This window comes from Amycolatopsis sp. NPDC043887 (assembly GCF_056435665.1).
This window is the reverse complement of record NZ_JBWKEB010000001.1, coordinates 115,998-340,507: the sequence shown is the minus strand read 5'-3', so window position 1 is coordinate 340,507 and position 224,510 is coordinate 115,998. Positions and strand designations below refer to the sequence as shown.

Annotated in this window: 226 protein-coding genes, 1 tRNA gene and 1 pseudogene (1 of these 228 only partly in view); 111 read left to right on the top strand and 117 right to left on the bottom strand. The window is 68.4% G+C overall.

Annotation, left to right across the window (positions count from 1 at the left end; all coding sequences use genetic code 11):
* A protein-coding gene (locus AC069H_RS01750; RefSeq protein ID WP_478231024.1) for an aminoglycoside phosphotransferase family protein crosses the window boundary here: on the top strand, positions 1–599 show its 3' portion. Its footprint begins 283 nt before the window's first position; the window shows 599 of its 882 coding nt (coding positions 284–882); its start codon lies beyond the left edge, outside the window; it ends in the stop codon at positions 597–599.
* Here AC069H_RS01750 and AC069H_RS01745 read toward each other — a convergent pair.
* Positions 591–1,271, bottom strand: a complete 681-nt coding sequence (locus AC069H_RS01745; RefSeq protein WP_478231023.1) for a TetR/AcrR family transcriptional regulator — start codon at positions 1,269–1,271, stop codon at positions 591–593. The two genes, AC069H_RS01750 and AC069H_RS01745, sit on opposite strands and share 9 nt — an antisense overlap.
* A gap of 68 nt (positions 1,272–1,339) precedes the next feature.
* Between AC069H_RS01745 and AC069H_RS01740 the strand changes: the two genes are divergently transcribed.
* From AC069H_RS01740 to AC069H_RS01730, 3 genes are read left to right on the top strand one after another with little or no spacing between them, the layout of a single operon-like run.
* Positions 1,340–2,461, top strand: coding sequence for an FAD-dependent oxidoreductase (locus tag AC069H_RS01740; protein ID WP_478231022.1), 1,122 nt, complete (start codon positions 1,340–1,342; stop codon positions 2,459–2,461).
* A 49-nt stretch (positions 2,462–2,510) separates the two neighbouring features.
* The gene (locus AC069H_RS01735; RefSeq protein ID WP_478231021.1) at positions 2,511–3,107 is read left to right on the top strand and encodes a TetR/AcrR family transcriptional regulator; all 597 of its coding nucleotides are present in this window, start codon (positions 2,511–2,513) and stop codon (positions 3,105–3,107) included.
* A gap of 2 nt (positions 3,108–3,109) precedes the next feature.
* A complete protein-coding gene (locus tag AC069H_RS01730) occupies positions 3,110–3,889 on the top strand; it encodes an alpha/beta fold hydrolase (RefSeq protein WP_478231020.1) in 780 nt (259 codons plus the stop codon).
* A 158-nt stretch (positions 3,890–4,047) separates the two neighbouring features.
* Here the strand turns inward: AC069H_RS01730 and dnaB are convergent, their stop codons facing one another.
* The 12 genes from dnaB to AC069H_RS01670 all read right to left on the bottom strand — a co-directional run bounded on the left by dnaB (position 4,048) and on the right by AC069H_RS01670 (position 15,023).
* On the bottom strand, positions 4,048–6,663 hold the full coding sequence (gene dnaB / locus AC069H_RS01725; RefSeq protein ID WP_478231401.1) for a replicative DNA helicase: 2,616 nt from the start codon (positions 6,661–6,663) through the stop codon (positions 4,048–4,050).
* Positions 6,664–7,138: 475 nt separating this feature from the next.
* Positions 7,139–7,936, bottom strand: coding sequence for an ESX secretion-associated protein EspG (locus tag AC069H_RS01720; protein WP_219146938.1), 798 nt, complete (start codon positions 7,934–7,936; stop codon positions 7,139–7,141).
* A 96-nt stretch (positions 7,937–8,032) separates the two neighbouring features.
* Positions 8,033–9,364, bottom strand: coding sequence for a PPE domain-containing protein (locus AC069H_RS01715; protein ID WP_478231019.1), 1,332 nt, complete (start codon positions 9,362–9,364; stop codon positions 8,033–8,035).
* Positions 9,365–9,367: 3 nt separating this feature from the next.
* Positions 9,368–9,967, bottom strand: a complete 600-nt coding sequence (locus tag AC069H_RS01710; RefSeq protein ID WP_478223973.1) for a DUF3558 domain-containing protein — start codon at positions 9,965–9,967, stop codon at positions 9,368–9,370.
* Positions 9,967–10,374 (bottom strand): hypothetical protein, encoded by a 408-nt coding sequence (locus AC069H_RS01705; protein WP_340685785.1) that lies wholly within the window; start codon positions 10,372–10,374, stop codon positions 9,967–9,969. Before AC069H_RS01705 ends, AC069H_RS01710 begins: the two co-directional genes overlap by 1 nt.
* Before the next feature lie 141 nt (positions 10,375–10,515).
* A complete protein-coding gene (rplI, locus tag AC069H_RS01700; protein WP_005168124.1) occupies positions 10,516–10,971 on the bottom strand; it encodes a 50S ribosomal protein L9 in 456 nt (151 codons plus the stop codon).
* Positions 10,972–10,983: 12 nt separating this feature from the next.
* The gene (gene rpsR / locus AC069H_RS01695) at positions 10,984–11,232 is read right to left on the bottom strand and encodes a 30S ribosomal protein S18 (RefSeq protein WP_005168122.1); all 249 of its coding nucleotides are present in this window, start codon (positions 11,230–11,232) and stop codon (positions 10,984–10,986) included.
* A gap of 77 nt (positions 11,233–11,309) precedes the next feature.
* A complete protein-coding gene (locus tag AC069H_RS01690) occupies positions 11,310–11,819 on the bottom strand; it encodes a single-stranded DNA-binding protein (RefSeq protein WP_020632569.1) in 510 nt (169 codons plus the stop codon).
* A 17-nt stretch (positions 11,820–11,836) separates the two neighbouring features.
* Positions 11,837–12,157 (bottom strand): 30S ribosomal protein S6, encoded by a 321-nt coding sequence (rpsF, locus tag AC069H_RS01685; protein WP_016338288.1) that lies wholly within the window; start codon positions 12,155–12,157, stop codon positions 11,837–11,839.
* Between the two features lie 78 nt (positions 12,158–12,235).
* Complete coding sequence (locus tag AC069H_RS01680) at positions 12,236–13,120, bottom strand: hypothetical protein (RefSeq protein WP_478231018.1); 885 nt, start codon at positions 13,118–13,120, stop codon at positions 12,236–12,238.
* Between the two features lie 101 nt (positions 13,121–13,221).
* Positions 13,222–14,109 carry a hypothetical protein gene (locus tag AC069H_RS01675; RefSeq protein WP_478231017.1) on the bottom strand — a complete coding sequence of 296 codons (888 nt, stop codon included), beginning with the start codon at positions 14,107–14,109 and terminating at the stop codon, positions 13,222–13,224.
* A 122-nt stretch (positions 14,110–14,231) separates the two neighbouring features.
* Positions 14,232–15,023 (bottom strand): hypothetical protein, encoded by a 792-nt coding sequence (locus AC069H_RS01670; RefSeq protein ID WP_478231016.1) that lies wholly within the window; start codon positions 15,021–15,023, stop codon positions 14,232–14,234.
* Positions 15,024–15,142: 119 nt separating this feature from the next.
* On the opposite strand from AC069H_RS01670, the gene AC069H_RS01665 reads away from it, so the two are divergent.
* The 3 genes from AC069H_RS01665 (at position 15,143) to AC069H_RS01655 (ending at position 16,931) form a co-directional block, all read left to right on the top strand.
* Positions 15,143–15,922: a deoxyribonuclease IV gene (locus AC069H_RS01665; RefSeq protein ID WP_478231015.1), complete on the top strand. Its 780-nt coding sequence runs from the start codon at positions 15,143–15,145 to the stop codon at positions 15,920–15,922.
* Between the two features lie 119 nt (positions 15,923–16,041).
* A complete protein-coding gene (locus AC069H_RS01660; protein ID WP_478231014.1) occupies positions 16,042–16,551 on the top strand; it encodes a hypothetical protein in 510 nt (169 codons plus the stop codon).
* 44 nt (positions 16,552–16,595) lie between these two features.
* Positions 16,596–16,931 (top strand): hypothetical protein, encoded by a 336-nt coding sequence (locus tag AC069H_RS01655; RefSeq protein ID WP_478223979.1) that lies wholly within the window; start codon positions 16,596–16,598, stop codon positions 16,929–16,931.
* On the opposite strand, the gene AC069H_RS01650 is transcribed toward AC069H_RS01655, so the two are convergent.
* Positions 16,888–18,435 (bottom strand): glycosyltransferase family 87 protein, encoded by a 1,548-nt coding sequence (locus AC069H_RS01650; RefSeq protein WP_478223980.1) that lies wholly within the window; start codon positions 18,433–18,435, stop codon positions 16,888–16,890. The genes AC069H_RS01655 and AC069H_RS01650 overlap by 44 nt on opposite strands.
* A gap of 17 nt (positions 18,436–18,452) precedes the next feature.
* Positions 18,453–19,541 carry an ROK family transcriptional regulator gene (locus tag AC069H_RS01645; protein ID WP_478231013.1) on the bottom strand — a complete coding sequence of 363 codons (1,089 nt, stop codon included), beginning with the start codon at positions 19,539–19,541 and terminating at the stop codon, positions 18,453–18,455.
* 55 nt (positions 19,542–19,596) lie between these two features.
* Between AC069H_RS01645 and AC069H_RS01640 the strand changes: the two genes are divergently transcribed.
* The gene (locus AC069H_RS01640; protein ID WP_478223982.1) at positions 19,597–20,646 is read left to right on the top strand and encodes a Gfo/Idh/MocA family oxidoreductase; all 1,050 of its coding nucleotides are present in this window, start codon (positions 19,597–19,599) and stop codon (positions 20,644–20,646) included.
* On the opposite strand, the gene AC069H_RS01635 is transcribed toward AC069H_RS01640, so the two are convergent.
* The 3 genes from AC069H_RS01635 to AC069H_RS01625 form a co-directional block, all read right to left on the bottom strand.
* Complete coding sequence (locus AC069H_RS01635; RefSeq protein WP_478231012.1) at positions 20,647–23,160, bottom strand: transglycosylase domain-containing protein; 2,514 nt, start codon at positions 23,158–23,160, stop codon at positions 20,647–20,649. It abuts the gene before it with no gap.
* Positions 23,161–23,320: 160 nt separating this feature from the next.
* Positions 23,321–25,696 (bottom strand): transglycosylase domain-containing protein, encoded by a 2,376-nt coding sequence (locus tag AC069H_RS01630; RefSeq protein WP_478231400.1) that lies wholly within the window; start codon positions 25,694–25,696, stop codon positions 23,321–23,323.
* A gap of 505 nt (positions 25,697–26,201) precedes the next feature.
* Positions 26,202–26,615, bottom strand: a complete 414-nt coding sequence (locus AC069H_RS01625) for a DUF5318 domain-containing protein (RefSeq protein ID WP_125679417.1) — start codon at positions 26,613–26,615, stop codon at positions 26,202–26,204.
* 248 nt (positions 26,616–26,863) lie between these two features.
* Here AC069H_RS01625 and AC069H_RS01620 point away from each other — a divergent pair, with 248 nt between their 5' ends.
* Positions 26,864–27,409, top strand: coding sequence for a PadR family transcriptional regulator (locus AC069H_RS01620; RefSeq protein ID WP_005168208.1), 546 nt, complete (start codon positions 26,864–26,866; stop codon positions 27,407–27,409).
* Between the two features lie 62 nt (positions 27,410–27,471).
* Positions 27,472–28,554, top strand: coding sequence for an inositol-3-phosphate synthase (locus tag AC069H_RS01615; RefSeq protein WP_191255714.1), 1,083 nt, complete (start codon positions 27,472–27,474; stop codon positions 28,552–28,554).
* Positions 28,555–28,819: 265 nt separating this feature from the next.
* On the opposite strand, the gene AC069H_RS01610 is transcribed toward AC069H_RS01615, so the two are convergent.
* The gene (locus tag AC069H_RS01610; protein WP_478223984.1) at positions 28,820–29,455 is read right to left on the bottom strand and encodes an HAD family hydrolase; all 636 of its coding nucleotides are present in this window, start codon (positions 29,453–29,455) and stop codon (positions 28,820–28,822) included.
* Positions 29,456–29,537: 82 nt separating this feature from the next.
* Between AC069H_RS01610 and AC069H_RS01605 the strand changes: the two are divergent.
* The 8 genes and pseudogenes from AC069H_RS01605 to AC069H_RS01570 all read left to right on the top strand — a co-directional run bounded on the left by AC069H_RS01605 (position 29,538) and on the right by AC069H_RS01570 (position 40,493).
* Positions 29,538–29,899 (top strand): annotated as a pseudogene (locus AC069H_RS01605) (MarR family winged helix-turn-helix transcriptional regulator).
* Positions 29,889–31,145: an MFS transporter gene (locus tag AC069H_RS01600; RefSeq protein WP_478231011.1), complete on the top strand. Its 1,257-nt coding sequence runs from the start codon at positions 29,889–29,891 to the stop codon at positions 31,143–31,145. Before AC069H_RS01605 ends, AC069H_RS01600 begins: the two are co-directional and overlap by 11 nt.
* A gap of 98 nt (positions 31,146–31,243) precedes the next feature.
* The gene (locus AC069H_RS01595; RefSeq protein ID WP_478231010.1) at positions 31,244–33,286 is read left to right on the top strand and encodes a PhoX family protein; all 2,043 of its coding nucleotides are present in this window, start codon (positions 31,244–31,246) and stop codon (positions 33,284–33,286) included.
* A gap of 179 nt (positions 33,287–33,465) precedes the next feature.
* A complete protein-coding gene (locus AC069H_RS01590; protein WP_478231009.1) occupies positions 33,466–35,577 on the top strand; it encodes a PhoX family protein in 2,112 nt (703 codons plus the stop codon).
* Between the two features lie 112 nt (positions 35,578–35,689).
* The gene (locus AC069H_RS01585) at positions 35,690–37,309 is read left to right on the top strand and encodes a DUF7850 domain-containing protein (protein ID WP_478231008.1); all 1,620 of its coding nucleotides are present in this window, start codon (positions 35,690–35,692) and stop codon (positions 37,307–37,309) included.
* A 32-nt stretch (positions 37,310–37,341) separates the two neighbouring features.
* Entirely contained in the window at positions 37,342–37,959 is a 618-nt protein-coding gene (locus AC069H_RS01580; protein ID WP_478231007.1) for a class I SAM-dependent DNA methyltransferase, read from the top strand.
* Between the two features lie 53 nt (positions 37,960–38,012).
* Positions 38,013–39,740 carry an arabinofuranosyltransferase AftB family protein gene (locus AC069H_RS01575; RefSeq protein ID WP_478231006.1) on the top strand — a complete coding sequence of 576 codons (1,728 nt, stop codon included), beginning with the start codon at positions 38,013–38,015 and terminating at the stop codon, positions 39,738–39,740.
* A gap of 66 nt (positions 39,741–39,806) precedes the next feature.
* Positions 39,807–40,493 (top strand): SDR family oxidoreductase, encoded by a 687-nt coding sequence (locus tag AC069H_RS01570; RefSeq protein ID WP_478223991.1) that lies wholly within the window; start codon positions 39,807–39,809, stop codon positions 40,491–40,493.
* Positions 40,494–40,676: 183 nt separating this feature from the next.
* On the opposite strand, the gene AC069H_RS01565 is transcribed toward AC069H_RS01570, so the two are convergent.
* The 3 genes from AC069H_RS01565 to AC069H_RS01555 form a co-directional block, all read right to left on the bottom strand.
* The gene (locus tag AC069H_RS01565) at positions 40,677–41,984 is read right to left on the bottom strand and encodes an amidohydrolase family protein (RefSeq protein WP_478231005.1); all 1,308 of its coding nucleotides are present in this window, start codon (positions 41,982–41,984) and stop codon (positions 40,677–40,679) included.
* 184 nt (positions 41,985–42,168) lie between these two features.
* Positions 42,169–42,819 carry a response regulator gene (locus AC069H_RS01560; protein ID WP_034314268.1) on the bottom strand — a complete coding sequence of 217 codons (651 nt, stop codon included), beginning with the start codon at positions 42,817–42,819 and terminating at the stop codon, positions 42,169–42,171.
* On the bottom strand, positions 42,816–44,591 hold the full coding sequence (locus AC069H_RS01555) for a sensor histidine kinase (protein ID WP_478231004.1): 1,776 nt from the start codon (positions 44,589–44,591) through the stop codon (positions 42,816–42,818). Before AC069H_RS01555 ends, AC069H_RS01560 begins: the two co-directional genes overlap by 4 nt.
* A 180-nt stretch (positions 44,592–44,771) precedes the next feature.
* Between AC069H_RS01555 and AC069H_RS01550 the strand changes: the two genes are divergently transcribed.
* Together AC069H_RS01550 and AC069H_RS01545 are read left to right on the top strand one after the other, a co-directional pair.
* The gene (locus tag AC069H_RS01550; RefSeq protein WP_395882136.1) at positions 44,772–45,467 is read left to right on the top strand and encodes an ABC transporter ATP-binding protein; all 696 of its coding nucleotides are present in this window, start codon (positions 44,772–44,774) and stop codon (positions 45,465–45,467) included.
* Positions 45,467–47,716 (top strand): FtsX-like permease family protein, encoded by a 2,250-nt coding sequence (locus AC069H_RS01545; protein WP_478231003.1) that lies wholly within the window; start codon positions 45,467–45,469, stop codon positions 47,714–47,716. Before AC069H_RS01550 ends, AC069H_RS01545 begins: the two co-directional genes overlap by 1 nt.
* A 219-nt stretch (positions 47,717–47,935) precedes the next feature.
* On the opposite strand, the gene trmB is transcribed toward AC069H_RS01545, so the two are convergent.
* The 6 genes from trmB to AC069H_RS01515 form a co-directional block, all read right to left on the bottom strand.
* Positions 47,936–48,619 (bottom strand): tRNA (guanosine(46)-N7)-methyltransferase TrmB, encoded by a 684-nt coding sequence (trmB, locus tag AC069H_RS01540; protein WP_478231399.1) that lies wholly within the window; start codon positions 48,617–48,619, stop codon positions 47,936–47,938.
* Between the two features lie 44 nt (positions 48,620–48,663).
* Positions 48,664–49,215, bottom strand: a complete 552-nt coding sequence (locus tag AC069H_RS01535) for a hypothetical protein (protein ID WP_478224449.1) — start codon at positions 49,213–49,215, stop codon at positions 48,664–48,666.
* 158 nt (positions 49,216–49,373) lie between these two features.
* The gene (locus AC069H_RS01530) at positions 49,374–50,126 is read right to left on the bottom strand and encodes a hypothetical protein (protein WP_478223995.1); all 753 of its coding nucleotides are present in this window, start codon (positions 50,124–50,126) and stop codon (positions 49,374–49,376) included.
* Entirely contained in the window at positions 50,123–51,040 is a 918-nt protein-coding gene (locus AC069H_RS01525) for an ABC transporter ATP-binding protein (RefSeq protein ID WP_340687229.1), read from the bottom strand. The genes AC069H_RS01530 and AC069H_RS01525 overlap by 4 nt, the downstream gene beginning before the upstream one ends.
* A gap of 149 nt (positions 51,041–51,189) precedes the next feature.
* Complete coding sequence (locus AC069H_RS01520) at positions 51,190–51,921, bottom strand: ABC transporter permease (RefSeq protein ID WP_340687228.1); 732 nt, start codon at positions 51,919–51,921, stop codon at positions 51,190–51,192.
* Between the two features lie 28 nt (positions 51,922–51,949).
* Positions 51,950–52,888 (bottom strand): ABC transporter ATP-binding protein, encoded by a 939-nt coding sequence (locus AC069H_RS01515; RefSeq protein ID WP_478231002.1) that lies wholly within the window; start codon positions 52,886–52,888, stop codon positions 51,950–51,952.
* A 190-nt stretch (positions 52,889–53,078) separates the two neighbouring features.
* Here AC069H_RS01515 and AC069H_RS01510 point away from each other — a divergent pair, with 190 nt between their 5' ends.
* Entirely contained in the window at positions 53,079–53,657 is a 579-nt protein-coding gene (locus AC069H_RS01510; RefSeq protein WP_478231001.1) for a TetR/AcrR family transcriptional regulator, read from the top strand.
* A complete protein-coding gene (locus tag AC069H_RS01505) occupies positions 53,658–54,569 on the top strand; it encodes an SDR family NAD(P)-dependent oxidoreductase (RefSeq protein ID WP_478223998.1) in 912 nt (303 codons plus the stop codon).
* 439 nt (positions 54,570–55,008) lie between these two features.
* Here the strand turns inward: AC069H_RS01505 and AC069H_RS01500 are convergent, their stop codons facing one another.
* The 3 genes from AC069H_RS01500 to AC069H_RS01490 form a co-directional block, all read right to left on the bottom strand.
* On the bottom strand, positions 55,009–55,422 hold the full coding sequence (locus tag AC069H_RS01500) for a VOC family protein (RefSeq protein ID WP_478223999.1): 414 nt from the start codon (positions 55,420–55,422) through the stop codon (positions 55,009–55,011).
* A gap of 81 nt (positions 55,423–55,503) precedes the next feature.
* Positions 55,504–56,160 (bottom strand): response regulator, encoded by a 657-nt coding sequence (locus tag AC069H_RS01495; protein WP_034314242.1) that lies wholly within the window; start codon positions 56,158–56,160, stop codon positions 55,504–55,506.
* Complete coding sequence (locus AC069H_RS01490; protein ID WP_478231398.1) at positions 56,157–57,350, bottom strand: sensor histidine kinase; 1,194 nt, start codon at positions 57,348–57,350, stop codon at positions 56,157–56,159. Before AC069H_RS01490 ends, AC069H_RS01495 begins: the two co-directional genes overlap by 4 nt.
* Positions 57,351–57,543: 193 nt before the next feature.
* On the opposite strand from AC069H_RS01490, the gene AC069H_RS01485 reads away from it, so the two are divergent.
* The 12 genes from AC069H_RS01485 to AC069H_RS01430 all read left to right on the top strand — a co-directional run bounded on the left by AC069H_RS01485 (position 57,544) and on the right by AC069H_RS01430 (position 69,386).
* Positions 57,544–59,067, top strand: a complete 1,524-nt coding sequence (locus tag AC069H_RS01485; protein ID WP_478231397.1) for a dynamin family protein — start codon at positions 57,544–57,546, stop codon at positions 59,065–59,067.
* 128 nt (positions 59,068–59,195) lie between these two features.
* Positions 59,196–59,675, top strand: coding sequence for a YqeB family protein (locus tag AC069H_RS01480; RefSeq protein WP_478224000.1), 480 nt, complete (start codon positions 59,196–59,198; stop codon positions 59,673–59,675).
* On the top strand, positions 59,672–60,328 hold the full coding sequence (locus tag AC069H_RS01475) for a TetR/AcrR family transcriptional regulator (protein WP_478231000.1): 657 nt from the start codon (positions 59,672–59,674) through the stop codon (positions 60,326–60,328). Before AC069H_RS01480 ends, AC069H_RS01475 begins: the two co-directional genes overlap by 4 nt.
* A gap of 39 nt (positions 60,329–60,367) precedes the next feature.
* Positions 60,368–60,853 carry a nucleotide exchange factor GrpE gene (gene grpE / locus AC069H_RS01470; protein WP_478224002.1) on the top strand — a complete coding sequence of 162 codons (486 nt, stop codon included), beginning with the start codon at positions 60,368–60,370 and terminating at the stop codon, positions 60,851–60,853.
* Positions 60,850–62,691, top strand: a complete 1,842-nt coding sequence (locus AC069H_RS01465) for a dynamin family protein (RefSeq protein WP_478230999.1) — start codon at positions 60,850–60,852, stop codon at positions 62,689–62,691. Before grpE (AC069H_RS01470) ends, AC069H_RS01465 begins: the two co-directional genes overlap by 4 nt.
* Positions 62,688–62,873, top strand: a complete 186-nt coding sequence (locus tag AC069H_RS01460; RefSeq protein WP_478230998.1) for a hypothetical protein — start codon at positions 62,688–62,690, stop codon at positions 62,871–62,873. Before AC069H_RS01465 ends, AC069H_RS01460 begins: the two co-directional genes overlap by 4 nt.
* Positions 62,874–62,982: 109 nt before the next feature.
* Positions 62,983–63,702 (top strand): DUF6802 family protein, encoded by a 720-nt coding sequence (locus AC069H_RS01455; RefSeq protein WP_478224005.1) that lies wholly within the window; start codon positions 62,983–62,985, stop codon positions 63,700–63,702.
* Between the two features lie 407 nt (positions 63,703–64,109).
* Complete coding sequence (locus AC069H_RS01450; RefSeq protein WP_478230997.1) at positions 64,110–65,933, top strand: phosphoenolpyruvate carboxykinase (GTP); 1,824 nt, start codon at positions 64,110–64,112, stop codon at positions 65,931–65,933.
* 85 nt (positions 65,934–66,018) lie between these two features.
* Positions 66,019–66,891: an LLM class F420-dependent oxidoreductase gene (locus AC069H_RS01445; protein WP_478230996.1), complete on the top strand. Its 873-nt coding sequence runs from the start codon at positions 66,019–66,021 to the stop codon at positions 66,889–66,891.
* Positions 66,888–67,493 carry an ABC transporter ATP-binding protein gene (locus AC069H_RS01440; RefSeq protein WP_478224008.1) on the top strand — a complete coding sequence of 202 codons (606 nt, stop codon included), beginning with the start codon at positions 66,888–66,890 and terminating at the stop codon, positions 67,491–67,493. The genes AC069H_RS01445 and AC069H_RS01440 overlap by 4 nt, the downstream gene beginning before the upstream one ends.
* On the top strand, positions 67,487–68,734 hold the full coding sequence (locus tag AC069H_RS01435; RefSeq protein WP_478230995.1) for a DUF6297 family protein: 1,248 nt from the start codon (positions 67,487–67,489) through the stop codon (positions 68,732–68,734). Before AC069H_RS01440 ends, AC069H_RS01435 begins: the two co-directional genes overlap by 7 nt.
* A gap of 76 nt (positions 68,735–68,810) precedes the next feature.
* On the top strand, positions 68,811–69,386 hold the full coding sequence (locus AC069H_RS01430; RefSeq protein WP_478224010.1) for an EndoU domain-containing protein: 576 nt from the start codon (positions 68,811–68,813) through the stop codon (positions 69,384–69,386).
* Here AC069H_RS01430 and AC069H_RS01425 read toward each other — a convergent pair.
* On the bottom strand, positions 69,383–69,658 hold the full coding sequence (locus AC069H_RS01425) for a helix-turn-helix domain-containing protein (protein ID WP_340687212.1): 276 nt from the start codon (positions 69,656–69,658) through the stop codon (positions 69,383–69,385). The two genes, AC069H_RS01430 and AC069H_RS01425, sit on opposite strands and share 4 nt — an antisense overlap.
* A 217-nt stretch (positions 69,659–69,875) precedes the next feature.
* On the bottom strand, positions 69,876–71,492 hold the full coding sequence (locus AC069H_RS01420; protein WP_478224011.1) for an alpha/beta hydrolase: 1,617 nt from the start codon (positions 71,490–71,492) through the stop codon (positions 69,876–69,878).
* A 204-nt stretch (positions 71,493–71,696) separates the two neighbouring features.
* Between AC069H_RS01420 and AC069H_RS01415 the strand changes: the two genes are divergently transcribed.
* On the top strand, positions 71,697–71,975 hold the full coding sequence (locus AC069H_RS01415) for a DUF3311 domain-containing protein (RefSeq protein ID WP_340687210.1): 279 nt from the start codon (positions 71,697–71,699) through the stop codon (positions 71,973–71,975).
* Positions 71,972–73,615 carry a monocarboxylate uptake permease MctP gene (mctP, locus tag AC069H_RS01410; RefSeq protein ID WP_478224012.1) on the top strand — a complete coding sequence of 548 codons (1,644 nt, stop codon included), beginning with the start codon at positions 71,972–71,974 and terminating at the stop codon, positions 73,613–73,615. Before AC069H_RS01415 ends, mctP begins: the two co-directional genes overlap by 4 nt.
* Position 73,616: 1 nt before the next feature.
* On the opposite strand, the gene AC069H_RS01405 is transcribed toward mctP, so the two are convergent.
* The 9 genes from AC069H_RS01405 to AC069H_RS01365 form a co-directional block, all read right to left on the bottom strand.
* Positions 73,617–74,237: a hypothetical protein gene (locus AC069H_RS01405; protein WP_478224013.1), complete on the bottom strand. Its 621-nt coding sequence runs from the start codon at positions 74,235–74,237 to the stop codon at positions 73,617–73,619.
* 252 nt (positions 74,238–74,489) lie between these two features.
* The gene (locus tag AC069H_RS01400; protein ID WP_478224014.1) at positions 74,490–75,707 is read right to left on the bottom strand and encodes an RNA polymerase sigma factor; all 1,218 of its coding nucleotides are present in this window, start codon (positions 75,705–75,707) and stop codon (positions 74,490–74,492) included.
* A complete protein-coding gene (locus AC069H_RS01395) occupies positions 75,704–76,084 on the bottom strand; it encodes a YciI family protein (protein ID WP_478224015.1) in 381 nt (126 codons plus the stop codon). Before AC069H_RS01395 ends, AC069H_RS01400 begins: the two co-directional genes overlap by 4 nt.
* Positions 76,084–76,440, bottom strand: coding sequence for a YciI family protein (locus tag AC069H_RS01390; RefSeq protein WP_478224016.1), 357 nt, complete (start codon positions 76,438–76,440; stop codon positions 76,084–76,086). The genes AC069H_RS01395 and AC069H_RS01390 overlap by 1 nt, the downstream gene beginning before the upstream one ends.
* A 57-nt stretch (positions 76,441–76,497) precedes the next feature.
* Positions 76,498–76,773, bottom strand: coding sequence for a hypothetical protein (locus AC069H_RS01385; protein ID WP_478224017.1), 276 nt, complete (start codon positions 76,771–76,773; stop codon positions 76,498–76,500).
* Position 76,774: 1 nt separating this feature from the next.
* The gene (locus AC069H_RS01380; RefSeq protein ID WP_478224018.1) at positions 76,775–77,698 is read right to left on the bottom strand and encodes a bifunctional helix-turn-helix transcriptional regulator/GNAT family N-acetyltransferase; all 924 of its coding nucleotides are present in this window, start codon (positions 77,696–77,698) and stop codon (positions 76,775–76,777) included.
* Positions 77,699–77,932: 234 nt separating this feature from the next.
* Complete coding sequence (locus AC069H_RS01375) at positions 77,933–78,094, bottom strand: hypothetical protein (protein ID WP_172843476.1); 162 nt, start codon at positions 78,092–78,094, stop codon at positions 77,933–77,935.
* Between the two features lie 275 nt (positions 78,095–78,369).
* The gene (locus AC069H_RS01370) at positions 78,370–79,560 is read right to left on the bottom strand and encodes an ATP-binding protein (RefSeq protein WP_007032375.1); all 1,191 of its coding nucleotides are present in this window, start codon (positions 79,558–79,560) and stop codon (positions 78,370–78,372) included.
* Between the two features lie 112 nt (positions 79,561–79,672).
* Positions 79,673–80,434, bottom strand: a complete 762-nt coding sequence (locus AC069H_RS01365) for a MerR family transcriptional regulator (RefSeq protein ID WP_478224019.1) — start codon at positions 80,432–80,434, stop codon at positions 79,673–79,675.
* Positions 80,435–80,505: 71 nt separating this feature from the next.
* On the opposite strand from AC069H_RS01365, the gene AC069H_RS01360 reads away from it, so the two are divergent.
* Positions 80,506–81,537, top strand: coding sequence for a glycerophosphodiester phosphodiesterase family protein (locus AC069H_RS01360; protein WP_478230994.1), 1,032 nt, complete (start codon positions 80,506–80,508; stop codon positions 81,535–81,537).
* A 129-nt stretch (positions 81,538–81,666) separates the two neighbouring features.
* Positions 81,667–82,173 carry a DoxX family membrane protein gene (locus AC069H_RS01355; RefSeq protein ID WP_478230993.1) on the top strand — a complete coding sequence of 169 codons (507 nt, stop codon included), beginning with the start codon at positions 81,667–81,669 and terminating at the stop codon, positions 82,171–82,173.
* 57 nt (positions 82,174–82,230) lie between these two features.
* Here AC069H_RS01355 and AC069H_RS01350 read toward each other — a convergent pair whose 3' ends face one another.
* From AC069H_RS01350 to AC069H_RS01335, 4 genes are all read right to left on the bottom strand, one after another.
* Entirely contained in the window at positions 82,231–82,602 is a 372-nt protein-coding gene (locus AC069H_RS01350; RefSeq protein WP_478224021.1) for a YciI family protein, read from the bottom strand.
* A gap of 99 nt (positions 82,603–82,701) precedes the next feature.
* On the bottom strand, positions 82,702–83,505 hold the full coding sequence (locus AC069H_RS01345) for an ABC transporter permease (protein ID WP_037307367.1): 804 nt from the start codon (positions 83,503–83,505) through the stop codon (positions 82,702–82,704).
* The gene (locus tag AC069H_RS01340; RefSeq protein WP_478230992.1) at positions 83,502–84,476 is read right to left on the bottom strand and encodes an ATP-binding cassette domain-containing protein; all 975 of its coding nucleotides are present in this window, start codon (positions 84,474–84,476) and stop codon (positions 83,502–83,504) included. The genes AC069H_RS01345 and AC069H_RS01340 overlap by 4 nt, the downstream gene beginning before the upstream one ends.
* 68 nt (positions 84,477–84,544) lie before the next feature.
* Positions 84,545–85,834 carry an acetyl-CoA C-acetyltransferase gene (locus AC069H_RS01335; RefSeq protein ID WP_378435141.1) on the bottom strand — a complete coding sequence of 430 codons (1,290 nt, stop codon included), beginning with the start codon at positions 85,832–85,834 and terminating at the stop codon, positions 84,545–84,547.
* Between the two features lie 92 nt (positions 85,835–85,926).
* Here AC069H_RS01335 and AC069H_RS01330 point away from each other — a divergent pair, with 92 nt between their 5' ends.
* Positions 85,927–87,261: a 3-oxoacyl-ACP reductase gene (locus tag AC069H_RS01330; RefSeq protein WP_478230991.1), complete on the top strand. Its 1,335-nt coding sequence runs from the start codon at positions 85,927–85,929 to the stop codon at positions 87,259–87,261.
* A 2-nt stretch (positions 87,262–87,263) separates the two neighbouring features.
* Positions 87,264–88,109 carry a MaoC family dehydratase gene (locus tag AC069H_RS01325; RefSeq protein WP_478230990.1) on the top strand — a complete coding sequence of 282 codons (846 nt, stop codon included), beginning with the start codon at positions 87,264–87,266 and terminating at the stop codon, positions 88,107–88,109.
* Here AC069H_RS01325 and AC069H_RS01320 read toward each other — a convergent pair.
* On the bottom strand, positions 88,092–88,757 hold the full coding sequence (locus tag AC069H_RS01320) for a TetR/AcrR family transcriptional regulator (RefSeq protein WP_378435136.1): 666 nt from the start codon (positions 88,755–88,757) through the stop codon (positions 88,092–88,094). The two genes, AC069H_RS01325 and AC069H_RS01320, sit on opposite strands and share 18 nt — an antisense overlap.
* Positions 88,758–88,884: 127 nt before the next feature.
* Here AC069H_RS01320 and AC069H_RS01315 point away from each other — a divergent pair, with 127 nt between their 5' ends.
* Positions 88,885–89,520 carry an SCP2 sterol-binding domain-containing protein gene (locus tag AC069H_RS01315; protein WP_478224026.1) on the top strand — a complete coding sequence of 212 codons (636 nt, stop codon included), beginning with the start codon at positions 88,885–88,887 and terminating at the stop codon, positions 89,518–89,520.
* Between the two features lie 86 nt (positions 89,521–89,606).
* Complete coding sequence (locus AC069H_RS01310; protein ID WP_395862534.1) at positions 89,607–90,197, top strand: SCP2 sterol-binding domain-containing protein; 591 nt, start codon at positions 89,607–89,609, stop codon at positions 90,195–90,197.
* Here the strand turns inward: AC069H_RS01310 and AC069H_RS01305 are convergent.
* The 9 genes from AC069H_RS01305 to pdhA form a co-directional block, all read right to left on the bottom strand.
* Complete coding sequence (locus AC069H_RS01305; protein ID WP_478230989.1) at positions 90,194–91,045, bottom strand: ATP-binding protein; 852 nt, start codon at positions 91,043–91,045, stop codon at positions 90,194–90,196. The genes AC069H_RS01310 and AC069H_RS01305 overlap by 4 nt on opposite strands.
* 209 nt (positions 91,046–91,254) lie before the next feature.
* Positions 91,255–91,944: an AlbA family DNA-binding domain-containing protein gene (locus AC069H_RS01300; protein WP_478230988.1), complete on the bottom strand. Its 690-nt coding sequence runs from the start codon at positions 91,942–91,944 to the stop codon at positions 91,255–91,257.
* Positions 91,945–92,019: 75 nt separating this feature from the next.
* Positions 92,020–92,502 (bottom strand): FxsA family protein, encoded by a 483-nt coding sequence (locus tag AC069H_RS01295; protein WP_340687195.1) that lies wholly within the window; start codon positions 92,500–92,502, stop codon positions 92,020–92,022.
* A 58-nt stretch (positions 92,503–92,560) separates the two neighbouring features.
* Positions 92,561–93,061 carry a P-loop NTPase family protein gene (locus AC069H_RS01290; RefSeq protein WP_478230987.1) on the bottom strand — a complete coding sequence of 167 codons (501 nt, stop codon included), beginning with the start codon at positions 93,059–93,061 and terminating at the stop codon, positions 92,561–92,563.
* Positions 93,062–93,063: 2 nt separating this feature from the next.
* The gene (locus tag AC069H_RS01285; protein WP_478231396.1) at positions 93,064–95,016 is read right to left on the bottom strand and encodes an ABC transporter ATP-binding protein; all 1,953 of its coding nucleotides are present in this window, start codon (positions 95,014–95,016) and stop codon (positions 93,064–93,066) included.
* Between the two features lie 26 nt (positions 95,017–95,042).
* Positions 95,043–95,612, bottom strand: a complete 570-nt coding sequence (locus AC069H_RS01280) for a TetR/AcrR family transcriptional regulator (protein ID WP_478231395.1) — start codon at positions 95,610–95,612, stop codon at positions 95,043–95,045.
* 149 nt (positions 95,613–95,761) lie between these two features.
* Positions 95,762–97,093: a dihydrolipoamide acetyltransferase family protein gene (locus AC069H_RS01275; RefSeq protein WP_478224039.1), complete on the bottom strand. Its 1,332-nt coding sequence runs from the start codon at positions 97,091–97,093 to the stop codon at positions 95,762–95,764.
* A gap of 16 nt (positions 97,094–97,109) precedes the next feature.
* Complete coding sequence (locus AC069H_RS01270; protein ID WP_340688517.1) at positions 97,110–98,102, bottom strand: alpha-ketoacid dehydrogenase subunit beta; 993 nt, start codon at positions 98,100–98,102, stop codon at positions 97,110–97,112.
* Position 98,103: 1 nt separating this feature from the next.
* On the bottom strand, positions 98,104–99,309 hold the full coding sequence (pdhA, locus tag AC069H_RS01265; RefSeq protein WP_478230986.1) for a pyruvate dehydrogenase (acetyl-transferring) E1 component subunit alpha: 1,206 nt from the start codon (positions 99,307–99,309) through the stop codon (positions 98,104–98,106).
* Positions 99,310–99,682: 373 nt separating this feature from the next.
* On the opposite strand from pdhA, the gene AC069H_RS01260 reads away from it, so the two are divergent.
* On the top strand, positions 99,683–101,095 hold the full coding sequence (locus AC069H_RS01260) for a M20/M25/M40 family metallo-hydrolase (protein WP_478224042.1): 1,413 nt from the start codon (positions 99,683–99,685) through the stop codon (positions 101,093–101,095).
* Positions 101,096–101,329: 234 nt separating this feature from the next.
* Here AC069H_RS01260 and AC069H_RS01255 read toward each other — a convergent pair whose 3' ends face one another.
* The 3 genes from AC069H_RS01255 to AC069H_RS01245 are packed head-to-tail and all read right to left on the bottom strand — an operon-like array spanning position 101,330 to position 104,789.
* A complete protein-coding gene (locus AC069H_RS01255) occupies positions 101,330–102,172 on the bottom strand; it encodes a transglutaminase family protein (protein WP_340686119.1) in 843 nt (280 codons plus the stop codon).
* Complete coding sequence (locus AC069H_RS01250; protein WP_378366479.1) at positions 102,169–103,116, bottom strand: alpha-E domain-containing protein; 948 nt, start codon at positions 103,114–103,116, stop codon at positions 102,169–102,171. The genes AC069H_RS01255 and AC069H_RS01250 overlap by 4 nt, the downstream gene beginning before the upstream one ends.
* 11 nt (positions 103,117–103,127) lie before the next feature.
* Positions 103,128–104,789: a circularly permuted type 2 ATP-grasp protein gene (locus AC069H_RS01245; RefSeq protein WP_478224044.1), complete on the bottom strand. Its 1,662-nt coding sequence runs from the start codon at positions 104,787–104,789 to the stop codon at positions 103,128–103,130.
* A gap of 148 nt (positions 104,790–104,937) precedes the next feature.
* Here AC069H_RS01245 and AC069H_RS01240 point away from each other — a divergent pair, with 148 nt between their 5' ends.
* The 3 genes from AC069H_RS01240 (at position 104,938) to AC069H_RS01230 (ending at position 107,379) form a co-directional block, all read left to right on the top strand.
* Positions 104,938–105,747, top strand: a complete 810-nt coding sequence (locus tag AC069H_RS01240) for a basic amino acid ABC transporter substrate-binding protein (protein WP_478224046.1) — start codon at positions 104,938–104,940, stop codon at positions 105,745–105,747.
* A 76-nt stretch (positions 105,748–105,823) separates the two neighbouring features.
* A complete protein-coding gene (locus AC069H_RS01235; protein WP_125679484.1) occupies positions 105,824–106,627 on the top strand; it encodes an amino acid ABC transporter permease in 804 nt (267 codons plus the stop codon).
* Positions 106,624–107,379, top strand: coding sequence for an amino acid ABC transporter ATP-binding protein (locus AC069H_RS01230; RefSeq protein WP_340686123.1), 756 nt, complete (start codon positions 106,624–106,626; stop codon positions 107,377–107,379). Before AC069H_RS01235 ends, AC069H_RS01230 begins: the two co-directional genes overlap by 4 nt.
* Here AC069H_RS01230 and AC069H_RS01225 read toward each other — a convergent pair.
* The 4 genes from AC069H_RS01225 to AC069H_RS01210 are packed head-to-tail and all read right to left on the bottom strand — an operon-like array spanning position 107,376 to position 110,445.
* On the bottom strand, positions 107,376–108,119 hold the full coding sequence (locus tag AC069H_RS01225) for an ESX secretion-associated protein EspG (protein ID WP_478224048.1): 744 nt from the start codon (positions 108,117–108,119) through the stop codon (positions 107,376–107,378). The two genes, AC069H_RS01230 and AC069H_RS01225, sit on opposite strands and share 4 nt — an antisense overlap.
* Positions 108,120–108,121: 2 nt before the next feature.
* Complete coding sequence (locus AC069H_RS01220; RefSeq protein ID WP_478230985.1) at positions 108,122–109,330, bottom strand: hypothetical protein; 1,209 nt, start codon at positions 109,328–109,330, stop codon at positions 108,122–108,124.
* A gap of 3 nt (positions 109,331–109,333) precedes the next feature.
* Positions 109,334–109,939, bottom strand: coding sequence for a DUF3558 domain-containing protein (locus tag AC069H_RS01215; RefSeq protein ID WP_478230984.1), 606 nt, complete (start codon positions 109,937–109,939; stop codon positions 109,334–109,336).
* Positions 109,939–110,445, bottom strand: a complete 507-nt coding sequence (locus tag AC069H_RS01210; RefSeq protein ID WP_478230983.1) for a PE domain-containing protein — start codon at positions 110,443–110,445, stop codon at positions 109,939–109,941. The genes AC069H_RS01215 and AC069H_RS01210 overlap by 1 nt, the downstream gene beginning before the upstream one ends.
* Positions 110,446–110,850: 405 nt before the next feature.
* Here AC069H_RS01210 and AC069H_RS01205 point away from each other — a divergent pair, with 405 nt between their 5' ends.
* Complete coding sequence (locus AC069H_RS01205; RefSeq protein WP_478224057.1) at positions 110,851–113,196, top strand: oxidoreductase; 2,346 nt, start codon at positions 110,851–110,853, stop codon at positions 113,194–113,196.
* Positions 113,197–113,231: 35 nt separating this feature from the next.
* Positions 113,232–113,729 (top strand): SRPBCC family protein, encoded by a 498-nt coding sequence (locus AC069H_RS01200; protein ID WP_478224059.1) that lies wholly within the window; start codon positions 113,232–113,234, stop codon positions 113,727–113,729.
* Here AC069H_RS01200 and AC069H_RS01195 read toward each other — a convergent pair.
* The gene (locus AC069H_RS01195; protein WP_478224060.1) at positions 113,696–114,265 is read right to left on the bottom strand and encodes a hypothetical protein; all 570 of its coding nucleotides are present in this window, start codon (positions 114,263–114,265) and stop codon (positions 113,696–113,698) included. The two genes, AC069H_RS01200 and AC069H_RS01195, sit on opposite strands and share 34 nt — an antisense overlap.
* A 152-nt stretch (positions 114,266–114,417) precedes the next feature.
* On the opposite strand from AC069H_RS01195, the gene AC069H_RS01190 reads away from it, so the two are divergent.
* Genes AC069H_RS01190 through AC069H_RS01180 form a run of 3 tightly spaced genes read left to right on the top strand, consistent with a single transcriptional unit; the run spans position 114,418 to position 118,446 of the window.
* Positions 114,418–116,253 (top strand): NHL domain-containing thioredoxin family protein, encoded by a 1,836-nt coding sequence (locus tag AC069H_RS01190; RefSeq protein ID WP_478224061.1) that lies wholly within the window; start codon positions 114,418–114,420, stop codon positions 116,251–116,253.
* Positions 116,254–116,293: 40 nt separating this feature from the next.
* Positions 116,294–116,587 carry a GroES family chaperonin gene (locus AC069H_RS01185; protein ID WP_007032412.1) on the top strand — a complete coding sequence of 98 codons (294 nt, stop codon included), beginning with the start codon at positions 116,294–116,296 and terminating at the stop codon, positions 116,585–116,587.
* Positions 116,588–116,607: 20 nt separating this feature from the next.
* Positions 116,608–118,446 carry a VanW family protein gene (locus tag AC069H_RS01180; RefSeq protein WP_478230982.1) on the top strand — a complete coding sequence of 613 codons (1,839 nt, stop codon included), beginning with the start codon at positions 116,608–116,610 and terminating at the stop codon, positions 118,444–118,446.
* A gap of 106 nt (positions 118,447–118,552) precedes the next feature.
* Here AC069H_RS01180 and AC069H_RS01175 read toward each other — a convergent pair whose 3' ends face one another.
* The 6 genes from AC069H_RS01175 to mug form a co-directional block, all read right to left on the bottom strand.
* Entirely contained in the window at positions 118,553–119,269 is a 717-nt protein-coding gene (locus tag AC069H_RS01175; RefSeq protein ID WP_478230981.1) for a leucine-rich repeat domain-containing protein, read from the bottom strand.
* A 21-nt stretch (positions 119,270–119,290) separates the two neighbouring features.
* On the bottom strand, positions 119,291–119,587 hold the full coding sequence (locus AC069H_RS01170; protein WP_037307283.1) for a GlsB/YeaQ/YmgE family stress response membrane protein: 297 nt from the start codon (positions 119,585–119,587) through the stop codon (positions 119,291–119,293).
* A 71-nt stretch (positions 119,588–119,658) separates the two neighbouring features.
* On the bottom strand, positions 119,659–119,934 hold the full coding sequence (locus AC069H_RS01165) for a GlsB/YeaQ/YmgE family stress response membrane protein (RefSeq protein WP_478230980.1): 276 nt from the start codon (positions 119,932–119,934) through the stop codon (positions 119,659–119,661).
* Positions 119,935–120,059: 125 nt separating this feature from the next.
* Positions 120,060–121,904: an acyl-CoA dehydrogenase gene (locus AC069H_RS01160; protein WP_478230979.1), complete on the bottom strand. Its 1,845-nt coding sequence runs from the start codon at positions 121,902–121,904 to the stop codon at positions 120,060–120,062.
* Positions 121,905–122,044: 140 nt separating this feature from the next.
* Positions 122,045–122,845 carry a response regulator transcription factor gene (locus AC069H_RS01155; protein ID WP_478224455.1) on the bottom strand — a complete coding sequence of 267 codons (801 nt, stop codon included), beginning with the start codon at positions 122,843–122,845 and terminating at the stop codon, positions 122,045–122,047.
* Between the two features lie 283 nt (positions 122,846–123,128).
* A complete protein-coding gene (gene mug / locus AC069H_RS01150; protein WP_478230978.1) occupies positions 123,129–123,680 on the bottom strand; it encodes a G/U mismatch-specific DNA glycosylase in 552 nt (183 codons plus the stop codon).
* A 28-nt stretch (positions 123,681–123,708) separates the two neighbouring features.
* Between mug and AC069H_RS01145 the strand changes: the two genes are divergently transcribed.
* Complete coding sequence (locus AC069H_RS01145) at positions 123,709–123,906, top strand: hypothetical protein (RefSeq protein ID WP_478230977.1); 198 nt, start codon at positions 123,709–123,711, stop codon at positions 123,904–123,906.
* Positions 123,907–124,059: 153 nt separating this feature from the next.
* Positions 124,060–124,236 (top strand): hypothetical protein, encoded by a 177-nt coding sequence (locus AC069H_RS01140; RefSeq protein WP_340686138.1) that lies wholly within the window; start codon positions 124,060–124,062, stop codon positions 124,234–124,236.
* Here the strand turns inward: AC069H_RS01140 and AC069H_RS01135 are convergent.
* Entirely contained in the window at positions 124,177–124,824 is a 648-nt protein-coding gene (locus AC069H_RS01135) for a VanZ family protein (RefSeq protein ID WP_478230976.1), read from the bottom strand. The genes AC069H_RS01140 and AC069H_RS01135 overlap by 60 nt on opposite strands.
* Before the next feature lie 150 nt (positions 124,825–124,974).
* Here AC069H_RS01135 and AC069H_RS01130 point away from each other — a divergent pair, with 150 nt between their 5' ends.
* The 3 genes from AC069H_RS01130 to AC069H_RS01120 all read left to right on the top strand — a co-directional run bounded on the left by AC069H_RS01130 (position 124,975) and on the right by AC069H_RS01120 (position 127,668).
* On the top strand, positions 124,975–125,451 hold the full coding sequence (locus AC069H_RS01130; RefSeq protein ID WP_478224070.1) for a GNAT family N-acetyltransferase: 477 nt from the start codon (positions 124,975–124,977) through the stop codon (positions 125,449–125,451).
* An 83-nt stretch (positions 125,452–125,534) separates the two neighbouring features.
* On the top strand, positions 125,535–127,220 hold the full coding sequence (locus tag AC069H_RS01125; RefSeq protein ID WP_478230975.1) for a bifunctional metallophosphatase/5'-nucleotidase: 1,686 nt from the start codon (positions 125,535–125,537) through the stop codon (positions 127,218–127,220).
* A gap of 109 nt (positions 127,221–127,329) precedes the next feature.
* Positions 127,330–127,668 (top strand): MmcQ/YjbR family DNA-binding protein, encoded by a 339-nt coding sequence (locus tag AC069H_RS01120; RefSeq protein WP_340686142.1) that lies wholly within the window; start codon positions 127,330–127,332, stop codon positions 127,666–127,668.
* Here the strand turns inward: AC069H_RS01120 and AC069H_RS01115 are convergent.
* Together AC069H_RS01115 and AC069H_RS01110 are read right to left on the bottom strand one after the other, a co-directional pair.
* Complete coding sequence (locus AC069H_RS01115; RefSeq protein WP_478224074.1) at positions 127,665–128,192, bottom strand: GNAT family N-acetyltransferase; 528 nt, start codon at positions 128,190–128,192, stop codon at positions 127,665–127,667. The two genes, AC069H_RS01120 and AC069H_RS01115, sit on opposite strands and share 4 nt — an antisense overlap.
* Positions 128,193–128,227: 35 nt before the next feature.
* The gene (locus AC069H_RS01110) at positions 128,228–128,620 is read right to left on the bottom strand and encodes a pyridoxamine 5'-phosphate oxidase family protein (RefSeq protein WP_478230974.1); all 393 of its coding nucleotides are present in this window, start codon (positions 128,618–128,620) and stop codon (positions 128,228–128,230) included.
* Positions 128,621–128,656: 36 nt separating this feature from the next.
* Here AC069H_RS01110 and AC069H_RS01105 point away from each other — a divergent pair, with 36 nt between their 5' ends.
* Positions 128,657–129,058: a DUF4279 domain-containing protein gene (locus tag AC069H_RS01105; RefSeq protein ID WP_478224078.1), complete on the top strand. Its 402-nt coding sequence runs from the start codon at positions 128,657–128,659 to the stop codon at positions 129,056–129,058.
* 85 nt (positions 129,059–129,143) lie between these two features.
* The gene (locus AC069H_RS01100) at positions 129,144–129,797 is read left to right on the top strand and encodes a hypothetical protein (protein WP_478224080.1); all 654 of its coding nucleotides are present in this window, start codon (positions 129,144–129,146) and stop codon (positions 129,795–129,797) included.
* A 3-nt stretch (positions 129,798–129,800) separates the two neighbouring features.
* Here AC069H_RS01100 and AC069H_RS01095 read toward each other — a convergent pair whose 3' ends face one another.
* The 5 genes from AC069H_RS01095 to AC069H_RS01075 form a co-directional block, all read right to left on the bottom strand.
* A complete protein-coding gene (locus AC069H_RS01095) occupies positions 129,801–130,289 on the bottom strand; it encodes an N-acetyltransferase family protein (protein ID WP_478230973.1) in 489 nt (162 codons plus the stop codon).
* A 27-nt stretch (positions 130,290–130,316) separates the two neighbouring features.
* Positions 130,317–130,607, bottom strand: a complete 291-nt coding sequence (locus AC069H_RS01090; protein ID WP_478230972.1) for a hypothetical protein — start codon at positions 130,605–130,607, stop codon at positions 130,317–130,319.
* Between the two features lie 17 nt (positions 130,608–130,624).
* Positions 130,625–130,837 (bottom strand): hypothetical protein, encoded by a 213-nt coding sequence (locus AC069H_RS01085; RefSeq protein WP_478230971.1) that lies wholly within the window; start codon positions 130,835–130,837, stop codon positions 130,625–130,627.
* Positions 130,838–130,956: 119 nt separating this feature from the next.
* Entirely contained in the window at positions 130,957–131,616 is a 660-nt protein-coding gene (locus AC069H_RS01080; protein ID WP_478230970.1) for a YdcF family protein, read from the bottom strand.
* 72 nt (positions 131,617–131,688) lie between these two features.
* Positions 131,689–131,759, bottom strand: a tRNA-Gly gene (locus AC069H_RS01075).
* Positions 131,760–131,870: 111 nt separating this feature from the next.
* Here AC069H_RS01075 and AC069H_RS01070 point away from each other — a divergent pair.
* Together AC069H_RS01070 and dcd are read left to right on the top strand one after the other, a co-directional pair.
* Positions 131,871–133,076, top strand: coding sequence for an oxygenase MpaB family protein (locus AC069H_RS01070; RefSeq protein ID WP_478230969.1), 1,206 nt, complete (start codon positions 131,871–131,873; stop codon positions 133,074–133,076).
* A gap of 13 nt (positions 133,077–133,089) precedes the next feature.
* Complete coding sequence (gene dcd / locus AC069H_RS01065) at positions 133,090–133,671, top strand: dCTP deaminase (protein WP_125679521.1); 582 nt, start codon at positions 133,090–133,092, stop codon at positions 133,669–133,671.
* Here the strand turns inward: dcd and AC069H_RS01060 are convergent.
* On the bottom strand, positions 133,668–134,852 hold the full coding sequence (locus AC069H_RS01060; protein ID WP_478230968.1) for an FAD-dependent oxidoreductase: 1,185 nt from the start codon (positions 134,850–134,852) through the stop codon (positions 133,668–133,670). The two genes, dcd and AC069H_RS01060, sit on opposite strands and share 4 nt — an antisense overlap.
* A 73-nt stretch (positions 134,853–134,925) precedes the next feature.
* Between AC069H_RS01060 and AC069H_RS01055 the strand changes: the two genes are divergently transcribed.
* Together AC069H_RS01055 and AC069H_RS01050 are read left to right on the top strand one after the other, a co-directional pair.
* Positions 134,926–135,384: a MarR family winged helix-turn-helix transcriptional regulator gene (locus tag AC069H_RS01055; protein ID WP_478224119.1), complete on the top strand. Its 459-nt coding sequence runs from the start codon at positions 134,926–134,928 to the stop codon at positions 135,382–135,384.
* Positions 135,385–135,505: 121 nt separating this feature from the next.
* A complete protein-coding gene (locus tag AC069H_RS01050; RefSeq protein WP_478231394.1) occupies positions 135,506–136,198 on the top strand; it encodes a CAP domain-containing protein in 693 nt (230 codons plus the stop codon).
* Here AC069H_RS01050 and AC069H_RS01045 read toward each other — a convergent pair.
* The 3 genes from AC069H_RS01045 to AC069H_RS01035 form a co-directional block, all read right to left on the bottom strand.
* Positions 136,192–137,175: a cation diffusion facilitator family transporter gene (locus AC069H_RS01045; protein WP_478230967.1), complete on the bottom strand. Its 984-nt coding sequence runs from the start codon at positions 137,173–137,175 to the stop codon at positions 136,192–136,194. The genes AC069H_RS01050 and AC069H_RS01045 overlap by 7 nt on opposite strands.
* 30 nt (positions 137,176–137,205) lie before the next feature.
* Positions 137,206–137,718, bottom strand: a complete 513-nt coding sequence (locus AC069H_RS01040; RefSeq protein WP_478224122.1) for a DUF742 domain-containing protein — start codon at positions 137,716–137,718, stop codon at positions 137,206–137,208.
* 159 nt (positions 137,719–137,877) lie between these two features.
* Positions 137,878–140,172, bottom strand: a complete 2,295-nt coding sequence (locus AC069H_RS01035; protein WP_478230966.1) for a (Fe-S)-binding protein — start codon at positions 140,170–140,172, stop codon at positions 137,878–137,880.
* Between the two features lie 152 nt (positions 140,173–140,324).
* Between AC069H_RS01035 and AC069H_RS01030 the strand changes: the two genes are divergently transcribed.
* Genes AC069H_RS01030 through AC069H_RS01020 form a run of 3 tightly spaced genes read left to right on the top strand, consistent with a single transcriptional unit; the run spans position 140,325 to position 141,669 of the window.
* Positions 140,325–140,651 (top strand): DMT family transporter, encoded by a 327-nt coding sequence (locus AC069H_RS01030; protein ID WP_125679527.1) that lies wholly within the window; start codon positions 140,325–140,327, stop codon positions 140,649–140,651.
* Entirely contained in the window at positions 140,652–141,212 is a 561-nt protein-coding gene (locus tag AC069H_RS01025) for a TetR/AcrR family transcriptional regulator (RefSeq protein ID WP_126736128.1), read from the top strand. It begins immediately after the preceding gene.
* Between the two features lie 22 nt (positions 141,213–141,234).
* The gene (locus AC069H_RS01020; RefSeq protein ID WP_478224125.1) at positions 141,235–141,669 is read left to right on the top strand and encodes a GNAT family N-acetyltransferase; all 435 of its coding nucleotides are present in this window, start codon (positions 141,235–141,237) and stop codon (positions 141,667–141,669) included.
* Positions 141,670–141,745: 76 nt separating this feature from the next.
* Here AC069H_RS01020 and AC069H_RS01015 read toward each other — a convergent pair whose 3' ends face one another.
* Positions 141,746–142,285, bottom strand: coding sequence for a YbhB/YbcL family Raf kinase inhibitor-like protein (locus AC069H_RS01015; RefSeq protein ID WP_478230965.1), 540 nt, complete (start codon positions 142,283–142,285; stop codon positions 141,746–141,748).
* A gap of 161 nt (positions 142,286–142,446) precedes the next feature.
* Here AC069H_RS01015 and AC069H_RS01010 point away from each other — a divergent pair, with 161 nt between their 5' ends.
* From AC069H_RS01010 to AC069H_RS00980, 7 genes are all read left to right on the top strand, one after another.
* Positions 142,447–143,214 (top strand): DUF4097 family beta strand repeat-containing protein, encoded by a 768-nt coding sequence (locus tag AC069H_RS01010; protein ID WP_478230964.1) that lies wholly within the window; start codon positions 142,447–142,449, stop codon positions 143,212–143,214.
* Positions 143,215–143,241: 27 nt separating this feature from the next.
* Positions 143,242–143,913: a DUF4097 family beta strand repeat-containing protein gene (locus AC069H_RS01005; RefSeq protein WP_478224130.1), complete on the top strand. Its 672-nt coding sequence runs from the start codon at positions 143,242–143,244 to the stop codon at positions 143,911–143,913.
* The gene (locus AC069H_RS01000; RefSeq protein WP_478230963.1) at positions 143,910–145,088 is read left to right on the top strand and encodes an alpha/beta fold hydrolase; all 1,179 of its coding nucleotides are present in this window, start codon (positions 143,910–143,912) and stop codon (positions 145,086–145,088) included. The genes AC069H_RS01005 and AC069H_RS01000 overlap by 4 nt, the downstream gene beginning before the upstream one ends.
* 355 nt (positions 145,089–145,443) lie before the next feature.
* Positions 145,444–147,315: a molecular chaperone DnaK gene (gene dnaK, locus AC069H_RS00995; RefSeq protein ID WP_478224133.1), complete on the top strand. Its 1,872-nt coding sequence runs from the start codon at positions 145,444–145,446 to the stop codon at positions 147,313–147,315.
* On the top strand, positions 147,312–148,082 hold the full coding sequence (gene grpE / locus AC069H_RS00990) for a nucleotide exchange factor GrpE (RefSeq protein ID WP_478230962.1): 771 nt from the start codon (positions 147,312–147,314) through the stop codon (positions 148,080–148,082). Before dnaK ends, grpE (AC069H_RS00990) begins: the two co-directional genes overlap by 4 nt.
* 33 nt (positions 148,083–148,115) lie before the next feature.
* Positions 148,116–149,291, top strand: a complete 1,176-nt coding sequence (dnaJ, locus tag AC069H_RS00985) for a molecular chaperone DnaJ (protein WP_478224135.1) — start codon at positions 148,116–148,118, stop codon at positions 149,289–149,291.
* 5 nt (positions 149,292–149,296) lie between these two features.
* Complete coding sequence (locus AC069H_RS00980; protein ID WP_340688519.1) at positions 149,297–149,725, top strand: heat shock protein transcriptional repressor HspR; 429 nt, start codon at positions 149,297–149,299, stop codon at positions 149,723–149,725.
* 137 nt (positions 149,726–149,862) lie between these two features.
* Here the strand turns inward: AC069H_RS00980 and AC069H_RS00975 are convergent, their stop codons facing one another.
* The 4 genes from AC069H_RS00975 to AC069H_RS00960 form a co-directional block, all read right to left on the bottom strand.
* Entirely contained in the window at positions 149,863–150,471 is a 609-nt protein-coding gene (locus AC069H_RS00975; RefSeq protein ID WP_478230961.1) for a DUF305 domain-containing protein, read from the bottom strand.
* Positions 150,456–151,208 (bottom strand): lytic polysaccharide monooxygenase, encoded by a 753-nt coding sequence (locus tag AC069H_RS00970; protein WP_478224138.1) that lies wholly within the window; start codon positions 151,206–151,208, stop codon positions 150,456–150,458. The genes AC069H_RS00975 and AC069H_RS00970 overlap by 16 nt, the downstream gene beginning before the upstream one ends.
* 160 nt (positions 151,209–151,368) lie before the next feature.
* Positions 151,369–152,469, bottom strand: coding sequence for a globin domain-containing protein (locus tag AC069H_RS00965; protein WP_478224457.1), 1,101 nt, complete (start codon positions 152,467–152,469; stop codon positions 151,369–151,371).
* A 457-nt stretch (positions 152,470–152,926) separates the two neighbouring features.
* Positions 152,927–154,132: a globin domain-containing protein gene (locus AC069H_RS00960; RefSeq protein ID WP_340686177.1), complete on the bottom strand. Its 1,206-nt coding sequence runs from the start codon at positions 154,130–154,132 to the stop codon at positions 152,927–152,929.
* 270 nt (positions 154,133–154,402) lie between these two features.
* Between AC069H_RS00960 and AC069H_RS00955 the strand changes: the two genes are divergently transcribed.
* The 4 genes from AC069H_RS00955 to AC069H_RS00940 all read left to right on the top strand — a co-directional run bounded on the left by AC069H_RS00955 (position 154,403) and on the right by AC069H_RS00940 (position 159,735).
* A complete protein-coding gene (locus tag AC069H_RS00955; RefSeq protein ID WP_478230960.1) occupies positions 154,403–154,867 on the top strand; it encodes a MarR family winged helix-turn-helix transcriptional regulator in 465 nt (154 codons plus the stop codon).
* A gap of 75 nt (positions 154,868–154,942) precedes the next feature.
* Positions 154,943–156,127, top strand: coding sequence for an MFS transporter (locus tag AC069H_RS00950; RefSeq protein WP_478230959.1), 1,185 nt, complete (start codon positions 154,943–154,945; stop codon positions 156,125–156,127).
* Positions 156,128–156,216: 89 nt separating this feature from the next.
* On the top strand, positions 156,217–158,814 hold the full coding sequence (gene clpB / locus AC069H_RS00945) for an ATP-dependent chaperone ClpB (RefSeq protein ID WP_478230958.1): 2,598 nt from the start codon (positions 156,217–156,219) through the stop codon (positions 158,812–158,814).
* A 210-nt stretch (positions 158,815–159,024) separates the two neighbouring features.
* Positions 159,025–159,735, top strand: coding sequence for a type III secretion system chaperone family protein (locus AC069H_RS00940; protein ID WP_125679540.1), 711 nt, complete (start codon positions 159,025–159,027; stop codon positions 159,733–159,735).
* On the opposite strand, the gene AC069H_RS00935 is transcribed toward AC069H_RS00940, so the two are convergent.
* Positions 159,736–160,869, bottom strand: coding sequence for a hypothetical protein (locus tag AC069H_RS00935; RefSeq protein ID WP_478230957.1), 1,134 nt, complete (start codon positions 160,867–160,869; stop codon positions 159,736–159,738). It lies immediately after the preceding gene.
* Between the two features lie 120 nt (positions 160,870–160,989).
* Between AC069H_RS00935 and AC069H_RS00930 the strand changes: the two genes are divergently transcribed.
* Positions 160,990–161,757 carry an SDR family NAD(P)-dependent oxidoreductase gene (locus tag AC069H_RS00930; protein WP_478230956.1) on the top strand — a complete coding sequence of 256 codons (768 nt, stop codon included), beginning with the start codon at positions 160,990–160,992 and terminating at the stop codon, positions 161,755–161,757.
* Here AC069H_RS00930 and AC069H_RS00925 read toward each other — a convergent pair.
* Positions 161,754–162,434 carry an MgtC/SapB family protein gene (locus tag AC069H_RS00925; RefSeq protein WP_425341985.1) on the bottom strand — a complete coding sequence of 227 codons (681 nt, stop codon included), beginning with the start codon at positions 162,432–162,434 and terminating at the stop codon, positions 161,754–161,756. The genes AC069H_RS00930 and AC069H_RS00925 overlap by 4 nt on opposite strands.
* Positions 162,435–162,494: 60 nt before the next feature.
* Here AC069H_RS00925 and AC069H_RS00920 point away from each other — a divergent pair, with 60 nt between their 5' ends.
* The 6 genes from AC069H_RS00920 (at position 162,495) to AC069H_RS00895 (ending at position 168,129) form a co-directional block, all read left to right on the top strand.
* Complete coding sequence (locus tag AC069H_RS00920; RefSeq protein WP_478230955.1) at positions 162,495–162,977, top strand: PepSY domain-containing protein; 483 nt, start codon at positions 162,495–162,497, stop codon at positions 162,975–162,977.
* A gap of 70 nt (positions 162,978–163,047) precedes the next feature.
* Complete coding sequence (locus tag AC069H_RS00915; RefSeq protein ID WP_478224154.1) at positions 163,048–163,806, top strand: ABC transporter ATP-binding protein; 759 nt, start codon at positions 163,048–163,050, stop codon at positions 163,804–163,806.
* Positions 163,806–166,340, top strand: coding sequence for an FtsX-like permease family protein (locus tag AC069H_RS00910; protein WP_478230954.1), 2,535 nt, complete (start codon positions 163,806–163,808; stop codon positions 166,338–166,340). Before AC069H_RS00915 ends, AC069H_RS00910 begins: the two co-directional genes overlap by 1 nt.
* Before the next feature lie 46 nt (positions 166,341–166,386).
* The gene (gene pyrE / locus AC069H_RS00905) at positions 166,387–166,950 is read left to right on the top strand and encodes an orotate phosphoribosyltransferase (protein ID WP_016338130.1); all 564 of its coding nucleotides are present in this window, start codon (positions 166,387–166,389) and stop codon (positions 166,948–166,950) included.
* A 118-nt stretch (positions 166,951–167,068) separates the two neighbouring features.
* Positions 167,069–167,461 carry a DUF2784 domain-containing protein gene (locus AC069H_RS00900; protein ID WP_478224157.1) on the top strand — a complete coding sequence of 131 codons (393 nt, stop codon included), beginning with the start codon at positions 167,069–167,071 and terminating at the stop codon, positions 167,459–167,461.
* Between the two features lie 14 nt (positions 167,462–167,475).
* Complete coding sequence (locus AC069H_RS00895) at positions 167,476–168,129, top strand: TrmH family RNA methyltransferase (protein ID WP_478224159.1); 654 nt, start codon at positions 167,476–167,478, stop codon at positions 168,127–168,129.
* 70 nt (positions 168,130–168,199) lie between these two features.
* On the opposite strand, the gene AC069H_RS00890 is transcribed toward AC069H_RS00895, so the two are convergent.
* Entirely contained in the window at positions 168,200–170,335 is a 2,136-nt protein-coding gene (locus AC069H_RS00890; RefSeq protein ID WP_478230953.1) for a molybdopterin-dependent oxidoreductase, read from the bottom strand.
* A gap of 73 nt (positions 170,336–170,408) precedes the next feature.
* Here AC069H_RS00890 and AC069H_RS00885 point away from each other — a divergent pair, with 73 nt between their 5' ends.
* Positions 170,409–171,425 carry a glycoside hydrolase family 76 protein gene (locus AC069H_RS00885; protein ID WP_478230952.1) on the top strand — a complete coding sequence of 339 codons (1,017 nt, stop codon included), beginning with the start codon at positions 170,409–170,411 and terminating at the stop codon, positions 171,423–171,425.
* A 17-nt stretch (positions 171,426–171,442) separates the two neighbouring features.
* Here the strand turns inward: AC069H_RS00885 and AC069H_RS00880 are convergent, their stop codons facing one another.
* The 3 genes from AC069H_RS00880 to AC069H_RS00870 form a co-directional block, all read right to left on the bottom strand.
* Positions 171,443–171,976: a GNAT family N-acetyltransferase gene (locus AC069H_RS00880; RefSeq protein ID WP_478230951.1), complete on the bottom strand. Its 534-nt coding sequence runs from the start codon at positions 171,974–171,976 to the stop codon at positions 171,443–171,445.
* Positions 171,977–172,023: 47 nt separating this feature from the next.
* Complete coding sequence (locus AC069H_RS00875; protein WP_034312391.1) at positions 172,024–172,893, bottom strand: LacI family DNA-binding transcriptional regulator; 870 nt, start codon at positions 172,891–172,893, stop codon at positions 172,024–172,026.
* A gap of 88 nt (positions 172,894–172,981) precedes the next feature.
* Entirely contained in the window at positions 172,982–174,016 is a 1,035-nt protein-coding gene (locus AC069H_RS00870) for a LacI family DNA-binding transcriptional regulator (RefSeq protein ID WP_126736104.1), read from the bottom strand.
* 113 nt (positions 174,017–174,129) lie between these two features.
* Between AC069H_RS00870 and AC069H_RS00865 the strand changes: the two genes are divergently transcribed.
* The 7 genes from AC069H_RS00865 (at position 174,130) to AC069H_RS00835 (ending at position 179,795) form a co-directional block, all read left to right on the top strand.
* Positions 174,130–175,146 (top strand): substrate-binding domain-containing protein, encoded by a 1,017-nt coding sequence (locus AC069H_RS00865; RefSeq protein ID WP_378444919.1) that lies wholly within the window; start codon positions 174,130–174,132, stop codon positions 175,144–175,146.
* Positions 175,143–176,132, top strand: coding sequence for an ABC transporter permease (locus AC069H_RS00860; protein ID WP_034312398.1), 990 nt, complete (start codon positions 175,143–175,145; stop codon positions 176,130–176,132). Before AC069H_RS00865 ends, AC069H_RS00860 begins: the two co-directional genes overlap by 4 nt.
* A complete protein-coding gene (locus tag AC069H_RS00855) occupies positions 176,129–176,935 on the top strand; it encodes an ATP-binding cassette domain-containing protein (protein ID WP_478224171.1) in 807 nt (268 codons plus the stop codon). Before AC069H_RS00860 ends, AC069H_RS00855 begins: the two co-directional genes overlap by 4 nt.
* A gap of 5 nt (positions 176,936–176,940) precedes the next feature.
* Positions 176,941–177,810 (top strand): PfkB family carbohydrate kinase, encoded by an 870-nt coding sequence (locus tag AC069H_RS00850; protein WP_478231393.1) that lies wholly within the window; start codon positions 176,941–176,943, stop codon positions 177,808–177,810.
* Complete coding sequence (locus AC069H_RS00845; RefSeq protein ID WP_125679555.1) at positions 177,807–178,454, top strand: nucleoside/nucleotide kinase family protein; 648 nt, start codon at positions 177,807–177,809, stop codon at positions 178,452–178,454. The genes AC069H_RS00850 and AC069H_RS00845 overlap by 4 nt, the downstream gene beginning before the upstream one ends.
* Positions 178,451–179,197 carry an SDR family oxidoreductase gene (locus tag AC069H_RS00840; RefSeq protein WP_478224173.1) on the top strand — a complete coding sequence of 249 codons (747 nt, stop codon included), beginning with the start codon at positions 178,451–178,453 and terminating at the stop codon, positions 179,195–179,197. Before AC069H_RS00845 ends, AC069H_RS00840 begins: the two co-directional genes overlap by 4 nt.
* A gap of 184 nt (positions 179,198–179,381) precedes the next feature.
* Positions 179,382–179,795: a VOC family protein gene (locus AC069H_RS00835; protein ID WP_478224175.1), complete on the top strand. Its 414-nt coding sequence runs from the start codon at positions 179,382–179,384 to the stop codon at positions 179,793–179,795.
* A 50-nt stretch (positions 179,796–179,845) separates the two neighbouring features.
* Here the strand turns inward: AC069H_RS00835 and AC069H_RS00830 are convergent, their stop codons facing one another.
* From AC069H_RS00830 to AC069H_RS00820, 3 genes are all read right to left on the bottom strand, one after another.
* Complete coding sequence (locus tag AC069H_RS00830; RefSeq protein WP_125679558.1) at positions 179,846–180,514, bottom strand: DedA family protein; 669 nt, start codon at positions 180,512–180,514, stop codon at positions 179,846–179,848.
* Between the two features lie 150 nt (positions 180,515–180,664).
* Positions 180,665–182,926 carry an MFS transporter gene (locus AC069H_RS00825; RefSeq protein ID WP_478230950.1) on the bottom strand — a complete coding sequence of 754 codons (2,262 nt, stop codon included), beginning with the start codon at positions 182,924–182,926 and terminating at the stop codon, positions 180,665–180,667.
* Positions 182,927–182,930: 4 nt separating this feature from the next.
* Entirely contained in the window at positions 182,931–183,449 is a 519-nt protein-coding gene (locus tag AC069H_RS00820) for a MarR family winged helix-turn-helix transcriptional regulator (RefSeq protein ID WP_478230949.1), read from the bottom strand.
* 192 nt (positions 183,450–183,641) lie between these two features.
* On the opposite strand from AC069H_RS00820, the gene AC069H_RS00815 reads away from it, so the two are divergent.
* Complete coding sequence (locus AC069H_RS00815; RefSeq protein WP_478224179.1) at positions 183,642–184,064, top strand: PPOX class F420-dependent oxidoreductase; 423 nt, start codon at positions 183,642–183,644, stop codon at positions 184,062–184,064.
* A gap of 71 nt (positions 184,065–184,135) precedes the next feature.
* On the opposite strand, the gene AC069H_RS00810 is transcribed toward AC069H_RS00815, so the two are convergent.
* Complete coding sequence (locus AC069H_RS00810; protein ID WP_478224180.1) at positions 184,136–184,663, bottom strand: TetR/AcrR family transcriptional regulator; 528 nt, start codon at positions 184,661–184,663, stop codon at positions 184,136–184,138.
* Positions 184,664–184,751: 88 nt separating this feature from the next.
* Here AC069H_RS00810 and AC069H_RS00805 point away from each other — a divergent pair, with 88 nt between their 5' ends.
* Together AC069H_RS00805 and AC069H_RS00800 are read left to right on the top strand one after the other, a co-directional pair.
* The gene (locus AC069H_RS00805) at positions 184,752–186,236 is read left to right on the top strand and encodes an MFS transporter (RefSeq protein WP_478230948.1); all 1,485 of its coding nucleotides are present in this window, start codon (positions 184,752–184,754) and stop codon (positions 186,234–186,236) included.
* Positions 186,237–186,255: 19 nt separating this feature from the next.
* A complete protein-coding gene (locus AC069H_RS00800) occupies positions 186,256–187,644 on the top strand; it encodes an FAD-binding oxidoreductase (protein WP_478230947.1) in 1,389 nt (462 codons plus the stop codon).
* Positions 187,645–187,857: 213 nt separating this feature from the next.
* On the opposite strand, the gene AC069H_RS00795 is transcribed toward AC069H_RS00800, so the two are convergent.
* The 4 genes from AC069H_RS00795 to AC069H_RS00780 form a co-directional block, all read right to left on the bottom strand.
* A complete protein-coding gene (locus AC069H_RS00795; protein WP_478224183.1) occupies positions 187,858–188,580 on the bottom strand; it encodes a DedA family protein in 723 nt (240 codons plus the stop codon).
* A 54-nt stretch (positions 188,581–188,634) separates the two neighbouring features.
* Entirely contained in the window at positions 188,635–189,015 is a 381-nt protein-coding gene (locus AC069H_RS00790; RefSeq protein ID WP_478230946.1) for a hypothetical protein, read from the bottom strand.
* Positions 189,016–189,033: 18 nt separating this feature from the next.
* Positions 189,034–190,236, bottom strand: a complete 1,203-nt coding sequence (gene nagA / locus AC069H_RS00785) for an N-acetylglucosamine-6-phosphate deacetylase (protein ID WP_478224459.1) — start codon at positions 190,234–190,236, stop codon at positions 189,034–189,036.
* Positions 190,237–190,327: 91 nt separating this feature from the next.
* Positions 190,328–190,903 carry a SigE family RNA polymerase sigma factor gene (locus tag AC069H_RS00780; protein ID WP_007032484.1) on the bottom strand — a complete coding sequence of 192 codons (576 nt, stop codon included), beginning with the start codon at positions 190,901–190,903 and terminating at the stop codon, positions 190,328–190,330.
* Between the two features lie 140 nt (positions 190,904–191,043).
* Between AC069H_RS00780 and AC069H_RS00775 the strand changes: the two genes are divergently transcribed.
* The gene (locus AC069H_RS00775) at positions 191,044–191,319 is read left to right on the top strand and encodes a YciI family protein (RefSeq protein WP_478230945.1); all 276 of its coding nucleotides are present in this window, start codon (positions 191,044–191,046) and stop codon (positions 191,317–191,319) included.
* A 4-nt stretch (positions 191,320–191,323) separates the two neighbouring features.
* On the opposite strand, the gene AC069H_RS00770 is transcribed toward AC069H_RS00775, so the two are convergent.
* The 6 genes from AC069H_RS00770 to AC069H_RS00745 all read right to left on the bottom strand — a co-directional run bounded on the left by AC069H_RS00770 (position 191,324) and on the right by AC069H_RS00745 (position 197,167).
* Entirely contained in the window at positions 191,324–192,328 is a 1,005-nt protein-coding gene (locus AC069H_RS00770) for a PDR/VanB family oxidoreductase (RefSeq protein ID WP_478230944.1), read from the bottom strand.
* Entirely contained in the window at positions 192,325–193,191 is an 867-nt protein-coding gene (locus AC069H_RS00765) for a metal-dependent hydrolase (protein ID WP_340686206.1), read from the bottom strand. The genes AC069H_RS00770 and AC069H_RS00765 overlap by 4 nt, the downstream gene beginning before the upstream one ends.
* Positions 193,188–194,657 carry a flavin-containing monooxygenase gene (locus AC069H_RS00760; protein WP_478230943.1) on the bottom strand — a complete coding sequence of 490 codons (1,470 nt, stop codon included), beginning with the start codon at positions 194,655–194,657 and terminating at the stop codon, positions 193,188–193,190. Before AC069H_RS00760 ends, AC069H_RS00765 begins: the two co-directional genes overlap by 4 nt.
* 81 nt (positions 194,658–194,738) lie before the next feature.
* Positions 194,739–195,212 carry a pyridoxamine 5'-phosphate oxidase family protein gene (locus AC069H_RS00755; protein ID WP_478230942.1) on the bottom strand — a complete coding sequence of 158 codons (474 nt, stop codon included), beginning with the start codon at positions 195,210–195,212 and terminating at the stop codon, positions 194,739–194,741.
* Between the two features lie 3 nt (positions 195,213–195,215).
* Positions 195,216–196,106 (bottom strand): SDR family oxidoreductase, encoded by an 891-nt coding sequence (locus AC069H_RS00750; protein WP_478224187.1) that lies wholly within the window; start codon positions 196,104–196,106, stop codon positions 195,216–195,218.
* Between the two features lie 149 nt (positions 196,107–196,255).
* A complete protein-coding gene (locus tag AC069H_RS00745) occupies positions 196,256–197,167 on the bottom strand; it encodes an aldo/keto reductase (protein ID WP_478230941.1) in 912 nt (303 codons plus the stop codon).
* Between the two features lie 50 nt (positions 197,168–197,217).
* Here AC069H_RS00745 and AC069H_RS00740 point away from each other — a divergent pair, with 50 nt between their 5' ends.
* Positions 197,218–198,039 (top strand): LLM class F420-dependent oxidoreductase, encoded by an 822-nt coding sequence (locus AC069H_RS00740; protein WP_478224189.1) that lies wholly within the window; start codon positions 197,218–197,220, stop codon positions 198,037–198,039.
* A gap of 83 nt (positions 198,040–198,122) precedes the next feature.
* Positions 198,123–199,151 carry a class II fructose-bisphosphate aldolase gene (fbaA, locus tag AC069H_RS00735; RefSeq protein ID WP_034312446.1) on the top strand — a complete coding sequence of 343 codons (1,029 nt, stop codon included), beginning with the start codon at positions 198,123–198,125 and terminating at the stop codon, positions 199,149–199,151.
* 94 nt (positions 199,152–199,245) lie between these two features.
* Here fbaA and AC069H_RS00730 read toward each other — a convergent pair whose 3' ends face one another.
* Positions 199,246–200,463, bottom strand: coding sequence for a hypothetical protein (locus tag AC069H_RS00730; RefSeq protein WP_478224190.1), 1,218 nt, complete (start codon positions 200,461–200,463; stop codon positions 199,246–199,248).
* A gap of 232 nt (positions 200,464–200,695) precedes the next feature.
* Here AC069H_RS00730 and AC069H_RS00725 point away from each other — a divergent pair, with 232 nt between their 5' ends.
* The gene (locus tag AC069H_RS00725) at positions 200,696–201,103 is read left to right on the top strand and encodes a DUF3151 domain-containing protein (RefSeq protein ID WP_007032496.1); all 408 of its coding nucleotides are present in this window, start codon (positions 200,696–200,698) and stop codon (positions 201,101–201,103) included.
* Between the two features lie 67 nt (positions 201,104–201,170).
* On the opposite strand, the gene AC069H_RS00720 is transcribed toward AC069H_RS00725, so the two are convergent.
* The gene (locus AC069H_RS00720) at positions 201,171–202,397 is read right to left on the bottom strand and encodes a lipase family protein (protein WP_478224191.1); all 1,227 of its coding nucleotides are present in this window, start codon (positions 202,395–202,397) and stop codon (positions 201,171–201,173) included.
* Between the two features lie 134 nt (positions 202,398–202,531).
* Here AC069H_RS00720 and AC069H_RS00715 point away from each other — a divergent pair, with 134 nt between their 5' ends.
* Positions 202,532–203,113: a TetR/AcrR family transcriptional regulator gene (locus tag AC069H_RS00715; RefSeq protein WP_478231392.1), complete on the top strand. Its 582-nt coding sequence runs from the start codon at positions 202,532–202,534 to the stop codon at positions 203,111–203,113.
* Here the strand turns inward: AC069H_RS00715 and AC069H_RS00710 are convergent.
* The 3 genes from AC069H_RS00710 to AC069H_RS00700 all read right to left on the bottom strand — a co-directional run bounded on the left by AC069H_RS00710 (position 203,110) and on the right by AC069H_RS00700 (position 206,929).
* The gene (locus AC069H_RS00710; RefSeq protein ID WP_478230940.1) at positions 203,110–204,429 is read right to left on the bottom strand and encodes a sensor domain-containing diguanylate cyclase; all 1,320 of its coding nucleotides are present in this window, start codon (positions 204,427–204,429) and stop codon (positions 203,110–203,112) included. The two genes, AC069H_RS00715 and AC069H_RS00710, sit on opposite strands and share 4 nt — an antisense overlap.
* A 202-nt stretch (positions 204,430–204,631) precedes the next feature.
* Positions 204,632–205,885 (bottom strand): MFS transporter, encoded by a 1,254-nt coding sequence (locus tag AC069H_RS00705; RefSeq protein WP_478230939.1) that lies wholly within the window; start codon positions 205,883–205,885, stop codon positions 204,632–204,634.
* A gap of 447 nt (positions 205,886–206,332) precedes the next feature.
* Positions 206,333–206,929 carry an LLM class flavin-dependent oxidoreductase gene (locus AC069H_RS00700; protein ID WP_478230938.1) on the bottom strand — a complete coding sequence of 199 codons (597 nt, stop codon included), beginning with the start codon at positions 206,927–206,929 and terminating at the stop codon, positions 206,333–206,335.
* Between the two features lie 362 nt (positions 206,930–207,291).
* On the opposite strand from AC069H_RS00700, the gene AC069H_RS00695 reads away from it, so the two are divergent.
* A complete protein-coding gene (locus tag AC069H_RS00695) occupies positions 207,292–207,447 on the top strand; it encodes a hypothetical protein (RefSeq protein ID WP_478230937.1) in 156 nt (51 codons plus the stop codon).
* Positions 207,448–207,704: 257 nt separating this feature from the next.
* Complete coding sequence (locus AC069H_RS00690; RefSeq protein ID WP_478230936.1) at positions 207,705–208,469, top strand: hypothetical protein; 765 nt, start codon at positions 207,705–207,707, stop codon at positions 208,467–208,469.
* Here the strand turns inward: AC069H_RS00690 and AC069H_RS00685 are convergent.
* Together AC069H_RS00685 and AC069H_RS00680 are read right to left on the bottom strand one after the other, a co-directional pair.
* The gene (locus AC069H_RS00685; protein ID WP_240596632.1) at positions 208,456–209,094 is read right to left on the bottom strand and encodes a GmrSD restriction endonuclease domain-containing protein; all 639 of its coding nucleotides are present in this window, start codon (positions 209,092–209,094) and stop codon (positions 208,456–208,458) included. The two genes, AC069H_RS00690 and AC069H_RS00685, sit on opposite strands and share 14 nt — an antisense overlap.
* A gap of 185 nt (positions 209,095–209,279) precedes the next feature.
* Complete coding sequence (locus AC069H_RS00680; RefSeq protein ID WP_478230935.1) at positions 209,280–209,960, bottom strand: hypothetical protein; 681 nt, start codon at positions 209,958–209,960, stop codon at positions 209,280–209,282.
* A 54-nt stretch (positions 209,961–210,014) separates the two neighbouring features.
* Here AC069H_RS00680 and AC069H_RS00675 point away from each other — a divergent pair, with 54 nt between their 5' ends.
* On the top strand, positions 210,015–211,301 hold the full coding sequence (locus tag AC069H_RS00675; protein WP_016338079.1) for an adenylosuccinate synthase: 1,287 nt from the start codon (positions 210,015–210,017) through the stop codon (positions 211,299–211,301).
* A 68-nt stretch (positions 211,302–211,369) separates the two neighbouring features.
* On the opposite strand, the gene AC069H_RS00670 is transcribed toward AC069H_RS00675, so the two are convergent.
* Positions 211,370–211,786: an OsmC family protein gene (locus AC069H_RS00670; protein WP_478230934.1), complete on the bottom strand. Its 417-nt coding sequence runs from the start codon at positions 211,784–211,786 to the stop codon at positions 211,370–211,372.
* Positions 211,787–211,908: 122 nt separating this feature from the next.
* Here AC069H_RS00670 and AC069H_RS00665 point away from each other — a divergent pair, with 122 nt between their 5' ends.
* Together AC069H_RS00665 and AC069H_RS00660 are read left to right on the top strand one after the other, a co-directional pair.
* Positions 211,909–212,844, top strand: a complete 936-nt coding sequence (locus tag AC069H_RS00665; RefSeq protein WP_478230933.1) for a TIGR03564 family F420-dependent LLM class oxidoreductase — start codon at positions 211,909–211,911, stop codon at positions 212,842–212,844.
* A 111-nt stretch (positions 212,845–212,955) separates the two neighbouring features.
* Positions 212,956–214,176: an MFS transporter gene (locus tag AC069H_RS00660; protein ID WP_478224197.1), complete on the top strand. Its 1,221-nt coding sequence runs from the start codon at positions 212,956–212,958 to the stop codon at positions 214,174–214,176.
* On the opposite strand, the gene AC069H_RS00655 is transcribed toward AC069H_RS00660, so the two are convergent.
* Both AC069H_RS00655 and AC069H_RS00650 read right to left on the bottom strand, forming a co-directional pair.
* On the bottom strand, positions 214,160–215,698 hold the full coding sequence (locus tag AC069H_RS00655) for an amino acid permease (protein WP_478224198.1): 1,539 nt from the start codon (positions 215,696–215,698) through the stop codon (positions 214,160–214,162). The two genes, AC069H_RS00660 and AC069H_RS00655, sit on opposite strands and share 17 nt — an antisense overlap.
* 609 nt (positions 215,699–216,307) lie before the next feature.
* On the bottom strand, positions 216,308–217,426 hold the full coding sequence (locus AC069H_RS00650; RefSeq protein WP_478230932.1) for a glycerophosphodiester phosphodiesterase: 1,119 nt from the start codon (positions 217,424–217,426) through the stop codon (positions 216,308–216,310).
* 318 nt (positions 217,427–217,744) lie between these two features.
* Between AC069H_RS00650 and purD the strand changes: the two genes are divergently transcribed.
* The 7 genes from purD to AC069H_RS00615 all read left to right on the top strand — a co-directional run bounded on the left by purD (position 217,745) and on the right by AC069H_RS00615 (position 224,206).
* A complete protein-coding gene (gene purD / locus AC069H_RS00645) occupies positions 217,745–219,007 on the top strand; it encodes a phosphoribosylamine--glycine ligase (RefSeq protein WP_478230931.1) in 1,263 nt (420 codons plus the stop codon).
* Between the two features lie 134 nt (positions 219,008–219,141).
* Positions 219,142–219,528, top strand: coding sequence for a PE domain-containing protein (locus AC069H_RS00640; protein WP_034312497.1), 387 nt, complete (start codon positions 219,142–219,144; stop codon positions 219,526–219,528).
* Positions 219,479–220,120, top strand: a complete 642-nt coding sequence (locus tag AC069H_RS00635; RefSeq protein WP_478230930.1) for a DUF3558 domain-containing protein — start codon at positions 219,479–219,481, stop codon at positions 220,118–220,120. Before AC069H_RS00640 ends, AC069H_RS00635 begins: the two co-directional genes overlap by 50 nt.
* 10 nt (positions 220,121–220,130) lie before the next feature.
* Positions 220,131–221,786 (top strand): hypothetical protein, encoded by a 1,656-nt coding sequence (locus tag AC069H_RS00630; RefSeq protein WP_478230929.1) that lies wholly within the window; start codon positions 220,131–220,133, stop codon positions 221,784–221,786.
* A 4-nt stretch (positions 221,787–221,790) separates the two neighbouring features.
* Positions 221,791–222,561: an ESX secretion-associated protein EspG gene (locus tag AC069H_RS00625; protein ID WP_340686230.1), complete on the top strand. Its 771-nt coding sequence runs from the start codon at positions 221,791–221,793 to the stop codon at positions 222,559–222,561.
* A gap of 168 nt (positions 222,562–222,729) precedes the next feature.
* The gene (locus tag AC069H_RS00620) at positions 222,730–223,041 is read left to right on the top strand and encodes a hypothetical protein (protein ID WP_340686231.1); all 312 of its coding nucleotides are present in this window, start codon (positions 222,730–222,732) and stop codon (positions 223,039–223,041) included.
* 43 nt (positions 223,042–223,084) lie between these two features.
* The gene (locus AC069H_RS00615; protein WP_478224203.1) at positions 223,085–224,206 is read left to right on the top strand and encodes a transglycosylase SLT domain-containing protein; all 1,122 of its coding nucleotides are present in this window, start codon (positions 223,085–223,087) and stop codon (positions 224,204–224,206) included.
* Positions 224,207–224,510: the final 304 nt, after the last annotated feature.

Sequence of the window (224,510 nt, the reverse complement as noted above, 5' to 3'; positions counted from 1 at the left end):
CGATCACCCGCTGGGTCGAGGGCCAGCCAGCGGATCGAACGCCGATCACCCGTCCGGACGCGGCCGAAATCCTCGCGGGTTTCCTCAGTGCGCTGCATCAGGAGGCGCCCGCGGAGGCGCCGGAAAGCGCGACGCGCGGCGTCCCGCTCGCCGCGTTGCGGGAGGGGTTCACCGAATCGCTGGAGGTCATCGCCGGTGAGGCGGGCGCCGGGAGCGCCAGGGAGATTTGGGAGAAGGCGGTCGCGGCGCCCGCGTGGCACGGGCCACCGATCTGGCTGCACGGCGATCTGCATCCCGCGAACGTGATCGTGCGGGAAGGAACGCTCTCCGGGGTGATCGATTTCGGCGACATGTGCGCCGGCGATCCCGCGACCGACCTGTCGGCGGCCTGGATCCTCTTGCCCGAGGGCACGGTGGGCCGGTTCTTCGACGCGTACGGGACCGTCGACGAGGCCACGGTCGTGCGGGCTCGCGGCTGGGCGGTTCTGCGCGCGCTGAACCTGATCGGCATCGGCCGCACCGGCAGGCTCGGCCTGCCCGGCGGCAAACCGACCTGGGAACCGGCCGGCCGGGCGGCGCTTGAACGCGCGTCAGCTTGAGGGCCGGGCCTCGATGCCGTCGAGAAGGAAGTCGAGGCCGATCCGGAAGGTCTCGTCGGCGTCCAGGTGGACGGCGTCGCGCACCACCGTGGCCAGCGCGGGGAGCTTGCCGGTGGCGAAGGCCCGGGTCAGGTAGGGGCCGAGCGTGGCCTGCCAGCGCTTCTCGTCCAGCCCGGTGGCCCGTTCCGCTCGACGCTCGGCGATCTCCCGGCGCACCGCGCCGATCGTGTACGCGTTGACCGCCGAGACCACCGGCATCGCGGAGTCGATGCCGACGTCGCCCAGCGCCGCCATCACCGCCTCCGAAGTGGCCAGCGCGTGCGGGCCGAGCTGGGGCCTGCCGCCGAGCAGGTCGGCGAGCCATTCGTGCCGGTGAACCGCCTGCCGCATGGCGTCGGCGAGTGATCGGAGTACCTCCCGCCAGCCTTCCCCGGTGGGCCGGATCTCGGCGTGGACGGCGTCGACCATCAGGTCGAGCAGCTCTTCCTTGCTCTCGATGTAGCCGTACAGCCGCATCGGGCCGACGTCCAGCGCGGTGGCGACCTTGCGCAGCGATACCGCGTCCAGGCCGTCCGCGTCGGCGAGCCGGATCGCGGCCCGCACGATCAGCTCCCGGCTCAGCGGGGCCAGAGCCGGACGACTCGGCGGCTCCGGCCGCTCCCACACCACCATGCGGAGACAATACACCGCATCGATCGATACAGTGTATTGGTCAATACGGTGTATCGGAGGAGTGGATCATGACCCTCGCCATCGTCGGAGCGGGCCTCGGCGGCCTGGCTCTCGCCCGTGTTCTGCACGTCAACGGCATCGACGCCGTCGTGTACGAGCGTGAATCGTCGCGCGACGCCCGCGGTCAAGGCGGCATGCTCGACATCCACGCCGACACCGGCCAGCGCGCGCTGCGCGAAGCCGGCCTGTTCGACCGGTTCTCCGCGATCGCCCGCAACGAGGGCCAGGACATGCGGCTTCTGGAGCCGGACGGCACGCTGCTGCTGCAGGAGGACACGCCCGGCGACGCGTCGTTCGAGCGCCCCGAGGTCGACCGCGCCGACCTGCGTGATCTGCTGCTGGACTCCCTCCCCGAACACACGGTGCGCTGGGGACACGCCTTCGAATCCGCCGAAGACGGCGTCGTGAACTTCGCCGATGGGCGCACCGCGACGTACGACCTGCTGGTCGGCGCCGACGGCGCGCATTCCCGGGTCCGCCCGCTGCTCACCGACGCCCGTCCGGCGCATCTCGGCCACAACTTCGTCGAGCTCCGCATTCCCGACATCGACCGCACCCATCCCGACCTCGCCGCGATGGTCGGCCGCGGCACCTACTGGGCGCTCGGCGACGGCAAGTCCCTGGCGGCCCAGCGCAACGGCGACGGCACCGTGCGCGTCGGCCTCAGCTTCCACGGCACCGGCGAGAACTGGTTCGCCACCTGCGGGATGCCGCTCGACGATCCGGCCGCCGCCCGGGCATGGCTGATCGGGGAACTCGACGGCTGGGACGCGCGGTTCACCGCGCTGATCGCGGCCTGTGACGACGCGGTGGTGCCACGGTCGATCGCGGCTCTCCCGGTCGGCCTGACCTGGCCGTCGGCACCGGACGTCACCCTGGTCGGCGACGCCGCGCACCTGATGCCGCCGGTGGGGGAAGGCGCCAACATGGCCCTGCTCGACGGCGCCCTGCTCGGCCTCGCGCTGGCCGCGCATCCGGGCGACTTCGCCGCCGCCGTCGAAGACTACGAACGCGAGATGTTCGACCGCGCCGAAACCGCCGCCCGGATGTCCGCCCGGGTCCACGAACTCCTGACCGCGCCGGACGCCGCCCGGAAAATGCTCGCGTTCTTCCAACCGGCCCGAGGCTAAGGTGCTATGAACGAAAAGCCACTTCGTTCATAGCCGAACAGGAGCAGGATTGCCGACCCCGTTCAGCGGCGAGGATCGCGCCCGGATCACCGAACGGCTCCTGGCCGCCGCACGCGACCTCTTCGCCGCACAGGGCCTGCGCAAGACCTCCTTGGACGACCTCGTCGGCCCCGCCGGGATCGCCAAAAGCAGCTTCTACGCCTTCTTCGACTCCAAGGAGGCGTTGTACCTGGAGCTGATGCTGCGGCAGGCCCCGATACTGCACGAACGGCTGGCCGCGGTGGTGAACGAGGCCGACAGCGCGCGTGCCGCCCTCGGCGGTTTCCTGCGCGCCACCGTGCGGATCCTCGAGGAGAACCCGCTCTACCACCGGCTGATCACCCATCCCGAGGAGATGCGGGCGGTGGCCAGGCGGATGGGCCCCGGCGAGAGGGCACGGACGGAGCAGGTGCTGCCGCTGTCCGGATTCCTGGAGGCGGCCAGAGCGAAAGGGCGGCTCGTCGACACCGACGACGACGAGTTGATCGGCGTGCTCCGGGCCGTGCTGGTCCTGCCCATGCACCGGCAGGACATCGGCGAGCAGCGCTATCCCGCCGCGCTCGACCGGCTGATCGACATCGTCGCGGCGGGACTGACCAAGGAGTGACCATGCGCGAAGGTGTGCTGGCAGGTGGCGCCCCGTACCTCGAGTTCGGGACGGGAAGCCCGCTCGTGGTCTTCCGGACGGTGCTGCCGGACTCGGCGAACCCCACCGGGTTCGCCCGCTGGGCGGAGGTGCGGTCTCTCAAACCGCTGGCCGAGCGGTTCACCGTGCTGACGGTCGGCCGTCGGCCGGGGCTCCGGCCCGGCGTCACCATGGCCGAGCTCGCCGCCCACCACGCCGAGGAGCTGCGGCAGCGGTTCGACCGTCCGGTGGACGTGCTCGGCCTGTCCACGGCCGGTTGCCTCGCGCTGCAGTTCGCCGCCGACCATCCCGGCCTGGTGCGACGGCTGGTGGTCGGCGCCGCGGGCACCCGGCTCGGCGCGGAAGGCCGTCGCGTCCAGCGCCGGTACGCGGATCTGCTGGCCGCCGGGCGGCACCGGGCCGCGGCCATGGCGCTGGCGCCCACCGGCGCGGACTCCCGGCCAGGACGGGCTCTGCTGGCCGGGCTGCTGGGCCTGGCCTCCGGCCGCCCGGCGGACCCGGACGGCATGGTGGCCATGCTGCGGGCCGAGGACGCGTTCGACATCGAAGACCGGCTCGGCGAGATCACCGCGCCCACCCTGGTGATCGCCGGTTCGCAGGATCCTCTCTACCCGCTCGAACTCGCCGAGCGAATAGCCGACAAGACCCGCCGCGGCGATCTCAAGGTCTATCCGGGACGACGGCACCACACCGTGATGAGCGATCGCCGCTTCACCAAGGACGTCTTCGAATTCCTGCTCTGACTCGCGGTGTTCCATCGCCTAGCCTTGAGGCGAACCTGCCCTAGGCGCGCCTACCCGGTAAGGGTGCGTCCGCAGTCGGAGGGGGAGGCTGCCCGTTCGAGCCGGGCCAGGTCCGAAGGGCCTCTGCGTTCGCGTGGGGGCCCTTGTCTTTCCCGCCGCTAGTCGTGTGACAGATCGACGAAGCGGCTGTAGTGCAGCTGGTGCGCGACGGTGATCGTCGCCGTCGGCCCGGCACGGTGCTTCGCGATGATCAGGTCCGCCTCGCCGGCGCGCGGGTCGTCCCGCTCCCAGGCGTCGGGGCGGTTGACCAGGATGACGAGGTCCGCGTCCTGCTCCAGCGAGCCGGACTCACGAAGGTCGGACAGCATCGGGCGTTTGTCCGTCCGCTGCTCGGGACCACGGTTCAGCTGGCTGATCGCGATCACCGGGACCTCGATCTCCTTGGCCAGCAGCTTCATCTGCCGCGAGAACTCCGAGACCTCCTGCTGCCGCGACTCGACGCGTTTACCCGAGGTCATCAGCTGGAGATAGTCGAGGACGACGAGCTTGAGGTCGTTGCGCTGTTTGAGCCGCCGGGCCTTCGCGCGGATCTCCATCATCGTCATGTTCGGCGAGTCGTCGACGAACAGCGGCGCCTCGGAGACTTCGCTCATCCGGCGCGCGAGCCGCGTCCAGTCGTCGTCGGACATCTTGCCACCGCGCATATCCGCCAGGCGGATCCTGGCCTCGGCCGAGAGCATGCGCATGACGATCTCGGTCCTGCTCATTTCCAGCGAGAAGATGACGCTGGTCAGACCGTGTTTGATGGACGCCGAACGCGCGAAATCCAGTCCCAGCGTCGAGTTGTGGGTGGGGACCATCGAACGCCCGGCCAGATACAGATGGTCCGGCGCGTCGACTTCCACGCACCGCACCGGGACGGACGGCATGGGACGGACGTCCACGATGTAGCGAAGGTGGGGTCGGACGCGGACGTTGGTGAGCCGTTCCTTCTGCAGCAGGTGCTTACGCTGCAGCCAGAACACCCGGTCCTGGGTGGTGAAGCCGAGGGTGTACGCCGTCGAGGACGACTCACTGCGACCCTTGACCTTCTTGGTCGTCAGCGAGCAGCGGTAGCCGAGACTGACGATCAGTTCCCGGGTCTGCTCGGCGAGCACCCTGTTGGTCACGGTGAACTGCACCGCGCCGGAATGGTTGACGGTGCCGTCGGTGTCCAGCAGCCCGGCCAGCAGCGCGCGGCGTTGTTCGACCGACGCTCGCAGGTAGTCCACTGGGATGTGCTTGTCGCCGAGTACGCCCATCGTGCGGAGAATCGCCTGCACACTGCCGTGTTCGTTGCGGCAGGCTTGGCAAAGCCGCATGCCCGACGACGGACGCCCGCAGTCGGGGCACGTCGGCGACGGCACCGGAGGACTCTGGAAACGCACTTTGCCGCCGCACGAACGGCCACACGTCCGTACTTGCGAGGTCTGGGGAAGGAACGGTTCGCCGCATACCTCGCAACGCCGGTATTCCACCGGATCCGGCGGAACCAGCCGCAGGGTGTACGACTGCTCCCCGTGGCGTTCCACCAGGAGCCCGGCTTCCCCCTCCAGGTAGCAGATGATCTCCGGGTCCGCCGTGGTGAAGCGTGCGCTGGCCGAGTGGCCGTCGCCCAGCCAGGCTCCGAGCGCGTAGGGATGCAGAGGGAGATCACGTTCGGGCAGCTGCAGCGGGGCCGTGGTCACGATCGAGTGGTTGACACGCCGATCCGCCGTCTCGCAGTGCAGCGTGGCCGCCAGCTCTTCCGTCGTCCGCACCGTGGGCGCTGACCGACACGAACGGCGGGACGACCTGGTGTCGGTCAGCCATTGGTGTTCGGCGTCCGCGAGGATCACCGTGCCGTCCGAGAACTCGACTTCGTAGCAGGGGCGGCCCGTCATGACCTCGGTCGCCGCGACCACGGTCGTGGGGCGCCCGTTCGCACCGAGCAGCCGGTCCCCGGGCTGGACCTCGCCCATGGTCGTCCAGCCGTCGGGTGTGGCCAGTGGAGTGTCCAGCGCGAGTGCCTTCCCGACACCGGGCCGCGCCGCGACGATGATCATCTGGCCGGGGTGCAGGCCGTTGGTCAGATCGTCGAAGTCCGCGAACCCGGTCGGGATGCCCTGCGACTGCCCGCCGCGCGACGCGATCGCGTCGATCTCGTCCATGGTCGGCTGGAGCAGTTCTTCCAGCGCGACGTAGTCCTCGCTGGTGCGCCGCTCGGTGACGTCGTAGATCGCGGCCTGCGCGCGGTCGACGACCTCGTCGATGTTCGCGCCGTCGGCCGCGGCCGCGCCGTAGCCGTACTGCACGATCCGCGTGCCCGCCTCGACCAGGCGCCGCAGCACCGCCTTCTCGGAGACGATCTCGGCGTAGTACCCGGCGTTCGCCGCCGTCGGCACCGTCGCGATCAGGGTGTGCAGATAGGGGGCGCCGCCGACGCGGCCCAGCTCGCCTCGACGCTCCAGTTCGGCGGAGACGGTGATCGGGTCGGCCGGTTCGCCGCGGCCGTAGAGGTCGAGGATGACGTCGTAGATCGCCTGGTGCGCGGGGCGGTAGAAGTCGTCGGGACCGAGGGCTTCGATGACGTCGGCGACGGCGTCCTTCGACAGCAGCATGCCGCCGAGCACGGACTGCTCGGCCGCGATGTCCTGCGGGGGCTGGCGGTCGTACTCGCCGCCACGCGGACCGGGGTCGCCGGGACCCGGGTCGGACTCCGCGTACATCGGATTGCGGTCGTCGGTCAGCGCCACCGCTGCTGCCACCTCCTCAAGACATCGAACACGCGTTCGATTATGTCAGAATTTCCCCGGTCGGTCCGCCCGCGCCCGCCTGCCCCTCCCGCGGCGTCCGGCGCTCCCTTGTGCTCCCCTTCTCGGCCGGACGACCACCACGGTGTGTACCGGCCCGGCGGGCACGGTAGGCCCCCCGAAAGGACGAGCGCAATTTCGCCTGGGGACCGCCCTGTGGATAACCTGGGGATGACTGGGGGCAACCCTTCACAGGTGACCCGAAGCCTGTGTACAACTTGTGGGCAACGGTGGGATGGTCTGACAAAAGTGCTGGTCAGGGCCTGTGGAGACACTGTGGAGAACTTTATTCAACTCGCCACGGCGTGTCGGGCAAAACTCGTCGTTCGGCGTGTCGCACGCGGGCGCACAGGGGTGCCCTGTGGATGAATGCCACGGAGAGCAGAGGGGCCATCCGCCCGGCTCACGGGCGCGGAATTCAGGACGCGAACAACCTGCCCTGTGCGCTCCGTAGTCGTTCTCCGAGAATCTGCTGGTCGGCGGGTGTGAAGGCGATCCTCGGTTCGCCACTCCCCGGTACCTCTTCGGTCAGCCACCGGCCCTCGGACGTATCGATGTAGTTCACCGGGCGTTCGATCCGCTGCCGCGCGCCGCTCCGGCCGCGGGCCGCGACGTAGAGGCTTCCGCTCCCCAAACGGCGTAACGCGAGGATGCGGCGAAGCTCGTCGGCCTCCTGGCTGCCGGCGCTCTGCCGTCCGCTGCGAAGCACCTCGAAGCCCTCGTCCTGCGCAGTCGAGGACGAGCGCGGCGCCTCGACCTGGCTCTTCGGGACGGCGATCGGCCGTCCGCGTCCCGGCGCGAGCTTCGGGATCTGGTCGAGGAACTCGGTGAGCAGTTCTTCCGGCCGCACCGACGCGAGCGCGATGCCATCGTGCTCGCTGTGCCGGGCGAGGACGAAGCCCTCTCCGCCGGCGCTCCCCGCGAGCAGGGTGAAGCTCAGCGCCTTGCCCTCGAATCCGCCGTCGATCCAGCCGTAGTACTCCAGCGACGGCCTGGCGATCGCTTCGAGCGTCGCCTTGAACCCGGGGTGCAACCCCCGCGCGCCGAAGAGGCCCTGGCTCGCCAGCTCCTCGTTGGTCCGCTCGTCCTCGGCCCGCTGCGCGTCCTCGTCGTACCAGGTCGGCGTTTCCGACAGGATCGTGTGCGGTTCGCCGCCGCGGCGGCGGATCAGCGTGATGAGGGTGCCGGTCGTGATCGTGACCTGCTTGTCCAGCACCGGAACTGCCCCCTAGTCGTTCTTGTTCGTCCAGCCCGGAACAAGACAAGCCGGGCGCGCCCCAATCTTGGCACGCGCCCGGCCCGCTCGTGACGACTACTCGCCGATCACCGGCGGTGCGGTGAGTTCGTCGGTTCCGAAGATCTCGTTGGGATCGTCACCGACGAGGAATTTGGAGCTGCGCTCCTCGTCTTCGCCGCCCTTGCCCCTGGCGCCACCGGCTCCCATACCGCCCATGCCGCCCATCATTCCGCCGGCACCACGGCCCGCTCCGGCACCGGAACCGGCCGCGCCGCCACCCATGCCGGCGCCGCCCATCGCACCCGCGTTGCCGGGCAGGGCCGCGCCGCTCCCGCCACCGGGACCGAACCCGGGGCCGAAGCCGCCGTCCGGGCCGAAGCCTCCCGCACCGGGGATGTCGGTGCCGCCGAAACCGCCGCCACCGCCTCCGCCGCCACCCGGGCCGAAGCCGCCGGCGCCGGGGATCTTCGGCGGGGTGTACCCGGACGCGTTCGTCCCGTCGTCCCAGGACGGCGGCTTGTAGTTGCTGCCGGGGATGTTCGGGTTGTACTGCCCGCCGGGCAGGTTCGAGCCCGGCAGGTTCGACCCGGGGAAATTCGAGCCCGGCAGGTTGCTGCCCGGCAGGTTCGACCCTGGCAGGTTCGAGCCAGGCGTGCCGATACCCGGCATGTTCGAACCGGGGACGCTCGGCATCCCGCCGGGCGGCATCGAACCGGGCGGCGTCGAGATGCCCGGCATGCCGTTGTGCCCGTTCCGGTCGCCCTGACCGTTGCCGTTGCCGTCCTTGTCCCCTTTGCCGCCGCCGTTGACGTCGACGTTCGTGTTCTGCCCCTCCATCTTGCTGTAGGTGGGCAGCTTCTTGCCGTTCTCGGAACTGGCCTTGAAGTACTCGTTGAACGCGTCGACGTTCGCTTGACCCTTGTCGTTGTAGTCCCGGATCGCGCGGTCGGTGTCGGTGGTCCACGGGGTGATGGAGTTGAGCAGGTTGTTCTTCGGCGGGTCCTTCGGGACCTGCTGCACCTTCGCCTTCACCGTGGTGAAAGCGGTGTTCTGCTCGCCGAGGTACTTGTCGGAGTCCACCAGCTTCTTGCCGGAGTCCTCCATCCACGCCCGCAGCGGATGCGCGCCGGACTGCTGCGCGGCTTCGGCGCTCTTACCGGTCCAGGCGGCGTCCATCTCCTTCGACAGGTTGTCGATGGTGGTCAGCCGTTCCTGGTAACCGGCCTTGAGCCGGGTCGCCGCGGCCTGGCCCTCCTGGATCGACCCGGTGCCCGGACCGGTGACGATCTTCTCCCAGATGTGGTAGCAGTCGATCTTGCGATCACCGCCCGACGCTTCGAAGTCGCCGGATCTCGTGGTCGCCAGGTTGTAGGCCGAGTACCCGGCGATGATCGGCAGCAGGAACACGCGTCAGCCCTCCTTCAACGTCTCGATCATCGCTTCCCCCACTTTGAGCGCGACGGGGCACGGCTCGCTCGCGCCCGGTCCGTTGTCGTACTGCACCAGGATGTTCACGGCCAGCTGATCGGTCACGCCGACGAAGAGGCCGCACTTGCCCTTGTTGCGGGCGTCGAGCGAAGCGGCGTACACCGCCGGGTAGCCGCCGACCTCGGTCGGCTCGAAGTACTCGTTGTTGGCCTTCGTGTCGTAGACGTCGCTCAGGCCGTTCTTGTTCGCGAGCACCGGGCTGATGTCGATCTGGTTCAGCCGGTCGTCGGCGGCGAAGAGCGTGCAACCTTGCCCCACGCTCGTGGTCCCACGCTCACCTTCGCCGAGCCCGAGCTCGGATCGCTTCGCGGCGGAAAGCGCGGAGCAGGCGTCGCTCTCGATCGCCGAGGTCTTCAGGGGATTCGACACCTTGGGTGCGGAGCCGGACGAGCCGCTCGACGCACTGGAGGAATCGGCCCCGGTCGTGAAGGACGGCTCGGACGAGGCCGTGCCGTTCTTGGTGCCCGAACAGCCGGCGACCAGCGCGCCCGCGGCCAGGAGGAGAACGAGGGAACGTCGCATCACACGGCCTTGTGCTTGTTGAGCGAAGCCTGCGTTTCGGCCTCGTTGGTGGCGATCTTCTGCTTCGCGGCGGTCAGCTGGTCGATGTAGTTCTTGACGTAGTCCTGCATCTTCTGGTTCTGCTCCAGGAACGCCTTGCCCGACGGGTTCGCCAGCTTCTCCCAGTCACCGCTCGCGAACTCCTTGCCGGGTGCCTTGACGTTCGCCATCAGGTTCGCGTCGCGGTAATCCTTCTTGAGCTCGGCCTGCAGATCCGTCCACTTCTTGATGATGCCGTCGATCTTGTCCTTGTCGAAGGTGAACCCGCCGCCACCCCCACCCGACGCCGACGGTTTGTCGGGATTGGCCGGCGCGGACACCGTGACCTTCTGCTGCCGGTTCTCCTCGGCGTTGCTGTCGTAAGCCATTGGTTCCAGATCCCCTTTTGCGTCCCCGTGCCTCGACGTCGAGTCAATCCTAAGACGTGACCCGGCCCAGTGGGGTTCCGCGTAAAGCAAAGGGCGGGACGTCTCCGCGCTGGAGACGTCCCGCCCTTTGCCGAAGCGGTGTTACTTGGCCTTGACCTCGAGCCGCACGTCGACGCGGACGTCGGGGTGCAGACGGGCGCCGACCGAGTGCTTGCCCACGGTCTTGATGTGGTCCTTCAGCTCGATGACGCGCTTGTCGAGCAGCGGGCCACCCGCGGCCTTGATCGCGTCCACGATCTCGGCGGTGGTGATCGAACCGAAGAGCTTCTTCGAGCCCTCGGCCGCCTTGCCGCTCAGCTGGATGGCGCCGAGGCCTTCCAGGGTCGCCTTGATCTCCTTGGCGTGGTCGAGGTCGCGGATGCGACGGCTCTCCTGCGCCCGCTTGATCGTGCGCACGTTCTTCTCCGCGCCCTTGGTGGCCACGATGGCGTAGCCGCGGGGGAGCAGGTAGTTGCGTGCGTAGCCGTCCTTGACCTCGACGATGTCGCCGGGCCCACCGAGGTTGGCGACGTCGGTGGTGAGAATGATCTTCGCCATTGACGTGCCTCCTTAGCGTGCGGTCGAGGTGTAGGGCAGCAGCGCCATCTCGCGGGAGTTCTTGACCGCGATGGCGATGTCACGCTGGTGCTGGCTGCAGTTGCCGGTCACGCGACGGGCACGGATCTTCCCGCGGTCGGAGATGTACTTCCGAAGCAGGTTGGTGTCCTTGTAGTCGATGTTCTCCGGGCGGCCCTTCTTCTCGGCCTTGCAGAACACGCAGACCTTCTTCTTGGGCTTGCGGATGGGTGGCTTGGCCACGGTATTTCTCCTGGATTTCTACGTAGTGGTTGTCTCGAGGCGTCTCGCGGAGCTTTCGCCCGCGGCGGAGCGCCTGATCAGAAGGGCGGCTCGTCGGAGAAGCCACCGCCACCGCCGCCACCGGCGGGCGGGGCGGAACCCCACGGGTCGTCGGCGGGCGGGCCGGACTGGCCGCCACCGCCGCCGCCACCGAAGCCGCCGCCTCCACCGCCACCGGTGCCACGGCTGACCTTGTTCACCTTGGCGGTGGCGTAACGCAGCGACGGGCCGATCTCATCGACCTCGAGCTCGACGACGGTGCGCTTCTCGCCTTCCTTGGTCTCGAAAGACCGCTGCTTGAGGCGCCCCTGCACGACGACACGCGCGCCACGCGTCAGCGACTCGGCGACGTTCTCGGCCGCCTGACGCCAGATGTTGCAGCGCAGGAACAGGGCCTCGCCGTCCTTCCACTCACCGGACTGACGGTCCAGCGTGCGCGGGGTGGACGCGACCGTGAAGTTCGCGACCGCCGCACCGGAAGGGGTGAAGCGAAGCTCCGGGTCGGACGTGAGGTTGCCGATCACCGTGATGACGGTGTCTCCAGCCATCGGGAAAGTCCTTCGGCTCAGGCCTTGGCGGCGGCGGTCGCGGCGCGCTTGATCTCGCGGCGCATGACCTTGGTGCGGAGCACGGTCTCCTGCAGCGAGAGCTGACGGTCCAGCTCCTTGACCGCTTCCGAAGTCGAGTTCAGGTCGAGGAGCGCGTAGATGCCCTCGGCGTGCTTCTTGATCTCGTAGGACAGCCGGCGACGGCCCCAGACGTCGACCTTCTCGACGCTTCCGCCCGAAGTGCGGATCACGTTGAGGAAGTTGTCCAGGGTCGGGGCCACCGTACGCTCGTCGAGCGTGGGGTCCAGGATGACCATTACCTCGTAATGGCGTGACACAACCACTCACCTCCTATGGGCTCGCGGCCACGGACTGTCCGTGGCAGGAGGGTTTGTCCAGGTAAGCGTACCTGGCGGTCAGGCGACGCGGCGCAGGACCCAGGTGCGGACCAGCGCGGCGGTCACGCCGGCGAGCACGAGCACCGCGAGCAGCATCGGCAGCTGGACGTCGCCGCCGGGCATGCCGTCCGTCGCGAGCGCTTCGGCGTTGCCCGCGTTGCGGACGTCGGGGCCACCTTGCCCGGCCTGGCCGTCGGTGCCGTACTGCGGGGCGCCCTCGCCGGGGAGCGGGCTGTTGGCCGGGTAGCGCACGCCCGGCGCCACCGCGACACCCGGCTGCGCGACCGGCAGGTTGCCGTAGTCGCGCGGCGGGGCGTAGCCGGTGCCGTTGCTGCCGCCGGGCAGCAGGCTCGGCGAGGACGGGAGGCCGTTGGTGCCGCCGCCGTTGCCGCCCTGCTGCGGGGCCGTGGTGCCCGGGGTCGGCAGGGTCGGCGCGACGTAGTTCGTCGCGACCGTCGTCAGGCCGCAGCTGCCGGCGACCTTGTGCTCGATGGAGTTCAGCGTCTTTTCGGGGTTGAGCCCGAGGCCCCAGGACTTGGTGTCCTTGACCGCCTGGCGCACGGCCGCGCCGATCGCCTTGCCGTCGACCGAACCGCCCGCGGCGTTCGGGACCGCGCCGACGTTGATGGTGTTGACCTTGGCGATGTCGTTCGCGGCGACGTCGTAGAGGGCCAGCGTGCCGGCTTCCCGCGCGCCCGCCCGCACCAGTTCCTTGACCGAGGTGCCGGTGATCGCGACGGTGTCGCCCATCCCGCCGTTGACGGTCCCGCTGCACGCGTTCGCCAGCGTGGTCGCCGCCGAGGCGGTGCCCGCGGTCAGGAGCGCGCCCCCGGTGACCATGGTCGCGAGTGCGGTGACGGTGAGCGCCTTGCGGGTGGTCTGCCAGATGGTGGTCTTCCGCACGGGGGCGATCCTCCGGGTCGGTGGGGGCGTGTGGCAGTGCACGAGGAATCACTGCAACGGGGATAACGAGGGAGTGACCCGAAAGATACTAGGCGGTAGGACTAACTTGAAGCGGCCATTCGGCGGAGGACCCAGGTGCGGACAAGGCCCGCGCTGACTCCGGAGAGTGCCAAAACGGCGATCAGCAGCGGCAGTTTCCCGTCTTGAGTGAATCCGTCGCTCACGTTCGGTAGCGCTTCGGCCTGTCCCGCGTTCTGGACGTCCGGGTTCCCGGCCTGGTTCTCGGTCGCGATGCCGAACTGGGGCGCGTAACCCGGGATCTGACCGCCGTACCGGAGGCCGGGCGACGGGCTGAAGAGACCGGCCGTCGCCATCGGGATGGAGCTGTAGTCGCGCATCGGGGCGTAGCCCGTGCTGATGCCCCACGGCAGGTTGCCGAAGTTCGGGGTGAAGGTGCCGGGCAGCAGCGGGCTGTTCGCCGCCGGGATGCCGCCCACCGGGCCGCCGCCCTGCGCGGGAGCACCCGGTCCGCCCGTCTGCGGGCCGCCGCTGCCGGGCGTGCCGGGAGCGGGTTTCCCTGGCTGGGGCTGGGTTCCGGGAGCGGGCTTGCCACCGCCGGTCAAGGCTTCGTGGGTGCCGGTGACGGCGCCGTTCAGCGCCTCCGCCGCGGGTTCGCCGACGACCGGGACCGGCGCGACGACGGTGTTCACCACGGTCACCGTCACCTTGCAGAGGGTGCCGAGCAGCGCGTCGATCGTGCCCGTGAGCACCCCCGAGACCGGACCGGCCTGGCCGAGGTTGAGCGGAATGCCGAGCAACGGGGTCTTGCCGAGGATCGTGTCGCCGGTCTTGGCGGTCACCGATCCCCCGCAGGTCGCGGTCTTGGTCTCGGCGGCGGCGGCCGTGCCGGGCATGGCGAGGGCGGCCGAGCCCGCGAGAATGAAGGCCGACGCACCCAGGGCGGTCGCCCTCCGTGTCCGTTCGCGCATGCCTTCGACTCCTCCGTCGTCGGGGTCACCTACCTGCACAACGACGCTAATGGAGACGAGTAACGCCCGCTCACTCGAAGAAGTCAGGCATTCGAGTGGAAGCGGGCGTCACGGAGGGTGAATCAGGCGGGCTTACCCCGCAGCCAAGCACGGACCAGAGCGGCGGCGACGACGGCCAGCGCCAGCACCGCGAGCAGCAGCGGCAGCTTGGCCGGGGCGACCGGCGCCTGGATGGCCTGCGCGTTGCCGGCGTCCTTCTCGTCGACGGTCGGCGGCGGCACCTCGCCGGGGATGATCTCGGTGATCACCGGCGCCTGGACGAAGCTGCCGGGGAGCAGCGCCGCGTTGCTGATCACGCCGGCGATCGAGTCGCCGCCGATACCGGTGGAGGAACCCGGACCGGTCCGCACCGGGAGTTCGCTGCCCGGACCGCCGGGCTGACCCGGCCCCGGTGCCGGAGGCTTGGGCTCCGGGTTCGGCGGCTCGGGTTCGGGGTCGGGGTCGGGGAGCGGCAGCTCGTCCGCGACGCCCTGCGTCAGGTTCCCGACCGCGTTCACCGTGCCCTGCGCGGGCTTGCAGACGCCCTGCGCGGCGAGGTCGCCCACCACGTTGTCGGTGAGGCCGGTGGTCTTGACCAGATCGCCGACCGGCAGCGAAAGCAGCGGCTTTCGTCCTTCGGCGGTCTTGGCCTTCGAGTCCAGGCCGACCGTCAGCGCCTCGGGCGAATTCAGCGGAGCGCCGGCGTCGAGAACGAGTCCGTCGGCGGACTTCCCGTTCTGCAGCGTGGCGGCGCAGTCGCCGGAAAGGGTCGGATTCGGTTCCTCGGCGGCCGTCGCGGTCATCGGGAACGCTAGTCCGGCCGTGACCGAAAGCGCGAATCCCCAAGCCGTGATCCGCCCGGCAGTCTTCCCCATCGAGTTCGTCCTCCGCCCCTCAGGACCCAACGCGGTTTAACGGAACGCGCTCACGCTACCCCACGAGCGTGACCATCCGAGTCGCGACGGCGAAAAACCCGCGAGGGTAAGTTGCCACCATGAAAATCGGTGCCCATGTCCGCGACGACGACCCGCTGATCGCGGTCGCCGAGCGCGAAGCCGAAGTCCTCCAATTCTTCCTTTCCGACCCGCAGGGCTGGAAAGCTCCCAAACCCCACCCGCACGGCGAGGCGATCAAGGAATCGCCGGTCGAGGTGTTCATCCACTCGCCGTACCTGATCAATGTGGCGTCGATGAACAACCGCATCCGTATCCCGTCACGGAAGAACGTCACGCAGCACGCGAACGGCGCCGCCGCGATCGGCGCGAAAGGGCTCGTCGTGCACGGTGGCCATGTCGGCGCCGGGGAGGACGTGGAGGAAGGCCTCGTCAACTGGCGCAAGCTTTTCGAGCGTGAACAGGAAAAGGGCGGTTTCGCCGTGCCGATCCTGATCGAGAACACCGCGGGCGGTGACAACGCGATGACGCGCGACCTCGAGACGATCGCCCGGCTCTGGGACAAGGTCGGCGACTTCGGCGCGGGTTTCTGTTTCGACACCTGCCACGCGTACGCGGCGGGCTGGGACCTGACCGAGGCGGTCAAGAAGGTCAAGGCCATCACCGGCCGGATCGACCTGGTGCACCTCAACAACTCGCGTGACGAGTTCGGTTCCACCCGGGACCGGCACGCCAACGTCGTCGGCGGTGACGGCACGATCGATCCCGAAGTGCTGGTCGCGGTCGCGGCCGAGGCGGGTGCCCCGGTGGTCGTCGAGACCCCGCCCGACGGGCAGGCCGCGGACATCGCCTACGTCCGGGAGCGCGTCGCCTCCGCCTGAGGTCCGGTCTCGCGCCGTACTCGCGCGGGAGACCGTTCCCTCTCCGGCGGGAGGGCCGGGCACGCCGATCGCGAAAGGCTCGACCTCGACCGGGAAACACCCGGTGCTGGAGGGAAGCCATGAACATCAGGTCGAAGATCGCCGCGGTCGCCGTGCTCGCCGTCGCGGCGGGAACGCTGGGGGCGACGCAGGCGACGGCGGCTCCGTCGTCCGGTTCGGTCGTCGTGGGATCGGCGGGCGGACCGCTGACGTTCCCCGGTTTCGAGGGCGACCCGGTCCGGTTCGACTTCGCCGCGTTCGGGGAACCCGGGAAGTCGTCGGGCCGGTTCCACGTGAATCATCTGACCAAGGACGGAAAGCCGTTCGCCGATTTCGAGGGCAAGGTCGACTGCGTCTCGAGTGAGGGCGACCTCGCGGTTTTGACCGGCGTGATCGAACGCGCCGACATCCCCGGCTTCCCGGTGAACCTGGTCGGCCGCCGCGTCGGCTTCTCGGTGCGGGACGTGCCGCGCGGCCACGACCGGATCGGCTGGAGCTGGGCGTACGCCGGTTTCGAACAGGACGTCCTGCCCTGCACCGCGCCGGTGCCGTTCTTCGCGACGAGCACGGGCGGCTACGTCGTGCGCTGAATCGGCTTGACCCTCACGCCACGGGAGGGTCAAGCCTGTGCCGCATGAAGAATCGGACCGTGTACCGGGCGGAGGACGGCGAGCATGTCGGCTACGTCGTCCCCGCGCCGGAAACCCGTTGGCAGGCACTGACCGTTTTCGGCTACCCGCTCGGCGGGCCCGCCGCCTTCGACGACTCCGTCGCGTTGCTGGAGGCCGAGGGGCTGGCCGTCCTCGCCGAGCGCTGGTCGGTCAAGCAGGGCGACGACTGGTTCAGCTGCCGTCTGATCGAAACGTCGCCCGAAGCCGTCGTCGTGCAGATCGACGACTTCGGGGCCGAGGACTTCGGCAAGCACGTCAGGCTGGAACGTCCTGGGCCTGAGGTGTTGAAGCGCGTTTGACGGTGCGCGAATCGGGTGCGCCGTCGAGGAAACCGCCGATCGGATCGTCGTCCCCGGCGGCGCGGACGGGGTCTTTGCGCGGCTGGTGGATCTCCCGGATCACCAGCGCGCAGAGGCCGACCACCGCGAGGTCGCGGACGACGACGGTGCCGAGGAACCAGTCTTCGGGCAGCCCTTTGTTGTCGACGCCGAGGTAGTACATCATCCGCGGCGCCCAGACCAGCGCGTCGAGGACCATCCAGCCGAGCAGCAGTCGCCAGCGCGGGATCGCGAGCACCGCCAGCGGGACCAGCCACAGCGAATACTGCGGGCTCCACACCTTGTTGGTCAGCAGGAACGCGGCCACCACGAGGAAGGCCAGCTGGCCCAGCCGTGGACGGCGCGGCGCCTTCATCGCGACGTACCCGATGCCGGCGCAGGCGGCGAGGAACAGCACCGCGACGACGGCGTTGAGCACGACCGGTGTCTGCCCCGTGGCGAGTTTCCCGTCGAAACCGGCCCAGCCGGAAAGGTGGGAGACCACGTTGTAGAGCGAGTCGGGATCCATCGGGCGCGCCGTGTTGAGCCGGAAGAACTCCCACCAGCCGGTCGGCGCGGCGAGCGCGAACGGGACGTTGACCACCACGAACGTCGCCGCGGCGAGCCCGGCGGTGAGCGCCCAGTGTTTGACCTTGCCCGCGCGCAGGCACAGGAAGAACAACGGGATGAGCAGCAGCAGCGGATACAGCTTCGCCGCCGCGCCGAGCCCGAGCAGGAAGCCCGCCACCTCGGGACGGCGCCGGGCCCACGCGAGCAGCGCGGTCGCGGTGAACGCGGTCGCGATGGCGTCGAAGTTGGTGAAGACGTGCACCAGCACCAGCGGCGAGATCGCGACCAGCACGGCGTCCCACGGACGTCGTTTCAGCGATCGGCCGGTCGCCCACACCGTGACGAGCCAGGCCAGTGCGAGCCAGAGCGCCGAGATGTCGAAGTACACGGCCACCGGGAGCGCGCCGGGCAGCCAGCCCGATTCCGCGACCGAAAGCCACGCTTCGGTGAGCTTCGCGTTGATCCACTGGAACAACCCGGTCGCGACCGGGTACTCCATGTACCGAGTGGTCTCCTTCGCCGTTCCCGCGTTTTCGGTCCACGAAGTCACGTACGGGAAGGTGTCCGGATCGTTCAGGCGCTCGGAACTGTAGAGCGGGATGATGTCCGAGTAGCACATCGCGACGAACGGGCGGCCCGCCCGCCAGTCGAGCTGGTGGGTCCCGGAATCGTCGGTGTACTGCTGGATGCACGACGCCTTGCCGAACCACGAGAGCACCAGCGCGAGGCAGGCCAGCAGCAGCCCGACCCGTTGCGGCGACCAGAACCAGTGCCGCCCCACGGCCGCGTGCTCGCCGAGCGGGCCGCCGATCGGTCTCGTGGCCGCGGCCACGAGCGGTTCGTTCCAGCTCGGGATGACCCGCTCGCCGGGGGTGAGGGAGAGCGGAGCCTCGGGCTGGGTCGTCTGGTCGGACACCTGGCGGATGTTAGCGCCTATCCGGGTGACCACCCGGTGATGTCGCCGCTGTCGTAGAACCCGGCCAGCACCTCCGCCGCCGCGCCGAACGCGACGACGTCGTCGCCCATCTCGTCGAGATCGACCTGGATCCGTTGCCAGTGCGGCAAAGGCAGCAGTTCCCGCAGCCGCGCCGCGACGGTGTCGCGGTAGACCTCGGGCTCCGCGCGGACCGAACGCCCGGTCAGCACGACACGTTCGAGGTCGAGGACCTGGACGAGGTCGGCGAGACCGATCCCCAGCAGGCCCGCCGCCTCTTCCGTGGTCGCCGCCGCGTTGTGCAGCACCTCGACGCAGCCGCGCCGGCCGCATGCGCATCGCGGTCCGTCGAAGGCGAGCGTGGTGTGCCCGAATTCGCCCGCGTTGGTCCGCGGCCCGCGATACAGCCTGCCGTCGATCAGCAGGCCGACGCCGATCCCGGTGCCGACGAGCACGACGGCGGTCGCGGCCTGGTCGCCCTCCGGCCAGTGCTGGGCGAAGGCGGCGGCGTTGGTGTTCTTGTCGAGCCGCACGGGCAGCCCGGTGCGTTTCGCGAGCAGGTCGCGCAGGGGGACGTGGTGCCAGCCCGGCATGTTCGTGGCGTCCCGGACGACTCCTTCGCGGTGGTCGAGAGGGCCGACGCTGCCGACGCCGAGGCCGAGGACACGTTCGCGCTCGACGCCGTCGAGTAGTGCTTCGGTCGCTTCGCCGAGGGCGGAAACGGCCTGGTCAGGGGTGAATCCGGGCGACAGGGGCCCGCCGCGCGACGCGATGATCTTCCCGGTCAGGTCGGTCCTGAGCACGCGGAACGAGTCCCGGTCGAGCTGGGCGCCGAGCGCGTAACGGGCGTCCGCGCGGACGCGCAGCAGGGTGCGCGGCTTGCCGACTCCGGACGCGGGCTGGCGTTCCTCGTCCAGCAGGCCGGCTTCGAGGAGTTCGGGGACGATCTTCGAGACGGCTTGCTGGGTGAGCCGGGTGCGTTCGGCGAGTTCGACGCGGCTGAGGCCGCCCGCGCGCAGGATGTGCGTGAGCAGCAGTGTCCGATTGTGCTGGCGCAGGCCGCGCAGATTGACCCCGGTCTCCGGCATAGCGCGCATCCTGCCATGACTGGCTGATTACGCAACACTGTTGTTTAATGGGGTCATGGCTGACTTGCGAGTGGGGATCTTCGGATACGGCACCGGCGGACGCGTCTTCCACGCGCCGCTGGTCGACGCGACACCGGGGCTGACCCCGGCCGCCGTCGTCACCTCGAATCCGGACCGGGCCGGACAGGCGAGCGCCGACTATCCGGCCGCCGACGTGCTGCCGGACGCGGACGCGTTGTTCGCGAAGGCCGGCGAGCTGGACTTGGTCGTCGTCAGCACGCCGAACCGAACGCACGTTCCGCTCGCGCTTCGGGCGATCGAGGCGGGCTTGCCCGTCGTCGTCGACAAGCCCTTCGCGCCGACAGCGGCCGAAGCGGCGAAGGTCGTCGAAGCGGCGAAGGCCAAGGGAGTCGGACTGACGGTGTTCCAGAACCGCCGTTTCGACTCGGATTTCCTCACCGTCCGGAAAGTCCTCGAGACCGGCAGGCTCGGCGACGTCTTCCGCTTCGAATCACGCTATGACCGCTGGGTGCCGAAGCCGCGGGACAACTGGCGCGAGTTCGGCGACCCCGCCGAGGCGGGCGGCCTCCTCTACGACCTCGGCGCGCACATCGTCGACCAGGCGCTGCAGCTGTTCGGCCCGGTCGCCGAGGTCTACGCGGAGGTCGACAGGCGCCGCGCCGGGGTGTCCGTCGACGACGACGCCTTCGTCGCCCTCCGGCACACCAACGGGGTGCGTTCGCACTTGTGGGCGTCCGCGCTCGCGGGCACCCGGAACCCGCGATTCCGCGTGCTCGGCGACAAGGCGACCTTCACGAAGTACGGCCTCGACGTCCAGGAGCCGCAGATCAAGGACGGATTGCGGCCCGGCGACCCCGGCTGGGCGGTCGAGCCGCCGTCGGACGCGGGCGTGCTCGGCGTGAACGACGACGTCGAAACGGTGCCCACCGAGGTCGGCCGGTACGAGGACTTCTACGCGCAGGTGCGCGACGCGCTGCTCGGCAAGGGCGACTTCCCGGTCGATCCCGCCTCCGCCGTCGAGGCGCTCCGGGTCATCGAAGCCGCTCACCTCGCGGGTGCCGAACGGCGCGTCGTCACCCTCTAGCTATTCGGTATCGCCTCTGCCGCCCCGGCCGGGACTCCCGTTGCCGCCCTCTTCGTTGTTCTGGCTGGAGGTCGGCGGGTTCTTCGAGCTGGACGTCTCTTCGTCATCCTCGTTCCGCGAAGACGAAGACCCGGTCGACGGGCCCGTCGACGGCGTGCCGGTCTCGGTCGAGCCTTCGTCCTCGCCCGGCGGGGTCTGCGTCGACGGGACGGTGTTGCTGTCGTCCCCGCCGATGATCTTGACCTTCTCGAAGCGCTCCCCCGGCTTCCCGTTCAGGTACAGGGAAAGGAACTTCTGCCAGATCGGGCCGGCGATCGTCGAACCGAAGATCGACTTGCCGTTCTTGCCCTTCAGCGCCTTGTCGCCGTCGCCGCCGACCCACACCGCGGCCGAGATCGACGGCGTGTAGCCGACCATCCAGGTCTGCGAGTTGGCGTCCTTCGCCGACGCGGGTTCGCCAGGACGGTAGGTGTGCTGCTGGGTTCCGGTCTTGCCCGCGCACTCGTGGTTGTTGGGACACTTGAGCTTCGAGAACGGGATGACACCCTTGAGCGACTCGGTGACGTTCCCGGCGATCTGCTTGCTCTTGGCGGCGTCGTCGGCGAACGCCGGTTTCGCCTCTTCGGGAGCGGAGTACGCGGCTTCGTCCTGCGAGTTGGTCACCTTGACGACGAAGTGCTTGTCCAGCCGCTGGCCTTCGGCCGCGAAGGTCGCGTACGCGGCGGCCATGTCCTCCGGGCTGATGACCGTCTTGCCACCGCCGAGCGCGATGTTGTTGTCGGCGAACAGCTCGGAGGCGCCCTCGGGGGCGGGTTTGACCCCGGCGTCCTTGGCTGCCTGTGCCACCGGCCCCGGCTTGGTCACGTTCACGACCATGTCGTAGAACACCGTGTTGGCCGACCGCTGCATCGCCTCGGCCACCGTGCACTGCTGCGAACAGGTGCTGCCGGGGCCGGCGTTCCGGATCGTCTGCTTCCCGAACTGCCGGTTGTTGGATCCGTCGAACGTCGAGTTGATGCCGCCCTTGCCGAGCTGCATGTACGCGGTGAGGTCGAACGGCTTCATGGACGACCCGGGGTTCTGTGGCGTGTTCGCCCAGTCACGGCCCTTGAGGTCCTGGCCGTTGGGTCCCTTCACGATGGACGGCCCGCCGTAGTACGCCTTCACGCCGCCGGTCTTCGGGTCGATGGCGACGAGCGCGTTGAGCAGGTTCTCGTCGGTCTGGCCCTTCATTCCCTCGGCGATCGCCTTCTCGGCGGCGGCTTGCGCCTTCGGGTCGATGGTCGTGTAGATCTTGTAGCCGCCCGTGTAGTAGACGTCGTCGGTGATGCCGTTCGCGGCGAGCTCTTCCTTGACCTTGTCACGGATGAAGCTGTTGACGACACCCGCCTGCTCCTTGTCCTCCTGCGGTACCGGAGTCGGGAACTGCATGTTCGCCCGCTCCGCGGCGGGGAGGAAACCGTTCTGCACCATCCGGTTCAGCGCGACGTTCCAGCGTTCGTTCGCGACCTTCGGGTTCTCCGAGCGGCCCGGCTGCTGGATGAGGCCCGCGAGCAGCGCCGCCTCGGACGCGTTCAGCTCGCCGGCGGGCTTGCCGAAGAACGCCTGCGCGGCAGACTCGATCCCGTACGCGCCGCGCCCGAAGTAGATGATGTTCAGGTACGCCGAGATGATGTCCTTCTTCTCGTACGTCTGGTTCATCTTGAAGGACTTGGCGAGCTCGGTCCACTTACGGGTGAGGGTCGACTCGTCGTCCCCGCTGGCGACCTTGATGTACTGCTGGGAGATGGTCGAACCACCGCCCTTGCCCGCGGTCACCTGGTTGTAGACCGCGCGCAGGATGCCGCCGATGTCGAAGCCGGAGTTGGTCTCGAAGGAGGCGTCCTCCGTGGCGATGACGGCCTTCTTGACGATGTCCGGGATCTGCTCCGGCGTCAGGATCTGCCGGTTGCCGCCCTTGGGGACGTCCTTGCCCATCTCGGTGTTGTCGGCGTAGTAGTACGTCACCGCCTGGCCCTGCGTGGCCGCGACGGACTGCGGCGACGGCACGTCGACGGCGAAATAGGTGATCACGAACGCGATCGCCGGGATGACGAAGAAGAGGCAGAACAGCGCGAGCAGCACTCGCCTGATGCGTCTCCACCGGCGCTTCTTGCGCTGGGCCGGGGTGAGGATCGGCTTCCCGTTCTCGTCGGTCTCCGGGCCGTACGGCTCATCGTCGTACGGCTCGTCGTAGCCGCGGTCGGTGGTGCCGTTGTGCTCGTGGTGCGTGATGAGGTCCGGCTCGTGCTGCGGCGCGACCGGTGGCCGCTGCGGGCGCCGCGGTGGCGGCTGCTGAGGCGTGCCCTGCCGTTGCCACGGCGCCTGGCCAGGGCCCTGCGATCCGGGACCCGGCCGCTGCCCGTACCCGGGGGGCGGGCCGGCGGGGCGGCGGGGCGGTCCGGCCGGGCGTTGCGGACGACGTGCGGGGTCAGGGTCCTGACCTGGCCATCCGCCGTGGGGATCGTCGTTCACTGGGACGTCCTCCGAACCTTCCGTGGTGAGCGCGGTCCTGCGGTCGCAGGTCTCCTTCCAGTTAAGACGTATCGGAGCGGTTCAGGTTCATCGCCGCCAAGAAAAAAGGTGTGCCGGGCACTCGCCCGGCACACCTTTCAGCACCTGTTCAGCCCGATCGTCACGGATCTTCGGCGTTCGGGAACAACGGATCCGAAGTCCCCGGGCCGGGCCTCGTCCAGCTCGGCTTCGTCGGCTTGGTGGGTTTCGTCGGCGTCGTCTCGGTCGGCTCGGTGGGCGTCGTCGGTGTCGGGGTGGTCGTCGGCGTCTCGGGTGTCGTCGTCGTCGGCGGCGGCTTCTGGGCCGTCGTCGTCGGCACGTAGCGCGCGTCCTTGCCGATCGGCTTGACGCTGTCGAACTTCTCCGACGGCTTGCCGGTCATGTACCGGGCCATGAAGTCTTCCCAGATCGGACCGGCGATGGTCCGGCCGTAGACCGCCTTGCCGTTCTTGTCGTGCAGCGGCTTGTTGCCGTCGCCGCCGACCCACACCGACGTCGAGATGCTCGGCGTGTAGCCCACCATCCAGGTCTGCGCGTTGCGGTCGCGGTAGCTCGCCGGGTCGCTGTCCTTGAAGTCGTACTGCTGCGTTCCGGTCTTGCCCGCGCACTCGTGACCCTTCGGGCACTTGAGCTTCGAGTACGGGATGACCTCTTCGAGCGCGTCCGTGACATTGCCCGCGATCTGCTTGCTCTTGGCGGCGTCGTCACTGAACGCGGGCGTGCCCTTGGGCGTCGTCTCGTCGAACTCGACCTCGTCCTGCGAGTTGGTCAGCTTGGCGACGAAGTGCTGCTTCTGCCGGACGCCTTCACCGGCGAACGTGGCGAAACCGGCCGCCATGTCCTCCGCGGTGGTGACCGTGCCACCACCGCCGAGCGCGATGTTGATGTCGGGGCTCAGCTTCGCCTTGCCGCCTTCGGCCTCCACCATCACGCCGGCTTCCTTCGCGGCCTTCGCCACCGGGTCGATCTTCGTCTCGTTGCGGACCATGTCGTAGAACACGGTGTTCGCGGAGACCTTCATCGCCTCGGCGACCGTGCACTGAGGACCGCAGCTGGAGCTCTCGCCCGCGTTTCGGACCGTGCGGCCGTCGAACTTCCGGTTGTTGGTGCCGTCGAAGGTTTCGCCGAGGCCTTTGCCCATCTTGAGAAACGCGGCGAGGTCGAAGGCCTTGAACGCCGAACCGGGGTTGTGCGGGACGTTCGCCCAGTCGATGGCCTGGACGTCCTGGCCCTTGTCGTTCTTCGTCCAGTCCGGGCCGCCCCAGTAGGCGACCACGCCGCCGGTCTTGGGGTCTATCGCGACCAGCGCGTTCAGGATGTTCTCGTCCGTCTGGCCCTTCATCCCCTCGGCGACGGACTCCTCGGCCATCTTCTGCGCCTTGGGGTCGATCGTCGTGGTGATCTTGAAGCCGCCCTGGTGCAGCCGGTCCTGGTCGTAGCCGCGGGCTTCGAGTTCGTCGATCACCCGGTTGCGGATGTGCAGGCTCATCGTCCCGGCGTTGTCGGCCTTCGCCTGCGCCTTCGGGATCGGCTTCGGGAACTGCGCGGCGGCACGCTCACCCGGGTCGAGCCACTTGTTCGACACCATCTGATCCATCACGAAGTTCCAGCGCCGCTGCGCGTACGCGTCGTTCTCGGACCGGCTCGGGCCCTGGATCAGCCCGGCGAGCAGTGCGGCCTCGGACGCGCCGAGCTCCTTGGCGGGCTTCTTGAAGTAGGCCTGCGCGGCCGCTTCGATGCCGTTCGCGCCGCGGCCGAAGTAGATGGTGTTGAGGTAGGCGGTGATGATCTCCTCTTTGGACATCTGGTTGTTCATCTTGAAGGATTTGGCCAGCTCGGTCCATTTACGGGTGAGCGTCGGCGCCTCGTTGGCCGTGGCCTTCTTGATGTACTGCTGGGAGATCGTCGAACCGCCGCCCTGGCCGCCGGTGACGTTGTTGTAGACCGCGCGCAGGATGCCGCCGACGTCGAAACCGGAGTTGGTCTCGAACGACGAGTCCTCGGCCGCGTACACGGCCTTCTTGACCACGTCCGGGACTTCCCCGGGCTTCAGCAGGTACCGGCTTCCGCCGCTGGCGGGCGCGATCTTGCCCATCGGGCTGCCGTCGGCGTACATCAGCGTGATCGGCTGGCTCTGCAGGCTCGCGACGCTTTCCTGCGACGGGACGTCCACCAGGAAGTAGGTGATGACGAACGCGATCGCGGGCACCACGACGAACAGGCCGAACATCGCGTAGAGGACCCGTCGGACGATGCGCCAGCGCCGCTTCTTGCGCTGCTTCGGCGTGAGGACCTTCTTCTTGTCGTCCTGCTCGTCTTCGGCGGACTCGTCGTACGCGTCTTCGCCCTCGGCGCCGAACGCGGCGCTCGGGTGACGATCGTCATAGCGGTCGTCGTACGGGTCGTAGCCGTATGGGTCTTCGGTGCCGTTGTGCGCGTGGTGGGTGATGAGTTCCGGCTCGCGCTCGTACGGTTCCGGCTCGACCGGCCGGACCATCGCGGTGGCCTGATCGGCCGGGGCGGGAGGACGGCGGTCGCCGGGCGGAGGCGGCGGCGGGCGGTGCCCGGCGGCGCCGTTGCGGGCACGCTGGTCACCGGCGGCACGGCCACCGGGCGGCGGGGGTCCCTGCCTGCGCGGGGGCATGCCGTTGGGACGGCGCGGGGCCGCGGGACGGCGCGGTTCGCGGGGTTCATCACCGGAGGGCCACTCGGGGCCGCCGGCGTCGCCGCCCGGCCACTGCGGGTTGGCGGCGCGGGGGTGGGGAGGACGCGGGTTCGCCGAGCGGGGGATGCCGTTCGGGGGAGTCCGGCGCTGGGGGCGGCGCGGCGGTTCTTCGCTCGGCCAGCCGGGATCGTCGGTTTCGCCCGGCCATTGGGCACGGCGAGGTGCATCAGGCTCCTGGCCAGGCCAGGAGCGATTGCGGTCGTCGTTCACGAATGGGCCTCCCAGACCGGCGCTTCGGGGGACGCCGCTCTGTGGTCAACTGCGTTTTCGATACCTGTCACTGACCCGCTGTCCTCTGCGACCGGGTCCGTGGCCGGGTGGTTCCCGGATCTCCTGTTCCGAGGACGTAGGACCGCACCAGGTGGTTCCAGTGACAGCTCCCGCAGACCTCGACCTCGTAGACGGTGAACTCCGCGAAGTGCCCGTCCATCCGTACCAGTTCGTCCGGCGTCTTGGCCGATCCGGCGGCGTGCTTGAGCTCGTCGCCGTACACCCACGACACCAGGGTCAGTTCCTCCCGATGGCAGACCGGGCAGTCCTGATCACCTGGTCGGCCGTGGAATTTCGCGGCACGGAGGAGGTACGGGCCCGCGTCGCAGACGTCGTATGTGCCGACCCGTCCGGAGTGGACGCCCTTGAGCAGCGCGCGCCGCTGTAAGGCGTAGTCCACGACCTGCCGCTGGTTTCGCACGCCAACAGAGTACGGGCTCTTGCTGTGTGGTCCACGCCCCGTTGTCGGCGGGACGGTCCGTATGCGGTCGGACACGCCGAAGATTCGATAACTGTCCGATGAATTTCGGTGGGTTTTCCGGGTACTCGTTCGGGGTTAGCTACACCACTTCGATGTATCGGCGCGATATAGTGGGCCGGTAGGTTGACCGAGCCGGTCACGGTGGCCAACGCGACCGGTCGCGGTTTGTTCCCGGAAGGGGGTGCGGTGTGCTCGAGCTCGCGATCTTGGGGCTGCTGCACGAGACCCCCATGCACGGTTACGTGCTGCGCAAACGTTTGCACGAGACGCTCGGGATGTTCCGGACGTTCTCGTACGGCTCGCTGTACCCGACCCTGCGTCGGCTGCTTCGCGCCGGTTACCTCGTCGAGGAGCTCGAAGAGGTGGAAGACCGGGCGTGGGCACGCCGGGGCAAGCGTGTGTACAAGCTCACCGCCGAGGGCAAGGAACGGTTCGCCGAACTGCTCGGCGACGCAGGGCCGCAGACGTGGGACGACGAAGGCTTCGGCGTCCACCTGGCGTTCTTTTCGAGGACACCGGCCGACGTCAGGATGCGAATCCTGGAAGGCCGCCGTCGTCGGGTCGAGGAACGCCGTGAAGGACTTCGGACGGCAATGGCGCGGGCCGAGGAGAAGATCGACCGCTACACCCGTGAGCTGCACCGGCTCGGGCTGGAGTCCAGTGAGCGGGAGGTGCGCTGGCTCAACGAGCTGATCGCGCACGAACAGGCCGAGCAGCGCGGCCCGGAGACCTGAGGCGCTCTCCGAGCGCGCTGCGCATTACCTACAACTGTTGGACTAATGAAGGAGAAACCGGCATGGGCGAGAACCGCCGCGTTCGGGTGGCCATCGTGGGCGTCGGCAACTGTGCGGCCTCGCTGGTCCAGGGCGTTCAGTACTACCGTGACGCAGATCCCAGCACTCGCGTGCCCGGTTTGATGCACGTCGTGTTCGGCGAGTACCACGTCCGCGACATCGAGTTCGTCGCCGCGTTCGACGTGGACGCCAAGAAGGTCAGCCGTGACCTGTCCGAGGCGATCTTCGCCTCGGAGAACAACACGATCAAGATCGCCGACGTGCCGCCGCTGGGTGTCACCGTGCAGCGCGGGCACACCTACGACGGACTCGGCCGCTTCTACCGCGAGACCATCGAGGAGTCCGACGAGACCCCGGTCGACGTCGTCGCCGCGCTGCGCGAGGCCGAGGTCGACGTGCTCGTCTCGTACCTGCCGGTGGGCTCCGAAGAAGCCGACAAATTCTACGCGCAGGCCTGCATCGACGCCGGTGTGGCGTTCGTCAACGCGCTGCCGGTGTTCATCGCCTCCGACCCCGAGTGGGCGGAGAAGTTCCGCGCGGCCGGTGTCCCGATCGTCGGTGACGACATCAAGTCCCAGGTCGGCGCCACCATCACGCACCGCGTGCTGGCGAAGCTGTTCGAAGACCGCGGCGTCCAGCTCGACCGGACGATGCAGCTCAACGTGGGCGGGAACATGGACTTCCTGAACATGAAGGAGCTGGAGCGGCTCGAGTCGAAGAAGATCTCGAAGACCCAGTCGGTCACCTCGCAGGTCGACCGCGAGCTCGGCAAGGGCAACGTCCACATCGGGCCGTCCGACTACGTGCAGTGGCTCGACGACCGCAAGTGGGCCTACGTCCGGCTCGAAGGCCGTGCCTTCGGCGACGTACCGCTGAACCTGGAGTACAAGCTCGAGGTGTGGGACTCGCCGAACTCGGCGGGCATCATCATCGACGCCGTGCGCGCCGCGAAGATCGCGAAGGACCGCGGCATCGGCGGCCCGATCCTCTCGGCTTCCTCGTACTTCATGAAGTCGCCGCCGGAGCAGTACGACGACGCCACCGCGCGCGACGAGGTCGAGAAGTTCATCGCCGGCGAGGCGTGACCCTCCCCTGACGTGGGCTGAAAGCTCCCTTCACCGCCTGTGGGACGTACGTGGCGATTGCCGAGTCCGTGAAGGCCTCCTTGCCAACCCTCAGGGTAGGCAAGGAGGCCTTCACGGACACCGCAGCCGGAAACCCACGTAGGTGCCTAAGACACGGTCGGCTCTAACCCCTCGTCAGCACTCACGATCCGCCCTCAATCCACGCGAATCACTTGAACCGGGCACGGTCCTCTCGGTGAGAGTCCTTGGACGATCACGCGGTTGTTCAGCCCTCCTGCAGCGCCGCCGGCAGGTCGGTGATCTTGCCGACCACCGTGGTCTGCTCCAGTACCGCCGGATCCGGCGGGAAGTGCGGATTCGGCACCGCGTACACCGTCATCCCCGCGGCCAGCGCCGCGCGCAGCCCGTTGGTCGTGTCCTCCACGGCCGCGCAGTTCTTCGGCTCCGCGCCCAGTAGCTCGGCCGCCTTCAGGTACACGTCGGGCGCCGGCTTTCCGGCGCCGACCTGCTCCGACGAAACCGCCGTCGGCACCGGCAGCCGCGTGATGTCGAGGAACGCCTTGATCAGCAGCGGCGGCGACGAGCTCGCGATCGCCACCGGCCAGTGCTTCGCGACCTCGCGCACGACCTCCGGCGCGCCAGGGATGATCGGCGGCTTCTCCGCGTACCGCCGCGCCATCCGGTCGATCACCACCTGCGCGACGTCGCCGGGCCGGAGCTGGACGCCGAGGTCGTGCGCCAGGTAAGCCGCCCATTCCGGGGTGCTCATCCCCTGCATGGCCCTGGTCGATTCCTCCCGCCAGGTGCCGTGGAACTCGTGGACGACCGCCCGGCGGACCTCGTCCCACATCTTTTCCGAATCCACCAGGACACCGTCGAGATCGAAGATCACCGCTTCCACGCCCTCAACCCTAGGCGCTGTCCGGCAAGTCTGTGCGGCAGATTACTTAGCAATGCTCAGTAATTTTAGTTAGCATGGCTAAGTGACCGCGAAAGTCGCCGATCTCGCCCATCGGCTCCGCCCGCTGGTCTTCCGGCTGTACTACCTCGTCCGCCGGGAGACCCCGCAGGTGCGGCTCGCCCTCACGTCGTCCGCCGCCTCGAACGGCTGGGGCTGGTCAGCCGCCATCCCGATCCCGCCGACGGCCGGGCGGTGCTCGTCGAGGTCACCGAGGTGGGACAGCGCTTCCATCGGCGATTGATCGTCGCGAGGGAGGAGTTCCTCCGCGAACGGCTCCTCGAACTCGACGAGACCGACCGCGCCGCGATCGAAGCCGCGCTCCCCGCCCTCACCAGGTTGCTGCACGAAGACAAGAAGGAGGAACTGATCCGCGATGAGCGCTGAGCACCACTCGAGCCTGTTGGACGCCGTCAACGGGGGGCGGGCCCGGAGGGCAGGGGGGTGGGAAAAACACGGGCAGCCCAAACAGGTATGGATCACCGCGTTCGCCGCGGTCATCGCGTTCATGGGCATCGGGCTCGTCGACCCGATCCTGCTGTCGATCGCGGAGGGCCTGAAGGCGACGCCGTCCGAAGTGACGCTGCTGTTCTCCAGCTACCTCGGCGTCCAGGCGGTCGCGATGCTGGTGACCGGCGCGATGAGTGCCCGGTTCGGGGCCAAGCGGACCGTGGTCGCCGGGCTGACGCTGGTCGTCGTCGCCACCGCGTTGTGCGCCGCGTCCGGCTCGATCGAGCAGCTCATCGGGCTGCGCGCGGTCTGGGGTCTCGGCAACGCCTTCTTCATCGCGACCGCGCTTTCGGTCATCGTCGGCGCCGCGACCGGCGGCCAGGCGGGCGCGATCCTGCTGTACGAAGCCGCGCTCGGCGTCGGTCTCGCGGTCGGCCCGCTGCTGGGCGCCCTGCTCGGCAGCATCTCGTGGCGCGGCCCGTTCCTCGGCACCTCGCTGCTGATGCTGTGCGGTCTCGTGCTGTGCTCGATCTTTCTGACCACCGACGCGAAGGAAAAGCGGCCCAAGATCCGCCTGCTCGACCCGTTCCGCGCGCTCAAGCACGGTGGCCTGCTGCGTACGTCCATCGGTTCCGCGCTCTACACCGCCGCGTTCTTCGTGGTGCTGGCCTGGTCGCCGTTCGTGCTGGAGTGGAGCGCCGTCGCCGTCGGCCTGATCTTCTGCGGCTGGGGTCTTTCGGTCGCCGTCGCGGGCGTGGTGCTGGCGCCGAAACTCGCCGCGAGGCTCGGTGAGCGGCACGCGACCGTGGTCGCCGTCTTCGGTTACGCCGTGTTGCTGCTGGTCATGGCGATCCCGAGCAAGCCGGTGCTGGTCGTCGGCATCATCCTGTCCGGTCTGGTGTCCGGCCTGCTCAACACGCTGTTCACCGGGACGGCGATGTCGATCAGCGGCGCCCCGCGTCCGGTCGCGAGCGCCGGGTACAACTTCTGCCGCTGGCTCGGCGGCGCGGTCGCCGCGACCGTCGTAGGTCACCTGGCCGAGTGGTTCGGCGCCAAGCAGGCGCCGTTCGTGATCGCCGCGATCCTGTGCGTGCTGGCCGGCGCCCTGCTGACGATCCGCGAGAAGTCCGCCGACCCGCACACGATTCCGGCCGGGGCGGTCCTCGTGGGCGAAGAGATGTGAATCGGAACAAAGGGTGAACACCGGACCAACGAGGGGTTTCCTCTCGTCGGTCCGGTGCCTTAGCGTCGACCTCCCGAACTGCCTGACCGGAGGTCCGCGTGAAGTTCCTTCCGTTGCTGGCCGGCCACTCACCAAGCCGGGCGTCAGTGACCTGTACCTACCGCTGTGGCGACGCGTGCTTCCACGACGCGCCGAACACGTCGGACAACCCGACCTTCGCCGACGTGCTCGGCGCGGTGAGCCGCCGCGGCGCGTTGAAGGCGACCGCAGTCGTCGCGCTGGCCGCCGGGGCGCCGCTCGCGCTCGCCGCCCCCGCCTCCGCGGCACCGGCGGGCCGTCCGAAACCACCGCCCGGCACCGACTACCAGCGGGTCCAGCCGAACACTCTCGACGCCGTCGTGGTGCCCGAGGGCTACGAACAGGGCATCGTGATCCGCTGGGGTGACGCGGTGCTGCCCGGCGCGCCGGAGTTCGACTTCGACCATCAGACCGCCGAGGCGCAGGCGAAGCAGTTCGGCTACAACTGCGACTTCGCCGCGCTGCTGCCGCTCGACCACTGGGGCCTCTCCTCGCTCCTGGTCACGAACCACGAGTACACCTCGGAAGAGTTCATGTTCCGCGGCTACGACCGGGACAACCCGACCGAGGAACAGGTCAAGATCGCCTGGGCGGCCCACGGGTTGACCGTCGTCCAGGTGACGCGCGGCCGCGACACCGGGCACCTGCGGCCGAAGATGTCCCGCTACAACCGGCGGATCACGCTGCACACGCCGTTCAAGGTCACGGGTCCCGCGGCGGGAAGCGACCTGCTCAAGACCGCCGCCGATCCCACCGGCACGGTGGTGCTGGGCACGATGAACAACTGCGCGGGCGGCGTCACGCCGTGGGGCACGATCCTGTCCGGCGAGGAGAACATCAACCAGTACTTCGGCAACGCGGACACGGTGGCCGATCCGGTGAAGCGCAAGCGCTACGCGCGGTACGGCATCAAGGGCACCGCGACCACCCGCAAGTGGGAACGGTTCGACGCGCGCTGGGACATCGCCAGGGAACCGAACGAGGCCCACCGCTTCGGCTGGGTGATCGAGCTGGACCCGAACGATCCGGACAGTACCCCGGTCAAGCACACGCATCTGGGCCGGTTCAAGCACGAGACGGCGAACATCCGCGTCGCCAAGGACGGCCGCGTGGTCGCCTACTCCGGTGACGACGAGCGCTTCGAGTACATCTACAAATTCATCTCGAAGGGCCGCATGAAGCCGGGCGACAGCGCGCATGCCCGGCGGCACAACATGACCCTCCTCGACGACGGCACGCTCTACGTCGGCCGGTTCACCGGCGACAGCCCGCCCGCCGAGATCGACGGCACCGGGAAACTGCCGAGCGACGGTGAATTCGACGGCGGCGGCGAGTGGATCCCGCTGGCGTCGGGAAACAAGTCCTTTGTGGACGGAATGACCGCCGAAGAGGTGTACGTCTTCACCCGCGAGGCGGCCGACAAGGTGGGCGCCACCAAGATGGATCGCCCGGAGGACATCCAGGCCCATCCGTACACCGGCCGGATCTACTGCGCGCTGAGCAACAACGTCGAACGCGGCAACCCCGGCAAGGAAGGCGCCACCGAGCCCAACCCGCGGCTGAACAACAAGCACGGGCAGGTGCTGGAGCTCGAAGAGCGTCGCGGCGACGCGCTCGCGCTGACCTTCAGCTGGCGGTTGTTCCTAGTGTGCGGTGATCCGGCCTCACCGGACACCTACTTCGCGGGCTTCCCCAAGGACCAGGTCTCGCCGATCTCCAGCCCTGACAACGTGGCCTTCGACCGGCACGGCAACCTCTGGATCTCCACCGACTCGGCGGGCGCCCTCGGCATCAACGACGGCCTCTACTCGGTGCCGCTGGAAGGCCGCAACCGCGGCGAGCTGAAGCTGTTCCTCACCGTGCCCCGCGGCGCGGAGACCTGCGGCCCGATCGTCGAGCGGAAGATCGTCACGGTCTGTGTCCAGCATCCGGGTGAAGTGGACGGCGCGAACGCCGACAAACCGGCCTCCCATTGGCCGGACGGCGGCGAAAGCCAGCCCCGTCCCTCGGTGGTGGCGGTGTGGAAACCGGGCAGGCATGGCCTGGCCGACATCGGTTCTTAGTCGAAAAGCAACGATCTAGCAGTACTTTTGGTCGATGGCGCGCCGCCGGGTCCGGCAGCGCGCCATCGCTCGTTCGCGCGCTGTTCATCTTCTGGCCAGAGCCGGATCGTTTTGGTCGCTTAACGTCACGGCGTTCCCCCGACTGGACTACGTGTACCCACCGCGACCATGGAGGCCCTGTGTCCTTCGAGCCTCAGCGGCTGCTGCCGTTGATCACCTCCCACCCCGGTGGCCGCTCCGCGGTCACCTGCGAGTACCGCTGCGGCAACGCGTGCGCCCACCCCGAGCCGAACACGTCGGACAACGAATACTTCGGCGACGTCGTCAAGAACATGCTGTCCCGTCGTGGCGCGCTGAAGGCCGGCGCCGTGATGGCCGCGGCCGCCGGTGGTTTCGCCGCGCTGTCCGGCACGGCCGCCGCCGAGACCCCGGCTGACGTATCCAGTGCTGCCGCCGCGGGCCACGGCAAGCCGGGCCGCCCCGGACGTCCGGTGCCGGGCACCGACTTCGAAGCGGTGCCGCCGAACACGCTCGACGCGGTCACCATCCCCGAGGGTTACGAGCAGCGCGTCGTCATCCGCTGGGGCGACGCCGTCGAGTGGGGCGCGCCGAAGTTCGACTTCCACAAGCAGACCGCGGCCGCGCAGGCGAAGCAGTTCGGCTACAACTGCGACTTCGTCGGCCTGATCCCGCAGGACCCGCTGGGTATCCGCAACCTCATGGTGGTGAACCACGAGTACACCACCGAGGTCCACATGTTCCCGGTCGACCAGTACGACCCGAAGAACCCGACCGAGGAGCAGGTCAAGATCGCGTGGGCGGCGCACGGCCTTTCGGTCGTCCAGGCCTTCCGCGACCCGATCGGTGGCGCCCTGCGTGTGACGCCGAGCCCGTTCAACCGCCGCATCACGCTGAACACCTCGTTCGAGGTGCGCGGCCCGGCCGCCGGTTCGAAGTACCTCAAGACGTCCGCGGACCCGACCGGCCGCAAGGTCTTCGGCACGCAGAACAACTGCGCCGGCGGCGTGACCCCGTGGGGCACCGTGCTTTCCGGCGAGGAGAACGTCAACCAGTACTTCGCCAACGCGGCCAAGGTCACCGACCCCGTCGCGGCCGCACGCCTGAAGCGGTACGGCTTCTCCGGCACCGAAAGCACCCGCAAGTGGGAGCGGTTCGACAAGCGCTGGGACCTCGCGCAGGAGCCCAACGAGGCCAACCGGTTCGGCTGGGTCGTCGAAATCGACCCGAACGACCCGAACTCGACGCCGATCAAGCACACCGCGCTCGGCCGGTTCAAGCACGAGGCCGCGAACGTCAAGATCACCAAGGACGGCCGGGTCGCCGTCTACTCCGGTGACGACGAGCGGTTCGAGTACATCTACAAGTTCGTCTCCAAGGGCAAGTACAAGCCGGGCAAGAGCGCGCACGCGCGTCGCCACAACTCGGCGCTGCTCGACGACGGCACCCTCTACGTCGCCCGCTTCACCGGCGACAGCCCGGCTTCCGAGATCGACGGTACCGGGAAACTTCCCTCGGACGGCGAATTCGACGGCGTCGGCGAATGGATCCCGCTGGCCTCCGGCAACAAGTCCTTTGTGGACGGTTTCACCGCCGAAGAGGTCTACGTCTTCACCCGCGAGGCGGCGGACAAGGTCCAGCCGACCAAGATGGACCGGCCCGAGGACATCGAGCCGAACCCGGTCAACGGCCGGATCTACGCCGCGCTGACCAACAACAGCCAGCGCGGCCCCGCGGGCAAGGCGAACGTCGACGAGGCGAACCCGCGGCCGAACAACCGCAACGGTCACGTCCTGGAGTGGGAAGAGAACGGCGGCGACGCGGCGTCGACGAAGTTCTCCTGGCGGCTCCTGCTGGTCTGCGGTGACCCGAAGACGGCGGACACCTACTTCGGCGGCTTCCCGAAGGAGCAGGTCAGCCCGATCTCCTGCCCGGACAACGTCGCGTTCGACCGGCACGGCAACCTGTGGATCTCCACCGACGGCAACGCGCTCGGCTCGAACGACGGCTTGTTCTCGGTGCCGGTCACCGGGCCTCAGCGCGGTCAGGTCAAGCAGTTCCTCACCGTGCCGAACGGCGGTGAGGCCTGTGGTCCGGTCGTGACCGATCATCTGGTGCTCGTCGCGGTCCAGCACCCCGGTGAGGACGCGCCGAACTCCGGCAGCCCGGTGTCGCACTGGCCGGACGGCGGCACGTCGCAGCCGCGGCCGTCGATCGTTTCGGTGTGGAAGAAGGGCCGCTGGGGCCAGGTCGGCCGTATCGGCGTCAAGTAGTGGCCTCCGGCGCCCCGATCACTCTCGGCGAGACTTGTTCTGCCTGATCGGGGCGCCGGACGACACCGTTCGGTGATTACGGAACCCTGCCGCGCTCATTAGCTTCAGCCCTGTGAAAAGGGCACTGGTGTTCATGACGGCAGGCGCACTCGTGGCGGGCATCCTTCCCTCGTCCGCACAGGCCGCGACCGTCCCGTCCGGTTGCGCCGGTGGCGCCGCGCCGAACCCGAGCCTCGAGCAGGGCAGCCCGCCCGCCGGCTACACGTTCAACCCCGCCGCCCCGGTACCTCCCGGCACGCCGAGGAGCAAGCAACCCCGGCTGTCGACGGCCAGCGGCTACCAGCCCGACGGCGGCAAATACGCCCTGATCTCGACGCCGGACAAGATGGTCAGCACCGCCTACGCGGCGATGAAGTTCGTGCCCGGCGCCGTCTACACGCTGACCGACTGGACCGGCACGAACGACGGCAACCTCCGGCGCGCGGACGCCGTCCAGGAGACCGGACTGCGGTTCTACGACGGGTCCGGCAAGGTGGTCCTGGAGAACAAGCTCAAGGTCGTGCACGCCGTCGAGGCCGACGGCAAACTGGCCCGGCAGGATTTCCCGCCGTCGATCGCCCCGCCGTCGGCCGGTTCGGTGAAGTTCTTCGCCGCCACCGACCGCAACTGGGTCATGTGGGACTGCGTCCACCTGCGGGTCGACTCGTTCTCGGCGAAGGCGGAGGTGCGGGACCCGGCGAGCGGCGCCTGGGGCGCCACGGCCACCCTCGAGGCGGGCACCACCGCGAACTACCGCTTCACGGTCACCAACGACGGCACCACGACGCTGACCGGCATCAAGGTCGAAGACCCGTACTGCGACGTGAACCCCACCCCGATCGCGACCCTCGAAGCCGGCAAGTCCGCGACCGTCGCCTGCGACCACAAGAACATCACCGAAGCGGACAACGGCCACGTCAGCACCGTGACCGTCTCCAGCGGAACCTTGCCGAAGAAGACCGCGACCACGACCATCAAGGTCACCCCGCCGCCCGCGATCGACGAGATCGGCGAATTCGCCTGGGACGACGTCGACCGGAACGGCCTGCAGGACCCCGGGGAGCCGGGCGTTCAGGGCGTGAAGGTGACTTTGAAGGACGCGTCGGGCACGGCGCTGGGGACGCTCACCACCGGCGCCGACGGCAAGTACCGCTTCACCAAGCTGAAAGACGGCATCTACCAGGTCTGCTTCGACATCGCCGGGCTTCCCTTCACGTACACGGCGAAGGACGCGGGCGACGACGCGAAGGATTCGGACGCCGACCCGGCGACCGGTTGCACCGCGACCACCACCGTCGGCCCTCGCAAACGGATCGACCTGACGCTCGCCGCGGGTCTCGTCGCGCCGCTGAGCAGGCTGGGCGACTTCGTGTGGCTGGACAAGGACAAGGACGGCCTCCAGCGCCGCGACGAGCTCGGCGTTCCGGATGTGAAGGTGACGTTGAAGGACGCTTCCGGCAAGGAGACGGCCTCGACCGTGACCGGGCCGGACGGGCGGTACGCCTTCGAACGGGTGCTTCCGGGCTCGTACCAGGTGTGCTTCGACGTCGGCTCGCGCCGGCTGACCCGGTCCGGAGTCGCGCACCACGACGGCACCGACTCGGCGGCGGACCCCGCGACCGGCTGCACGCCGGTGGCCTCGCCGAACGCGCCGGAGGACCTGACCAGGGACGCCGGGCTGATCGAGCCGTGAATTGTCGGTGGGTGCCGCTAACGTCGTCCACCGTGACTTCCCATCTCGACGCCACCCGCGAGTCCTACGACACCGTCGCCGAGGACTACGCGGCGCGGATCGGACCGCTCTTCGACCGGGAGCCGATCAGCCGCGCGATGCTCGTCGCGTTCGCCGAGCAGGTGCGCGGCCCGGTCGCCGACGTCGGCTGCGGTCCTGGCCACGTCACCGCTCACCTGGCGGCGCTCGGCCTCGACGTCACCGGTGTCGACTTGTCGCCGAAAATGGTCGAGATAGCCCGTCGTCATTACCCTGAACAGCGGTTTTCGGTCGGCTCGATGACCGCCCTGGACTTCCCGGACGGCGAACTGGGCGGTCTCGTCGCCTGGTGGTCGATCTTCCACCTGCCGCCGGAGGAGCTCCCGGCGGTGTTCGCGGAGTTCCGTCGCACCCTCGTGCCTGGTGGGCGAGTACTGCTCGGGTTCCATGTCGGAGACGAGCGGCTGAGCCCGGAGACGGCGTACGGCCACCCGGTCACCTACGACGCCTACCTGCTGGATCCCGGCCGGATCGCGGATCTGCTGGCGCAGGCGGGCTTCGAGGTCACCGCGCGGCTGGCCATGGAAGGGAGGAAGTGGCCACAGTCCTGCCTGTCCGGCCGTGCGGTTTGACTCGCGGGCCGCGGACCTGATCTCCTGCGCACGCAACCGAGGCGGGCGGGGCCATGACGCAGACGAACACGACGACGGGTGAGAACACGCCCGGCTGGCCTTCGCGCGCCTGGTACCTGAGGCCGTCGACCTGGACTTGGTTCGGGTTCGGCCTGGTCCTGATGGTCTACGCCGACCTGGCCTGGCGCCGTCGCTGGATGAGCGACGACGGGCTGATCGTGCTGCGGACGGTCCGGCAGATCCTCGCGGGCAACGGTCCGGTGTTCAACGTCGGCGAGCGGGTCGAGACCAACACGAGTCCTTTGTGGACGGCGGTTCTGAGCGTCCTCGGGCTGCTCCCTGGGGTGCCGCTGGAGTGGGTCTCCGTGGTCACCGGGCTGGTCTTCTCGGTCGCCGGGTTGTTCTTCGGCCTGGACGGCGCCCGGCGGCTCTATCAGCCGCTGGCGTTCCACGGACTCGCCCCCGCCGGGGCGCTGGTGGTCTGCGCGCTGCCGCCGTTCCGCGACTTCGCGACGTCCGGGCTCGAGACCGGGCTGATCACCTTGTGGCTGGGCGGTACCTGGTGGCTGCTTGTCCGCCGTACGTCCACAATGGACGATCTGCGTACCTGGCCGGTCGCGCTGGTCGCCGGGCTGGGGCCGTTGGTGCGGCCCGATCTCGCCCTCTTCAGCGCTGTCGCCTTGGCGGCGTTGCTCGTCCTCGCGCGGCCGGGACGTCGCCACGCGATGGGCCTGATGGCCGTGGCGGCCGCGCTCCCGTTGGCGTATCAGGTGTTCCGGATGGGCTACTACGGTCTGCTGACGCCGAACACCGCGCTGGTCAAGGAGGCGTCGGAAGCGAACTGGGCCCGTGGATGGGCCTACCTTGCCGATCTCGTCCAGCCGTACTGGCTGTGGCTCCCGCTGCTGCTGCTCGCGGCCGCGGTCGTCACGGTTTCGTCCACTATGGACAGAACCTTCGTGGTGCTCACCGCGGTTCCGGTGGCCGGAGCGGTGTTGCTCGCGGTGTACGTGATCCGGGTCGGCGGGGATTTCATGCACGGGCGCATGCTGCTCCCGGCGCTGTTCTGCCTGCTCCTGCCGGTGCTGGCCGTGCCGGTGACGAGGGTGACCGTGGCGCTTCTGGTCGCCGTCGGGATCTGGGCGTTCGTGGCCGCCGCATCGCTTCGCCCGGCGTATTCGGCTTCTCCGCGCGCTGTGGGCGTCACGGACGAGCGAGCGTTCTGGTCACGGTCGACCGGGCACGAGCATCCGATCCTGGCGGAGGACTACGCCGGCCACCCGCTGATGCCGTCGGCGCTGGCGGCCGTCCGGGGTGTGGAAGGTCCGGCGGTGCTGATCCAGGACTACACGACCAGACGCTGGTACGCGTACCCGACGGACCGGCCGTACGTGACCGTCGCGGCGGACAGCATGGGCGCGCTCGGCCTGCTGATCCCGCTCGACATGCGGCTGCGCGACGGTTACGGCCTCGCCAACCCGTTCGCCGCCCATTCGACATCGCTCCCCGGCGGCCGTCCTGGCCACCAGAAATGGCTGCCCCCGGTGTGGGAGCTGGCGAATTCGGCGCGGCTCCCGATCGCCGAAGGCGGTCCGGTCCGCGCCGCGGACGTCGCCGCCGCCCGAGCGGCGCTCGACTGCCAGGCTCTCGTGGCGATCGACGCGTCGGTCCGGGATCCGCTGACGGCCGGCCGCTTCGCGGACAACCTCGCCGGTTCGTTCACCCGCGGCTCCATCCGGTTCCCGAGGGTGGCGACGCCGCCTGTCGTCTGCGCCCCCTGATCACGCGAGTTCGCCGTCTGGACACGCGTTTACCGGTCCAGATCCGAACCCACTAGCGTGGCCGGCATGGCTGATCTCCCCTTGGCTCTCGTCACCGGCGCCACCCGCGGTATCGGTGCCGCGGCCGCCCGCGCGCTCGCCCCGACCCACCGGTTGCTGCTCGGCGGCCGCGACGCCGGCGCGCTCGGCGAACTGGCGGGCACACTGCCCGAGGCGAAGCCGTGGCCGATCGACCTGACCGACACGGAGACACTGGAGACGGCGACCGCCGAAATCGGCGCGCTGGACGTGCTGGTGCACTCGGCGGGCGTGGCGCGGCTCGGCACGGTCGAGACCGCGACCGACGCCGACTGGCGAGCGAACTTCGAGGTCAACGTCCTCGGCGTCGTCACGCTGACCAGGCTGTTGCTGCCCGCGCTGCGTGCTTCGAAGGGGCACGTCGTCGTGATCAACTCGGGCGCCGGGCAGAACGCGCGGCCGGGCTGGGGTCCGTACGCCGCGAGCAAGTTCGCCGTCCGAGCCTTCGCCGACTCCCTGCGCGAGGAGGAGTCCGCGCTTCGGGTGACGTCGATCTACCCCGGTCGCACCGACACCGAAATGCAGCAGGCGATCGTCGCCGACGAGGGCCGCGCGTACGAGCCGGAACGCTTTCTGCGCCCCGAATCCGTCGCGGCCGCCGTCCTCGCCGCGGTCTCCGCCACCGGTGACGCGCACCCGACCGAGGTGACCCTCCGGCCGCGCGGCCTGGTCTAGCCTCGCTTAGCAGCGCGCGGGTTCCCAATGTCGCATTGGGCGCGCGGGCCAGTTGTCCACAGCCCCTCACCGTTGTGGACAACTCCGCCCTGACCAGCACTTTCCCGGGTCCCGCCCCGCCCACCCCCGATAGACTGGCCTCGGGGCCGCCCCCCTGGGACGGGTGGGGGCTGCGTAGGTGAGTTAAGAGCGCAGGCGTGCGGCGGTGTGGGCGACTTCGGCCTGCACCTTGCCGCGGTCCACCCGCAGTGGTTCGCCGTCGCCGACGACCTGCTCGCCCGCCACCCACACGTCGCGAACGCGGCGCGAGCCCGCGGCCCACACCAGGTTCGCGAACAGTTGCGCGTCGGGCACGTCGATACCGGTCGCGAAGGCCGGGTCGTCGAGGTCGACGTGCACCATGTCCGCCCACCGGCCGGCTTCCAGCGCGCCGATGTCGGTCCGGCCCAGCGCGTCCGCGCCGCCGCGGGTGCCGAGCAGGAACGCGTCGGCCGCGGTCAGCACGGTCGAGTCACCGGTCGCGAGCCGCGCGAACATCGCCGAGAGCTGCACTTCCTCCCACAGGTCGATGTCGTCGTTCGACGCCGGGCCGTCGGTGCCGAGCCCGATGGCGACGCCCGCCTTCCGCAGCTCCGTCACCCGGGCGATGCCCGAGGCGAGCTTCGCGTTCGATCCGGGACAGTGCGCCATCCCGACGCCGCGCGCGGCGAACAGCGCGATGTCCTCGTCGGACAGGTGGATCGCGTGCGCGGCCAGCGTCCGGCCCCGCAGCATCCCGACCTTCTCCAGCAGCGCGGGCACCGAACCGTGCGCTTCACGCTGCTTGACGTCTTCGAGCGCCGCCTCGGCCACGTGGATCTGCACCAGCGCGCCACGCTCGGCCGCCGATTCCGCGGTCGCCCGCAGCGCTTCCTCGTTCAGCATGTACGCCGAGTGCGGCCCGTAGCCGACCTCGATCCGGTCACCGGGCCCGAACCGGAGACCGTCGGTGTCGATCCAGCGTTCGATGCTCTTCAGCATCGCGCGCCAGTCCATCCCCGGCAGTTCCATGATCGGCGGGGCCAGCACCACCCGGCCACCGGTGGCGAGCACCGCGTCGGCGAGCTGCTCGCCTTCGAAGTACATCTCCGCGCTGGTCGTGACGCCGTGCCGCAGCATCTCGATCGAGCCCAGCATCATGCCGGTGCGGATGTCGGCGGGCTCCAGCTTCGCTTCGGTGGGCCAGATGATCTCGGTCAGCCACGGCAGCAGCGGCAGGTCGCCGCCCATGCCGCGCAGCAGCGTCATCGGGCTGTGCGCGTGCGCGTTGACCAGCCCGGGCAGGAGGATGCCGCTCAACCGGGTCACGGGAGCGGACGTTTCGGGGGCCCCGGACAGGGGACCGACATGGGTGACGCGGCCCGTCTCGTCCACGTCGACCACGGCGTCACGCAGCAACGAGCAAGCGGGGTCGGCGGGGAGAACGACAGGAGCGTGGAAACGGCGTTGCATATATGGAGCTTACGGACCGTACTCTTTATCGCGCCGACCGCTATCTCGTCGCCAGGGCGTGGCTGGTCATCAATGTCACGGACTTCTTGTCGGCGCCCTGCCGCCGAGATAGCGGGGGCCTTCAGCCAAAAGGGCGCGACTCCAAGAGATCAAAAGACCTCGGTCGCCTGCACCCACACTCAGCTCAGTCCACGACGCCGCTCCGCCACGCCCAGGCCGCGATCTCCACCCGGTTCCGTGCGCCGACCTTGCCCTGCACGGACGCCAGATGCGTCTTCACGGTGGACAGCGACAGGAACAGCTCGGCCCCGATCTCCGTGTTCGTCAGCCCCTTCGCGGCCGCCTTGACCACGTCCAGCTCCCGCGCGGTCAGCGGCTCCGAAGGCGGGGTGACGTCGCGTTTCACCGCCCCGCCGTCGAAATGCTTCAGCAGCCGGACGGTGATCTGCGGCGACACCAGCGCGTCCCCGCGCGCCGCCGCTCGCACGGCTTCGATCAGCAGCGCGGGCCCGGCGTCCTTCAGCAGGAACCCGCTCGCACCGTTCCGCAGCGCGGTGTGCACGTACTCGTCGAGGTCGAACGTCGTGACCACCACGACCTTCAGCGGATCGGCGACGTCCGGGCCCGCCAGCTGCTTGGTGACCTCGAGACCGTCGATCCCCGGCATGCGGATGTCCAGCAGACAGACGTCCGGCCGCAGTTCGCGCGCCTTCGCGACCGCCGAGACGCCGTCCGGCACGTCGGCGACCACCTCGATGTCGTCCTGCGCGTCCAGGATCATCCGGAAGCCGATCCGCACCATGTCCTGGTCGTCGGCGATCAGTACCCGGATCACTCTTCTCCTTCAAGTGGTAGCCACGCTTCGACGCGCCATCCGCCGCCCGGCGCCCGTCCGGCGGTGAGCCGGCCGTGCAACAGGGCGACCCGTTCGCGCATGCCGATCAGACCGTAGCCGCCCGACCCGCCCGCCGGACGGCCCTGTGGCTCGCGTCCGTCGTCGGTCACCTGGAGGTGCAGTTCGTTCTCGCACACCTCGGCGATGACCAGCGCCTCCTTCGCGCCGGACGCGTGCTTGCCGATATTCGTCAGCGACTCCTGCACCAGCCGCAACGCCGACCGCCCGACCTCGTGCGGCACGTTCGGCGGCAGTTCGAGCTTCATCGACGTCTGCACGCCGTGGTTCGACCGTTCGACCAGCGTCCGCAGATCGGCGGCGAGATCGGTGGTGGCCTGTTCGCTGAACTCGCTGCTCCCGGCCGGGGCGTCACCGCGCATACTCCGCACAAGCCGGCGCATCGCCGCGAGCGCCTCCACCCCGGCGTCCTCGATCCGGCCCATCGCCTCGACCGCGACCTGCGGATTCTTCTCGCCCATCATCTTCGCCGCCTGCGCCTGCACGACGATCCCGGTGACGTGGTGGGCGACCACGTCGTGCAGTTCCCGCGCCAGCGCCATCCGCTCCGACGTCTGCGCGTCGCTGATCGCCGACTGGATGACCTGCGTGCGTTCCGAATCCCGTGACCGCAACGCCAGGCCGATCGCCACCGAGATGCCGAGCAGCAGCAGCGCGGCGACGACGAGGCCGGCGATGTCGTCCGGGTCGGTCATCAGCCGGGGCGTGGGCCGTTTGGTGTTGAGGATGGAGGCCACGGCGACCACCATCGACAGCCCGGCGATCCGCGACGCGGCCTTGCTCAGCCCGACCGCGCGGACCAGCGTGACGACCAGGCCCATCCCCGCCACGACCTGCGTGCCCGGCACGCCGCCGGGGGTCGGGTAGTCGTAGCGGAGCCGGAGGAACGGCGTCACCAGCGCCGAAAGCAGCATGACCGCGGTGAGCACGACCATCGCGTCGGCGGGCCGCCGCGGCGCGGCGATCGCGATGATCGCCGCGACGATCGAGCAGACGAGGATGGGGAAGCCGTGCGCCCCGCTCTCGTAGGTGAAGCCGAACTCCAGGATCAGCGCGACGCCCAGCAGGCCGATGAGCGGCCATTGGCCCATCACCAGCTTGTTGAGCTTCTGCAGCTTCTCGTAGTTTTTCGGATGCGCCGTCCGGTCGCGTCCGGGGATCGCGAAGAGCAGTGTGCCGCCCAGCAGGAGACCGCCGAACAGCATCGCCTGCGCCATGGTGCCGTTCGACTCGCTGCCGTAGTAGTACCGGCCGGACACCGCGGTCAGCGTGGCCAGCACCAGACCGGAGATCACGGCGAAGGCGACACCCGGCCGCGTCCGGCGCGCGGCGTAGAACAGGACCTCGACCCCCGCGACCACCTCTGTGATGGACAGATGGGCGAGCACGCTCGAGTAGGTCGGGATGTTGAAATACCGGACGACCAGCGTGTACGCCACCAGCACGACCGAGGCCGCGACGGCGGCGACGGCGGCCCGCTTCTGTGCCCAGAGCGCGCAGAACACCATCGCGAAGATGCCGGGCAAGAGCAGGAGATCGATCCCGCGCGGGCCCGTGTCGTCGAAGGCGGCGTCGGTCACGAAGACCAGGTCGAACGCGAGCGCGGCCAGCAGGACGACGGCGGGCATGCCGATACGTCGCGCGAGCGCACTCACCCGCGCGGGGAACTTGTTCTGGGCCGGACCTGCTGTCACACCGTGACGGTAGAGGATCGGCCGCCGTCCGCACCTTGGCCGACCGGCCCGAGCCGGGTCGGCCGATCGGCCGATACGCGGGTGATCAGCACTGGCCGTCTGCCCGAAGTGGACACCGGCGGTTCACCGCGAAGCTCTTTCCCGAAGCAGAACACAAGTGACTGACTAGGGAGAATCACGGTGGCGGATCCACAGTGGACAGGGCAGCCGGTGCTTTCGGGCCGCGGGCTGGTGAAGCGGTACGGCACGCAGCACGCGCTGGCCGGGATCGACATCGACATCCAGGCGGGTGACGCGGTCGCCATCGTCGGGCCCTCCGGCTCGGGCAAGACCTCCCTGCTGCACGTGCTCGCCGGGATCCTCCGCGCCGACTCCGGGCAGATCTTCCTCGCCGGGCAGCGGGTCGACCAGCTCAACGAGCGCAAGCGCAGCGAGCTGCGGCGCACCGAGTTCGGCTTCGTGTTCCAGTCCGGCATGCTCGTCGCGGAACTGAGCGCCGAGGAGAACGTCGCGCTGCCGTCGCTGCTGGGTGGCAAGGGCCGCAAGGAATCCATCGAGGCCGGCCGCGAATGGCTGGCGAAGCTCGGCCTCGCGGGCAAGGAGAAGCGCCGCCCCGGTGAGCTTTCCGGTGGCGAGGCGCAGCGCGTCGCGATCGCACGCGCGCTGACGCACCGGCCGAAGGTGATCTTCGCCGACGAGCCGACCGGCGCGCTCGACACCCGCACCGGCCGCGCCACCATGGACGCGCTGCTCGCCGCGGCCGCCGACAGCGGTGCCGCCGTGATCGTGGTGACCCACGACCGCGAGCTCGCCGAGGCCATGCCGCGCACCGTCTCCATCCGGGACGGCCTGATCGCGACGAGGTTGGCCGCGTAATGAACAGCTTCCAGCTGGCCATGCGGGTGCTCCGGGTCGACCGCCGGACCCGCACGTCGGCCATCCTCACCGCGGTCGGGGTCGCCGTCGCGACCAGTCTGGTGCTTCTGCTGGCCTCCCTTCCCGGTGCCACGCAGGCCCGCTCCCAGCGGGCGATCTGGCAGGACATCGGCAGCTACTACTCCCAGTCCGGCGAGAGCCAGGGGCCGGCGCCGCTGCTGATGGCGGCGAACAAGGACTACTCGGGCGACCGCGAGATCACCCGCGTCGACATCGCCCAGACCGGCACTTCGCCGATGCTCAGCCTGCCGCCGGGCATCCCGCGGCTGCCCGCACCTGGCGAGTCGATCGTGTCCCCCGCCCTCGGGAAACTGATCCAGTCGACGCCGCAGGCGCAGCTCGGGGACCGGTTCGGCAAACTCGTCGACGCGCTCGGACCCGAATCGCTGATGTATCCGGAGCAGCTGGTCGCCGTCGTCGGCCACACCCCGGAGTCGATGCCGAAGACGGCGATGGCCGCGGACGGCTTCCCCAACAAGCCGGCGAAGCCCGACCCGATGCTCGAACTGCTCGCCTGGGTCGGTGTGATCGTCCTGCTCGTGCCGAGCCTGGTGCTCGTCGCGTCTTCGGCCAGGCTCACCGCCGCCCGGCGTGAGCTGCGGATGGCGGCGCTCCGGCTGGCCGGGGCGACTCCCGGCCAGGTGACGAAGATCGTCGCCGCCGAGACGGCGTTGTCCGCCGTGGTCGGCGCGCTGCTCGGCATCCTCGTGGCGCCGGCGCTCCAAGGACTCTCGACGTTCGTCCCGTGGGGCGGCGGAACCTGGCTCGCGTCGGACTTCAGCCTGTCGGTCGGCTCGACCATCGCGGTCGCCATCGCGATCCCGCTGCTGGTCGTCTTCGCCGGGGTCCTCGGCATCCGCCGAGTGCTGAAGACGCCGCTGTTCGCGGCTTCGGCACACGCCCGCAAGCCGCTGCACTGGTGGCGGCTGCTCGCGGTCCCCGTAGCCGGTGCCTTCTTCCTCTTCGCGATCAGCCAGGACAACGCCAGCTTGCCGATGGTGATGCTCGGCCTGTTCCTGCTGGTCGGGTCGGCGGCGATCATCGGACCGTGGGTCACCGCGGCGGTCGGCGGCACGTTCGTCCGGATCTGGCGCAAACCGGCCTCGCTGCTGGCGGGACGCAGGCTCCGCGACGACCCGAAGAGCGCCTACCGCGCCACCGCGGGTGTCGTGCTCGCCGTCTTCACCGGCTCGATGGCGCTGACCCTGCTGCCCTCGTTCGAGTCGATGGCGGGCGGCGGCCGGACCTTCAAGGACAACGTCCTCTACGCCCAATCCGACGCGACCCAGGCGCAGCAGATCGCCGACCAGACCAACGCGTCCCTCGCCCGCTACGGGATCACCGAGAAGGCCGTCTCGGTCGGGCAGGTCTACCTGTCCACCGGTGAGCCGGGCACCCGCTCCCAGAATTTGAACCGGGCCTTCGTGATGACCTGCGAGGACGCCACGAAACTCCTGCGGGTGAACATCGGCGGCTCCTGCCGGCCGGGTCCCGCGATCTACAGCAGGTACGGGATCAACCCGGCGGAGTACCGCGTGCTGTCGGAGTACGACAAGGCCGGTCCGCAGCTGGATCCGAAGGCTCCCGTGCACCTCTTCCCTCAGGGTGACGAGGACACGTCCAGCACGATCGTCATCGACCCGGCCCTGGTTCCCGCGGGTGTCACGCCGGAGCGCTTCGACGTGATCGTGCCGACCACCACGGAGAACGCCGAGGTCGTGCGGACGGCGCTGGTCGGGGCGGCCCCCGGCCAGGAGGTCGGCAGCCGCGGCCTGCACCTGATCGGTCAGCAGCAGGAGCTCGGCGACCTGCGCCGGGTCACGGTGATCGGCCTGATCGCGGCCGGCGTGCTCGCCGGGTGCAGCGCGGCCGTGGCGACCGCGGGCTCGGTGATGGACCGCCGCCGCACCTTCGGGGCGCTCATCGCGGCCGGGACACCGGTCCGGGTGCTGTCGAGGGCGCTGCGGATGGAAGCGGCCCTGCCCGCGATGGTGGCCACCATCGGCGCGGGTGTGGTCGGGATCGGAGTCGGCATGGGGCTCTACAGCCTGGTCGAGAAGGAAGCGGTCGTGCTGAGCCCATGGCTGCTGGCGCCCGTGGTGCTGGGAATCGGGGTGGCGTTGCTCGGGGCATCCGTCTCGACCCCGGCGCTCAAGCGGGTGCAGTCGGAGCCTCTGGCCGACGAATGAAAAGTTCGCCCGAATGGCGTCATGGCGCCAGGGCGGCCAGGTCTCGTGGGTGGAGTCGGTGGTGATCCACCCACGGGCCGGGTGCCCGGTCGTCTCTCTGTCGGGGGAGGGACGAACGGGCACCGGGGACGCGCAGGGGGCGTTCCAAGGCGCGGGGGTGTGAAGAAAGGGCCGGTCAGGGACGTGGGGACGTCCTGACCGGCCCTTTCTGTGTCGTCGTCAGACCCGCTCGAAGATCAGATCGTGCGAGATCCGGCCTTCGACGTCGGCGCGGTTCTCGAACTTCGTGATCGGCCGCCACTCCGGCCGCGGCGCCCAGCCACCGGGCTCGCCAGCATGGCGGTTGCGCAGGAGCGGCTCGGCCGAACAGACCTCCATCATCTGCTCGGCGTAGTTCTCCCAGTCGGTCGCCATGTGGAAGGTGCCGCCCGGCGCGAGCCGCGAGGCCACCAGCGAGACGAACTCCGGCTGCACGATCCGCCGCTTGTGGTGCCGCTTCTTCGGCCACGGGTCCGGGAAGAACAGCCGGACCCCGGCCAGCGAGCCCGGCTCCACATGCGAGGTCAGCAGCACGACGGCGTCACCGTGCATCAGCCGCAGGTTCTTCACCCCGAGCTTCTCGGCGCGCAACATCAGCTGGCCGAGCCCCGGGTCGTAGACCTCGACCGCGACGTAGTTGAGTTCCGGCGCGGCGGCGGCGAGCTGGGACGTGGTCTCGCCCATGCCCGAACCGATCTCCACCATCACCGGCGCCTGCCTGCCGAACCAGTCGTCGAAATCCACCTGTCCTTCGGGCAGTTCGCCGACGGTGCGGCCGAGCGACGGCCAGAGTTCGTTCCAGGCTCGCTGCTGCCCGACGGTCATCCGGCCGCCGCGTTTGACATAGCTGACCACGCTGCGCATCCGTGGCTGGTCCTCGTTTTCCACCAGCCCATTAAACGCGGCGGTTACCTGACTGCTTCGAACTCCCCCAGCCGCGAGCGCAGCCCGGCGAATCCGGCGACCGCGATCGGCGACGGCGTCGTGCTGGAATGGGCGGGGAGAACGTCGATCCAGCCGTCGTGGCGGCTCGTGTTCAGCACCGTGGTCGGGATCGAATGCCCGGACGCTCCGCGTTCAGAGGGCATGAACTCCCAGTAACCGGATTCCCCGTCCGCGGCCCACGGGACGAATTCCCAGCCGGGACGCCTGCCGAGCAGACCGGCGATCCGATCTTCGATGCGGAAACCGAGTTCCCGCGATTCGAGTCTGCCTTCCACGACGGCGCGAAGCCACCACGGCGCGGGGATTTCGCCGTGCATTCCGCTGGACGCGCGGTACAGCGCGACAACGAGATCTTCGGGCGCGCGGTGTACCCAGGCGCGGCGGATATCGGATGGCCGGGTCGCGGAAGCGACCGTGCGGGGCAGTTCGATCGCCTGTGACCATTCGAGGTCGAGCATGGGCTCGAGCCGGGGCTGCGTACTTTCCGTGCGGGCTTGCGGGATCGTGCGTTCCACTCCCTGACCGGAATCCACCGTCAAGGATCACCTCCGGGGCCGAGAGCCGAAATAGGCTCATCCCGAGCATCGCCCGGTCACGAACAGTATGTCCGCTCCGTGTGAGAGAAGCCACAGCCTCTTAACGTGGACTTAACTCCTTTGGCCGCGGTAAAAGCTCACGCATCCCTTCGATGGGTGATCATCAGTCCGGCCGCATAAACAATCACGCAGATGCCGCCGAAATAAGCCAAATAACCCCACGGCCCCAGCGGCGGTTCGAGTTTCAACATCGACACCGTGAGATCCGGCCCGGAAAACTGATTCGCCGCGAAGAACGGCATCCACTGGTAGATGTCGTCGCCCACTTTCGGAATCAGCACGACGAGCCCTTCGAGCACCTGCGTCCAGGCCAGCGCGAACCCGAGCGCGAACGCGGGGCTGCGGAACAGCAGTCCGAGGCCGACGCCGAGCAGACCGGTCAGGAAGAAGGTCAGGCCCTGACCCGCCACCGCACGCCAGTCGGCGCCCGAAGCCAGGCCCAGGTCGGCGGCCGGTTTGATCAGGTACGCGACCGCCCACGAGCCGAAGCCCACCAGCAGCCCGATCAGCCCGGAGAACACCCCGACGACGGCGCCCTTCGCCAGCAGGGCGGGCACGCGCGACGGCACCGCCTGGAAGGTGAGCTTCATCGTGCCCCAGTTGAACTCCGTCGCCGCCGCGAGGATGGCGAGGACCAGCACCACGGTGCGGCCGAGCGCGCTGGCGACCTGCGTCGAGGTGACGCCTGTCTGGCCTTCGAGCGGGACGAAGCCGAAGAAGAGCGCGGTGTAGGCCAGCGCGACCACCACCGCGATGGCCGCGCACCACCAGGGAGCGCGCGTGCTCAGCAGCTTGATCCGCTCCGCGCGGAGCATGTTCGCCGCGGTCATCGGGCCACCTCCGGTACGCCGGCGCCGTACTCGACGGCTTCGGCGGTGAGTTGCATGTACGCCTGTTCGAGCGAGCCGGCGAGCGGCTTCAGCTCGTGGAGGGTCGCGCCGGCGGCGAACGCGAGTTCGCCGATGGTGTCACTGTCCATTTCGGACACGACGAGCGCGCCGTCCTCCTCGCGGAACTCGGCTCCCTTGTCGGTCAGCGCCGTCCGCAGCTCCGGCAGATGCGGGCTGCGAACCCGCACGCCGAGGCCCTTCGCCCGGCCGACGAACTCCTCCATCGTGCCCTGGTAGATCAGCTTCCCCCGGCCGATCACGACGAGGTCCTGCGCGGTCTGCGCCATCTCCGGCAGCAGGTGGCTGGACACGAACACGGTGCGCCCCTCGGCGGCGAGCGCGTGCATCAGCTTCCTGATCCACACGATGCCCTCGGGGTCGAGCCCGTTGACCGGCTCGTCGAACAGCAGCACCCGGGGGTCGCCCAGCAGCGCCGTGGCGATCCCGAGCCGCTGCGACATCCCGAGCGAGAACTGCCCGGCCCGTTTGCGGGCGACCGAGTCGAGCCCGACCAGCCGGAGTACCTCGTCGACGCGCTTGTCGGGCAGGCCGTTCGTCGCGGCGATCCACCGGAGGTGCTCGCGGGCGGTGCGGCCGGGATGCCGCCAGGTGGCGTCGATCATGCCGCCGACCGTCCGAAGTGGATCACGCAGCTCGCGGTAGGCCATGCCGTCGATCGTCACCGAGCCCGACGTCGGGTTGTCGAGCCCGAGCATCATCCGCATGGTGGTGGACTTCCCCGCCCCGTTGGGGCCGAGGAATCCCGTCACCCGGCCCGCTTCGGCGGTGAAGGAAAGTCCGTCGACGGCGAGCTTGTCGCCGTAGCGTTTCGTGAGTCCGGTGGCCTCGATCATCAGCCCTCCCTCCAGTGGGTTCCGACATTACGCGGGAAAGGACCGGGCTGCCCCCCGATAGGCGGCCCGGTCCTTGTTCCCCTTTTCTCCCCGTCCGGATGCCTCACTCCCCCGAGCGAGACATCCGGCTTTCTCCCCTGTGGAAGTCCTTACGCGTCGCGCTTGTCCGCGACGACCAGCGAGATGACCAGCAGCACCAGCGCGAAACCGGCGAAGTAGGCGAGCGACCCGGCTTGGCTCAACGGCGCTTCCGCCGCCGCGGGGCCCGAGCCGGTGAGGAACCGGTCCGCGACGTGGAACGGCATCCAGTCGTAGATGTCCTTGCCGATCTTCGGGATGAGCTGGATCAGGTTCTCGACCGCGAGGGTGTAGATCAGCAGGAGCGAGATGGCGCCGGCGCTCTGCCGGATCAGGATGCCGACGGCGACCGCGATCACCGAGGCGAGGGCGAACACCAGGCCGACCCCGGCGACGCTGATCCACTCCGCGCCGGTGTTCAGCGCGAGATCCTCCGGCCGCATGATCGAGGCGAGGGCCCAGGCGCCGAACGCGGCGATCTCGCCGATCACCAGCGAGAGCATCGCGACGACGCCGGTCTTCGCCAGCAGCGCGGCGCGGCGGTTCGGCACGGCCTGGAAGGTGGTGCGGATGGTGCCGAAGCGGTATTCGGTGGTCACCGAAAGCGCGGCCAGCACCATGACCACGGTCATCCCGAAGACGTAGCCGAACTGGGACATGCCGACGTCGGTGAATTCCCCCGATGGCGCGGCGCCGGCGAAGATGGCGGCGAAGCCGATCACGACCGCGAGGGTGATCAACGCGCACCACCAGGGTGAGCGTGTGGTGAACAGCTTGATGCGTTCCACGGCGAGCAGAGTCATGGCTTCAATTCCTCAGAAGAGTGAGCGGCTACTGGGCGGCGGTGACCACTTCGGCGGCTTCGGCTTCGAGACCGGTGTGGTATTCGACCGAGTCGCCGGTGATCTGCATGAAGGCCTGCTCCAGGGAGCCGGTCTGCGGGCTGAGCTCGTGCAGCACGATCTGGTTGGCCGCGGCGATCTCGCCGATCTTCTCACTGTCCAAACCGGACACCACGAGCGCTCGGTCGGCGTCGGTGACCTGAGCGCTCGCCTGCGTCAGCGCGGCGCGCAACGCGGGCAGCTGCGGCGACCGCACCTTGACCGTGTTCTCGGCGGCCCGCGCCACGAAGTCCTCGGTTGAGGACTGGGAGATCAGGCGCCCCTTGCCGATCACGACCAGGTGGCTCGCGGTCAGCGCCATCTCCGAAAGGAGGTGCGAGGAAACGAAGACCGTGCGGCCTTCGTCGGCCAGCCGGTGCATGAACTTCCGGATCCAGAGGATGCCCTCGGGGTCGAGGCCGTTGACGGGCTCGTCGAAGAGGAGGACCTCCGGGTCGCCCAGCAGGGCCGCCGCGATCCCCAGTCGCTGCGACATGCCGAGGGAGAAACCGCCGGCGCGCTTCCCGGCGACGCTGGTGAGCCCGACGATCTCGAGCACCTCGTCGACCCGGCCCGCCGGGATCTTGTTGGACCGCGCCATCCACTGTAGATGCGCCCGCGCCGACCGGTTGGGGTGCACCCATTTGGCGTCCAGCAGTGCGCCGACCGTCCGCAGCGGGTCCTTCAGTTCGCGGTAGAGCTTGCCCCCGATACGCACCTGGCCCGACGTCGGATTGTCCAGGCCGAGGATCATCCGCATGGTCGTCGACTTGCCCGCCCCGTTGGGGCCGAGGAAGCCGGTGACCTCCCCCGCCGCGACGGAGAAGGACAGGTCGTTCACCGCCAGTGTCCTGCCGTACCGCTTGGTGAGGCCTTCTGCCTCGATCATGTCTGCTCCCCTCGGCGACTGCGAGAACAATCGTCGTCCATGTGGGTGGCCGAGCGCGTCATCCTGAGGTGCCAACCTGGTACCCGACCTGAGAGGTAGCTTGCCGTCTTCCGGCGGCGTACGCGATCGGTGATACCCCTGAGAGTGACCCTGATTCGCCAGGATTAATGAACCGTGATTCAATAATGACGTGGCGAGACCCCGCAGCATCACCGACGAACGACTGCTGGAAGCGGCGGGGACCGTGATCGGCATGGTCGGCCCGGGTTTCACGCTGGCCCAGGTGGCGGCGGAGGCCGGTGTCGCGGTCGGCACCGTCGCCCAGCGGTTCGGTTCGAAGAACGGTCTTCTGCTGGCGTTGAGCCGGGCGAACACGCGGTCCGTCGTGGGACGGATGCGGGAATGCGGCGAGCTGGCCGATCCGGTGGAGGCGCTGCGCGCGGCGGTCGTCGTGGTCTACGAGGGTTTGGGCGACGCGGAGACGGCGGCGAACCATCTCGGGCAGCTGGGCGTGGACATCGGCGACCCGGAGCTGCGTGCCCTGCTGGGTGAACATTTCACCGCCGTGGAAGCGGAATTACGGCGGCTGACGCGCGTCGCGGCGCGTGACCTGCCGGGCGCGCCGGGTGTCGTCCGCGCGGCGCGGGTGCTGCTGGGGGTGGCGAACGGGGCCGCGCTGGACTGGTCGATCCGGCCGAAGGGCCGGATCACCGATCGGATGGGGCAAGACGTGGACGCGGTGCTGACCGCGTGGAAAGGAGAGTCCTGAATGGACCGGAAAGTGGCCGTGGTCACGGGGGCGACCAGGGGATGTGGCCGCGCGATCGCGGTGGAGCTCGGCAGGCTCGGCTGGACGGTGTTCGTCACCGGCCGCACGACGCGGGAGCACCAGTCGCCGATGAAGCGTTCGGAGACGATCGAAGACACCGCGGAGCTCGTCGACGCGGCGGGTGGGCGGGGCATCCCCGTCCGGACCGACTTCACCGTGGTGTCCGATGTGGACGCGCTGAGGGCGCGGATCGAGTCCGAAGTGGACGGCCGGATCGACGTCCTGGTCGACGACGTCTGGGGCGGCGACCAGTTCGCGGATTTCGAGGGGGCGTATTGGGACTCCAGTCTCGACGACGCGCTCACGCTGGTGCACAACGCGATCGACACGCATCTGATCGCGTTGCACCGGCTGCTTCCGCTGGTCGTGCGGCGCGAGGGCGGGCTCGTCATCGAGGTCACCGACGGCGACCACGACGAGTACGTCGGCGCGGGGATCCCGTACTTTCTCGCGAAATGCGGGATCCGCGCGATCGGCAGGGCGCTCGGCGCCGAACTGAAGAAGTACGACTGCGTCGGCATGACCGTCACGCCGGGCTTCCTGCGTTCGGAAGCCATGCTCGACCACTTCGGGGTCACCGAGGAGACGTGGCGGGACGCGGTCGGCAAGTCCGCTCCGGTCGACTTCGCCATCTCGGAGACTCCGGCGCTGCTCGGGCGGGGTGTCGCGAAGCTGGCGACCGACCCGGAGGTCGCGCGGTTCGCGGGCAGGACGCTCGCGTCGTGGACGTTGATGAACGAGTACGGCCTGACCGACGTCGACGGTTCACGCCCCGACTTCGGCAAGTGGATGGCCGAAGTCCGGGACGCGGGCAAGGATCCGGAGACGGCGGAGCACGCCCTGTACCGCTGAGACCCGACCCCCATGAAAACCACGCCGTGAGGGCCTCCTTCCCTGCTTTCAGGGTCAGGGGGTCGTGAGTGGCGATTCGGGTTATTGAGGGGTAAGGGCAAACGTGGCGTGCCGGAGTTGGCGGCAGGAGCGGGACTCGCCGAAGAGACACCTTCCCGACTGTCCATAAGGGACAGTTTCTGCGGGGTCAGTGTCCTCGTCAAAACGGGCATATGGCCTTGAAGCAGGCATTTCGTCGCCGGAAAGCGTCCCTTGCGGACGCTGAAGAGCGCGGCTGACTCCTGTCGGCCAGTCCAGGGTCACGCCACATTTGACTGACCCCTCAATAGAACCCGAATCGCCACTCACGACCACCGCAGCTATCCGACTTCGCGGGGAGCCTGGCTTTCCGGGTAGGGGAGGAGGCCCTCACGGACACCCCACGTTTGCCTTACCCTCACTACTTCTTCCCGGCCAGCACGTCCAGGTAGTGCTGGTTGAACATGACGCCGAGGACATTGCCGAACGGGTCGACGACGGACGCGGTCACGAAGCCAGGCCCGCGCTCTATGACCGGCTCGTACTCCTTCGCGCCCTTCTCGAGCAGCTTCGCGAAGGCGTCCTCGACGTTGTCGACGGCCCAGTTCGCGATGGCGCCACCGGGGCCGGGCTGGGCCATCGACGGCCGGAAGTCGCCGCGGACCAGGCCGAACTCGTGCTGGTAGTCGCCGATCCGGAACTCGACGTACGCCGGCGTCCCGTCGGGGCCGTTGCGGACGAAGTACGGCTCGATCCCGAAGAGATCGGAGTACCACTCGATCGCGGCGGTCATGTCGTCGGCGTAGAACGTGGTGGTGGTGAGACCTCGCAGCATTTCCTTCTCCTCAGGTAGTGGCTCTGAAGACAAGGATCCGCCCCAAAGTGCTCACCGAATGACCACTTTTCCGAGGACTTCTCAGGTGACCCCGGGACGCGCCAGCCCGGTCTCGTAGGCGAGCACCACGGCCTGCACCCGGTCACGCAGATCCAGCTTCGACAGGATCCGCCCGACGTGCGTCTTCACCGTCGCTTCGGACAGGAACAGCGTCTCGGCGATCTCCAGGTTCGAAAGGCCCTTCGCGATCAGCACGAGCACCTCCCGCTCCCGTTCGGTGAGGACGTCCAGCTCGGCCGCGTCCCGCAGGGGCTTCCCGCCGCCGCCGACGAACCGGTCGAGCAGCCGCCGGGTCACCGACGGCGAGACCACGGCGTCGCCCGAAGCGACCGCCCGCAGCGCCGACACCAGGTGATCCGGCTGCGTGTCCTTCAGCAGGAACCCGCTCGCCCCGCCCTGCAACGCCGAATAGACGTACTCGTCCAGGTCGAACGTCGTCATCACGAGCACCCGCGCCGTCCCGGCCTCGACGATCCGCTTCGTCGCCTCGACCCCGTCCAGCACCGGCATCCGGACGTCCATCAGCACGACGTCGGGCCGCAGTTCCTCCGCCAGGCGGATGGCCTGCGCGCCGTCACCCGCCTCGCCGACGACATCGATGTCGGCCTGCGCGCCCAGGACCATCCGGAACCCGACGCGCATCAATTCCTGGTCGTCGACGACCACCACCCGTATCACGTCGCCAACCTAACCGGGAGCCTCGCGTGCACCTGCCACCCTCCACCGGGGGCGGGCCCGACCTCCAGCGTGCCGCCGAAGACGTTCGCCCGTTCCCTCATTCCGATCAATCCGTTCCCACCGGGGACGGCGAGTTTTCGCGGCGGCGCGGCGTGCTTCGCCGCCGCGGGCACCAGCTGTTTCGCGCGGCCGGCGCCGTCGTCGGTGACCTTGACGTCGATCACGTCCGCCTCCCGCCGCACCACCACCTCGGCCTGCGCGCCCTGGCCGGCGTGTTTCAGCGTGTTCGTCAGCGACTCCTGCACGATCCGGTACACGCCGAGGGACACCCCGGCGGGCAGCCCGGCGAGCGCGTCCGAACCGATCGCCAGCGTCACCGGCACCCCCGCCTGGCGTATCCGGTCCGCGAGGTCGGTCAGCGCGCTGGCGTCCGGCTGCGGCACGCGCGGCTCGTCGTCGCCGTCGCTGCGGAGCACGTCCAGCAGCCGCCGCAGCTCGGCGAGCGCGCCGCGGCCGGTCTCCGAAATCGTCTGCAAGGCCCGTTTCGCCATCTCGGGATTCCCGTCGACCGCGTAGGACGCGCCGTCGGCCTGCACGACCATCACGCTCACCGCGTGCGCGACGACGTCGTGCAGCTCACGGGCGATCCGTCCGCGTTCTTCGCCGACGGCGATCCTGGTCGCCTGGTCCCGTTCCGTCTCAAGTAGATGCAACCTGGCTTCCACCTCCTCGTGATAGGCGCGCCTCGCGCCGGCGAACTCGCCGAGCGTCCAGCACAGTGCGCTGGAGAAGACGCCGATGATCGCCAGCACCCAGATGTCCTCCGGCGGGTCGGCCCACAGCTGGAGCGCCGAGGTGACCAGCGTGATCACCAGGTACAGCAGGCCCTGTTTGCGTCCGACGTAGACCAGCACCGAGTAGATGCTGATCATCATCGCCAGCCCGCTCGCCGCGCCGAGTTCCAGCGCGCTGTGCGGGATGCCGATCAGCAGCACCAGGTACGCCGACCACAGCGTCGCCTTCCGCCGGAAGACCAGCGGGGCGACCATCGCGATGTCCAGCGGAACCGTCACGTACCAGGGCGGCATCGGGACCTCCGGCGTCTCGACCGCGGCCACGTAGAGCAGCAGGTCGGTCAGCAGGAGGACGACGGCGATGAGACTGTCCCCCGCCATGGGGTGGGCACGCATCCAGAGGCTCAACCGTCGCACCTGGTAACACTATGTCGGCCGGTGCCGCTCGCGCGTCGGTCGCCGGTACCACCTTCGGTGCGACCCGAGGATGAGCGGCATGGCACGATTCCCTCGGTGTGCTCGACGACTGGGAGGGGTGGGCACCGTGACCTCAGCGACGGAGCAGGGCCGTCTCGCCGGCCCGCTGTCGATGTCGGTGGCGAACCTCTGCCACCGCCTCCAGCCCCAGGTGTCCGCGCGGACCGCGGCCGGTTTCGCCGAGGTGCTGCGGCGCTTGGGCGGCCCGCTGCAGGTCGCCGTCGCGGGCCGGATCAAATCGGGGAAGTCCACCCTGGTCAACGCCCTGATCGGGCGCCGGGTCGCGCCGACCGACGTCGGCGAGTGCACCCGGCTGGTGACCAGGTTCCAGTACGGCACGGTCGACCGGGTCGAGATCGTCTTCACCGACGGCCGCAAACAGGTGCTGCCCTTCTCCGCCGACGGGATGATCCCGGCCGAGCTGGGCATCGACATCGACAAGGTCTCGCATATCGAGGCGTACCTCACCAACGCGGTCCTGCAGGGCATGACCGTCATCGACACCCCGGGCCTCGGCTCACTCGACGCCGCTTCGGTGTCGCGGACCGAGGAGCTGCTGGGCGCGGCGAAGCACCGTAAGCCCGACGAGGGTGACGAGGAGGAAGAAGGCTCCGACGAGCTGGACGACACCTCGCGCAACGCCGTCGCGGGCGCCGAGGCCGTGCTCTACGTGGTCACCCAGGGCGTGCGAGCCGACGACCAGCAGGCGCTCGCCGCGTTCACCGCCGCGACCGCGAGCCGCGAGGCGGGCCCGGTCAACGCGATCGCGGTGCTCAACAAGGCGGACACCATCGCGCCCGAGTCGGTCGAAGGCTCGGGCGGCGACGTGTGGAAGGCCGCGACGCTGCTCTCGGAGAAGCAGGCCGCGACGCTGAAGCCCCGCGTCGCGGACGTGCTGCCGGTGATCGGGCTGATCGCGGAGTCTGCCGAGTCCGGCGGGTTCACCTCGCCCGACGCCGAAGCGCTGCGCCAGCTGGCCGAGATGGACGACGACATCCTCGAGACCATGCTGATCTCGGCGGATATCTTCACCAGCTGGGAATGCGACGTCGCGGCGGGCACCCGGCTGCGGCTGCTGGAGAAGCTGGACCTGTTCGGCGTCCGGTACGCCGTCGAGGCGATCCGCAAGGAACCCGAGATCACCGCGGGCTCGCTGCGGCGGAAGCTGCTCGACGCCTCCGGGCTCGAAGCCGTCCGCCAGCGGCTGAGCATCGTCTTCGCCGCGCGGGCCGACGGCATCAAGGCCGCCGCCGCGCTGGCTTCGGTCACCGCGCTGGCCCACGCGTCCGGCGACCCGGCCGAACGGCAGCGCGTCCACGACGCGATCGAGGTCCTGCTCGCCAAGCCCGAGGCACACCAGCTGCGGCTGCTCGAAGCGCTCACGCTGGTCGCGTCCGGCGCCGTCGACATGCCCGAGGATCTGTCCGAGGAGGTCCTGCGGGTCGGCAGCAACGCCGACATCGGCGCCCAGCTCGGCAAGCCGGGTGCTCCGCGCGTCGAGCTGGCGGCCCACGCTCTGGAGCGTGCCGGCTGGTGGCGCTCCTTCGCGTCCTTCGGCGCGACGCCCGCCCAGAGCCGCGTCGCGCACGTCGTGCACCGGGCGTACTTCCTCATCTGGCAGCAGATCCGCGACTGACCTCCCGCGATCCGCGCATTTAGTCGACTACTTGCCCCGACCGCGGTCAGGCGCCGGAAGGCCTCCAGGCAAGTAGTCGACTAAATGCGCGGATTGATAAACCGAGCGCTCGGTCTAATAATGGGCGCATGGAAACGATCGTCGACGAGCCCCAGTGGCTGCGCACGGCCTCTTGGGTCGGCTGTCCGCTGGCGGGCGCCGCGCTGGGCTGGTTCCTCCAGTCGATTTCGGGCTGGGTGGCGTCCCTGAGCTGGGTCCCGTTCAAGGGCCCCTTCCAGCTCGTCTCGGACATGCCGCGGCCATGGGGCATGGTCACCGGGATCGGCGTCGGCCTGGCCCTCGGCCTGTTCTTCGCCGCGGTCTGGGCGCACGAGCGGCTGATCGTCAAGGTGACGCCGACCCGCATCACGCTGACCACCAAGGGCCGCAGCCGCGCGTACGAAGCACAGCTGGAAGCCGTCTTCCTCGACGGCAAGGAGCTGGTCCTGCTCGCCGCCGACGGCCGGGAACTGGTGCGGCAGAAGGGCGACGTCGACCGCAAGGCCGTCGCCAAGGCCTTCCTCGACCACGGCTACCCGTGGCTTGACGAGCCGCCGGCGGTGAAATGAGGACGGTCGACCCGGCCAAGCACGAGGCGAAACGCCGAGCCATCCTCGACGCCGCCGCGGGCTGCTTCGCGATGAAGGGCTTCGAGAAGACGACGACGGCGGAGATCTGCCGCGCCGCGGGGATCAGCACCGGCAGCCTCTTCCACTACTTCCCGAACAAGCGCGCGGTGTTCGTCGGCATCTTCGAGCAGGACGCCGACGAGACCGCGGCCCTGCTCGCGGCCGCCGAACAGATCGAGGATCCGGGGGAAGCCATCCTCCAGGTCATCACCCACGTATCGGAACAGCTTCTGCACCCTGTCATCGCCAAGCTCGTCCTCGAGGTCGCGGCGCAGTGTTCCCGCGACGCCGATCTGGCCAGGCTCATCCAGGGCAACGACCGCGCACTGCGCGACGGTCTCGTCGGCCTGGTGACGCGGGCGGTGGACGCGGGCCGGATCGATCCCGGTTTCGATCCGAAGACGGTGGCCAGCTGGCTCGTCGCCTTGGTCGACGCGCCGCTTTCCCGCGTGATTCTGGAGCCGGACCTCGATCCGGCGGCGGAACTCGCGGTGATGAAGGAGCTGATCACCAGATTCCTCCGTCCCGTTCTGCCGATTCCGCCCCCGGCTGGCGGGCACTTGCCCGACACTGGTGAAATCTCCCCGGGCTGATCGGTAGGCCCGGGACACCAGTTACGGGGGTCGATTCGGGTGGGTGCCTGGCTGCGCAAGAAGGCGGTCGAAGACGTGAATCCGGACGACGTGCCGACCGGTCAGATCTCGGCGGCGATCATCGCCGAAGCGGTCGGCGAGACTTCGCCGACCGAGGGAACCGAGGCCGTCGAAGCCGCGTCGAAGACCGATGTGGAGTCCACGACCACGGGTCCGGCCGACCTCGAACAGGCTCTCGCCGACAGGCAGGCGCTGATCCAGCTGTGCCTGTACGCCCTCGATCGCGCCCGCAGCGGCGGCGTCGTCGAGCGGCTCGAACACGGTCTCGCCGGGATCGGCGTCCGTGCCCTGCGCCCGGACGGTGAGCGGTTCGATCCCGCCGTGCACGAGGCGGGCGGCGCGGTCGCGACCGAGGATCCGGCGCTCGAAGGGCTCGTCGCGGAGACCGAGGTGGTCGGTTTCGCCGATCACGAGCGGGTCCTGCGCGCGCCGATCGTCATCGTCTACGCGAAGAAGGCCCTGTGACCGCTCCGAGCGCTGCGGCGAATCTTCCGGCGGTCGTGAAGAGCACGCGCGAACAACTGCTCACCGTCGTCCGCGAAGCCGATCCTCAGGCCGCGAAGTGGGTCGAGGACATCCGGAAGGCGCGGCCGAAGAAGCCGTCGGTCGTGGTGGTCGGCGAGACCAACCGCGGCAAGAGCTCGCTCGTGAACGCCCTCCTGTCCATGCCGGGACTGTCTCCTGTGGACGCCGACGTCGCCACCGCGACGTATCTCGTCTTCGAGCACGCCGAGCAGTGGTCCGCGCAGGCCTGCTATCCGGGCCAGCTGGCGCCGGTGCCGATCAACCTCAACGATCTGATCCACTGGGTTTCGGCCGCGCACGAACTGCCGGAAGGGCAGATCCCGCCGCGTTACGTCGAGGTCTCCGGCCCGGTCCCGCTGCTCGAACGAGTGTCCATTGTGGATACTCCCGGGGTCGGCGGGCTCGACTCGATGCACGGTGAACTCGCGAAGGAGGCCGCCGCCGGCGCCACCGCGCTGCTGTTCGTCGTGGACGCCTCCTCGCCGTTCACCTCTCAGGAGCTGCAATTCCTGCACGACATGGGCGAACGCGTCGAGACCGTGCTGTTCGCGCTGACCAAGACCGACCAGTTCCGCGGCTGGCGCGAGGTCCTCGAAGCCGACCGGCGGCTGCTCGCCGAGCACGCCCCCCGGTTCGCCGACGCGGTGTTCCACCCGGTTTCCGCGCGCATGTTCGAGACGGCGGCCAAGGCCCCGAACGAGCAGATGGCCACGATGCTGCGCGAGAAGGCCGGGATCGCCGCGTTGCAGGGCGCGTTGCAGGAGATGCTGGTCGGCCGCTCGGCGATGCTGGGCGAGGCCAACACCCTGCGCGCGCTGTCGAGCGCGCTCGGCGAGCTCAAGGCGAAGCTTCAGGCGGAAAGCCGCGCGCTGTCCGCCGGTGAGGCCGAAGCCGAACAGCTGCGCCAGCGTCGTGACGACCTGACCACCGAACGCCGGTCTTCGACGCGGGGCTGGCAACTGAAACTGCGCGCGGAGATCCAGCGGACCCGCGTCGAGGTCGGGCACGAGACCAGCAGGCAGATGCGCGACGCGTCGACGCATTTCCGGCAGCTGATCGACGGCGCGAAACGGGACGCCCTCGCCGCGCTGCCCCAGCAGGTCGACATCGCGTTGCAGACGACGTCGCAGCGGATCTCGATGCTGCTCTCGCAGCGGCTCAACCAGGTCACCAACGTCGCGCTTTCGGAGCTGTTCTCGCCCGAAGAGCTCGAAATCATCCGCGGCCAGTTCGCCAGGGCGGGCGGCCCGCCGGTCGTGCTGCGCCCGCCGGACAAGAAACCGCCGACCGCCGAGGACAAACTGCTCATCTTCATGGGGGTTTCCGGTGGCCTCGGCGCGGGCAAGGTCGCCGCGCTGCCGCTGGCGGGGGTCGCGATCCTGAACCCGGTGATCCTGCCCGCCACGATCATCATCGGCCTCGGCGCCGGCTGGTGGATGGCGCGGACCCGCAAACACGCGTCGGACAAGCAGCATATGAAGCAATGGCTGGTCGAGGCGATCGCCGACGCGCGGTCCACGCTGGACCAGCTCGTCGCGGAGCAGCTGATCGAGGCCGAACAGCAGCTGTCGATGGCGCTCGACGAAGCCCTCGGCCGCCGCATCGACGCGATCGAGGCGGAGCTGAAGGAAGTCGACAAGACGATCAAGATGGGCGCGCAGGAGCGGGCGAAGAAGATCTCAGTGGTGGCGAAGCGCCTGAAGGACGTCTCGGACGGCCGAGACCGCGCTGAGGCCCTGCTCGGTCGCATTCGGTCACTGCGCGACAATCAAGCGTGACGTTTCCCCCGCAACTCGCGAAGCTGCGGCGGCTGAGCGAAATGGCCCGTGACCCTCAGGGCCGCAAGAAGCTGATCCTGCGGGTGCTCCTCGCCATCGTGGCGGTGGTGATCCTCATCGTCGGGGTGGTCCTCCTCGTCGGCGTGGTGATCGCTCCGGCGATCGACCATCTGTCGAAGTGACCCGCTCCGGACGGTTCAGGCGGGTGGTCCTGTTGTGGACCGGAACCGAACCGGCCTACGGTGAGTCATAAGCTTCGACACACCAGCAGGTCAACGAGGGGGTTATCCCATGTGGGTCGACGAGAGCGGCGGCACGGACACCGAGACTGGCTCCACGGAGGCGGTCACTGTCCACGTTGACGGCGAGGAGTACCAGGCCGAGCTCAACTACGACCTCGACAAGGACGGCGTCAACGACGCCGCGGTCATCCAGCACGAGGACGGCACCGGCCAAGCGTTCGTCGACACCGACGGCGACGGCGAAGCCGACCAGTACGCGGTGCTCGACGAGAACGGCAAGGTCGTCCAGGAGGCCGTCTACGACGAGGCCTCCGGCTCCTGGGTCGAAGCGGGTGGCGGCGGCAACGACGACGGTTCCGACGCGGGCACCAGCGGCACCATGCACGCCGACATGCCCAGCGGCGACGTCGAGGTCGGCCCGCCGACCATCGACACCGACGGTGACGGAACCCCCGACACCGCCGTCGTCCAGACGGAGGACGGCCGCACGATCGCCTTCACCGACAAGGACGGCGACGGCAGCGCCGACATCGCGGTCGAGACCGACGCCTCCGGCAACTCCAAGACCTACGAGCACACCGGGCCCGGCCAGTGGACCGAGGTCGGCAGCGGCGTGGTCAACAACGACATCGGCGCGGCTTTCGCGACCGTCCCGGCGACCGAAGGCGACCCGGCGGGCGACGCGGCCTGGGGTGGCGCGGGCACCGAAACACTCGAAGGTGTGGCGAAGATCGATTCCGCCACCGGCCAGTGGATCAGCCCCAACTGATTCCGGAAATGGCCTGGACCAATACAAGAATGGTTCAGGCCAATTCGAAGCGCCAATTCCTGTAATCCTGGTCACAGAACAGCCCGGTACGGCACCTCGTACCGGGCTTTCTCATGTCCGATTCGTCCTTCGCGCGCCTCGCGCTTGTGCCGTCGATCACCGGAAGAATTTCTGCGTATGGCCCATTCCGGTGATACTGAATCGATTCCCTTATCGTTCTTGTGAGAGAACCGACAGGTCAGCTCTCGGTTACCTGCCGGTCATCCGGCTACTCTCGGGGAATCCCAAAACCTGCACACCGGCTTTCCCGCCGGTGTGCGAAGCCATTCGGTCGCCGGCATCGAAGCCCGCATCGGAACAGCGTCGTTCCCGATGTGGGCTTCTGCCGTCGGAAGTCAGGAGTAGAGATGACCGCAGTCGCCATCCCTGGACTGGAAAATGCGCCGACGACGCACAGTGGCGTGCTGTCCTGGGTCCGGGAGGTCGCCGAACTGACCACTCCGGACCGCGTGGTGTGGGTCGACGGGTCCGACGAAGAGGCCGCGCGGATCAACGCCGAGCTGGTCTCGGCCGGCACGTTCGTGCAGCTCGACGCGAAGCCCAACTCGTACTGGGCCGCTTCCGACCCGAATGACGTCGCCCGCGTCGAAGAGCGCACCTTCATCTGTTCGCAGAACGAAGAGGACGCCGGTCCCACCAACAACTGGATGGACCCGGCCGAGATGAAGGCCACGATGACCGAGCTGTACCGCGGATGCATGCGCGGTCGCACGATGTACGTGATCCCCTTCTGCATGGGCCCCCTCGGAGCCGAGGACCCCAAGCTCGGCATCGAGATCACCGACTTCGCCTATGTCGTCGCCTCCATGCGCGTGATGACCCGCGCCGGCAAGGCCGCGCTGGACAAGTTCGTCACCGAGGACGGCACCGAGCGCGAGTTCGTCCCCGCCCTGCACTCCGTCGGCGCGCCGCTGGAGCCGGGCCAGGAGGACGTCTCGTGGCCGTGCAACACCACCAAGTACATCTCGCACTTCCCCGAGACCCGTGAGATCTGGAGCTACGGCTCCGGCTACGGCGGCAACTCGCTGCTGGGCAAGAAGTGCTACTCGCTGCGCATCGGCTCGGTCATCGCCCGCGACGAGGGCTGGCTGGCCGAGCACATGCTGATCCTCAAGCTGATCTCGCCCGAGGACAAGGTCCACTACGTCGCGGCGGCGTTCCCGAGCGCCTGCGGCAAGACCAACCTCGCCATGCTGCAGCCGACCATCCCCGGCTGGCGCGCCGAGACCCTCGGTGACGACATCGCGTGGATGCGGTTCGGCGAGGACGGCCGCCTGTACGCGGTGAACCCCGAGTTCGGCTTCTTCGGCGTCGCGCCGGGCACCGACTGGCACACCAACCCCAACGCGATGCGCACCATCGAAAAGGGCAACACGGTCTACACGAACGTCGCGCTCACCGACGACGGCGACGTCTGGTGGGAGGGCATGGGCGAGAAGCCCGCGCACGCCACCTCCTGGAAGAAGCAGGACTGGACGCCGGAGTCGGAAGAGAAGGCCGCGCACCCGAACTCGCGCTACTGCACGCCGATGTCGCAGTGCCCGATCCTCGCGCCCGAGTGGGACGACCCGCAGGGTGTGCCGATCTCGGCGATCCTGTTCGGCGGCCGCCGCAAGACCACGGTCCCGCTGGTGAACGAGGCCCGCGACTGGCAGCACGGCGTGTTCATGGGCGCCACCATGTCGTCGGAGACCACCGCGGCCGCCGCCGGAGCGGTCGGAAACGTGCGCCGCGACCCGATGGCCATGCTGCCGTTCCTCGGCTACCACGCCGGTGACTACTTCAAGCACTGGCTGGACCTCGGCAAGAACGCAGACGCGGACAAGCTGCCGAAGATCTTCTACGTCAACTGGTTCCGCCGTGGCGACGACGGCCGCTTCCTGTGGCCGGGCTTCGGCGAGAACTCGCGGATCCTGAAGTGGGTCATCGACCGCGTCGAGGGCAAGGGCAACGCGAAGGAGACCCCGGTCGGTTTCGTTCCGAACGCCGAGGACCTCGACACCGACGGCCTCAAGGAGCCGCTGGCCGACATCCAGGCCGCGCTCGACGTCTCCGCCGAAGAGTGGCGCCAGGAACTGCCGCTCATCGAGGAGTGGTTCGAGAAGATCGGCGACAAGGTCCCGTCGTCGCTGCGTGACGAACTGGAGGCGCTCAAGCAGCGTCTCGGCTGATCGTCCGAACGTCGGAGTGGGCCTCATCCCCGGAGTCATTCCCGGGGATGAGGCCTTCTTCTTTCGCTCTCGGTACCGTGGCCGCATGGTCAAATTCGGCGTCAACATGGTCGTCCCGGAGAGCCGTGCGGCGTGGGTCGAGAAGTGCCGCAAGGCCGAGGACCTCGGATTCGACGTGATCGGCGCGGCCGACCATCTCGGCATGGCACCGCCGTTCCCGGCCCTCGTGCTCGCCGCCGAGGTGACGAGCCGCCCTCGGCTCAACACCTTCGTCATCAACACCGCCTTCTACAACCCGGTGCTGCTGGCCCGCGACGTCACCGGCACGGACCAGTTCACCGAGGGCAGGCTGGAGCTCGGCCTGGGGGCCGGTTACGTGAAAGCCGAATTCGAAGCGGCGGGTATGGAGTTCCCCCGCGCCGGAAAACGCGTCGACCACCTCGAAAACACCATCAAAGAGCTCAAGCGTCTCTATGCCGACGTAAACCACAAACCGCCGACGGTGCAGAAGCCGGGTCCGCCGCTGATGATCGCCGGACGCGGCGACAGGCTGCTCACCCTCGCCGCCGAACACGCCGACATCATCGGATTCACCGGCACGGCGGCCGTTCCCGACGGCGGCGCGCTCGCCGTCGACGACGCCGCCGGAATCGAAGAGCGAGTGAACTTCGTCCGCGGAAAACTGAACGGCCGCGCTGCCGAATTCAATATCCTCTCGCATTTCGTCGCCGTGGTCGAAGACCGGCGAAAGGGTTTGGAGAGCCTGCGAGAGCTGCTCGAAGGCAACCTCACCGTCGACCAGCTCGCCGAACTTCCGACGGCTCTCGTCGGCACCCACGAGCAGATCGCCGAACAGATCCTTGCCCACCGCGAGCGATTCGGTTTCACCTATTTCACCGTGCTGGAGCACAACATGGACGCGCTCGCACCGGTGATCGAGTCGTTGCGCGGCCAATGATCGACGTACGCGGGCTCGGCGTCCAGGCTGGGGAGCACTGGCTGTTCGACGGACTCGATTTCGAGGTCGAGGCGGGCGAATGTGCCGTCATCGTCGGCCCCAACGGGGTCGGGAAGTCGACCCTGCTGCGGTGCCTGTACGGAACGCAGACCCCGCAGCGGGGCCGCGTCGTCGTCGCGGGCGGTAAGCCCGACGAACGCGATGTTTCCTTCCGCCGCAAGGTTTCCGTGCTGTTCGACGATTCCGACTTCTTCGCCGAGCTGACTCCGCTCCAGCATCTCGAACTGCTGGAGGGCTCGTTCGGCGCCGAGCTCGGCGATTTCGACGCGCTCCTGGCGGACGCGGGCCTATCGGAACGCGCGAAGGTCACGGCGGGCAAGTTCTCGGCCGGGCAACGCCGTCGTCTGCTGCTCCTCGGTGCGACGGCGCGGCCGCACGACGTCCTGCTGCTCGACGAGCCCGAGCGGGCGCTCGATGCCGCCGGGAAGGAGTGGCTGACGTCGTTGATCAAGCGGTCGACCGAGGCCAGGGCGGCCGTCGTCGTGGCCACGCACCATCCCCCGCTGCTCGAAGCGGCCGACTCCACGCTTGAGTTGTGGTGACCACGAAAGCGCCCACGCACGTCCCCGGACGACAGCGATTCGGCGGCCTGTTCAACGGCGACTACCAGACCTTCTTGGCACTGTTCGGTTTCGGCGCGCTGTTCACCGCCTTCCAGAACCTGCCGAAGCTCCGGGATTTCCTTTTTGGACAGTCCGTTGTGGACTTCCCGGCGGTGTTCGGGCTGCTGATCGTGCTGTGCGCGATGTTCTGGCGCGGCCTGCTGCGCCGCGGCTTCGTCTGGGCCGAGCCGGCGGCGCTGACATGGATGGACTTCGCCCGCGTCGACCGGCGCCGTGTCGTCGTCAAGCGGATGTGGACGCTCTGGTTCGCGCTGGTCCTGGTGGTCGGCTACACCGGGGCACTGGTCACCGCGATCGGCGGCGGCTCGAAGGACGTGTGGATCGCGATGTCGGCGCTGACGGCCTCCGGGGCGATCCTGGCGGCGGTCACCGCGCGGCGGACGGCGATCCGCGGGGAGACGCTCGCGCCGGTCGTGCTCGCCATGGCCGGCCTGGCGGTCGCCGTCGCGGGGTGGGGCCCGATCGCCGTCGAGGTGCTGGCGGGCGCGTTGTTCGTGGTGGCGGTCGCGGTGGCCTTCGGTGGCGAGCCGATGTCCGGGGCCGGGCGTCAGGAACTCGTCGACGGCTGGAACGCGCGACTCCTGCGGGCGATGGCCGCGGTCTTCATGGATCCCATGCTGCTGATCCCGGAATCGAAGCCGGTGCCGTGGTTGTCGCTGCGGGGGCCGACGACGCTGCGGCTCGCGTGGGCCGGGGTGCTCGGCCGGATGCGCTACGCGGCGGCCAGTGTGGTGATCGCGTGCCTGGTCGGCGTCGCGCACCTGGCCTTTCCGGCCATCCCGGTCGCGCCGCTGTTCGCGCTCGGCGCGTACGCGGCGCTCGTGCCGTTCGTCGGCGGGCTCGGCGAACTGTGGCGCAACCCCGGCCGCAGGCGCTGGCTCGGCGCGTCCGACTGGGAGTTGCGGCTGGTCAACGGCCTGGTGGTCGCGCTGCTCGGCCTCGCCTGGGGGCTCCTGGCCGGCCTGGTGACGCTGACGCTCGGAGCGGTCCCAGACTGGCCGGTGTGGCTGGCGATCCCGCTCGCCGTCGTCGCCGCGTCGCGGACGGCGACCCGGCCGCCGATGAACTACGACGTCAGCGGCGGAGCGGCCGGATTCCAGGCCCTGCGGGGAGTCGATGTGCTCGTCGTCGGTGCCGTCTTGCTCAGCGTGATCGCCTGAGGTCACCCGTTCCCGCGTTCGGATCATTCGAATACTCCGAACGCGGGTTACCCTCGATGCGACGAAAGGAGCACGAGTGGGCGGCGGGCACGCACCGGGAAAGGGGCGGCGGGCGACCAGCGAGTTCCCCGCGGGCTGGACCGACGAGCAGATCATCGCGGTGATCAAGGACGTCGCGAACGATCCGAGCGAACCCCGCGTCAGACTCCACAACGGCCGCTGGCGGTGCGCCGGCGAACGGTACGGCGTGCACCTGATCGTGCTGGTCGAGGACAACGGCCACGTCAAGACGGGCTATCCGGTGGCGGGCCCCGGCGTGGTCCGCAACCCAGACACCGCCGCCGACCCGGCGAACCCGACCGTCGCCGACCTGGCCGCCGGCCGGATCAGCTTCTTCGGCGACAGCCTGCTCGACCAGATCTCCGGCCGGATCGCGCCGGACGTCCTGGCGTTCTACCGCACCTTGCACTGGTCGGGTGAGTGGGAAGAACTGGCCGACGTCCTCGTCGCGCACGCGATGAACGAGAACCTGCGGCTGGGCGTGGACGAATACGCCACGCTGGAAAGCCTGCTGAACAGCTTCGACCTGCCGATCGACGGCTTCCTCTACCTGAACGACCGGGCACACGCCCTGGCCGCCCTGCGCCCCTAACTCGCTTCCGCGACCTGTGAGGTGCCGTGCTCGGCTGCCGCTCGCAGCACGTCCAGCGGCAGCCCGACGGCGTCCGCGATCGCCATCACCGTGAAGAAGGCGGGCGTCGGGATCCGCCCGGTCTCGATCTTCCGGAGCGTCTCGACCGAGATCCCGGCCTCGGCCGCGACCTCGACCATGCTCCGCGACGACGCCGCGCGCGCGTCCCGGAGCGCCAGCCCCAGCCGCTCGCCGCGTTCGCGTTCCTCGTCCGTCAACGGCACTCGCACCATGGCGCCAATACTAATACCGGTACGGCCAGGCGCACGCGAGATCCGCCTTCAGTCACGCGAGTTACGGCTCCGATCACGCGAGTTCCGTCCAGGCGACCGAGTTGTCCCCACCGAGTTACCCCCAGCCTGTGGACAACTCTGTGCACAGGTCGTGGACAACCCCTAGAAAAGGGCCCCGCCGAGCCGAAACTCGACGGGGCCACAATCCCTAGTGGCTTCAGGCGCCCGCGGGCACCGGAAGTGGGAGTCCGGGGAGGCTCTGGTCGTTCGGCACCTTGCCGTCGACGAGGTAGTCCTCCACGACCTTGTCCACACCCGCGTTGCCGCCGGCGTAGATACCGTGGTCACCCTCACCGGTCACGGTGATCATCCGCGAGCCGGCGAACGCGCGGTGCGCACGGGTCGCGCCCTCGAGCGGGGTCGCCGGGTCGTTCACCGACTGGACGATCAGCACCGGCGGGACACCGCGGCCGTCGAGCTTCGGCAGGTCGACCGGCTTGTTCTTCCAGAAGATGCACGGCTGGATCAGCCAGCCGGCGCCGAGCAGCGGCAGATCGCGGTCGATCAGCTTCTGCGACTGACGGATGACGCTCTGCCGGTTGCCGGTCCACTTGCCCTCGTTGCAGGGGATGGTCCAGAAGCTGGCGTTGTAGGAGTCGCCGTCGGTCGGGACGAACAGCGGCTGCGGGCCGATGACGCCGTCACCGTCCACCGTCTCCGCCTTGACCTTCTGCGCGGCCGTGGCCTTCTGCTGCTGCGTCGAGGTGCCCTCGGTCAGCGTCTTCAGATTGACCAAGTAGTCGGCGAGTGCCGTGAAGTTGCGCTTGTTGTAAAGGTACGACGCGATGGTCGAGTCGAGGGCGTTGGCAGACACCGGGACGCCGTCCACCTCGACCGGGTTCTGCGTCAGCGCGAAGCGCACCTTCTCGTAGGTCTGGCGTGCGGCTTCACCGGTCTTGCCGAAGCCGTAGACCTTGTCGTACTTGCCGATCCACGGCAGGAAGTCCTGGCGCCAGCGGCGCTCGAAGCCGAGCGGCTGCCAGTCGAACGAGTTCTGCCAGGTGGTGGTGAACTCGGTCGCGGAGTCGAGCAGGAAGCGCCCGGTCCGGGTGGGGAACTGCTGCGCGTAGTGCGCGCCCATCCAGGTGCCCGCCGAGTAGCCGACCCAGTTGATCTTGTCGCGGCCCAGCAGGACCCGCAGCAGGTCGATGTCGCGGATGGTCTGCGCGGTGTTGATGAGCGGGCCGAGCTCGCCGGACTTCACCTGGCAGGAGTCCGCCGCGTACTTGGTGGCGTCCAGGATCAGGTTGAGGTTCGCCCGGCTGCGGTCGCGCGGGTCGAGGTCCGAGCCGGTGCCGATCGCGTTGCCGCAGGTGATGTTCGTGCTCTTGCCGGTGCCGCGCGGGTCGAGACCGATGATCTCCTGGTTCACGCGCAGCTTCGTCTGGTTACGCAGACGGGCCGGGAAGTTACGGCCCGGAGCGCCGGGGCCACCCGGGTTCGTGATGACGCTGGCCGTCGCCTTGCCGCTGGTGGCGGCGAGGCGGCTGACGGCGATCGTCAGGTCGATGTTCTCGTTCGTCTTGTACCAGTTACGCGGCGCGCGGTAGGTCGCACACTCGATGTTCTCGGCCCCCGGAGGCGGCGCGGACGGCAGCTCACTGGCGGTGCACTTGTGCCAGTCCAGCTTCTGGTCCGCGTACTTCGCCGGAATGTTGGTGGAGTTCAGCGGCTGCTGCCCGGCAGCCTCCGGCCCTGCGAACGCAGGCGTGAACCCGGCCAGCATGGTGCCGGCGACAGCCGGGATCACCACCGCATAGCGGAGTTTCTTCATCCGATGCCCCTTTGATCTTGCGTGCGAAGTTCCTGTTCGCGACTTGCGGCTATTGATATCCGGCGGGGACTCCGACGGCAACCGCCCTTCGTCGTATGGGGCGTCGCTGATCAAATCGATATCGGGCACGCGTGACCCGGGCGGGGGAGAGGTTCTAGGGTCATCGGGACCATCCGGGGGTACGGGAACGTTAGGTGAGGTCCGATGGCGTCAGGTAAGGCAGACGGGAAGGTGAGGGGCTTTCAGTTCAGCCCCTGGAACCTCCTGTTGATCATCCCGTTGCTGGTGCTGATCACGTCCTTGTTCAATTCGGACGGTCCCCGGCTGTTCGGGATGCCGTTCTTCTACTGGTTCCAATTCGTGTTCGTGGTGGTCGGTGTCGTGTGCACCTGGATCGTCTACGTGATGACCAAGGACAAGCCGACCAGTGAGCGTCCCGATCGGCTGTCCGTGGACGAGCTCGACGAGGGGGACGTCAAGTGACCAACATCCAATGGCCAGAGCTGATCATCTTCACGATCCTCTTCGCGGTGGTCACCGTGCTCGGCTTCGTCGCGTCGCGCTGGAAGGCCGGCAACACCCTCGACCACCTGGACGAATGGGGTCTCGGCGGCCGCAAATTCGGCTCGTGGATCACCTGGTTCCTGCTCGGCGGTGACCTCTACACGGCGTACACGTTCGTCGCCGTCCCCGCGCTGATGTTCAGCGCCGGCGCGATGGGCCTGTTCGCGCTGCCGTACACGATCATCGTCTACCCGATCGTGTTGATGCCGGCGCTGCGCATGTGGTCGGTCTCGCGCGTCCGCGGCTACGTCACGCCAGCCGACTTCGTCCGCGGCCGGTTCGGTTCGCCGACGCTGGCGCTGCTGATCGCGATCACCGGCATCATCGCGACGATGCCGTACATCGCGCTGCAGCTCGTCGGGCTCGAAGCGGTGCTGCGGACCATGGGCATCAACGGCTCCGGCATCGTCGGTCACCTGCCGCTGCTGGTCGCCTTCATCATCCTGGCGGTCTACACCTACCAGTCGGGTCTTCGCGCGCCCGCGCTGATCGCGTTCGTCAAGGACATCCTGATCTACCTCGTGATCATCGTGGCGATCATCTACCTGCCCTCGAAGCTCGGCGGCTGGTCGGCGATCTTCGACGCGGCCGACGCGAAGTTCGACAAGACGCCGTCGCAGGCGGACGGCATCCTGCTCAACGCCAACAACCAGTTGCAGTACGCCACGCTGGCGCTCGGTTCGGCGCTCGCGCTGTTCCTGTACCCGCACTCGCTCACCAGCGTGCTCGCCTCGCGCGGCCGCAGCGTGATCAAGCGGAACATGGTCGCGCTCCCGGCGTACTCGCTGGTCCTGGGCCTGCTGGCGCTGCTCGGCTACGTCGCGATCAGCGCGTCGGTCTCGCCGATCACCAACAACGCGACCGGCAAGCCCGACACGAACACCGTCGTCCCGGTGCTGTTCGACACGCAGTTCTCGTCGTGGTTCGCCGGGATCGCGTTCGCCGCGATCGGCATCGGCGCGCTGGTGCCCGCGGCGATCATGTCGATCGCGGCGGCCAACCTGTGGACCCGCAACATCTACAAGGAGTACATCAAGAAGAACGCGACGCCGGGCGAGGAAGCGAAGCAGGCCAAGCTCGCTTCGCTGATCGTGAAGTTCGGCGCGGTGGCGTTCATCCTGTTCATCGACCCGCAGTTCTCGATCGACCTGCAGCTCATCGGCGGTGTGCTGATCCTGCAGACGCTGCCCGCGGTCGCGATCTCGCTCTACACGCGGTGGTTCCACCGCTGGGGCCTGATCGCCGGCTGGGTGGTCGGCATCGGCTGGGGCCTGATCATGCTCTACAACATCCCCAACCCGGCGACCGGTAAGGCGCACTTCGGTGGCTCGGCGCTGAAGCTCGGCGATCTGTCGATCTTCGGCTGGCACCCGTTCAGCGGTTCGCCGATGCAGATCTACGTCGGTTTCGTGGCGTTGATCGCGAACCTGCTGATCGCGGTGATCTTCACGGTGATCGCGCGGCGGCTGAAGGTCTTCAACGGCACGGACGACACCGAGGCCGAGGACTACCACGCCGATGAGCACGACAAGGATCTCCGCGAAATCGGCGTCCACTGAGTCAGCTGTGAGAAGGGGCCGCGTCCTGCCGGGACGCGGCCTTTCTCGTGGCCGCGGTCGCCGCCAGGTAGAGGACGAGGCTGTTCAGCAGGTGCCAGAGGAAGTGCGTCCCGGCGGGGAAGTTCCCGCAGACCGTGTGGTCGGCCGTGCGGAACGAAAGGGACACCCCGAAGACACCGGCGGCTACGGCGAATCTGCGCCGGTCTTCACCCCGGAGGATGACCGCGAAGACCACGAGCCCGATCAACGCCGAGAGGTACAGCCCGCCGCCCAGCGACGCGACGACGGCGGTGAAGGCGAGGAACACGGGGATGCCGAGCCAGGACAGCCCGCGGCGGACGCCGAAGAACACGTGCGGGAACACGGCGGCGTAGTACAGGACGAACACCAGGATGAAGCCGGTGTCCGCGGCAGCGGACCAGCGGGTGGCGAGCAGGTGGAAGGCCGTGCTGCCGAGGAACACCAGTCCGATGAGGACTCCGAACACGCGGCCTTTCGGTTGCCGCCAGACGGCGATCGCCGCGATCAGGAAGGCGAGATTGCTGAGGCTGTTGAGCGGCTCGCCCCAGAGGCCGGGGGCGAGGCGTTCGCAGTAGCCGTCGACGTACGCCGTCCAGTTCACTCCTCCAGAAAACCCTGCCCGCGTGAACTGCGGATGTCTTCGACGTCGCTGCTTCCGCTTTCGCAACACGTCCACCGCTGCCCCGCGCCCCCTGCACCGAGTTGTCCACACCCACCCGCCGTTGTGGACAACTCGCCCCCGAATCCCTCCGGACCCCGCCCCGCGACAGCCCCTCCCGATACGCTGGTGCGGGGCGCGCCCCCCTGGGAGTGGTGGGGGTTGGGGTACGCGCGGAGCAAGAAAAAGCGCTGGTCAGAGAGCTGTCGCGCAGGCCGTCAGGCGTCGGGTGAGGAAGCGGCGTTGCGGTTCCGAGCAGGGCAGCGCGAGCGCTCGCCGGTAGTGCTCCGCGGCTCGCGCCGGGTCGCCGGCCCGCAGCCACAGGGCGCCGAGGACGGCGGGCAGCAGGGTGTAGTCCGGCAGGTCGGCCTCGATGGCTTCGAGTTCGGCGATCCCGGCGACGGCGCCATCCACCATCGAAAGCGCGATCGCGCGGTTCAGCCGGGCCACCGGTGACGGCCGCAGCGCCAGCAGATCGTCGTACAGGCCGACGATCCGGCGCCAGTCCGGCGGCGAAGCCGTGCTGTGGCACAGCGCGATCGCCGCCTCGACGTGGTACGCCGACATCTCCGGCCCGGTGCACGCCCGCTCGAAGAGCCGCGTCCCCTCGGTGATCATCGCGTGGTCCCAGCGGTCCCGGTCCTGCTCGTCGAGCAGCAGCAGGTCACCCTCCCGGTCGACGCGCGCGGGCAGCCTGCTTCCCTGCAACAGCATCAGCGCGACCAGCGCCCGCACCCTCGGCAGATCCGTCTTCGGCTCGGCCAGCAGCAGCCGCCCCAGCCGGATCGCCTCCCCGCACAGCTCGCCGCGCACCGCGACCTCGCCGGTCGTCGCGTCGTAACCTTCGTTGAAGAGCAGGTAGAGCACGGCCAGCACACTGTCCACTCTGGACTCAAGCGCGTCCGGCCCCGGCAGGGAGAGCGGCTTCCCCGACTCCCGCAACCACTTCTTCGCCCGCACGAGCCGCTGCGCCACCGTCGCCGGTTTCGTCAGCAGGGCCGCCGCGATCTCGTTCACGCCGAGCCCGCCGACGGTCTTCAACGTCAGCGCCACCTGCGAGACAGTCGGCAGCGCGGGATGGCAGCACAGCAGCATCAACACGAGTTCGTCATCCGCCCGACGGCCGGTTGCGTGACCGTCGAGCTCCACGAGCCGGGGCAGCAGGGCGCGCAACGTCTGCTCGCGCCGGACGACGTCCATCGCCCGGTTCCGTGCGGCGCGGAACAACCAGCCCTGCGGGTTGTCCGGCACCCCGCACTGCGGCCAGGTGCGCAGCGCCTGTTCCAGCGCATCGGCGACGGCCTCCTCGGCCAGGTCCAGCCGTTCGGGGCCGAGCGCCCTGGCCAGCGTGGCGACGATCCGCCCGGCACTGTGCCGGAACAGATGCTCCACCACGCCGGCCGGGCGGCTCATGAAAGCCCGAAGCGGCTCAGGTGTTCTTCACGTGGAGTGTCGAGCTCGAGCGCGATCTCGCTGACCACGAACATCCCGACACCGTCCACCGCGATCGGATGCGTCTCGAACAGCTTCGCCGCTTCGTCGAGATCAGCGGCTTCGACCACGAGATAGCCGGCGACGATCTCACTCGCTTCGGTGAACGGTCCGTCGGTGATCGTCCCGCCGCGCACCACCCGCGATTCCGGGGCCGGCCCGGCGGCCGCGACCAGCTTGCCGGACGATCGCAACTCCTCCTGCCAGGCGAAGTACCGCTCGATACCGTTCTCGGCCGGGCCTTCACCGGCGGGCTCGGAATTCTGCGGGAAGGTCATCAGACCCACGAACTTCGGCATCAGTCCTCGCAACCGCGTTCGCCGACCTTGCGCACCTCGATCGGCCCGAACGCCAGATGCGGATGCGTCGCGAAGATCTTCTCCGCCTGATCGAGGTCCGCGGCCTCGATCACCTGATAGCCGCCGACGATCTCGGTGGCTTCGGTGTGCGGCCCGTCGGTCGCGCCGACCTCGCCGCCCGAAGCGCGCAGCACCCGGCCGCTCCTCGACAGCCCGCCGCCACCGACGAAGCGGCCCTCCTTGGTGCGTTCGTCCGCCCAGGCCAGATAGCTCTCGAGCACGCGTTGCGCCTCATCGGGGCCGAGGTGGTCGTGCGAGTCCGTCGTGGAACGGATGAATCCGATGTAGTGGGGCATGGTGTCCTCCCTGGGAATCGATGGTCCCTAGACGAACGAGCCCGCGGCAAATCGACATCAGTACCGGAACAGCCGGTCGTGCAGTTCCCGCTGCCGCGCGAACCAGGCGCCCAGCCTGGTCCGGCGCCGCCTGCGTTCCACCACCTGCCGGACTTCGCGTACACAGGGTTCGTGGGCCGCGAAGGCCTTCCCGGTCAGGAGGACGGCGTAGTGGCCATCCGGGCAGCGACCGGAAACGGAGATCATGCCCGGTGCCAGGTCGTCGACAAAATCGATCGAACTGACCCCGACCACGGACCGGCGATCGCAGGTGGGGAAGCAGACGACGAACACCTCACAGCTCCAGCCGCCATGTCTGCCCGGTCAACTCGTATCCGAAGCCCGTGATCGTCTCTTCGCTCACCAGCTGGAAGCCGGCCTTCCGATAGATCGCCCGTGCCGCGTCCAGCAGCGAGACCGTCCAGAGCTCCATCGCCGTGTAGCCGGATGCCCTCGCGAACTCGACGCATTCGGCGACCAGGCGTTTCCCTACGCCCCGTCCCCGCGCGGCCGGTTCCAGGAGCAGCATCCGCAGTTTCGCGGTGGTGCCGTCTTCGGCGGGCATGCAGAAGATGCTGCCGACGCGCTCGCCGTCGAGTTCGGCGATCCAGCTCGCTTGGCGCGGGTCTCCGCGCCGGTCGACGTACTCGGCGACGACACGGGCGACGAGTGCTTCGAAGCGTTCGTCCCAGCCGTACTCGCGGGAGTAGAGGGCACCGTGGCGATGAACGACCCAGCCGAAGTCGCCCGGACGGGGCGGGCGCAGGACCAGCGCGGGACTCGAGGCGCGCTCGCCGACCAGCGAGGTGATCGTGTCCATGGCGCCGAGCAGCCGCTCCTGCTCGTCTTCACCGAACTTGCCGAGCAGCGAGCCGATCCTGCCCACCGACCGTTGGTCGAGGACGGCGAAGGCCTTGCGACCGTCCTCGGTCAGCCGGACGATCTGACGGCGGGCGTCCTCGTCACTGCGTTCGCGGGTGAGGAGACCGCGCCCTTCGAGTCTCGCGAGCAGCCTGCTCGCGTATCCGGCGTCGAGGTCGAGACGTTTGCGCAGGTCGGTGACCTGGGTCGAATCCTGCTGCGCGAGTTCGAAGATGACCCTGGCTTCGCTCAGGGAGTACTCGGCGTCGGCCGGTCCTTCGTCGAGGACGCCGATCACGCCGGTGTACAGGCGGTTGAAGGCCCGGACGGTCGCCACCCGGTCCGCGGATCGATTCATTTGACCACCTCAACAGATTCGTTGACTGGGTCAAGTGTTACTCCGCGAAGCGGTGAAGGCAAGAAATCTTTCGGGGGTGGACATATGGAAACCCCGTGATGCTGCCAGGTCGGGGGTCCGCCAGCATCACGGGGTCGTAGTGGGTATCGACGCCGCGTTCCGCGGCGTTACATCTCACGCACTATGTGTCGTAGGTCACTCGAATGGGCGACACCTACAACGGTTGTTGTCGGGTCAGCGCATGTGCGTGTGACGCGCCTGGGAGATAGCGATGAGCTCCTGACGAACGGTCGCGGTGGCCGCGGTGTCGATCGCCCGGTTCAGGGCCCGGCGAGTACGAGCCTCGGCGCGACGGGCACGGAGCTTGGCGGCGATGTTGTTCATCGGTTTTGTCATCCCCTTGGGAGTAGATCTTGCGTCTTCGTGGCTGTGCTTCTAGTATGCACCCTTTTTCACAAGGATGCCAACGATTATCCGGTGACTTGGCACACCTGCCGATGAATCATCGGCAACAGGAGCGTAAAACCGGAGAGATTTGGTGGCGCCGGTCACTTCTTGGTAACGCCGCAGTTATCTAGGTTTTTTCCTATACGGCCGAAGAGGGTGCGATGAAGTGGCGGTAGGTGTTTCTACCGCTTCCTAGCGCTGAGACAATAAAGCTGGAGAGAGACTTAGTCCCGGCCGAGCAGGTAGTGGCCGAAGTGCGGCACGGTGAAGGCGATGTGCCCGCGTTCGGCGGAGTACACCAGGCCCTTCTTCATCAGGCTGTCCCGCGCCGGAGACAGTGACGAAGGCTTCCGTCCCAGGTAGACGGCCACATCGGCGGTACCGGCGGACTCGTCCCGGCCCTGGGTCAGCTCGGCCATCGCGAGCAGGTACTCGCGCTCGGCCGGCGTCGCGCGCTCGTAGCGGGAGCCGAAGAAGCCGACCGCGAGCTCCGATTCGGCCTCCGGCGCCGCGACCTGGACGTCCTTCACGGTGATGGGATCCGCCGGCGCGGCATCCCAGGCGGCCTTGCCGTAGGCCTGGATGAAGTACGGATATCCGCCCGACGCGTCGAACAAGGCGTCCAGCGCCTCCGGTTCGATGCCCGCGTCCTCGCGTTCGATGGGTGCCATCACCGCGAGGTCGGCGTCTTCGCGCTCCAGCCTGTCGATGCGCGCGTAACGGAAGAGGCGTTCCGAGTACGACTTCGACGCCGAAAGGACGGCGGGCACGTGCGGCAGCCCCGCGCCGACCACGACCAGCGGCGCCCCGGACTGCGAGAGTTCGTGGCAGGCCGCGCAGAGCGCGGAAACATCCTCCGGCAGCAGGTCCTGGATCTCGTCGATCAGCAGCGCGACCCCGGTGCCGACGTCGGCAGCCAGCTCCGCGACTTCGGTGAACAGCTCGACCAGGTCGATCTCGATGTCGCCCGAATCTGCGCGGCCCTGCGCGGCGGGCACGTCGATACCCGGTTGCCAGCGGTCACGGAGCTTCGCGTCCGGTTTGTTGGCGCGCAGCGCGAACGCCTTGAGCACGCCGAGCACCTGCTCGACCCGGTCCGGCGCGCGATGGCGCACGGCGAGGTCGCGGATCGCGCGGTGCAGCGCGGCCGACAGTGGCCGCCGGAGTTCGGTGTCCGGGCGGGCCTCGATCTTGCCCGCGCCCCAGCCGTGCTTGATGGCCCGCGAGCGCAGCTCGCCCAGCAGCACGGTCTTCCCCACGCCACGCAGGCCGGTCAGCATCAGGCTGCGTTCGGGTCTTCCCCGCGCGACCCGTTCGAGCACGACCTCGAAGGCCTGGAGCTCGCGGACGCGACCTGCCAGCTCGGGCGGCCGTTGACCGGCGCCCGGGGCGAAGGGGTTGCGGATGGGATCCACTCTCACACGCTATCGGCGTTTCTAGCGTGGACCCGATATTCCGCCATAGAGGGATAGGCGTGTCGCGACGGGTTACTCCGAGTGGACGGGTCTGCAGCCCCGTCCCTCGTTCTTAGTCGCGCAGGTTGCGCTCGGCGTAGACCGCCATCGCGTCACGGATGTACTCCGCGGTGCCCTCGCCGTGCTTCTCGTCGTACTGCCCGTAGCGCGGGTCGTCGACGTACAGCTGCCCGAGTCCGGCGAAGTAGCCCTTCGACACGGCCCGCACGGCCGGCCGAAGCCACTCGTACAGGCGCTGCGTGATCGCCTGGGCCTCGTCACCGTCGGCGGGCAGACCCTTGGCGCGGGCCTCACCGAAAGCGGCGGCGATGTCCTTCTGTTCCTGCTGGTGCGCCTTCTTGTCCTCGGCGCTCAGCGACTTCCACCACCGGTCGCCCTGCTTGTAGGCGTCGGCGCCCCAGCGTTCGGTGACCTCCTTTTCGTACTTCGTGTGGTCGAAGCCGTCGAACACTTCCGTTGCCATCAGTTGTTCACCTCTTTCTGTCTTCCTCAAGGTCGTCCTGACCGATTCGATCTGCCGTCCGAGCCGCTGTCGCTCCTGCTCCAGCCACTTCAGGTGCGAGCGCAGCGCCGCCGTTGTGTCCTGCTCCCCCTCGAGGACTTCGCCGATCGCGGGCAGGCTCAGCCCGAGTTCGCGAAGCAGCAGGATCCGTTGCAGCCGCACCAGCGCGTCCTGGTCGTAGTAGCGGTATCCGTTGCTCCCCACCCGGCTCGGTTCGAGCAGCCCGATGTCGCCGTAGTGGCGCAGCGTGCGGCTCGTGGTCCCGGCCGAGCGGGCGATGTCCTGGATCGACCACTCCTTCTCGTTCGGCATGTCCACGAAGGTAGAGGTTGACGTTGCGTCAAAGTCAATCGAAGTTCACCCGACCGTGGCATGGTTCACGAATGAAGACATTCGCGCTGGTCATCGCCACTGCGCTGACCCTGACGACGGCCGGGATCGCCGACGCGCATCCGCGACGCGCCTTCGACATCCAGGCCCACCGCGGCGGGCTCGGCCTCACGGTCGAGAGCACGCTCGCGTCCTTCGGCAAGGCGATGGAGCTGGGGGTGACCACCCTCGAACTCGACATCCAGATCACCAAGGACGGCCGCGAGGTGATCACCCACGACCGCAAGACGACACCCGCGAAGTGCCGCGACACCGCGCCCGCGACCCCCGGCGACCCGGCGTACCCGTACGTCGGCAAATACGTGAAGGATCTGACGTTCGCGCAGGTCCGCACGCTGGACTGCGGTTCGCTCCGGCAGCCCGCCCATCCCGGCCAGACGCTCTCCCCCGGCGCCAAGATGCCGACGCTCTCCGAGCTGTTCCAGCTGGCAAGGGACCACCGCGCCTGGGGCATCAAGTTCAACATCGAGACCAAGGTCGAGGCCGCCGCACCGCACGAGACGGCGCCGCGTGAGCAGTTCGTCCAGCGGGCGGTGCGCGAGATCGTGCGCGGCGGGTTCGCGCACAACGTCTCCATCCAGAGCTTCGACTGGGGCGCGCTGATGCGGTTCCGCGAGGTCGCGCCCTGGCTCCCGACGGTCGCGCTGACCCAGCCCGAGTTCCTGCAGGCCGGTCAGCCGGGCAAGTCGCCGTGGCTCGGCGGGCTCGACATCGACGACTTCGGCGGCAGCCCCGTCCGCGCGGTGAAGTCGTTCGGCGCGAGCGCGCTCTCGCCGGTGCACGGCAACCCGCAGGGCGGCAAGGTCGGCGACCCCGACTACCGGCCGTTCACGACGAAGGCGCTGGTCACTGAGGCGCATCGAGCGGGGATCAAGGTCGTGCCCTGGACGATCAACGATCCGGCCACCATGCACAAACTGATCGACGACGGCGTCGACGGCATCATCACCGACTACCCGGACCGGCTGCGGGAGGTCGCGGCCGACCGCGGGTTCAAGCTGCCCAAGGCGTATCGAGCCCGCTAGCGGAATCTAGCCCCGTCTAGCGCCAGAGAAATATTTTGCGATACACCGCTAGCGCGGTTCGGCGACGCGGCGGGCGGGAAGACTGGGGTTAGGTTTGTTTCCCGGGTCCGGATCAGAAAGGTTACGACCGTGATTCTCCGTCGCGTCGCACGTCCGCTCCTCGCCGCGATCTTCATCTCCGGCGGGATCGGCGCGCTGAGGGACACCGAGGGGCACGCCAAAGCCGCGGAGCCGTTCCTCACCGAGTCCTTCGACAAGCTGGAGGGCGTGGTGCCGGAGTCGGTGCCGCGCGATCCCGCCACCCTCGTCCGGATCGACGCCGCGGTGAAGGTCGGTGCGGGGGTCGCGCTCGCCGCGGGCAAGGCACCGCGCCTGGCCTCGTTGCTGCTGCTCGGCAGCCTTGTCCCGACGACGCTGGCCGCGCACCGGTTCTGGGAGATCAAGGAACCGGCCGAGCGTCAGCAGCAGCAGATCCAGTTCATCAAGAACGCCGGCCTCGCCGGTGGCCTGCTGCTGGCCGCCGCCGACACCGCAGGCAAGCCGTCGCTCGGCTGGCGTGCCCGCCGCGCCGCGTCGAAGACGGAGAAGCGCGCCGAGAAGCTGGCGAGGAAGGCCGAGAAGGCCATCACGAAGTGACGACCCGCGTTTAGTCCTCTGGATGCGCTTTCGCATCCAGAGGACTAAACGCGTGGGTCATGAGGTGAAGGCGGCGATGTCCTCTTCCTCGACGACCGTCCGCACCTCGACTTCGATCTCGTCGAACAACGCGGCGTAGGACTCGGCGAACGAGACGGCCTCGGCCAGGTCCTTGGCGTTGATCAGCGCGAACCCGCCGATGACCTCCTTGGCCTCGGTGAACGGGCCGTCGGTCGCGGTGATCTTGCCGCCACGCACCTTGCGGACCTTCGCGCCCTTCTCCGACGGGTGCACGCCCTCCGCCGTGATCAGGATGCCCTTCTCGAACGAGTCCTGGATGAAGGCGCCCATCCGGTCGATGAACTCCTTGCTGGGGTTCCAGGCCTCCGGGGCGCTCTCGTCCAACCGGTGCATCATCAGAAACCGCATCGTTGCTCCTCAGTGTCTTGGCGGGGCTGTTTCTACCCCGCCTTCACCAGCGCGTCGAGCGGCTCGACGGCGGTTCGACATTTCTGAGCAGAAGTTTTCCTAGCGGCTCGCGACCTTCTTGTACTGGGCCGTCGCGAGCGGTGCGAAGATCGCGATGATGGCGACGCAGCACAGGATCGCGTACAGCGAAGCGTGCTCGGCAGGCCAGCCCGTCGGTGCCGCGCCGAAGCGGTTCCCGAACAGGTCACGCGCCGAGTTGATCACCGCGGTGAACGGGTTCCAGTCGGCGATCGCCTTCAGCACGCCCGGCAGCTTGTCCGCCGGGACGAACGCCGTGGAGATGAAGCTCAGCGGGAACATCCACATCAGCCCGGCGCTCTGCGCCACCTCGACGCTGCGCGCGACGAGCCCGATCCACGCGCCGACCCAGGACAGCGCCCAGGCGAACATCAGCATCACCAGGTAGCCGAGCACCGCGTCGAGGAAGCTGCCGCGGATCCGCCAGCCGACGAGCAGCCCGCACAGCGACATGACGACCAACGCGACCACGCTGATCACCAGGTCGGACGTCGTCCGGCCGAAGATCACCGCGAGGCGGGAGATCGGCAGCGAACGGAACCTGTCGATGATGCCCTTCTGCAGGTCGTTCGCGAAGCCGATCACCGTGAACGCCGAGTTGAACGCGACCGTCTGCGCGAAGATGCCCGCGATCAGGAACTCGCGATACGCGAGCCCGCCCGCTTCCCCGCCGATCGCGTCGCCGAAGACGTACGCGAACAGCAGCACGAACATGATCGGCTGCAGGGTGGCCGCCATCAGCCAGTCCGGGTTGCGCTGGACGTTCTTCAGGTTCCGCCAGGTGATCACGCCACCGTCGGAAAAGGCCTTCGCGACCGCGCTCACTGGTTCCCCACCCCCTCTTCCGTCTTCTCCCCCTCGTCCGTGGCGTGTCCTGTGAGCGAAAGGAAGACGTCGTCGAGCGTCGGCCGGTGCAGCGCGACGTCCTGGACCGCGACGCCGTGACCGTCCAGCCGCCGCAGCGCCTCGATCAACGCCTTCGGCCCGCCCTCGACCAGGACGTCGACCTTACGGGTGTGTTCGTCGACCGACGGCGTGCCCGAGCCGACCTCGGCCAGCACCTGGGTGGTCATGGCGAGGTCGCTCGCGTTCGCCACGACGAGCTCCAGCCGCTCGCCGCCGATCTCCTGCTTGAGTTCGTCGGCCGTGCCGCGCGCGATGACCTTCCCCTTGTCGATCACCACGATCGAGTCGGCGAGCTGATCGGCCTCCTCCAGGTACTGCGTGGTCAGCAGCACCGTGGTGCCGTCGGCGACGAGCTCCTTGATGACCTCCCAGGTGTCGATCCGGCCGCGCGGGTCGAGCCCGGTGGTCGGTTCGTCGAGGATCACCACGGTCGGCTCGGCGACCAGCGCCCCCGCGAGGTCGAGCCGTCGCCGCATACCGCCGGAGTACGTCTTGGCGGGGCGGTCCGCCGCGTCCTCCAGCCGGAACCGGGCGAGCAGCTCACGCGCCCGGGACTTCGCCGCGGCCTTCTTGTTCCCGTACAGCCTGCCGACCATGTACAGGTTCTCGAACCCCGTGAGGTTCTCGTCCACGGCGGCGTACTGCCCGGACAACCCGATCGACCGCCGGACTGCGTCGGGGTGGGCCAGCACGTCGTGCCCGGCCACCTCCGCCTCGCCCGAATCCGGGCGAAGCAGCGTGGTCAGGATGCGGACCGTCGTCGTCTTGCCGGCACCGTTCGGCCCGAGCAGGCCCAGCACCTCGCCCTTCGGGATCGACAGATCGACCCCGTCGAGCGCCCGTGTTGACCCGTAGGTTTTGACCAGCGCTTTCGCCTGAACCGCGAACATGCGGTCAACCTAGACTCCGGCACCGACAAAGGCACCGGGGTTTTTCCCCGATCCGCTGCGGGCGAACGTTACTTTTCCAGGATCGCGGTGACGCCCTGGCCGCCCGCGGCGCAGATCGAGATGAGTCCGCGGCCGGATCCCTTCTCGTTCAACAGCTTCGCGAGGGTGGCGACGATACGGCCACCGGTCGCGGCGAACGGGTGCCCGGCCGCCAGCGAAGAACCGTTGACGTTCAGTTTCGCCCGATCGATGGAGCCGAGAGGTTCGTCGAGGCCCAGCTTCTCCTTGGCGAACGCCGGGTCCTCCCACGCCTTGAGGGTGGCGAGCACCTGCGACGCGAAGGCCTCGTGGATCTCGTAGAAGTCGAAGTCCTGCAAGGTGAGCCCGGCACGGGTGAGCATCTGCGGGACGGCGTACGCGGGCGCCATCAGCAGGCCCTCGTCGCCGTGGACGTAGTCGACGGCCGCGGTCTGCGAGAACGTCAGGTACGCCAGCACCGGCAGCTTCCGTGCCTTCGCCCACTGCTCGGTCGCGAGCAGGACCGTCGACGCGCCGTCGGACAGCGGCGTCGAGTTGCCCGCGGTCATCGTGCCTTCGGGGCCACCGAAGGCGGGCTTCAGCTTCGCGAGCTTCTCGACGCTGGAGTCCGGGCGCAGGTTCTGGTCACGCGCCAGCTTCAGGTACGGCGTCACCAGGTCGTCGAAGAAGCCCTTGTCGTACGCGGCGCCGAGGCGCTGGTGGCTGGTCGCGGCGAGTTCGTCCTGTGCCTCGCGCGTGATCTCCCAGACCTTCGCGGTCAGCGCGGCGTGCTCGCCCATGGAGAGGCCGGTGCGCGGCTCGGAGTTGCGCGGGATCTCGGGGACGATGTGGCCGGGGCGCAGCTTCGCGGCGAGCTTCAACCGCTCTGGCAGCGTCTTCGCGGCGTTGAGCTGCACGAGGATCTGGCGCAGGTCGTCGTTGACCGCCAGCGGCGCGTCGGACGTGGTGTCGACGCCGCCCGCGATGGCCGAGTCGATCTGGCCGAGGGCGATCTTGTTGGCGACGTTGATGATCGCCTGGAGGCCGGTGCCGCAGGCCATCTGCACGTCGGAGGCCGGGGTGGCGGGGTTCAGCCTGCTGCCGAGGACGCTTTCGCGGGCGAGGTTGAAGTCGCGGGCGTGCTTGAGCACGGCGCCGGCGGCGACCTCGCCGATCACCTCGTCCTGCAGGGAGAAGCGGCTGACCAAGCCGTCGAGGGCGGCCGTGAACATGTCCTGGTTCGACGCTTTCGCGTACGGACCGTTCGAGCGGGCGAAGGGGATCCGGTTGCCGCCGATGATCGCGACCTTGCGCACGGGTGCCGTCCTTTTCGTGGCCATTTTTTCCACTCCTCCGTAGGCTCTCTCACACTGTAACCTACTAGCGAGTAGGTTAGAATGCGACGTGACGCAAACTGCACGGGAGGCACGTAATGGCTGACAGGTACCAGCAGTTCACGAAATCCCCGGTGGGGAAGTTCGTGGTGCCGAAGCTCGGCCTGCCGAATCCCGCCACGCTCCGCCGGTACAAGCCCGGTCAGCCCCCTCTCGAGGGTCCCGCACTTCTGGGTGCCGCGCCGGGCGGCCGTCTCGAAAAGGTGATCGAGGCGCAGCTGCACCGCGCGGGTATCGAGGTCCTCTCGACGGCGGCCGAAAAGCACGCCGCGCTCGTCTTCGACGCGACAGGCGTGAAGGACCCGAAGCAGCTTCGCGAGGTCTACAACTTCTTCCACCCCGTGATCCGGAGCGTCGGGCCGTCGGGCCGCGTCGTCGTCCTCGGAACGCCGCCGGAGCTGGCCGAAGGACACGAGCGGATCGCCCAGCGTGCGCTCGAAGGCTTCGTCCGTTCCGTCGGTAAGGAGCTGAAGCGCGGCGCGACCGCTCAGGTCGTGTACGTCGCCGAAGGAGCCGAAGAGGCCACTGAGTCCACGCTCCGGTTCCTGCTTTCGTCGAAGTCCGCCTTCGTGGACGCCCAGGTCATCCGCGTGGGCACCGAGACCAAGACCGCCTCGGCCCCGGCCGACTGGGCGAAGCCGCTGGACGGCAAGGTCGCCCTGGTCACCGGCGCTTCCCGCGGTATCGGCGCCGCCATCGCCGAGGTGCTGGGCCGAGACGGCGCCCACGTCGTCGCGCTCGACATCCCCGCGCAGGGCGCGGACCTGTCCAAGGTGGCCAACAAGGTCGGCGGCTCGTCGCTGCAGCTGGACATCACCGCCGCCGACGCGCCGGAGAAGCTCGCCGAGTACCTGACCACGCGCCACGGCGGCGTCGACATCGTCGTGCACAACGCGGGCATCACGCGGGACAAGACCCTCGGCAACATGACCGAAGGCGGCTGGGACTCGGTCATCGCGGTCAACCTCGCCTCGCAGCTCGCGGTGAACGAAAAGCTCCTCTCCGACAAGGTGCTGCACGAGAACGGCCGCATCATCGGCGTCTCCTCGATCGCCGGGATCGCGGGCAACGTCGGTCAGACCAACTACGCCACCAGCAAGGCGGGCGTCATCGGCATGGTGAACGACGGCGCGCCGAAGCTCGCCGAATACGGCGGCACGATCAACGCCGTCGCGCCCGGTTTCATCGAGACCAAGATGACCGCCGCCGTCCCGCTGTTCATCCGCGAGGCCGGGCGGCGGCTGTCCAGCCTCGGCCAGGGCGGGCTCCCGGTCGACGTCGCCGAGACGATCGCCTGGTACGCGAACCCGGCTTCGGCCGCGGTCAACGGCAACGTGGTCCGCGTCTGCGGCCAGGCACTGCTGGGAGCGTGAGCATGGCCGTCAAGGAACTCCACGAGTCGCCGAGCCTGTCTTCGCTGTACCCCAAGGCGTTGCTCGGCTCGTTGCGCAAGAGCGGCGGGAACACGCTGCCGGGGACCGAGTTCGTCCGCGAGGGCGTCGTCGTCGACCCGGCGCACCTCGCCGCGTACAACCAGGTGTGCGGATTCCGGCTGGACGACGTGCTTCCGGCGACGTATCCGCACATCCTCGCGTTCCCGCTGCAGATGGCGTTGATGATCGAGGCCGACTTCCCGTTCCCGTTGCTGGGCATGGTGCACGTCGCGAACCGGATCACCCAGCACCGGCAGTTGCGGCTCGACGAGTCGTTCACCCTGCGCGTGCGCGCCGAGGACCTGCGCCCGCACGAGAAAGGCAAGCAGTTCGACGTCGTCAGCGAGCTGCTGGTCAACGACAGTCCTGTGTGGACGGACGTCAGCACGTACCTGCGCCGCGGTGGCGGCAGCGGCGAGAAGACCTCGCGCGGTCAGCTCTCCCAGCCGACGGCCAACGCGATCTGGCACGTGCCCGGCGACATCGGCCGCCGCTACGCCGAGGTCTCCGGCGACCGCAACCCGATCCACCTGCACCCGATCACGGCGAAGGCGTTCGGCTTCCCGGCCGCGATCGCGCACGGCATGTGGACGAAGGCGCACGCGCTCGCGGCGTTCGAAGGCAGGCTCCCGGAGGCCTTCACCGTCGACGTCAAGTTCAAGCAGCCGGTCCTGCTGCCCGCCAAGGCGGCCTTCACCACCTGGAGCGAAGGCGACGGGTGGGCTTTCGAGCTGTGGAACGCGCGCAAGCCGAAGCCGCACCTTGAGGGCTCAGTCGCCGCTCTCTGACGGCTTCCAGATCTCGCCCTCGACGAGGTCGTTGAACCCGAGCCAGACCAGGTTCATCAGCCACGAGGCGAGCACGCCGTCGGAGACGTCGGGGTGGTCGAGTGCCCAGTCGGCCAGCGACTCGGCCGCCCCGACCAGCGCGGCGGACAGTCCCGCGCCGGAGAACTCGGCCTGTTCGCCGAGGCCCTTGCGGGTGCCCGCGGAGACGACCAGCGCGGCGACCAGTTCGATCGCGCGGGTGCGCATGTCGGTGATCTCCGCGGCGAAGGCCCCGCCGACGGTCATGGCCTGGCGGTGCAGCACCGTCCAGGACTCGCGGTAGTCGGCGACGAAGCGGTAGAACGCGCGAAGCCCGTGCCAAAGCTGCATGTCGGGCGGCAGATCGGGTTTGATCCCGTCCTGCACGGCCTCCAGCAGGCGGGTGGCTTCGCGGCGGATGCACGCGCCGAAGAGATCTTCCTTGGACCCGAGGTAGGTGTAGATCATCGGCTTGGACACGCCGGCGACCTCGGAGATCTCGTCCATCGACGCGGAGTGATAGCCGTAGCGCGAGAACACCGAGACCGCCGCGTCCAGGATCTGGCGTTCCCGCACCGCTCTCGGCAGCCTTTTGGCGCGTTCGGCGGGACGCGGCACTTCCTCGGACACTCAAGACCTCCCATTAGTTCGCGTAAGACGCTACCGGGCTACCACCGGCAAGGGTGACTTCGGCACGCTTGCCCGCCTACCTACTCACGGGTAGCCTTACGCTCGGGTAGGTGGAACCGGAGGGAAGATGACCGAGATCGTGGGGCTGACCGGCCGCGCGCTGGTCGACGCGCTGGAACGGATCGAGCCGGATTCCGCCGAAGCGCACTCTCTCGACGTCAACGAGGTCGCGGGCGCCATCGACCCGAAGGACCTCGGCAAGGACGATGTCCGGCGGCTGCTGACCGCCCTGGGACGGCTCGCCGAGTCCGCGCCCGCGTTCGACCTTCGCAAGGTGGACCCGGCCCGCTTCGCGAACCTCGTCGCGCGCGCCTCGCGTACACAACTCGAGAGCGTCGTCGCCGAACGGCCGCTCCGGGAGCGCGTGCTGCGCGAGATCTTCGACCGCATGGGTGCCCACATCCGGCAGGACCGCGCGAGGACACTGCACGCGGTGGTGCACTGGCGGCTGTCCGGCGGCACCGGCGACGGCGGCTACGACCGCTACGAGACGGTGATCTCGCATGGCGAGTGCACGGTCAGCCGTGACATGAAGGAGAAGCCGAGGGTGACGATCACGATCGCGCCCGTCGACTTCTTCCGGCTCATCACCCACCAGGCGACACCCGCTGTGCTATTCGTCACCGGAAAGATCAAAGTAAAAGGTGACCTGGCCTTCGCCGCGGGTTTGATCGGTTTCTTCGACCTTCCGAAACCGTCCTGAACCCGGCCGAGCAGATACACTTCCGTGCCGTGCCCCGAAATTCCCCGAACCGGCGCTGGCGGGACAAGGTACGCCTTTCCCGTCCGTTGAGGCTGCACAAGACGCGCACCGGTGGCGAGCACGTCGTCAACGCGTTCGCGGAGAAACTCGAGCTCGCCAAACTGAGCCCCGAACAGTTCACGCAGGTGCTGGAAACCCTGCACATGCTGGGTGAAACCGGTGCGGGCATCGAGCTCAGCTCACTGGAGACCGAGGTGCTCGTCGACGTCGTGCAACGGGCGTCACGAGAGCAGCTCAAGGCGATCGCCGATCACCCGGAACTGCGTTCGGCGTTCCTCGACGAGATTTTCCGCAGAATGTCGGATCATTTCGTTCCGGAACGCGCGCGGCATGTCGACTTCGTCGTCGCGTGGCGTTTTACCGACGGTGACGGAGAAGACGGTTTCGATCGTTTTCAAACGGTCATCGAGGACGGCGTCTGCGTTTCCAGCACCGATCTCGCGCGCACTCCGGACACCACCATCACGCTGTCCGTCGACGACTTCATCCGGATGGCCACCGGCAACGCGGCGGTGGCGGCGATGTTCGTGACGGGCAAGGTGAAGGTCAAGGGTGAGTACGCGCCGGCCGTGCGGTTCAGCGGGTATTTCGACATCCCGAAGCCGAGCGCGGGCTAGCCACCTGTTTCATCGAGAGTTCGCTTGGACGTACGGCGATAGCGGACGTTGGGGCTCCGCAGATTTCGCTCGGTCGCTTCGATCAGTCCCTGCTTGAGCAGGACGGTCAGCCATCGCGTCATCGTGCGGTCGTGCAGTCCGGTCGCCGCGACCAGGTCGGCACGTGTCGCCTCGTCGTCGCCCAGCGCGTCGAGGATCTCTTCACGCCGGTCGGCGCGACGCTTCGGCGGTGCCGGACTGTCGGTGCTGTCCGTGGGAGCGGGAGCCGCGTCTTCGGCGAGGGTGTAGTGCGCGTATCGGCGACCGCCGGCCGGGACCAGAAGGCCTCGTGCGACGAGATCACCGAGTTCTTCGGTCGCCACCCTCGAATCGAGGTCGTTGGCGTTCCGGTAGGCCTGGTTGTTGAGCGTCTCCCCGTGGAACAGCATCGCGAGGCCGTGGCATTGGCTGTCGGTGAGGCCGTGCTCATCCAATGAAGCGATCCAGCGAACCGCGTCATCGCCCATCAAGGTGTGGTTCGGGAAAGTCGCCGAGAAAGTGGAAATGTCATCGGCGAACCGTGGCGGACTGAGCTTGGCGTCCCGCATCGCCGTCAGCATCGCCGGGATCCCGGAGCCGCGGTTCTCGCAGATCGGACGATCCGACCCAGGCAACGGGGTGTCTTCGAGGATCTTCAGCAGCGTCGCATTGCGAGCCGAGGACGTCCCTTCGACGCCGAGATTCTCTTCGCGGACCGACCCGTAAAGGCCCCCTGGATTACGGATTAGCAGGCGGTCGGGATACATCTCGACCTGCACCTGTGTCCCGTGGGAGGTACCCGAGTAGTCGCGGTGCACCAGTGCGTTCACCACTGCTTCTCGTAGTGCGGTCTCCGGGTACTCGTACGTTTCGGCCCGTCCGGCGCCGCGAACGGTGGATCGTCGTTTCATATTCCGGCGGAGAGCGATGAGCACTTCGTCCACCATCGCCGGAATCGGCCCCTCCGCAGCGACGTTGTCGATGAACCGCGTTCCGTTTCGAGGATCAGGCCCGGATTTCGTCGGGTAGTGCACGAAAGTCACCATGAGCTGCGGGAAGAACTCCTGAGGGTATTCCCCAGCGCCAGCAGTCCCGCGAGGGAAAGCTCGGTGCCGACGAGAACCTTCGCGCGGCGCAGCGCCGCGGTGGTGTCCAAGTTCGCGAAAGCCCTGCTCCGGTGGCGGCGGAGCCGGCTCAGAAAAGTATCGACCAGGGCGTGGTCGAGGTTCGCGACGGTCGTACCCGCCACGGGCTGCTCGTCATCCCGCGGTTGACCGCGGTTCGCCATCATCAGTTGGACTTCGTACGGGCTCAGCCTTCGATCCCCGTCGGCGACTCTGACGAAGCTCCCCTGCGTCATGCCGGTGCCCCGGTTGAACGAAGGCTTGCTGCCCGGCGGTAGTTCGGGGATCTCGGCGACCACGAGATCCGCGCCTTCGAAACGGTGGGTCCCGATGAGAGGGCGTAGCGGCGGCTCCAGGTTTTCCGAGCACAAGGCCGCCAGATCGGCTTCCATCTTCGCCGGGTCGCGAACCCCGGTCGCCTCGAATCCCTGGGTTTCGTCGAGGCCAAGGATCAGGACTCCGCCGCTGGTATTGGCGAACGCCGAGAGCGTTTCGCGGACACTCTTCGGAAGCTTTGACTCGGCTCGTTTGGCCTCGACAAAGGCGTGGTCGCCACCGAGGTCGCGAAGGCTCGCGATGATCTCGGCGAGTTCGTCGTAGAGCATGCCGCCGTCCCAGCTTAGACACTAGCTTAGACACTGGAGCCTAGCGGCGAAGCTAGTGTCCAAGCTGTGCGGCTCCTAGCCCTCGACGATGCGGCCCTCGATCACCGGCGGCTGCTTCTTGGCGGCCTCCGCGGGCGGGGTGTCCACGACGACCTCGCTGTCCACGACCATCACCGGCCCTCGCGTGCGGTTGGCGAACTTGACCGCCCGGCGCGCCATCCGCTTCTGCCAGACCTTGCGCGCGACGCTCCGTGTCGGCGGCAGGATGAACAGCAGGCCGATGACGTCGCTGACGAAACCGGGCAGCAGGATCAGCAGGCCGCCGAGCCCGATCAGCATCCCGTCGGTGAGTTCCTTCTCCGCGTCGGCGGGACGGCCGAGCCGCGCGGACTCGGCGAACGCCCGGAAGGCGCGGCCGCCTTCACGGCGCGCGAGCCAGGACCCGACGAACGCGCCGGCGAAGAGCAGCGCGATCGTGCCGAGCACGCCAACGGCCGAGCCCACCGCCCACACGGCGGCGATCTCGGCGACGACATAGAGCAGGAACGCGACAGCCATACCTGGACAACGTACGGCTTGCCCGTTTTGCTCCCAACCCCCGATACGGTGACCCCGGTCAACCGATCCGGCGCAGGAACTCCTCCGCCTCGCGGGGCCTGGTCAGCACGATCCGCCGCGCGTGCGCCCCCTGTTCCGCCAGCCGCCGCACCGTCCGCTCCCGGTGGTCCTTCGGCCAGCGCCAGACGTAGGAGCAGAACTCCAGATCGAGCCTTTCGGGGCAGCCGGACGCCTGATTGTCCTGCCCGTATTCGCGCAGGCATCGCATCAGCACCCGCCGGAGGCAGACGCGGCGCGGGTAGTCGAGGAAGATGATCGTGTCCGCTCGCGGGAGCCGGAGGTGCATCGACGCTCCGTAGTTCCCATCGATCACCCAGGCACCGGATTCGATGATCTCCTGCTGCGCGGCGTGGAACTCGGTGTCCGGCGCGGGCGTCCACCCCGGCCGCCAGTAGAGCCGGTCGAGGTGGGTGACCGGCAGGCCGAGTGCGGCGCCGAGCCGTCGCGAGAACGTCGACTTCCCGGCGCCGCTGCACCCGACGACCATGATCCGCCGCATGGTCAGGCCTCAGCCTCGTCGTCGAGATACGCGGCGGCCTGCAACGTGAACAGGTCGGCATAGCCCGCCTTCGCCGCCATCAGTTCGTCGTGTGTCCCGTATTCGGCGACCTTTCCGTGCTCCAGCAACAGAATCCGCTCCGCCTGGCGGACGGTGGAGAACCGGTGCGAGATGTACAGCGTCGTGCGCCCCTCCGAAAGCTCACGCAGCCGCGAGAAGAGATCGTGCTCGGCCTGGGCGTCCAGTGCGGAGGTGGGCTCGTCGAGGATCAGGATCGGCGCTTCCCGCAGGAACGCCCTGGACAACGCGATCTTCTGCCATTCGCCACCGGACAGGCTGACGCCCTGGTCGAACCAGCGGCCGAGCGGGGTGTCGTAGCCACTGGGCAGGCGCTCGATCCGCTCGTCGGCACCGGCCCGTTTCGCCGACGTCTCGATCCGTTCCCGGTCGACGAGGTGCGTCAGGTCGCCGAGTCCGATGTTCTCCGCCGCGGTGCCCTGATACGTCACGTAGTCCTGGAACATCGCGCTGATCCGCCGCCGCAGTTCCACCGGGTCGTACTCGCGGATGTCGACGTCGTCGAGCAGGATCCGCCCGCCCGTCGGGTCGTACAGCCGGCACAGCAGTTTGAACAGTGTCGACTTCCCGGCGCCGTTGCGGCCGACGACGGCGACCGTCTCGCCCGGCCGGATCTCGAAGCTCACGCCGTCGAGGGCGGGGTCGGCAGCTCCGGGATAGGTGAAGGACACTTCTTCGAACCGGATGTGACCCTCCACTGTGGATGGAAGAGGTCGCGGTTCCGGTGGCGCGACGATCTCCGGTTTCGTCTCGAGGAAGCGGTACAGCGTGTCGAGGTAGAGATTGTTCTCGTACATCCCGGAAAACGCGGTGAACAACCCTTGGACGGACGTCTGCACCGACGCCGCGGCGGCCGTGTACAGCGCGAGATCGCCGAGGGTGAGCCTGCCGCCGACGGCCTCCAGCGCGATGTACAGCGCGATCGCGGATCCGGCGGCGGTGCTGAGCAGACCCCACGACGTCGAGCTGACGCTGCGCTTGCGGGTCAGTGTGCGCTGCCGGTCGTAGAAGACCTGGCCGAGCCGCTGGAACCGGTCGACGAAGTACGGGCCGAGCCCGAAGAGCTTGGTCTCCTTGGCGTACGTGTCCGTGGTGACCAAAGAGGACAGATAGTCCATCCGCCGTTTCAGCGGGGACATCATCAGCGTCAGCCAGAACGCGCGGGCGCCGTACTTCGACTGGGAGATGAACGCGGGGATCGGCGCCACGAGCGCGACGAGCGCCAGCAGCGGGCTGATCGAGACGAGCAGCGCGATCATGCTGCCGAAGGTGATCAGCGTCCGGATCAAGCCCAGCGCCGAGTTCATCATCGACAGCGGCCGCGTCGGCGCCTCCTGCGCGGCTTGACGCAGCATGTCGTAGGACGCGGAACCCTCGAAGTACGAAAGGTGCAGCTTGCTCGCGTGGTCCATCACCTGGTGGCGGATGGTCAGCGTCATCCGTTCCTGCAGCAGTGCTTGGCCGTAGGTGGTCAGCGCCTGCGAAACCGCGGTGAGCACGAGGATGCCGAACTGGAAGAGGGCGACACCGACGATCGCGCTCTTCGTCCCGTGCCCCTGGATCGCCGCGACCACCGAGTCGATCAGTAGTTTCGCCACGTACGCGGTCGCCGTCGGGAGAAGACCGGAAAGCAGCGTCACCAGGGTGATCACGATGGTCAGCGGAGGGCTCGCCTGCCAAGTCAGCTTCGCGACCTTCGGCAGGCCGCGGACCGTGCCCGCGATGTTGACCCACATGCGGTTGAGCCGGGATTTCAGGTCTTTCGGGACGGCTTCGGGTTCGGGCTCCGGGATGTCGACCGGGCCGGTCAGACCGCTGTCGGGCACCGTCGACGGCGGACGGCGTCGCCTGCCGCCGCGCGCCATGAACAGTTCCAGGCCGCCTCCCCCGCCGGGCGGGCCGATCACGCGGCCGCCAAGGCGCCGTTGAGGAACACGTCGACGAGCTCCATCGTGGTGGGCTCGTCACCGGTTTCGCTGAACCGGATCCGGCCGCTGAACAGCAACGACAGGAAAAGCGCCGCGGACTGCGTCGGCGGCAGGCGGAGCCGGTCCTTCTCCGGTTCGAACAGCTCGGCCATGGCGTCGCGCATGGCGCTCATCGACTCCTTCCGCCGGTCCCTGCGGTCGCCGTGGCGATGTTCCGGCCTCTTGCCGGAGCCGTGCATGACCGCCATGAGCGCGCCCATGCGCTGGAGGTGCGCGCTGAGCGCGTCGGCCGCCTCGATGAGCCTGTCGTCGAGGGACTGGTCGAGGTCGATGACCGCGATCGCGTCGAGTACCTGGTCGGGTTTCAGCGCTTCGGCGAAGCAGGTGGCGAACAGTTCGTCCTTGTCCTTGAACACGCGGAAGACCGTGCCCTCGCCGATGCCCGCGGCACGCGCGATCTGGCTCGACGTGACACCGGCGCCGTGCTCCACAAGCAGGGGCAGCACGGACTGGACGATCATCCGGCGCCGCTCGTCGGCACTCATCCCCGGCGCTCTCCGCCGGGAGGTGGTTTCTGTCATGCCTCCAGTCTGCGGAGTGAGCGCTCACTCCGTCAAGCGATTAAGGCTGAAGTTCGTGAAGGCCTCCTTCCCTACTCTCAGGGTAGGGAAGGAGGCCTTCACGGACTTTTGGGTCAGTAGGTGATCGCGACCGCCGGGTCGGCCAGCAGAGCGCCGACGTCGGCCAGGAACTCCGAGCCCTGCTGCCCGTCGACCACGCGGTGGTCGAAGCTCAGCGAAAGCTGGAGCACCTTGCGCACCTTGATCTCGCCGTCGACCACCCACGGGGTGTCCTTGATCGCGCCGAGGCACAGGATCGCGGACTCGCCGGGATTGATGATCGGCGTCCCGGTGTCGACGCCGAAGACGCCGACGTTGGTGATGGTGATCGTGCCGCCGAGCATGGCCGCCGGGGTGGTCTTGCCCTCGCGGGCGACGTCGGTCAGCTCGGTGAGCGCGATCGCGAGTTCCTTGAGGGACATCGAATCCGCGTCGCGGACCTTGGGCACGACGAGCCCGCGCGGGGTGGCCGCGGCGATCCCTAGGTGCACGTAGTCCTTGTAGACGATCTCCTGCGCGGCCTCGTCCCACACCGCGTTGACGTCCGGAGTGCGCTTGGCCGCCAGGCAGACGGCCTTCGCCGCGAAGGTCAGCGGGGTGACCTTGACCCCGGCGAACTCGCGCGACTTCTTGAGCTTCTCCCGGAATTCCATCATCGGCGTCACGTCGATGGTGAGGAATTCCGTGACGTGCGGGGCGGTGTAGGCGCTCTGCACCATCGCGGCGGCGGTGGCCTTGCGGACACCCTTGATCGGCACCCGGCGTTCCCGCGTCGCGGGGTCGTAGCCACTGTCCACACTGGACACAGCGGCGGCCGGAGCGGCGGAACCGTTGGCGGCCGCCCGCACGTCGTCACGGGTGATGACGCCGCCCTCGGCGGTGCCGGTGAGCGCGTGCAGGTCGACGCCGAGGTCCTTGGCGAGCTTGCGCACCGGCGGTTTCGCCAGCGGCACGTATCCGCCCTTCGGTTTCGAAGGGGCGGCAGGTTCGGGCACCACAGCCACCGGGGCGGCGGCCGGAGCGGCCGGAGCCGCGCCCTTGCGCGCACGCCGTTGCGTGACGACGGCCTTGGAGCCGTAGCCGACCAGCGGCTTCATCTCCTCTTCCGCCGGCTCTTCCGCCACGGGGGCGGCGGTGGGTGCGGGGGCCGCCTTGCCGTCCGGGTCGACGTCGATGGTGAGGATCGGCGCGCCGACCTCCACCGTCTGGCCCGGTTCGACGAGCAGTTCGGTGATCACGCCCGCCCACGGGATGGGCAGTTCGACGGCGGCCTTCGCGGTCTCGACCTCGACGACGATCTGGTTCACCGTGACCTTGTCACCCGGCTTGACCTGCCAGGCGATGATGTCGGCCTCAGTCAGCCCTTCGGCCGTGTCGGCGAGGGGGAATTGTTTGTACTCGGGCATTTCAGGAACTTCCCCCTTACCAGGCGAGTGAACGGTCGACGGTGTGCAGCACCCGGTCCAGGTCGGGGAGGTAGTGCTCCTCGAGCTTGGCAGGCGGGTACGGCGTGTCGAATCCGGTCACCCGCAGCACGGGGGCTTCCAGCGAATAGAAGCATTCCTGCTGCACGCGCGCGGCGATCTCCGAGGTCAGCGACGATTCCGACGGCGCCTCGCTCAGCGCGATGAGCCGCCCGGTCTTGCGCACCGACTCGAACACCGGCTCCAGGTCGAGCGGGGACAGCGTCCGCAGGTCGATGACCTCGAGCGATTTGCCCTCGTCCTCGGCGGCGGCCGCCGCGTCGAGCGCGACCTTCACCGACGGGCCGTACGCGACGACGGTGGCCGTGGTGCCCTCGCGGACGACGCGGGACTTGAACAGCTCGTCCGGCGTGGCCTCCGTGTCGACCTCGGACTTCATCGCGCCCGAGTGGTACAGCTTCTTAGGCTCGAAGAACAGGATCGGGTCGTCGGACTTGATCGCCTGCTGGATGCCCCAGTAGGCGTCGACGGCGTTCGAAACCGACACGACCTTCAGGCCGGGGATGTGCGCGAACAGCGACTCCGGCGACTCCGAGTGGTGCTCGACCGCGCCGATGCCACCACCGAACGGCACCCGGATCACGATGGGCATCTTGATCTTGCCCTGCGTCCGGTAGTGCAGCTTCGCGACCTGGCTGGAGATCTGGTCGAAGCCCGGGAAGATGAAGCCTTCGAACTGGATCTCGCACACCGGGCGGAAACCGCGGACGGCGAGGCCGACCGCGGTGCCGATAATGCCCGATTCGGCCAGCGGCGTGTCCAGGACGCGCTGCTCGCCGAAGTCCTTCTGCAGGCCGTCGGTGATGCGGAAGACGCCGCCGAGCTTGCCGACGTCTTCACCCATGATCAGGACCTTCGGGTCCTCTTCCATGGCGCGCCGGAGGCCGAGGTTGATCGCCTTGCCGATGGTGAGTTTCTGGAGGTCGGCCATTTCAGTGCTCACCCGCCCCGACGAAACCGTCCAAGTAGGACAAGTACTCTTCGCGCTGCGCGTCCAGCATCGGCGTGGACTCCGCGTACACGTTGGAGAAGATCCGGTCCGGTGGTGGCTCGGGCATGTTGAAGCAGTAGTCGCGCAGCTCGGCCGCGAACGCGTCCGAATCGGCCTGCACCTGGTCGAAGAACGCCTGGTCGGCACCGCCACCGCGGGCGAGATACGCCCGGACGCGCTCGATCGGGTCTTTCAGCTTCCACTCCTCCAGCTCGTCGGAGAGCCGGTAGCGGGTGGGGTCGTCGGTGGTGGTGTGCGCGTCCATCCGGTAGGTGAACGCCTCGATCAGCACCGGGCCGTTGCCGTGGCGGCACTCCTCCAGCGCCCAGCGGGAGACCGCGAGGCAGGCGAGGACGTCGTTGCCGTCCACGCGGATGCCGGGGAAGCCGTAGCCGCGGGCGCGCTGGTACAGCGGCAGGCGCGACTGGCGTTCGGTGGGCTCCGAGATCGCCCACTGGTTGTTCTGGCAGAAGAACACGAGCGGCGCGTCGTAGACGGCTGCCCAGACGAAGCCTTCGTGCACGTCGCCCTGCGAAGTCGCTCCGTCACCGAAGTAACAGATGGTCGCTTCGCTGTCGTCGTCCCCGACCTTGCCTTCGAACTTCTGGCCCATCGCGTAACCGGCGGCGTTGAGCACCTGGTTGCCGATCACGATGGTGTACGGGTGGAAGCCGTGGGCCTTGTAGTCCCAGCCGCTGTGATCGGTGCAGCGGAAGATGCCGAGCACCTCTTTGAGGTCGACGCCGCGGGTGTACGCGACACCGTGCTCGCGGTAGCTGGGGAACGCCATGTCCCCCTTCCGCAGCGCGCGGCCGGAGCCGATCTGCGCGGCCTCCTGCCCGAGCAGCGGCACCCAGATGCCGAGCTGGCCCTGGCGCTGCATCGCGTTGGCCTCGCGGTCCGCGCGGCGGACCAGGACCATGTCGCGGTACAGGCCCTTGAGGGCTTCTGTGTCGATGTCGTCGACGTAGCGGTCGAATCGCGGCGAAGAGATCCGTTCGCCTTCGGGGGTGAGCAGCTGAGTCAGCTCAGCGCCACCTTCGCTCGTTGCTCGCAAACCGGCGATCACCTGTTCGGGGGAAGGCTGCGCCGCTACGGCGGCGGGACCATCTCCAGGCTCCGGGTGCGTCCAGTGTTCGGACGGCATGCGCTGCTCTCCTTGATGTCGGCGCCTCTGGCGGCCACTTGTGGCGGCCACAGTGACTGCGCCGGCGGGGACCAGCGCGTCGGATCTGAAGCGCTGGGTCACCGTCGGCGTTGACGGTTCGTGCGGACATCCTGGCATGCCGGACGCGGTTTTGGTCAGTGGCGGATGCTGATTTGTTGCTGAGAAAGGGTGCCTGATCAGGGAAAATGCTAGGAAGCCCGAGTGTGGGGCCGCCGAAAGTAGGGAATTCACCCGCGGGCCGACCAGCGGACGACTCGTCCGGACGGGTGTCCTGCCCGGCTTGGCCGATGACGATCCGTGCCCGCCGCTGTGATCCATCACACCCTCCGCGACCCGTGGCAGGATGGCGGACGTGGAGCAGAAATCCGTACGCGAAACCGTGGTTTCGAACTGGACGAACGACGTCCTTCCCAGCCTGTCCGGCCTGGTGGCGATCCCCGCCTTGTCGCCGGCGTTCGACTCCGAGTGGGCGAAGACCGGCCATCTGGCCGCCGCCGTCGAGCATGTCCGTTCCTGGATCGCCGCACGGGAGATCCCCGGCGCGACGCTCGAGGTCGTGGAGCTCGAAGGCCGCAGCCCGTTGCTGGTCGTCGACATCCCGGCGACTTCCGAAGCGGCCGAAAAGGGCACCGTGCTCATGTACGGGCACCTCGACAAGCAGCCGCCGGTCGGTGGCTGGTCCGAGGGGCTCGACCCGTGGACGCCGGTGATCCGCGACGGGCGCCTGTACGGCCGTGGCGCGGTCGACGACGGCTACTCCGGCTACGCGGCGACGACGGCGATCGAGGCCGTGCGCGCCGCCGGTGGCGAGCACTCCCGCGCGGTCGTGCTGCTGGAGACCGGTGAGGAGTCCGGCAGCCCGGATCTGCCCGCCTACGTCGAGCACCTGAAGGAGAAGCTCGGCGCGGTCTCGCTGGTCGTCTGCCTCGACGCCGGCGGCACCGACTACAAGCGGCTGTGGCTGACCACCAGTCTGCGCGGCATGCTGCACGTCAACGTCACCGTGAAGGTGCTCGAGTCCGCACAGCACTCCGGCATGGCCAGTGGCATCGTGGCGAGTTCGTTCCGCGTCCTGCGTGCCCTGATCGACCGGATCGAGAACGTCGAGACCGGCGAGATCAAGCTCGCCGAGCTGAGCGTCGACATCCCGGAGAACCGCGTCGAAGAGGCTCGCGGTGTCGTCGAGATCGCGCCCGGCGCGGCGAAGACGCTGTTCCCGGTGGTCGGCCGGACGGTCTCGGACGACGACCTGGAACTGCTGCTCAACAACTCGTGGCGGCCGACGCTCTCGGTGATCGGTGCGGCGGGCTTCCCGCTTCCGGCCGACGCGGGCAACGTGCTGCGCGACAGCACCACGCTCACCCTGAGCTTCCGCCTCCCGCCGACGGCCGACGCGAAGGCCGCGATGGAGGCGGTCCGCCGCGTGCTGACCACCGACGTGCCGTACGACGCTTCGGTGGAGCTCGGCGATTTCCAGGCCGAGAACGGCTGGAACGCGCCGGACACCGCGCCGTGGCTCGACGACGTCCTGCACCACGTGAGCGGCGAGGTCTTCGGCGCGCCGCACAAGAGCTTCGGCATGGGCGGATCGATCCCGTTCATGGGGCTGCTCGGCGAGAAGTACCCGGACGCGCAGTTCGTGGTCACCGGCGCCTGCGGGCCGGACTCGAACATCCACGTGCCGGACGAGTGGCTGAACATCGACTTCGCTCAGCGGGTCACCGAAGCGGTCGCGCACATCCTGGACGCGCACGCGCGCAGTTGAGCGCCGGGTTGTCGTGAGTGATTTGGGTCGTTGGTATGTGAATCATTGCAGGTGAAGCTGGTGTGATCGGTGGTTCACGTGGTCAGTGCCTGGGATGCCGTGAAGGCCTCCTTCCCTACCCTCACAGTAGGGAAGGAGGCCTTCACGGCGTCAGAACCGGCATTCTCATCCACCCGCGAGCGGGCGCGCAGCGCCCCATCTCAAGTTCTGACGACCCAAATCACTCACGACAGCTCACGTCAGCCGGGTCAGCTGCACCGAGACGTCCAAAGTGGACTGACCGCCGCCGGTGAAGATGCCCTTGAGCGGCGGCACGTCGGCGTAGTCGCGGCCGTACGCGACCCAGACGTGCCGCGGCCCGACCGGGATCGCGTTCGTCGGGTCGTAGGCCCACCAGCCGCCGGTCCACACGTCGACCCAGGCGTGGCTCTCGCCTTCGACCGTCTCGCCGAGCTTCGCCTCCGGTTTCGTGTGCAGGTAGCCGGAGACGTACCGCGCCGGGACGCCGATCGCGCGCAGCATCACCAGCGTGACATGCGCGAAGTCCTGGCAGACCCCTTCGCGCGCACGCCACGCGTCGGTCGCCGTGCTGTGCACGCCGGTCGTCCCCGGCTGGTACTTGAGCTGCTGGTTCACCCATTCGCAGACCGCGAGCACGGCCTCCGCCGGGTCGAGCCCCTTCCGCAGTTCGCGCGCGACCTTCGACAGCTCCGGATCGCGCGGCGTGTACGGCGTCGGCGTCAGGTACTCGGTGCGGTGGTCGACGACGGTGTCGCTCCGAAGGTCCTTCCACGTCGCCGAGCGGACCGGCTCGCCTTCGTCGGCCGTCTCGACCACCGACGTCGCGAGCACGGTGAACTCGGTGTGCGGCGCGTGCAGGTCGAACGAGGTCACGACGGTGCCCCAGTAGTCCGTGTACCGGTAGGCGCGGGTCGCCGGCGTCGTCTCGACGCGGTTCACGACCGTGGTCTGCCGCCGGTCGGAGCGCGGGGTCAGCCGCGCCTCGTTGTACGACTGCGTGGCCGGTGTCGCGTACCGGTATCCGGTCCGGTGGGCCACCCGAAGCTGCCAGGTCACAGCGAAACCTCCGCACCGCTCCAGGCCACCCAAGGCGACGAATGGAAGTACTGCACCGAAACCGCGTCGCCGATGTCCTTGATCGAAGTCTGCAGGGCGCCGAGCCGTTTCGGCAGGTCCTCCAGCAGATCCGATGGCCGCAGGAACTCCAGCTCGCTGCGCGCGCGGCCGAGCTGCCGCAAGGCCTCGGACTTCTCGTTGGCCCGCGAGTTGACGCCGGGGTCCAGCCGCTCCAGGCATTCCTCGGCCTGCCGCAGCGCGTGGAACACCGAACGCGGGAAGAGCGTGTCCCGCAACAGGAACTGCACGACCCGGCCGGCGTCGAGCGCGCCGCGATAGGTCCGCAGGTAGGTGTCCTGCGCGCCCGCCGAACGGAGCACGGTGATCCAGCCGGGTGACGACGCGCTGTCCTGGACCCGCGAAAGCAGCAGCCGTACGACCATGTCCGCGCGTTCGACCGACCGCCCGAGCACCATGAACAACCAGCCGTCGTCGCGGCTCATCGTCGAATCCGCGAGCCCGGCGAACATCGCCGCCCGTTCCTCCACGAAGGACAGGAACGCGTGCGGCCCGGCCCGGCGCGCGTACCGCTGCCTGTCCGGCACCGCGTTCCACGTCGCGTTCAGGCATTCCCACAGCTCGGTCGAAACGACCTCGCGGGCGCCGCGCGTGTTCTCGCGGGCGGAGTTGATCGAGCCGACGATCGACGCGGGATTGTCCTTGGCGTAGGCGACCAGTTCGGTCAGCTTCCACACGTCGAGGGTGTCCATGCCCTCCGGGGTGATGCCGAGGACGGCGAGCAGCTGGCGGCTCGCGTGGTCCGGGTCGACGCTCGCGTCTTCGAGCAGCTGATGCACGGAGACGTTGAGGATCCGGGAGGTGTCATCGGCGCGTTCGACGTACCGGCCGATCCAGTACAGCGATTCCGCGTTGCGGGCGAGCACATCAACCTCCCTTATGCCTGTTGCTGCTGCTGTTGCTGGGTGGTGGTCAGCTCGGGACCCTGTTCGGCGACCAGACCGTCCACTTGGGACAGAGCGCCGAGCGCGGGCCGTTCCAGTTCCCGCTCCGCCGTCGAGGACCGCGGCGCCAGCACCCAGGTGTCCTTGGAGCCGCCGCCCTGCGAGGAGTTGACCACCAGGCTGCCCTCCGGGAGCGCGACCCTGGTCAACCCGCCCGGCAGCACGAAGATGTCCTTGCCGTCGTTGACCGCGAACGGGCGGAGGTCGACGTGCCGCGGCGCCAGCCGGTCGTCCACTTTGGACGGAACAGTGGACAGCTGGACCACCGGTTGCGCGATCCAGCCGCGTTTGTTCGCCCGGACCTTCCGCTTCAACGCGGTCAGCTCGGCCTGTGTCGCGTCCGGGCCGAACACGATGCCGTACCCGCCCGAACCCTCGACCGGTTTGATCACCAGCTCGTCCATGTGCCGCATGACGTGGTCGAACTCGTCCGGCAGCCAGCACCGGAAGGTGTCCACGTTGGGCAGCAGCGGCTTCTCGTTGAGGTAGTACTTCACCATCTCGGGCACGTAGGTGTAGACGAGCTTGTCGTCGCCGACGCCGTTGCCGACCGCGTTCGCGACCACCACGTTGCCCGCGCGCGCCGCGTTCAGGATCCCGGCCACGCCGAGCACGGAATCCGGCCGGTAGTGCACCGGGTCGAGGAATTCGTCGTCGATCCGCCGGTAGATGACGTCGACCTGCTGCTCGCCCTCGGTGGTGCGCAGGTAGACGACGTTGTCCCGGCAGAACATGTCGCGGCCTTCGACCAGCTCGACCCCCATCAGCCTGGCCAGTAGCGAATGCTCGAAGTACGCGGAGTTGTGCACGCCGGGCGTGAGCACGACGACCATCGGGTCGGCGACGTTCGCCGCGGCCGCGGCCCGCAGCGCGCGCAGGAGATGCGAGGCGTAGTCGCCGACCGGGCGGACCCGGTGCTGGGCGAACAGGTCCGGGAACACGCGCGCCATCGTGCGGCGGTTCTCCATCACGTACGACACGCCGGACGGGTTGCGGAGATTGTCTTCCAGCACCCGGAAGGTGCCGTCCTCGTCCCGCACCAGGTCCACACCGGACACGTGGATGCGGACGCCGTTGGGCGGGTTGATCCCGAACGCCTCGCGCTGGAAATGCTCACACGAGGTGATCAGCCGTCGCGGGAGAACGCCGTCGCGCAGGATCTGCCGGTCGCCGTACACGTCGGCGAGAAAGGCCTCGAGCGCGCGGACCCGTTGTGCCACACCGCGTTCGAGTTTGCTCCATTCGGCGGAGGTGATCACGCGCGGCACCAGGTCGAGCGGGAACGGGCGTTCCTGGCCGGACAGCGAGAACGTGATGCCCTGGTCCACCATGGCCCGGTCGATCGCCGCCGAGCGGGACGAGAGGTCGGCCGACGTCAGCGCGGAGATCGATTCGTACAGCGCCCGGTACGGCTGGCGGACCGTCCCGTCCGCCGTGAACATCTCGTCGTACGCGCCCGCGTGCGGCCGGGACGGCGAGAGATAGCCGTCGAACTGCGCCCCGGGCCTCGCCGCGCGCCGCGCCGACGTCGTCGTCCGTGGGCGGCGGCCCGCAGGTGGGAGCCGCGGCGCCGGGTTGTTGTTCATGGTCGCCATACTCGCTCACCCTGCCATGCCGGCGCGATACCTCATGCAACGCCCGTGACGGCCGAAACGGCGCTGTAACGTCGCAGTGCTGTGCTTGCCGCCGGATGAGTGGCAATATGCGTGCTCTCGACACATGGGAACTACGAGGAGTGACGACGTGGCTCGATTCAAAGCGCTCGCCCTGATCCCGGCGCTCGCCCTGGCCGCGGGTGCGCTGTCCGCGTGCGGCGAGGAAGGCGGAACCGCGGCCGGCGGCGTCCAGCTCGTCGCGTCCGGCAAGATCACCACCTGCACGCACCTGCCCTACCAGCCCTTCCAGGTCAAGCAGGGTGACAAGATCGTCGGTTTCGACGTCGACCTGGTCGACCTGGTCGGCAAGAAGCTGGGTGTCGAGCAGAGCATCGTCGACATCGCCTTCGAGACCATCGAGTCCGGCGAAGCGATGAACACCGGACAGTGCGACCTCGCCGCCGCGGGCATGACGATCACCGACAAGCGCAAGGAGAAGTTCGACTTCTCCGACCCGTACTTCGAGGCGACCCAGGCGCTGCTGGTCAAGACCGGTTCGCCGATCAAGGACCTGTCCAACGTCGCGGGCAAGAAGATCGGTGTCCAGTCGGCCACCACCGGCGCCGACTACGCCAAGGAGAAGGCCGCCGGCGCCGAGATCGTCACCTTCGACGACCTCGCGCTGCTGGAGCAGGCCGTCAAGAACGGCACGGTCGACGCGGGCGTCAACGACAACGGCGTGCTCTACGACTTCGCGAAGACGAACCCGGACACGACGGTCGTCACCGAGTTCAAGACGAACGAGTTCTACGGCATCGGCGTGAAGAAGGGCAACAGCGCCCTCCTCGGCCAGATCAACGAGGTGCTCAAGGCCGCCGCGGCGGACGGCTCCTACGCGCAGATCTACCAGAAGTGGTTCGGCAAGGCGCCGACCTGGCAGCCGGGCGGTGCCGCCTAGCACTAGTTTGAAGCCGCCCTGTGGCCGGTGCCAGCGCACCGGCCACAGGCTTGTCGCCACCTGTTTGAGGAGAGAAATGGCTCTGAGCCGCCGCCAGCGACGTTCGGCCTTCCGGACCGGGCAGTACGTCCTGCTGCTGGTGATCGTCATCGTGCTCGCGCTGCTGGCCGACTGGAGCCGGATCGGCAAGGCGTTCTTCGATCTCGAAGTCGCCGCCAAGCAGTTCCCGGACGTCATCACCGTCGCACTGAAGAACACCATCGTCTTCACCGCGCTGGGCTTCGCGCTCGGCCTCGGGATGGGCCTGCTGCTCGCCCTGATGAGACTTTCCTCGGTCGGCCCGTACCGCTGGTTCGCGCGCGGGTACATCGAGTTCTTCCGCGGTCTGCCCGCACTGCTGATCTTCCTCGCGGTCGGCATCGGCGTGCCGACCGCGTTCGACACGACCCTGCCGCGCAACGTCGCGATCATGCTGGCGCTGGGCATCGTGTCGTCCGCCTACATGGCGGAAACCATCCGCGCCGGTATCCAGGCGGTGCCGCGCGGGCAGGTCGAGGCCGCGCGTTCGCTCGGCATGTCGCCGGCCCGCACGATGATCACCGTCGTGATCCCGCAGGCGTTCCGGATCATCCTGCCGCCGCTGGCCAACGAGCTGATCATGCTGACGAAGGACTCGTCGCTGGCGTTCCTGCTCGGCACCACCCCGGCGCAGCAGGAACTCGCGCAGTTCAGCCGTCAGGCGCTGCTGGAGGCCAAGGGCCTGACCCCGATCGTCGTCGCCGGTCTGTGCTACCTGGTCATCACCATCCCGCTGTCGATCCTGCAGCAGCGGCTAGAGAAGAAATACGGAGCCGGAGTGCCCGGCGGAGGAACGGTATGAGCACCCAGACGATCGTCGAGGTTTCGGGACTGCACAAGGCGTTCGGCGAACTCGAAGTGCTCAAGGGCATCGACCTGCACGTCGAGCGCGGCCAGGTCGTCTGCATCATCGGCCCGTCGGGTTCGGGCAAGTCGACGCTGCTGCGGTGCGTCAACCTCCTCGAGGAACCGCAGCAGGGCAAGATCGTGGTCAACGGCAGCGAGATCACCGATCCGGACGTCGACATCGACGGCGCCCGCACGAAGATCGGCATGGTCTTCCAGTCGTTCAACCTCTTCTCGCATCTGAGCGTGCTCGAAAACCTCACCGTCGCGCAGCGCAAGGTGCTGAAGCGCGGCAAAGACGAGGCGGAGCGCATCGCGCGGGAAAACCTCGCGAAGGTCGGGCTGGCGGAGAAGGAGTCTTCGCTGCCGACGCAGCTTTCCGGCGGGCAACAGCAGCGCGTCGCGATCGCCAGGGCGCTGTCGATGAACCCGGACGTCATGCTGTTCGACGAACCGACGTCCGCGCTCGACCCCGAACTGGTCGGTGACGTCCTCGCGGTCATGCGGCAGCTCGCGCAGGAGGGCATGACGATGCTCGTCGTCACGCACGAGATGCAGTTCGCCCGCGAGGTGGCCGACATCGTGCTGTTCATGGACGGCGGTGTGGTCGTCGAGCAGGGTTCGCCGGACCAGGTGATCGGGGACCCGCAGGAGGAACGCACGAAGACGTTCCTCTCGCGTGTCCTGAATCCGAACCACCAGGGCTAGCGTCCCCGCAGCTGCGACTCCAGCTGGACGACCTTCGCGACGATTTCGTGCGGCCCGGCGCCCATGAGGCTCACCCAGCCCTTGGCGTCCGGGCCGAACACGACGCGGCCCTGTTCGGTGTCCATCCAGCCCGGTGGTCTTTCGACGCGTTTCCGGTTGCCGCCACCATCACGGATGGCGACGTAAAGCCTGCCGAAGAAGGTGTGCGGCGACCGGATCCACTGGAGGATCTTCTTCGCGTCACGGATGCTCGGGCCGGTGCCGGTCAGCATTTCGCCCTTCATCAGGACCTGCAGATCGTCTTCCGAACAGTTCAAGGACGGCGTGCGCGCGGCGGGAGCCTCGGGGAGCAGGCCGGTGAAATCCTGCGCCAGTGTGTCCGGCCGCGTCGGCGTCAGATAGACGACTTTGTCGACCAAGACAACCGTGACCGCTTCCCGGCCACTTCCCGCGGCGCGAACGGTCCGCTCACGCCCTTCGGACTTCACCCACGAGTAGTACTCCACTGCCGGCCGCTGCAGAAATCGCAGCGTGTCGAGGAATTCGTCGTCGATCCGGCCACGGGTGAGCAGTCCTTGTCTGTCCAATTCGGACTTTGCGGTGGCCGCGAGCTCGCGGCGTTCCTCGGGCAGATACCACTGCGCGCCGCGGACGAGGGTCGGGTGGATGTCGCCGAGATTGTGTTGGTCCAGCAGGGTTTCGTAGGTCTGGAGTGTGAGCTCGACGGGTTTCCGCAGCACGATTACGCGCCGATCACCGGCGGAACCGGCTTGTCCCCGTCGTAGCCGCCGAAGAGGGAGTCGCCGTCCTCTTCCTGCAGCGTGATCTTGCGCTGGTGCTCTTCGTCCTCGCCGCCCTTGCCCTTGCCGGCACCGGCGCCCATCCCGCCGCCGCCCATGCCAGGCGCTCCGGGGCGTCCCGCGGCCGCGGGTCCTCCCGCCGGTGTGCCGCGCATCGCGCCTTCACCGGGCATGCCGGCGCCGACGCCGCGGCCAGGCCCCATGCTCCCCGGCCCGCCCGTCGAGCCACCCGGCCCGAACCCGCCACCGGGCCCGAAGCCGCCGCTGAACCCGCCCGTTCCCGGGCCGAATCCGCTGCCACCACCGGGTCCGCCGGTGCCGGGCCCACCCGGCCCGAAGCTGGGAGGACGGAAGTCACCGGAGCGCCCCCGCCCCTTGTCCTCCGCCCAGGAAAGGTCGGTCCGATCGTTCGGCTGCGGCGAAGGCTGCGGTCGCGGTACCTGCGGAATCCTCGGCGGCTGCGGAGCCTGCGGCGGCCGCGGCGCCTGATACCCCTCGGCCCCCGGAGGCGCGCTGTACGAACTCGGCCCGCCGGTGTACCCGCTGGGACCACTGTGCCGCCCGGAGTCGCCGGGCCCGCCACTGAACCCGCTGACCTTGGTCTGACCGGGATCGATCGGATCCGGCGTGATCGGCCCCGACGAAACGTTCGGATCATGCGCGGCCGGATACGCCGGCGCGAGCGACTGCTGCCGCGGCTGGGTGCTCTGGTAGTACGGCTCGTAGATCTCGACGTTGTGCTTCGTGTCCGCGTCGAACTTCGCCGCCGCGATCTCGTCGTCACTCGCCCCGATGGACAAGACGTCCTCGGGCCCGCTGTCCCCCGCGCGTTCCTTCTCGACCGGGCGGACATTGCCGCGCGTGTAATGGAAAGAGGCGTTCTGGTCGAACATCGACTGACGGGCGCGGTCCATGTTCTCGCCCGCGATCTTGGAGGTCGCGATGAGCGGGGCGAGGCCCGCTGTACCGCTGTCGGCGGCCTTGCCCTTCCAGAAGGAACTCAGCGCCGTCTGGCTGGACTCCATCGCCTTGCTCATGTCCTCGTGAATGACCATCAGCTTGTGCGATGACACTTGGGCCCTGTCGAGGGTTTCGGTTGTCGCGGGGTTGGTGTTGAGCTTGGTGAAGATCTCCCAGCCGCTGTAGGTCATTGCCTATGCCCTTTTGAGGTTCTTGATCGCGGCGGCGGCCACCTTGGCTGCCAGGCCGCAGGGGTCTGAATAGGACGGGTGCTCGCTGGAAAGCCGAGGGATCACGTTGTAGACGAGGTCGTCCCGAACACCGACGGCGAGTGTGCAGTTTCCCTTGCCCTCCCCCCCGTTGGCGTATACGACGGCGGGGTATCCGTCTACGGGATCCACCGGCTTGAAGCTCGTGAGGCTTCCCGCTGCGTGCTGCGCGTAGAGGGCGCCTAGTCCGTCTTTGTTGCCCGTGGCAAGGCCTGCATTGATCGTAGTCGGGCTCACTTCGAAGACCCAGGTGCAAGCCTTGCCAGCGGTCATGTCTTCGGCACGGGTCCGCTTGACCTTCCCTGCGATGGTTTCGATCTCAGCAGCGGGGATGGCTGCGCACGGGTCTGATTCGACCGCCGAGGTGTTCGCGATCGGATCTGTCACTGCAGGAGCTCCGCCGGACGGAAGCCCGGTCGAGGACGGCGCGCCGGTCGCCGGCGGAGTGTCGGACTTCTTGTCGCTACAACCTCCGAGCAATGCGACCGATGCCAGTGTTGCCAAGGTCAGGAAGGCGGCGGTGGGTCGCATCAGGCGGTCTTTCCAATCTGACGGAGGGCGTCGAGGGCGGCCTGGTCTTGATTTTGGTAAGCGGTGCGGATCTGCTTCAAGGTCCCGAGGTAGGCCTCGGTGTAAGCACGTGCGCCTTGCAGGAAGGCCTGATATTGCGCGCCGGACGCGTTCGCGGCGGTGGCGTAGCCTTCGCTGCCGACTTCGCTACCTGGTGGCTGAATCAGTGTCAGCCAGGTGGCGTGGTCTTGAGCTCGGCTGAAGTCGTTCTCGATGCACTCTTCGAGGGACTTGATCACCTGGTCCATGGCCGCCGGATCGAACTCCCAGCCACCGTTCGCCGAAGCCGCCGCGAAGTCGGCCTTCGCCTGGCCGGTGCCCAACTCACCGTAGTTCGGCGGCGGACCAGGTGGTGGCGGCGCAGCAGCCGCCCCCTGGATCAACCCCGAGTTCGGCGGTGGGGCTTGCAGCTCCGGCCCGGTGATCTGGTCGTAGATTCCCTGAGGGCCGCTTCCCGGTCCTGTCATTTCGTGCCTCCCCGCACGGGCCGCGATGGGGCGCGACCTACCCGTAGTTCACGTCTGACTCCAACCGGTGACGATAGCAGCAGGTAAACCGCCGAACAGCCCCTTCGCGAAAGATCACCATCGAAAGTCGGCTATCCGGTCTGGTATGTCCTGATCGATGGTTTCGCCTGCCCATAGCGACCGCTGACTCCGGTGGGTGACCGGAGCAGCGAACCGCCGCCCCGATGGCGAAACCGGTCAAGATCGCCACCGCGGACGCGAAAGACCTGTTCCAGCACCCGAGTCGGCCGTTCTGCCGTCGTAGGCACGTGGCAGCTTCCGGTCTACTGCCCTGGGCCACTTGCGAATCCCATGCGTGATCGGCTTCGCTGGTGCCCGAGGAACGACGGGGGAGGGAACGAAACGATGCCGGGTTTTCGGCGCAACAACGGGCCGCGTGATCCGGGGGAAGGCGACCAGAACGGCGACACGTCGCTGCCGCCGCTCGACCCGTTCGATCCGAACCCCGACAAGCGGTACGAGGTCCCGGCGTCCGAGCTGATGAAGCCGGGCACGACGGGACTGCTCCGCTGGCGTCGCCAGGCGACCAACGCGCCGATCGTGCAGGTCGAGGACGCGTACATCACCGGGACGCTCGATCTGCGCGCGGCCGACATCAAGTATCTGTTCCGGTTCGAGCGGTGCCGGTTCGAGCATCCGCCGGACGTCCGCGAGGCGCATCTGCTCGGGCTCGTGTTCCGCAAATGCTGGCTGCCCGGGCTCAAGGCGCGCAACCTCCGCACCCGCAACGACGTCCGCCTCATCCGCAGTGTCGTGCACGTCGACGCCGAGCACGAGATCGAGGAGACCACGGTCCAGCGCGGCGACGATCGTGAGCGCGGGATGCCGAACGCGGCGGTCAACCTGACCGACGCGGTCATCGAGGGCTCCGTCGTGCTGACCCGCACGGTGATCACGCATCCGCGCGGCAAGGCGATCCAGGCCGACCGGGTCAACATCGTCGGCGCGTTGCTGGCGTATCGGTTGGTGGCCAACGGAGAAGTCCGCATCCCGGGGATGCGCGCCGGCGGTAACGTCAACTTCTCCGGCGCGACGCTGAACAACCGGGACGGGTTCGCGCTCAACGGGAACGGGATCCACATCGGCGGCAGCCTGTTGTGCGAGGTGGACAACTACGGGCCCGCCGCGCAGCGGAAACGCTTCTCCGCCAGTGGGATCATGTTCCTGCCGAGCGCCACTGTGGACAGTGACATCATTTTGCGCGAGGCAAGGCTTTCGGTGAACCAGGCCGGGCCGATCGTCGTCGACGCGTGGAAGTCGAACGATCCGTACATCGATCCGCGGCCGGCGCTGGTCGCGGATCGCTCGACGGTCAAGGGGAACCTCGAGCTGAGCGACGGGATGCAGGCGACCGGGACGCTGCGGATGGTCAACGCCCGGATCGGCGGGTCGCTGCGGCTGGCCGGCGCCGAGGTCCAGGTCGTCCGCGGGCAGACCATTCCCTACTACGACCGCGCGATCCACCTCGACGGGACCACCATCGGCGGCGATCTGGAGGCGACGAGCCTGCGGGTGCCGTCCGGGCAGTTGCGCATGGCCGACATCACCGTCGGCGGCAACGTGCTGGCGTGGAACTCGATGTTCCTCCACCCGCGCCGCGACGTCTTTTCCGCGCGACGCGCGAAGGTCGCGGGCAACTTCCAGCTCACCGACGCGACCGTTCAGGGCACCCTGCGGCTGCAGGGCGCCGAGATCGGCGGCAGCGTGAATCTCTTCGGCACGAGCCTGACCGAGCCAGGCGCGCGCACGCGCACCAGTTACTCGCTGGACGTCCGCACCGCGCGGATCGGCCGGGACCTGATCCTCACCGAGAACAAGGAACGCCCGTTCGTCGCGCAGGGCGGGGTCAACCTCGACGGCGCACAGGTCGCGCGGCGCGTCGACTTCCGCGGCGCGCGACTGGGTTCCCTGCCACAGCACGGGATCGCGCTCGACGGCAGTGATGTCTCGGCCGACGAATTCCTGCTCACGCCCGGCGCTCCGCCGGACGGCCGGATCGTGCTGCGGCGCGCGCATTGCGGGACGCTGGGCGACAACGAGGCGTTCTGGGCGTCGGCGAGCGGGATCGAGCTGGAGGATTTCCGTTACGACGCACTGCAAGAGGACATCGCGCTCGACGACGACCGGGCGATCGACCATCGGATCGCGTTGCTGCGCAAGGCGATGGACGGTTACCGCCCGGGGCCCTACGACCAGCTGGCGGCGACGCTGCGCGCGTCCGGTAATGAAGAGCACGCGTCCACGGTGTTGCTGAAGAAACAGCAGTTCCGGTACGAGGCACTCGCGAAGGGCTTCAAGTTCTTCGGACCCGGCGTGCACGTGTGGAGCTGGTTGCAGCGGTCGATGGTCGGCTACGGCTTCCGTCCGGTGCGCGCGCTCGGCTGGCTGCTGACGCTGCTCGTACTGGGGAGCCTGTGGTTCGGGCTCGGCGTCGACGACTGCATCACGAACCCAAAGCTCACGGTGAGCGGGCCGCGGTGCCTGGTCAACCAGGACGACACCGGGCTGCAGTGGAACCCGGTGCTGTACACGATCGACCTCCTGGTCCCGATCGTCGACTTCGGCAACAAGTCGCGCTGGTACATGCACGGCATGGACAACTGGGTCGCGGCCGGGTTCACCGCCTCGGGCTGGGTGCTGGCGACGACGGTGGCGGCCGGCATAAGCCGGATGCTCCGCCGCGACAACTGAGGGTATTTCACATACCCTCAGTACGGAGGTATGTGATGACGCAGCCCAGCGCCACCGGCAAGATCGCGATCGCCGCCCCGCCCGAGAAGGTGTACGCCCTGGTCAGCGACCCGGGCGCCCTCGCGGACATGGCCGAGGAGTACGAAGGGCACCGCTGGGTCGGTGCGGCGAAGGAGCCCGCCGTCGGCGCCAAGTTCCGCGGCCGCAACCGCCAGGGGTTCCGCCGCTGGAGCACTCTCTCGACGATCACCGACGCCGACCAGGGCAAGCGGTTCGCGTTCGAGGTGACCACCGTCGCCGGTCTTCCCGTCGCACGCTGGCAGTACGACATCGAGCCCTCGGGCGACGGCTGCGTGGCCGTCGAAAGCACGTGGGACCGGCGGCCGGGCTGGCTGCGCGGGCCGACGTCGCTGTTCACCGGGGTCTGGAAGCGGGACGACGCCAACCGGGCGAACATCGCCGCGACGCTGGCCCGGCTGAAGGCCGCCGCCGAGTCCGTTCACTCCACGAACCGCGACCAGAACTCGACCTGACGCGGCCCGCCGGACGGCGGCGGGCCCAAGGGCTCGCCACAGAAATCGTGCCGCAGGTACCCCCGCAGGTCGTAGCCGTAGTAGACGATGTCGGTCTGATACACCGACAGCACCGGATATCCCGTGCTCCCGGCGATTCCCGGCAGATACCGGTGCCCGCAGACGGGAACCAGCTGCGGGGCGAGCGCCAGATGTGAGCGGGCCCGCGAAAGCGCGTCGGCGAGGTGATGCGGGCGCATGCCCCAGTCCGGCAGCCAGAAGCCGTTGTGTTCGACGTCGTACAACACCCCGTCGACCGGCCAGTCCAGGCGTTTTCGCAGCTGGTCGGGGTTGCCGCAGCGCCAGTCGGGCCAGCGGTCGCCGATCGGCACCCCGGCCGAGAGGAAGGTGCGGTGGTCGGCGGCGAACCGGAAGCCGAAGCGGGCTTCGACGTCGTCGAGCTCGGCCTCGCTCAACCCGGGACGCACGGGTTCGGCCAAGCTCGCCTGGAGGTCGTGTGCCTCCTCGATGGTGAAGGCGTGCTCAACAGTGGACATGTGTTCGAGCCTAAATTGCCCAACGCGAAGGCGCCTTCTCTTTTAACACCACTCCCTCGTCACCCACATGGGGCTCCTCCCCCGGGGTGAGCTCGCCCTCTCAACGCCTGGACCTCGGAACAGCACGGCCGCGCGTGTAGTTCACTCATGTCGTGACTTCCCCACGAACGCAGTCCCGCGTCCGGGCGCCCGAGCTCGACGGCGACGGGTGGCTCAACACCGGCGGTGAGCGGATCACGCTCGCCGGGCTGCGCGGCCGCGTCGTCCTGCTGGACTTCTGGACCAGTGGCTGCGTCAACTGCCTGCACGTGCTGGACGAGCTGCGCCCGCTGGAGGCCGAGTTCGCCGACGTCCTGGTGACCATCGGCGTGCATTCGCCCAAGTTCCTGCACGAGGGCGAGGCGGCCGCGATCGAGGCCGCCGTGCGGCGCTACGAAGTGCACCACCCGGTGCTCAACGACCCGAAGATGGCCACCTGGTCGCAGTACGCGGTCAAGGCGTGGCCGACGCTGGTCGTCGTCGACCCCGAGGGTTACGTCGTCCACGTCGCCGCCGGTGAAGGGCACGCCGAGGCGCTGCGCCGGGTGATCGCCGACCTCGTCGCCACCCACGAGGCCAAGGGCACGCTGCGCCGCGGCGGCAGCCCGTACGTCCCGGCCGAGGAGAAGCGCACCGAGCTGCGCTTCCCGAGCAAGGCCGTCACCACCGCCGAAGGCCGCATCCTGGTCGCCGACACCGGCAATCACTCCATCGTCGAGTTCGCGTCCGACGGCGAGACGATCATCCGCCGCTTCGGCAGCGGAGAGCGCGGCGCGCAGGACGGGCCGTTCGACCTGGCGAGCTTCACCGAGCCGTCCGGGATCACCCTGTTGCCGTACGAGGTCGCCGAGCGCGCGGGGTACCACGCCGTCGTCGCCGACACGGCCGGTCACCGGCTGCGCGGTATCGACCTGATCACCGGTGAGGTCTCCACTGTCGCCGGCACCGGCCGTCAGTGGCGCGACGGCGTCGACACCGGCAAGGCGCTCGACATCGACCTGACCAGCCCCTGGGACGTCGCCTGGTGGGGACCCGCGGGCGGTGTCGTGGTCGCCATGGCGGGCAACCACACGCTGAGCGTGTTCGAGCCCGTCTCGGGCACCATCCGCCGCTTCGCCGGCACGACCGTCGAAGGCCTGCGTGACGGTGACGTCCACGAAGCGTTCTTCGCGCAGACGTCCGGTCTCACGCCCGACGGACGGAAGCTGTGGCTCGCGGACGCGGAGACGTCGGCGCTGCGCTGGATCCAGCCCGAGGGCGAGACGTTCACCGTGCACACGGCGGTCGGCGTCGACCTGTTCTCCTTCGGGCACGTCGACGGGCCCGCGGACAAGGCGCTCCTGCAACATCCGCTCGGCCTCGCCGTGCTGCCCGGCGACACCATCGCGATCGCCGACACCTACAACGGCGCCATCCGCCGCTACGACCCGCTCACCCGCCGGGTGACCACGCTCGCGACCGGTCTCGCGGAGCCGTCCGGACTGCTCGTGCACGACGGCGAACTTCTGGTCGTCGAGTCGGCGGGAAGCCGCGTCGGTCCGGTGCCGCTCGGTGAGCAGGCGGTGGCCGGGGACGCGCACGCGGTCCGCCGTCCGCCGACCGTGCTGGCACCGGGTGAGCTGGAGTTCTCCGTCGTCTTCACCCCGCCACCGGGTGAGAAGCTCGACGACCGGTTCGGCCCGTCGACGCGGCTGGAGATCAGCGCGTCGCCGCCGGAACTGCTCGCCGACGGCGCCGGGGTGGGCACGGACCTGTTTCGCAAGCTCCGCTTCGCCGAGGGCGTCACCGGCGGGGTCCTTCAGGTCGTCGCGCAGGCCGCCAGCTGTGACGACGGAGGCGAGCACCCCGCGTGCCGCATCACCCGGCAGGACTGGGGCGTCCCGGTGCGGTTCGAAAAGGGCGGAGAAAGCGTGCTGAGCCTGGTCATGGCGGGCGATCCGGGTAAGTAGAGTCGTACTCGTGTCAGATCGGCCGAAACTCGAGATTCAGATGCTGCAGGACAGGGTGCTCGTGAAGCTGTCCCCCGAGGACGGGGAGCGCCGAAGTTCCGGCGGCATCGTCATCCCCGCCACCGCGCAGGTCGCGCGGCGGCTCGCGTGGGGTGATGTACTGGGCGTGGGCAACAGTGTGCGGAACGTCAAGACCGGCGACCGCGTGCTGTTCAACCCGGATGACCAGCACGAGGTCGAGATCCAGGGTGAGGGGCACCTGGTGATGCGGGAACGCGACATCCACGCCGTGGCGACCGAACGGACCGAACACGGCACGGGGTTGTACCTGTAACTCGAGCCACGGGAGGGGCGGTGCGCGAAGACCGTGACGAGCCGGGTGCCGGCCTGTTCACCGACGATCTCCTCCCGGACTCCGACCAGGGCCTGGTGGACGAGCTCTTCGAGGGTGACAGGGTGGTGCATCCGCCGCCCACGCCCGCGTCGAAGTTCCGCCGGGGACTCGGCAAGGCCCTCATGGTCACCGGGGTGCTCATGGGCCTGTTCGTGGTCGCGTACGCGGTCGATCTGATCGTCAGCGCCGGGGACGTCCCGCGCGGCGTCACGGTCGCGGGGATCGACGTCGGCGGCCTCACGCACAAGGAGGCGGAGTCGAAGCTCCGCCGTGAGCTGGAGCCCAGGCTGATCGAGCCGGTGCGGGTGCGGGCCGGCGACGTCCGGACGGTGCTGTACCCGACGTCGTCCGGTCTCGGCCTGGACTGGCCGCAGACGCTGGGGCGCGCCGGTCATCAGCCGCTGAGCCCGTACACGCGGCTGATGTCGTTCTTCAGCAGCCGCGAGGTCGGTGTCGTCACCTGGACCGACGCGCCGAAGCTCGAAAAGGCCGTCTCGGACCTCGCCGCCGCGCAGCTGAACCGCCCGCCGGTCGAAGGGAACATCACGTTCCAGCCCGTCGCGGGCAGCGACGGCGGCGTCGTCGCCACCGCGGTCGAGCCGCGGAAAGGGCAGACGCTCGCCGACGTCAAGGAGGCGGTCACCGCGGTCATCGACCGCTGGCTGGGCGACGAAGGTGTCGAGCTGAAGGTGAACGTCGCGCCCGTTAAGGCGACTTCGCCCGGTGTGCACGCCGCGCTCGTCAAGATCGTCGTCCCCGCGGTCGCGAAACCGCTCGTCATCCGCGGCGAGGGCAAGGACGCGACACTGAAACCCGCCACGATCGCGGAGTCCTTCCAGTTCGCCGCGCGCGACGACGGCAACCTCGAAGTCCGCATCGACCAGGGCAAACTGCGCGCCGCCGCGCAGCCTCAGCTCAAGGAGACCGAGACCGACGGGGCGGACGCGCAGATCGTCTTCGTCGGCGACAGGCCGGCGGTGCAGCCGTCGAAGGACGCGCGGAAGATCAACTGGGACCACACGTTCTCGACGCTGACCTCGGTGCTCGCGAAGAGCGAAGAGCGGGAGCTGAAGGCGGTCTACGACGCCAGCAGCCCGGCCGTCAGCACCGACGCGGCGAACGTCCTCGGCATCAACGAGATCATCGGCGAATTCACCACGTCGGGCCTGAGCGGGCCGGCGATGACGAACGTGCAGGCACTGGCGAGCAGGGTCTCGGGCGCCATCGTGAAGCCGAACGAGACGTTCAGCCTCGGCGCGCGGTCCGGAGCGAGGACGGCGGACGCGGGTTACGTCCCCGCTCCGGTGAACGAAGACGGCACCGGGCCGGTCGTGGTCGGCGGCGGTGTCTCCCAGCTCGCGACGACGCTCTACAACGCCGCGTACCTGGCGGGGCTGGCCGATGGCGGGCATCTGGAACACGACCACTACCTCGACCGCTATCCGGTCGCGCGCGACGTGAAGGCGATCAACAACGACGGCTCGCCGGTCGAGCTGCAGATCGTCAACGACGCCCCGACCGGGATCGCGATCCAGGTGATCCCCGCCAACGGTTCGGTGACCGTGCGGATCTGGGGCACCAAACGGTTTTCGGTGCAGAGCGTCGGCGGGGAGAGGCACTCCTACGTCCCCCAGCCCGTGCAGATGGGCTCTGGCCCCGGGTGCGTACCCGATCCCGGCGCGGCCGGGTTCAGCACCTCGGACACCCGCGTGCTCGTCGACGTCGTCACCGGGACGGAGGTCCGCCGGGAGACCCGCAACGCGACCTACTCGCCGCGGGCCGCGATCATCTGCACCTGAGTTCCTGTTGGTGAACCCGCGTCCGCGATCGACGTCGGCAGGGCGGGTTCACGCGTTCGGCCACTTTTCGGAGTACATCTTCAGCTCCGCCATCAGGCTCTGAGGCTCACCGCAGCACCATGCAGCCGCGAGCCTCGAAGTCCGCGAGCCACGACGGCTCCCGCAACTCCTTGTTCCAGCGCAGGTCCAGTTTGTCCAATTTGGACAGCCGGGCGATGGACGACGGCAGCGAAGTGAGCTTGTTCTCGCGCAGGTCCAGCTGACGCAGCTCGTTCAGCTCCCCGAGAGAGGACGGCAGGGAAGTCAGCAGGTTCTTCCGCAGGTGTAGTTCGCGTAACGCGGAAAGCGTCCCGATCGATTCCGGTAGTTCGGTCAACCCGTTGCCGTACAAGCGGAATTCGCGCAACGAGGCCAGCCCGGAGAGGTCTTCCGGAAGTGTGGAGATGCGATTGTCCGTGCAGCCCAGGTATTTCAGCCGTCCGAGCGAGCAGAGCGCGGCGGGGAACTCGGTGAGCCGGTTGTCGCTCACGTAAAGGTATTCCGTCAGCCCGGACAGCTCGCCGAGTTCGTCCGGCAGGGTCGAAAGCTCGTTGTGCCCCAGATCCAGGGTGTGCAGGTTCCGCAGGGCGCCGATCGAGGGCGAGACGGTGGTCAGCCGGTTGGCGGCCAGATTCAGCACACGGAGCCCGGACAGGGACCACAGCTCGTCGGGAACGGACGTCAGCCGGTTGTCGTACAGGTCCAGGTACTCCAGCGAGGCAGGGAGAGGGAGGTCGCGCAGGGAGGTCAGCCCCTGGCCACTGAGATCGAGTCGAGTGGTCACAGGGGCCGACCGTAGCCCCGGTCAGGTCACGGCGCGGTGCCCGCCGCCCTTGACCTTCGCGTAGATGGCGGCCGCGGCGATGACGCCGACGACGGCCGCGCCGACCTGGAAGGCGTGCCGGATCCAGTCGATGCCCGGGGTGTCACGGACACCGAACACACCGGCCAGCCAGTTGCCGATGAAAGCGGCGATGATGCCGACCACGATCGTCAGCCACATCGGGATCTTCTGATCGCCGGACGCCAGCATCCGGCCGATGACACCGAGGATCAGCCCGACCACGATCGTGGTGATGATGCCCCAAAGGCCACCCAACATGGTTCCTCCTTCGCTGGAGATCGATGAGCCCACGGTGACACCGATTCGGGCTCATCGCGCCTCAAGACCCCTTACCGGGTGACACCGCGGCGTCCGTAGAGGTTCGCGGCCAGGGTCACCCCGACACCGGCGATGACGATCTGGGTGATGAGTTCGAGCCAGTCGAAGCCCTTCGTGTCCGCGTAGCCGAGTCCACGGGCGATCGCCGTACCGATGAAGGCGGCGACGATACCGACGATGATGGTGAGCCAGATCGGGATGGACTGCTTGCCGGGGGCGAAGAACCTGCCGAGCACCCCGAGGATCAAACCGACCACGATCGCCGTGATGATGCCGGTGACTGTCATTGAAGACTCCTTTGCCGAGGTCTCCGCCCGCGGGCGGACTCAGCACGGAAATGCCCCCGGAAAACCGCCTCGAAACCACGAAGAGCCCCCTCCGGACCGGAGAGGGCTCTTCGTCACTAAACCGTTTAGAACGCGGCTTCGGGGATCTCCATGAGGCTGTTGTCCGCGGCCTCGACGATCGCGCGGCGCGACGTCAGCTCCGGCAGCACGTTCTTCGCGAAGAACGACGCCACGGCGAGTTTGCCCTCGTAGAACGGGACGTCCTTCGCGGACGCGCCCGCGTCGAGCTTGCCGATGGCGACCTCGGCGTGCTTGATGAGCTGCCAGCCGATGAGCAGGTCGCCGACCGACATCAGCAGGCGGACCGTGTGCTGGCCGACCTTGTTGATGTTCTGCGGGTCTTCCTGCGACGAGGTCAGGTAGCCGATCAGCGAGCCGAGCATGCCCTGGGTGTCTTCGAGCGCCTGCTTGAGCAGGGAGCGCTCGTTCTTGAGCCGCCCGTTGCCGATCTCCGACTCGATGGTCTTCGTGATCTCCCCGGCGACGTAGGCCAGCGAAGCGCCCTTGTCGCGGACGATCTTGCGGAAGAAGAAGTCCAGCGACTGGATGGCCGTGGTGCCTTCGTACAGCGAGTCGATCTTCGCGTCACGGATGTACTGCTCGATCGGGTAGTCCTGCAGAAAGCCCGACCCGCCGAGGGTCTGCAGCGACTGCACGAGCTGCTCGGTCGCGCGCTCGGAACCGACGCCCTTGACGATCGGCAGCAGCAGGTCGTTGACGCCGTGCGCGACCTTCTGCGAGGCCTCGTCGCCCTCGCCGGTCCACACCTGGTCCTGGAAGGTCGCGGTGTAGAGGTACACCGCGCGCAGGCCCTCGGCGTACGCCTTCTGCAGCATCAGCGAGCGGCGGACGTCCGGGTGGTGGGTGATGGTGACGCGCGGCGCCGCCTTGTTCAGCATGTTCGGCAGGTCGGCGCCCTGGACGCGCTCCTTGGCGTACTCGAGCGCGTTGAGGTAACCGGTCGACAGCGTCGCGATGGCCTTCGTGCCGACCATCATGCGGGCGTACTCGATGACCTGGAACATCTGCGCGATGCCGTCGTGCACCTCGCCGAGCAGCCAACCCTTGGCGGGCGTGCCGTGCTGGCCGAAGGTCAGCTCGCAGGTAGTGGAGGCCTTGATGCCCATCTTGTGCTCGACGTTGGTGACGAAGGCGCCGTTGCGCTCGCCCAGCTCACCGGTCTCGCCGTCGAAGTGGAACTTCGGCACGAGGAAGAGCGAAAGGCCCTTGGTGCCGGGCCTGGTCTCGATGCCGGGGCCCTCGGGACGGGCCAGCACCAGGTGCATGATGTTCTCGACCATGTCGTTCTCGGCCGAGGTGATGAACCGCTTCACGCCGTCGATGTGCCAGGAGCCGTCCTCCTGCTTGACGGCCTTGGCGCGGCCGGCGCCGACGTCGGAACCGGCGTCGGGCTCGGTGAGCACCATGGTGGCGCCCCAGCCGCGGTCGATCATGATCTGCGCCCAGCGCTTCTGCTCGTCGGTGCCGTTCTTGTCGACGATGCCGGCGAAGTTCGGGCCCGCCATGTACATGAACAGCGGCGCGTTGGCGCCGAGGATCAGCTCGGCCGCGGCCCACTGCACGGTGGGGGGCAGGCCGAAGCCGCCCAGCTCGTTCGGCAGGCCCAGCCGCCACCATTCGCCGTCCATCAGCGCCTGGTAGCTCTTCTTGAACGACTCGGGGATCTTCACCGAGAAGGTCTTCGGGTCGTACACCGGCGGGTTGCGGTCCGCGTCGGCGTACGAGTCGGCGAGGGGACCGGAAGCGAGCTTGTTCAGCTCGGTCAGCACGCCGCGGGCGGTCTCCTCGTCGGATTCCGCGAGGACGCCCTTGCCGAGGCGGTCCTGCACGCCGAGTACCTCGAAGAGGTTGAACTCCAGGTCTCGGACGTTGCTCTTGTAGTGGCCCATTTCGTCACTCCAATGTGTTCGGCTCCCCGGCCGGGCACACGTCCCCTACTCGCCGGTAACTTCAGGATATTACCTGTGGGTAACCGGCGGCAAGTGAATGGCCACTGTTGTGATGTGTAAATCAGCAATACGGGGGGGGCTCAGCGGGAGGACGGCGCGATCGAAGTGGTCGTGGGCGGCTCGACCGGCGTGTGCGCGTCGTCCGGGTTCGTGACCAGGATGCCGGAGCGGAACGCGATCGTCACCGCGTGTGTCCGGTCGCGGGCCGAAAGCTTGCGCAGGATGCTCTTGACGTGCGTCCGCACGGTTTCCACGGACAGGAACAGGATCTTCGCGATCCCGGAGTTCTCCAGCCCTTCCGCCACCAGTTGCAGGACCTGGTACTCGCGGCGGGACAGCGGCATCAGGCCGCGCGCGGTCGCCGGTTTGGGGGCGTCGCCCGGCTTCGGGAGCACGGGCTGGCGTTTCGGCCGCGCGGTCAGCGCCGCCAGCGTCGGGTCGATGTAGCGGCGGTCGCTGTGCGCGCGCCGGATCGCCTCGGTCAGGTGCCGCCCGTCGGTCGCCCGCGGCACGATCGCGTGCACGCCCGCCGCGATCGCCGCGGCGAGGTACTGCTGGGTGCGGTTGGTGTCTCTGATCATCGTGATGATGACCAGGGCCGGGTCGCCGCCGCTGAGCAGGCGGGACAGGTGGCAGTTCGGGTCGAGCGCCGAATCCAGCACGATGACGTCCGGTTTGAGCTGTTCGCACAGTTGGAGCGCCGCGTGATGGCTGGTCGCGTGCCCGAGCCACTGCAGGCCCGGTGTGCGGTGGACCAGCGAGCTCAGGCCCTCGCAGAAGATCGGGATCGGATCGACGGCGGCCACGCCGAGTCCGCGACCGCCTGGTGACAGTCCGCCAGGCCTGCCGGCCTGTGTTCGGTTCGGCTCGATGGTTCGCATCACGGACCCCTCCGTTTTCCTGCCCCGCCATCTCCGGACGAGAGGACTCGAAAGCCCATTCGGTGACCACCGCCCCCCGGCGTGGTCACCCTCGTCAACCGGTCCCCCCTGCGGGACCGGACAGAGATGACACCTCGTAACTATTACGAGTCAGTAGGTCGGAGCACGTGACGCGATATCCCCCTCATAGATGTATCGCCCCGTCGCGGCAAACTCTGCGTATCAGCTGGTTGTGGATCTCTTGCTCAAATGAGCCCGCTGAGGGCGGAACTTGACATGTTCGCTACTCAGAGTGGACTTCGGTGCGAAGGCGGCCGAATTCGTCTCCGAGTGCCGCGGGCGTCCAATGCGCGTTCAGCCCGCTGGGATTGGGAAGGACCCAGACCCGTGCCCCGCCGATCTCGCCGTCCTGCGGGCCGATCGTCGCCTTCGGCAGTCCGAACGCCGTCCGGAAGGCCGTGATCCCGACCACGGCGAGCCAGCGTGGCCGGTATTCGGCGACCCTCGCCGCGAGGAGGCGCCCGCCTTCACGGAATTCGTCCGGGGTCAGCTCGTCGGCCCGCGCCGTCGTCCGCGCGACAACGTTCGTGATGCCCAGGCCGAGGCCGAGCAGCTCGTGCTGCTCGCTGGGGTCGAGCAGGCGCGGGGTGAAGCCGCCGCGGTACAAGGCGGGCCAGAACCGGTTCCCCGGCCTGGCGAAGTGCAGGCCGAGCGCGCCCGAGTAGAGGCCCGGGTTGATCCCGCAGAACAGCACGTCCAGATCGGGCGCGATGACGTCGTCGATGGTCTTGCCGTAGGCGGCGGCAAGCTCGTCCTTGGTCGGCTTGGTCCTCACCCCGCCAGTTTCCGGCACGCTGGCGGGTATGGAGCAGGGGGCGTTCACGGCCGACGGCTGTGATCCCGGACATCCGGTGGTCGCGCGCATGTCGCGCCCGGTGGCCGGGGTGCGCGTCGAGTGGCATCCGCGGGAGTGGTTCGAGTCCGTCCGTGACAGGCTCGGCGAGGTCGAGGCTGGCTGGACTCGGAGACGCCGGCTACCGCCCTGGCCAGGGCAGACCTGACCTTCGAGCGCTGGTGTACCGGCGACCGGACCTGGTTCTCGGCGACCTCGGCGTGACCTGGGACGCCCGCATTCGTCTCAAGGGGTGGTCAAGTCACCACGATATGCGTACTGTTTGTGATCTCGCACACAAGGTCGTCTTCGAGGAGGCGTTTTGCAGCTCTCGCTCATCCTCGGCCTGGTCGCGTTGATCTTCGTGGTGGCCACCGTGCTGGTGATCGCGGAAGACCGGCGGGCCGCGCGGCGCGCGGCCCAACGACGGCAGGCGAGGCTAGCGGACCTGGGCGAGGTCGACCCGCTCGCCACGCAGCGGCTGCAGCTCGATCGTTGAGGGAACGGGCTTCCGCACGAGGCTGAGCAGCAGTGCCCCGGCGATCCAGCCGAGCATCGCGCCACCGGTGTTGTTGAGCAGGTCGTCGACGTCGAAGATCCGGTAGACGTAGGGCGCGGTGCCGAAGTTCGCGGTCAGCTGCGTGATCTCGATCAGCAGCGACGCGGCGAGCCCGATCAGCGTCGTGCCGATGAGGCCGCGCTTCCAGAGCGTCCTGGCGAAGAAGCCGAGCGGGACGAACAGCAGCACGTTCATGGTGGCCTGCTGGAAGGTCTGGGTGGTGAACCAGTCGGCCATCGGCAGCCCGTGCTTGAGCAGTTCGGTGTGGATGTCGGTGACCCACTGGAACGGGTGCGGCTGCACGGTCTGACTCAGCCGTTTGACGCCGGGGCCGGGCAGCGGCAGGAAGGTCACCGCCAGGGTCATGGTGGTGTAGAGCAGCACGGCGGCCATGGTCAGGACGGGACGAAGCCGCACCCGGCCGTACCGCGCGTGCAGGACGATCAGCTGCGGGATCAGTACCGTCGCCCAGAGCGCGAAGAAGCCGATCAAGCCGTACTGCAGGGCGGTGACCTGTGCGTTCGTCATGACCACGACGTTATGGATCATGCGGGTGCGGCCACTTCGGTCGAAGGGCCGCCGCTGCCGGTGCCGGATCGGCCGAGTGGCCGACCCCGATCTTGGCCGATCGGCGATATTCGTTCCCTGATCCGCCGGTGGACGTGGGATTCTGCCCGGATGGTGCTCGTTCGACGGCTCATCCCCGCGGACCTCGACGTCTTCCGTGAGGTCCGCCTGCGTGCCCTGACGGACACGCCCGAGAACTACGGTTCGATCGCCGCGGCCGAACGCGCGCAATCCGACGAGGAGTGGCTCGCGAAACTGACCGGGGACGTCTGGTTCGCCGCCTTCGACGACGGGCGTCCGGTGGGTCTCGTCGCCGGTCGGGCGCGGGACGACGGCTGGATCCTCTACTCGATGTGGGTCGCGCCCGAAGCCCGTCGCCGGGGGGTGGGCACCAAGCTGATGGGTGAAGTGCGGTCGGCCGCCGAGGAAGGCGGTGCGCGCGAGGTGTGGCTGCACGTCGCGGAGGACAACGACCACGCGCGGCGGCTGTACCTGCGGCTGGGATTCATCGCGACGGGGGAACTGGAGCCGATGCCGAACGACGTCACCCGGCGGCGCGAACGTCTTTATCTGCCTGTCGCCGTGTGACGTTTGCCTATCGTCCTGCTTTCTGCCCTGGTGAAGGTCAAATCCGCAAGGCAGACTCCTCCGCCGTGCGAATCGGAGGAAGCATGAAACTCTCTGCCCGGCTGGCCGTGGTCGCCGTCGCCGCGCTGACCGCGCTGGCCGCCATCGCCGCGCCCGCGTCCGCCACGTCGGCGACCACCGACGTCCGGCTGATCACCTTCAACGACCTGCACGGCAACCTCGAACCGCCGTCCGGTTCGAGCGGCCGTGTCACGCTCCCCGACGGCACGACCGTCAACGCGGGCGGCGCCGCCTACCTCGCGACGCACCTGAAGAAGCTTCGCGGCGAAGCGCGCAACTCGGTCGTCCTTTCGGCAGGTGACAGCATCGGCGCGTCGCCGGTGATCTCGGCGCTGTTCCACGACGAGCCGACTGTCGAACTGCTGAACCAGCTCGGTGTCGAAGCTTCCGTGGTGGGCAACCACGAATTCGACGAGGGTCTCGAGGAACTCCGCCGGATGCAGCACGGCGGCTGCCACCCGACCGACGGTTGCCAGTTCCGCGAGTCCTTCAAGGGCGCGAACTTCCCCTTCCTCGGGTCCAATGTGTACTACGAGAACGGCTTCCCGGTGTTGCTGCCGTTCAGCATCGAGTTCTCCGGCGGCGTCCCGATCGGCGTCATCGGCGCGACGCTGAAGGATCTGCCGCAGGTCGTCACCCCGGAGGCGATCAAGGGCCTGAAGTTCGGCGAAGAGGTCCAAGCCATCGACCGCACCGCCAAGCTGCTCGACCTGGTCGGGGTCAAGGCACAGGTCGTGCTGCTGCACCAGGGCGACAACTCCGAGACCGCCGGTCCGGACGAATGCAAGGTCAAACCGGGCGCGGCGACCGAGATCGCGCGACGGGTGACGTCCACAGTGGACGCCGTCTTCACCGGGCACAGCCACCAGCAGTACAACTGCGTGATCGACGACCCCGCGGGCAACCCGCGCCCGGTGATCCAGGGCGCGTCGTTCGGCCGTCTGCTGTCGGTCGTCGACCTGAAGATCGACCGCCGCACCCTCGACGTCGTCCGTGGTGAAACCAAGGCGCACAACCAGATCGTCACCCGCGACGTCACGCCGGACGCCGACGTGCTGAAGCTGATCGACGAGGCGAAGACCAAGGCCGCGCCGATCGCGAACAAGGCCGTCGGCACCATCACCGCGGACCTGAGCGCCAAGGGCGCCGCCTCCGGCGAATCGCCGCTCGGCGACGTCATCGCGGACGCCCAGCTCGAAGCCACGAAGTCGAACGGCGCGCAGATCGCCATGACGAACCCGGGCGGAATCCGTACGGACTTCACCTACGCGTCGTCACCCGCCGGCGAAGGCGACGGTGTCGTGACCTACGGCGAGGCGTTCGCCGTGCAGCCGTTCGCGAACGTCATGCAGACGATCACGCTCACCGGGGCGGACTTGAAGAACGTGCTCGAACAGCAGTGGCAGGCCAACGGGGTCGTGCGGATCCTGCAGATCTCGAAGTCACTGAAGTACTCGTACTCGGCGTCGGCGGCACAGGGGTCACGCGTCTCGAACCTGACGCTCGACGGCACGCCGATCGACCCGGCGGCGTCGTACCGCGTTTCGGTGAACAACTTCCTCGCCGCCGGCGGGGACGGCTTCACCGAGTTCACGAAGGGGACCAACCTGTCGGGTGGTCCAGTGGACCTGGACGCGCTGATCGCGTACTTCGGTGCGCACCCGGGTATCGCTCCGCCCGCCGCGGACCGGATCACCGTCCTGCCGTAGCCCTCGCGAGTGCCATGAAAGGTCCCTTCCTTGCGAAATTTGCGAGGAAGGGACCTTTCATGGCGTCTACGGGGTGGTTTTGTCAGTGACCCAGGGCACAATGGCCGCCATGACGACCTGGGAAGAAGTCGTGGAACTGGCGGGCAGGCTGCCTGAGGTCGAGGAGTCCACGTCGTACCGCACGCCGTCGCTCAAGGTCGCGGGCAAGAGCTTCGCCCGGCTGCGCACCGAGGCCGAGGGCGGGCTGATGCTGCTGTGCGAGCACGCGGAGAAGGAGGCCCTGCTGGCCTCCGGCGACCCCGCGTACTTCACCACGCCGCATTACGACGGCTACGGCGCGATCCTCGTCGACCTGGAGAAGGTCGAGAAGACGCAGCTGCGCGAACTCATCGAGGAGGCCTGGCGGATGAAGGCGCCCGCCAGGCTCACGAAAGGACTGAACGACTAGCGGAGTTCCCCTTCGAGCAGGCTCATGAGGTACTCGTCGTGCCACTGGCCGTTCTGGCCGCGGAACGACTGCCGATGCCTGCCGTCCACCTGGAATCCGAGCTTCTTGTAGACGTGGATCGCGGCCTCGTTGTCGACCACGACCCACAGCGCGATCATGTGCAGCCGCATCATGTCGAAGCCGTAGCGGCAGAGCGTGCGCATGGCATCGGTGCCGTAGCCGCCGCCCCAGTGGTCCTTCTCGCCGAGGTAGATGTCGAGTTCCGCGCGGCCTCCTTCCGGCGTGGCGTCGCGCAGGGTGCAGGTGCCGATCAACGTGCCGACGGCCAGGCTCTCGATCGCGAAGTTCACCTGGCTGAAGCTGTTGGGCTTCCGGTGGGCGAAGCGCTCGCGGATCTGGGCGAGGGATTCCGGGTGGTCCGCGGTCAGCCAGCGCGTGACCTCCGGGTCGTTGTGCCAGCGCCACAGCGTGTCCGCGTCCTCGGGTTCCAGCGGGCGCAAGCGGATCAGTTCACCGGTCAGCATCGTCCATCCCAAAGATCGGTATCGGACTTTCCAGACTATTGGGCGACACCCGCGAGCAGCCACCGCTTAACGGGGACTTCCAGCAGCACCCTGGCGCCGAACGGCTCGATCTCCTCGCCTGCCGCCCAGCCGTCGTACTTCGCCGCCAGCGCCTCGAGAACGTCCGCGCGCAGCGTTCCGCGATGGACTCGTACCAGGCCTTCGACGACAACCGGCGCGTCACCGTCTTCCAGCGCGAGACTGACGCGCGGATCGTTGCCGACGTTGCGCACCTTCACGTTCCGCTCGCCGCTGCCGATCCAGAAGACGTCGTCGAGGTACACGAACCACACCGGCGTGACGTGCGGCGATCCGTCCGCCCGGAGCGTGCACAACCAGGCGTTGCGCTCCCGCGCGAGACGTTCGATAAGCGATTGGTCACGTTTCACCTGGTCAGCCTGCCCGAAAGCTAGGGTGCCGGGCGTATGAAGGTCCACCAGTACTGCTACTTCGCCTTGAAGAGCGAAACCGTGTCCGCCGGGGAGATCACCGCGCGGCTCGGCATGGAGCCCGACGAGGTCCTGGTACTGGGTTCACGGTCCGCCGAACACCGGTTGCCGCGGATGCACGCCTGGAAGGTGACGCATCGCGGTCCGGAACCGGTCGACGACCAGATCGAGAGCGTGATCGGCAGGCTCGCCCCCGTCCGCCCGGAAATCCGGAGGCTGGTGGACGAAGGCGCGAGCGCGGTGCTGCAAGTGGTGCGCTACTTCCATCACCGGGACGGCGGCGAGGAATTCGGCTGGCATCTCTCGCCCGCCGTCATCGCGTTCCTCACCGAAGCCGCCGCCGCGCTCGACGTCGACGAGTACGACCTCAGCGAATGACCTTCCGCCGGTCCGGTGCGCGGCGGGAACGCCGAAGATGGTGGGATGGTGCCCCACAGCCGGACAACCCCGTTGGGAGCCCAGCATGTCGAGCGAGAACTGGCCGCTGAGTCAGGATCCCGAGTCGCCGGTGATCATCTCCCGGTCGCTGGTGGAGGACCCGTCGAACCTCGCGTTCGTCGTCCTCGACGACGACGGTGACTGGTTCATCAGCGACGGCAACGAGTTCTCCGAGGACATGGAGGAGAACAAGGACGCGTTCGGCGCGCTGCCCCTGCGGGACGCGGTGGAGCTCATCCCGGAGATCGCCGCGCTGGCCGGCCTCCCCACCGGCATGGCCGCCGACTGGGATCCGGAACGGCGCACGTGGCTGCTGAGCTCGGTCGCCGACTCGGACGACGACGAGGAAGACCTCCTGGTGCGCGCCGCCCGCCTCGCCGCGTGGACGCATCCGGGCTCGCCGCTGGAAGAAGTCCACGTGAGCACCGAACTCGCCGAGATCTCCACCGACCCCGCCGCCCCGGCCCGCGCCGTGCGCCAGGTCGTCCGCGAGGCCGACGGCAGCTGGCTGCTCGTCGGCTTCCAGGTGCCGGAGAACGAGGACTTCGAGGTCGAAGCCCTCGAAATGGAGCACGCCGTCACCCTGTACCCGGACGTCGCCCTGGTGCTGAGCGCCGCGCCCGGCCAGGTGTACGACCGGCCGAGCGCCGGCGCCCCCTGGGAACTCGTCGAAGGCTGACCTTCAGCCGAAGTCGCAGTACATGACGTGCAGCCCGATGCGCCCCAGCGTCGGGTGCTCGAACGCGCCCGGCACCGTGCCGACGATCTCGAACCCGAGCCGTTCGTAGATCCGGACCCCGGCCACGTTCGATTCGGCGACCGCGTTGAACTGCATCCCCGCGAAACCCTGCTCCCTGGCCCACCGCAGAGCGTTCGCGCACAGCGCACCGCCGATGCCCTTGCCGCGAACTTCCTTGTCCACCATGAAACTGGCCGTCGCCACATGCGACCCGGGTCCGCCGCGGTTCGGCCCCATCTTGGCCGTCCCGAACACGCGGCCGCCTTCGACCGCGACCACCGTCCGGCCCGGCGGCGTCTGGATCCAGCTCGCGCGCGCGGCGTCCTCGGTGAGGTTCGGGTCGTAGGTGTACGTGTCCGCGGCCCGCACGACTTCGCGCACGATCGGCCAGACCTGCACCCAGTCCTCTTCGGTGAATTCCCGGATCTCCATACCCGGCAAGGTAACAACGCTGGGAAATCAACAACCGGTCCGGCGGTTCTGCCGCCATCGCCAGACGAAGTCGGAAAGCAAGAGCAGGCCGGCGACCGTCAAACCCGAGCCGATCCAGATCCGCGTCGAGCCGGATTCCCGCTCGACGCGGATCCCCGGCGGCAATCCGGCCGCGATCCCGTCGATCTTGGCCTGGACAGAACGATGGTCGAAAACGCTCAGATCGCCGTCTTCCGCCAACGTGGCCAGCAAGCGGCGAACCTCGTCGTTCTGCTCGCGGGAGAAACCGGGGAATTCCAGCGAGGCGTCCCGGAGCACTCCCGGACCCATACATCTCAGCGGTTCCCTGTGGACGCGTCGAGATATTGCCCTGTCGCCCCGCATTCGTCACCCGCCTTGGCGAAAACGACGGTGTACGGCCCAGGGGTGCTGCCCGTGTTCAAGCCGACGATGAGGAAGATCCCGCCGACCAGGAGGAACGGAAGGATCAGCGACCCGGCCAGCACGGTCAGCAAGGCCGCCGTACTGTCGCTCGACCTTTTCCGCACGCGCCAGAAGCTAGCCGCTCAGCGAGGGACGGTCCCCGGCTTCGGCTCAGGTCGCGACAGGGCCGGTGACGCGGGACTGTGTGGATTTTGGGACATCTGACGTCCCGAAATCCACACAGTCACCAGTCCTGAGGCAAAAGGCGTTCTCTGAAGCCAACCTGGACCAAACGATCGTAAGCCTCGGCGACGTTGTTCGGGATGTCCTGCTGGACAGCGAAACCGCGCTCGGCATAGACGGTGATCCGTTGCGTGTCACCGACGAGCATGGTGATGACGCGGTCTACGTCGCCGATGCTCGCGACGTAGTCATCCAGCGGCAACGGTCGGGAAGCGCAGATGACGTCGACCTCTGGCCAGAGCTTCTTGCAGGTCGCGTAAGCGCGCCGCTGCTGGTACGGCCGCGAGATGAGAACGACCGACCCGACCTCACGAGACTCCAACAGCCGACGCGTGAGCGCGATGTTGTCCCCCGTGTTCCGTGCCTCGGGCTCGACCAGGATGGCGTCGTCCGGCACGCCCAGCTCAAGTGCGTGTTCGCGGTAGTGGATGGCCTCGCCGCGCGGAAACCGGTCGACGGTCGTCGGCGCGTTGGCTCCGGTGAAGACGATGAGCGGGAACATACCGGCGTGGAACAGTTCCGCGGTGAAGGTGGCGACCCCGAGGTCGTGGCTGCCGAGTCCGATCCCGACGTCGGCGGGCCGGAGTTCGTGGTGCATGTCGTGGTAGTCCCAGAGCGTCTGGACGTCGGCGCGAAGATCGTCCGGCAAGGTCTCGGTCATCGAGTACTCCGAGGCAAAGCGAAAGCCCCAGGTCCTCAGTGGACATCCACTGACCTGGGGCTTTCGCGTGAGAGCGGATGACGGGAATCGAACCCGCGTATTCAGCTTGGGAAGCTGATGTTCTACCATTGAACTACATCCGCAGTGCGTGGCCAGCATACATGGTCCGGATCTCCCCTTGCCAAGCCCCACCCCATCCTTGACGTCGCCCGCGAAAGTGACAACACTTGTTGTCGACCTCGGAGGTGATCCGGATGGGCGAGCGGCTGCCTGATCCCGAACTGTTCCGTCAAGGCGGGTTCCGGGTCGCGTCGAGGTTGTTCATCGAGGGCGACATCAGGGGCGACGAGCGCCAGGTGGCCCGGTTGCGGCGGTTCGCGCAGCGGGAGGATCCGGCGGCCGACGTGCTGGTGCCGCTGTTGCGCGAGGGTGCTCAAGGCCAGTTCGAACAGGCGCTGCGGCAAGGCATCGACAGCGTCGAGAGTCCGCCGGAGGAGCTCGAAGCCTTCTTCCGCGACGTCGAGGCGACGCCGTACTGGGTCGATTCGGACCGGTTGGATCGCGGAGCCCGTGCGATCACGCGCGCCGGGTTGCTCGGTCTGTTCCCGCTCGGCGACGTTTCGCTGATGGGCGGCTACCTCGCGTCGCGCGCCACGAAGGCGCTCGTCGGCACCGGCGAGATCGAGTACAAGGCGGCGCGGCGCCTCGTCGAGACGGCGACGTGGTGGATCCACGTGACGACGCCCGGCGCGCTGGTGCCCGGCGGGCGCGGGTACGAGTCCGCGTTGCGGGTGCGGATCGTGCACGCGCACGTCCGCGCGGCCATGAACCGCCGCAAGGACTGGGATTACGCCGCTTGGGACAAGCCGGTCAACCAGGTCCAGACCGCGGGCACGCTCCTGCTCTTCTCGCTCGTCTACGTCTTCGGCACGCAACTACTCGGGCTCCGCTACAGCGCCCGCGAGCGCGCCGACATCCTGCACCTTTGGCGTTACGTCGGCTGGCTGATGGGCGTCGACGAGGAACTCCTGCCCGCCGGCGAGGACGACGCCTGGCGTCTGCTGTGGCTGCTCGCCACCACCGAGTTCATCCCCGACGACGATTCCAAACGGCTCGCCGCGGCGCTCATGAAGTCCCATGCCGCGATCGGCGAGGGCCGGGGCGCGGTCGGCAAGGTCCTTTCGCACGTTTCGGTCGCCGGGCACGGGGCGATCAGCAGGCTCCTGCTGGGCAAGACCAACGCCGACTTCCTGGAGCTGCCCGACGATCCGCTCGCGCAGGCGACCGTGATCGCGGTGGCGGGCGTCAACTTCGCCGCCGAGACGGTCCGGCGGGTGGTGCCGGGCGCGACGGCGCTCCAGGAGCTGATCGGGGCCGCCGGACGGCGCCATTATCTCCGGCAGGTCACCAAGGTGTTCGGGCTCGACCCGACCTACGGCAAGCACATGAAGGCCGCTTGACTACGCTGGCCGCGTGCTCCTCAGCGACCGTGACCTCCGTAAAGAGCTCGACGCCGGCCGTCTCGGCGTCGACCCGTTCGACCCGACGATGGTCCAGCCGTCGAGCATCGACGTGCGACTCGACCGCTACTTCCGCGTGTTCGACAACAGTAAGTACACGCATATCGACCCGCAGCTCCAGCAGGACGAGCTGACCTCGCTGGTCGAGAAGGAGGGCGAAGACCCCTTCGTCCTCCACCCCGGCGAGTTCGTCCTCGGCTCCACCTACGAGACCGTCACGCTCGCCGACGACCTCGCCGGCCGTCTGGAGGGCAAGTCCTCCCTCGGCCGCCTCGGGCTGCTCACGCATTCCACCGCGGGCTTCATCGACCCGGGCTTCTCCGGCCACATCACCCTCGAGCTGTCGAACGTGGCGAACCTGCCGATCACGCTCTGGCCGGGGATGAAGATCGGTCAGCTCTGCATCTTCCGCCTGTCCAGCGCGGCGGAGTTCCCGTACGGTTCGAACGAGGCCGGTTCGCGCTACCAGGGGCAGCGGGGTCCGACCCCGAGCCGCGCGTACAAGAACTTCCACCGCGTCGACACCTGGCGCTAAGCGACCGGGGCTTCCCAGTCGATCCGATGCCGCCACATGAAGGCGTTCGGATCCTCCTCCGGCAGGTTCTTGAACGCCCGCGTGAGGAAGAAGTCCCGGATAACCCGTCCGATGGGCCCTGCCGCTTTCGAGTCGCCGTTGCGCTTGCCGCGCTCGACGACCGCTTCGACGCGCTCGCGTCGCAGTCCTTCGTAGACGGCGAGCGCCTTCGGGATCGCGGGCACGTCGCGCAGGCATCGCGCCAGCGTGACGGCGTCCTCGATGGCCATCGCGGCGCCTTGCCCCGCCGCCGGTGAGGTCGCGTGGGCGGCGTCGCCGAGGATGACCATCCGGTCCGTCCGCCAGGCCGGCACGCTCGGGAAGTCGTACGTCGCCCACGGCCGGTAGATCTCCCGCGTCGCGCGCACGATCTCGACGGCCGGGGTGCGGTCCACCGCCAATTGCCGGATCAGGTCCTCTCGCCAGGTGGTCGGCACGGCGAGGTCGGCCGGAGACGGCTCATGCTTCCGGGGCACGTTCGCGAACCACCAGACGCCGCCGTCCGGGTGGACGATGTGGGTGAAGAACAGCCGCTTGCCGAACGTCATGTGCATGACGCCGGGTTCGTCGTCCAGCCGCAGGCTCTCGGCCACCCCGCCGGTGTTCAGCAGCGGCACGTAGCGCGGTGACGGCGCCCGTGGGTCGATGATCGTCCGCACCCGCGAGCGGAGCCCGTCCGCGCCGATCAGCAGGTCGCCCTCGGCCGTCGAGCCGTCCTCGAAGGTCGCGAGTACACCCGAAGCGGTCTCGCGCGCGTCGGCCAGACGCTTGCCGTAGCGGATCTCGATGCCGCGTCTGACGGCTTCGTCGCGAAGCCCGATGTACAGGGCGGAGCGCAGCACGGTTTGGCTCACGGTGCCGTCCTCGAGCTGTCCACCGAGGGCGAGGTCGGCCAGTTCGCGGCCGTCGCCCAGCCGCATCCTGATCCGTGGCGTGTCGAATCCCAGGCCCTTGACCAGGCCTTTCAAGCCCAGTGGGCCCAACGCGTCGAGTCCGTTCACCGCGAGGGTCAGGAACGCGCCGACGCCCTCGGCGGTCCGGCCGTACGCCTCGTGGATCACCGGCTCGTGGCCCGTCTCGTGCAGTGCGATCGCCGTGATCGTGCCCGCGATACCCCCGCCGGCGATCAGTACCTTCGCCATTTCGTTCACTCCATCGAATATCTTAGAAACTAATTCGTTCTGTCGAACTAAAGACTCCGCTAGGCTGGCCGACGTGTCAAGCGAGCGGGCGGAACTGATCGAACGAGTCCTCGGTGGAGCGCGAGCGCTGTCGACGGAGACGGTCATGTTCCACACCGCGATCGCCGAGCAGCGCGGTCTTTCGGCCGTCGAAAGCAAGGTGACCGACTACCTCGCCCGCTTCGGGCCCCAAACACCGAAGGCGCTTTCGCGACTCTCGGGGCTCGCGCCGGCCTCGATCACCGCGCTCATCGACAGGCTCGAGAGCAAGCGGATCGTCACCCGGAAACCGCATCCCGAGGACCGGCGAAAGGTCCTCATCGAGATCGACGGGGCGATGATGGCCTCGGCCGCGCCGCTGTGGGACCACCTGGTGAAGTCGGTCCGTGAGGCCTGCGAGAACTACACGGACGGTGAGCTCGAGACCGTGATCCGGTTCCTCGCCGACGCGGCGGCGATCACGCGCGACTCCACGGGCCGTCTCGGCCGCTGACCGGTATTACTACTTTCGGGGGTATTGCCGTAACCAGTTCGTGATAGTTTTCGGCCCCGTGTCCCCCAATAGAACACGAAGCCGGTTACTGCTTGTCACGCTCAGTGTCCTGCTGGGCGGGGTGATCGCCAGTGCGAGCTACCTGATGGTGACCGATCGGTTCCAGGGCACCGCGCTGAGCAACCTCTCGTTGAGCGTGCCCGACACCAAGGGCAGGCCCGGTGACGCGCTCGCCAAGCCTCCCGCCTACTTCGGCCAGACGTCCGCTCCGGCTCCTGGCGGCCCCGCGTCCGGCTCGCCTGCCCCGACGTCGTCTTCGGCCGCCCCCACGTCTTCCTCCGCGCCGCCGAGTTCGTCCTCCGCCGCGGCCGAGCCGCCCGCTCAGACCTCCGAGGCTCCCAAGCCCACTCCGAGCAAGGCTCAGGAGCCGCCTCGTTCGCAGGACAGCTCGCTCGCCGGGCAGGTCATCGACCTCGTCAACGCCGAGCGCGCCGACGCCGGCTGCTCGCCGGTGAGCAACGAGTCGCATCTCGCCGCCGCCGCGCAGGGCCACAGCGACGACATGTCGGCCCGCAACTACTTCTCGCACACGACACCGGAAGGCGTCACGTTCGACCAGCGCATCCGTGCCGCCGGGTACGACAAGCCCGGTGCCGAGAACATCGCCAAGGGCCAATCGAACGCCGCCAAGGTGATGGACGCCTGGATGAACTCCGAGGGCCACCGCGCGAACATCCTCAATTGCAAGCTGAAGAAGATCGGCGTCGGCGTCAACACCAAGGGCATGTACTGGACGCAGAACTACGGCTACTGACCCTTGCCCCAGTCGCCGTAGCGGGCGAGCACGGCCGCGCGCAGCTCGGCGTCCGTGCGCGGGACGGGTTCGATGAACACCTCGGTGACGTCGCCGAAGGCCTCCGCCAGTTCGGCCGCCATCCGGACGCAGGCGCGTTCGACCTCCGCGGCGCCGAGTGAATCGTCGAAGTCGACGCGGGCGCAGACGAGCACCTGGTCGGTGCCCATCAGCATGGTCTGCAGGTCGACGACGGCCTCGATCTCGGGTGCGCCCATCAGGTGATCCCGGACCCCGCGCACCAGCCTCGGATCCGCCTGCCTGCCGATCAGCAGGCCGCGGTTGGTGCGCCCGAGCATGTAGGCGACCAGCGCGAGCAGGACACCGATCGCGATCGACGCCGCGCCGTCCCAGACATGCGAGCCGGTGAGCTGGTGCAGCCCGATCCCGGCGAACGCGAGCAGCAAGCCGATCAGTGCGGCCGAGTCCTCGAACAGGACGGTCTTCGGGGCCGGATCGTCGATCACCCGCAGATAGACCGAGACCTTCTGGCCCGACTCCGCGGCGTCGCGCCGCACCTGCCGCACGGCCTGGAACCACGAGACGGACTCGAGGGCGAACGCGATCGCGAGGACGACGTAGCCGACGATCGGATCTGTCTGCTCGGTCGCTTCGCCGAAGACCGTCGAGAAGCCTTCGTAGAGCGCGAACATCGCGCCTGAGGCGAAGATCGACACCGCCGCGAGCAGCGACCAGAAGTACCGTTCCTTGCCGTAGCCGAACGGGTGGACGCGGTCGGCGGGCCGGTCCGACCGTTTCAGCGCGGTCAGCAAGAGGACTTCGGTGATCGTGTCGGCCACCGAGTGCGCGGCTTCCGACAGCATCGCGCCGGAGCCGGTGATGATCCCGGCGATCAGTTTCAGCACGGCGATGGCGAGGTTGACCCCACCCGCCAGCACCACGGTCAGGGTGCTTTCGTCACCGGATTCTTCACTCACCTCGCGTAGCGTAGTGCGAGTGCGGTGATCTCACAGGCGACGCAATCCCTGCAGGACGCGTTCCATCAAGGCGAGTGCCGGATGACCGTCGAATTCAGCTTGCGTTTCATGAACGGTGACCAAACCGAGTTCGGCCATATCACCCAAAAGGACCTTTGCAACGCCGAGTGGAACGCTTAGTGACGCGGCTACTTCGGCGACCGAAGTAGGACGCCGGCAGAGCGATCTCACGGAATGGAATTCGATGCTGAACCCCGGCGCGTTCCACGGCGCGTCGTTCCGGATGGAAATCATCGCTTCGATCGCGAAGTTCCGTTTGGACTGGGTGCGTCCGCCCGTGCGGACGTACGGGCGGACGCGCGTGCGACGACGTTCCTGCCGCGGCGGCCGCCGGGCGGCCGGGATGCTGGGGATGGTCGCTTCCTGGGCTATCCTGGCGAATGCCGCGGACGAAGGGACGCGGGCGGGCGGGCGAACGGTCGGCGATCCCGGCATCGCGAGCCGGTGTTCCTTGATCGAGCGGAGTTCGTGCCGGTTGCCCATCGATTTCCTCGCCCCCCTTTTTTTCCGGATCCGTTGCAGCCTATCGCCACGGTGTACCGCCGAACGGGTAACGGGACCGAATGGTCCGTACGCCATAAAACAAAAGGGGACATTCTCTCGCATTATGTGCGAGAGAATGCCCCCTCCGGTTGTGACGTTCTACTTGTCTTCCTCCGGCAGCGGGGTTCCGGTGGCCGTTTCGTCGGTGGGCACGTCGGCCTTTCCGTCGAGTTCGGCGTCCGAGACGGCGTCCAAAGAGGGCGCTCCCGCCGGGACCAGTTGCGGTTCCGGCTTCCGCTTGACGGCGGTCAGCAGCAACTGGGCGACGTCGACGACCTCGACCTTCTCGCTAGCCTGTCCGTCGCTCTGGCGCGCCGTGACGCCGTCGGTGAGCATCACGCGGCAGAACGGGCAACCGGTCGCGATCTTCGAGGGGGCGGTGCCGAGCGCTTCGTCGACGCGCTCGACGTTGATCCGCTTGCCGATCTTCTCTTCCATCCACATCCGCGCGCCACCGGCACCACAGCACATCGAGCGGTCGCCGTGCCGCGGCATCTCGCGCAGCTGCGCGCCCGAAGCGCCGACGAGCTCACGAGGAGCGTCGTAGACCTTGTTGTGGCGGCCCAGGTAGCACGGGTCGTGGTAGGTGACGTCCTCGGCGACCGGGGCCACCGGGGTCAGGTGCTTCTCCCGCACCAGGCGGTTGAGCAGCTGCGTGTGGTGCACGACGTCGAACTGGCCGCCCAGCTCCGGGTACTCGTTCGCGAGGGTGTTGAAGCAGTGGGCACAGGTGACGACCACCTTGCGCGCCTTGCGTTCGCGGCCCTCGAACACCGAGTTCAGGATCTCGACATTCTGCTGCGCCAGCATCTGGAACAGGAACTCGTTGCCCGCGCGGCGGGCCGGGTCACCGGTGCAGGACTCCTCTGAGCCGAGCACGGTGTACTTGACGCCGGCGATGTGCAGCAGCTCCGCGACGGCGCGCGTGGTCTTCTTCGCGCGGTCCTCGAACGCGCCGGCGCAGCCGACCCAGAAGAGGTACTCGGTGTCGCCGAGGTCGCCGTCGAACACCGGCACGTCGAAGTCCAGGTCCTCGGTCCAGGCGAGCCGGTCCTTGGCGTTCTGGCCCCACGGGTTGCCCTTGTTCTCCAGGTTCTTGAACATCCCGTTGAGCTCGCTGGGGAACGCGGACTCGATCATCACCTGGTAGCGGCGCATGTCGACGATGTGGTCGACGTGCTCGATGTCCACCGGGCACTGCTCGACACACGCTCCACAGGAAGTGCAGGACCACAGCACCTCGGGGTCGATGACGCCACCGTCGTCGCCGATGAGGGCCTTCTGGGACTCCGCGATCGCGAGGACGTCGATACCGGCGTACATGTTGTCGCCGGACAAGCCGACCTCGTCGCCGGCCATGTCGCGCTTGCCGCCCGCGAGCAGGTACGGCGCCTTCGCGTAGGCGTGGTCGCGAAGTTGTGTGATGAGCAGCTTCGGCGAAAGCGGCTTGCCGGTGTTCCACGCGGGGCACTGCGACTGGCAGCGGCCGCATTCGGTGCAGGTGGAGAAGTCCAGCCAGCCCTTCCAGCTGAAGTCTTCGATCTTGCCGACGCCGAAGGTGTCTTCGTCCGGGTCCGCCTCTTCAAGGTCGAGCACCTTGCCGTTGCTCATCATCGGCTTGAGCGCGCCCAGCGCGACGCCGCCGTCGTCCTCGCGCTTGAAGTAGATGTTGAAGAAGGCGCTGAACCGGTGCCAGGCGATGCCCATGGTCATCGTGCGCGCGATGACGATCAGCCAGATCGTGGCGCTCATCAGCTTGACGAACGCGAACACCGACACCAGGTTCGGGCTGGCGGGCAGCAGCTCACCGATCGGGTGCGAGACGAACGCGGCCCAGATCGGGGTTTCGTGGACGTTCAGCGCGGACTTCGCGGCGCGGACGCCGATGATGCCGATGCCCTCGATGAGCACGACGGCCTCGATGAAGTACGCCCACTTGAAGTTGGAGCCCTGGAAGCGGGACTGCCGGTCGGCGCGGCGCGGGTGGTTCTTCTGGCGGACCCAGATCAACACCAGGATGCCGACGATCGTGCCGACCCCGAGCAGTTCCATGAGCAGCTGGAACAGCGACCAGTCGTCGAGGATGGGCCAGCCCCAGGTCGGGACGAAGACCTCGCCGTACGCCTCGAACAGGGCGAGCGACCCGATCAGGAAGCCCCACATGACCAGCCAGTGCGCCGGGCCGACGCTCTTGACCTTGTTCATCCGGGTGTGCGCGGCGAATTCCTTGATCAGGGTCTTCATGCGCGGGATGAACGGGCCGTTGCGGGTCGAGTCCGGCTGACCGAGGCGGATCACCCGCACGAAGCGGGCGATGGTCGCGAAGAACATTCCCCAGGCGACGACGCCGAGCAGGACCGCGATCCCGCCGAGCGTCAGCTGTACAGCGCCCATCGTCGGGTGCCTTTCGTCCGAGTGAAGCTGTGGTGGTGGAGGCAGACTAATGCTTCTTACTGATGGGTAACCCACTGACCGCGCCCAAGTCCCACCGATGTGGTGTACGCCTCTCTTTGTTTTAAGACGATCGTCCAGGTAGTTTTTGTGACATGGGTGCGTACCTTCTCCTCGCTTTGGCCATCGCCGCGGAGGTGTCCGCGACGGTGTCGTTGAAACTTTCCGAGGGCTTCAGCAAGGTGGGCCCGTCGATCGTCGTGGTCGTCGGATACGCCGTCGCGTTCGTCGCGCTCGCGTACGTGCTTAAGGCGGGCGTTCCGGTGAGCATCGCCTACGCGATCTGGGCCGCGGCCGGAGTCGCGCTGGTGGCGGCCGTCGGCATCGTGTTCTTCAAGGAGCCGGTCAACCTGTCCGTGATCGCCGGGCTGGTGCTGGTGATCGGCGGTGTCGTGTTGATCGAGGCAGGAGGCGCGCACTAAGTGAAGATCCAGGTCGACGGCCGGAAGGCCAGGGGCGAGAAGCGGCGCGAGGAGATCATCGCGGCCGCGCTGCGGGTGATCGAACGCGACGGAGTCGCCGGTGTCACCCACCGGACGGTCGCCGCCGAGGCGGGCGTGCCGACGGCTTCGACCACCTATCACTTCTCGAGTCTCGACGACCTGTTGATCGCCACCCTCATCTCGTGCGCGAGGGATATGGCGACCGAGGTCTACTGGATGATCGACCGCGCCCGCTCCCGGGGCAGCCGCGGCGCGGAGGAGGTCGCCGGTCTGCTCGCGGAGGCGCTGGGCCCGCGCCGCGGGCGGACGATGGCGGAGTACGAGCTGTACCTGCTGGCCGCGCGTAAACCCGAACTGCGGCCCGCCGCCCGGCGCTGGCTGGACGTGCTCACCTCGATGGTCCGGCACGACGACGAGGTCGCGTTCCGGGTGTTCCTCGCCGGGATCGACGGCCTGCTGATCCAGGGCCTCATCGACGACGAACCGCCGTCCGCCGACGAGCTGCGGCCGGTGGTGGACTACCTGCTGAAACCCCGTTGACCTGCTGGGTAGCGTTCGGATCATGAGGACTGTCGGCGCGTACGAACTGGATGACGACCCGGCTCGGGTGGACCTCGACGTGGTGTGGAAGTGCCTGTCCACCGAGGTCTACTGGGGCAAGTGGCGAGACCGCGAGCAGGTCGAGAAGGTCTTCCGGAACGCGTGGCGGGTCGTCGGCGCGTACGAGACTTCGAGCGGTCGGCTGGTCGGGTTCGCGCGGGCGTTCTCGGACACCATCGGCAGCGCGTACCTCGCGGACGTCTTCGTCGTCGACGAGGCGCGCGGCGCGGGGCTCGGCAAGGAACTGGTCCGGGAGATGATCGACAACGGACCGGGTGCGGAGTTCCGGTGGATGCTGCACACCGCCGACGCGCACGGTTTGTACCGGCGGTTCGGCTTCGGCGACCCGCCCGAGGGGCAGTACATGGAGCGGAACCGGGCGAACGGGCAGGTCTAGCGAGAGCGGCCAAAGTCCGTGAAGGCCTCCTTCCCTACCCTGAGAGTAGGGAAGGAGGCCTTCACGGAAAGCCGGTTCAGCCCTTGTTCTCGTGCAGGGCCGTGAGCGATGCCCGGGCGATGGCGTGGCTGAAGAGGTTGAAGCCAAGGAAAGCCGGCGTGGCGTCTTCGCCGACTTCCAGTTTTTCGACGTCGACGGCGTGCACCGTGAAGATGTACCGGTGCGGCCCGTGTCCGGGCGGCGGGGCAGCGCCGAGGAACCGCTTCACGCCACCGTCCCCCTTCAGGGTGACAGCGCCCTCCGGCAGACCGGAGCCTGTCTCGTCACCCGCGTTCGCGGCCAGCGCCGTGACCGACGCGGGGATGTCGAACACCGCCCAGTGCCAGAACCCGCTCGCCGTCGGGGCGTCCGGGTCGTAGCAGGTCACGGCGAAGCTCTTGGTCCCGGCGGGGAAGCCCTCCCACGACAGTTGCGGGGAACGGTCCTCGCCGCCCGCGCCGAAGATCCCGGAAAGCTGGGGCGTCGGCAGGAAGCCACCTTCCTCGATGTCGGTGCTGCTCAAGGTGAAGGCAGGCAGATCGGGCAGGAAGTCGTACGGATCGGGTGCCTGCGGCATGCGTCCTCCTGATCGTCGAACAGATGACGGAGCCAGGTTATGACCCCGAGGACCCCGGTGCGGGTTCAGGGATGAATCCGGGGGTTACCCCTATGTCCAACCCGCCGCGCTGCCCTTAGCGTCGAGCTACACGAAAACCTGCTCTGGAGGGACTCAAGACCATGGCGCGCCCACTCCTCGCGATCGGAGGCATCGCGTTGATCGGCGTCGGTGTCCTCACCGGCCTCGGCTGGTGGTGGCCGTCCGACGCGGAGGCCACCTCGGAGGTCACCCAGCCGATCCGCAGCGTGCGCATCGACAACGACGAGGGCCGGGTCAAGATCCGCACCGGCGAGGGGCCGGTCCGGATCCACCAGGAGTTCGAGTACCGCTGGAACAAGCCGGGCGACTCCTTCCGCGTGGAAGGCGACACGCTGGTCCTGGCCGGGTGCGGCACCACCTGCGAGGTCCGCTACGACGTGGTGGTCCCGGCCGGAATCCCGGTCTCGGGCAAGCTGGACTCGGGTGCGCTCGACATCGCCGGAGTGTCCACTGTGGACGTCACGGTCGATTCCGGCGCCGTGTCCGTCACCGACGTGCCGGGCACCGTCAAGGTCCGGTCCGACGCGGGCCGCGTCGAACTGGCGAATATCGGGCAGGCCGTCACCGTGCGGGCGGCTTCCGGTGGCATCAAGGGGGAACGGCTCGGCGGCAACGTCGATGCCCACACCGACAGCGGCCGCATCGAACTCGAACTGGTCAAGGGCGCCGACGTCGCGGCGCGGACCGCCAGCGGTTCGGTCGAGGTGACCGTTCCGGCAGGCGACTACAACGTCACCGGCACCAGTGACAGCGGCAGCCGCGACATCGACGTGAACCAGTCCGGTTCGGCTCAGCACAAACTCGATCTCAACACCGACAGCGGAAGCGTCAAGGTCAAAGCGGCCTGACGGACTTATCGGGGGAAACACTTTCTCATGGGGAACAAAGAAAAGCGCGTCCTCGGCGCGCTCGCTCTCGGCGCGCTGACCGCCTTCGGGATCGTCGGCTGCACAGGGGAATTCCAGCAGAAACTGAGTGACGGCGCGCCCGTCACCGAGCAGGTCACCGCGATCCGGGTGGACGTCCCGGTCGGCGCGGTCACGCTGCGGGTCGAGGACGGCGCCCCCGTCTCGCTGCGCCGCGAAGTGACTTATAACGGCAAGAATCCCGGCAAGACGTACAGCGTCGAGAACGGCACGCTGGTCCTCGGCGGCTGCCAGCAGTGCGGCGTGGACTACGACGTCGTGGTGCCGCGCGAGCTGGCGATCTCCGGGTCCATCGGCACCGGCAAGATCACCCTCGCCCGCGCCGCCTCGGTCGATCTGAAGGGCGACGTCGGCGACTTCAAGGTGATGAACACGTCCGGGCCGGTCAACCTGCGCACCGGCACCGGCGACATCGAGGTCGGTCTCGCGAAGCCGGGCGCGGTCACCGCGAACGCGGAGGTCGGCAAGGTCGTCGTCACCGTTCCCGACGGCGCGTACCAGGTCCGCGCGAAGGCGGAGGTCGGCAAGGTCGAGACCGGCGGCGTCCGGCAGGACCAGGGTTCGGCGAACGTCCTCGACCTCCAGGCCGGCACCGGCTCGATCACGGTGAAGCCTGTATGAAGACGCTCGCCGCGATCACCGCGCTGACCCTGCTGCCGCTTTCCGCGCTGCCCGCGTCCGCCGCGCCAGGGATCGACTGGAAGCCGTGCGCGACCGAGTACGCGCCGACACTGGAATGCGCGAGCCTGCCGGTGAGCGATGGCTTTTCGATCGCGCTGGCGAAACTGCCCGCGACCGATCCCGCGCGTCGCGTGGGTTCGCTGCTGACCAATCCGGGCGGTCCGGGCGGTGCCGGCGTCACCGTGCTCAAGTACGGCGGCCGCGGTTTCGCGCTGGACCGGCCGGAAATGGCCGAAGTGCGGCAGCGGTTCGACGTCATCGGGTTCGACCCGCGCGGCGTCGGCGACAGCGGGCCCGCGATCACCTGCGGGCCGGGTCTGCACGATCCGGCGATCAGCCGATTCCCGCGGAGCCGCGCGGACTACGACAAGCTCCTCGCGCACAACCGCGCTTCGGGCGGCGAATGTCTGAACAGGACCGGTCCCGGATTGTCCTCTGTGGACACTTGGCGGGCCGCGGACGACATCGAAGCGATCCGTGTCGCCCTCGGCGAGCCGAAGGTGAACTGGCTCGGCGTCTCCTACGGTTCCGAACTCGGTGCCGTGTACGCGGAGAAGTACCCGAAGCGCATCCGGACGATGGTGCTCGACGGCGCGGTCGACCACTCGCGGCCGACCAGGCAGGCGGTCCTCGAAGAGGCCATCGCGACCGAAAGCGCGCTCAAGGACTTCGCGCGGTGGTGCACGACGTCGGCCGACTGCGCGCTTCGCGGCAAGGACGCCCTCGCCACTTACGACGCGCTGATGCGGACGCCCGGAGGTGTGCCGTCGAAACAGCTCGGGCGGAACGCGACCGCCGAGGAGATGGCGGCCGGCGTCTACGGCAGCCTCATCCTCCCCGCGTTCTGGCCGGACCTCGCGAAGGCGATCGAGGCCGCGACGGCGGGGAACGCGGACGGACTGCTGCCGTACTCCCAGCTCGACCCGTCCTACGGCGCGTATCGCGCGATCGGCTGTCACGACTTCGGCTCGCCGTTCACCTCCTACGCCGACATGCGGGCGATGCAGGGACTGGTGAAAACCTTCTCGCCGCACGGCTGGCGGTATTCGGAGTTCTGGGACATGGCGAGCGGGTGCGCGGGCTGGCCCGTGCCTTCGGCAGGTGACCGAGCTTGAGGTGGCCGGAAGCCCTTGATCTTTTGGAGTCGCGCGTTTCGGCCGTCAGGCCCCGTGATCGGGATGGCAGGGCGCCTTCGACGGGAGGTGACGTGCATGCGGTGTGCGCCCTGGCAGCGCGAGCGCGGTCGCGCGATAGAGAACACTGCGAGCGGCGTCACACCCGCTCCGGGCACGGTCTGCCGGTAGTCCGGGAACAAGACGATCGTGCCGCACGTTGAGCCGGATACAAGGTTGAGTGAGGGTGACTCAAGTCCGGCTTGACGGAAGCCCCACCATCCCGATACAACTTGCGTTGAGCCCACTCAAGGTGGGTCGAAACGTGCAGGTCACGAACTAGCAGGAGGATCACACCATGGCGCGAGCGGTCGGCATCGACCTCGGCACGACCAACTCGGTCGTCGCTGTCCTTGAGGGCGGCGAGCCGACGGTCATCGCCAACTCGGAAGGTTCCCGCACCACCCCGTCCATCGTCGCCTTCGCCAAGAACGGCGAAGTGCTGACCGGCCAGCCGGCGAAGAACCAGGCCGTGACGAACGTCGACCGGACCATCCGGTCGGTCAAGCGGCACATCGGTACCGACTGGAAGACCGAGATCGACGGCAAGGCCTACACCTCGCAGGAGATCAGCGCCCGCGTGCTGATGAAGCTCAAGCGCGACGCCGAGGCGTACCTGGGCGAGACCATCACCGACGCGGTCATCACCGTCCCCGCCTACTTCGAGGACGCGCAGCGGCAGGCCACCAAGGAGGCCGGGCAGATCGCCGGCCTGAACGTGCTCCGCATCGTCAACGAGCCCACCGCGGCGGCGCTGGCGTACGGCCTCGACAAGGGCGAGAAGGAACAGACCATCCTGGTCTTCGACCTCGGTGGCGGTACGTTCGACGTCTCGCTGCTGGAGATCGGCGAGGGTGTCGTCGAGGTCCGCGCGACCTCCGGTGACAACCACCTCGGCGGTGACGACTGGGACGAGCGCATCGTCACCTGGCTGGTCGACAAGTTCAAGTCGTCCAACGGCATCGACCTCACCAAGGACAAGATGGCGCTCCAGCGCATCCGTGAGGCCGCCGAGAAGGCGAAGATCGAGCTCTCCAGCTCGAACTCGGCCAGCATCAACCTGCCGTACATCACGGTGGACGCGGACAAGAACCCGCTGTTCCTCGACGAGCAGCTCTCCCGCGCCGAGTTCCAGAAGATCACCTCGGACCTGCTCGAGCGCACCCGCAAGCCGTTCAACAACGTCATCCGTGACGCGGGTGTCGCCGTCGGCGACATCGACCACGTCGTGCTCGTGGGTGGTTCCACCCGCATGCCCGCCGTGTCCGAGCTGGTCAAGGAGCTGACCGGCGGCCGCGAGCCGAACAAGGGCGTCAACCCGGACGAGGTCGTCGCCGTCGGCGCGGCGCTGCAGGCCGGTGTACTCAAGGGCGAGGTCAAGGACGTCCTCCTGCTCGACGTGACCCCGCTTTCGCTGGGCATCGAGACCAAGGGCGGCGTGTTCACCAAGCTCATCGAGCGCAACACCACGATCCCGACCAAGCGTTCGGAGATCTTCTCCACCGCGGACGACAACCAGCCCTCGGTGCAGATCCAGGTGTTCCAGGGTGAGCGCGAGATCGCGGCGCACAACAAGAAGCTCGGCATGTTCGAGCTGACCGGTCTCCCGCCCGCCCCGCGTGGCGTGCCGCAGATCGAGGTCACCTTCGACATCGACGCCAACGGCATCGTGCACGTCCTCGCGAAGGACCTCGGCACGAACAAGGAGCAGTCGATGACGATCACCGGTGGCTCCGCGCTGCCGAAGGACGACATCGAGCGCATGGTCAAGGACGCCGAGGCGCACGCAGAGGAGGACAAGCAGCGCCGCGAGGAGGCGGAGACCCGCAACCAGGCGGAGACGCTGGTCTACCAGACCGAGAAGTTCGTCAAGGACAACGAGGACAAGCTGCCCGACGAGCTCAAGGGCAAGGTGAAGTCCGCGATCGACGAGGCCAACGAGGCGCTCAAGGGCACCGACTCGGCGAAGATCCGCGAGTCCATCGAGAAGCTGAACACGGCTTCCCAGGAGCTGGGCACCGCGCTCTACGCCAACGCCACCCCGGGCGCCGAAGGTGCCGCCGGTGATGGTGCCGCCGGTGCGGCGGGCGCGGGTGCCGGTTCGCAGGCCAAGGCGGACGACGTCGTCGACGCCGAGATCGTCGAAGAGGACGAGAAGGACAAGAAGTGACCGGACGCTACGACGAAACCGAGGGCCGGGGCCCGGACGAACCGGTGGTCGTGCGGGACCGTAGGCGGATCGATCCGCTGACCGGTGAGGTCCGCTCGGCCGCCCCGGCGACCGAGCCCAAGGATGGTCCGAAGCACGCCGCTCCGACCGAAGAGCCGGCTGTCCCGACGGAGCCGGAGCCCGCCGCACACGCGGGCCCCGGCCTCGGGGAGTCCATTGTGGACGACTCGGTGTCGGTGGCCACCGGACTGGAGAAGGAGCTGGCGGAACGCACCGCCGACCTCCAGCGTCTTCAGGCGGAGTACGCCAACTACCGCAAGCGCGTCGACCGTGACCGCGAGCAGGTCGTCTCCGGCGCGAAGGCGTCGGTCGTCAACGATCTGCTCCCGCTGCTCGACGACCTCGAGCGCGCGGAGCAGCACGGCGATCTGACGGGCGCCTTCAAGGCGGTCGGCGAGAAGCTGGTCGGCAGCCTGCAGCGGTCGGGCCTCGAGCCGTTCGGCGCCGAGGGCGAGCCCTTCGACCCGAGCGTCCACGAGGCGGTCCAGCACAGCACGTCGCCGGACGTCACCGGGCCGACGGTCACCACGGTCATGCGCCGCGGATACCGCTTCGGCGAACGCGTGCTGCGCGCGGCGCTGGTCGGGGTCACCGACCACGAGCCGGGCGCGGCTCCCGCGCCGTCGGCGCAGGGCGCCCCGGTGGACCCGCCCGTCGGTGGCGAGCTGCCGCTCGAGGGCGAACTTTTCGATGAGAACAACCGCTGATCGGCGATACGGCGTGAAAGGAGGAGACGTTCGGTGAGTGCACGGGAATGGATCGGTAAGGACTTCTACCGTGAGCTGGGCGTCTCCTCCGACGCCACCGCGGACGAGATCAAGAAGGCCTATCGCAAGCTGGCCAAGGAGAACCACCCCGACGCCAACGCGGGCAACGCGGAGGCCGAGAAGAAGTTCAAGGCGGTCTCCGAGGCGTACGGCGTTCTTTCCGACACGTCCAAGCGCAAGGAGTACGACGAGGCTCGGCGCCTCTTCGGCTCCGGCGGTCCCGGCGGCTTCGGCTTCCCGGGGGCCGGCGGTGGCGGCGGCGGTTTCGACGTCGGCGACATCTTCGGCCAGGCGGGTCAGCAGCAGGGCGGCTTCGGCGGTCTCGGCGACATCCTCGGCGGGCTCTTCGGCCGTCGCGGCGGCGCGGCCGGTGCCACGGCGAACCGGCCGCAGCGCGGCGCGGACGTGGAGACCGACGTCCGGATCGATTTCGCCGAGGCGGTCAAGGGCGCGACCCTGCCACTGCGGCTGTCGAGCCCGGCGACCTGTTCCACCTGCGGCGGCAACGGCGCGAAGCCGGGGACTTCCCCGAGGACGTGCGCGACCTGCCAGGGCAGCGGGCTGGTCAGCCGGAGCCAGGGCGCGTTCGCGTTCTCGGAGCCGTGCCGTGACTGCCGCGGCCGCGGCACGATCATCGACGACCCCTGCCCGGAATGCGCGGGCGAGGGCATCAGCACCCGCACCCGCACGCTGACCGTGCGGATCCCGCCGGGCGTCGCCGACGACCAGCGGATCCGGCTGGCAGGCCAGGGTGAACCGGGCCGTGGCGGCGCGCAGCCGGGCGATCTGTACGTCCGCGTGCACGTCGCTCCGCACGCGGTGTTCGGGCGCAAGGACCTCGACCTGACGATCACCGTGCCGGTGTCCTTCACGGAGCTGGCCCTCGGCGGCACGATCACCGTGCCGACGCTCGAGGGCAAGGTCTCGCTGAAGGTGCCGCAGGGCACAGCGAGCGGTCGCGTGCTCCGGGTGCGCGGCAAGGGAATCGCGAAACGCGACGGCTCGCAGGGCGATCTGCTGGTCACCCTGCAGGCGGCCATCCCGGCCAAATTGGACGACAAGGCCCGTGAAGCGCTGGAGGCCTACGCGGAGGCCATGGCAGATCACGATCCGCGACCGGAGATCACCGAACTTCTCGAAGGCAGGTGAGCACGATGTTCGGCGGGCTGCCGCACGGTGCGGACGAGGACACCCCGGTGTTCGTCATTTCGGTGGCGGCGCAGCTTTCCGGCCTGCACGCGCAGACCCTGCGGTCCTACGACCGCCAGGGTCTCGTGTCGCCGGGCCGGACCTCCGGCGGTGGACGGCGTTACTCGATGCGGGACATCGCGTTGCTGCGCGAAGTGCAGCGACTGTCCCAAGAGGACGGTGTCAACCTCGCGGGCATCAAGCGGATCATCGAGCTGGAGAACCAGGTCGACGCGCTCCGCGCGCGAATCGCCGAACTGACCGAAGAGCTCACGGCGGCGTACGTCGCCGCCGAACAGACGGCCGCGGCCGTGCACGCCTCCTACCGCAAGGATCTCGTTCCCTTGCGGCAGCAGACGGCGCTCGTGGTCTGGAAGCCCAGAAAACGCAATTAGTCCTCTGAATGCTCCGGGTCACCTTTGAGGTACCTGCTGCGGGTGGGGTCCGGAACGCCACCTTGGCAAGGCGGAGGTGGTGGAGCCTGAGCCCAGCGCGCGTGTCGCCTTACCCCGCATTCAGAGGACTAAATGCGTTATTGGCCGGGCACCAGGGTCCGGATCTGCTGGACCTCGCCGGTGCGCGAGTCCATGATCCGCTGGGCCAGCGCCTTCGCCTCCGGGTTCTTGCCGTCCTTCAGCTCGGTCCTCGCCAGCGCGACCCCGTTGTGCTGGTGCGCGACGAAGATGTCGGCGAAGTCGAGGCCGAACTCCGCACCATCCTTTTTGGACAGTGCTTCGAGGAGGCCCTTGTCGGTGAGTCCGTCGCCACCGTGATGGTGGTGCGCGTGCGGATCCGCCGAACCCGTCTCGGGTTTGCCCCAGGCCTTCAGCCAGTTCCGCATGTCGGTGGTCTCGGTCTGCTGCGTCGCCTCGATGGCGGCCGCGAGATTCGTCAGCTCCTGCTTCTGCCCCTGCTTGGCCTTCACCAGTTTGACGATCTCCACGCCCTGGTTGTTGTGGGCGATCATCATCTGCAGGAACATCACGTCGGCGTCGTTGTACGCCGCGGACGCCTCCGCCGACTGGGGGACCGGGGAGATCGGGGCGCCGGCGTTGGGCGGTGAGCCGTCGCCGCCCCCGCAGCCCGCGAGGGCCACGAGGCCGGCGACGAGAACGAGGGCCAGCTTCACTGCCGTGTCCACAGCGCGGGTGTGTTCGGCGGCTCCCAGCCTTGGATCGCCGTATGTGTCATCTGGCACCGGTAAGTGACGCCGCCGTAGGTCACCGTGTTGCCGACCGCGTAGGACGTCCCGGCCGCCCAGGTGCCGCCGGTGGGCGGGTTGGTGGTGCTGGTCGGCGGGTTCGACGTCGTGGGCGGGTTGCTGGTGGTCGGCGGGTTGCTCGTCGTGGGCGGATTGCCGCCGCCGATCTGCAGGTCGATGCAGCTGTAGAAGGCCATCGGCGTGTCCGCGATGTTCCAGATGGCGAGCACCTTCTGGCGGCCGCTGAAGCCGTTCAGGCTCACCGTGTGCGACGTCGGGTCCTTCGGCGCGGAGTTGTTCCCGCTGATGTCGGCGATCTTGGTGCCACCGATGTAGTACTCGTAGTTCGTGGTCCGGTGGTAGGCGGTGAACTTCCAGTTGAAGGTCACGCTGTTGCCGACCGACGCGGCGGGCCACGGCTTCGATTCGTCGTTGAGCTCGGCGAATCCGGGAACGCCGCCGTTGCAGCTGCGGAGCCCCTTGGGGCCTTCGACGCTCTGCGGTTCGTAGACGATGGCACCGCAGCCGGAAACCTTGCCTTGGGCGCAGTTCGCCTGGCGGCTGGGCGGGGACAGTACGTAGCCATGTGCGCTGGCCACCTGCGGGATGGCCACGATGGCGATCGGGGCGAGGATCGCACCGGCGGCGGCTGCCACGAGCTTGCGTTTGACGGTCATGCCGGCTCCTGGGGGATGGAACGACGGTGTTCCCGTGAGGGGGAGCAATGTGGTCTAGACCATAAATCCGCCGGTGACCGCGGTCAATGATTCACTGACCTACTGCTGCGTCAAGCCCAGGTGGAACAGCCGATCGGCCTAATACGAAGGACGCATCGGTTCAGTCCAGGGTGAAGGGGTCGTACTTGATCCGCTCCAGGTCGGTGCCCGCGGCGAGCAGTTTCGCGATCGTCGCCCGGATCATCGGCGGTGACCCGGCGACGTACACGTCGCGCTCCTTCCAAGCGCCGCGCTGGGTGACCGCCGTGGCCAGCGTGCCGCGGTCGCCACCGGCGATGGTGCCTTCCTCGGTCACCGGGGTTACCGTCAGCCAAGGGCAGGTGACGGTGAGCCCGCGGAGTTCGTCGAGTGCGTAGAGGTCTTCCGGACGGCGGCCGCCGAAGAACAGGTGCACCGGAGGGTTGTTCTTCCAGCGCGACATGTCGTCGAGCAGGGCGAGCAGCGGCGCGACGCCGGTGCCGCCGCCGATCATCAGCAGCGGACGTCTTTCCGTGTGGTTCACCGAAAGCGCGCCGAGCGACGGACCGAGGCGCCAGACGTCGCCGAACCGGGTGTGGTGGACGATCGCGCGCGAGACCCAGCCGCCGCGCACGGCGTGCACGTGGAACTCCATCGTTCCGTCTTGGTGCGGCGCGGTGGCGGGCGAGAAGTATCGCCACATGCGCGGCCGCTGCGGGACTTCGACGCTGACGTAGCCGCCGGCCCGATACGGGAGCGGCTGGTCGGTGCGCACCTTGACCACGGCGACGTCGCGGGAGGCGAGGCGGTGCTCGATGACGGTCGCCTTCCACCACGCGGGCCCGGTCTGCTTGCTCGCGGCCTCGCGCATGTGCTTCGAAATGACGCCGTACGCGGTGACCCAGGCGTCTTCCAGTTCCGGTGTCCAGTCGTCCTTCAGGAACCTTTTCAACGCGGCGATCAGCGCGACGCCGACGGCGTCGTAATGGCGGCCGACGACGTCGAACTTCCGGTGGTCACGGCCGAGCTGACCGAGGAACGTGGCCAGCTCGTCGGGCCGGTCCACCATCTGGACGACGTAGACGAGTGCGCGCAGCAAACGATTTCGCTGCGTGGCCATGTTGATCGGGAACAACGCCCTGACATCCGGCGAAACGGAGAAGAGCACGCCGTAGAAGTACTGGGACAGCTCCTCGGCCTTCGTTTCGACGGCGGCGAAACTCTCCCTGATGAGCTTGGCCATCGCGACGGTCTTGTCCGCCGACGGTGTTTCGATCAAGGGTGGAACGGGAATCGGTGAAGATCTCGACGGACTCGGTGGATGCTCGTACTTCACTGTTTCGGCAGTCATGGGTGAACGATTTTCTCCAGTTGGATCGGGCATATTCTCCAGACCCGATGTCATCGTGCTCGTGTTCCCCCGAGGGGTCCCGACTGTATGCCCGAACGTCGCGAAAGGATCCACGAATGGTTGTTTCCCGCTCGAACGGAGCAAACGATATACGCGCCGTCAACACCGTCTGGCACTAAGTAAAGGTGATCAAGCAGGCGGGATTTTCCTTGCTAACCAGTGTTTTTCGCCACTGGGGCCGGAAAGCGTGATCCGCCGATCGGGTGGGTTTTTCTCCGTGATTACCGGGTCACGTAACGGTATGCGTCCGGTGACTGATCCCCATTATGGAATCGCATTCGGACAGTGCCTAGTCGATGGTGAAGGGGTCGTACGCGATCTGGTCGAGCGCGCTGCCCGCGACCAGCATCCGGGACACCGTCGCGCGGATCATCGCGGGCGAGCCGGCGACGAGGATCCGGTGCCCCGGCCAGGATCCTTGCTGGGTAACGGCTTCCGCGAGCGTGCCCTGCACGCAGCCGGGGGCCTCTTCACCGTGTTCGACCACCGGCGTCACGGTGAGCCACGGGTTCGTGGCCGCGAGAGCGCGCAACTCGTCGAGGTCGTAAAGGTCCTCACGCGACGGTCCGCCGTAGAACAACTGGACCTTCGGGTTCTCGCCCCACTGCGCGAGGTCGTCCAGGATGGCGCGCAGCGGCGCGATGCCGGTGCCGCCGGCGATCATCAGGACGTCGCGGCCGTCGGTCCGGTCGATGGACAGCCTGCCGAGCGGCGGTCCCAGCCGCCAGACGTCGCCGGGCTGCGTGTGGCTGACGATGGCGCGCGACACCCAGCCGCCGTCGACGGCGCGCACGTGGAACTCGATGCCGCCGTCCTCGCGCGGCGCGTTCGCCGGCGACAGGTAGCGCCAGAGCCGTGGCCGTTGCGGTACTTCGACGCTCATGTACTGACCGGGCTGGTATGGCACCGGGAACTCGGGCTGGACGCGGACCAGGGCGAGATCCCAGGTGAGCCGCCGGTGTTCGAGCACGGTGGCCGACCACGACGCCGGGTTGACGTCGGCCGCGGCTGCCTCCTGCATCGCGCGGGCGACGATGGTGAACGCCTCCGCCCAGGCCCGTTCGACCTCCGGTGTCCAGTCCGGACCGAGGTGGTTCTTCAGCGAGGCGAGCAGCGCGGTGCCGACGGCCTCGTAATGCCGCGGGATGACGCCGAACTTGCGGTGGTCGCGGCCGAGCTGGGTCAGGAACGGCACGAGGTCGTCGGGCCGGTCGACCATCTGCACGATGTGGACCAGCGCGCGGACCAGCCTGCCGCGCTGGACCTCCATGTTGATCGGGAAGAAGTCGCGGGTCGCCGGCGCGAGGGTGAACAGCATCCCGTAGAAGAACTGGGATATCTCCGGGATGAAGGGCTCCGACTTCGCCCAGGTGTCCCGGATGAGGCGCACCATCGCGGTGACCGCGGGCGGGGCTTCGCGCGGCGCCGAGGACCGCGGGACCGGGCTGACCGCGTCGGCCGTCACGGGCTGGGAGTCGCTGATCGGGTAGCGCATGCCGGAAGACGGTTCCCCAGGTTCACGAACGAGGGTCCACTGGAGAAGAATTCACGGATCATTCACCTCTCCGGTCAGTGGCTGTCGGGCCGGTCGGCTGGTTCCGGCTCGCTCGCGAGACTAGCTGCCGAGAGCCCTTTTGCCCGCATCGTTGCTCCGGACGGGTGTACTCGAAACCGGTCGGCAGTGGGGGATCTCACGAGGTAAATAGTTGTCTTACGCAAGTGTCACCCAATAAAGTTGTACTGTACAAGTAGCCAGGAGGCACCGATGAGCTCCGCCGACGACGCCAGGGTCGAACTGATGCGTGAGTTGAAGGCCGCCTCCCAGCTGCAGCACGCCTGGATAATGCAGGCCTGGCAGGACGAACCCGGCCTGCATCCGGCGGCCGCGATGCTGCTGTCGGACCTGGCGAAGCACGGCGAGGCGCGCCCTTCGGAATTGGCAAAACGACGCTTTGTGGACCTTTCGGTCATAAGTCGTCAAATTTCCCAGCTGTCCGCGGCGGGGATGGTGGACCGCCGTCCCGCGCCCGAGGACGGCCGCGCGTCGATCATCAGCATCTCCGAGCGCGGGCGTGCGGAACTGGGGCGCAGGCGGGCCGGGTATCTGGAGTTCATGGAGCGCGCGCTCGGTGACTGGGACGACGAAAAGGTCCTCGAGCTGACCACGCGGCTGGCGGAGATGAACGCGGACGTCCGAGCGGCCCTGTCCGCCCGGACATGCGACGTTTGACGGCGGCCGTTCTTACCCACCGGTCTTGACTGAACGGACCTTTCGCGACGCCGTCACGCCGGTAGCGTCGAAGGTGTGCGAAGCAGGGTCGCGTTGCTGGTCGCGTTGGGTATCGACAACTTCGGCTCGGGACTCTTCCTTCCGCTGGGCCTCGTCTTCGTCATCCGCGTGGTGGGTTTGCCGCTCGCCCAGGCGGGAGGTGCGGTCACGCTCGGCGCGTTCGCCGGGCTGCTCGTTCCCGCGCTCGCCGGCCGCCTCGTCGACCTGATCGGCCCGCGGACGGTGATGATCTGTTCCCACGTTCTCCAGGCCGCCGGAGTAAGCGCTTTCCTGCTGGCCGACGGGTTCGCCGGCGTCGTCGGCGCGTCCGTCATGCTCGCGGCCGGGCAGCAGCTGTTCTACAGCTCGCAGTTCTCGCTCATCGCCGACGTCGCGGGCGAAGGGCCGAAGGACCGGCCGTTCGCCGAAGCCGCGATGGTGCGCTCCGCGGGCTTCGGGCTGGGCGGGCTCGCGGCGGCCGGACTGCTGGTGTGGATCGGGCGTGAGGGCCTGTACGTCGCCGTGATGGTCGACGTCGCGACCTTCGTCATCGCCGCGGCCATCCTGTCGACGCTGGTCACGCCCGCCCCGCGGCCTTCTCCGCGCTGCTCGGGGCCCGCGCGGGTCTGGCGGAACCGCCCGTACCTGGCGCTCATCGTGTTCAGCGGGCTGTTCGCGCTCACGATGGACTTCTTCCTCATCGGGATGCCCGTGTACGTGTTCAACGCCTTGCAAGGCCCTCGATGGCTTCCCGGGGCCATCATCGCGCTCCTCACCGTCGTCACCAGTCTGGGTGGAGTCGTCGCGTTGCGGCTCACCAGGAGGATGACCCGGATCGCCGCGATGCGTGCGGGTTCGGCGTTGTTCGCGGTGTGGTGCCTGGCGTGCCTCCTGGTGGTGTTCGTGCCGAAGGTCTTCCAGCCGGTTTACCTGCTCGGTGCGACCCTCGTGCTGGCCGCGGGCGATCTCGCGTTCGGCCCCCGGTCCGGGGCGCTGGCCGAAGCCGCGGCGCCGCCGGAGGCGCGAGGCCGGTACCTGGCGGCCTTCCAGTACGCGTTCACGCTCGCGGCGGTGATCGCTCCGGCCGTCGTGGCGTTGTTCTCCGTGGCAGTCTGGATCCCGTGGGTGCTCGTGGCCGCGTGCGCCTGTACGGCCGTGGTCGGCCTCGGCCGGGTGGGTCCCCGCCTGCCCGTGGAGGCGGTCTCCCCGAGCGGAGGCTGAAACTTTTCAGGGTTGAGCGGAACAGACTCAACTTTGCTGACGTTGTACCTGTCGACAAGAACTTCGCAGGACCTAGTACGAGGTGAGGGATGGACGCTTTCAACCCGACCACGAAGACCCAGCAGGCGATCTCGTCGGCGGCGCAGGCGGCCACGATGGCGGGAAACCCGCACGTGGCGGCCGCGCACCTGCTCGGCGCCCTGCTGGCGCAGGGTGAGGGGCTCACCGCACCGCTGCTGACCGCGGTCGGGGCCGATCCGGCGCAGGTGCACAAGGAGCTGGAGCCGCTGATCGCGGCGCTGCCGTCGGCGACGGGCGCCACCGTGTCGAGCCCGCAGTTCGACACGAACGCCGTCAAAGCGCTGACGCACGCGCAGAAGCTCGCGACCGAACTCGGCGACGAGTACGTCTCGACCGAGCACCTCCTCGTCGGCCTCGCCACCGAAGGCGGGCCGGTGGCCGAGCTGCTCAAGCGGCACGGCGCCACCCCGGACGCGCTGCGCGAGGCGTTCGCCAAGGTGCGCGGCTCCGCGCGGATCACCAGCGCGGATCCGGAAAGCACGTTCAAGGCGCTGGAGAAGTACGGCGTCGACCTGACCGAACGCGCCCGCGCCGGCGAGCTGGACCCGGTGATCGGCCGCGACACCGAGATCCGCCGCGTGGTGCAGGTGCTCTCGCGCCGCACCAAGAACAACCCGGTGCTGATCGGTGAACCCGGCGTCGGCAAGACGGCCATCGTCGAAGGGCTCGCCCAGCGCATCGTCGCCGGTGACGTGCCGGAGTCGCTGCGCGGCAAGCGCGTGGTGGCGCTGGACCTCGGCTCGATGGTCGCGGGTGCCAAGTTCCGCGGTGAGTTCGAGGAGCGGCTGAAGGCCGTGCTCAAGGAGATCACCGACTCCGCGGGCGAGGTCGTCACGTTCATCGACGAGCTGCACACCATCGTCGGCGCCGGCGCGACCGGCGAGGGAGCGATGGACGCGGGCAACATGATCAAGCCGATGCTCGCCCGCGGTGAGCTGCGGATGGTCGGCGCGACCACGCTCGACGAGTACCGGCAGCACATCGAGAAGGACGCCGCGCTGGAACGGCGCTTCCAGCAGGTGATGGTCGGCGAACCGTCCACTGAGGACACCATCGGCATCCTGCGCGGGCTCAAGGAGCGGTACGAGGTGCATCACGGTGTGCGCATCACCGACGCCGCGCTGGTCGCCGCCGCGACCCTGTCCGACCGCTACATCACCGCCCGGTTCCTGCCGGACAAGGCGATCGACCTGGTCGACGAGGCCGCGTCGAAGCTCCGCATGGAGATCGACTCGCGGCCCGTCGAGATCGACGAGGTCGAGCGCGCCGTGCGGCGGATGGAGATCGAGGAGATGGCTCTGTCCAAAGAGGACGACGCCGCCTCCGAGGAACGGCTCGCCGCGCTGCGCTCCGAGCTGGCCGAGAAGCGGGAGACGCTGACCGCGCTGACCGCGCGCTGGCAGAACGAGAAGGGCTCGATCGAACGCGTCCGCGAACTCAAGGAGCAGCTGGAGCAGCTGCGCGGCGAGTCCGAACGCGCCGAACGCGACGGCGACCTCGGCAAGGCCGCCGAGTTCCGCTACGGCCGGATTCCCGCGCTGGAGAAGGAGTTCGAGGCCGCGACCGCGGCCACCGAAGTCAGCCAGCAGAACGTCATGCTCAAGGAAGAGGTCAGCGCGGACGACGTCGCCGACGTGGTCAGCGCGTGGACCGGCATCCCGGCCGGACGGCTGCTGGAGGGCGAGACGGGCAAGCTGCTCCGGATGGAGGAGGAGCTCGGCAAGCGCGTCATCGGGCAGAAGGAGGCCGTGCAGGTCGTCTCGGACGCGGTGCGCCGCACCAGGGCGGGCGTCGCCGACCCCGACCGGCCGACCGGTTCGTTCCTGTTCCTCGGCCCGACCGGTGTCGGCAAGACCGAGCTGGCGAAGGCCCTCGCCGAGTTCCTGTTCGACGACGAGCGCGCGATGCTGCGGATCGACATGAGCGAGTACGCCGAGAAGCATTCGGTGGCGCGCCTGGTCGGGGCGCCTCCGGGTTACGTCGGCTACGACCAGGGCGGCCAGCTGACCGAGTCGGTGCGCAGGCGGCCGTATTCGGTGGTGCTGCTCGACGAGGTCGAGAAGGCGCATCCGGACGTGTTCGACGTGCTCCTGCAGGTGCTCGACGACGGACGCCTCACCGACGGCCAGGGCCGCACGGTGGACTTCCGCAACACGATCCTGGTGCTGACGTCGAACCTCGGCTCGCAGGCCATCGCCGACCCGTCGCTCGACGAGCGTCAGCGCAACGACGCGGTGATGTCGGTGGTGCAGCGGCAGTTCAAACCGGAGTTCCTGAACCGGTTGGACGACATCGTGGTCTTCCACGCGCTGGGCACCGACGAGCTGACGTCTATTGTGGACATCCAGATCGAACGGCTCGCCACGCGGCTGTCGCGGCGCCGCTTGACGCTGGTGGTCACCGACGGGGCACGCGAGTGGCTCGCGCTGAACGGCTTCGACCCGATCTACGGCGCGCGGCCGCTGCGGCGGCTGGTGCAGTCGGCGATCGGCGACAAGCTGGCGAAACAGCTGCTGGCCGGTGAGATCCGGGACGGCGACACGGTGCGGGTGGACATCCCGGCCCAGGAGGCGTCGGAGGCGCTGACGGTCACCCGGGTGGACTGAGGCCGGTCGGTCACCCGCCGAATGAGATGAAGGGGCCTTTCATCGCAGAATTTGCGATGAAAGGCCCCTTCATTGCCTTGGCGACACAGCGATTTGTCGACCTTTCGCCGCGTCTTTCGTGGTCTTTCCCGGGTGCGGCACCGAAAGGGGTGGCGCGACACGGCGCCCGGCGGTCACATCCGGTGAGGGCAGGGGGATACCCTGACCGTCGTGGGTATTCCGGCGTGGATCTGGTTCGTCATCGCCGCCGTCGCCTTGGTGGCGGGGCTGGCGCTGCTCGCGGCCGACCGGGCGAAGGAGGGCTCGCGCAATCGCGAGCGCATGCGCTGGGCCGAGCTGCGCGGCTGGCAGTTCGTCGAAGAGGACGAACGGTTGCCGCGGCAGTGGTCCAACGGCGCGATCGGGTACTTCGGTGCCCAGCTGGCGGTCAACGTCGTCGCCGGGTCCACCTTCACCTCCGACGGGCGGCGTCCCGTCTTCATCTTCGACATCGAGACCGAGGGCCAGATCCCGGCGGTCGTGGTCGCCGTGCGGTGCAACCGCGTGCACGAGGTGCCGCTGGAGATGTGGCTGTCCAGTGTGCCGTTCCAGCGCCAGGACATGCCCGAGATGCTCGGCCCGATCGGTCAGCGCTACGCCTTCGCGGACGACTCCGAGGGCGCGCGCAAGGTGATCACGCAGGATCTCGTCGACGCGGCGGACTCGCTCGGCGGCGATGTCGGCGTGGCGTGGCTGGAGAACGAGTGGGTGCTCGCGAGCGTCGCCCCGAACGCCGGGCCGTCGCGGCTCGAGCGGCTGCTGCGCGACCTCGGCGAGATCGCCGACATCGTGGACCCGTTCGACGAGGAGTACGACAACGCCTCGACCCCTGGCCGTCACTGGCAGGCCGAGGCCGCCGACGACATCGAGCCCCAGGCCTGATCAGGACCGCTTGAGCTCCAGCGGGAGCGCCCCGGCGATGAATCCGGTGTGCGCCGGCTGACCGAGCAGGGTCAGGTCGAGTGTCCCGGACTGCGTCAGATGCCCTGCCTGTGCGGGATCTGTGGTCGGCTGTACCCCGCGCACGGACGACGTCGAGGTGCCGCGGACGGAAGCGACTTCCCCGATGCCGAGGTCGCCGCTGATCGTGTGCGAACCGGATCCGGTGAGCCCGGCATCGTGCTGCGCCAGATTCACGTTCTGCCCGGTGGTGACCAGCCCGGACGACGGACCGATGGTGCCGCCGAGAGCGTGCTCCTGGCCGTAACCCGCGCCCGAGCCGACGTCGAGCGGCAGGACACCGCTGAACCGGCCGTTGCCGTGCTGCGCCGAGGTCGACCCGACGGCGGCGAGGTCGCCGACGTCGACCGCGTGCCCGGACGACCGCCCGGCCTCCAGCACGCCGCCGAGGTCGCCGGAGAACCCGCCGTCGAGCAGGAAGGCCCGGTCGAGGGTGCCGCCGGTGTGCTGTTCCGTCTCGTTGATGACGCCGACCCCGGGCAGCGGGCGCACGGCGTGATAGGTCCCCTCGGCCACGCGAAGGGCGCGGCTGTCCTCGGAGACGAAGGTGGGGACGCCGGTGCGCGGGTCGAGCGCGACCTCGGTCAGCCGTGCGCCGGTCCGTTCGAGTTCGGTCTCGTTCCCGGCGACGACGCTGCCGTAGCGATCGACCTTCAGCGCTTCCCGCTGGCCCTGCTTGACGGCCTCGGAAGTCTTCGCCGCCGCGAGCGCGCCGACCTTGTCCGGACGGGCCGTGACACCGTCGCGGGTCTCGATGGTCTCGCTCACCGAGCGGCGGACGTCAGCGACGGTCTTCGCGTCACCGAGGTCCTTGCTGAAGACGTTCCGCTCGGTGTTGGTCAGGAAACCGCGAAAGACGGTCGTGTCGCCTTCGCTGGTGAAGCCGACTCCGCGATCGAGGCTGCCTTCGCGCTGGTGATCGAGTGGAAGCGGGATCGACGGGTCGGTCTGGGTGGCGAGCGCGGTGGCCGGACCGGCGAGCAACAGCGCCAGCGGCGCCGCGCCGGCCGCGACTTTGGGCAGGTAGCTCGGCTTGCGCCTGCTGTGCTTCCCCATGGGGCCGGACGATACTTCCCGACTTCGGCAGTTGCACGTCAAATCCCCACGGTGGGTGACCCCCACGCCTGCCCCATCCGAGCGTGTTCCCGGAACCCGACCGAGGAGTAGGTTCCCGATATGACACAGACCGCCCTGATCACCGGCGCCACCGCCGGCATCGGCGCGCAGTTCGCGCGCAGGCTCGCCGCCGAGGGGTACGACCTCGTACTCGTCGCCCGCGACGTCGACAGGTTGGAGGGCTTCGCCGCGGAACTGGTCGAGGCGCACGGCGTCGACGTCGTGGTCCTGCCCGCCGATCTGTCCGAAGTGGACGGACGCGCGCTGGTCGAGGACCGCCTGGCCGAAGCGCCGGTGGACCTCCTGGTGAACAACGCGGGCTTCGGGCTCAACGGCGACTTCTGGACCATCCCGCCGGACGCGCTGCAGCGTCAGCTGGACGTCAACGTCACCGCCGTCCTGCGGCTGACCCGTGCGGCGCTGCCGGGGATGATCGACCGCGGCGAGGGCGCGATCATCAACGTCAGCTCGGTCGCCGGCTTCTTCAGCGGCCGCGGTTCGACGTACACGGCCAGCAAGAACTGGGTCACTTCGTTCACCGAGGGCGTCGCCGCCTCGCTGCCGGAGAACATCCGCATGATGGCGCTCTGCCCCGGGTTCACCACCACGGAGTTCCACGAGCGGGCCGGTCTGGACAAGCCCGGTCCGAAGGCGTTCTGGCTCGGCGTCGAGCAGGTCGTGGACGAGGCCCTGGCGGATCTGCGCCGCGGCAAGGTGATCTCGGTGCCGAGCCTGCAGTACAAGGTGCTCGTCGCGGTCGGCGGGCTGCTTCCCAGGGCGGTGCTGCGGAAGCTCGGCGGCGGTTTCGGCGGCAAGGGCCGAACTTAATCGTCATCGGTGGTTTCGATCGAGCGCACGCCGTCGGTCGCGGCGAGCACGGTGGGCGCGGCGGCGTGATCGGGTCCGGTGAGGTCGAGTGAGACCGTCACCTCACCGTCACGGTCGCCGGTGATCCGCAGTGACGTGATCGACCATCGACGGCTCGTGCACAGCGCCAGCAGGTCGCGCAGGACACCTTGCCCGTCCACGTAACTCACGCGAAGCCTGGTCGTGCCCGTGCCGCCGGGCAGATGCGCGCTCAGCCAGGTGAAACCGAGGACCACCACGAAATGCAGGGCCGTCACCACGACCGCCAGCACCAGCAGACCGGCGCCCGCCGCCATGCCGATGGCCGCGGTCTCCCAGACGGCGGCGGCCGTGGTGAGCCCGTGGATCGCGCCCTGCCTGGTGATGATCAGCCCGGCGCCGAGGAAGCCGACACCGGAGACGATCTGTGCCGCGATCCGGGACGGGTCGAGTACGACCTGCCCGGTCGCGAGGATGTCGCCGAAACCGTACTTACTGACCAAAAGGATCAGTGCGGACGCGGTGCCCACGATGGTCTGGGTCCGCAGTCCGGCGCTCTTGCCCCTGAGCTGCCGTTCCAGCCCGATCGCCGCCGACAGCGCGAACGCCGTCGTCAGCTCACCGATCTGGAGCCAGCCCTGTCCGTTCGAGACCATCACCCCACGGTGCCATCGGCCGGACGACGGTTCGAGCCCGTGCGGGGCGGGTACGCGTGGATCATGAAGTCATCACTTCTTGTCATCGCGGTGGTGCTGACGCTGGCCGCCTGTTCCACCGAACAGGCGCCCGCCCCGGCGGTACCGGGACCGGTCGAAGCCCAGCCGGTGAAGGCGATCCAAGCGGCGGCAGGCGCTTTGACCGACGGGCGGGTGTTCGACGTGGAGCCCGCGAACGACGGGTGGGAGATCAAGGTCGCGTCACACGGGCAGGAACACAAGGTGCGCGTGAGCCCGGACGGCGGCCAGGTCCTCGGCAAGCAGCAGACCGCCAAGCCGAGCGACGACCTGGCGAAGGTCGGGCAGGCGGGTGTCGACGCGGTCAAGGCACTCCAGGCCGCGCAGCAACGCCAGCCGGGTGAGCTCGACGAGATGGAGGTCGACCACGCCGCCGACGGCACCCTCGTCTGGGAGGTCGGGCTCCGCGACGGCAAGGGGATCGAGCACGACGTCGACGTCGATGCCAGGACCGGCGCGGTGAGGTAGGGCCCGCCCTACCAAGGAGACGCACGCTCGCCCCAGGGTGCTTCCGACCTGGGATTCCTAGTGTTTTCCCATGAACACTGGGTGGAACGGTGACGCGGTCCGGCTCGACGGCGTCCGCAAGGAATACGGCAAGGGCGTCGTCGCTCTGGACGGGGTGACGCTGGCGTTCCCGCGTGGCGGTTTCACCGCGGTGATGGGACCTTCGGGCTCGGGTAAGAGCACCTTCCTGCACTGCGCGGCCGGGCTGGACCGGCCGACGTCGGGGTCCGTCGTGCTCGACGGGCAGGAGCTGGCCGGGATGAGCGAGACGAAGCTGACGAAGCTGCGCCGCGACCGGGTCGGCTTCATCTTCCAGGCCTTCAACCTGCTTCCGGCGCTGACCGTCGAGCAGAACGTCACGCTCCCGCAGCAGCTCGCCGGCACCAAGCCGGACCGCCGTGTGGTCGAAGAGATGCTGGGCCGCGTGGGGCTTTCCGGCCGTCGCAAGCACCTTCCCGGCGAACTGTCCGGTGGGCAGGCGCAGCGCGTCGCGATCGCGCGGGCGCTGGTCACCCGGCCCGCGGTGGTCTTCGCCGACGAGCCGACCGGCGCTCTCGACACCCGCACCGCCGCCGAGGTTCTCGCGCTGCTGCGCCATTCCGTCCGGACGACCGGCCAGACGGTGATCATGGTGACCCACGACCCGATGGCCGCCTCGTACGCGGACCGCGTCATCTTCCTCGCCGACGGCCGGATCGCGGACGAGCTGCACGCGCCGACGGCGGACGTCGTCGCCGAGCGCATGACCCACCTGGGTGCCTGGGGCAGCTCGGTCAGGGCGGGTGCGTGATGCTGCGACTCGCCTTCCGGACCCTGCGCCTGCGCAAGGGCGGCTTCATCGGCACCTTCATCGCCGTCTTCTTCGGCGCGCTGATCGTCGCCTCCTGCGGCGGCCTGATGGAGACGGGGATCCGCAGCAACGCGGAACCGCAACGGCTCGCGGCCGCCCCGATCCTCGTCACCGGCGGCCAGACCTTCGCGCTGCCCAAGGAAGATCCGGCAGCTCTCGAACCCGATGACAAGCGCAAGTTCGAGGACGCGCGGCTTCCCGAACGCGTCCGGCTCGACAGCGGACTGGTGTCCCAGCTGCGGTCCGTCCCCGGCGTCTCGGACGTCGTCGGCGAAGTGAGCTTCCCGCTCGCGGCGGGCGGGAAGCCCGCCCTCGGCCACGCTTGGGACTCCGCCGTCCTGACCCCGTACGCGCTGGCCGCGGGTGCCGCGCCCGCGGCGGGCGAGGTGGTCGTCGAATCCGCGTCGGGAGCGAAGCCCGGTGACCTCGTCGAGGTCGCCGCGCGCGGCAAGACCGAATCGTTCCGCGTCGCCGGAGTGGCCGGAGCGCCGCGTTCGATCACCCAGGCCGCCGTGTTCTTCTCCGCCGCCGACGCCGCCCGGCTCTCGGGTCACCCCGGCAAGGCCGACGCGATCGGCGTCTTCACCGCGCCGGGTGCGGACGTCGAGGCGGTGCGGGCGAAAGTCGCCGAGGTCGCGACCGGGGCGAACGTCCTGACCGGCATCGACCGCGGTGTCGCGGAGTTCCCCGAAGCCGATTCGAGCGGCTCCAACCTGATCGTCATCGCCGCGGTGTCCGGCGGGCTCTCGGTGATGGTCGCGATGTTCGTCGTAGCCAGCACACTGAGCCTGTCCACCCAGCAGCGTTCGCGCGAACTCGCGTTGATGCGGGCGATCGGCACGACCCCGCGCCAGCTCCGGCGCATGGTGCTCGGCGAAGCGCTGGCCGTCGGCCTGCTCGCCACCGCGCTCGCCGCGGTACTCGGCCCGTTCCTTGGCGAGTGGCTGTTCGGGCAGCTCGTCGAGAACGGGGTGGTGCCCGCGGTGCTGCGGTTCTACCAGGGCTGGTTGCCCGCCGTCGTCGGCGCGGGGGCCGCGATGCTCGCGGTGTTCATCGCCGCCTTCTTCGCGGGCCGCCGCGCCGGGAAGATCCGGCCGACCGAGGCGCTCGCCGAGGCCGCGGTCACCCGCCGCTGGCTGACCCCGACACGCGTCATCGTCGCCGTGCTCTGCTTCGGCGGCGGCACCGCGCTGGCCATCGTGACCGTCGCGGTGATGACCGGCCCGATCGCGGCCAGCACCGCCGGACCCGCGGTGATCCTCTGGGCGCTCGGCGTCGCGATGATCACCCCCGGTGTCGCCAAGGTGATGACGGCGATCCTGCAGTGGCCGATGCGCCTGCTCGGCGGCATCGACGCCCGGCTCGCCGTGCTCAACACCCGCGCGGGCATCGTCCGGGCGGCGGGCGCGGTCACCCCGATCATGCTCGCCGTCGGGATCGCGACCGCGAACATCTACCTGCAGACCACCCAGCAGGAGCTGGCGAACCAGGCGTTCACCGAAGACGTCCGCGCCGACGCCGTGATCGCCTCCGCGACGGGCGGGCTGTCCCCGGACCTCGTCCAGCGGATCCAGGCCGTGCCCGGGGTCGCCGGAGCGTCCGAGTACGTCACCAGCAGCGTGTTCCTCGAGAACCCGTACGACTCCTCCGACGAGGGCCGTCCTGCGGTCGGCCTCACCGCTTCCGGCGCGGGCGCGACGACCGACACCAAAGTGACTCAGGGTGACCTGAAGGCGCTGACCGGCAACACCATCGCGCTGCCCGAGGTCTTCGCGAAGGACTTCGGCCGCGGCGTCGGGGACACGCTCAGCCTGAGGCTCGGGGACGGCACCCCGGTCGACGTCGAGGTCGTCGCGGTGACCAGCCAGCGGCCCGGTTTCGAGAGCCTGCTGCTCCCGGCCGGTCTGCTGGCCCCGCACACCACCGCCGGGCTCGCCCCGCAGATGCTGGTCCGCGCCGCTCCGGACGTCGATCCGGCGGCGCTCACCGAGCGGCTTCGCGAGGCGACGGCCGGGCTGCCGGTGTCCGTCGGCGACCGGGCGGCGCTCGTCGCGGCGCACGACAAGGACCAGGCCGTCGGCGCGTGGGTGAACTATCTGCTGGTCGGGATGATCATCGCCTACACGGTGATTTCGGTCGCGAACACGCTCGTGATGGCGACCGTCCGGCGGCGCCGCGAGTTCGGCCTCCAGCGGCTCACCGGCTCGACCAGGGCGCAGGTGCTGCGGATGGCCGGTTTCGAAGGCGGGCTCGTCGCGTTGGTCGGGATCGTGCTCGGCACCGTCGTCGCGGCGGGCTCGATCGTCCCGTTCTGCCTGGTGGCGACCGATTCCCTGCTGCCGATGGGCTCCCCGCTGATCTACCTGACCATCATCGGGACCGCCGCGGCGCTCGCGCTCGTGGCGACTCTGGTCCCGGCCTGGGCGGCGACGCGGGGCCAGGCCGTCGACGCGGCGACGGCAGGCAATGACTAGAGCTACCGTCGAAGGACCCGGCGGGCCGTGTGTAAGACTCTCGGCCGTGGCGTACCCCGGTGTTGATCAAGCGGCGAAACTCGAACTGGCGAGACTGGTCGGCGAACTCGCCGTCGTGCACGGCAAGGTGACCTTGTCCTCGGGCAAGGAGGCCGACTACTACATCGACCTCCGGCGGGCGACGCTGCATCACGCGGCCGCTCCGCTCATCGGGAAGCTGCTTCGCCAGCTCACGCACGACTGGGACTACGTCGCCGCCGGCGGTCTGACCCTCGGCGCGGACCCGGTGGCGCTGGCGATGCTGCACTCAGCGGCGACCGACGGTGTCGTGCTCGACGCGTTCGTCGTCCGGAAGGCCGTCAAGGAACACGGCATGCAGCGCCGGATCGAAGGCGTCGAGGTGCTGGGACAGCGCGTGCTCGCCGTCGAGGACACCTCGACCACCGGTGGCAGCGTGCTCACCGCCGTCGAGGCTCTGCGCGAGGCTGGAGCCAACGTGGTCGGCGTCGCGACCGTCGTCGACAGGGACACCGGAGCGCGCGAGGCCATCGAGAAGGAAGGCCTCGAATACCGTTACATTCTGAACAAGGACGATCTCGGTCTGTCCTGAGTAAAACGTCCCGAACGGGGCATCCTCCGTGCGAACGGAGGATGCCCCGTTTTTTCGTGAGCGTTTCTCAATCCGAAAGGGGTAACGTCGCAGGTAGGGGTGTGAAAGGGGGCTTGAGGTGGCGGGTTTCCTGGCGAACGTGACAGTCGCGGTGCATATTTTCGCGCTGTTGTTCATCGGATTCGGTGGTTTCCTCGCGTGGCGGTGGCCGAAGGTGATCTTCGTGCATGTGTTCTTCGCCGCATGGGGTGTCCTCGTCAACGTCTTCCCCTGGCCGTGCCCGCTGACGGCCGCCGAGAACTACTTCCGGCATCAGCAGGGCCTCGGCGACCTACCCGGCGGCTTCAACGCCTACTACCTCTACGACACCGTGTTCCCGCGTTCGTCGCTGCCGTTCGTCGTCGTGATCGCGATGGCGACGGTGATCATCTCCTACATCGGCGCGTACCAGCGCCGGCGTCACCGCCACCACGACGGGGACGCACCGGCGCACCGCGTCAGCATGGGCTGAGTGACAATCCTCGGGTGAACTCGGAAGAAGCCGGTCCCACCGAATGGGTGGCGAAGGAAGAGGTCGGCGTCGGTCCATGGGAGGGCGACTGGCCTTCGGACGAGCGCTACGACCCCGAACTCCTGGCCAACGGCGACCGCCGCAACGTCGTCGACCCGTACCGGTACTGGCGGCGCGAGGCCATCGTGTCCGATGTGGACAGCCGTCGGCATCCGTTCCACGTGGCGATCGAGAACTTCCAGCACGACCACAACATCGGCACCGTGGTCCGGACGGCGAACGCCTTCGCCGCCGCCGCGGTGCACATCGTCGGGCGGCGGCGCTGGAACCGGCGCGGAGCCATGGTGACCGACCGTTACCAGCACCTTCTCCACCATGAGGATGTCGACGGGCTGCTGACCTTCGCCGCGACGGAGGGGCTCGCCGTGGTCGCCGTCGACAACACCCCCGGCTCGCAACCCGTCGAGACCGCCGAACTGCCGCGCGAGTGTGTCCTGCTGTTCGGCCAGGAAGGGCCGGGTCTTTCGGCCGAGGCGCAGAAGACGGCGGCGCTGGTCGTCTCGATCGCGCAGTTCGGCACGACCCGCTCGATCAACGCCGGCGTCGCCGCCGGGATCGTCATGCACGCCTGGATCCGGCAGCACGCCGACCTGTCCCAGGCCTGGTGATCTCCCGCATTTCGTCCTCTGAATGCGGTCCTTGCGTGTGCAAGTACCGCATTCAGAGGACGAAATGCGGCTAGACGGGGGTGACCTCCACCGGGATGCCGTTCAGCACGGCGTTCCCGGACGGGACGTCGAGCAGGGTCTCGTCGGCGACCAGATTCGAGTTGACCCCGGCGTGCGCGGCCGCGACCCGCGTGCGCGTGCCGTCGAGGTCGTGGCCCCAGCCGTGCGGCATGCTCACCACGCCGGGCCGGACGTCGGCCGTGACCTCCACCGGCGCCTCGAGTTTCCCCGTCCGCGACGTCACCGCCGCGAGTCCGCCGTCGGTCAGCCCGAGGCGAGAGGCGTCGTCCGGATGCACCTGGACGGTGCACCGGTTCCCGCCGCGCACCAGCGGCGTCAGGTTGTGCATCCACGAGTTGTTCGAGCTCAGGTGTCGCCGTCCGATCAGCAGCAGCCCGCCGTCCGGCGCCTTGTCCAGCTCCGCGCGCAGGCGGCGGACGTCCTTCGTGATCGCGTCCGGCGCCAGCTCGACCTTCCCGCTCGCGGTGGCGAGCGCCTCCGGCAACCGCGGTTTCAGCGCGCCGAGGTCGACGCCGTGCGGGGCGGCTTCGAGATCGGCCAGGCTCAGGCCGTACGGTCCGCCGCGCAGCATCAGGTCGATCATCCGCGCCGGCCCTGTGCGGCCTTCGGCGAGCGCGAGGTCGACGCCGGTGCGCCGCGCCGTTTCGCCCGCGACCATCGCGTCGAAGGCCGCGACGTCGACGTCCGGGCCCTGGCCGGCGGCGATTCCCGCCATCCGCAGCAGGGTCACCCATTCCTGCGGCATCTCGGTTTCCAGCGTCCGGGGTGTCCAGTTCGCGACGTTGCGCACGGCGAGCGCGTACAACGCGACGTCGTAGTGCGGCCGCTCCAGCGGTGACGGCCCGGGCAGGATGACGTCGGCGTGCCGCGTGGTCTCGTTGAGGTATACGTCCAGCGAGACCATGAAGTCCAGCTGCCGCAACGCTTCCGTGAGCCGCGCGGAGTTGGGCGTGCTCAGCGCGGGGTTGCCGCTGATGGTCACCAGCGCCCGCACCTGGCCTTCGCCGGGTGTCTCGATCTCGTCCGCGAGCGTGGCCACCGGCAGCTCGCCGAGCACCTCGGGATACCCGCGCACCCGGCTCGTCCAGCGGCCGCTGGTGAACGGCGAGGACCGGCGCGGCCGCCAGAGGGCGGGCAGCGGGAACATCACGCCACCTTCGCGATCGAGGTTGCCGGTGAGCGTGTTGACGACGTCGACCAGCCAGCTCGCGACGGTGCCGAACGACTGCGTCGTCGTCCCCATCCGGCCGTACACCGCGGCGCGCCCGGCGTCCGCGAGTTCGAGCGCGATGCGGCGGATCTCGGCGGCGTCGATCCCGGTCGCGGGCGCGACCGCCTCCGGGGTGAAGGGTTCCGCCAGGGCACGGACTTCGTCGACACCGTTCACGTGCTCACTGGGACGGACGCGGTTCTCCGCGAACAGGACGTTGACCAGCGCGAACAGGAACAGCGCGTCGGTGCCGGGCCGGATCGCGTGGTGCTCGTCGGCGAGCTGCGCGGTCCGGGTGCGGCGCGGATCGAGGACGACGATCTTGCCGCCGCGCTTCTGGATCCCGCGCAGCTTCCCACGGGTGTCCGGGGCGGTCATCAGGCTTCCGTTGGACACCAACGGGTTCGCGCCCAGGATGAGCAGGTGTTCGGTGCGGTCCAGATCGGCGACGGGAATGGTCTGCGGGTCGCCGAAGAGGTAGCCGGAGGAGAAGTGCTTCGGCATCTGGTCGACGGTGGTCGCGGTGTAGAAGTTCCTGGTGCCCAAGGCTTTGAAGAACACGCGGCCGTAGAGCACCAACGCCGCGTTGTGCACCGTCGGGTTGCCGGAGTAGACGGCGACGGCGTTCCTGCCGTGCTCGTCGATGATCGGCCGGAGCCGCCGGTCGATCTCGGCGAACGCCTCGTCCCAGGTGACCTCGACGAACTCGCCGTCGCGTTTCACCAGCGGCGCGGTGAGCCTGTCCGGGTCATGGTGCAGCGCGCCGAGCGAAGCGCCCTTCGGACAGATGTAGCCCTGCGAGAAGACATCCTCGCGGTCCCCCTGCACGCGGGTGACCAGGCTCTTCTCGTCGATCGTCACCTCCAGCCCGCAGGTGGCTTCGCAGAGCGGGCAGGTCACGTGCGCCGTGGTCATGAAGCACCTCGCGGGTTCGGGAGTCCTCCCAACATACTGAGCGGTATGTCGGCGGGCAAGGGATGATGGCGCGATGACTGCTCTCGCCGACCGAGCCGCGATCGCCGAGCGCGCGATCCGCGACCGGCATCTGCGCCGCGTGTGGGCGCTGCCCGGGACCGTGCTCGGCCGGAGCGGCTGGCCGCCGTCGGCGGGGCAGCGCGTCCACTGGCACTGGAACTACTGGTGGCAGGCACACCTGCTGGACACTCTCGTCGACGCCCAGCTGCGGGACCCTTCACCGCATCGGCTGAAGCTGATCGACCGATTCGTGGTGTCCGTGCGGCTGCGCAACTTCGGCAAGTGGATCAACGACTACTACGATGACATCGCCTGGCTCGGTCTCGCGCTGCAACGCGTCGGACATCTCGGGCTGGACGTCCGCGGCGGACTGGAGGCGATCAGCTCACGGCTGCGCGAAGGCTGGACCGACGACGCGGGCGGCGGGATCTGGTGGCGCGTCGGCGACGACTTCAAGAACGCGCCCGCGAACGGCCCGGCCGCGATCTTCCACGCCCGCGAAGGCGCCACGCAGCACGCTCGTGGTCTGACCGACTGGATGACCGAGCGGCTCGTCGACCCGGATTCCGGACTGGTGTGGGACGGCCTGCGGGTCGGCAGCGGGGAACTAGTCAGGCATATTTTCACGTACTGCCAAGGTGTTTACCTCGGCGCCTGCCTCGAACTGTCCGAAGTGGACAGGGTGGGGCGCACGATCCAGGCCGTTGCGGAACATGTCGCGCCGAACGGGGTGATCCGGGGGCAGGAAGGTGGTGACGGCGGCCTGTTCGCCGGGATCCTGGCCCGGTATCTGGCGCTCGCGGCACCGCTGCTGCCGAGCGGGATCGCGCGCGAACTGGTCATCCGGTCGGCTGACGCCTGCTGGTCCGGTGCCACCGAGACACCGCACGGGCCGCTCTTCAGCGCCGACTGGGCGACTCCGGCGCCTTCGCTGCCCCTGGCCGCTGACGCTCCCGAACGCGACCTGTCCGTCCAGGTGAGCGCGTGGATGCTGCTCGAAGCCGCGGCGACCCTGGAACACCGCATTTAGAGGACTAAATGCGGTAGCTACCAGACGTCGCCCGCCCGCCAATCGCAGGTGATCTCCCCGTCCAGATCGAGAGTGACCCCCACCGGCAGGACGTGGATCGACCCGTCGTCCTCCTTCGTCGCCTCGATACCCGAAGGCGTCATGGCCGACGAAGTACCGCGCCACAGCAGCCAGCCCCGCGACGCGTAGAACTCCAGTGCCTCGTCGGACGCAGAAAGGGCCCCGAGGTCGTACGCCTTCCGCAGGACCCGCTCCAGGGCGTCCATCATCGCGGCGCCGTGGCCGCGCCGCCGGTGATCCGACCGGATGGCGACCGCCTCGACATAACCCGTCCGGAGGACCCGTCCGTCGTGCACGAGCCGCCGCTGCACCAGTGACGCGTGCCCGATCAGCTCACCGCTCTCCCACACCAGCGTGTGCATGCCGCCGAGCGCGTTCTCCCAGTCGTGGTCACTGAAATCGCCGTCGAACGCGTCGTCCAGCAGAGCGCGTGCCGCCTTCAGCACGCCTGCTTCGAGGTCGGCGGTGTGCACGGTCCACAGGTCGGTCATTCCGCCATCTTCACCCGGCGGCGGCGTTCTGACCAGCGAGTTGTGACTCAGCAGCCGCACGACTGACGGTGTATGAAGCGCGGCGCGAGCCGTACGGATTCGGGTCGTCGCTCAGGGTCGGTGATCCGGGCCAGCAGGAGCTCGACGGCCTTGCGCCCGATCTCCTCGATCGGCTGCGCCATCGTGGTGACCGCCGGGGTCACCTGGCCCGCCCACTCCATGTCGCCGTAGCCGACGATCGCGAGGTCACGCCCGATCCGGATGCCGAGCCGGTGCGCCTCGTACTGGACGCCGATCATCATCGCCTCGCTCGCCACCACGAGCGCGGTCGGCGAGGGCCAGCTGTCGAGCAGTTTCGCCGTCGCGGCGGCGGCTCCGCCCGGGGTCGACTGCCCGCACGCGACCAGCTGCGACGTCCACCGGAGGCCGGAGCGGCCGAGGCCGAGCCGGTAGCCCAGCGCCCGCTCCTCGTAGGTGGTCATGTCCTCTTCGCCCGAGATGAAGCCGATCTTGCGGTGCCGCAGCCCGGCGAGGTGCCGCACGAGCGCGCACACGGCCTGGATGTTCTCTGAGCCGACCTGGTCGACGTCGTTGCGGCCGGCCATCCGGTCGACGAGCACGGTCGGCACGCCCATCCGGACCAGTCCGTTGATCACCGCTTCGTCGCCTGCCGCCGGGACGAGCAGGACACCGTCGACGCGGTCAGCCCGCAGCGCGCGGATGACCGCGGCTTCTTCGGCGACGCTGTCGCCGGTGTCGGCGAGGGTGATTTCGCAGCCGTGACGGCGTGCGGCGCGGCGGATGGCGCGGACGAGTTCACCCGAATACGGGTTCGCGTGCATCGCCATGGCCACCCCGAACCGGTGGGTGACAGGGGTGTCCTCCCACAGGGGTAACGCCGGGGACAGTGCGGTCATCGCTCCACGCCTTCATTCGAGCTTGAATGACGGTAACGGCTGACGGAGCGTCGCTCGGCGGCGAGACCGGAAAGTCTCCCAACAATCATCAATGTGAGTGAACGAGAGCGCATCCGCAGGACGCGCGATGGCGGAGCGTAGGCGGAATCCGCATCGTCTGGGCCTTGCGTGCCGGATCGTTGATCCGGGCCAGCAGCAGGCGTACCGCCTGTGTGCCTATCTCCTCGATCGGCTGCGCCATCGTGGTCAGCGGCGGATCGACCAGATCGGCCCATTCGACGTCGTCGTAGACCACCACCGGGAGGTCGACGCCCGCCCGCAGGCCGCGGCGCCGAAGCTCGTGCAGCACCCCGACCATCATGGTGTCATTGGCGACCACCAGCGCCGTCGGCGGCTCCGGCAGCGCGAGCAGCGTGCTCAGCGCGAGCGCCCCGCCCGCCTGCGAGGACTGGCCGCACGCGACCAGCTCCTCCGACCAGGTCAAACCCGAGCGGCCGAGCCCGAGGCGATAGCCGAGGATGCGCTCCTCGCTGGTGCTCAGGCCCGCGGTGCCGCTGATCATGCCGATCCGCTGATGCCCGAGCGACGCCAGATGCGCGGTCAGCGCGGACGTCGATTGGATGTTCTCCGCGCCGACCTGGTCGACGTCGGTGCGGGTGGAGAGCCGGTCGATGAGTACGGTCGGGACGTCGAGCGAGACGAGTTCGCCGATCACCGATCCGTCGCCCGGCGACGGCGTGATCAGCAGCCCGTCGACCCGGCGCGAACGCAGGGTCCGCACGGTCTCACGTTCGGTGTCGACGGTGTCGTGCGTGTCCGCGAGCAGGACCGTGTACCCGGCCAGCGCGGCTTCGCGTTCGATCGCCTGGATCAGGACGGCGAAGTACGGGTTCGCGATGAGGGAGATCGCGACGCCGATCGACCGCGTCCCGCCGGTCACCAGCGAGCGGGCGATGGCGTCGCCGGTGTAGCCGGTCTGCTCGATCGCGCGGAGGACGGCCAGTTTGGTGTCCTCGGCCACCGCCCTCGTCCCGTTGACCACGTGGGACACGGTGGTGATCGAGACTCCCGCGAGCTCGGCGATGTCGCGTTGGGTGGGACGGGACGAGCGAGACGGCGGCATTACCTATCCTCGGAAAGTCAGCTGGCAAGCGTTTGCGCAAACGCTTGCGACTGAGCATAACCCTGTCTACCTTCCGGTCCATCACGGACAGCCTTGAATCGGAGGGCATCCCCATGAGACAGCGCAGTCTCGCCGCGCTCGCCATGGCCGCCGCACTCGCGGTGACCTCGGCCGGGTGCACCGTCGAACGCCATTGGGGTGGCGGTTCGAACGCGGGCGGCGGTGGCAAGGCCAAGGTCGGCCTGGTCACCAAGACCGACACCAACCCCTACTTCGTGGAACTGAGAGCGGCCGCCAAGGCCGCCGCCGAGGCGAACGGCGCGGAGTTCAGCGCGCTCGCCGGCCAGTTCGACGGCGACAACGACGGCCAGGTCCGGGCCATCGAGAACCTCATGCAGCAGGGTGCGAACACCATCCTGATCACGCCGAGTTCCTCGACCGGCGTCCTCGACGCCATCGACCGCGCCCGCAAGGCCGGGGTGCTGGTCATCGCGCTCGACACGGCGACCGAACCGGACACCGCCGTCGACGCCACCTTCGCCACGGACAACTTCGAGGCCGGACGGCAGCAAGGTGCCTACGTCAAGGCGGCGCTGGCCGGCAAGCCGCCGAAGCTGTTCATGGTGGACGGCACCGCCGGGTCCACAGTGGACACCCAGCGGCACACCGGGTTCCTCAAGGGCATCGGGCTGACCGACGCGTCGCCGGAGATCAAGGGCAAGACGCCCGCGAACGGCGACCAGAGCCTCGCGCAGCAGGGCGTGGAGAACCTGCTGCAGCGCACCACCGACATCAACGCCGTCTACACGATGAACGAGCCGATGGGCCGCGGCACCTACGCCGCGCTCCAGGCCCGCGGCCTGGTGAACCAGATCGTGATGGGCTCGATCGACGGCGGCTGCGAAGGCGTCAAGAACGTGCGCGACGGCCAGTACGCCGCCACGGTCATGCAGTTCCCCAAGAAGATGGCCGAGCAGGGTGTCCTCGCCGCCGTCGAGTACGCCAAGACCGGCAAGAAGCCGAGCGGGTTCGTCGACACCGGATCCGCGGTGATCACCGACAAGCCGATCCCCGGCGTGGAAAGCCAGGACACCAAGTGGGGCCTCGAGAACTGCTGGGGGACGAAGTGACTACCGCAACCCTGAAAGGCAACGAACGCCCGTCCATCGGTGAGTTCTTCCTGCGCGCGCCCGCCGTCGGGCCCGCCCTGGCCCTGCTCGTCGCGATCGTGGTGTTCTCCCTTTCGACGGACACCTTCCTCGATCTCGACAACCTTTCCCTTGTGGTGCAACAGTCCCTGGTGGTCGGCACACTCGCCCTCGGGCAGACGCTGATCATCCTGACTGCGGGTATCGACCTGGCCAACGCGGCCGCGATGGTGCTCGCGACGCTGATCATGGCGAAACTCGTGGTCGGCGGCGTCTCCGGGATCTGGGCGCTGCTGCTGGGAATCGTGGCGACGGTGGTGATCGGCATGGTCACCGGCTCGCTGGTCACCCGGATCAAACTGCCGCCGTTCATCGTCACGCTCGGTCTGCTGACCGTGCTCACCGCGGCCGCCAAACTGTTCGCGAGCGGGCAGGCCGTCCCGGTCGCCGACGAACTGCTCAAATGGCTCGGCACCCGCCGGTACCTGTTCGGCGGCATCCCGATCACCTACGGCATGACGCTCGCTTTGCTGATGTACCTGGGACTTTGGTACGCGCTCACGCGGACGCCGTGGGGCAAGCACGTCTACGCGGTCGGCAACGCGCCGGAATCCGCGCGGCTGTCCGGGATCAAGGTCAACCGCACGATCCTTTCGGTGTACATCGTCGCCGGCGTGATCGTCGGGATCGCCGCCTGGCAGGCGCTCGGCCGCGTGCCGAACGCCGACCCGAACGCCTTCCAGCTCGGCAACCTCGACTCCATCACCGCGGTGGTGCTCGGCGGCGCGAGCCTGTTCGGCGGCCGGGGTTCCGTACTCGGCACGATGATGGGCGCGCTGGTCGTCGCGGTCCTGCGGTCCGGGCTGACCCAGCTCGGCGTGGACGCGCTCTACCAGGACGTCGCCACCGGTGCCCTGCTCATCGGCGCTGTCTGCGTCGACCGTTTCGCGAGGAGGCGGCAGTCATGACGACACCCACGTTGTCCGCGCAGGGCCTGGTCAAACGCTACGGCCGGGTCACCGCCATCGACGGTGCCGATTTCGAGCTGTTCCCCGGCGAGGTGCTCGCCGTCGTCGGCGACAACGGCGCCGGGAAGTCGAGCCTCATCAAAGCCCTTTCGGGCGCGGTGATCCCGGATTCCGGTGAGATCAAAGTGGACGGTCAGACCGTCCACTTCAAGTCCCCTTTGGACGCTCGCCACTACGGGATCGAGACGGTGTACCAGGATCTCGCCGTCGCGCCCGCGCTCGACATCGCGTCGAACATGTTCCTCGGCCGGGAAAAGCGGCGTAAGGATCTCTTCGGGCAGCTGTTCCGGAAGCTGGACACGGCGGCCATGCGGGCCGACGCGCAGCGGATCCTCGACGAGCTCGGCATCAACATCAAGTCCATCACGCAGCCGGTGGAGACGTTGTCCGGCGGGCAGCGCCAGGGTGTCGCGGTCGCGCGGGCGGCGGCCTTCGGCACCAAGGCGGTGATCATGGACGAGCCCACCGCCGCGCTCGGCGTCGCCGAATCCGGCAAGGTGCTCGACCTGATCAACCGTATCCGCGAACGCGGCCTGCCGGTGGTGCTGATCAGCCACAACATGCCGCATGTGTTCGACATCGCCGACCGCATCCACGTGCACCGCCTCGGCAAGCGCGTCGCGGTGGTCTCGCCGAAGACGCACACCATGAACCAGGTCGTCGGCCTGCTCACGGGCGCACTGAAGATCGGTGAGAACGGCGAGGTCGAAGAGGTCGCGTCGGCCGTCCACACGGGGCTGTAGTGCGGGTGCTGCTGGCGGGCCTGTGCACCGTCGACCAGGTTCAGCGCGTCGCCGAGATCCCGGCGCCGGGCGAGAAGGTGCGTTCGCTGTCGATGGACGTCGCCGCCGGGGGGCCGGCGACGAACGCGGCGGTGACCGTGGCCGCGCTCGGCGCCGAAGCGACGCTGCTGACGGTCGCCGGTGCGCACCCGCTGGCGGCACTCGCCCGAACGGACCTCGAAGCGCACGGCGTCGACCTGGTCGACCTCGATCCCGAACGGCCCGATCCGCCCGCGATCAGCGCCATCGTCGTCCGTGACTCCGACGGGGAACGCACCGTCGTCTCGCGCAACGCCCACGCCTCCACGCATTCAGTCCTCTCGATGCGGTCCTTGCACGCGCAACTACCGCATTCAGAGGACGAAATGCCCGGGTGTGTGCTCCTGGACGGGCACCATCCGGAGGCCGCGTTGGCGGTCGCGCGCTGGGCGCGGGAGCGGAAGGTGCCGGTGGTACTCGACGCCGGGAGCTGGAAGCCGGTCTTCCCCGAACTCCTGCCGCTCGTCGACGTCGCCGCGTGCTCGTCGCTGTACCGCGGGGACGACCCGCGCGAGCACGGCGTGCCCGTGGTGATCACGACCGCGGGCCCCGATCCGGTGCGCTGGTCGACGGCGGACGGATCCGGTGCCGTCCCCGTCCCTGTCACCCAGGCGCGTGACACGCTGGGCGCGGGCGACGTCTGGCACGGAGCTTTCGCGTACGCGGTCGCCCGGGACCAGGGGGACGTTCCGGGCTGGATCGCGTTCGCCAACGAGGTGGCCGCCGAACGGGTGCGGCATGAAGGACCGAGGTCGTGGACGGCCGCGGTCGCGAAGATGGGAGAGGGACAGCCATGACAGCCATGCCTCCGGTGTTCGAGGACCTGTTGAGCAGGGCTCAGACGCTGGCGAAGCCGGGACAGCGCAGTGTACTCGGCATCGTCGGCGCCCCCGCGTCCGGCAAGACGACGCTGGCCTGGGGCCTGGCCAAGGCGCTGGGCACGAGGGCGGCGGTGGTCGGGATGGACGGCTTCCACCTGGCGCAGGTGGAACTGCAGCGGCTCGGGCGGGTGGAGCGCAAGGGCGCCCCGGACACCTTCGACGCCGCCGGGTACGTGCACCTGCTGCGCAGGCTCGCCGAAGGCCGCGAGACGGTCTACGCGCCCGAGTTCCGCCGGGAGATCGAGGAGCCGATCGCCGGCGCCGTCGCGGTCACGCCGGACGTCCCGCTGGTCATCACCGAGGGGAACTACCTGCTCATGCAGGACGACCCGTGGAGCGGCGTGAAGCCCATCCTCGCCGAGTCGTGGTTCCTCGCGCCGGACGAGCCCGAGCGCATCGAGCGGCTCGTCTCGCGGCACCGCCGTTACGGCCGTTCGCTGGTCGAAGCGCGTCGCCGCGCGCTCGGTTCCGACCAGCGCAACGCCGATCTGATCGCGTCCACCAGCAGCCGGGCCGACCTGGTTCTCGAGAACCTCCCGCTGGTTAACTTCGCCATATGAGTGGTGTTCTCGTCGTCACCGGCGGCAGCAAGGGCATCGGCGCGGCGGTCTGTGAACTGGCCGCCGCGCGCGGTTACGACGTCGTCGTCAACTACGCGGGTGACGCCGAAGCGGCCGAGGATGTCGCCTCGCACGTCCGGAAACACGGTGTCCGGGCGATCACCCAGCGCGGCGACGTGGCGTCCGAAGACGACGTGGTGGCCCTGTTCGACGCCGCCGTCGAGCTCGGCCCGCTCGCCGGGCTGGTCGCGAACGCGGCCATCACCGGCAACACACCGGGCCGCTTCGACGAGTACGACGTCGATGTCGTCCGTCGTGTCGTCGAGGTCAACATCACGGGTGTCTTCCTGTGCGTCCGCGAGGGCATCCGCCGGATGTCGACTCGGTACGGCGGTGACGGCGGCGCGATCGTGACGCTGTCCTCCACCGCCGCGCGGACCGGTTCGCCAGGGGAATGGGTCCACTACGCGGGCACCAAGGCGGCCGTCGAAACGATGACCTACGGCGTGGCGCAAGAAGTCGCGAAAGAATCCATCCGGGTCAACGCCGTCGCACCGGGCATGATCCACACCGGACTGCACGCCGCGGCGGGAATGCCCGATCGGATGGAGCGGATCGCGCCGACCATTCCGATGGGACGGGCGGGCGAACCCGGTGAAGTCGCGGAAGCCGTGCTGTGGCTGCTTTCCCCGGCCGCGTCGTACACCACCGGGACGGTGCTGACCGTCGGCGGAGGGCGTTGACACCCGGGGCCACGGCGCGGTCACGGGGCGATATCGGCTCCGCGTGCGGTTCAGCCACTTTTTAACACTGTTTCCCGGCGGATATCACGATTCATGTGGGAAGTCGGCGGATCACCTCGTGGCCCGAGGCGCCTGTGTCACCCTGGTGGCGCCCCCAAGCTCTTGATCAGGACGGTCATCCCCGATGTCCAAGCTCATGTCTGTGCACCACCTGGCACTCACCGTGACCGATGTGGACCGGAGCGTGCCCTGGTACGCCCGAGTGCTCGAACTCGAAGAGTTCACGCGTCGTGAGGACCCCGAAACGGGTCTGCGGAAGGTCGTGCTCAGGTCGCCCAGCGAGGGTTTCGCGGTGGTACTCGTCGAGCACCAGGACACCGAGCGGCCGCGGTTCGACGAACGGCGGACAGGTCTGGACCACGTGGCGTTCAAGGTCTCTTCGCGTTCGGAGCTGGCCGAATGGGAAGCGCGGCTTTCGGAATACGGCGTCGTCTACTCGCCGTCGAAGGGTTCCCGGACGTTGGAAGGCTCGTCGGTCATCGTGTTCCGTGACCCCGACGGCATCCAGTTGGAGATCTGGGCCGATCCAGAGTTGTAGGCGTGGGAGCGCAGCTCCTCCGTTGAGGGCGGCGGCGGGGCATGGATGGATTAGGCAGTGCTCTCTTCGGTCTCCTCGGCGGGACGCCGCATCTCCTGGCGGTAGCGGATCACGCCGTAGGCCGTGCCCACCACGAAGAACGCGACGCTCACCCAGAGCGCGACCGTCTTCACCCACGGAAGCTGGTCCAGCAGGCCGGCGCCGTAGTAGCCGAGCAGCACCAGCGTCGGTACCCAGAGCAGCCCGCCGAGCGCGGTCGCGAGCGCGAACCGGCGCGGATCCATCCGCGCGGTCCCCGCGATCAGCGGCGCCAGCGTGCGGATCCACGGGATCCAGCGCGCGGCGACGATGGCGAAGAAACCCTTGCGATCCAGGAAGGCCCTGGCGCGGTCCAGGTTGTGCCGGTTCAGTACCTTGCCGCCGCGGCGCGCGATCAGTTTCGTGCCCGTCGACCGCCCGATGTAGTACCCCACCTGGTTGCCGAGGATCGCGACCAGCAGTGCGGCGGCCGACAGCAGCCACGCGTTCAGGTCGGAGCCGTGCTGCGCGAGGACGACCCCGGCCGCGAACAGCAGGGAGTCGCCGGGCAGGAAAAGCCCGATGATCAGCGCGCACTCCACGAAGATGAAGCTCAGCACGATCACCCAGACGAGCACCGGCCCGGCGGTGTCGAGCCAGCTCACGCCGATGCCCGCGGCCTCGGTGTACACCTCACTCACGACGCGAGCCTACGTGTACTTCGCGAACCGCATGCGGCCGAACCGTGGAATCGGGGTGTCCGAAAGGTCCGGTCATGCGCTCCGCACGTGCGATGAAGGGGCCTTTCATCGCAAAATTCGCGATGAAAGGCCCCTTCATTGCAAGCCGGACTAGTGCTCGACAAGCTCGTCGAGCGCCTGGTCGTAGCTCAGCCGGACGTCATGTTCGGCCTGGTCGCCGCCCAACAGCTCCACCCGGCTGGTCGCGGGCGGGTAGCCGCTGGCGATCACCGTGTAGGTTCCGGCGGGCAGGTCACTGACCGTGTAGTTGCCCTCCGCGTCGGTCCTCGCCACGGCGGCGACGCCACCCGAGGAGTCGAGCACGGTGATCCGCGCGTCCGGCACCACCCGGTCACCGTCGGTGCGGGCGACACCGCTCAGCAGGATCGTGCTGACCAGCTCGAAGTCGTGACGCAGCACCCCGGCTCCGGTGGCGGTCAGCGTCGCCGCGACCGGCCGGAACCAGCGGCCGCTGGCGACGAGCGTGTACCGCCCGCCCACGATGCCGGCGAACGAGTAGGCGCCGTTCTCGTTCGTGTGCGTCCTGGCCACCTGGTTGCCGTTGTGGTCGATCAGCGTCAGCGCCGCACCCGCGACGTTCGTGGCGTCGTCCCGGCGGACATGCCCGCTGATCTGCGCGGATCCGGCCCGGTATGCCCCGTTCCCGTTGGTCATCGCGTGCTTGCCCACCTCGACGGGCGCGGTCACGACCGTCTTCTCGGACGCCGTTTCGACAGGCGCGTCGTCCTCTTCGAGGAGCGCTTCGCCGCCTTCGAGAGCCGAAGCCGCCGAAGGAGCCGAGCCGCCGAGAAGCGGGATCTCCTTCATGAACATCAGGACCAGCGTCGCCAGCAGCGCGACCGCGCCCGCCACGTAGAACACCGTGGTGATCGACTCGGTGAAGCCGATCAGCACCGGGGTCTTGATGGCTTCGGGCAGGTTCGCGATACCGCTCGTGTTCGTGGTGAGGTCGCCCAGTGCCGCGGCGCCTTCACCGGTCGGCGCGTTGCCGCCGAACGCCTTGGTGATGTTGCCCGGCAGGACGTTGAACAGGATCGTCAGGAACACCGCGACACCCGCGGTACCACCGATCTGCCGGAAGAACGTCGCCGAAGCGGTCGAGACGCCCATGTCGCTGCGCGGGCCCGCGTTCTGCACCGCGATGATCAGCGTCTGCATGCAGGCACCGAGGCCGAGCCCGATGATCGCGGCCGCGACCAGCGGGTGCCACAGCGCGCTGTTGTACTCGACCTGCGCGAAGAAGAACGCGCCTCCTGCGATCAGCAGCGTGCCGACCACCGGGAACACCTTGTAGCGGCCGGTCTTGCTGGTGATCTGGCCCGAGATGATCGAACCGCTCATGATGCCCGCCATCAGCGGGATCATCAGCAGCCCCGACTCGGTCGGCGAGAACTCCTGAACCACCTGCATGTACTGCGGGATCATCATGATCGCGCCGAACATCGCGACACCGACGATGACGCCGCCGATGATCGCGACCGTGAAGGTCGAGTTCTTGAACAGCCGCAGCGGGATCAGCGCCGCGTCCTTCATCAGCTTCTCGATGAAGATGAAGGCGACCACGCCGATGGCGCCGATGACGTAGCAGATGATCGCGTTCTGCGAGCCCCAGCCCCACTTGTTGCCCTGCTCGGCGACGATCAGGAACGGGACGACGGCGACGATGAGCGCGAGCCCGCCCCACCAGTCGATCTTGTGGTCGTGGCGCTGGTGCGGCACGTTGAGCACGCGGGCGACGACGAACAGCGCGACGATCGCGATCGGCACGTTGATCAGGAAGACCCAGCGCCAGCCGTCGATCTGGTAGCCGAAGACGGTGCCGAGCGTGTCGAAGTCGGCGAAGAACCCGCCGAGCACCGGGCCGAGCACGGTGGAGATACCGAACACGGCGAGGAAGTAACCCTGGTAGCGGGCACGTTCCCGCGGCGGAACGATGTCGCCCATGATCGTCATCGCCAGCGACATCAGGCCGCCGGCACCGAGGCCCTGGATCGCGCGGAACGCGGCGAGCTCGTACATCGACGTCGCGAAGGCCGAGGCGACCGAGCCGATCAGGAAGATCGAGATCGCGGCGATGTAGAACGGCTTGCGCCCGTAGATGTCGGACAGTTTGCCGTAGATCGGCGTGACGATCGTCGAGGTGATCAGGTAGGCCGTGGTGATCCAGGCCTGCAGGTCGAACCCGTTGAGGTCGTTCGCGATGCGGACGATCGAGGTGCCCACGATCGTCTGGTCGAGCGCGGCGAGGAACATGCCCGACATCAGGCCGATCAGGATCGTGACGATCTGACGGTGACTGAGCCGGGGACCGTCTTCTTCGACGGCTGGTGGACTTTCTACTGCGGAACTCATTGCTTCAGGCCCCCTTGGCCTTCGACGCCGACGCGGGGTCGGCGAACTGTGGAGATGTTTTTTCGAGGTCGTCGTTCAGCCGGTGGAACAGCGAGTTGAGGTTTTTCCGGTCGTCGTCGGACCAGTCGCCGAGCACCTCGGCGAGCCACTGGTTCCGCTGCTTGCGGTTCTCCTCGAACACCCGATGCCCTTCGGCGGTCGGTGCGAGCAGGCAGGCGCGGCCGTCTTCGGGGTCGGCCAGGCGCTCGACCAGCCCGTGCTGGACGAGAGAGCTCGACTGCCTGCTGATGGTCGAGATCTCGGAGTGCAGGAACTCGGCGAGTTTGCTGGTCCGCTGGGGCCCGACGTGGATGAGGCAGAAGAGGATCGCGTACGCGGCCCGCTCGATACCGTCCGGTCCCTGCTTGGACACCTGGGACTTCGCCCGGTTGACCAGGCGCACGAGCCGCACGAGCTCATGCCCGAGGGTGTCGGCCAGATCGAGGTCGGCCTTCGACCTGGTGGCGGGTGTCGTGGGTGTCATGGTGGTCTCTCTCGCCGGTTGCTTGGTCACTGCAACTAGTTGCCTAGAGCAAGGATGTTCCTCCCAAGGATGCTTCGCAAGGAGAAAGTGACGTTGTGTGTCGGATGACACTTTAGTTGCCGCATGCAAGCACATTTATTCGTGCATGTTTGTCCGGTTCGCCCTGAGCTGCACTTTTGCTTTGATGGAGTCATGACCGACTCCGCGCTCTTCGCGATCCTCGCCGCCCGCGACTTCGGCACCCTCGCCACCATCAAGCGGGACGGCAGGCCTCAGCTGTCGACCGTCAATTACCTCTACGACGCGGACGCCGGCGCGATCCTGATCTCGATCACCGCACCGCGCGCCAAGACGAAGAACCTTCAGCGCGATCCGCGGGCGACGTTCCACGTGTCGACCGAGAGCGGCGACGGCTACGTCGTCGTCGAGGGGCCGGCGGTGCTCACGCCGACCGCCGCTTCGCGCGACGACGCGACCGTCGACGCGCTGGTGGACCACTACCGGCGGGCCAGGGGTGAGCATCCGGACTGGGACGAGTTCCGTGACGCCATGGTCGCCGACCGGCGCGTTCTGCTCACCATCCCGATCGAGCGCGTCTACGGCCTGCGGATGTAGGCCCCCCTGCGTTTAGTCCTCTGAATGCGGTGGTTGCACGCGCAAGGACCGCATTCAGAGGACGAAACGCGTCAGCGCTGGATGCGGGCCTTGATCTCGTCGATCCGGTCGAGCAGGGGGCTCGCGTCGTCCCGGCCGAGCGCCGCCCGCAGGTAGAGGCCGTCGCCCACCAGGATGATCAGCTCGGCGGTCAGCGGGTCGTCGACGTGCTCGCTGATCAGGTCGTGGATCTTCTGGTTGTAGACCTGGACGACCTCGGCGACCCGCGGTTCGTTGAGCATGATCCGGATCGTCGCCATGGTCGTGCGGTGCAGCGGCTTGCGCTGGGTCACGTCGGTGATGGCGGTGCGCAGGTACCAGGAAACGACGCCTTCCGGAGCCTTCTGTGCCTGTTCGAGGTCTTCGTCCGACAAGGTGGCGAGACGCTCCATCAGGCCGTCCACCAGGGCTTCCTTCGAGCCGAAGTGGTAGAGCAGGCCACCCTTCGAGACGCCCGCGTGCGCGGCGACGGCGTCGAGGGTGACCCCGCCGGGGCCTTGCTCGATGAGGATCTCCTCGTAGGAGTCGAGGATGCGTTCCTTCGCGGTGGGCTTCGCCATATCAGTTGACTATACCGTCTGGACGGTTTACCTTCGGACGAGGCGGTAACTGTACCGTCCAGACGGTTTAGCTAAAGGAGAGTGCGCCATGGCGAGGCGCAAGCAGTGGTGGGCGTTGGCGGTACTGGTGCTTCCGGTGCTGCTGATCAGCGTGGACATGACGGTGCTCGGGTTCGCGCTGCCGTTCCTGTCCGAGGATCTGGCGCCCACCGGTGCGGAGCAGTTGTGGATCGTCGACATCTACTCGTTCATGCTGGCCGGCCTGCTGGTCCTGATGGGCACGCTCGGTGACCGCATCGGCCGTCGCAAGCTGCTGCTCATGGGTGCCGCGGCCTTCGGCGCCGCATCGGTGCTCGCGGCCTTTTCGACCAGCGCGTTCATGCTGATCATCGCCAGGGCGCTGCTCGGCGTGGGTGGCGCGACGCTGATGCCGTCGACGCTGTCGCTGATCCGCAGTATCTTCGTCGACCCGAAACAGCGCCGGATCGCGATCGCCGTGTGGAGTGCCGGGTTCTCCGGCGGGATGGCGGTCGGGCCGGTGCTCGGCGGCTGGCTGCTGGAGCACTTCTGGTGGGGTTCGGTCTTCCTCATCAACGTCCCGGTGATGGTGGTGCTGCTGATCGTCGGACCGTTCGTGCTGCCGGAGGCGCGTGATCCGAAGCCGGGCCGCTTCGACCCGCTGTCGGCGCTGCTGTCGCTGGCCGCGATGCTGCCGGTGGTCTACGGCATCAAGCTGGTCGCCGAACACGGCTTCACCTGGAAGGCCGCGGTCAGTGTCGTGATCGGGCTCGCGCTCGGTGTCGTGTTCGTCCGCAGGCAGAACAGCCTCGACGAGCCGATGCTCGACCTGAAGCTGTTCTCGAACCGGGCCTTCAGCGGCTCCGTCGTGACGAACATGCTCGGCGTGTTCGCCATGGTCGGCCTGCTGTTCCTGGTGCCGCAGTACCTGCAGCTGGTGCTCGGGCTGACTCCGGTCGTCGCCGCGCTGTGGATGCTCCCGGCGACGGTCGCCGGTGTCGCCGGAGCGCTCCTCGCGGCGTGGCTCGCGAAGCGGATCCGGGTATCGCTGCTGGTCAGCGGTGGTCTCCTGGTCGCGGCGGTCGGCTTCCTCGCGCTGACCCAGGTGTCGTCCGGCGGCGGGCTCGCGTACGTGGTGGTGTCGTTCACGCTGCTCGGCGGCGGTGTCGCCCTCTCGGAGACGCTGACGAACGACCTGGTCATCTCGGCCGCCCCGGCCGAACGCGCCGGAGCCGCTTCGGCGATCTCCGAGACCGGGTTCGAGCTGGGCGGGGCGCTCGGCACGGCCATCCTCGGCAGCGTCGCGACCGCGGTCTACCGGTCCGGCCTGCCGGAGGGGACGGCCGAATCCGCCCGGGACACGCTCGGCGGCGCCGTCGCGACGGCGCAGCAGCTCGACCCTGCCGCGGGGCAGGCGCTCCTGGAATCGGCTCGCGAAGCCTTCACCCAGGGGGTGCACGTTACCGCATGGGCGGGTGTGGCCGTGCTCGTCTATACAGGCGTCCAGGCCTTCATTCTGCTCGATCGGAAAAAAATTTCCGCAGTGCGGATCTAATCGAGCTTACGATGGGGGCATGAGCAACCATGCCCTGGTCACCCGGCTCCGCGAGCGTCTCGGCGACGCCGCGGTGCTCACCGACACCGACGTCACGGACGCCTACTCGCGCGACATGATGCCGCTGGCCGACAGCGGCAAACCCCTCGCGGTGGTGCTGCCGTCCGATGTGGAGGGTGTGCAGGCCGTGGTCAAGGCCTGTGCGGAGTTCGAGGTGCCGATCGTGCCCCGCGGCGCCGGCAGTGGTCTGTCCGGCGCCGCGAACGCGATCGACGGCTGTGTCGTGCTGGTGCTGACCAAACTCGACCGGATCGTCGAGATCGACGAAGGCAACCGGCTCGCCGTCGTGCAGCCCGGCGTGGTGAACCTCGATTTCCGCAACGCGGTGGAGAAGCACGGCCTGTTCTATCCGCCGGACCCGTCCAGCTACGACTGGTGCACCATCGGCGGGAACCTGTCCACCAACGCCGGTGGCCTGTGCTGTGTGAAGTACGGCGTCACCACGGATTCCGTGCTGGGGCTGGAAGTCGTGCTCGCCGACGGCTCCGTGCTGAAGACCGGGCGCCGCACGGTGAAGGGGGTCGCGGGCTACGACCTCGCACGGCTCTTCGTCGGCAGTGAGGGCACGCTCGGCGTGATCACACAGGCGACCGTCGCGCTGAAACCGTTGCCACAGCTGCCCGCCACACTCGTCGCCGCTTTCAACAGCACGGAGGCCGCGGGCGAGGCCGTCGCGCGAGTCGTGCGTGAGGGGCTGGTGCCGTCGCTCATGGAGATCATGGACGCGACGTCCATCAAGGCGGCCGAGGCCTACCTCAAGACCGACCTCGGCACGAGTTCGGACTGCAAAGCCTTGCTGCTCGCGCAATCCGACTCCGGCGGCGAGGTCGCTCGCCGGGAACTCGCGGCGCTGGAACAGATCTGTGTCGACTGCGGCGCGGATCTGGCCTACGCCACCGAAGATCTCGAAGAGGGCAAGATGCTGCTGCAGGCGCGGCGGGTCGTGCTCACCGCGCTGGAGATGTACGGCGTCTGGCTGACCGACGACGTCTGCGTGCCACGGACGCGCATCGCCGAGCTGATCGCCGGCTGCGAGCGGATCAGCGAAGAGGTCGGGTTGCGGATCGCCGTCGTCGGCCACGCCGGTGACGGCAACATGCACCCGACGATCGTCTACGCGCCCGACTCCGAGGAGGAGTTCGCCCGCGCGCGGACGGCCTTCGACGCGATCCTCGACGTCAGCCTGTCGCTGGGCGGGACGGTCACCGGCGAGCACGGCATCGGCCGGATCAAACGCGAGTGGCTCGCGAAGGAGATCGGCGAGGTCGGCATCCGCGTGCACCGGCAGATCAAGCAGGCTTTGGACCCGGGGAACCTCTTCAACCCGGGCTCGATGTTCTCTCTCTGAACGCCGAGGTCTGTGGGAATCGTCCGCTCGGCGTGACTCGCGTGCTTGGGCACGGAACTCACGTGCTTGAAGGCCGCACTCGTGTGTGCGGTCTCCGAGCACGCGAGTTACGTGTCTGAGCACGCGAGTGCGGTGCCGGGTCACCCAGGACAGCCGCTCGCCCGAACACCGCTGAACGCCATGAACGGACCGTTCACGGCACTTCGTAAGGGGTCAGTCCCGGATGCGCGGGATCTGCTGAGTGACGTCCTCGGCGGTGTCGACGACGAGGCCGGTCGCGGTGTTCGCGTGCTTCTTCTCGCGGCGCGCCTTCAGGTACTCGATCACGATCGGCACCACCGAGACCAGCACGATCAGGATGAAGATCGCGTCCACGTTGTCGCGGATGAACGCGACGCCGCCGAGCAGGTGACCGAGCGCGGTGATCCCGGCGGCCCACAGGATGCCGCCGATGACGGTGTAGGTGAAGTACTTCTTCGGGTCCATCTTGCCGATGCCGGCGATCCACGTGATGAACGTCCGCACGAACGGCACGAACCGCGCCAGCACGACCGCCTTCGGCCCGTGCTTCTCCAGGAAGGCGTGGGTCTGGTCGACGTACTTCTTGTTGAAGAACTTCGAGTCCGGTTTGCGGAACAGCCAGGGCCCGACCTTCCAGCCGAGGCCGTAGCCGAGCAGGTTGCCGACCAGCGCGGCGACCGTGACCAGCACGCACACCAGCCACAGCGGTGCCTCGATCGAGCCGTTCGCGATGAACAGGCCCGCGGTGAAGAGCAGGGAGTCACCGGGCAGCACCGGGAAGATGCTGCTCTCGATGAAGATGATCAGGCAAAGCACGGTGATGACCGGAACGGTCAGTCCGCTGAGCAGGTGCTGCGGGTCCAGCCACTCCGGCAGGAGGCCCATCGTCGTCACGGTGTTCTGCGCCAGGATCACACCAAAACGGTACAGGGTGACGCTGAGTGCCTTGACCCGGCGGGAGAGGGCGGCTCAGATCAGCGTGAGCAGCCCGATCACGGAGCCGGCTGCGAGCCCCAGCAGGACAGCCAGCAACAACACCCAGTACGCGGGCAGAGGCGGGCTGTTCGGCGAAGGTGCCGGAGGCGGGGTCGGACGCTCTGCCAGCCTGGCCGTTTCCGCATCCTCCAGCGCGACGCGCTCCCGTTCGAGCGAGCCGGCACCGGCGCCGGACAGCAGGCCGTACTGAAGCGGCAGTTCGTGTTCTCCGGGAGCGCCGGGGTTACTCTCGGTGTCCGTTTCGGCCGGTTTGTCCGCAGTCGTCTCGGAGACCCGCTCCGCCGAAGGGGCGAAGACGGCTTGAGCGCGCAGGGCGTCGGCTAGGAGCTTCTCCGGGTCCTTGGGCTCGCTCATCCGGGACTCCTTTCGCCGCTACCCGTCGCTGACCGACACGCCGCCTTCGACCGCCCCGCTCAGCGGGGCCGTGGCGCTCAATGTAGCCGCAGCGTCGTCCTTGACCCACTCGCCCTGACGAAGCACCCTGACCGGCCGCAGGTCGCGGTCGAGCACGACGACGTCGGCCGCGAGCCCGGCGCGCAGCGAGCCGGTCCGGTCGGCGATGCCGAGCAGTTCGGCGGGGCGTCCGGAGGTCGCACGGACGGCGTCGAGCAGGTCGATGCCCGCCCCGCGGACCATGTTGCGGAAGGCCGCGTCCATGGTCAGCGTGCTGCCCGCCAGCGAACCGTTGCCCGCCAGGGTGGCGACACCGTCACGGACGTCGACCTCGAGGCGGCCGAGGATGTAGCTGCCGTCGGCGGCGTCGGTGGCCGACATGGCGTCGGTGATGAGCACGGTCCGGCCCTTGCCCGCGTGGTGCGCGGCCAGCCGCAGCACGGTCGGGTGCACGTGGACGAGGTCGCAGATCAGCTCGACGGTGATGCGCTCGTCGTCGAGGAGCGCGCCGATCGGGCCGGGTTCGCGGTGGTGGAGAGGCCGCATGGCGTTGAAGAGGTGCGTCGCGACGGAGGCGCCCGCGTCGATCGCGGGGATGATCTGGTCCTCGACGCCGTCGGTGTGCCCGATGGCGGCGATGACGCCCGATTCGGCCAGCTGCCGGACCGCCTTGATCCCGCCGTGCAGTTCGGGGGCGAGGGTGACCATCCGGATGTCGCCGCGGCCGGCGCCGAGTAGCGCGTTGACCGTCGCCGTGTCCGGCTCGATCAGCGTCGCCGGGTCGTGCGCTCCGCACCGCGCCTTCGAGATGAAGGGTCCTTCAAGGTGAATTCCGGCAAGTTCACCCTCTTGGACCAGCTCACGCAGGGCCGCGATCTGGTCCCTGAGCACGGGGACGGGATCCGAGACCAGACTGCCGAGCATGGTCGTGGTCCCGTGCCGCCGATGCGCGCGGACCGCGCGGAGCAGCTCCTCGGGGTTCGCGCTGGAGAACGACCCGCCCCCGCCGCCGTGGCAGTGGGTGTCGACGAAGCCGGGCACGACCAGGCACCCGTCGACGTCCACGCGGTCGATGTCCGGGGGTGTCCCGGAACCGACTTGGACGATCTTGCCGCCGGCGATAGCCAGCCAGCCGTCGTCGAGTACACGGTCCGGGGCGACGACCCGGCCGCCCACGATCACGAAATCTCCGGCGCCTCTCACGCCCCCCAGCATATATTGGTCTGGACCAAGCATGGCGGCACAACCCAGCGGTCGAGATGAAGGCCGGGCATCAGTTCGGTGACTGCATTGCTTTCTGCAGTGCCTCCAGCGCCCGGCTGGCGGTTGACTTAACGGTACCTTTCGAGATCCCCGCGGCCTCGGAGATTTCGGCCTCACTCAGCCCACCGTAGTAACGGAGGACCAAAACCTCGCGCTGGCGAGGGGGCAGTTTGGACAAAGCGCTCACCACGGCCTGATGTTCACTCGACAGCATGGCGAGACTTTCGGCCGAACGCGCGTTGACGGCGTGCGGTGCGACGTACTCGCGTGCGGTCTTGCGGCGGCGCAGCACACTGCGTGATCCGTTGACCACGGCGGTGCGCAGGTATCCGACGGCCGCGGCGGCGTCACGCAGGCGTCCCCAGTTGCGGTGCAGCCCGGTGAAGGCCTCCTGGACGACGTCCTCGGCGGTCGCGGGTTCGTCCACGAGCAGGATGGCCAGCCGGACGAGCCGCATCCGGTGCTGGCGATAGAGATCCTCAAGGGTCAGCGGTGCCGCAGGCGGCGGTGGCGTGACCGGTCCGTCCATGGTGCGCAAGTGGCCGAGGGTCGCCTCGACACTGCGTTCCGCGTTGCCCTCGAGCATGTACCCCTACCTGTTCATTTACCCCTTTGAAGCACAACCTGTGCGTGGCGCTCGATCAGCGTATCGGGTGGGGCGGGAGTCCTGCCTGATCGGATCCTGAGAAGCTGGGGGCGTCTGTTGGAGCGACCTTGGAGATGTCGATGGCCTGGTTCCTGGTGGAGATCACGTACGTGCAGGAGAAGCTGGCGGACGTGCGCCCCCGGCACCGGGAATTCCTTTCCCGCCTCGCCGACCAGGGCGTCGTCGCGCTCGGTGGTCCGCTGGGCGACGGCTCCGGCGGGATCTCGATGTACCAGGCGGCGGACGAGGCGGCGCTGCTGGAGATCATCGACCAGGACCCGTACCACCTCGAAGGTGTCGTCGCGGAGCGGACGGTGCGCGAGTTCAAACCCGTGATCGGCGCCTGGATCCCCTGACGGCTCAGAGATCGAGGGTGACCGGCTCGCGTTCGACGCAGACCCGGACGCGGTCGCCGGTCACCGTCGGCAGTTCGCACGTCCCGCAGAACCCCTGACGGCACGAATACGCGATACCGGGCACGGTTTCGCGCAGGACGTCGAGCGTCGTCCGGTCGGCGGGCACGTCCAAGATCCTGCCGCTGCGGGCCAGTTCGACGCGGAACGGCTTGCCGCCGACGATCGGCGGCGTCGAGAACCGTTCGAAGAACACCGGTCCCGAAGCACGCAGTGCCGCGTCCGTGCGGACGCCGACGATCATCGGAACCGGGCCGCAGCAGTAGATCGGCGCGCCTTCCGGGGCGCCGTCGAGAAGTTCGGCGCCCGAAGCGGGGATCCCGTAGTCCGTGTCCGGACGAATCCAGACACGGTCGGAGAATTCGGACAATTCCTCCAGGAATGGCATCGAGGCTTCGTCGCGCCCGGTGTAGACCAATCGCCAGTCCGCGCCCGCCGCGGCGGCTTGCCGCACCATCGGCAGGATCGGCGTGATCCCGATACCGCCCGCGATGAACAGGTACGCCGGGCTCGCGACGAACGGGAACGCGTTGCGCGGGCCGCGCGCCGTGATCCGGGCGCCCTTCTTCAACGCGTGCACCGCCGTCGATCCCTTGCCGAGCAGGCGGACACCGACGCGGTAGGCCGAGCGGTCGTCCGGATCGCCGCACAGGGAGTACTGACGGACCAGCCCCGGCCGTGGCGAAAGGTCGATGTGCGCGCCGGGCCGCCATCGCGGCAGCGGTTCGCCGTGTTCGTGCACCAGCCGCAGGCCGGCGACGCCGTCGGCTTCGGTACGGACCTCGTCGACGACCAGCGGGAGATCACGGTCGACGGCGACCACCGGCGGACGACGGCGGCCGCTCACCCCGCTGAGCCTGCGGTACAGCGCGACGACACCGGTCAGGGCCGCCATCGCGCGGTCGGTCCGCCCGCTGCCGTCGAGCCGCAGCGGCCGGGTCGGCGGCGTCACTGGGGTTCGTCGGCGGCCAGCGCGGCCGGCGAACTCGCGAGGTACGCGACGGCCTGATCGGTATTGCCCGTTTCCGTCGGGTGATAGGACTTCCGGAAGTACGGCCGGATCTCGCGCCGCAACTGCTTGCCCGACGGCAGGAGCCCGAGCTTCGCCACGCGCAGATAGGTCCGGAAACTCGTCTTGCCCGGCCGCGTCGGGTCGTTCTTCATGAGGAACCTGGTGCCCCGCAGGAAAACCCAGGCGAGCACCGGCGTCACCACGAGCATGCTGCGCACGCGGCGGGTGTAGCGGCCGTCGAGGTGCATGAACAGATCGAAGGCGACCGAGCGGTGCTCGACCTCTTCGGCACCGTGCCAGCGCAGGAGGTCCAGCATCGTCGGGTCGGCGCCCGCTTTGTCGAGCGCTTCGGCGTCGAGGATCCACTGGCCGAGGAAAGCGGTGTAGTGCTCGATCGCGGCGATGACGGCGAGCCGTTCGATCAGCCATTCCTCGCGCCGCTTGGCGGAAAGCTCGCGGTCGCCGAGCAGGCGGCGGAACATCCACTCCATCTGCGCGATGTACGGCCGGACGTGGACGCCCGCCGCTTCGAGGTGTTCGGCGGCGCCGTCGTGCGCCTCGGCGTGCATGGCTTCCTGGCCGATGAAGCCGAGGACGTCTTCTTTGAGGCGCTCGTCGCGGATCAGCGGCACGGCCTGCTTGAACACCTCGACGAACCAGCGTTCGCCCTCCGGCAGCGCCAGATGCAGCACGTTGATGGTGTGCGTCGCCTGCGGTTCGCCGGGAATCCAGTGCATCGGCAGCGACGCCCAGTCGAATTCGACGTCGCGAGCGTGCAGGACGATCTGCTCGTGGTCCGTCACGACGACCTCCCGCTGAGTTCGTAGTCGCTCGGGTCGACCTTGCGGGTGTCGAGCCAGTAGCGCCAGGTGAAGCCCGGCCAGATCGTGCGGTTGACACCCTTCGCGTCGAGGTACCAGCTCTTGCAGCCGCCCTGGGTCCACACGCCCTTGACGAGTTTGTCCTGGATCTCGCGCTGGAACTTCTCCTGCACACCGGCGCGGACGTCGAGCGCGGCGGCGCCACGGGAATCGGCGAGCTTGATCGCGTCGACGACGTACCGCGCCTGCGACTCGATCATGAAGACCACGGAGTTGTGGCCCAGCGCGGTGTTCGGGCCGAGGAGGAAGAACAGGTTGGGGAAGCCGGAAACGGTGATGCCCTTATGCGTGTGCATCCCCTCGGCGGCCCATTCCTTGGCGAGGTCGCGGCCGTCGATCCCGGTGATGTCCAGGTATTCCAAGGCATCCGTGACCTTGAAGCCGGTGCCGTAGATGATCGCGTCGACCTCGTGCTCGACGCCGTTCCCGTCGACGACACTGCGCGCCTTGACCTCGCGCACGCCTTCGGTGTTGACGTCCACATTGGACCGGTTGATCGCCGGGTAGTAGTCGTTGGAGATCAGCACCCGCTTGCAGCCCATGGTGTAGTCGGGGGTGACCTTCTTGCGCAGCTTCGGATCCTTGATGGCCTTGCCGATGTGGCGCTTCGCGATCACCTCGCCTGCCTTCATGATCGCGGGATGGCCGTTGAAGCCGACGGCGCGCACTTCGAGGAACCAGTAGAGCGCGTTGCGGTAAAGCCGCTGCACGCCGGGAATCCGGCGGAACGCGGTCTTGGCCCAGCCCGGCATGGCGTGGTCGGGCTTCGGCATGATCCACGGCGGCGTGCGCTGGAACAGGGTCAGCTCGTCGACCTCGGGGGCGATCTTCGGGACGAACTGGATCGCGCTGGCGCCGGTGCCGACCACGGCGACCTTCTTGCCGCGAAGGTCGTACTCGTGGTTCCACTGCGCGGAATGCCAGGTCTGGCCCTTGAACTTCTCGATTCCGGGCAGCTCGGGCACCTGCGGGATGTGCAGGCCGCCGACGCCCGAGATCAGGAACCGCGCCTCGAACTCACCCGACTTCGTGTGCACGTGCCAACGGCGCGAGGTCTCGTCCCACGTCGCGCCGGTGAGCTCGACGCCGAAGCGGATCTTGCGCCGCAGCCGGTACTTGTCGGTGACGTCCTTGAGGTACTGGAAGATTTCCGGGGCGGGTGAGAACGACCGCGACCAGTCCGGGTTCTGCTCGTACGAGAACGAGTACATGTGGGACTGCACGTCGCAGGCGCAGCCGGGGTACGAGTTGTCGCGCCACGTACCGCCGACTTCGTCCGCCTTCTCCAGGATCACGTAGTCGGAGATCCCGGCTTTTTCGAGCTGGATGGCCTGGCCGAGCCCGGAAAAACCGGTGCCCACGATCACGACCTTGAATCGCTCGGTCATCTGGCAATCCTCCACTTCGAGGCGTTCGTGCTCAGATGACGTTACCTCAAGTAACAGTTACTTGCTAGTACTACCTACCCGTCAGTATGTGCCGCCGAGCTTCGTGTGGTCCCAGCTCACGATCCTGGTCGGCCGGAAAATCAGCCCGATCCGCTTCGGGGCCTGCTTGCCGATGAAGCCCGTGAGCTCGTCCGGAACGGGATCGCCCGGCTTCGCGCCCGCGTAGCGCTGCATGAGCTGGATACCCATCTGGGTGACCACGGCCGTATCGGTGATGACCTCGACGTCGGCTTCGAGTGAGACCCCGCGCAGCTTGTCGTAGCTTTCGCCGTCCTCGATGAGCACGGTGGCGCGGGGGTCGCGCTCGAGGTTCTTCGCCTTCTGGGACGTGCCGTAGGTCCAGGTCGCGACGCCGGACTCGTGCGGGTAGTACCAGAGGGGCGCCAGATGCGGGCGGCCGTTCGGGCCAATCGTCGCGACGTTGATGACCTTCTGCTCGTCGAGGTACGCGGCGAGTTCGTCAGGTGACATGCGGATCTGGTCGCGACGGGACATACGTCAGCCCTTTCGTGTGGCGGCCCGGCCTGCCTGACCGGTCACTGAAGATTCGTACGCGCCGCGCTCCTTGATGTCCATGAGCGCCGCGGCGTCGGCCTTCTTGATCCGGCTCTTGGCGCCGATCTCGATGATCGGCGGCAGGAACGCGCGGATCAGCTTGAGACCGCCGACCCAGCGGGGAACGTGCACGGTGCGGGCGCGTTTGTTGACCCCGGCCTGGAGGTGGTCGAGCGCGACGGACAGCGGGTAGGTCTTGCCGAGCAGGCCGGGCATGCCGGCGCGGAGCTTGCCGAAGACCGGGTGCTGGTCGGCGCTCTCGACGAGGTCGGTGCGGATCCAGGTCGGGTGCGCGACGCCGACCTTCACACCGAGGTGGGCGACTTCGGCGCGGAAGCTGTTGCAGAACGCCTCGACGCCGGCCTTCGCGGCGGCGTAGTTGGCCATGCCCGGGGCGTGCGTGATCGCGGCCAGCGAGGAGATCGCGAGCAGGTAGCCCTTGCGGTCGATGACATGCGGAAGGGTGACGCGGAAGGTGCGCCAGACGCCGAGGAGGTCGACCTCGATGACCTTCTCGAAGGCGGCCGGATCCACCGACCGGACGAAACCGGAGGTCGCGATGCCGGCGTTCGCGATGACGATGTCGATCCCGCCGAAGTGTTCGACGACGCCCGCGGTCGCGCGTTCGAGGTCGTCCCAGCTGGTGACGTCGGCTTCCCAGGCGTGGGCGCTGGGGCCGATCTTGTCGGCGACCGCCTGCTGTTCCTTGGCTTCGATGCCGACCAGTGCGACCTTCGCGCCCTGCGCGGCCAGGCGCTCGGCGAGTCCCGCGCCGATGCCCCTCGCGGCGCCGGTGATCAGGACGACCTTGCCGTTCACGCTGTTCTTGGCCACGTTGCCTCCTCGTCCGAGCCCTAAGGCTTTCGGACGGTACCTCAACCTACCCGGAGTAAGCTACCCGCAAGTAAGTCCGCGTTCCGTCCTCTGGATGCGGTAGTTCGTGGTGCCAACTACCGCATTCAGAGGACGAAATGCGGGGGGTGTCAGCGCGAGGCGGAGGTGAGGGCGTCGATCTCGTCGGGGGTAAGCGAGAGGTCGGCGGCGGGCAGGAGGTCGTTCAGCTGCTCGACCGAGCGGGCGCTCGCGATGGGCGCGATGACGGTCGGCCGCGCGAACAGCCAGGCGAGGGAAACGGTGGCGACCGGGACGCCGCGGGACGCCGCGACCTCGTCGAGCGCCGAGAGCACCCGCTCGCCGCGTTCGTCCAAATAGGACGAAGCGCGGGCGGCGCGCGGACTGTCGCCGAGGTCGTCCTTCGACCGGTACTTCCCGGCGAGAAAACCCTTGGCCAGCGAGAAATACGGCAACGTGGTCAGACCTTCGCGCTCGACCGTCGGCGCCAGGTCCCGCTCGTAGTCCCGCTCGACGAGGTTGTAGTGCGGTTGCAGCGCGACGAACTTCGCCAGCCCCTCGCGATCCGAAATGGACAGTGCCTCGCTCAGCCGTTCGGCCGAGTAGTTCGACGCCGCGATGTAACGGACCTTGCCCGCGCGCACGAGCGCGTCGAAGGCGCGCAGTGTCTCCTCGATCGGGGTGTCCGGATCGTCGATGTGCGCGTAGTAGAGGTCGATGTGATCGGTCCGGAGCCGTCGGAGCGAGTCTTCGGCCGCCGCCGCGATGTTCGCCGCCGACAGGCCCTTCCGCTCCTCCCACATACCGGTCTTGGTCGCGATGACGACGTCGTCGCGTCGGCCGCGCTTGGCCAGCCACTCGCCGATGATCGTCTCGGAACCGCCTGCCGAATAAAGGTCGGCCGTGTCGATGAAGTTGCCGCCCGCCGCCGTGTAGGCGTCGAGGACGGCGAAGGACCGCTGCTCGTCCGCGGTCCAGCCGAAGACGTTCCCTCCGAGGTTGATCCCACGGACGTCGAGGTCGGTGTTCCCGAGTTTCGCCATACCCCGAACTTAAGGGAAGACATCGCCCGCTCGCGGTGTTGCCTCGGTACATGGGAATCGAACTCGGCAGGATCGGCATCTGGCAGCACGAAAGCGTGTTCACCCCCGGACTCGCGCGCGAGCTGGAGGAACTCGGATACGGCGCCATCTGGCTCGGCGGATCGCCCGCGGGTGACCTCGCGAAAGCGGAGGAACTCCTCGACGCGACGAAGACGATCAAGGTGGCCACCGGCATCGTCAACATCTGGAAGGACGACGCGGCCACGGTCGCGGAGTCCTACAAGCGCATCGAAGCGAAACACCCGGGCCGCTTCCTGCTCGGTGTCGGCGCCGGGCACCGCGAGCACACCGCGGAGTTCAAGAAGCCGTATACGGCGCTGGTCGAGTACCTCGACGCGCTCGACGCCGCCGGAGTGCCCGTCGAAGGCCGCGCGCTCGCCGCGCTCGGCCCGAAGGTGATCAAACTCGCAGGGGACCGCACGGCGGGCGCTCACCCGTACCTGATGACGCCCGAGCACACGCGCCAGGCGCGGGAAATCCTCGGGGAGGGGCCGCTGCTCGCGCCCGAGCAGAAGGTCGTCCTCGAGACCGATCCGGCGAAGGCCCGCGAGATCGGGCGGGGCACCGTCAAGTTCTACCTCGGCCTCGTCAACTACACGAACTCCCTGCGGAAACTCGGTTTCACCGACGAGGACCTGGCGGGCGAGGGCAGTGACAAGCTGGTCGACGCGCTGGCCGTGCACGGCGACGCCGAGACGGTCGCCCGCGGCGTCACCGCGCATATCGAGGCCGGGGCGGACCACGTCAACATTCAGGTACTGAACTCCGACCCCCTGCCGGTCTACCGGGCGCTCGCCGCGGTCCTCCTCTGACGCGACGGCTGTAGGCACCTCCCGGCCGACCTCGTACGATGCGGCCGAGAGGTGCACCAGCCTGCTTCGAGGAGGAGTAAACGATGCCCATCGCCACCCCCGAGGTCTACGCGGAGATGCTCGACCGGGCGAAGGCGAACGAATTCGCCTACCCGGCCATCAACGTGACCTCGTCGGAGACCCTGAACGCCGCCATCCGCGGGTTCGCCGAGGCGGAGAGCGACGGGATCATCCAGTTCTCCACCGGCGGCGCCGAGTTCGCGTCCGGCCAGAAGGTCAAGGACATGGTGACCGGTTCGGTCGCGCTCGCCGAGTTCGCCCAGGTCGTCGCCGCCAAGTACGACGTGAACGTCGCGCTGCACACCGACCACTGCCCGAAGGACAAGCTCGACGGTTTCGTCCGCCCGCTGATCGAGATCTCGGCGGAGCGCGTCAAGAACGGTCAGCACCCGCTGTTCCAGAGCCACATGTGGGACGGTTCCGCGATCGACCTCGACGAGAACCTCGAGATCGCGCAGGAGCTGCTCGCCAAGGCCGCGGCCGCGAACATCATCCTCGAGGTCGAGATCGGCGTCGTCGGCGGCGAGGAAGACGGTGTCGAAGCCGAGATCAACGAGAAGCTGTACACCGCCGAGGGCGACTTCCTGAAGACGATCGACGCGCTCGGCTCCGGCGAGAACGGCCGCTACCTGCTGGCCGCGACCTTCGGCAACGTGCACGGCGTCTACAAGCCCGGCAACGTGAAGCTGCGCCCGGACGTGCTCAAGGGCGGCCAGGAGGCGGCGGCGAAGAAGCTCGGCCTCGCGGCCGGTTCGAAGCCGTTCGAGCTCGTGTTCCACGGCGGTTCCGGCTCGCTGCCGGAGGAGATCCGCGAGGCGGTGTCGTACGGCGTCGTGAAGATGAACGTCGACACCGACACGCAGTACGCCTTCACCCGGCCCATCGCGGACCACTTCTTCAAGAACTACGACGGCGTCCTGAAGATCGACGGCGAGGTCGGCAACAAGAAGGTCTACGACCCGCGTAGCTACCTGAAGGCCGCCGAAGCCGGCATGGCCGCGCGCGTCGTCGAGGCCGCTCAGTCGCTGGGCTCCGCGGGCAAGAAGCTCTGACCAGTACGCATTTAGTCCTCTAAATGCGGAAGTACGTGAAGGCCCCCTTCACTGCGCTAGGCGCAATGAAGGGGGCCTTCACGTACTCAGAGCCTCAGGCGGCGGGGAGCGTCGTCTTCTCGCGGCGCTTCTCCAGCAGCGAGTTCATCGCCCGCGTCCCCGGACCGGCGGCGGCCCACAGCACGCCGACCCCGGCCAGGCAGACCGCGGCCGTCCAGTAGGCCACCGGCGGCGCAGACTCCGTCTGCGCGTCACCGAGGATCCACGGCCGGAACTGCGACTGCACCCACAGCATCCCGTAGCCGAACGCCGTCACCAGCAGCGCGCCCGCGCCCGCCGTCAGCAGCGGATGGCCGCGGCCGATGCGGAACGCCAGGTCGACGGCGAGGCCGACGGCGAGCAGGTAGAACGGCACGACCGAGACCGGGAAGCCCATCCCGAGCAGCAGCGGCCACATCACCAGCCGGTAGGCGAGGTAGGCGGCGGCGACCGTCGTCCCGGCCCAGCGGAAGCCGGTGGTGTGCCGCGCCAGCGCGAAGATCAGCGCCATCACGCCGATACCCCACAGCGGGTAGACCCAGTCGTCGATCGGCATCGTGAAGTACTCGACGGCCACCCGATCGACCGGATGCCCGATCTGGTTGGCGGCGAAGTTCAGCAGCTCGGGCTCGGCCTCGGGCGTGCCGCGCTCCCAGGCGCGCAGGCCGAGGATGCCGTACTCCTGCTGACCGTTCGGGAAGAACGTGTTCTCCAGGAAGAACGCCCACAGTCCGATCAGGACACCGGTGCGCCGGCGGCCGGGCTTCGCGTACTTCAGCCAGCCCATGATCACTCCGGCCTGCATGATGCCCGTTCCGATGTAGAGCATCATGTGCGAAGGGCTCCACGCGGTCAGGTCGAGACCGTTGACGCGGTGGTTGATGACGTCCAGTGGCGCCGCGATGAGGAACACCACGAGCCCGACCTGCATCAGCCGCAGGGACCGCCGGTCGGCGCCCATCCCGGTGTAGCTGTGGATAGCCACCAGCACCATGATGATCACCGTGCCGACGGTGTTGATCAGGTGCGGCGGGGCGAGGTCGTCGCGCAGCCACATGAAATGCCACGACATGTCCCACGACGAGCCGACCAGCTTGAAGGCGAACGCCGCCAGCCACATCGAGTAGCAGAAGTTCAGCACCCAGTCCGGCGTCGCCTGCCCCGGCGCGCCGCGGTGCCAGTGGAGCTTGAAGAACAGCCTCGTCTTCGCGATCGGGCTGCGGGGGATGACACCCGGCGAAAGGTCCCCGGTCACTTCTGTCGCCTTTGTCATGCGGGCCATCTTCCCTGCTCCAGATCACGGGATGAGCATTTGGGGTCGAAAATCGGGGTTCACCCGTAGGGGTGGCTGATTTGCGGTCGGCGTGCGAAGCAGGGCAAGGTGTGCCGCCATGATGCCGAAACGACTCGTCGCGGCGGTCCTCGTCGCCGCTCTGGTGCTGGCCGGTGGGGGCATTCTCGGGAGCCTGTTCTTCTAGTCACACGGGGTGGGCACAATGGCCCGTATGACGAACCTCCTCGGCCCCCAGCCGACGCATCTCCCCGAGCACACCGCCGCGCAGGCGGCGCTGGACGCCGGGACCGATCCGGCCGCCGTCGCCGCCGAGCACCCCGACTACAGCGAGGCGTGGGCCGCCCTCGCCGAGAAGGCGCTCGAAGCCGGCGAGACCGTCGCCGCGTACGCGTACGCCCGCACCGGCTACCACCGCGGCCTCGACCAGCTTCGCCGCGCGGGCTGGAAGGGACACGGTCCGGTGCCGTGGTCGCACCGCCCGAACCAGGGTTTCCTGCGTTCCCTCGCGGTCCTCGGCAAGGCCGCCGGCAAGATCGGCGAGACCGAGGAGTACGACCGCTGCCGGACCTTCCTCAGCGATTCGGACCCCGCCGCCGCGGAAGCCACCGGCCTCAAGTAGCGCGCTATGAAAGGCCCCTTCCCTGCAAATTCGCAAGGAAGGGGCCTTTCATAGCACTCGGTGAGCCCTAGAACAGGCCGCAGTTCCCCACGGCCGGCAGCCCCGCGAAGCGTCCTTCAAGCCAAGCGAAAGCCTCCGGGAAAGCCCGGATCGCTCCGCCGACGTGCGTCGGAACCAGCGAAGTCGAGAACTGCACCTTCGCGCCCTTCGCGCACCACGAGCGCGCCATGGTCCGTCCCTGCGCGTAGGGGACGATGTCGTCGAGTGCGCTGTGGACGACCAGCGTCGGCGCGCCCGGCTTCCGTGCTCCGATGAGCTGCTCGCCGACTCGCGTCTTGTACGGCTCTTCGCCGAGGTACGCGGTCAGCGGCCTTCCGTCCTTCGTCAGGTCCTTCGACTGCGTGAAGGCGTGTCCGAAGATCGCGTCCCCGGTGCACTCCTGCTTGACCTTCTCGAACGCTTCGGCGCCCTTCGCGTTCAACAGGGAGGGAATGTTCAGTTCCGGGTACGCCGCGTCCATGCTGACCAGCGTGAATCCGAGGAACCCGAAGGCGTAGTGCCCGTCGATGTTCTTGCCGACCTCGGCCAGGTCGGCCGGGACGGCGCCCGCGTACGAGCCCTTCAGCTTGAGTTCGGGCGCGTACGACGGCTGGAGTTCGGCGGCCGACGCCGATGCCCCGCCGCCCTGCGAGTAGCCCGCGGTCGCGACCGGGCCGTTGTCCGGCAGGTTCGCTTCGGGGAGGCGCTGTGCCGCGCGGATCGAGTCGAGGACGGCGTTGCCCTCGGCCGCGCGGTTGACGTACGTGTGGACACCCGGGGTGCCGAGGCCCTCGTAGTCGGTGACGACGACGCCGTAGCCGCGAAGCAGCAGCCCGGCGATGAAGGGGCCTTCGTACTCCATGCCCGCAGCGAGGGCTTTCGACGGCGCGCACTGGTCGCCGACGCCCTGCGTCCCGGCCGCGTAGCCGATGACCGGCCGTTCGCCCGCGCCGGTCCACGCCTTCTTCGGGGTGAGGACGGTGCCGGTCACGGCGTTGGCCTTGCCGTGGGTGTCGGTGCTGCGGTACATGATCCGCCGCACGTCCGCGTCGGCCTTGATGAGTTTCACGGGATCGACGTAGAAGGTGGACGGTTCGTGCCGGATGATGTCGCCGGGAGCACCCGCGGGCAGCGGCGACGGGGGATCGTAGAAGGACGGGGCGGCCGTGGCCTGCGGTGCCCCGAAGGTCAGCAGGGCCGCGATGGTGGCCGCTGAGACGGCGGCGGAAACACCGCGCCGGGATCCTGGACGCATGCTTGCTCCTCGTTGAGCACAAACATTTTCGACAGATGTGTCGAAAAAGAGAGTCAGTGAGGTGGCGCACAATGTCAAGCCCGGCGCCGCGAGGGAGACCCCGCAAACTCCCGATCGGCGAGCAACGCGCGCGGGTGCTGAGTTCGGCCGCCGGTGTCTTCGCGGTGCACGGCGCGCAGGCCGCGACGATCGAGCAGATCGCCCGGCGCGCGGGGGTGTCCCGCCAGGCCGTCTACGAGCAGTTCGGCGATCGCACGACGTTGTTCACGCAGGTCGTCGCGGATATCGAGGAACGGGCCTTCGAGGCGATCGGCGCACCCGCCCTGGACCTCTCTCAGCCCGAGCTGCGGTCCTGGGCGCGCGCCAACTACGCCAACATGTTCGCCTTCGTCGCGGCGAACCCCGACGCGTTCCCCGTCCTGCGCGAGGCGGAGCGCATGGGCGACCCAGCCCTCACCCGGCTGCGGGAACGGCTCGTCGGCGTCTACACCGAGGCGAGCAGGCAGCGCTGGGCCCGGCACGGCGTCGACTCCGGCCGCGCGGACAAGGCGCTGGTCACGCTGTTCTTCGCGATGACCGAGGCGCTCGTCCAGGCGAGCTGGGACGGTGAGCCGCCCGACGCGGACGCGCTCATCGACCTGCTCACCGAATTCACCGTCGGCGGCGTCGTCCGTCTTCGAACCGAGGCCGCCGACGTGATGGAAAGACTCCGTTAGGCCGCGACGGCCTCCAGAGGCATTCCAGCCACGTCGGCGACCGACGCCAGATCCGGGGACGAGACCACGCGGTTGCGGCCGTTGCGTTTGGCCGCGTAGACCGACGCGTCGGCGGAGGCCATGACCTCGTCGATCGTCCGGCCGTCGAGCGGGTACGTCGCGACGCCGACCGACGCCGTCCGCTGTTCGATGACCACGGGGTTGCCCTCGTTGTCCTGGGTCCTGATGACCATTTCGCTGATCCGCTGCCGGATGCGCTCGGCGACCGCGACGGACTCGTGCTTCGAAGACGAGGTCAGGAGCACGACGAATTCCTCACCGCCGAAGCGGCCGGCGAGGTCCTGCGTCCGCGTTTCGGCCTTGACCAGCGCCGCGACCCCCTTGAGCACGTCGTCGCCCGCGAGGTGGCCGTACGTGTCGTTGATGTTCTTGAAGTGGTCGAGGTCGATCATCAGCGCGCCGAACTGGCCGTTCTCGCGCTCGGCGCGGGCGACCTCGCGGATGGCGCCCTGCTGCCAGGTCGTCGCGTTGAGCAGCTGGGTCTTCTGATCGGTGGTCGCGAGCTCTTCCAGCTGCTTGATCAGCACCGAACGCTGCAGCACGTACAGCGGCAGGAAGATCAGCAGGACGAGCGCGGGCTGGTACGGAAGGGCCGCGATGACCAGGCCGCCGAGGCACACCGTGGAGAGTTCGAGGATGTTGTCGTCCCAGGTGCCGAGGCAGTTGGGGACGGAAGCCTTGCCGGGGGCGGCCAGATAGAGCCCGATCCCCGTGAGAGCGGTGTTGACGACGAAGAAGGCGAGGCCCGCGAAGCAGATCGAAGAGACCGTCACTGAAGCGTCACCCACGAGCTGCACGGCCCCCCAGCCGGCGAACGCGGACATCGTCATGGTTGTGGCGTTCGCCACAGTCCGATGGGGATTCACGTGACGAATCCCCGACCAGCTGCGGAAACCGAGGTGAAGATAGATCACCGCGACGAGAAGCGCGGAGAGCTGCGGCGGCAGGATGAACGCGCCGGGGAAGACCCAGACCGACGTCATGCTGACGTGCGGGGTGATGCTCAGACTGCGCCGCTGGTGCTCGATCCGCCGGGTCGCCTCGGCCTGCACGATCGCCAGTGCCGCGAGCAGCAGGCAGGTCATGACCTGCGACGTTTCGACCGCGACGGTCATGGTGAAGATCCCGGTCAGCGCGAGCATCGCCGCGACCGTCAGCCCCGTGAAGGTGATCCAGTTCGTGGGCCGCTTCCAAAGCTCCCACGCCGTTACCGTGAGAGCCGAACGATGTCCAGCGCGTTCCTCCGATGTGATCATCTTTCCCCCTGACTGTTGCGTCATTCTCCGAAACCCCCTACTTACCGACAGCTTCCACTGACTTGCGGGCTGTCGACAAGCTCCCTAGGTGTGTACTTTTCTCTGAGAGACCGAGGGAAAGGTGCCAGCGATGGCCGGTAAGGAGCAGTGACACAGGGCGCCAGCCGCACGGCTGCGCAGGATTGACCACGCGTGGAGCACCTCAATGTTCCGCGCGTGCGTCGTCATGCTCGATCCACTTTTCCGGGGCCGCCCTGAGTGTCTTTCCCCAGGTCACCGCCAGCGGAACGGTCAGCAGCAATCCGGCAAGACCGAAGAAGCCGACCGTCGACTGCGCGCCGGTCTGGTCGGCTAGGACGCCGCCGATCAGCGGGCTCACACCCATGGTCGTGGTCAGTCCGGTGTTCGACAGGCCCATCACCTGAGCGCGGCTTTCGTCGGGGACCGCGAGGGTCAGCGACGCCGTCGCCTGCATGAGCGCGACCGTGCCCAGCCCGCCGGACACGACGAACAGGGCGATCGACGCCCACGGCCCCGGCTGCAGGAAGCACAGCAGCAGCGGGATCGCCGTCAGCGCGGAAAGCGGCCCGATCAGTTTCGGTCTGACGTGTGCCGGCACCCAGCGCGAGTAGATGAACGCGCCGATCACGCTGCCGATCGGGTCGGCGGCCAGCAGCAGGCCGATGACCTCGGGGCCTCCGCCGGACGAGGCGACGTAAGGCGCCGCGATGCCCTCGTACACCGGCAGCAGGCCCATCAGCCAGGTGAACAGCAGCAGCGAACGCAACCCTGAGCTGGCGAAGACGATCTTCCCGCCCGAACCGATCGAGGCGAAGAACGACTTGCGCTTCTCGCCGGACGCCGCGGCCGGGCGCGACGCCAGTCCGAACCGGACGAACAGCGCCGAGACCACGAAGGTGACCGCGTCCAGCGCGAGGGCGATATGGGGTTCCAGCGCGGTCAGCAGGAGACCGCCGCCGGCGAATCCCGCCAGCTGTGCCGATTGGACGGTCATGCTGCGGATCGCCATGCCGACGACGAACCGGTCGCCTTCGAGGATCTGCGGCAGCAGGGCCAGCTGGGCCGCTTTGAACGGCGGATTCAGCAGCGAGACGGCGCCGACGAGGACACACAGGACCCAGAACGGCAGTACCGGCACCGCGACCAGCGCGATCAGCAGCGCTCGCAGCAGATCGACGGTCACCATCACCGTTCGCCGGGGGAAGCGGTCGGCGAACCCGGTGAGGAAGATGCCGCCGAGCAGCGACGGGGCATAGGTCAACGCGTAGGTGAGACCGGTCAGGGTCGCGGAACGGGTTTCGGTGAAGACGAGGACGGAGAGGGCGACCCTGGCGAGTTGATCACCGAAGATCGAGAAAAGCTCGGCGAACCAGAGCGAACGGAACTCGGCTACACCGAACACCTCTCGGTAAGTGACCCGTCCGGCCGAAGCCATGCTGCCCCCAATAGGGTCCTTATTACGCGACAAACTCGTGACCGAGAGTAACGCGGTCACGAGCTAGTCACGAAGCGTCATTCGTTCACGTAAGTGTCTCCTGACTGTTGGTGATTGGCTAGGTTCTTTCGCCGGGTTTCTGGAGTTGGAGATCTTTTTCGTGGACGCACGGCCGTTCGCGAAGATGTCCCGGTGACCGGTGCCTCGGCTCGGACCTGCGGCTTTCGGTGGCTTTGGGCCTTTCGCCGGGAAAGAACCGGCCGCGGCCGCGTCACCCGGCTCGGAGGTACGGCGCCGCGAAGACGGCCGCGGGTACCCCCGGGCCCGCTTGTGTTCGCACGGTGTGCGAACGCGTTCCGACTCCGCTCCGCGACCGTCGGGTCCCTCAGACGGCACCGACGCGCTCCACCGAATGGATGATCGACCGCCATTCGGTGCAGTGGCGGCTCAACCGTCGACCGCGAGCACCTCGCGGGCCGAAGCCGCCTTCGCAGCGTCGCGTTTGGCGACCTCTTCGCGCACGATGGGGATAACGTGACGGCCGAAGTCGATCGTGTCGTAACCGCGCGCGGAGAGGATGTCGACGCCGAGGTCGTAGTAGTCGAGCAGGGCCTGCGCGACGGTTTCGGGCGTGCCGACCAGCGCGTTGGAGTTCCCGGCGCCGCCGGTCGCGGCCGCGGTGCGGTCCACAGTGCCCGATCGAACCGTTCGCCTTCGGCGGCGACCGCGAGGAGCCGCTGCGAGCCGGTGTTCTCCGGGTTCGTGAGCGAAGGCCGCCGGGTCAGCTGCCGGCCCCTTCTCCCAGGCGAGTTCCTCGGTCGGCGCGATGATCGGGCGGAAGGCGACCTGGATCCGCGGGACGTCGGTCTGTGCGAGAGGCTCACCCCAGAGGCAGAAGATGTCCGCCTCCGCCCCGCCCGCCGCGTACGCCGCCGGGGACGACCCGTCGAACGACACATCGGGGCGTGGCCGTCGCACAGGACCGACGTCGAGGCCGAAGTCGGCGAAGCGGTAGTGGTCGCTGCCACCGGTGATGAAGTGCACCGTGAGCTTTCCGTCCGAAGTCTGGTCCAGCGTGGCGAACGTCTTCGCCGCGAAGGTCGGGTACGAGACGTTCGGCCGGTGCGCCTACAGGATCCGGAGTTCGTCGAGCTTCGACGCGACGTACGCGGCCGCCTGCACCGGGTCCGGCCCGCTGGAGCCGTACGCGAACAGCACCCGATCGCGGATGAGTCTCCGAACCGTCGTTGGTGCCTCCGATGCCCAGGAATTCGACCGGCATCGCGCGTTCCTTTCGTCCGTGACCCCCCCACTCGACGAGTACGCTCCGGTTCTTCGCCGTGGCAACGGGTTCCGCTCCTCGAGAACCCGAACGCCGCCCGGAATCCCGGCGTGGCTTCGGCTTCGTGAGTACCGCAGACCTTCCCTATGTGCTCGCGGTGGCCGGCGCCGGTCCACGTGGGGTGGGCGTGCTCGAACGGCTCGGTGCCAACGCCGCCGAACTGCTCGGCGGTCGGCGGCTGGTGGCACATCTCGTCGATCCCCTTCCCGCCGGGGCGTGACGGGTCTGGCGCTACGAACAGTCGCCGTTGCTGCGTATGAACTCCATGCCCGAGGACGTCACGGTCTTCACCGACGACACCGTGCGGATCCACGGCCCGATCAAGGCCGGGCCCGTCACTGATCGAGTGGGCGCGGCTGGTCCGCTCGGGCGGGCTCGACACCGGAATCGACGACAGCCTGCGCGCCGAACTCGAGGCACTGCGAAGCGATCCCGGCGCCGGACGACCGGCTGGACCTGGATCGTCTCGACCGGCCCATGGCGGGCAAGGACTCCGGCACCGCGGAGGAGTACGGCAAGGAACTGCGCGAGTACGTCGAAGCCGACTTGAGCCTACGGGCGGACCCCGAGTACAGCGCGGATCTCGGGGCGTTCACGGCACTGTTGTCCGTGATGGGCCAGCTTCCCGCGCTGGTGGGGACCGGACGGCTCGACGCGGTTTCGCAACTGTCCGATTTGGACGGTTGGTTCCTCGGCTTCTTCTCCTGTTTCGCGAGCGGCCCGCCTCCGCGGCGGCTCGAAGAACTGCTCGCCCTCCAGGAAGCCGGCCTCGTTTCCTTCCTGGGCGCCGAAACGCGTGTGTCGGCGGACGAGGAACGCGGGGTCTTCGTCGCTTCCGGCGCGAGTTTCCCTGGCGAGACCGGGTCGACGCAGTCCGGGCTCGACGAGATCCCGAGGCGCAGCGTGCCTCCGGGTTCGGGTGGCCCCGCGTCGGCACCCGTCGAGCCGCCCGCGGACGAGCAGGCGGTGGCGAAAAGTGCGGTGAGCGCGAGTAAGGAAGTGGCGGCGGGACGGGACGCCGGGTGGCCTCCAGCGGGAACGGGGAGGGCGCTTTTGCTTGCGCCTGCCCGATTCACGCTAATCACGGCCTTGAGGCCCGCCCACATACTGAGTTCGGCTCCCAGCCCGCGAAACGTCCCACCTTTCCGCTTGACAGCCCCGAAAGTCCGTGAAGGCCTCCTTCCCTACTCTGAAGGTAGTGAAGGAGGCCTTCACGGACAGAGCAGGTCTAGCAGCGGTTGAGCATGTCCGTCAGCGCGGTCTTCTCCGCCGACTTGATGCTCAGCTTGTACTTGTATTTCACCGTGGTCCACATCTTCGCGTAGGTGCACCAGTAGCCGACGGTCGGCGGCTTCCAGGCGTCCGGCGACTTGTCACCCTTCTCCTGGTTGACGTTGTCGGTGACGGCGATCAGCTGCGGCGCGCTGAGGTCGTTCGCGAACGCCTGCCGCTGCGCGGTGGTCCACGACGACGCCCCGGTGCGCCACGCGGCGGCCAGCGGGACGACGTGGTCGATGTCCACATCGGACGCCGCGCGCCAGGTGGCGCCGTCGTACGGGCTGAACCAGCTGCCGGAGACGGCGGCGCAACTGCTGTCCTGCTGCACGTTCGTGCCGTCCCGCTTCAGCACGACCTCGCGGGTGTTGCAGCTGTTGCCCTGGTCGGACCAGTGCGGGAACTTGTCGCGGCTGTACCCGGTCGACGAACCGTCCGGCTTGACGGTCAGCGCGGCGAGCTGGGTCTTGGCGGTGTCCGCCGACGGGATGCCCGGGGGTGTCGCTTCGGCGACACCCACCACGCCCGCGGAGACGATCGCCGAGACGGCGAGGACGGTGAAGGAGCGACGAACGGCAAGCACAGTTGGCATATTGCTGCCTCCGTGTCAGGTTTGGGGACCTGGTCACCATGCGGGACGGATATGACCCACGCAACACCATCGGATGACACTCTGCTGGCTATTCGTGAACGGAAGGTGTCACGAGCAGGTAGGACAGGGTGTCCGCCGCCGAAAAATCTTCGGAAAGTCCAGCTGATGGTTCTGAGCCGAACGGGCTAGTCCAGCCCGCGGACCAGCCGGAGGTCTTCGGTGTGCCGGTACCAGGTCCACCGGCTCATCGCGCGTGGATGGGCGACGCCGTCGATGCTCGGCCGGGTCGGGATGCAGCCGAGCTGGAACGCCCGCGCGTAATGCGTCGAAGGCCGTTTGAACAGCGTCCCCTTGGTCACCCGGACCATCAGCCCTGGGCCGCTCGTGTCCGGCTCGACCTCGATCGAGCGCGCGGGCCCGCGCAGGACGGTGTGCTCGTCGCAGTAGGCCACCCCGCGGATCATCCCGATCACCCCGCGCCCGACCAGCACCCCGCCGGTGTCGTCGCGGATCAGCGGCACCGGGTCGACCTCGCCACGCAGGGCGAGCGAGAGGGCGCGCAGCGGCTGCGTCGGCAGGCTCCAGATACGGGCGACGTCGGAGTCCGGCGACGACGGCACGAAGCCGAGCGACACGCCCGAGAGCTGTTCTTTTCGTAACAGCCGCAGCGCGACGGCCGCGAGGTCCGCGTCGGTGCCCGCGACCACCAGATGATCGTGTTGCCCCAGCAAGGGGTCGATATCCGCCTTGCCGGGGCGGCTCGGGACGTGCACCATTTCGACGTCGTCGATCTCCGGGAGTGTGGGCTCGCCCTCCGGACAGACCACCACTATTCCGCGCACCCGAAGGCCCTCCGTTACGCTCATGCACCGGCATTTACCAGCGCCAAACCACCAGTCGCCGAACACCTGGAGTGTCACATGCCGGCCATCGTGCTGATCGGGGCCCAATGGGGGGACGAGGGCAAGGGCAAGGCCACCGACCTGCTCGGCGACCGCGTCCAGTGGATCGTGCGTTACCAAGGCGGTAACAACGCGGGCCACACCGTAGTCCTTCCCGACGGGCAGAACTTCGCCCTCCACCTCATCCCGTCCGGGATCCTCACGCCGGGCGTCACCAACGTCATCGGCAACGGTGTCGTCATCGACCCGGGCGTGCTGCTCGACGAACTCGCCGGGCTGGAAGAACGCGACGTCGACACCAGCAAGCTGCTGATCTCCGCCGACGCGCATTTGATCATGCCGTACCACGTGGCGATCGATAAGGTCACCGAGCGTTACCTCGGCAGCCGCAAGATCGGCACCACCGGCCGCGGCATCGGCCCCTGCTACCAGGACAAGATCGCCCGCGTCGGCGTCCGCGTGCAGGACCTGCTCGACGAGAAGATCTTCCGGCAGAAGGTCGAGTCGGCACTGGAGTTCAAGAACCAGGTGCTGGTCAAGGTCTACAACCGCAAGGCGCTGGACGCGAACCAGGTCGCCGACGAGGTGCTGGCCGCGGGCGAGAAGTTCGCGCACCGCATCGCCGACACGCGCCTCCAGCTCAACCAGGCCCTCGAACGCGGCGAGACCGTGCTGCTCGAAGGCTCGCAGGGCACCCTCCTCGACGTCGACCACGGCACCTACCCGTTCGTGACGTCGTCGAACCCGACCTCCGGCGGCGCGAGCGCGGGTTCGGGCATCGGCCCCGGCAAGATCGACACCGTGCTGGGCATCCTCAAGGCCTACACCACGCGTGTCGGCTCCGGCCCGTTCCCGACCGAGCTGGACGACGAGTCCGGCGAGTACCTGCGCAAACAGGGCGGCGAGTTCGGCGTCACCACCGGCCGCTCGCGGCGCACCGGCTGGTTCGACGCGGTCATCGCGCGCTACGCGGTGCGGGTCAACGGCATCACCGACTACTTCCTCACCAAGCTGGACGTGCTGTCCGGCCTGGAGAAGGTGCCGGTGTGCGTCGGCTACGAGGTCGACGGCTTCCGGACGTACGACATGCCGATGACGCAGACCGACGTGCACCACGCGCTGCCGATCTACGAAGAGCTGCCGGGCTGGTTCGAGGACATTTCGGGCTGCCGCACCTTCGAAGAGCTGCCGGCCAACGCGCGGGCCTACGTCGAGCGGCTCGAAGAGCTGTCGGGCGCGCGGATCTCGGCGATCGGCGTCGGACCGGGCCGCGAGCAGACGATCGTGCGGCACGAGTTCGTCTGACCCCTCGCGCGTGCAAGGAAAGGTCCTTTCATTGCAAAATCTGCAATGAAAGGACCTTTCCTTGCGTCTCAGGCGAGCGAGGTCTTCACCGGCGTCGGGTTCCGGAACAGGTCCAGCACCGGGCAGTGTTCGTCCACCTGCCGCTTCAGGTCCTCGTAGACCTCCGCGTCCGCGGGGCGAGTCTCCGAGAACCCGAAGAACCCGTGCAGGTCGATGTCGCCGTCCACGGTCACCTTCACGCCTTCGAGCGGCACACCGAGCTTCGCCGCCCAGAACTGATAGGTGATCACCTGGCACGAGCCCAGCGCGTATTCGACCGGGTTCGCCGCGGTGTCGGTGCCGCCGAGCGCGGCGGGCTCGTCGACGGCGAACGAGTGGTCGCGCACCCGCACGTCGACCCGCGTCGCGGTTCCGGGGGGCAGCGCGTTGGCGACGCTGAACGAGACGGCGGTCTTGGTTCCTTCGATGACATCGGTCAACGACATCGGGTCTCTCCAAAATCGAGGTGTCGGACGCCGCCCAGGGTGGGGCTACACCGGGATCCGCGCGCATGATCCCAACTGGTGAACGGCGAAATATCCTTTAGGCAGCATGGTTAGCGTTGAACATGACCATCGGAGTGGCACTCCCGTCCGGGGACACCGCGGACGCCGTCAACATCGTCGACGAACTCATCACGCAGACCCGGCAGGCCGCCGACGCGGGCCTGACGTCCGTCTGGTTCTCGCAGCAGATGGAGCACGACGCGATCACCGTCGCCGCCCTCGCGGGGCGCGCGGTCGCGGGAATCACCGTCGGGACCGGCGTCGTCCCGATCTACCCGCGACATCCGTTGCTGATCACCGGTCTCGCGCAAACGGCACAGGCCGCCACCGGCGGCCGATTCGTCCTCGGCCTCGGAACCGGTGCGAAGAACTGGCTCGAACCGGCGTACGGCATCGAGTACCCGTCGCCGATCAAGCACCTTCGCGAGTACCTCACGATCCTTCGGCAAGTGCTCGACGGCGGCGAAGTCGATTTCCGCGGCGAGACGGTCCGGGCGCACGCCAAGGGCTTCGCGGCTTCGCTGTCTGTCGCGGGGTCTTCGGGCATCCCGGTGATCATCGCGGCGATGGGACGGCAGGCGCTGCGAGTCACCGGCGAACTCGCCGACGGCACGATCCCCTTCCTCGCCGGGCCGAAAGCCCTTTCCGGGCTCATCGTCCCGGAGATCACCAAGGCCGCCGCCGGTCGTCCGGCGCCGCGGATCATCGCGATGGTCCCGGTCGTCGTGACCGACGATCCCGGCGCCGTACGCGCCCAGGTCGACCGGCAATACGCCTTCTTCCGCGACATCCCTTCCTATCGCGCGATCTTCGACGCCCAGGGCGCGGACTCCGCCGGTGACCTGGTGATCGCCGGGGACGAGGAGACCGTCGCGGCCGAGATCCGGCGGTACTTCGACGCCGGGGCGACCGAGGTCGTCGCGACGCAGAGCGGCATCCGGAACGCGGAAGAGCGGCTTCGCACCTGGAGCGTCCTCGGAGACCTCGCCCAGCGCTGACTCACGTGTCATGAAAGGGGCGTTCAGGACATCCAGGGGCCCAGTGGCCTTGCTCACAGCGTTCGGATTGTGCATACTCGTGCGCATAGCGAACACAGTTGGAGGTCTCCAATGTCCCCTGCCGCGGCCCGTTCGTGGGTGGTCCCACTCGCCTGGACGGCGGTACTGCTCGACGGATTCGATCTGGTCGTCCTGGGCACGGTGCTGCCCGCGCTGCTCCGTGACCACGTCTGGGACCTGACACCCGGCACGGCGTCGGTGATCTCGACGTTCGGCCTGATCGGCATGATGATCGGCGCGATGGCGATCGGCACGATCACCGATCTCATCGGCCGTCGCAAGGCGCTGATCATCGCGGTCACGGCCTTCTCGGCGTTCACCGCGCTCTGCGCGATCTCGCCGTCGGCGTTCGTCTTCGGTCTGCTGCGTTTCCTCGCCGGGCTGGGTCTCGGCGGCTGTCTGCCGACGGCGATCGCGCTGGTCACCGAGTACGCCCGCAAGGGGAAGGGCGGCAGCGCGACCACCACGGTGATGACCGGCTACCACGTCGGCGCGGTGCTCACGGCCCTGCTCGGCATCTGGCTGATCCAGCCGCTCGGCTGGCGCGCGATGTTCGTGGCCGGCGCGCTGCCCGCGCTCGTGCTGGTACCGCTGATGATCAAGTACCTGCCGGAATCCGAGTCTTTCGAGCGGGCGCGGGAGACGCAGGAGAAGTCGGCGACACAGGTTGTCGGCGGACTGTTCCGCGGCGGGTTCCTGCGCGCCACCATCGCGTTCTGGGTGACGTCGTTCATGGGGCTGCTGCTGGTCTACGGGCTCAACACCTGGCTGCCGGAGATCATGCGCCAGGCCGGGTATCCGCTGGGCGCGGCGCTCGGGCTGCTGCTCACGCTGAACCTCGGCGGCGTCGTCGGCCTGCTCGTCGCGGGCCGGGTGGCGGACAAGGTCGGCGTGCGGCCGGCGGTGATCTTCTGGTTCCTCGGGGCGGCGGTGTTCCTGGCCCTGCTGAGTGTGAAGCTGCCCGCTGTCGGCCTGTACGTGGCCGTGTTCCTCACCGGCGGTTTCGTGTTCAGCGCGCAGGTGCTCGTGTACGCCTACATCGGCAAGACGTACCCGGACGTCATGCGTGCCACCGGGATCGGCTGGGCGGCCGGTGTCGGCCGCGTCGGCGCGATCTGCGGCCCGATCCTCGGCGGTGCGCTGCTGACTGCCGGAATCGCTTACCCGTGGGGTTTCTACGCCTTCGCCGGAGTCGGGGCGCTGGGAGCGGCCGCGGTGACCGTAGTCCGCGCCGGCCGCTCCCGGGAGGAGACCGCTACCCCAATTCCTTGAGTTCCTTTTCCACCGCGGCGAGTTCTTCCTCGGAGCCCTGCACCTTCGGGCCTGTGAACCACTTGCGCGCCGAGGCGAACCACCACACCGCCGCACCACCGAGTACGACAAGGAAGGCGATGGGCGTGTAGTTGAAACTGTCGATGGTGATCGGTGATCCCTGCGGAAGCATGAACAGCACGAAGATGAAGCACACCCAGACGGTCGCGACGGTCCCGACGAGCTTCCCCCAGCGGCCGAGGTTCCACGGTCCGGGTTCGAAGTCGTCGCCCTTGCGCACCCGCAGGAACACCGGGATCACATAGGCCACGTAAAGGCCGACGACGGCGATCGAGGTCACCGCCGCGTAGGCGGTCGCGCTCCACAGGTACGGCAGGGCGAGCAGGAGCGCGCCGCCCGCGGCCAGCCACACCGCGTTGGTCGGAGTCTGGGTGCGCTTGTTGATGCGGTGCCAGAACTTGGAACCCGGGATCGCGCCGTCGCGAGCGAAGGCGTAGATCATCCGCGAGTTCGCGGTCACCGACGCCATTCCGCAGAACAGCTGTGCGCCGATGCAGATCAGCAACAGGAACTTGCCGGTCGTCGCGCCGGTCGCGTCGATGAAGATCTGCGCGGGCGGCACCCCGGTTTCGGAGCCGACGGCGCCCTCATAGTCCTGGATGGCGAAAGTGAGGCCGATCAGCAGGATCCAGCCGGCGATCAGGGAGACGAGGATCGAGTTGATGATCCCGCGAGGTCCGGCCTTCGCCGCGTTCTTGGTCTCCTCGGTCATATGGGCCGAGGCGTCGTATCCGGTGAGTGTGTACTGCGCGAGCAGGAGGCCCAGTAAGAAGACGTAGACAGGCGACGCCCAGCCGGTGTTGTTCACGAACTCGCCGAAGACGAACGACGCGTCCTGGTGTTTCTCGGGAACGATGATCAGCACCCCGACGATCACCAGCACACCCGCGAGATGCCACCACACGCTGATGCTGTTCAGCAGCGCGACGATCTTGACGCCGAAGGTGTTCAACAGTCCGTGGATCACGAGGATGATCGCCAGCAGCAGGATCGTGTGGCCCGGCGTCGCCTCGAAGCCGAACTGCAGGTCGAGAAAGGCGTTGAGGAACAGCGCCGCGCCGAAGTCGATCCCCGCGGTGACGGCGATCTGCCCGATGAGGTTGAACCAGCCGGTGAACCATGACCACGCCGCGCCGTTGCGCGGGGCGAGCTTCGCCGCCCAGTAGTAGAGGCCGCCCGCGGTCGGGTAGCTGGAGCAGACCTCGGCCATGCCCAGCCCGACCAGGATGACGAAGAGGCCGACCAGCGGCCAGCCCCAGATCATCGCGGCGGGCCCGCCGGTCTTCATGCCGAATCCGTAGAGGGTCAGGCAGCCGGAGAGGATCGAGATGATCGTGAAGGAGACGGCGAAGTTGGAGAAGGCCGACATCGTGCGCCGGAGCTCCTGCGCGTAGCCGAGTTGGTGGAGCCGGGCACTGTCTTCGTCGGCGGGTTCTGCGGCCTGCTTGTCAGAGACATCCATCGGGCACCCACTTAAAAGGTATGCGGACAGACCATTGAGATCCGCCGAAATTAGGCCCGTCGACCTGCGCATGTCAAGGTCCCGTCAAGAACCCCGTCCCCAGCTGTCAGGAAAGTGCCGTTCAGGACACTCACCGCCGCAGCGCAAGGACGGCGACGGGAGTAGAGAGGCCGCCGATCAGCCCCTGGCCGGGTGGGTCGTGAGTGGCGGTTCGGGCGCTCTTCAGGGGGTGGGCAAAGGCGGCGTGGTAATCGCGATCGATCGCTGGGGGATCGCGCCTTCGCCTCATGTGGCCACTCGGCGTGGTTGGTGGGCGGGTGAGTGTTACCGCGGGTGAGGGGTGTGTGGAAATCGGGACGTTGAGCGTCTCAATTTCCACACACCCCCTCACGTCTCCGTCGGGCACTGTGTGGATTTCTGGTCGTCCAACGCCCCAAAATCCACACAGTCGGCGTCCCGGGGCGGGCGTCACGTAGGGCCGCTGACCTGCACCACGAACACCGGACCCACCCGGTACCGGCGCCCTGGCTGCTTGAAGTACGTGAAGGCCCCCCTTCCTCGCGCCAGGCGCGAGGAAGGGGGGGCCTTCACGTACTTGGGGTCGAAACCTCAGCGCCCCCGGAACGCCTTCACGGCCTCCAGCGCGGTGTCCGGGTGGTCCGCGAAGTACCCGTCGACACCCGCCTTGAGGAACGCCTCCTGCTCGGCGAACGCGTTGCCGTATTCGGCGAGGTTCGCCGACGAGCGCAGGCTCTGCGGGAGGAAGTTGTTCTCGTTGCGGAACGTGTACGGCCCGACCTTCAGCCCTGCCTGGTGCGCGTCGGCGACCAGCTTGGTCGGCTGCCCCAGCGCGCCGTTCACCACCGGGATGACCTGTGCCTTCTCCGGGCCCAGGTAGTCCGCGTACTTCGAGATCTCCTTCAGGCCCGCCGGCGTCACGAGGTCGGCGTACGTCCGCGGGTCGCCCTTGGCGACGAAGTCGGCCGGAGCGCCGGTCGCCGAAGTCAGCTGCAGCAGCGGCACCCGCACCTGGCGCGAAAGCGCGATCAGGTTCGACACCTCGAACGACTGGATGATCACCGGCGCCTTCGGGTGGTTGAGCCCGTTGCGCTTGAGCAGCTCGACCAGCTTCGGCTCGGTCGGGTTCTTGATCGAGGAGAAGTAGGTCGAGTGCTTGATCTCCGGGTACGTCCCCAGTTCACGGCGCAGTTCGCGGCCCAGGCGGCGCGTCAGGTCGATGACCTCCTGGTAGGTGGCGATCTGGTAGCGGCCGTCGTAGATCTTGTTGTTCGGCCGCAGCTGCGGGATCCGCTCGGTCGCGCGCAGGGTCTTCAGCTCGGCGAGTGTGAAGTCCTCGGTGAACCAGCCGGTGAACGACGTGCCGTCGATGACCTTCGTCGTCTTCCGGTTCGCGAACTCGGGGTGCTTCGCGACGTCGGTGGTCCCGCCGATCTCGTTCTCGTGCCGCGCGACGAGCTGGCCGTCCTTGGTGGGCACGAGGTCGACGTCGACCCAGTCGACGCCCTGGCGGTAGGCGAACTCATACGAGGCGAGCGTGTGCTCCGGGCGGTAGCCGGGGGCGCCGCGGTGTCCGACGATCACCGGACCATCGTGACCCTTCGCCAGCGCCGACACATCTTGGGCGCTCGGCTCGGCAGCGCCTGCCAGCCCTGTGACGCTGAGTACGGCGAGTCCGGACAGGGCGAGCACGCCCAGGCGCTTTCGCATGGTGGGTAACCTCTTTCGCTTGAACTCGGGGTACCGCGCAACCCTTGACGCAGGAGGCGTCCGGACGGCGAAGACGGACCGGCGGAGCGCTGACCGCCGGGTGAACGCCGGATGGAACCACCCGCTCGAGGACGGCGACCTGTTCGGGGCTGTGTTGATCGGTGACCCGCGACCGCGATCGCATCGCCGGGTCAGGTTCGTGTTTTCGCAGGTCAGACGTTATGGTGCCCCGCCGCCACGATAGCGGGGCCTCCGGCCGGGGCGGGTTTCACGTGGCTCCGCCGACAGGGCGTCTCCGGCCCGGTTACCCTGTGCGTCGTGCGCGTACTGGTAATCGGGTCCGGCGCCCGTGAGCATGCACTCGTCCTCGCGGTCGCGGAAGACCCTTCCGTCACCGCGCTGGCCTGTGCCCCGGGCAACGCCGGCACCGCGGCGGTGGCCGAACAACTCGGCGTGGACGCGGCCGACCCCGAGTCCGTCTCCGCCCTCGCCAAGCGGTGGCAGGCGGATCTGGTGGTGGTCGGTCCCGAGGTCCCGCTGGTGGCCGGTGTCGCCGACGCGGTCCGGAAGGCGGGCATCGCCTGCTTCGGTCCGTCCGCGTCCGCGGCAAGGATCGAGGGTTCGAAGGCGTTCGCGAAGGACGTCATGGCGGCCGCGAAGGTGCCGACGGCGCACTGCGAGGTCGTCGACAACCCGGCCCGCCTCGACGCCGCGCTCGGCCGCTTCGGCCCCACCTGGGTGGTCAAGGACGACGGCCTCGCCGCGGGCAAGGGTGTCGTGGTCACCACGGATGTCGACGTCGCGCGCAAGCACGCCCTGATGCTGCTCGACGGCGGGCACCCGGTGCTCCTGGAGTCCTTCCTCGACGGCCCTGAGGCCTCTCTCTTCTGCTTCGTCGACGGCCGCACGGTCGTCCCGTTGCTGCCCGCGCAGGACTTCAAGCGCGTCGGTGACGGCGACGCGGGCCCGAACACCGGCGGCATGGGCGCGTACGCCCCGTTGCCGTGGGCGCCGAAGGACCTGGTCGACGACGTCGTCGCCCGCATCGTGCAGCCCGTGGTCGACGAGCTCGACAACCGCGGTGCCACCTTCTCCGGCCTGCTCTACGCCGGTCTCGCGCTGACTTCCGAGGGCCCGCAGGTCATCGAGTTCAACTGCCGTTTCGGCGACCCGGAGACCCAGGTCGTCCTGGCGCTGCTACGCAGCCCGCTCGGCAAGGTCCTGCACGCGACGGCGACCGGCGAACTCGCCGATCTGCCGCCGCTGGAGTGGGACTCCGGCGCGGCGGTCACCGTCGTGCTCGCCGCCGACGGCTACCCCGGCAAGCCGAGGACCGGCGACGTCATCACCGGTGGCGAGCTCGAAGGCGTGCTCCACGCCGGCACCCGCCGCCGTGACGACGGTGCCGTCGTCTCCTCCGGCGGCCGCGTGCTGTCGGTGGTCGGCACCGGCAAGAACCTGAAGGCCGCCCGCAAGGACGCCTACGCGACGGTCGAGAAGGTCCACCTGGCCGGCTCCCACCACCGCACCGACATCGCCCTGCTCGCCGCCAAGGGAGAGATCGTCACCCCGGTCTCGTGAATTCCGGACGGAACCGCTCCGGCTAACGGTGCGTCTAACCCGGTATTTCCTGAGAAGCTTAGGCGCTCGATACATCGGCGTTGGTAGCCTCGACAGGGCGAACGGTCACCGTGCGTGTTTCCAAGGGGTGGGGAATGGCAGCATCGAGCAAGGTCCAGGACCTCACGTCGGCGGTCCCGACGCCACCGTCGGTGGCCGACATCAGAGTCGACCCGTCGAAGCTGCTCGAAGTGGCGAAGATCGTCGAAGAGCAGGTCGACGCGTTGCAGGACAAGCTCATGACGCGGCTCGACCAGCTGCGGATCGACACTCCGGCCAATGACACCGTGAGCGTGCACGCGACCAGCGTCTGGAACGAGCTCGTGGCCGACGGCGACCAGTCGTACGCCGCGCAGGTCCGGGCGTACGTGGCCGGTCTGCGGGGCCTGGTCAACCAGCTCCGCACGGCGGCCAAGGAGTACAAGACCAGTGATGCGGACAAGGCCGCCGCGTTCGGGGACCGTGGTGTACACCGGGCGTAGGCCTCGTGTGCTGGTGACCGGCGGGGTGCTCACCCTCGTGCTGGCCGGATGCGCCACGGACACGGGCGGGCAGGCGTTCCCCGACGAACCCGCGCTGGCCTCGGCCACGCAGGGCGCCAAAGCGTCGGCACTGCCTGCCAGGCCCGCCGAACTGAGCCTGCAGGGCGTCGATCCGTGTGCCCTGCTCACCGATCCGCAGCTCGACCAGCTCAAGATCAACAGCAAACCGCGCGCGGCGGCGGAACCGATCGACGGCCCGACCTGTGTCCTCGACTCGGACGCCGCGCAGCCCTTCCATGGCTATTACGTCCGCACGATCACCGCGGACGTCGAAGAGTGGTTCACCGGCAAGCGCCGCAAGAACAGCATGACGACGGAACCGACGGCGGTCGGCGGGTTCCCGGCCATCCGGAACCACCGTGACGTCGGCACGCCGGGCGACTGCGAAACGCTCGTCGGTGTCGCTCAGGGACAGACGCTGGCGGTGCGGGCGGTCGCCGTCACCGCCGGCGCGTTCACCATGCCGCAGCTGTGTGAAATGTCCGCACAGGCGGCCGACTCGGCTTTGCAGACCTTGAAAGCACGCAACTAGGGAGGGCGGCGTGAACGTTTCCGACCTCGCGGGCAGGCTCCGCGATCTTCGGTTCGACGGCTACACCGACACCGGGATCGCGACCGAGATCGAACGCTTCCGCAGCGGTGACGGCACCGGCAGTATCGGTATCGCCGTCGACGCGTTGAAATCCGTCGCGGGCGCGCTCGCGGACACCGACAAGACGCTGCGTGACGAGCTGGGCAAGCTCGGCGTGGAATGGCAGAGCGAGGCCGGTGGCGCCGCCGGTCAGGTGTTCACCGAACAGGCCGGCTTCTCCCAGGACGCGAACTCGAAGGTCTCGCACTCCGCGGAGATGATCTTCGCGCAGGGTGAGGCCTTCAACCGGACCCTGCACAAGCTCCCGGATCCGGAAGTGGTCCGGAAGGGCGCCGGCGGCCTGACCATCGGTGACGTCGTCCTGAGTCTCATCGGGTTCGAGACCGACCACGCCAAGAGCGTCAGCGCCGCGAACAACGCGCGGGCGCAGGCACAGGAGGCGTTGAACGACTACGCCAAGACGAGCGGCGAGAACCTGCTGTCGACCGACACGCTGGCCGACCCGCAGGCGATGAACCTGACCCAGACCACGACGGCCGCCGGAGCCGGTGGCGGTTCCGCCCCGCTCGACCTGGCGGGCACGGCCACGGACCTGACCCCGGACGGCAGTGTGCGGCCCGCGTCGGCCGCCGTCGAATCGAAGTACGTGCCGCCGGTCGCGCAGCCCGTCGGCAACCCGAAGGCGCCGTCCTACGACGCGCCGACCCCTGCCTACGGCGTCGCCATGGGCGGCGGGACGGCACGCAAAACCGGTGCGTCGGCGCCGAACGCCGGGGCCACGGCTCCCGCGGCCGCCGCCCCGACCACGCCGTCCGGCACGTCGAGGCCGGCTCCCTCGCCGGGGGCCGGCTGGGTGACGCCGAACCGGCCGTCCCCACAGCCCGAACAGGGCAGGCCGTCGTACCCGGTCACCGGCTCGCCGACCTCGCCGCCGTTCGTTCCGCCGGGCGCGCCGAACACCCCGAACGTCCCGCCGGGTCAGTCCACCGGCAGCGCGCCGCCGAACAGCACCACGTCGGCGCAGCCGGTCGGCAAAGCGTTCGGCACCGGCCCCGGTCTCGACAGCGCTGTCGGCAAGGGCCCGGGCTCCAGTTCGGGTCCCGGTGTCTTCGGCAACGTCGGTGGTGGCGCGGGCGGCGACCAGGCGCTCGGCAAGGGCCGCTCGGTCGGCTCCGGACCGCAGGCGCCGATGGCCCCCGGCAACGAATCCGGCCGCGGTTTCCCCGCCGTCCCGAAGATCACCGGCCCGGCCGCGGGCGACCTGGGTGCCGGTGCCGCGGCGCTCGGCGCCGGTGTCGCCGGTGGTGCGCTGAGCGGCGACAGGGAACGCGACCGCCGTCCCCGTCAGGAAGGCGGCGTGAAGCCGACCCGCCAGCTCCCGATCGGCGAGCTTCCCGAAGAGGAGGCCATGCGGCGCTCGGAGAAGATCGGCGCGAAGCAGCCGAAGCCCGAGTCGAAGTTCATGGAGCGCGCGGCCACCCAGGACGTCGAAGAGGACGCGGAGCACATCAGGCGTTACGGCGTCGACGACAAGGATCTGTTCACCGACGAGCGGCTGGTTTCGCCGGACGTGATCGGTGACCACGGCAACCGGGAAGCGCGCTGAACCTGTGCCGAACGACAACGGCAGCCTGGTGCTGTCCGCACTCGAGTTCGAAATGCTCTGGGAAGCCGAACGGCTGCCCGGCCGCCATGTCGCACTCGACGTGCCGAGCCCCGGAACGACCCACACGGAGCGGGCGGCGCTGATCGAAGAGGCCTGGGAATCCCTGCGCGCGCGAGGTCTCGCGCGGGGACACCAGGCGTCGGGCGAGCTGGTCGACATGCTGAACCTGTTCGCGCACCCCCGCGTCGCGATCGACGTCTGGGTGTGGACCGACCGCGAGATCAAGGGCCAGGCGGTGAGCGTCGGCAACCAGGCCTTGCTCGGCGTGATCGACTCCGGTCAGGTGTGGCTGATCCCCGCCAGGGAGAGCTCCCTCGCCGAGGCCGCGGTCTCGGTCGCGGGGGATCTCGGCCCCGGCGTCGGCCAGTCGATCAGCATCCCGCACGACGTCCTCGTCCAGGCCGACGCCGCCGCCCGCGGCGACGCGAAAGCCCTGGTCACCGCGCTGGAAGACCTGGACGTGCCCCTCTGGCAGGCCCAGGAGGTGGCGGGCATGCTGCTCGGCCAGGAGGCGCGCGGCCAGTTCGGTGTCGAACGCGCAGGCCGCGACGGCCGCCCCCGGCGGGCGGACAGCGTGGTCGCCTTCTACGACACGGACGCGGGCCGGTACCTGTTCCAGGTCGCGCGGAACCGGGACGGGCGGGATTGGGCGACCATCACCCCGGCGGACAACCAGTTGCTGGCGACCAGGATCCGGGAAGTCGCCGATTTCTGACTTGCCCGATTCGGTTGTTTCGCGAAGTCGATATCGGCGGGGTGGAAGTTGGCGTGGATGCGCGCACGGCCCACTGACGAGGTCTTAAAGTATGCGCGGGAACCGTCCTGATCGGCCGCGCGTCTGATCGGGCGGATACGAGTTTTTCCGTGAAGGGGATGACGAACCGTGCCTGTGTACGACCCGGAATCCATGGGGATCGCCGCCGGTCAGGTGGAGAAGCTCAAGGACGAGTTCGAGAAGACCAAAAAAGGCGTCACCGGGATGGATGACGAGAAGGAAAGCCCCTTCGGCGGAGTGGACGAGCACGGCGACGCGCAGGGCGCGGTCGGCAAGTTCAAACAGGGAGTCCACAACGAATTCGATTCGGCCGGTCAGCTGATGGAGGCCACCGCCTTCGTGCTGCGAAAGGCGGCGGGGCTGATCAAGGAGACCGAAGCGGTCCACGTGGACAACCTGAAGGTGCACGGAGACCTGTGACGATTCGCCAGGCCGGGGGCCGGAGAACAAGGGGGCTTGAGCAGTGGGTTTGAACGGTGTCGGCGCCGGGGTGCCGGACGGCTGGGGCGAACTGGTCAAGAAGGCCGAGCAGATCGAAAAGGTGAACCTGGCCGCCATTCAGAATGCCTCGAAGCAGTTCAAGACGGCCGCTGACAACGCGGGCGACCACAGCGCGGCGTTGTCCAACTCGACCCAAGCGTTGAACGGCGGGGTCTGGGCCGGGCCCGCCGCGGACGCCTTCTTCGAGTACGTCAAGTCGATCACCAAGGCCGGGAAGAACGTCGAAGAGCAGCTGGGCAAGGTCGTCGACGACCTCGACCGTGTCCACGCCGATCTCGGCAACATCAAGACCCAGGTCGCCGACGCCTACAAGGGCGCCGAGGAAGCGATCAACAAGCGGAACACCCAGGCGGAGACGGACAAGAACGCGGCGATCCAGGCCGCCGCGCAGGCCGAGAAGGATCACAAGCCGGCGCCGAGCCCTTCGGCCGACGAGATCATCCAGAAGGCCAAGACCGACATCAACAAGATCGCCGGCGACGCCGACACCCGGGTCAAGGGCCTGCTCGACCAGGCCAACCAGATGATCCAGAAGTCCCAAGAGCTGATGAAGAAGGACATCGAGGGCGGCTACTCGAAGGTCCCGATGCCCGGCAAGGACGGCAGCGTCCCCAAGCGCACCGGCGGTCTCCACGCCGGAGGCGGTGGCGGCGGTGGAGGAGGCGGCGGTGGCGGTGGGGGCGGCGGCCTCGGGCCGAGCGGTGGCCCGCCGTCGACGACGCCGCCGGGCAACGTCCAGCAGTGGATCCAGGAGGCCATCAAGATCCTGCAGGCCAACGGGATCCCGGTGACCGAGGCGGATATCCAGAAGATCTGGACGATCATCGAGAAGGAGTCCGGCGGTAACCCCAACGCCATCAACAACTGGGACTCCAACGCGGCGAAGGGCACGCCGTCCAAGGGGTTGATGCAGTGCATCGACCCGACCTTCAACGCGCACAAGCTTCCCGGGCACGACGACATCTACAACCCGGTGGACAACATCATCGCGGGCGTCCGGTACACGTTCTCGCGATACGGCGGCTTCGAGGGGCACCCGGGGCTGAAGTCCATGGCCGGCGGCGGCGGGTACCAGGGCTACTAGCGACCTCGTGAGTGTCGTTTCGGGTTATAGAGGGGTAAGGCAAACGTGGCGTGCCGGAGTTGACGGTAGGGGCGGGACTCGCCGACAAGGCACCTTTCCAACTGTTCATTACGGACTTTTTCCGCGGTGACAGTGTCCGACTTGGGTGATTTGCCCGGCTTGGCGAGGGGGTCGTGGGGGGGGGTTTTGGGTTTTTCCCCCAACACCCCCCCCCCCCCCCCCCCCCCCCCCCCCCCCCCCCCCACCCACCCGAAACCCCGACCGCGACAAAGAGTCCTTCTGAGCACCCTCCTCTCCCAAATCC

Excerpts from the sequence above, each read along its gene's own strand:
- AC069H_RS01145 (WP_478230977.1), top strand. The coding sequence starts at position 123,709 with ATGGAGCAGGGGGCGTTCACGGCCGACGGCTGTGATCCCGGACATCCG.
- AC069H_RS01575 (WP_478231006.1), top strand. The coding sequence starts at position 38,013 with ATGACGCAGACGAACACGACGACGGGTGAGAACACGCCCGGCTGGCCT.
- AC069H_RS00885 (WP_478230952.1), top strand. The coding sequence starts at position 170,409 with ATGACTGCTCTCGCCGACCGAGCCGCGATCGCCGAGCGCGCGATCCGC.
- AC069H_RS01130 (WP_478224070.1), top strand. The coding sequence starts at position 124,975 with ATGGTGCTCGTTCGACGGCTCATCCCCGCGGACCTCGACGTCTTCCGT.
- AC069H_RS01445 (WP_478230996.1), top strand. The coding sequence starts at position 66,019 with ATGGTCAAATTCGGCGTCAACATGGTCGTCCCGGAGAGCCGTGCGGCG.
- AC069H_RS01030 (WP_125679527.1), top strand. The coding sequence starts at position 140,325 with ATGGGTGCGTACCTTCTCCTCGCTTTGGCCATCGCCGCGGAGGTGTCC.
- AC069H_RS01660 (WP_478231014.1), top strand. The coding sequence starts at position 16,042 with ATGAACATCAGGTCGAAGATCGCCGCGGTCGCCGTGCTCGCCGTCGCG.
- AC069H_RS00840 (WP_478224173.1), top strand. The coding sequence starts at position 178,451 with ATGAGTGGTGTTCTCGTCGTCACCGGCGGCAGCAAGGGCATCGGCGCG.
- AC069H_RS01125 (WP_478230975.1), top strand. The coding sequence starts at position 125,535 with ATGAAACTCTCTGCCCGGCTGGCCGTGGTCGCCGTCGCCGCGCTGACC.
- AC069H_RS00820 (WP_478230949.1), bottom strand. The coding sequence starts at position 183,449 with ATGACACCCACGACACCCGCCACCAGGTCGAAGGCCGACCTCGATCTG.
- AC069H_RS00960 (WP_340686177.1), bottom strand. The coding sequence starts at position 154,132 with ATGCGCTACCCGATCAGCGACTCCCAGCCCGTGACGGCCGACGCGGTC.
- AC069H_RS01450 (WP_478230997.1), top strand. The coding sequence starts at position 64,110 with ATGACCGCAGTCGCCATCCCTGGACTGGAAAATGCGCCGACGACGCAC.
- AC069H_RS01160 (WP_478230979.1), bottom strand. The coding sequence starts at position 121,904 with ATGGGCCACTACAAGAGCAACGTCCGAGACCTGGAGTTCAACCTCTTC.
- AC069H_RS01440 (WP_478224008.1), top strand. The coding sequence starts at position 66,888 with ATGATCGACGTACGCGGGCTCGGCGTCCAGGCTGGGGAGCACTGGCTG.
- AC069H_RS00955 (WP_478230960.1), top strand. The coding sequence starts at position 154,403 with ATGAGCTCCGCCGACGACGCCAGGGTCGAACTGATGCGTGAGTTGAAG.
- AC069H_RS00780 (WP_007032484.1), bottom strand. The coding sequence starts at position 190,903 with ATGCTCGAGGGCAACGCGGAACGCAGTGTCGAGGCGACCCTCGGCCAC.
- AC069H_RS01165 (WP_478230980.1), bottom strand. The coding sequence starts at position 119,934 with ATGACAGTCACCGGCATCATCACGGCGATCGTGGTCGGTTTGATCCTC.
- AC069H_RS01520 (WP_340687228.1), bottom strand. The coding sequence starts at position 51,921 with ATGACTCTGCTCGCCGTGGAACGCATCAAGCTGTTCACCACACGCTCA.
- AC069H_RS01315 (WP_478224026.1), top strand. The coding sequence starts at position 88,885 with ATGACCGAGATCGTGGGGCTGACCGGCCGCGCGCTGGTCGACGCGCTG.
- AC069H_RS01375 (WP_172843476.1), bottom strand. The coding sequence starts at position 78,094 with ATGACAAAACCGATGAACAACATCGCCGCCAAGCTCCGTGCCCGTCGC.
- AC069H_RS01335 (WP_378435141.1), bottom strand. The coding sequence starts at position 85,834 with ATGGCCACGAAAAGGACGGCACCCGTGCGCAAGGTCGCGATCATCGGC.
- AC069H_RS01330 (WP_478230991.1), top strand. The coding sequence starts at position 85,927 with ATGGCTGACAGGTACCAGCAGTTCACGAAATCCCCGGTGGGGAAGTTC.
- AC069H_RS01640 (WP_478223982.1), top strand. The coding sequence starts at position 19,597 with ATGGCTGACTTGCGAGTGGGGATCTTCGGATACGGCACCGGCGGACGC.
- AC069H_RS01170 (WP_037307283.1), bottom strand. The coding sequence starts at position 119,587 with ATGTTGGGTGGCCTTTGGGGCATCATCACCACGATCGTGGTCGGGCTG.
- AC069H_RS00660 (WP_478224197.1), top strand. The coding sequence starts at position 212,956 with ATGTCCCCTGCCGCGGCCCGTTCGTGGGTGGTCCCACTCGCCTGGACG.
- AC069H_RS01360 (WP_478230994.1), top strand. The coding sequence starts at position 80,506 with ATGAAGACATTCGCGCTGGTCATCGCCACTGCGCTGACCCTGACGACG.
- AC069H_RS01675 (WP_478231017.1), bottom strand. The coding sequence starts at position 14,109 with ATGCGCGAACGGACACGGAGGGCGACCGCCCTGGGTGCGTCGGCCTTC.
- AC069H_RS01290 (WP_478230987.1), bottom strand. The coding sequence starts at position 93,061 with ATGCGGCGGATCATGGTCGTCGGGTGCAGCGGCGCCGGGAAGTCGACG.
- AC069H_RS00705 (WP_478230939.1), bottom strand. The coding sequence starts at position 205,885 with ATGGCTTCGGCCGGACGGGTCACTTACCGAGAGGTGTTCGGTGTAGCC.
- AC069H_RS00745 (WP_478230941.1), bottom strand. The coding sequence starts at position 197,167 with ATGGCGAAACTCGGGAACACCGACCTCGACGTCCGTGGGATCAACCTC.
- AC069H_RS00815 (WP_478224179.1), top strand. The coding sequence starts at position 183,642 with ATGACCGACTCCGCGCTCTTCGCGATCCTCGCCGCCCGCGACTTCGGC.
- AC069H_RS01195 (WP_478224060.1), bottom strand. The coding sequence starts at position 114,265 with ATGTCCACTGTTGAGCACGCCTTCACCATCGAGGAGGCACACGACCTC.
- fbaA (WP_034312446.1), top strand. The coding sequence starts at position 198,123 with ATGCCCATCGCCACCCCCGAGGTCTACGCGGAGATGCTCGACCGGGCG.
- AC069H_RS01745 (WP_478231023.1), bottom strand. The coding sequence starts at position 1,271 with ATGGTGGTGTGGGAGCGGCCGGAGCCGCCGAGTCGTCCGGCTCTGGCC.
- AC069H_RS00845 (WP_125679555.1), top strand. The coding sequence starts at position 177,807 with ATGACAGCCATGCCTCCGGTGTTCGAGGACCTGTTGAGCAGGGCTCAG.
- AC069H_RS00690 (WP_478230936.1), top strand. The coding sequence starts at position 207,705 with ATGGCGGGCAAGGACTCCGGCACCGCGGAGGAGTACGGCAAGGAACTG.
- AC069H_RS01205 (WP_478224057.1), top strand. The coding sequence starts at position 110,851 with ATGCCGGGTTTTCGGCGCAACAACGGGCCGCGTGATCCGGGGGAAGGC.
- AC069H_RS00710 (WP_478230940.1), bottom strand. The coding sequence starts at position 204,429 with ATGATCACATCGGAGGAACGCGCTGGACATCGTTCGGCTCTCACGGTA.
- AC069H_RS01645 (WP_478231013.1), bottom strand. The coding sequence starts at position 19,541 with ATGCCGGAGACCGGGGTCAATCTGCGCGGCCTGCGCCAGCACAATCGG.
- AC069H_RS01485 (WP_478231397.1), top strand. The coding sequence starts at position 57,544 with ATGTCGGTGGCGAACCTCTGCCACCGCCTCCAGCCCCAGGTGTCCGCG.
- AC069H_RS00675 (WP_016338079.1), top strand. The coding sequence starts at position 210,015 with ATGCCGGCCATCGTGCTGATCGGGGCCCAATGGGGGGACGAGGGCAAG.
- AC069H_RS00965 (WP_478224457.1), bottom strand. The coding sequence starts at position 152,469 with ATGGCCAAGCTCATCAGGGAGAGTTTCGCCGCCGTCGAAACGAAGGCC.
- AC069H_RS00725 (WP_007032496.1), top strand. The coding sequence starts at position 200,696 with ATGACGAACCTCCTCGGCCCCCAGCCGACGCATCTCCCCGAGCACACC.
- AC069H_RS01095 (WP_478230973.1), bottom strand. The coding sequence starts at position 130,289 with ATGGAGATCCGGGAATTCACCGAAGAGGACTGGGTGCAGGTCTGGCCG.
- AC069H_RS01015 (WP_478230965.1), bottom strand. The coding sequence starts at position 142,285 with ATGCCGCAGGCACCCGATCCGTACGACTTCCTGCCCGATCTGCCTGCC.
- AC069H_RS00665 (WP_478230933.1), top strand. The coding sequence starts at position 211,909 with ATGACCATCGGAGTGGCACTCCCGTCCGGGGACACCGCGGACGCCGTC.
- AC069H_RS01120 (WP_340686142.1), top strand. The coding sequence starts at position 127,330 with ATGACGACCTGGGAAGAAGTCGTGGAACTGGCGGGCAGGCTGCCTGAG.
- AC069H_RS00890 (WP_478230953.1), bottom strand. The coding sequence starts at position 170,335 with ATGACCACGGCGCACGTGACCTGCCCGCTCTGCGAAGCCACCTGCGGG.
- AC069H_RS00685 (WP_240596632.1), bottom strand. The coding sequence starts at position 209,094 with ATGCCAACTGTGCTTGCCGTTCGTCGCTCCTTCACCGTCCTCGCCGTC.
- AC069H_RS01425 (WP_340687212.1), bottom strand. The coding sequence starts at position 69,658 with ATGGTGCGAGTGCCGTTGACGGACGAGGAACGCGAACGCGGCGAGCGG.
- AC069H_RS00910 (WP_478230954.1), top strand. The coding sequence starts at position 163,806 with ATGCTGCGACTCGCCTTCCGGACCCTGCGCCTGCGCAAGGGCGGCTTC.
- AC069H_RS01040 (WP_478224122.1), bottom strand. The coding sequence starts at position 137,718 with ATGGGCAACCGGCACGAACTCCGCTCGATCAAGGAACACCGGCTCGCG.
- AC069H_RS01340 (WP_478230992.1), bottom strand. The coding sequence starts at position 84,476 with ATGTTCGCGGTTCAGGCGAAAGCGCTGGTCAAAACCTACGGGTCAACA.
- AC069H_RS01390 (WP_478224016.1), bottom strand. The coding sequence starts at position 76,440 with ATGCCCCACTACATCGGATTCATCCGTTCCACGACGGACTCGCACGAC.
- AC069H_RS01135 (WP_478230976.1), bottom strand. The coding sequence starts at position 124,824 with ATGACGAACGCACAGGTCACCGCCCTGCAGTACGGCTTGATCGGCTTC.
- AC069H_RS00790 (WP_478230946.1), bottom strand. The coding sequence starts at position 189,015 with ATGAGCGAGCCCAAGGACCCGGAGAAGCTCCTAGCCGACGCCCTGCGC.
- AC069H_RS00775 (WP_478230945.1), top strand. The coding sequence starts at position 191,044 with ATGGCCTGGTTCCTGGTGGAGATCACGTACGTGCAGGAGAAGCTGGCG.
- AC069H_RS01400 (WP_478224014.1), bottom strand. The coding sequence starts at position 75,707 with ATGAGCCGCCCGGCCGGCGTGGTGGAGCATCTGTTCCGGCACAGTGCC.
- AC069H_RS01105 (WP_478224078.1), top strand. The coding sequence starts at position 128,657 with ATGAAGGTCCACCAGTACTGCTACTTCGCCTTGAAGAGCGAAACCGTG.
- pdhA (WP_478230986.1), bottom strand. The coding sequence starts at position 99,309 with ATGCCGTCCGAACACTGGACGCACCCGGAGCCTGGAGATGGTCCCGCC.
- AC069H_RS01600 (WP_478231011.1), top strand. The coding sequence starts at position 29,889 with ATGAGCGCTGAGCACCACTCGAGCCTGTTGGACGCCGTCAACGGGGGG.
- AC069H_RS01500 (WP_478223999.1), bottom strand. The coding sequence starts at position 55,422 with ATGCTGCGAGGTCTCACCACCACCACGTTCTACGCCGACGACATGACC.
- trmB (WP_478231399.1), bottom strand. The coding sequence starts at position 48,619 with ATGCGCAGCGTGGTCAGCTATGTCAAACGCGGCGGCCGGATGACCGTC.
- AC069H_RS01505 (WP_478223998.1), top strand. The coding sequence starts at position 53,658 with ATGGACCGGAAAGTGGCCGTGGTCACGGGGGCGACCAGGGGATGTGGC.
- AC069H_RS01020 (WP_478224125.1), top strand. The coding sequence starts at position 141,235 with ATGAGGACTGTCGGCGCGTACGAACTGGATGACGACCCGGCTCGGGTG.
- AC069H_RS00855 (WP_478224171.1), top strand. The coding sequence starts at position 176,129 with ATGACGACACCCACGTTGTCCGCGCAGGGCCTGGTCAAACGCTACGGC.
- AC069H_RS01480 (WP_478224000.1), top strand. The coding sequence starts at position 59,196 with ATGGAAACGATCGTCGACGAGCCCCAGTGGCTGCGCACGGCCTCTTGG.
- AC069H_RS01115 (WP_478224074.1), bottom strand. The coding sequence starts at position 128,192 with ATGCTGACCGGTGAACTGATCCGCTTGCGCCCGCTGGAACCCGAGGAC.
- AC069H_RS01730 (WP_478231020.1), top strand. The coding sequence starts at position 3,110 with ATGCGCGAAGGTGTGCTGGCAGGTGGCGCCCCGTACCTCGAGTTCGGG.
- AC069H_RS01690 (WP_020632569.1), bottom strand. The coding sequence starts at position 11,819 with ATGGCTGGAGACACCGTCATCACGGTGATCGGCAACCTCACGTCCGAC.
- AC069H_RS01525 (WP_340687229.1), bottom strand. The coding sequence starts at position 51,040 with ATGATCGAGGCCACCGGACTCACGAAACGCTACGGCGACAAGCTCGCC.
- dnaK (WP_478224133.1), top strand. The coding sequence starts at position 145,444 with ATGGCGCGAGCGGTCGGCATCGACCTCGGCACGACCAACTCGGTCGTC.
- AC069H_RS01275 (WP_478224039.1), bottom strand. The coding sequence starts at position 97,093 with ATGCCCGAGTACAAACAATTCCCCCTCGCCGACACGGCCGAAGGGCTG.
- AC069H_RS01515 (WP_478231002.1), bottom strand. The coding sequence starts at position 52,888 with ATGATCGAGGCAGAAGGCCTCACCAAGCGGTACGGCAGGACACTGGCG.
- AC069H_RS00930 (WP_478230956.1), top strand. The coding sequence starts at position 160,990 with ATGACACAGACCGCCCTGATCACCGGCGCCACCGCCGGCATCGGCGCG.
- AC069H_RS00655 (WP_478224198.1), bottom strand. The coding sequence starts at position 215,698 with ATGGATGTCTCTGACAAGCAGGCCGCAGAACCCGCCGACGAAGACAGT.
- AC069H_RS01325 (WP_478230990.1), top strand. The coding sequence starts at position 87,264 with ATGGCCGTCAAGGAACTCCACGAGTCGCCGAGCCTGTCTTCGCTGTAC.
- AC069H_RS00980 (WP_340688519.1), top strand. The coding sequence starts at position 149,297 with ATGTTCGGCGGGCTGCCGCACGGTGCGGACGAGGACACCCCGGTGTTC.
- AC069H_RS01475 (WP_478231000.1), top strand. The coding sequence starts at position 59,672 with ATGAGGACGGTCGACCCGGCCAAGCACGAGGCGAAACGCCGAGCCATC.
- AC069H_RS00755 (WP_478230942.1), bottom strand. The coding sequence starts at position 195,212 with ATGTCCCGTCGCGACCAGATCCGCATGTCACCTGACGAACTCGCCGCG.
- AC069H_RS00635 (WP_478230930.1), top strand. The coding sequence starts at position 219,479 with ATGCGGACAAGGCCGCCGCGTTCGGGGACCGTGGTGTACACCGGGCGT.
- AC069H_RS01630 (WP_478231400.1), bottom strand. The coding sequence starts at position 25,696 with ATGGTCCGGCCGGTCGAGCCGGAACCGTACGAGCGCGAGCCGGAACTC.
- AC069H_RS01245 (WP_478224044.1), bottom strand. The coding sequence starts at position 104,789 with ATGGCGACCATGAACAACAACCCGGCGCCGCGGCTCCCACCTGCGGGC.
- AC069H_RS01490 (WP_478231398.1), bottom strand. The coding sequence starts at position 57,350 with ATGCGTGCCCACCCCATGGCGGGGGACAGTCTCATCGCCGTCGTCCTC.
- AC069H_RS01100 (WP_478224080.1), top strand. The coding sequence starts at position 129,144 with ATGTCGAGCGAGAACTGGCCGCTGAGTCAGGATCCCGAGTCGCCGGTG.
- AC069H_RS01665 (WP_478231015.1), top strand. The coding sequence starts at position 15,143 with ATGAAAATCGGTGCCCATGTCCGCGACGACGACCCGCTGATCGCGGTC.
- AC069H_RS01300 (WP_478230988.1), bottom strand. The coding sequence starts at position 91,944 with ATGCTCTACGACGAACTCGCCGAGATCATCGCGAGCCTTCGCGACCTC.
- rplI (WP_005168124.1), bottom strand. The coding sequence starts at position 10,971 with ATGGCGAAGATCATTCTCACCACCGACGTCGCCAACCTCGGTGGGCCC.
- AC069H_RS00680 (WP_478230935.1), bottom strand. The coding sequence starts at position 209,960 with ATGAGCGTAACGGAGGGCCTTCGGGTGCGCGGAATAGTGGTGGTCTGT.
- AC069H_RS01005 (WP_478224130.1), top strand. The coding sequence starts at position 143,242 with ATGGGGAACAAAGAAAAGCGCGTCCTCGGCGCGCTCGCTCTCGGCGCG.
- AC069H_RS01455 (WP_478224005.1), top strand. The coding sequence starts at position 62,983 with ATGTGGGTCGACGAGAGCGGCGGCACGGACACCGAGACTGGCTCCACG.
- AC069H_RS00825 (WP_478230950.1), bottom strand. The coding sequence starts at position 182,926 with ATGAGTTCCGCAGTAGAAAGTCCACCAGCCGTCGAAGAAGACGGTCCC.
- AC069H_RS00730 (WP_478224190.1), bottom strand. The coding sequence starts at position 200,463 with ATGACAAAGGCGACAGAAGTGACCGGGGACCTTTCGCCGGGTGTCATC.
- AC069H_RS01000 (WP_478230963.1), top strand. The coding sequence starts at position 143,910 with ATGAAGACGCTCGCCGCGATCACCGCGCTGACCCTGCTGCCGCTTTCC.
- AC069H_RS01295 (WP_340687195.1), bottom strand. The coding sequence starts at position 92,502 with ATGGCTGTCGCGTTCCTGCTCTATGTCGTCGCCGAGATCGCCGCCGTG.
- AC069H_RS01710 (WP_478223973.1), bottom strand. The coding sequence starts at position 9,967 with ATGCGACGTTCCCTCGTTCTCCTCCTGGCCGCGGGCGCGCTGGTCGCC.
- AC069H_RS01420 (WP_478224011.1), bottom strand. The coding sequence starts at position 71,492 with ATGAAGAAACTCCGCTATGCGGTGGTGATCCCGGCTGTCGCCGGCACC.
- AC069H_RS00740 (WP_478224189.1), top strand. The coding sequence starts at position 197,218 with ATGGGAATCGAACTCGGCAGGATCGGCATCTGGCAGCACGAAAGCGTG.
- AC069H_RS01235 (WP_125679484.1), top strand. The coding sequence starts at position 105,824 with ATGGCTCTGAGCCGCCGCCAGCGACGTTCGGCCTTCCGGACCGGGCAG.
- AC069H_RS00640 (WP_034312497.1), top strand. The coding sequence starts at position 219,142 with ATGGCAGCATCGAGCAAGGTCCAGGACCTCACGTCGGCGGTCCCGACG.
- AC069H_RS00800 (WP_478230947.1), top strand. The coding sequence starts at position 186,256 with ATGAGCAACCATGCCCTGGTCACCCGGCTCCGCGAGCGTCTCGGCGAC.
- AC069H_RS01545 (WP_478231003.1), top strand. The coding sequence starts at position 45,467 with ATGAACAGCTTCCAGCTGGCCATGCGGGTGCTCCGGGTCGACCGCCGG.
- AC069H_RS01530 (WP_478223995.1), bottom strand. The coding sequence starts at position 50,126 with ATGACCGCGGCGAACATGCTCCGCGCGGAGCGGATCAAGCTGCTGAGC.
- AC069H_RS00915 (WP_478224154.1), top strand. The coding sequence starts at position 163,048 with ATGAACACTGGGTGGAACGGTGACGCGGTCCGGCTCGACGGCGTCCGC.
- AC069H_RS01565 (WP_478231005.1), bottom strand. The coding sequence starts at position 41,984 with ATGCAACGCCGTTTCCACGCTCCTGTCGTTCTCCCCGCCGACCCCGCT.
- AC069H_RS00880 (WP_478230951.1), bottom strand. The coding sequence starts at position 171,976 with ATGACCGACCTGTGGACCGTGCACACCGCCGACCTCGAAGCAGGCGTG.
- AC069H_RS00650 (WP_478230932.1), bottom strand. The coding sequence starts at position 217,426 with ATGCGAAAGCGCCTGGGCGTGCTCGCCCTGTCCGGACTCGCCGTACTC.
- AC069H_RS01380 (WP_478224018.1), bottom strand. The coding sequence starts at position 77,698 with ATGAATCGATCCGCGGACCGGGTGGCGACCGTCCGGGCCTTCAACCGC.
- AC069H_RS01365 (WP_478224019.1), bottom strand. The coding sequence starts at position 80,434 with ATGCCGAACGAGAAGGAGTGGTCGATCCAGGACATCGCCCGCTCGGCC.
- AC069H_RS00835 (WP_478224175.1), top strand. The coding sequence starts at position 179,382 with ATGTCCAAGCTCATGTCTGTGCACCACCTGGCACTCACCGTGACCGAT.
- AC069H_RS00760 (WP_478230943.1), bottom strand. The coding sequence starts at position 194,657 with ATGACCGAGCGATTCAAGGTCGTGATCGTGGGCACCGGTTTTTCCGGG.
- AC069H_RS00870 (WP_126736104.1), bottom strand. The coding sequence starts at position 174,016 with ATGCCGCCGTCTCGCTCGTCCCGTCCCACCCAACGCGACATCGCCGAG.
- AC069H_RS01395 (WP_478224015.1), bottom strand. The coding sequence starts at position 76,084 with ATGCCGAAGTTCGTGGGTCTGATGACCTTCCCGCAGAATTCCGAGCCC.
- AC069H_RS01655 (WP_478223979.1), top strand. The coding sequence starts at position 16,596 with ATGAAGAATCGGACCGTGTACCGGGCGGAGGACGGCGAGCATGTCGGC.
- AC069H_RS01570 (WP_478223991.1), top strand. The coding sequence starts at position 39,807 with ATGGCTGATCTCCCCTTGGCTCTCGTCACCGGCGCCACCCGCGGTATC.
- AC069H_RS00970 (WP_478224138.1), bottom strand. The coding sequence starts at position 151,208 with ATGACCGTCAAACGCAAGCTCGTGGCAGCCGCCGCCGGTGCGATCCTC.
- AC069H_RS00865 (WP_378444919.1), top strand. The coding sequence starts at position 174,130 with ATGAGACAGCGCAGTCTCGCCGCGCTCGCCATGGCCGCCGCACTCGCG.
- AC069H_RS00920 (WP_478230955.1), top strand. The coding sequence starts at position 162,495 with ATGAAGTCATCACTTCTTGTCATCGCGGTGGTGCTGACGCTGGCCGCC.
- AC069H_RS00805 (WP_478230948.1), top strand. The coding sequence starts at position 184,752 with ATGGCGAGGCGCAAGCAGTGGTGGGCGTTGGCGGTACTGGTGCTTCCG.
- AC069H_RS00935 (WP_478230957.1), bottom strand. The coding sequence starts at position 160,869 with ATGGGGAAGCACAGCAGGCGCAAGCCGAGCTACCTGCCCAAAGTCGCG.
- AC069H_RS01705 (WP_340685785.1), bottom strand. The coding sequence starts at position 10,374 with ATGGCTTACGACAGCAACGCCGAGGAGAACCGGCAGCAGAAGGTCACG.
- AC069H_RS01210 (WP_478230983.1), bottom strand. The coding sequence starts at position 110,445 with ATGACAGGACCGGGAAGCGGCCCTCAGGGAATCTACGACCAGATCACC.
- AC069H_RS01220 (WP_478230985.1), bottom strand. The coding sequence starts at position 109,330 with ATGACCTACAGCGGCTGGGAGATCTTCACCAAGCTCAACACCAACCCC.
- AC069H_RS01350 (WP_478224021.1), bottom strand. The coding sequence starts at position 82,602 with ATGCGGTTTCTGATGATGCACCGGTTGGACGAGAGCGCCCCGGAGGCC.
- AC069H_RS01185 (WP_007032412.1), top strand. The coding sequence starts at position 116,294 with ATGCTGCAGGACAGGGTGCTCGTGAAGCTGTCCCCCGAGGACGGGGAG.
- AC069H_RS00810 (WP_478224180.1), bottom strand. The coding sequence starts at position 184,663 with ATGGCGAAGCCCACCGCGAAGGAACGCATCCTCGACTCCTACGAGGAG.
- AC069H_RS01270 (WP_340688517.1), bottom strand. The coding sequence starts at position 98,102 with ATGGCCGACCTCCAGAAACTCACCATCGGCAAGGCGATCAACCTCGGC.
- AC069H_RS01230 (WP_340686123.1), top strand. The coding sequence starts at position 106,624 with ATGAGCACCCAGACGATCGTCGAGGTTTCGGGACTGCACAAGGCGTTC.
- AC069H_RS00670 (WP_478230934.1), bottom strand. The coding sequence starts at position 211,786 with ATGTCGTTGACCGATGTCATCGAAGGAACCAAGACCGCCGTCTCGTTC.
- AC069H_RS00875 (WP_034312391.1), bottom strand. The coding sequence starts at position 172,893 with ATGACCGCACTGTCCCCGGCGTTACCCCTGTGGGAGGACACCCCTGTC.
- AC069H_RS01035 (WP_478230966.1), bottom strand. The coding sequence starts at position 140,172 with ATGGGCGCTGTACAGCTGACGCTCGGCGGGATCGCGGTCCTGCTCGGC.
- clpB (WP_478230958.1), top strand. The coding sequence starts at position 156,217 with ATGGACGCTTTCAACCCGACCACGAAGACCCAGCAGGCGATCTCGTCG.
- AC069H_RS01740 (WP_478231022.1), top strand. The coding sequence starts at position 1,340 with ATGACCCTCGCCATCGTCGGAGCGGGCCTCGGCGGCCTGGCTCTCGCC.
- AC069H_RS01080 (WP_478230970.1), bottom strand. The coding sequence starts at position 131,616 with ATGACCGAGACCTTGCCGGACGATCTTCGCGCCGACGTCCAGACGCTC.
- AC069H_RS01155 (WP_478224455.1), bottom strand. The coding sequence starts at position 122,845 with ATGCGAACCATCGAGCCGAACCGAACACAGGCCGGCAGGCCTGGCGGA.
- AC069H_RS01670 (WP_478231016.1), bottom strand. The coding sequence starts at position 15,023 with ATGGGGAAGACTGCCGGGCGGATCACGGCTTGGGGATTCGCGCTTTCG.
- AC069H_RS01280 (WP_478231395.1), bottom strand. The coding sequence starts at position 95,612 with ATGAGTGCCGACGAGCGGCGCCGGATGATCGTCCAGTCCGTGCTGCCC.
- AC069H_RS01070 (WP_478230969.1), top strand. The coding sequence starts at position 131,871 with ATGGGCGAGCGGCTGCCTGATCCCGAACTGTTCCGTCAAGGCGGGTTC.
- AC069H_RS01415 (WP_340687210.1), top strand. The coding sequence starts at position 71,697 with ATGGCGTCAGGTAAGGCAGACGGGAAGGTGAGGGGCTTTCAGTTCAGC.
- AC069H_RS00720 (WP_478224191.1), bottom strand. The coding sequence starts at position 202,397 with ATGCGTCCAGGATCCCGGCGCGGTGTTTCCGCCGCCGTCTCAGCGGCC.
- AC069H_RS01215 (WP_478230984.1), bottom strand. The coding sequence starts at position 109,939 with ATGCGACCCACCGCCGCCTTCCTGACCTTGGCAACACTGGCATCGGTC.
- AC069H_RS01200 (WP_478224059.1), top strand. The coding sequence starts at position 113,232 with ATGACGCAGCCCAGCGCCACCGGCAAGATCGCGATCGCCGCCCCGCCC.
- AC069H_RS01615 (WP_191255714.1), top strand. The coding sequence starts at position 27,472 with ATGGGCGAGAACCGCCGCGTTCGGGTGGCCATCGTGGGCGTCGGCAAC.
- AC069H_RS01060 (WP_478230968.1), bottom strand. The coding sequence starts at position 134,852 with ATGGCGAAGGTACTGATCGCCGGCGGGGGTATCGCGGGCACGATCACG.
- AC069H_RS01010 (WP_478230964.1), top strand. The coding sequence starts at position 142,447 with ATGGCGCGCCCACTCCTCGCGATCGGAGGCATCGCGTTGATCGGCGTC.